The sequence below is a fragment of the Arenibacter algicola genome (assembly GCF_018860365.1).
Taxonomy (GTDB): Bacteria; Bacteroidota; Bacteroidia; order Flavobacteriales; family Flavobacteriaceae; genus Arenibacter; species Arenibacter algicola_B.
In genome coordinates, this window is record NZ_JAHKPO010000024.1 from 230687 (window position 1) to 461372 (window position 230686).

187 protein-coding genes (2 of these 187 cut by a window edge) are annotated in these 230686 nt (G+C 39.4%); 91 read left to right on the forward strand and 96 right to left on the reverse strand.

Annotated elements, in window-relative coordinates; all coding sequences use genetic code 11:
* Positions 1 to 513 carry the 5' portion of a flavin reductase family protein gene (locus KO529_RS19615; RefSeq protein ID WP_215949770.1) on the reverse strand. 369 nt of this gene lie to the left of the window's left edge, so 513 of the gene's 882 nt are visible here — the first part of the coding sequence; it begins with the start codon at positions 511 to 513; its stop codon lies beyond the left edge, outside the window.
* Between the two features lie 117 nt (positions 514 to 630).
* Here KO529_RS19615 and KO529_RS19620 point away from each other — a divergent pair, with 117 nt between their 5' ends.
* Entirely contained in the window at positions 631 to 1779 is a 1149-nt protein-coding gene (locus tag KO529_RS19620; protein WP_215949553.1) for a sensor histidine kinase, read from the forward strand.
* Between the two features lie 4 nt (positions 1780 to 1783).
* The gene (locus tag KO529_RS19625; protein ID WP_215949554.1) at positions 1784 to 2134 is read left to right on the forward strand and encodes a hypothetical protein; all 351 of its coding nucleotides are present in this window, start codon (positions 1784 to 1786) and stop codon (positions 2132 to 2134) included.
* Here KO529_RS19625 and KO529_RS19630 read toward each other — a convergent pair.
* Both KO529_RS19630 and greA read right to left on the reverse strand, forming a co-directional pair.
* Positions 2127 to 2519, reverse strand: coding sequence for an HIT family protein (locus KO529_RS19630; protein ID WP_215949555.1), 393 nt, complete (start codon positions 2517 to 2519; stop codon positions 2127 to 2129). The two genes, KO529_RS19625 and KO529_RS19630, sit on opposite strands and share 8 nt — an antisense overlap.
* A gap of 181 nt (positions 2520 to 2700) precedes the next feature.
* A complete protein-coding gene (gene greA / locus KO529_RS19635) occupies positions 2701 to 3174 on the reverse strand; it encodes a transcription elongation factor GreA (RefSeq protein WP_031445604.1) in 474 nt (157 codons plus the stop codon).
* A 111-nt stretch (positions 3175 to 3285) separates the two neighbouring features.
* Here greA and KO529_RS19640 point away from each other — a divergent pair, with 111 nt between their 5' ends.
* A complete protein-coding gene (locus KO529_RS19640; RefSeq protein WP_215949556.1) occupies positions 3286 to 3723 on the forward strand; it encodes a Rieske (2Fe-2S) protein in 438 nt (145 codons plus the stop codon).
* Positions 3724 to 3729: 6 nt separating this feature from the next.
* Here the strand turns inward: KO529_RS19640 and KO529_RS19645 are convergent, their stop codons facing one another.
* Positions 3730 to 4719 carry a Gfo/Idh/MocA family protein gene (locus KO529_RS19645; protein WP_215949557.1) on the reverse strand — a complete coding sequence of 330 codons (990 nt, stop codon included), beginning with the start codon at positions 4717 to 4719 and terminating at the stop codon, positions 3730 to 3732.
* Between the two features lie 457 nt (positions 4720 to 5176).
* Between KO529_RS19645 and KO529_RS19650 the strand changes: the two genes are divergently transcribed.
* From KO529_RS19650 to KO529_RS19660, 3 genes are read left to right on the forward strand one after another with little or no spacing between them, the layout of a single operon-like run.
* Positions 5177 to 5773: a 3-keto-disaccharide hydrolase gene (locus tag KO529_RS19650; protein WP_215949558.1), complete on the forward strand. Its 597-nt coding sequence runs from the start codon at positions 5177 to 5179 to the stop codon at positions 5771 to 5773.
* Between the two features lie 54 nt (positions 5774 to 5827).
* Positions 5828 to 6922 carry a PmoA family protein gene (locus tag KO529_RS19655; RefSeq protein WP_215949559.1) on the forward strand — a complete coding sequence of 365 codons (1095 nt, stop codon included), beginning with the start codon at positions 5828 to 5830 and terminating at the stop codon, positions 6920 to 6922.
* Between the two features lie 48 nt (positions 6923 to 6970).
* Positions 6971 to 8347 carry a Gfo/Idh/MocA family protein gene (locus tag KO529_RS19660; RefSeq protein WP_215949560.1) on the forward strand — a complete coding sequence of 459 codons (1377 nt, stop codon included), beginning with the start codon at positions 6971 to 6973 and terminating at the stop codon, positions 8345 to 8347.
* Positions 8348 to 8479: 132 nt separating this feature from the next.
* Here KO529_RS19660 and KO529_RS19665 read toward each other — a convergent pair whose 3' ends face one another.
* Positions 8480 to 10651, reverse strand: coding sequence for a TonB-dependent receptor (locus tag KO529_RS19665; RefSeq protein ID WP_215949561.1), 2172 nt, complete (start codon positions 10649 to 10651; stop codon positions 8480 to 8482).
* A 328-nt stretch (positions 10652 to 10979) separates the two neighbouring features.
* Here KO529_RS19665 and KO529_RS19670 point away from each other — a divergent pair, with 328 nt between their 5' ends.
* Positions 10980 to 13451, forward strand: a complete 2472-nt coding sequence (locus tag KO529_RS19670) for a hybrid sensor histidine kinase/response regulator (RefSeq protein ID WP_215949562.1) — start codon at positions 10980 to 10982, stop codon at positions 13449 to 13451.
* On the opposite strand, the gene KO529_RS19675 is transcribed toward KO529_RS19670, so the two are convergent.
* The 8 genes from KO529_RS19675 to KO529_RS19710 form a co-directional block, all read right to left on the reverse strand.
* On the reverse strand, positions 13426 to 14784 hold the full coding sequence (locus KO529_RS19675; RefSeq protein ID WP_215949563.1) for a sigma-54-dependent transcriptional regulator: 1359 nt from the start codon (positions 14782 to 14784) through the stop codon (positions 13426 to 13428). The two genes, KO529_RS19670 and KO529_RS19675, sit on opposite strands and share 26 nt — an antisense overlap.
* 150 nt (positions 14785 to 14934) lie before the next feature.
* Positions 14935 to 15234 (reverse strand): hypothetical protein, encoded by a 300-nt coding sequence (locus KO529_RS19680; RefSeq protein ID WP_215949564.1) that lies wholly within the window; start codon positions 15232 to 15234, stop codon positions 14935 to 14937.
* Positions 15235 to 15610: 376 nt separating this feature from the next.
* A complete protein-coding gene (locus KO529_RS19685) occupies positions 15611 to 15913 on the reverse strand; it encodes a hypothetical protein (RefSeq protein ID WP_215949565.1) in 303 nt (100 codons plus the stop codon).
* 359 nt (positions 15914 to 16272) lie between these two features.
* Positions 16273 to 16584: a hypothetical protein gene (locus KO529_RS19690; protein ID WP_247095946.1), complete on the reverse strand. Its 312-nt coding sequence runs from the start codon at positions 16582 to 16584 to the stop codon at positions 16273 to 16275.
* Positions 16585 to 16862: 278 nt separating this feature from the next.
* Positions 16863 to 18401 carry a DUF4301 family protein gene (locus KO529_RS19695; RefSeq protein ID WP_215949566.1) on the reverse strand — a complete coding sequence of 513 codons (1539 nt, stop codon included), beginning with the start codon at positions 18399 to 18401 and terminating at the stop codon, positions 16863 to 16865.
* Entirely contained in the window at positions 18401 to 18964 is a 564-nt protein-coding gene (locus tag KO529_RS19700) for an AAA family ATPase (RefSeq protein WP_215949567.1), read from the reverse strand. The genes KO529_RS19695 and KO529_RS19700 overlap by 1 nt, the downstream gene beginning before the upstream one ends.
* On the reverse strand, positions 18919 to 19557 hold the full coding sequence (gene pnuC / locus KO529_RS19705) for a nicotinamide riboside transporter PnuC (protein WP_215949568.1): 639 nt from the start codon (positions 19555 to 19557) through the stop codon (positions 18919 to 18921). Before pnuC ends, KO529_RS19700 begins: the two co-directional genes overlap by 46 nt.
* Positions 19558 to 19895: 338 nt before the next feature.
* Positions 19896 to 20528, reverse strand: a complete 633-nt coding sequence (locus KO529_RS19710) for a 4'-phosphopantetheinyl transferase family protein (protein ID WP_215949569.1) — start codon at positions 20526 to 20528, stop codon at positions 19896 to 19898.
* 189 nt (positions 20529 to 20717) lie between these two features.
* Here KO529_RS19710 and ahcY point away from each other — a divergent pair, with 189 nt between their 5' ends.
* Positions 20718 to 22034 carry an adenosylhomocysteinase gene (gene ahcY / locus KO529_RS19715; RefSeq protein ID WP_215949570.1) on the forward strand — a complete coding sequence of 439 codons (1317 nt, stop codon included), beginning with the start codon at positions 20718 to 20720 and terminating at the stop codon, positions 22032 to 22034.
* 110 nt (positions 22035 to 22144) lie between these two features.
* Positions 22145 to 23248: an SDR family oxidoreductase gene (locus tag KO529_RS19720; protein ID WP_215949571.1), complete on the forward strand. Its 1104-nt coding sequence runs from the start codon at positions 22145 to 22147 to the stop codon at positions 23246 to 23248.
* Positions 23249 to 23338: 90 nt separating this feature from the next.
* On the opposite strand, the gene rpmA is transcribed toward KO529_RS19720, so the two are convergent.
* The 3 genes from rpmA to KO529_RS19735 all read right to left on the reverse strand — a co-directional run bounded on the left by rpmA (position 23339) and on the right by KO529_RS19735 (position 24713).
* Positions 23339 to 23599 carry a 50S ribosomal protein L27 gene (rpmA, locus tag KO529_RS19725; RefSeq protein ID WP_031445623.1) on the reverse strand — a complete coding sequence of 87 codons (261 nt, stop codon included), beginning with the start codon at positions 23597 to 23599 and terminating at the stop codon, positions 23339 to 23341.
* 24 nt (positions 23600 to 23623) lie between these two features.
* Positions 23624 to 24157 carry a 50S ribosomal protein L21 gene (gene rplU, locus KO529_RS19730; protein ID WP_111622451.1) on the reverse strand — a complete coding sequence of 178 codons (534 nt, stop codon included), beginning with the start codon at positions 24155 to 24157 and terminating at the stop codon, positions 23624 to 23626.
* 100 nt (positions 24158 to 24257) lie between these two features.
* Positions 24258 to 24713 carry a DUF4199 domain-containing protein gene (locus KO529_RS19735; RefSeq protein WP_215949572.1) on the reverse strand — a complete coding sequence of 152 codons (456 nt, stop codon included), beginning with the start codon at positions 24711 to 24713 and terminating at the stop codon, positions 24258 to 24260.
* A 422-nt stretch (positions 24714 to 25135) separates the two neighbouring features.
* Here KO529_RS19735 and KO529_RS19740 point away from each other — a divergent pair, with 422 nt between their 5' ends.
* Positions 25136 to 25555 (forward strand): hypothetical protein, encoded by a 420-nt coding sequence (locus tag KO529_RS19740; RefSeq protein WP_215949573.1) that lies wholly within the window; start codon positions 25136 to 25138, stop codon positions 25553 to 25555.
* A gap of 7 nt (positions 25556 to 25562) precedes the next feature.
* Here KO529_RS19740 and gldD read toward each other — a convergent pair whose 3' ends face one another.
* From gldD to mutY, 4 genes are read right to left on the reverse strand one after another with little or no spacing between them, the layout of a single operon-like run.
* Complete coding sequence (gene gldD, locus KO529_RS19745) at positions 25563 to 26117, reverse strand: gliding motility lipoprotein GldD (protein ID WP_215949574.1); 555 nt, start codon at positions 26115 to 26117, stop codon at positions 25563 to 25565.
* Entirely contained in the window at positions 26107 to 27435 is a 1329-nt protein-coding gene (locus KO529_RS19750) for a gliding motility-associated protein GldE (protein WP_215949575.1), read from the reverse strand. Before KO529_RS19750 ends, gldD begins: the two co-directional genes overlap by 11 nt.
* 25 nt (positions 27436 to 27460) lie before the next feature.
* Positions 27461 to 27928, reverse strand: coding sequence for a single-stranded DNA-binding protein (locus tag KO529_RS19755; RefSeq protein WP_215949576.1), 468 nt, complete (start codon positions 27926 to 27928; stop codon positions 27461 to 27463).
* Positions 27929 to 27952: 24 nt separating this feature from the next.
* Entirely contained in the window at positions 27953 to 28990 is a 1038-nt protein-coding gene (gene mutY, locus KO529_RS19760; RefSeq protein WP_215949577.1) for an A/G-specific adenine glycosylase, read from the reverse strand.
* A 130-nt stretch (positions 28991 to 29120) separates the two neighbouring features.
* Here mutY and KO529_RS19765 point away from each other — a divergent pair, with 130 nt between their 5' ends.
* Both KO529_RS19765 and KO529_RS19770 read left to right on the forward strand, forming a co-directional pair.
* A complete protein-coding gene (locus KO529_RS19765; RefSeq protein ID WP_031445631.1) occupies positions 29121 to 29411 on the forward strand; it encodes an HU family DNA-binding protein in 291 nt (96 codons plus the stop codon).
* 271 nt (positions 29412 to 29682) lie between these two features.
* A complete protein-coding gene (locus tag KO529_RS19770; RefSeq protein WP_215949578.1) occupies positions 29683 to 31230 on the forward strand; it encodes an Rne/Rng family ribonuclease in 1548 nt (515 codons plus the stop codon).
* 65 nt (positions 31231 to 31295) lie between these two features.
* Here KO529_RS19770 and KO529_RS19775 read toward each other — a convergent pair whose 3' ends face one another.
* On the reverse strand, positions 31296 to 32234 hold the full coding sequence (locus KO529_RS19775) for a family 16 glycoside hydrolase (RefSeq protein ID WP_247095929.1): 939 nt from the start codon (positions 32232 to 32234) through the stop codon (positions 31296 to 31298).
* Positions 32235 to 32450: 216 nt separating this feature from the next.
* Here KO529_RS19775 and KO529_RS19780 point away from each other — a divergent pair, with 216 nt between their 5' ends.
* A complete protein-coding gene (locus KO529_RS19780) occupies positions 32451 to 32933 on the forward strand; it encodes a regulatory protein RecX (protein ID WP_215949579.1) in 483 nt (160 codons plus the stop codon).
* 49 nt (positions 32934 to 32982) lie between these two features.
* Here KO529_RS19780 and KO529_RS19785 read toward each other — a convergent pair whose 3' ends face one another.
* From KO529_RS19785 to KO529_RS19820, 8 genes are all read right to left on the reverse strand, one after another.
* Entirely contained in the window at positions 32983 to 33480 is a 498-nt protein-coding gene (locus KO529_RS19785) for a DUF6646 family protein (protein ID WP_215949580.1), read from the reverse strand.
* Positions 33481 to 33544: 64 nt separating this feature from the next.
* Positions 33545 to 34402, reverse strand: coding sequence for a cupin-like domain-containing protein (locus tag KO529_RS19790; RefSeq protein WP_215949581.1), 858 nt, complete (start codon positions 34400 to 34402; stop codon positions 33545 to 33547).
* A 76-nt stretch (positions 34403 to 34478) separates the two neighbouring features.
* Entirely contained in the window at positions 34479 to 35573 is a 1095-nt protein-coding gene (gene bioB / locus KO529_RS19795; protein ID WP_215949582.1) for a biotin synthase BioB, read from the reverse strand.
* A gap of 363 nt (positions 35574 to 35936) precedes the next feature.
* A complete protein-coding gene (locus KO529_RS19800) occupies positions 35937 to 37106 on the reverse strand; it encodes a beta-ketoacyl synthase N-terminal-like domain-containing protein (protein WP_215949583.1) in 1170 nt (389 codons plus the stop codon).
* A 3-nt stretch (positions 37107 to 37109) separates the two neighbouring features.
* On the reverse strand, positions 37110 to 38378 hold the full coding sequence (gene bioA / locus KO529_RS19805) for an adenosylmethionine--8-amino-7-oxononanoate transaminase (protein ID WP_215949584.1): 1269 nt from the start codon (positions 38376 to 38378) through the stop codon (positions 37110 to 37112).
* Between the two features lie 139 nt (positions 38379 to 38517).
* Positions 38518 to 39129, reverse strand: a complete 612-nt coding sequence (gene bioD / locus KO529_RS19810) for a dethiobiotin synthase (RefSeq protein WP_215949585.1) — start codon at positions 39127 to 39129, stop codon at positions 38518 to 38520.
* Between the two features lies 1 nt (position 39130).
* Complete coding sequence (locus KO529_RS19815) at positions 39131 to 39514, reverse strand: DUF2007 domain-containing protein (protein WP_215949586.1); 384 nt, start codon at positions 39512 to 39514, stop codon at positions 39131 to 39133.
* Positions 39515 to 39517: 3 nt separating this feature from the next.
* Complete coding sequence (locus KO529_RS19820) at positions 39518 to 40669, reverse strand: aminotransferase class I/II-fold pyridoxal phosphate-dependent enzyme (RefSeq protein WP_215949587.1); 1152 nt, start codon at positions 40667 to 40669, stop codon at positions 39518 to 39520.
* Between the two features lie 127 nt (positions 40670 to 40796).
* Between KO529_RS19820 and KO529_RS19825 the strand changes: the two genes are divergently transcribed.
* The 5 genes from KO529_RS19825 (at position 40797) to KO529_RS19845 (ending at position 45722) form a co-directional block, all read left to right on the forward strand.
* Entirely contained in the window at positions 40797 to 42605 is a 1809-nt protein-coding gene (locus KO529_RS19825) for a M61 family metallopeptidase (RefSeq protein WP_215949588.1), read from the forward strand.
* The gene (locus tag KO529_RS19830; protein ID WP_215949589.1) at positions 42606 to 43139 is read left to right on the forward strand and encodes a GNAT family N-acetyltransferase; all 534 of its coding nucleotides are present in this window, start codon (positions 42606 to 42608) and stop codon (positions 43137 to 43139) included.
* A 155-nt stretch (positions 43140 to 43294) separates the two neighbouring features.
* The gene (locus tag KO529_RS19835) at positions 43295 to 43534 is read left to right on the forward strand and encodes a ribbon-helix-helix domain-containing protein (protein WP_111622471.1); all 240 of its coding nucleotides are present in this window, start codon (positions 43295 to 43297) and stop codon (positions 43532 to 43534) included.
* Complete coding sequence (locus KO529_RS19840) at positions 43527 to 43817, forward strand: type II toxin-antitoxin system RelE/ParE family toxin (protein WP_215949590.1); 291 nt, start codon at positions 43527 to 43529, stop codon at positions 43815 to 43817. Before KO529_RS19835 ends, KO529_RS19840 begins: the two co-directional genes overlap by 8 nt.
* Before the next feature lie 252 nt (positions 43818 to 44069).
* Entirely contained in the window at positions 44070 to 45722 is a 1653-nt protein-coding gene (locus tag KO529_RS19845) for a hypothetical protein (RefSeq protein WP_215949591.1), read from the forward strand.
* 99 nt (positions 45723 to 45821) lie between these two features.
* Here KO529_RS19845 and KO529_RS19850 read toward each other — a convergent pair whose 3' ends face one another.
* Both KO529_RS19850 and KO529_RS19855 read right to left on the reverse strand, forming a co-directional pair.
* Complete coding sequence (locus KO529_RS19850; protein WP_215949592.1) at positions 45822 to 46052, reverse strand: hypothetical protein; 231 nt, start codon at positions 46050 to 46052, stop codon at positions 45822 to 45824.
* A 278-nt stretch (positions 46053 to 46330) separates the two neighbouring features.
* Positions 46331 to 46711, reverse strand: a complete 381-nt coding sequence (locus KO529_RS19855) for a hypothetical protein (RefSeq protein WP_215949593.1) — start codon at positions 46709 to 46711, stop codon at positions 46331 to 46333.
* Between the two features lie 693 nt (positions 46712 to 47404).
* On the opposite strand from KO529_RS19855, the gene KO529_RS19860 reads away from it, so the two are divergent.
* From KO529_RS19860 to KO529_RS19915, 12 genes are all read left to right on the forward strand, one after another.
* Positions 47405 to 49834: a hypothetical protein gene (locus KO529_RS19860; RefSeq protein WP_215949594.1), complete on the forward strand. Its 2430-nt coding sequence runs from the start codon at positions 47405 to 47407 to the stop codon at positions 49832 to 49834.
* Between the two features lie 260 nt (positions 49835 to 50094).
* A complete protein-coding gene (locus KO529_RS19865; RefSeq protein WP_215949595.1) occupies positions 50095 to 52236 on the forward strand; it encodes a fibronectin type III domain-containing protein in 2142 nt (713 codons plus the stop codon).
* Between the two features lie 12 nt (positions 52237 to 52248).
* Complete coding sequence (locus KO529_RS19870; RefSeq protein WP_215949596.1) at positions 52249 to 52509, forward strand: hypothetical protein; 261 nt, start codon at positions 52249 to 52251, stop codon at positions 52507 to 52509.
* A gap of 7 nt (positions 52510 to 52516) precedes the next feature.
* Positions 52517 to 54700, forward strand: a complete 2184-nt coding sequence (locus KO529_RS19875; protein ID WP_215949597.1) for a hypothetical protein — start codon at positions 52517 to 52519, stop codon at positions 54698 to 54700.
* Complete coding sequence (locus KO529_RS19880; protein ID WP_215949598.1) at positions 54688 to 54987, forward strand: hypothetical protein; 300 nt, start codon at positions 54688 to 54690, stop codon at positions 54985 to 54987. The genes KO529_RS19875 and KO529_RS19880 overlap by 13 nt, the downstream gene beginning before the upstream one ends.
* A gap of 112 nt (positions 54988 to 55099) precedes the next feature.
* Positions 55100 to 55438 (forward strand): transposase, encoded by a 339-nt coding sequence (locus KO529_RS19885; protein WP_252734480.1) that lies wholly within the window; start codon positions 55100 to 55102, stop codon positions 55436 to 55438.
* Positions 55439 to 55592: 154 nt separating this feature from the next.
* The gene (locus tag KO529_RS19890) at positions 55593 to 56189 is read left to right on the forward strand and encodes an REP-associated tyrosine transposase (RefSeq protein ID WP_215949599.1); all 597 of its coding nucleotides are present in this window, start codon (positions 55593 to 55595) and stop codon (positions 56187 to 56189) included.
* A gap of 148 nt (positions 56190 to 56337) precedes the next feature.
* The gene (locus KO529_RS19895; protein ID WP_215949600.1) at positions 56338 to 61353 is read left to right on the forward strand and encodes a hypothetical protein; all 5016 of its coding nucleotides are present in this window, start codon (positions 56338 to 56340) and stop codon (positions 61351 to 61353) included.
* 32 nt (positions 61354 to 61385) lie between these two features.
* The gene (locus tag KO529_RS19900; protein ID WP_215949601.1) at positions 61386 to 63443 is read left to right on the forward strand and encodes a fibronectin type III domain-containing protein; all 2058 of its coding nucleotides are present in this window, start codon (positions 61386 to 61388) and stop codon (positions 63441 to 63443) included.
* A 4-nt stretch (positions 63444 to 63447) separates the two neighbouring features.
* Positions 63448 to 69078, forward strand: a complete 5631-nt coding sequence (locus tag KO529_RS19905; RefSeq protein WP_215949602.1) for a T9SS type A sorting domain-containing protein — start codon at positions 63448 to 63450, stop codon at positions 69076 to 69078.
* A gap of 395 nt (positions 69079 to 69473) precedes the next feature.
* Positions 69474 to 72620 carry a SusC/RagA family TonB-linked outer membrane protein gene (locus KO529_RS19910; RefSeq protein ID WP_215949603.1) on the forward strand — a complete coding sequence of 1049 codons (3147 nt, stop codon included), beginning with the start codon at positions 69474 to 69476 and terminating at the stop codon, positions 72618 to 72620.
* 25 nt (positions 72621 to 72645) lie between these two features.
* Positions 72646 to 74187 carry a RagB/SusD family nutrient uptake outer membrane protein gene (locus KO529_RS19915; protein WP_215949604.1) on the forward strand — a complete coding sequence of 514 codons (1542 nt, stop codon included), beginning with the start codon at positions 72646 to 72648 and terminating at the stop codon, positions 74185 to 74187.
* A 314-nt stretch (positions 74188 to 74501) separates the two neighbouring features.
* Here the strand turns inward: KO529_RS19915 and KO529_RS19920 are convergent, their stop codons facing one another.
* Positions 74502 to 76409, reverse strand: coding sequence for an AraC family transcriptional regulator (locus KO529_RS19920; protein WP_215949605.1), 1908 nt, complete (start codon positions 76407 to 76409; stop codon positions 74502 to 74504).
* Between the two features lie 454 nt (positions 76410 to 76863).
* Here KO529_RS19920 and KO529_RS19925 point away from each other — a divergent pair, with 454 nt between their 5' ends.
* The 6 genes from KO529_RS19925 to KO529_RS19950 all read left to right on the forward strand — a co-directional run bounded on the left by KO529_RS19925 (position 76864) and on the right by KO529_RS19950 (position 82800).
* Positions 76864 to 77235: a VOC family protein gene (locus KO529_RS19925; RefSeq protein ID WP_215949606.1), complete on the forward strand. Its 372-nt coding sequence runs from the start codon at positions 76864 to 76866 to the stop codon at positions 77233 to 77235.
* A complete protein-coding gene (locus tag KO529_RS19930; RefSeq protein ID WP_215949607.1) occupies positions 77228 to 78418 on the forward strand; it encodes a serine hydrolase domain-containing protein in 1191 nt (396 codons plus the stop codon). Before KO529_RS19925 ends, KO529_RS19930 begins: the two co-directional genes overlap by 8 nt.
* 138 nt (positions 78419 to 78556) lie before the next feature.
* The gene (locus KO529_RS19935) at positions 78557 to 80005 is read left to right on the forward strand and encodes a sulfatase family protein (protein ID WP_215949608.1); all 1449 of its coding nucleotides are present in this window, start codon (positions 78557 to 78559) and stop codon (positions 80003 to 80005) included.
* 157 nt (positions 80006 to 80162) lie between these two features.
* Positions 80163 to 80459: a putative quinol monooxygenase gene (locus KO529_RS19940; RefSeq protein ID WP_215949609.1), complete on the forward strand. Its 297-nt coding sequence runs from the start codon at positions 80163 to 80165 to the stop codon at positions 80457 to 80459.
* Positions 80460 to 80540: 81 nt separating this feature from the next.
* Positions 80541 to 81647, forward strand: coding sequence for a Gfo/Idh/MocA family protein (locus KO529_RS19945; protein WP_215949610.1), 1107 nt, complete (start codon positions 80541 to 80543; stop codon positions 81645 to 81647).
* Positions 81648 to 81789: 142 nt separating this feature from the next.
* Positions 81790 to 82800 (forward strand): amidohydrolase family protein, encoded by a 1011-nt coding sequence (locus tag KO529_RS19950; protein WP_215949611.1) that lies wholly within the window; start codon positions 81790 to 81792, stop codon positions 82798 to 82800.
* A gap of 303 nt (positions 82801 to 83103) precedes the next feature.
* Here KO529_RS19950 and KO529_RS19955 read toward each other — a convergent pair whose 3' ends face one another.
* From KO529_RS19955 to KO529_RS19990, 8 genes are all read right to left on the reverse strand, one after another.
* Positions 83104 to 83625: a hypothetical protein gene (locus KO529_RS19955; protein WP_215949612.1), complete on the reverse strand. Its 522-nt coding sequence runs from the start codon at positions 83623 to 83625 to the stop codon at positions 83104 to 83106.
* 70 nt (positions 83626 to 83695) lie between these two features.
* Positions 83696 to 83974: a FoF1 ATP synthase subunit delta/epsilon gene (locus KO529_RS19960; protein WP_215949613.1), complete on the reverse strand. Its 279-nt coding sequence runs from the start codon at positions 83972 to 83974 to the stop codon at positions 83696 to 83698.
* A gap of 78 nt (positions 83975 to 84052) precedes the next feature.
* Complete coding sequence (gene atpD, locus KO529_RS19965; RefSeq protein ID WP_215949614.1) at positions 84053 to 85561, reverse strand: F0F1 ATP synthase subunit beta; 1509 nt, start codon at positions 85559 to 85561, stop codon at positions 84053 to 84055.
* Between the two features lie 336 nt (positions 85562 to 85897).
* On the reverse strand, positions 85898 to 87625 hold the full coding sequence (locus KO529_RS19970) for a G-D-S-L family lipolytic protein (RefSeq protein WP_215949615.1): 1728 nt from the start codon (positions 87623 to 87625) through the stop codon (positions 85898 to 85900).
* A gap of 24 nt (positions 87626 to 87649) precedes the next feature.
* Positions 87650 to 90409 (reverse strand): TonB-dependent receptor, encoded by a 2760-nt coding sequence (locus KO529_RS19975; RefSeq protein ID WP_215949616.1) that lies wholly within the window; start codon positions 90407 to 90409, stop codon positions 87650 to 87652.
* Between the two features lie 245 nt (positions 90410 to 90654).
* Positions 90655 to 92502, reverse strand: a complete 1848-nt coding sequence (gene glmS / locus KO529_RS19980; protein ID WP_215949617.1) for a glutamine--fructose-6-phosphate transaminase (isomerizing) — start codon at positions 92500 to 92502, stop codon at positions 90655 to 90657.
* Between the two features lie 128 nt (positions 92503 to 92630).
* Positions 92631 to 94469, reverse strand: coding sequence for a DUF4270 domain-containing protein (locus KO529_RS19985; protein ID WP_215949618.1), 1839 nt, complete (start codon positions 94467 to 94469; stop codon positions 92631 to 92633).
* Positions 94470 to 94474: 5 nt separating this feature from the next.
* On the reverse strand, positions 94475 to 95284 hold the full coding sequence (locus KO529_RS19990) for a glycogen/starch synthase (protein ID WP_215949619.1): 810 nt from the start codon (positions 95282 to 95284) through the stop codon (positions 94475 to 94477).
* Between the two features lie 103 nt (positions 95285 to 95387).
* Between KO529_RS19990 and panC the strand changes: the two genes are divergently transcribed.
* From panC to radA, 5 genes are all read left to right on the forward strand, one after another.
* Positions 95388 to 96230, forward strand: coding sequence for a pantoate--beta-alanine ligase (gene panC, locus KO529_RS19995; RefSeq protein WP_215949620.1), 843 nt, complete (start codon positions 95388 to 95390; stop codon positions 96228 to 96230).
* A 76-nt stretch (positions 96231 to 96306) separates the two neighbouring features.
* Complete coding sequence (panD, locus tag KO529_RS20000) at positions 96307 to 96657, forward strand: aspartate 1-decarboxylase (protein ID WP_093977447.1); 351 nt, start codon at positions 96307 to 96309, stop codon at positions 96655 to 96657.
* Between the two features lie 2 nt (positions 96658 to 96659).
* Positions 96660 to 97625 (forward strand): lysylphosphatidylglycerol synthase transmembrane domain-containing protein, encoded by a 966-nt coding sequence (locus KO529_RS20005; RefSeq protein WP_215949621.1) that lies wholly within the window; start codon positions 96660 to 96662, stop codon positions 97623 to 97625.
* A gap of 25 nt (positions 97626 to 97650) precedes the next feature.
* A complete protein-coding gene (locus KO529_RS20010) occupies positions 97651 to 98793 on the forward strand; it encodes an alpha/beta hydrolase (RefSeq protein ID WP_215949622.1) in 1143 nt (380 codons plus the stop codon).
* A gap of 229 nt (positions 98794 to 99022) precedes the next feature.
* Positions 99023 to 100384 (forward strand): DNA repair protein RadA, encoded by a 1362-nt coding sequence (gene radA / locus KO529_RS20015; RefSeq protein WP_215949623.1) that lies wholly within the window; start codon positions 99023 to 99025, stop codon positions 100382 to 100384.
* Positions 100385 to 100514: 130 nt separating this feature from the next.
* On the opposite strand, the gene KO529_RS20020 is transcribed toward radA, so the two are convergent.
* From KO529_RS20020 to KO529_RS20030, 3 genes are all read right to left on the reverse strand, one after another.
* On the reverse strand, positions 100515 to 101555 hold the full coding sequence (locus tag KO529_RS20020; RefSeq protein ID WP_215949624.1) for an NADP(H)-dependent aldo-keto reductase: 1041 nt from the start codon (positions 101553 to 101555) through the stop codon (positions 100515 to 100517).
* Between the two features lie 73 nt (positions 101556 to 101628).
* A complete protein-coding gene (locus KO529_RS20025) occupies positions 101629 to 103185 on the reverse strand; it encodes an FG-GAP repeat domain-containing protein (protein ID WP_252734482.1) in 1557 nt (518 codons plus the stop codon).
* A 181-nt stretch (positions 103186 to 103366) separates the two neighbouring features.
* On the reverse strand, positions 103367 to 104128 hold the full coding sequence (locus tag KO529_RS20030; protein WP_215949625.1) for an exodeoxyribonuclease III: 762 nt from the start codon (positions 104126 to 104128) through the stop codon (positions 103367 to 103369).
* Positions 104129 to 104372: 244 nt separating this feature from the next.
* On the opposite strand from KO529_RS20030, the gene KO529_RS20035 reads away from it, so the two are divergent.
* The gene (locus KO529_RS20035) at positions 104373 to 106454 is read left to right on the forward strand and encodes a TonB-dependent receptor family protein (RefSeq protein ID WP_215949626.1); all 2082 of its coding nucleotides are present in this window, start codon (positions 104373 to 104375) and stop codon (positions 106452 to 106454) included.
* Between the two features lie 64 nt (positions 106455 to 106518).
* Here KO529_RS20035 and KO529_RS20040 read toward each other — a convergent pair whose 3' ends face one another.
* On the reverse strand, positions 106519 to 108063 hold the full coding sequence (locus KO529_RS20040) for a glycine--tRNA ligase (RefSeq protein WP_215949627.1): 1545 nt from the start codon (positions 108061 to 108063) through the stop codon (positions 106519 to 106521).
* 37 nt (positions 108064 to 108100) lie between these two features.
* Positions 108101 to 108997: a hypothetical protein gene (locus tag KO529_RS20045; RefSeq protein WP_215949628.1), complete on the reverse strand. Its 897-nt coding sequence runs from the start codon at positions 108995 to 108997 to the stop codon at positions 108101 to 108103.
* Positions 108998 to 109040: 43 nt separating this feature from the next.
* On the opposite strand from KO529_RS20045, the gene KO529_RS20050 reads away from it, so the two are divergent.
* Positions 109041 to 109742, forward strand: a complete 702-nt coding sequence (locus tag KO529_RS20050; RefSeq protein WP_354667788.1) for a ComF family protein — start codon at positions 109041 to 109043, stop codon at positions 109740 to 109742.
* Between the two features lie 29 nt (positions 109743 to 109771).
* Positions 109772 to 111409 (forward strand): Ig-like domain-containing protein, encoded by a 1638-nt coding sequence (locus tag KO529_RS20055; protein ID WP_348646975.1) that lies wholly within the window; start codon positions 109772 to 109774, stop codon positions 111407 to 111409.
* Here the strand turns inward: KO529_RS20055 and KO529_RS20060 are convergent.
* A complete protein-coding gene (locus KO529_RS20060; protein WP_215949629.1) occupies positions 111393 to 112163 on the reverse strand; it encodes an amidohydrolase in 771 nt (256 codons plus the stop codon). The genes KO529_RS20055 and KO529_RS20060 overlap by 17 nt on opposite strands.
* Positions 112164 to 112281: 118 nt before the next feature.
* Complete coding sequence (locus tag KO529_RS20065) at positions 112282 to 112752, reverse strand: ankyrin repeat domain-containing protein (RefSeq protein WP_215949630.1); 471 nt, start codon at positions 112750 to 112752, stop codon at positions 112282 to 112284.
* Positions 112753 to 113104: 352 nt separating this feature from the next.
* Here KO529_RS20065 and KO529_RS20070 point away from each other — a divergent pair, with 352 nt between their 5' ends.
* Both KO529_RS20070 and KO529_RS20075 read left to right on the forward strand, forming a co-directional pair.
* On the forward strand, positions 113105 to 115300 hold the full coding sequence (locus KO529_RS20070; RefSeq protein ID WP_215949631.1) for a PAS domain-containing sensor histidine kinase: 2196 nt from the start codon (positions 113105 to 113107) through the stop codon (positions 115298 to 115300).
* A 13-nt stretch (positions 115301 to 115313) separates the two neighbouring features.
* Positions 115314 to 115721, forward strand: coding sequence for a response regulator (locus KO529_RS20075; protein ID WP_215949632.1), 408 nt, complete (start codon positions 115314 to 115316; stop codon positions 115719 to 115721).
* Between the two features lie 2 nt (positions 115722 to 115723).
* Here KO529_RS20075 and KO529_RS20080 read toward each other — a convergent pair whose 3' ends face one another.
* A complete protein-coding gene (locus KO529_RS20080) occupies positions 115724 to 117094 on the reverse strand; it encodes a DUF5689 domain-containing protein (RefSeq protein WP_215949633.1) in 1371 nt (456 codons plus the stop codon).
* A gap of 41 nt (positions 117095 to 117135) precedes the next feature.
* Positions 117136 to 119877 (reverse strand): TonB-dependent receptor, encoded by a 2742-nt coding sequence (locus tag KO529_RS20085; RefSeq protein ID WP_215949634.1) that lies wholly within the window; start codon positions 119875 to 119877, stop codon positions 117136 to 117138.
* Positions 119878 to 119998: 121 nt separating this feature from the next.
* Here KO529_RS20085 and KO529_RS20090 point away from each other — a divergent pair, with 121 nt between their 5' ends.
* Positions 119999 to 121042 carry an endonuclease/exonuclease/phosphatase family protein gene (locus KO529_RS20090; RefSeq protein WP_215949635.1) on the forward strand — a complete coding sequence of 348 codons (1044 nt, stop codon included), beginning with the start codon at positions 119999 to 120001 and terminating at the stop codon, positions 121040 to 121042.
* Positions 121043 to 121046: 4 nt separating this feature from the next.
* Here KO529_RS20090 and KO529_RS20095 read toward each other — a convergent pair whose 3' ends face one another.
* The 10 genes from KO529_RS20095 to uvrC all read right to left on the reverse strand — a co-directional run bounded on the left by KO529_RS20095 (position 121047) and on the right by uvrC (position 135644).
* Positions 121047 to 121640 carry a 3-keto-disaccharide hydrolase gene (locus tag KO529_RS20095; protein WP_215949636.1) on the reverse strand — a complete coding sequence of 198 codons (594 nt, stop codon included), beginning with the start codon at positions 121638 to 121640 and terminating at the stop codon, positions 121047 to 121049.
* A gap of 115 nt (positions 121641 to 121755) precedes the next feature.
* Positions 121756 to 122214 carry a hypothetical protein gene (locus KO529_RS20100; protein ID WP_072860394.1) on the reverse strand — a complete coding sequence of 153 codons (459 nt, stop codon included), beginning with the start codon at positions 122212 to 122214 and terminating at the stop codon, positions 121756 to 121758.
* Positions 122215 to 122306: 92 nt separating this feature from the next.
* Positions 122307 to 124877, reverse strand: coding sequence for a TonB-dependent receptor (locus tag KO529_RS20105; protein WP_215949637.1), 2571 nt, complete (start codon positions 124875 to 124877; stop codon positions 122307 to 122309).
* Positions 124878 to 125049: 172 nt separating this feature from the next.
* Entirely contained in the window at positions 125050 to 126687 is a 1638-nt protein-coding gene (pgi, locus tag KO529_RS20110; RefSeq protein WP_215949638.1) for a glucose-6-phosphate isomerase, read from the reverse strand.
* A gap of 1 nt (position 126688) precedes the next feature.
* Positions 126689 to 127957 (reverse strand): peptidoglycan DD-metalloendopeptidase family protein, encoded by a 1269-nt coding sequence (locus KO529_RS20115; RefSeq protein ID WP_215949639.1) that lies wholly within the window; start codon positions 127955 to 127957, stop codon positions 126689 to 126691.
* Positions 127958 to 127964: 7 nt separating this feature from the next.
* The gene (locus KO529_RS20120; RefSeq protein ID WP_215949640.1) at positions 127965 to 128924 is read right to left on the reverse strand and encodes a tryptophan 2,3-dioxygenase family protein; all 960 of its coding nucleotides are present in this window, start codon (positions 128922 to 128924) and stop codon (positions 127965 to 127967) included.
* Position 128925: 1 nt separating this feature from the next.
* The gene (locus tag KO529_RS20125) at positions 128926 to 129753 is read right to left on the reverse strand and encodes a DUF3108 domain-containing protein (protein ID WP_215949641.1); all 828 of its coding nucleotides are present in this window, start codon (positions 129751 to 129753) and stop codon (positions 128926 to 128928) included.
* A gap of 426 nt (positions 129754 to 130179) precedes the next feature.
* Positions 130180 to 131322 carry a 4-hydroxyphenylpyruvate dioxygenase gene (gene hppD / locus KO529_RS20130; RefSeq protein WP_215949642.1) on the reverse strand — a complete coding sequence of 381 codons (1143 nt, stop codon included), beginning with the start codon at positions 131320 to 131322 and terminating at the stop codon, positions 130180 to 130182.
* Positions 131323 to 131583: 261 nt separating this feature from the next.
* Complete coding sequence (locus KO529_RS20135) at positions 131584 to 133839, reverse strand: patatin-like phospholipase family protein (RefSeq protein ID WP_215949643.1); 2256 nt, start codon at positions 133837 to 133839, stop codon at positions 131584 to 131586.
* Between the two features lie 17 nt (positions 133840 to 133856).
* Positions 133857 to 135644 carry an excinuclease ABC subunit UvrC gene (gene uvrC / locus KO529_RS20140; protein WP_215949644.1) on the reverse strand — a complete coding sequence of 596 codons (1788 nt, stop codon included), beginning with the start codon at positions 135642 to 135644 and terminating at the stop codon, positions 133857 to 133859.
* 584 nt (positions 135645 to 136228) lie between these two features.
* Between uvrC and KO529_RS20145 the strand changes: the two genes are divergently transcribed.
* On the forward strand, positions 136229 to 136789 hold the full coding sequence (locus KO529_RS20145; RefSeq protein ID WP_215949645.1) for a 5-formyltetrahydrofolate cyclo-ligase: 561 nt from the start codon (positions 136229 to 136231) through the stop codon (positions 136787 to 136789).
* Here the strand turns inward: KO529_RS20145 and KO529_RS20150 are convergent.
* The 5 genes from KO529_RS20150 to KO529_RS20170 all read right to left on the reverse strand — a co-directional run bounded on the left by KO529_RS20150 (position 136761) and on the right by KO529_RS20170 (position 142965).
* Positions 136761 to 137411 carry a lipoprotein signal peptidase gene (locus tag KO529_RS20150; protein WP_215949646.1) on the reverse strand — a complete coding sequence of 217 codons (651 nt, stop codon included), beginning with the start codon at positions 137409 to 137411 and terminating at the stop codon, positions 136761 to 136763. The genes KO529_RS20145 and KO529_RS20150 overlap by 29 nt on opposite strands.
* Before the next feature lie 34 nt (positions 137412 to 137445).
* A complete protein-coding gene (locus tag KO529_RS20155; RefSeq protein WP_215949647.1) occupies positions 137446 to 138066 on the reverse strand; it encodes a DUF4097 family beta strand repeat-containing protein in 621 nt (206 codons plus the stop codon).
* Positions 138067 to 138101: 35 nt separating this feature from the next.
* A complete protein-coding gene (locus KO529_RS20160; RefSeq protein WP_031445713.1) occupies positions 138102 to 138485 on the reverse strand; it encodes a TraR/DksA family transcriptional regulator in 384 nt (127 codons plus the stop codon).
* A gap of 4 nt (positions 138486 to 138489) precedes the next feature.
* A complete protein-coding gene (ileS, locus tag KO529_RS20165; protein WP_215949648.1) occupies positions 138490 to 141891 on the reverse strand; it encodes an isoleucine--tRNA ligase in 3402 nt (1133 codons plus the stop codon).
* A gap of 126 nt (positions 141892 to 142017) precedes the next feature.
* Entirely contained in the window at positions 142018 to 142965 is a 948-nt protein-coding gene (locus KO529_RS20170) for a DUF4382 domain-containing protein (RefSeq protein WP_215949649.1), read from the reverse strand.
* 228 nt (positions 142966 to 143193) lie between these two features.
* On the opposite strand from KO529_RS20170, the gene KO529_RS20175 reads away from it, so the two are divergent.
* Positions 143194 to 143613 carry a hypothetical protein gene (locus KO529_RS20175; RefSeq protein ID WP_215949650.1) on the forward strand — a complete coding sequence of 140 codons (420 nt, stop codon included), beginning with the start codon at positions 143194 to 143196 and terminating at the stop codon, positions 143611 to 143613.
* A gap of 55 nt (positions 143614 to 143668) precedes the next feature.
* Here KO529_RS20175 and KO529_RS20180 read toward each other — a convergent pair whose 3' ends face one another.
* The 4 genes from KO529_RS20180 to KO529_RS20195 form a co-directional block, all read right to left on the reverse strand.
* Positions 143669 to 146077 (reverse strand): TonB-dependent receptor plug domain-containing protein, encoded by a 2409-nt coding sequence (locus tag KO529_RS20180; RefSeq protein WP_215949651.1) that lies wholly within the window; start codon positions 146075 to 146077, stop codon positions 143669 to 143671.
* Position 146078: 1 nt separating this feature from the next.
* Entirely contained in the window at positions 146079 to 146798 is a 720-nt protein-coding gene (recO, locus tag KO529_RS20185) for a DNA repair protein RecO (RefSeq protein WP_215949652.1), read from the reverse strand.
* Between the two features lie 119 nt (positions 146799 to 146917).
* Positions 146918 to 148261 carry an NADP-specific glutamate dehydrogenase gene (gene gdhA, locus KO529_RS20190; RefSeq protein WP_215949653.1) on the reverse strand — a complete coding sequence of 448 codons (1344 nt, stop codon included), beginning with the start codon at positions 148259 to 148261 and terminating at the stop codon, positions 146918 to 146920.
* 104 nt (positions 148262 to 148365) lie between these two features.
* Positions 148366 to 149520, reverse strand: a complete 1155-nt coding sequence (locus KO529_RS20195) for a cystathionine gamma-synthase (RefSeq protein ID WP_215949654.1) — start codon at positions 149518 to 149520, stop codon at positions 148366 to 148368.
* Between the two features lie 88 nt (positions 149521 to 149608).
* Here KO529_RS20195 and KO529_RS20200 point away from each other — a divergent pair, with 88 nt between their 5' ends.
* Positions 149609 to 150352: a DUF3298 and DUF4163 domain-containing protein gene (locus KO529_RS20200; protein WP_215949655.1), complete on the forward strand. Its 744-nt coding sequence runs from the start codon at positions 149609 to 149611 to the stop codon at positions 150350 to 150352.
* A gap of 9 nt (positions 150353 to 150361) precedes the next feature.
* On the opposite strand, the gene KO529_RS20205 is transcribed toward KO529_RS20200, so the two are convergent.
* Positions 150362 to 150829, reverse strand: coding sequence for a DinB family protein (locus KO529_RS20205; RefSeq protein WP_247095081.1), 468 nt, complete (start codon positions 150827 to 150829; stop codon positions 150362 to 150364).
* 205 nt (positions 150830 to 151034) lie between these two features.
* On the opposite strand from KO529_RS20205, the gene KO529_RS20210 reads away from it, so the two are divergent.
* Positions 151035 to 151388, forward strand: coding sequence for an arsenate reductase family protein (locus KO529_RS20210; RefSeq protein WP_215949656.1), 354 nt, complete (start codon positions 151035 to 151037; stop codon positions 151386 to 151388).
* Positions 151385 to 152278, forward strand: coding sequence for a DMT family transporter (locus KO529_RS20215; protein WP_215949657.1), 894 nt, complete (start codon positions 151385 to 151387; stop codon positions 152276 to 152278). Before KO529_RS20210 ends, KO529_RS20215 begins: the two co-directional genes overlap by 4 nt.
* On the opposite strand, the gene KO529_RS20220 is transcribed toward KO529_RS20215, so the two are convergent.
* Positions 152262 to 152738: an acyl-CoA thioesterase gene (locus KO529_RS20220; protein WP_215949658.1), complete on the reverse strand. Its 477-nt coding sequence runs from the start codon at positions 152736 to 152738 to the stop codon at positions 152262 to 152264. The genes KO529_RS20215 and KO529_RS20220 overlap by 17 nt on opposite strands.
* 137 nt (positions 152739 to 152875) lie before the next feature.
* Between KO529_RS20220 and KO529_RS20225 the strand changes: the two genes are divergently transcribed.
* The 3 genes from KO529_RS20225 to KO529_RS20235 all read left to right on the forward strand — a co-directional run bounded on the left by KO529_RS20225 (position 152876) and on the right by KO529_RS20235 (position 159083).
* Entirely contained in the window at positions 152876 to 153850 is a 975-nt protein-coding gene (locus KO529_RS20225) for an NAD(P)H-dependent flavin oxidoreductase (protein ID WP_215949659.1), read from the forward strand.
* 441 nt (positions 153851 to 154291) lie between these two features.
* Complete coding sequence (locus KO529_RS20230; protein ID WP_215949660.1) at positions 154292 to 157375, forward strand: SusC/RagA family TonB-linked outer membrane protein; 3084 nt, start codon at positions 154292 to 154294, stop codon at positions 157373 to 157375.
* Between the two features lie 49 nt (positions 157376 to 157424).
* Positions 157425 to 159083, forward strand: a complete 1659-nt coding sequence (locus tag KO529_RS20235) for a RagB/SusD family nutrient uptake outer membrane protein (RefSeq protein ID WP_215949661.1) — start codon at positions 157425 to 157427, stop codon at positions 159081 to 159083.
* A 108-nt stretch (positions 159084 to 159191) separates the two neighbouring features.
* Here the strand turns inward: KO529_RS20235 and KO529_RS20240 are convergent, their stop codons facing one another.
* From KO529_RS20240 to KO529_RS20260, 5 genes are all read right to left on the reverse strand, one after another.
* Positions 159192 to 160241, reverse strand: a complete 1050-nt coding sequence (locus KO529_RS20240) for a LacI family DNA-binding transcriptional regulator (RefSeq protein WP_215949662.1) — start codon at positions 160239 to 160241, stop codon at positions 159192 to 159194.
* Positions 160242 to 160311: 70 nt separating this feature from the next.
* Positions 160312 to 160917, reverse strand: a complete 606-nt coding sequence (locus KO529_RS20245; RefSeq protein ID WP_215949663.1) for a 3-keto-disaccharide hydrolase — start codon at positions 160915 to 160917, stop codon at positions 160312 to 160314.
* A 7-nt stretch (positions 160918 to 160924) separates the two neighbouring features.
* A complete protein-coding gene (locus KO529_RS20250) occupies positions 160925 to 161989 on the reverse strand; it encodes a PmoA family protein (RefSeq protein WP_215949664.1) in 1065 nt (354 codons plus the stop codon).
* A gap of 19 nt (positions 161990 to 162008) precedes the next feature.
* Entirely contained in the window at positions 162009 to 163367 is a 1359-nt protein-coding gene (locus KO529_RS20255; protein ID WP_215949665.1) for a Gfo/Idh/MocA family protein, read from the reverse strand.
* Between the two features lie 28 nt (positions 163368 to 163395).
* Entirely contained in the window at positions 163396 to 164778 is a 1383-nt protein-coding gene (locus KO529_RS20260) for a 3-keto-disaccharide hydrolase (RefSeq protein WP_215949666.1), read from the reverse strand.
* A 270-nt stretch (positions 164779 to 165048) separates the two neighbouring features.
* Between KO529_RS20260 and KO529_RS20265 the strand changes: the two genes are divergently transcribed.
* A complete protein-coding gene (locus KO529_RS20265) occupies positions 165049 to 166011 on the forward strand; it encodes a YheT family hydrolase (RefSeq protein ID WP_215949667.1) in 963 nt (320 codons plus the stop codon).
* Between the two features lie 42 nt (positions 166012 to 166053).
* Positions 166054 to 166533, forward strand: coding sequence for a c-type cytochrome (locus tag KO529_RS20270; protein ID WP_072860368.1), 480 nt, complete (start codon positions 166054 to 166056; stop codon positions 166531 to 166533).
* Positions 166534 to 166639: 106 nt separating this feature from the next.
* Here KO529_RS20270 and KO529_RS20275 read toward each other — a convergent pair whose 3' ends face one another.
* From KO529_RS20275 to KO529_RS20285, 3 genes are all read right to left on the reverse strand, one after another.
* Entirely contained in the window at positions 166640 to 168217 is a 1578-nt protein-coding gene (locus tag KO529_RS20275) for a SulP family inorganic anion transporter (RefSeq protein WP_215949668.1), read from the reverse strand.
* An 82-nt stretch (positions 168218 to 168299) separates the two neighbouring features.
* Entirely contained in the window at positions 168300 to 169271 is a 972-nt protein-coding gene (locus KO529_RS20280) for a phytanoyl-CoA dioxygenase family protein (protein ID WP_215949669.1), read from the reverse strand.
* 224 nt (positions 169272 to 169495) lie between these two features.
* The gene (locus KO529_RS20285) at positions 169496 to 170422 is read right to left on the reverse strand and encodes a nicotinic acid mononucleotide adenyltransferase (protein ID WP_215949670.1); all 927 of its coding nucleotides are present in this window, start codon (positions 170420 to 170422) and stop codon (positions 169496 to 169498) included.
* Positions 170423 to 170739: 317 nt separating this feature from the next.
* Between KO529_RS20285 and KO529_RS20290 the strand changes: the two genes are divergently transcribed.
* Entirely contained in the window at positions 170740 to 171741 is a 1002-nt protein-coding gene (locus tag KO529_RS20290) for an NAD(P)H-dependent glycerol-3-phosphate dehydrogenase (RefSeq protein WP_215949671.1), read from the forward strand.
* Between the two features lie 51 nt (positions 171742 to 171792).
* On the opposite strand, the gene KO529_RS20295 is transcribed toward KO529_RS20290, so the two are convergent.
* The 4 genes from KO529_RS20295 to KO529_RS20310 all read right to left on the reverse strand — a co-directional run bounded on the left by KO529_RS20295 (position 171793) and on the right by KO529_RS20310 (position 176600).
* Positions 171793 to 173460, reverse strand: coding sequence for a glycerol-3-phosphate dehydrogenase/oxidase (locus KO529_RS20295; RefSeq protein WP_215949672.1), 1668 nt, complete (start codon positions 173458 to 173460; stop codon positions 171793 to 171795).
* A gap of 98 nt (positions 173461 to 173558) precedes the next feature.
* On the reverse strand, positions 173559 to 175949 hold the full coding sequence (gene pbpC, locus KO529_RS20300; protein ID WP_215949673.1) for a penicillin-binding protein 1C: 2391 nt from the start codon (positions 175947 to 175949) through the stop codon (positions 173559 to 173561).
* Positions 175930 to 176241 carry an antibiotic biosynthesis monooxygenase family protein gene (locus KO529_RS20305; RefSeq protein WP_215949674.1) on the reverse strand — a complete coding sequence of 104 codons (312 nt, stop codon included), beginning with the start codon at positions 176239 to 176241 and terminating at the stop codon, positions 175930 to 175932. The genes pbpC and KO529_RS20305 overlap by 20 nt, the downstream gene beginning before the upstream one ends.
* A 2-nt stretch (positions 176242 to 176243) precedes the next feature.
* Complete coding sequence (locus KO529_RS20310) at positions 176244 to 176600, reverse strand: hypothetical protein (RefSeq protein WP_215949675.1); 357 nt, start codon at positions 176598 to 176600, stop codon at positions 176244 to 176246.
* A gap of 106 nt (positions 176601 to 176706) precedes the next feature.
* Between KO529_RS20310 and KO529_RS20315 the strand changes: the two genes are divergently transcribed.
* Positions 176707 to 177255 carry a CvpA family protein gene (locus KO529_RS20315; protein ID WP_215949676.1) on the forward strand — a complete coding sequence of 183 codons (549 nt, stop codon included), beginning with the start codon at positions 176707 to 176709 and terminating at the stop codon, positions 177253 to 177255.
* A 71-nt stretch (positions 177256 to 177326) separates the two neighbouring features.
* Here KO529_RS20315 and KO529_RS20320 read toward each other — a convergent pair whose 3' ends face one another.
* Both KO529_RS20320 and KO529_RS20325 read right to left on the reverse strand, forming a co-directional pair.
* Positions 177327 to 177857, reverse strand: coding sequence for a DUF5004 domain-containing protein (locus KO529_RS20320; protein ID WP_215949677.1), 531 nt, complete (start codon positions 177855 to 177857; stop codon positions 177327 to 177329).
* Positions 177858 to 177948: 91 nt separating this feature from the next.
* Positions 177949 to 183459 (reverse strand): alpha-2-macroglobulin family protein, encoded by a 5511-nt coding sequence (locus KO529_RS20325; RefSeq protein WP_215949678.1) that lies wholly within the window; start codon positions 183457 to 183459, stop codon positions 177949 to 177951.
* 354 nt (positions 183460 to 183813) lie between these two features.
* Between KO529_RS20325 and KO529_RS20330 the strand changes: the two genes are divergently transcribed.
* The 5 genes from KO529_RS20330 (at position 183814) to KO529_RS20350 (ending at position 188064) form a co-directional block, all read left to right on the forward strand.
* Positions 183814 to 184290: a CAP domain-containing protein gene (locus KO529_RS20330; RefSeq protein WP_215949679.1), complete on the forward strand. Its 477-nt coding sequence runs from the start codon at positions 183814 to 183816 to the stop codon at positions 184288 to 184290.
* 126 nt (positions 184291 to 184416) lie between these two features.
* Positions 184417 to 184962, forward strand: a complete 546-nt coding sequence (locus tag KO529_RS20335) for a 3-hydroxyanthranilate 3,4-dioxygenase (protein WP_215949680.1) — start codon at positions 184417 to 184419, stop codon at positions 184960 to 184962.
* 152 nt (positions 184963 to 185114) lie between these two features.
* A complete protein-coding gene (gene amaB, locus KO529_RS20340) occupies positions 185115 to 186668 on the forward strand; it encodes an L-piperidine-6-carboxylate dehydrogenase (RefSeq protein WP_215949681.1) in 1554 nt (517 codons plus the stop codon).
* Between the two features lie 628 nt (positions 186669 to 187296).
* Positions 187297 to 187494, forward strand: coding sequence for a hypothetical protein (locus KO529_RS20345; RefSeq protein WP_215949682.1), 198 nt, complete (start codon positions 187297 to 187299; stop codon positions 187492 to 187494).
* A gap of 18 nt (positions 187495 to 187512) precedes the next feature.
* Positions 187513 to 188064, forward strand: a complete 552-nt coding sequence (locus KO529_RS20350; protein WP_215949683.1) for a hypothetical protein — start codon at positions 187513 to 187515, stop codon at positions 188062 to 188064.
* Positions 188065 to 188234: 170 nt separating this feature from the next.
* Here the strand turns inward: KO529_RS20350 and KO529_RS20355 are convergent, their stop codons facing one another.
* Both KO529_RS20355 and KO529_RS20360 read right to left on the reverse strand, forming a co-directional pair.
* Positions 188235 to 189233, reverse strand: a complete 999-nt coding sequence (locus KO529_RS20355) for an acyl-ACP desaturase (protein ID WP_215949684.1) — start codon at positions 189231 to 189233, stop codon at positions 188235 to 188237.
* 63 nt (positions 189234 to 189296) lie between these two features.
* Positions 189297 to 190022 carry a metallophosphoesterase gene (locus KO529_RS20360; protein ID WP_215949685.1) on the reverse strand — a complete coding sequence of 242 codons (726 nt, stop codon included), beginning with the start codon at positions 190020 to 190022 and terminating at the stop codon, positions 189297 to 189299.
* Positions 190023 to 190435: 413 nt separating this feature from the next.
* Here KO529_RS20360 and KO529_RS20365 point away from each other — a divergent pair, with 413 nt between their 5' ends.
* A complete protein-coding gene (locus tag KO529_RS20365) occupies positions 190436 to 192988 on the forward strand; it encodes an adenosylcobalamin-dependent ribonucleoside-diphosphate reductase (RefSeq protein ID WP_215949686.1) in 2553 nt (850 codons plus the stop codon).
* A 126-nt stretch (positions 192989 to 193114) separates the two neighbouring features.
* The gene (locus tag KO529_RS20370; protein WP_215949687.1) at positions 193115 to 194062 is read left to right on the forward strand and encodes a carbohydrate kinase family protein; all 948 of its coding nucleotides are present in this window, start codon (positions 193115 to 193117) and stop codon (positions 194060 to 194062) included.
* Between the two features lie 19 nt (positions 194063 to 194081).
* Here the strand turns inward: KO529_RS20370 and KO529_RS20375 are convergent, their stop codons facing one another.
* Both KO529_RS20375 and KO529_RS20380 read right to left on the reverse strand, forming a co-directional pair.
* Positions 194082 to 195218 (reverse strand): ATP-binding protein, encoded by a 1137-nt coding sequence (locus tag KO529_RS20375; protein ID WP_215949688.1) that lies wholly within the window; start codon positions 195216 to 195218, stop codon positions 194082 to 194084.
* Entirely contained in the window at positions 195215 to 195988 is a 774-nt protein-coding gene (locus tag KO529_RS20380; protein WP_215949689.1) for an SDR family NAD(P)-dependent oxidoreductase, read from the reverse strand. Before KO529_RS20380 ends, KO529_RS20375 begins: the two co-directional genes overlap by 4 nt.
* A gap of 548 nt (positions 195989 to 196536) precedes the next feature.
* On the opposite strand from KO529_RS20380, the gene KO529_RS20385 reads away from it, so the two are divergent.
* From KO529_RS20385 to KO529_RS20480, 20 genes are all read left to right on the forward strand, one after another.
* Positions 196537 to 197538: an AAA family ATPase gene (locus KO529_RS20385; protein WP_110354391.1), complete on the forward strand. Its 1002-nt coding sequence runs from the start codon at positions 196537 to 196539 to the stop codon at positions 197536 to 197538.
* Between the two features lie 88 nt (positions 197539 to 197626).
* Positions 197627 to 198493 (forward strand): DUF58 domain-containing protein, encoded by an 867-nt coding sequence (locus tag KO529_RS20390; protein ID WP_215949690.1) that lies wholly within the window; start codon positions 197627 to 197629, stop codon positions 198491 to 198493.
* A 5-nt stretch (positions 198494 to 198498) separates the two neighbouring features.
* Entirely contained in the window at positions 198499 to 200154 is a 1656-nt protein-coding gene (locus tag KO529_RS20395; protein WP_252734483.1) for a BatD family protein, read from the forward strand.
* Positions 200155 to 201153, forward strand: a complete 999-nt coding sequence (locus KO529_RS20400; RefSeq protein ID WP_110354388.1) for a vWA domain-containing protein — start codon at positions 200155 to 200157, stop codon at positions 201151 to 201153. It abuts the gene before it with no gap.
* Between the two features lie 51 nt (positions 201154 to 201204).
* Positions 201205 to 202242 carry a VWA domain-containing protein gene (locus KO529_RS20405; RefSeq protein ID WP_215949691.1) on the forward strand — a complete coding sequence of 346 codons (1038 nt, stop codon included), beginning with the start codon at positions 201205 to 201207 and terminating at the stop codon, positions 202240 to 202242.
* 13 nt (positions 202243 to 202255) lie between these two features.
* Positions 202256 to 203113, forward strand: a complete 858-nt coding sequence (locus KO529_RS20410; protein ID WP_215949692.1) for a tetratricopeptide repeat protein — start codon at positions 202256 to 202258, stop codon at positions 203111 to 203113.
* A gap of 5 nt (positions 203114 to 203118) precedes the next feature.
* Positions 203119 to 204897, forward strand: coding sequence for a BatD family protein (locus KO529_RS20415; RefSeq protein ID WP_215949693.1), 1779 nt, complete (start codon positions 203119 to 203121; stop codon positions 204895 to 204897).
* A gap of 3 nt (positions 204898 to 204900) precedes the next feature.
* A complete protein-coding gene (locus KO529_RS20420) occupies positions 204901 to 205659 on the forward strand; it encodes an SH3 domain-containing protein (RefSeq protein ID WP_215949694.1) in 759 nt (252 codons plus the stop codon).
* Between the two features lie 58 nt (positions 205660 to 205717).
* The gene (locus KO529_RS20425; protein WP_215949695.1) at positions 205718 to 206014 is read left to right on the forward strand and encodes a hypothetical protein; all 297 of its coding nucleotides are present in this window, start codon (positions 205718 to 205720) and stop codon (positions 206012 to 206014) included.
* A 75-nt stretch (positions 206015 to 206089) separates the two neighbouring features.
* Positions 206090 to 207682: a SulP family inorganic anion transporter gene (locus tag KO529_RS20430; protein WP_215949696.1), complete on the forward strand. Its 1593-nt coding sequence runs from the start codon at positions 206090 to 206092 to the stop codon at positions 207680 to 207682.
* A 5-nt stretch (positions 207683 to 207687) separates the two neighbouring features.
* Positions 207688 to 208533: a universal stress protein gene (locus tag KO529_RS20435; RefSeq protein WP_215949697.1), complete on the forward strand. Its 846-nt coding sequence runs from the start codon at positions 207688 to 207690 to the stop codon at positions 208531 to 208533.
* 15 nt (positions 208534 to 208548) lie between these two features.
* On the forward strand, positions 208549 to 209178 hold the full coding sequence (locus KO529_RS20440) for a carbonic anhydrase family protein (protein ID WP_215949698.1): 630 nt from the start codon (positions 208549 to 208551) through the stop codon (positions 209176 to 209178).
* Between the two features lie 120 nt (positions 209179 to 209298).
* Entirely contained in the window at positions 209299 to 211179 is a 1881-nt protein-coding gene (locus KO529_RS20445) for a SulP family inorganic anion transporter (protein WP_215949699.1), read from the forward strand.
* Positions 211180 to 211257: 78 nt separating this feature from the next.
* Complete coding sequence (pheS, locus tag KO529_RS20450; protein ID WP_215949700.1) at positions 211258 to 212277, forward strand: phenylalanine--tRNA ligase subunit alpha; 1020 nt, start codon at positions 211258 to 211260, stop codon at positions 212275 to 212277.
* A 143-nt stretch (positions 212278 to 212420) separates the two neighbouring features.
* Entirely contained in the window at positions 212421 to 212816 is a 396-nt protein-coding gene (locus KO529_RS20455; RefSeq protein WP_215949701.1) for a hypothetical protein, read from the forward strand.
* Between the two features lie 179 nt (positions 212817 to 212995).
* Positions 212996 to 213499 (forward strand): GbsR/MarR family transcriptional regulator, encoded by a 504-nt coding sequence (locus tag KO529_RS20460; RefSeq protein ID WP_215949702.1) that lies wholly within the window; start codon positions 212996 to 212998, stop codon positions 213497 to 213499.
* Positions 213500 to 213511: 12 nt separating this feature from the next.
* Entirely contained in the window at positions 213512 to 214645 is a 1134-nt protein-coding gene (locus KO529_RS20465) for an efflux RND transporter periplasmic adaptor subunit (protein ID WP_215949703.1), read from the forward strand.
* Between the two features lie 25 nt (positions 214646 to 214670).
* Positions 214671 to 217808, forward strand: a complete 3138-nt coding sequence (locus KO529_RS20470; protein ID WP_215949704.1) for an efflux RND transporter permease subunit — start codon at positions 214671 to 214673, stop codon at positions 217806 to 217808.
* A gap of 5 nt (positions 217809 to 217813) precedes the next feature.
* Positions 217814 to 219232: an efflux transporter outer membrane subunit gene (locus tag KO529_RS20475; protein WP_215949705.1), complete on the forward strand. Its 1419-nt coding sequence runs from the start codon at positions 217814 to 217816 to the stop codon at positions 219230 to 219232.
* An 18-nt stretch (positions 219233 to 219250) separates the two neighbouring features.
* Complete coding sequence (locus KO529_RS20480; protein ID WP_215949706.1) at positions 219251 to 219841, forward strand: TetR/AcrR family transcriptional regulator; 591 nt, start codon at positions 219251 to 219253, stop codon at positions 219839 to 219841.
* Here the strand turns inward: KO529_RS20480 and KO529_RS20485 are convergent.
* Genes KO529_RS20485 through KO529_RS20495 form a run of 3 tightly spaced genes read right to left on the reverse strand, consistent with a single transcriptional unit; the run spans position 219833 to position 221510 of the window.
* Complete coding sequence (locus KO529_RS20485; protein ID WP_215949707.1) at positions 219833 to 220336, reverse strand: YciI family protein; 504 nt, start codon at positions 220334 to 220336, stop codon at positions 219833 to 219835. The two genes, KO529_RS20480 and KO529_RS20485, sit on opposite strands and share 9 nt — an antisense overlap.
* Positions 220324 to 220797, reverse strand: coding sequence for a CYTH domain-containing protein (locus tag KO529_RS20490; protein WP_215949708.1), 474 nt, complete (start codon positions 220795 to 220797; stop codon positions 220324 to 220326). Before KO529_RS20490 ends, KO529_RS20485 begins: the two co-directional genes overlap by 13 nt.
* 5 nt (positions 220798 to 220802) lie before the next feature.
* The gene (locus tag KO529_RS20495) at positions 220803 to 221510 is read right to left on the reverse strand and encodes an NAD-dependent epimerase/dehydratase family protein (RefSeq protein WP_215949709.1); all 708 of its coding nucleotides are present in this window, start codon (positions 221508 to 221510) and stop codon (positions 220803 to 220805) included.
* Between the two features lie 61 nt (positions 221511 to 221571).
* On the opposite strand from KO529_RS20495, the gene dinB reads away from it, so the two are divergent.
* Positions 221572 to 222669: a DNA polymerase IV gene (gene dinB, locus KO529_RS20500; protein ID WP_215949710.1), complete on the forward strand. Its 1098-nt coding sequence runs from the start codon at positions 221572 to 221574 to the stop codon at positions 222667 to 222669.
* Between the two features lie 70 nt (positions 222670 to 222739).
* Here the strand turns inward: dinB and pyk are convergent, their stop codons facing one another.
* The 5 genes from pyk to KO529_RS20525 form a co-directional block, all read right to left on the reverse strand.
* Positions 222740 to 224182 carry a pyruvate kinase gene (gene pyk / locus KO529_RS20505; RefSeq protein WP_215949711.1) on the reverse strand — a complete coding sequence of 481 codons (1443 nt, stop codon included), beginning with the start codon at positions 224180 to 224182 and terminating at the stop codon, positions 222740 to 222742.
* A 4-nt stretch (positions 224183 to 224186) separates the two neighbouring features.
* Positions 224187 to 224651 carry an IPExxxVDY family protein gene (locus tag KO529_RS20510; protein ID WP_215949712.1) on the reverse strand — a complete coding sequence of 155 codons (465 nt, stop codon included), beginning with the start codon at positions 224649 to 224651 and terminating at the stop codon, positions 224187 to 224189.
* Positions 224652 to 224826: 175 nt separating this feature from the next.
* On the reverse strand, positions 224827 to 225570 hold the full coding sequence (gene rnc, locus KO529_RS20515; RefSeq protein WP_215949713.1) for a ribonuclease III: 744 nt from the start codon (positions 225568 to 225570) through the stop codon (positions 224827 to 224829).
* A gap of 8 nt (positions 225571 to 225578) precedes the next feature.
* Entirely contained in the window at positions 225579 to 226829 is a 1251-nt protein-coding gene (gene fabF, locus KO529_RS20520) for a beta-ketoacyl-ACP synthase II (RefSeq protein WP_215949714.1), read from the reverse strand.
* Positions 226830 to 226940: 111 nt separating this feature from the next.
* Complete coding sequence (locus KO529_RS20525; RefSeq protein WP_008269813.1) at positions 226941 to 227174, reverse strand: acyl carrier protein; 234 nt, start codon at positions 227172 to 227174, stop codon at positions 226941 to 226943.
* Positions 227175 to 227333: 159 nt separating this feature from the next.
* Here KO529_RS20525 and KO529_RS20530 point away from each other — a divergent pair, with 159 nt between their 5' ends.
* From KO529_RS20530 to KO529_RS20545, 4 genes are all read left to right on the forward strand, one after another.
* Positions 227334 to 227903 (forward strand): phosphoribosylglycinamide formyltransferase, encoded by a 570-nt coding sequence (locus tag KO529_RS20530; protein WP_215949715.1) that lies wholly within the window; start codon positions 227334 to 227336, stop codon positions 227901 to 227903.
* A complete protein-coding gene (locus KO529_RS20535) occupies positions 227903 to 228538 on the forward strand; it encodes a ribonuclease H1 domain-containing protein (RefSeq protein ID WP_215949716.1) in 636 nt (211 codons plus the stop codon). Before KO529_RS20530 ends, KO529_RS20535 begins: the two co-directional genes overlap by 1 nt.
* A gap of 87 nt (positions 228539 to 228625) precedes the next feature.
* On the forward strand, positions 228626 to 229552 hold the full coding sequence (locus KO529_RS20540) for a PfkB family carbohydrate kinase (RefSeq protein WP_215949717.1): 927 nt from the start codon (positions 228626 to 228628) through the stop codon (positions 229550 to 229552).
* A gap of 44 nt (positions 229553 to 229596) precedes the next feature.
* Positions 229597 to 230686: the 5' portion of an amidophosphoribosyltransferase gene (locus tag KO529_RS20545; RefSeq protein WP_215949718.1), read on the forward strand. The gene runs 809 nt beyond the window's last position; the window shows 1090 of its 1899 coding nt (coding positions 1-1090); it begins with the start codon at positions 229597 to 229599; its stop codon lies beyond the right edge, outside the window.

Sequence of the window (230686 nt, forward strand, 5' to 3'; positions counted from 1 at the left end):
TTCATCCAAAATATCGGCATCCACATGTATTTTTAATACTTCTGAAAAGATTAGGTTGCCTGCACCGCCCTCCTTTCCCAGTGGTTCCACCTTAACGACCTTACACTCAAACTGCACAGGTGACTCCGCCACTCTAAAAGGTTTTACCAAATCTGAAGGCAACATGGTTAAACCGGATTTGACAAATTCGTTCTGGCCCTCCCTGTACTCCGTGCTTGCCAGGGACATTTGTTGCACCATATTATAATTCACTACATTGATTACCACCTCCATATTGTCCAATACATTGTCCAAGGTGTGCTTCGTACTATTGTCCCTCACTCTTCGGGAGGGAGAAAATATCAAAATAGGCGGATTGGAACTAAAGACATTAAAAAAGCTAAAAGGCGATAAATTAGGTCTATTCTTCCCATCAACGGTACTGGCAAAAGCAATAGGTCTTGGTCCAACGGCACCCAATAAATACCCATGTAATCTAGCTGTGGGTACTTCTGAGGCCGTGATAGAAACCATTTTTTTCATAGCAGGTAAAGGTACATAAAATGTAGGCAAAATGAAATAAAGAGGTAGATATCAAAATAGAATATCTTTGTCCAAATTGCGTTATCTTTAAGAATAATTTTTAGTTGGATGGATTTTAGTCCTAAAAAGAAAACTTCGAACCTTCTGTTATTAATAGCTTCCTTTGCTATTGTGAGCTTAATTCTATGGAACACCAACAGTTTTTTCAAGAAGTTTAAGGAAGAAGAACGCCATAAAATGGAAATTTGGGCCACGGCACAATCTGAATTTTTATCCCTTCCGGTTGACGCCGACCCTGGTAATCTGCACATCAAAATCTTTCAGAACAATACCTCCACTCCCATGATACTGGTCAACAAGGACAGTACCATAAAAGTGAACAATATGCCCGGTATACAGAAAACGGACACCGCTTTTATCCACGGAAAAATTAGTAGATTCAAGGCCGAAAATAAACCTATTTCCATAGAGTACAAGGGGGAGAACTTGGCCACTCTATATTATGGAAATTCTGAGGTACTCACCAAGTTAAAATATTACCCAATTGCCCTTTTATTGATCATCTTCCTTTTTGGAACGGTAATCTATTTTTTGTTCAAGACCAATAAAACATCCGAACAGAATAAACTTTGGGCCGGTATGGCGAAAGAAACGGCCCACCAAATAGGAACTCCCCTTTCATCGCTCTTGGGATGGAACGAATTATTGAGGTCCGAAAATATCAATCCAGAAATTACCAAGGAAATTGACAAAGATATTAGCCGATTGGAAACTATAACGGAACGTTTCTCAAAAATTGGCTCCCTACCCATTCTTAATGAGTACGACATTGTTGAAGAAACAAAAAATGCATACGATTATTTAAAATTAAGGAGCTCCAAACTCATTCACTTTTCTTTTAATTCACAAGTGGACCAGGCACCAGTGCTTTTAAACAAGGCTTTGTACAATTGGACCATTGAAAACTTGGTAAAGAACGGTATAGATGCAATGAGGGGCAAGGGTAGTATTGCCATTGAAATAGTTCCCAACGGAAATTGGGTCAAAGTCCTAATTTCGGACACAGGCAGTGGCATACCAAAAAAGAATTTTCAGACCATATTTAATCCAGGGGTCACCTCTAAAAAAAGGGGATGGGGCTTAGGGCTCTCCTTGGTAAAAAGAATTGTGGAAGAATACCACAAAGGCAAAATTAAAGTACTGACATCCACAAAGGACGGTACCATAATGCAAATTACATTTAAAGTTAAAAATTAAGGTGATGGCAAAGGAGAAATTAGTTGTAATTAAGGAAGCGGATTTAACAAACAATTGTCCCGAATGTTTTAATCAAGAATTAAAATTGACCTTTTATCAAAGACATACCTATGGCCGATTATACGACAGGACCACTATGGACATCACCCACGAAATTAAATGCAAAAAATGCAATTCCATGATCTATCCGGTAACCTGGACGGAGGACATAGAACGCGTTTATGACTACTACCAAAAAATGATTGCCCCAGACCGCGCCTCCATACGTTTTACCACCCTTTTTTATGTTTTAACACTACTACTTATAATAGTAGTTGCAGCCGGGGTATATATTATCATGGAAGGGATTATTTAATATTGCCCTTAATTTTTTCCGCTATTTCCGTAAAATTCTTAGGCGTCAAAGAAGCCTTATTTTGAAAAGTGGCATCCCTCATTCCATTCAAAGGAATTAAATGTACGTGTACATGGGGAACCTCCAAGCCTATAACAGTTAGCCCTACCCTATTACAAGGTACGCTCGCTTCTATGGCCAAGCCTATTTTTCGGGAAAAGGCCATAAGCCCCAAATAGGTTTCCTCATCCAGGTCCAAAAGTTTATCCACCTCTTTTTTTGGGACACATAAAGTATGCCCCAAGGCATTGGGATTAATATCCAAAAAGGCATAATAATTGTCGTCCTCGGCAATTTTATAGGACGGAATTTCTCCGTTAATGATCTTTGTAAATATTGATGACATTTCTCTGAAATTAAATCTAATTAAAAGATAGGACAAATATTTTAAACCATGTGCCCAAACCTATACTTTGTCTTCTTCAAACAACCCAACTACCAATACTGAAACCAAATGCAACCGCCTTAAAAATAAAGGCCTCAATTGAATAAATCAATTGAGGCCCTTTCGTATTTTTTAAAATGATCTATCTGGAGATTTCCAAAATTTCAAATTTTAATGTTCCGTTGGGAACGGTGATTTCTGCAGTTTCCCCTACTTTTTTACCCAACAGCCCCTTGCCTATAGGCGAACTCACAGAAATTTTTGCCGTCTTTAGATCAGCTTCACTTTCTGCCACTAGGGTATATTTCATTTCCATTCCGTTATTCATGTTCTTCAATTTAACGGTAGATAACACCAACACCTTGGAAGTGTCCAGTTGCGATTCATCTATTAACCTTGCATTGGCCAAAGTCTCTTCCATCTTGGAAATTTTCATCTCCAACAAACCTTGTGCCTCTTTTGCGGCATCATACTCGGCATTTTCCGACAAATCCCCTTTATCCCTGGCCTCACCAATTGCTTGCGAAGCTTTTGGACGCTCAACATCCTTTAGATAATTAAGTTCATCTCTCAATTTTTTTAGCCCCTCTGCTGTATAATAAGATACCTTACTCATAAGTTCTACATTAAATAAATAGGAAAATCCTCTTTTTTTAAAGAGGATTTAAGACAAATATACATAAATTTTGTTCAATTTTGTTTAAGTTATTTAAATAGGCACAGCCGCATGAAACGCATATTCGGATTATTACTTTTCTTTTTATTATTGTCCTGCGACAAGAACTCAACCAATAGAAATCCGTACCTACAAGAAATTAGCTTTAGGTTTGATCTTAATCTAAACCTACCACTTTACAGCGCGTTGACCAATACAGGTAGCGCCGTATATGTGGGAAACGCCGCAGTAGGCACCAGAGGTGCATTTGTCATCAATACCGGATTTAATTCCTTTATGGCCTGGGAAGCCAGCTGCCCCAACCATGCCCCAAATAACTGTTCCACAATGTCCTTAAATGGACAATTGGTTACCTGCTCCTGCGAAGGTTATGAATACAATTTGTTTACAGGGCAACTAATGAACAGGCCGGACGACGGCAAGAGTTATCACGACCTGCTTTTTTACCGGGCTACCTATAGTGGTAATTCCGTGATCATCTCCAATTAACGCCCCTTATATCTGACCTAAGATTCTGTCCATTATCCAACTGGTATGCAATCCCGACTTTCCAGTTGAAGGATGCTCCCTGTTTTCCAACAAATGCGCCCGTAAGTTTTCCACATGAAACTGCTGCACGTGCTTAGGGTGATCAATAAAGAGATTTTGAGTACCATTTTCATTGCTTAGAGTGATATCCCCTTCATCAAACACTGGAAAGGATATTTTGCCAGTACTGCCTATAATCTCCACCATATCCACTCTTTCCGAGGTGCCAAAATTCCAACTGCCTTCCCCAGTAACTCCATTTTTGTAAATCCAACAAGCGGCGATAGCATCTTTTGCGGTATACAGTCCTTGTTGATTGGTGCTGACCCCAAAGGCATTTTCAACATCCCCAAGATAAAACGAAAACAAGTCCAACCCATGGCTGGCCAAATCATCAAAATAACCCCCGGGTGCAATTTCACCATCGGTCCTCCAATTGTATGTTTTTTCCAGATCTTCAGTACTTGGAGACTTGGACAGATGCCACCGGATATGTCTTGTTTCCCCAATCTCACCATTGTCCATCCATTCCTTTATTTTCAGAAACCTTGGCAAGGAGCGCCTATAATAAGCCACAAAAAGAGGCAATTTTTTTTCTTTAAAAACATTGTATATCTCCAAGCTGTCCGCATAACTTGGCGCCATGGGTTTCTCCACACAACAAGGCTTGCCGGCTTCGGCCACCATTAAGGCATAATGTTTATGGGTATCCGGGGGTGTGGCAATATAAATTGCATCTACTTCTGGATCCATTATCAAATCCTCCGCTTTGGAATAATATTTGGGGACACCATGTCTTTTTGCATAGTCCTTCGCCTTTTCTTTATCCCTACGCATTACAGCTATCAATTCAAAATCTTTGGTCTGTTGATAAGGTGGTCCACTTTTTACTTCAGTAACCGCTCCACAACCAATTATTCCCCATCGCAGTGGTTTCGTGTAGCTTGTTTTGTTCATTATCTAAAATTTATAGGTTTTGGCTATCTACTTGAGTCACAAAAATAACGGTTATAAAATGAATTAAACAGCACAAAATCTAGGATTCTCCATAATGCCCTGAAAATTTTTCAAAAATTTTGAAAGATAAAATCGAAATGAATATTCTTCCAATAAAATCTTGAAAAATGCAAGTTTGATTATCCGGTATTCAGGACAACACATTGTGTTTTTTCTATATAGAACATTCCTAACTTCACAATTCTTAACTCTACGTAATGGTATTTTACCAATACTTAAAGTTATCTCTAAATTTTGGCAGATAAAATTGGAAAATGACATAGTTTTTAAATAGTTTTATAAAAAAACGGTGTAGCATTAACAATACTGTAATGTACTCCTTAATAATTTAAGAACTCTATTTTATAATCATTGACCACATTCCAATTTATAGTATCACCGTTAAAACCTTAATTATATGAAAGCAAAAATTATTTGTACGTTTCTTATAGTGAATTTTATTGCGTTAAACATGTATGCACAAGACCCAGTACTTAAAAGTGCTTTTAACGGAAAAAATCTCAAAGGATGGATTGTTCCTGAAAACAACATATGGTGGACCGTGGAAAACGGAATACTACAGGCCAAAAGTGGTCCTGACAAAAAGGGCTCTATTTTATGGACCGAAAAGGAATATACCGATTTCGTAATTGAAACCGACTTCAGATATGATGAAGGAACCGTTGATACGGGGATTTTCCTCAGAAACGACAAAGAACAGATACAAATGGGGATTTCGGGCTCTTTAAAGCGTGATATGACCGGCTCCCCCTACATTGTAGGAAAAAAGTATCCCGTAGAAGCCCAAAACGTCAAGGAAATCCTAAAGCCCAACGACTGGAATACCATAAAAGTGATAGCCATTGCCGGGTATTACGAAGTTTGGCTCAACAACAAACATGTTATGAGCTACACTTCCGACAGTTATGTTAAAACGGGACCCATAGGGTTGCAACTACACCCCAATACCGAGATGACCGCCAGCTTCCGAAACATTAAAATTGGAAAAATGTAGTGGAATTATAATCTCTTGAAACAAATTAATCCAATTCAATATAGATCAACAAGAATGAACACAACAACATTACTTCTTAAATCGGGTTTAAGCACTTTTATAGCCCTACTCTTTATGGTATCCTGCAAGCAGGCCAAGTCTGATAAAACGGCCGAGAGCGACATTCAACCCATGGCAGAAAAAAGAATAAAACTGGTCCGCAACGACCAAGAGAGAAAGGTAGATGTATTTATTGATGGTAATCTATTTACCTCCTATATCTATCCTACCAACATTAAAAAACCGGTACTATACCCTTTAATTACCCCTAAGGGCACCAAGATTACCAGAAAATATCCCTTGGAACCGTCTGTGGGGGAAAGGGTGGACCATCCGCATCACGTAGGAGTTTGGTTTAATTACGGTGATGTTAACGGATTGGATTTTTGGAACAATTCGGATTCCATAAAAGTAGAAAAGAGAGGAAGTTACGGCACCATTCTTCACAAGGAAATACTGGGTATGGAAGACGGCAATGAGGAAGCAAGCCTAAAGGTGGCCATGGATTGGGTTTCTAACGAAGGAAAGGTATTGTTAAAAGAAAACACCACTTTTATTTTTAGAGGCGATCACGATGAATATTCCATAGATCGTATCACCAACCTGTCTGCTCCCAACGAAAAAGTAATTTTTAAGGACAATAAGGAAGGCGTCTTGGGCATACGGGTTACTCGCGAATTGGAGCACCCCTCCAACAAGCCGGATATTTTTACCGATTCCAATGGAATCCCTACCGGTGTCCCTGTCTTAAACAATGAAGGCGTAAACGGAAATTACATTAACAGCGAGAATATTGAAGGGGACGACTGTTGGGGCAAAAGATCCAATTGGGTTAATTTAAGATCGAACATTGGGGACGAAAAAATATCCCTGGCAATATTGGACCATACTTCCAATGCCGGCTATCCTACCTATTGGCATACTCGGGGCTATGGCCTTTTTGCAGCCAATCCCTTAGGACAGGAAGTCTTTAGTGATGGAAAGGAAACTTTGAACCTAAGCCTGGACAAAGGGGAGGATGTAACCTTTAAACATCGGATTGTAGTAGCAAGCAAGAATTTGGGAAAGGCAGAGCTAGATTCGGAGTTCGCCAATTTTTCAAAGCAGTAAACATTATTCCAAATAACTTATTAATACAGAATTTATTAAAACATAATTATGGACAACAGAAGAGACTTTATTAAAAAAACTACCCTTGCCAGTACCGGCGTTGTTGTTGGTGCATCTGCCTTTTCCGCAAAATCTTACGGGAACATTATGGGTGCCAATGACCGCGTGGTCCTCGGATCTATTGGTGTCAGGGGTCGTGGAAGTAATTTGTTGGAAAATTTTTCCGAGATGTACAATGATGGAGTACGAATTAAAACCGTTTGTGATGTTGACTCTGCTGTTTTGGGCGACAATGTAAAAATGGCTACCAAAAACCAAAAAGGTAACAAACCAGGTACCGAGGAAGATATGCGCCGTGTTTTTGAGGACAAGGAAATAGACGCTGTAGTAGTAGCAGTTCCCAATCATTGGCATGCACTGGCCACCATCTGGGCCTGCCAGGCCGGAAAACATGTGTATGTTGAAAAACCTAGTTCCCATAATGTATGGGAAGGAAGAAAAATGGTAGAGGCCGCACGAAAATATAATCGGGTTGTCCAGGTAGGTTTCCAAAACAGATCCATAAGCAATGTAATGCAGGCCATGGATTTCTTACATCGTGGCGGTATTGGGGACGTATTTTTATCCAGAGGCACCTGTTTTAAGCCTAGGGATTCCTTTGGGATTTCTCCAGACAGTGTTTCACCATCAACCTTGAACTACGATCTTTGGCTGGGTCCGGCAACCTATAGGCCTTATAATGAAAAAAAGGGACACTATAATTGGCATTGGCACTGGGACACCGGCAATGGCGACACAGGCAACCAAGGGCCACATCAATTTGATATAGCTCGATGGGGTCTTAATAAAAAGATACATCCGGTTAAGGTGCAGTCTATGGGAGGTATTTTTGGATTTACACCCCAGGAATGTTCACAAGAAACACCAAACACCCAAACTTCGGTATTTGAATATGAGGATGGAAAAATATTGGAATTTGAAACCCGTGGTAGGTATACCAACCACGAGGCCAATTTAGGCATTAAGATTGGGAATATGTTTTACGGAACAGAAGGATGGATGGAAGTAAACGGCTCTACCTGGAAAGCATACAGAGGCAAGGAAACAGAACCTTTTGCAGGTTCTGAAATGGCCGGAAGCGCTGCCGTTGGTGGCGACACCTCATTTTTGACCGCCCCTGACAGCAAGGGACATTATGGAAACTTTATAGACGGGGTTCGCTCAGGAAACCATCATGATTTAAATTGCGATATTGAGACAGGTCATATGTCCACCGTACTGCCACTGATAGCAAATATTGCGCTGAGGGTCGGGGAAACCTTAAAATTTAATGGGGAGTTCGAAAAATTCATAAACAATGAAGAAGCTGACCTTTTGCTTACCAGAAAGTACAGATATCCCTATATAGTGCCGGAGAAAGTATAATCTTCTAACCGAAGAATTAGTTCTCCTAAACTGCACAGTTTTAATATTAGGAATATAAAAACAAACCCCTATGTTGGCCTATTGAGCCAACATAGGGGTTTTTAAGTTACCGAATAATAACGTAACGCGTACTTAAAAACTTATGGATGCCCCAAGGAGGAAATTGATCCCTGCCTGCGGATAGTAACCGGCCCCTTCATAGGTGGTAACGGTCCCAGGCACTGAATAATCGTCATCAAAAGTATAAAAGTATCCATTGGACACATATACGGCATCAAATATATTGTTGACCAATCCTGATAAAACTATGCTCTTTACAAAACCGTTGGTATTGATTTCATACTGCACATTAAAATCGGTTTGCGAATACGAATCCAACTTAGATCCTTCAGAATCTATATTACCCATATATTGTTCTCCAACAAACTTGGTCAACAAGCTAAATTGAACATTTTCCTTAGGCTGATAAGTTAAAACGTTTCCAACGATAATATCTGGCGAAAAGGAAATATGGGTATCTCCAAGTTCTTGCAGTTCACCATCCCGTTGAAACACAAAATCCCTGTTTCTGTTTCTGCTCAATGCCACATTGGGCCGTATTTTAAATTGATTCCCCAAGGCTATGGTAGCATCCACTTCCAAACCTAAGCGGTAACTGTCACCTACATTGGCACGCAAAGGAGCTCCAACATCATTTAGTTCACCAGTGAGCACCAATTGGTCCTTATACCCCATAAAGTACACATTGGTATTCAACTGTACATCTGGAGTAATATAGCGCCATCCCAACTCATAATCGTTTAACTTTTCAGGCTTGGGGCTACCACTTTCATAATCATTTCTGTTGGGTTCACGATTGGCCCTGGCATAAGAGAGGTAAAAATTATTATTCATGTTCAGATCATAGGTAATCCCAAGCTTGGGGTTGAAAAAATTAAAGGTATCATCAACAAGTCCTGTGTCTTCGCCATTAGCCTTATACCCTATGGTCCTAAACTGTAGATCTCCATAAGCACTCCATTGGTCGCTAAACTTATAATTGGCCTTGGCAAAAAGATTTAGGTCCGTTTTGGTGGAACTGTCATCATAATATCTGTCTTCATAATCTTTATTGTTGGAAAAACGCGCCCAAATAATTTCCCCAAAATGGCTTCCTTCATATTTGTTCCAACCTCCTCCAAGAATTAAATTTAAACTCTCTTTATCATAATTGGCAGAAAACGTGGTTCCGTAAAAATCATTGACCAGCCAGCGTCTTCGTATTAGATCGGTCTTATCCACTTCTTCCCCATCAACCATTATTGGCTCAATGCCATAGGTACTAAAGTCATCGTCTTCCTTATACTGTTCAAAAAACCCTCTTCCTTTCGTAAAATGGAATGCCAGATTGGTATTCCAATTATCTGCAATTTGTTCGTTCCAATGCAATTGAAAATGATTTTGCCTATAATTATCCACTTCGTTGTCATAAAACTGGGTATTTCCATTTTCATCGGTATAGATTCCCGCGGAATTGAAAGTCCTGTCAGATGCCAAAGTTTCGGCATCTATACCGTTCCAAGCCTGATAGGTAATTTCATGACCCCCGAACAATAATGCCTTGACCAATGTATTGTCGTCAACATATGACCCTTGCAGAAAGTAGGAATCCAATTCTGAAGAAGCCCTATCAATGTAACCGTCAGAGGTTATTCTAGACCAACGTCCGGCAATCTCTACATGATCGTTTAATAAGCCGGTACTAAATTTTAGATTATTTCTAAGTGTGCCAAAACTGCCTATGGAAGACGAAATCTGACCAAAGGCCTCATTGGAAACGGCATCGGTCAACAAATTTAAACTTGCTCCAAAGGCTCCTGACCCATTTGTTGATGTTCCTACCCCACGTTGCAATTGCAAACTTTCCGTGGAAGAGGCGAAGTCGGGCATGTTTACCCAAAACGAACCATGCGATTCGGCATCGTTGTAGGGAATCCCATTAATGGTAACATTAACCCGTGTACCATCACTACCACGAACTCTAATACCTGTGTAACCAACACCTGCCCCGGCATCGGAAGTGGTAACCACAGCTGGCATAAAATTCATTAGGATAGGAATATCCTGTCCCAAATTTCTAGGTTTGATCTGCTCCTTGGTCAAGTTGGTGAAGGTTACCGGAGATTGCTTGGTAACCCTAACGGCAGATACCAATACCTCATCCAAGGCAATTTCTTTTCCTTCCAAAGAATCTTTGGGTTTCTCTTGGCCCATCGCCAAAAGCGTTGTCGCTACGATAGCGACCGTTGTGAACATAGTTTTCATCCGTAATACATTTGTTACGAATAAAAGGGGCTATTATTCTTGTTAAAAATTGATTTTTGTTTTTTTCCGATTACAAAATTGTATCGAAAATAAAACGTTGGAAATTCCAAAACGCGATTTTCGCATCCCTTGGCAGCATTACCTGCCCAGGTTCCTTGGGTATAATCTCAGCCTGACCTAACAAGCACCCCTTTGAGACGGGCGCAAATTTACGTACGGCCAATCTAATTTCATAATAAAAAGAGATAAATAATTAACTATAATTTATAGACCAATGGGCCTTGAAATACGTAAATTAGAATAACAGCCGTAAAAACTGGAATTATTAATGAATAAAACAAAGAACAAATTCACCTTTAAAATTATGTTCAGCTATCTTATGCTTGGGATTTTGACCCTTGTAGTGGCTTATTTTATATTTTCAGAAATAAAGGTATTTGTATCTACCGACGCGGCAACGGAAAACGATGCCAAATTACTAAAAACAGGCTCCCTACTTACAGAACTATATGAAGCGGAAAGTCTTTCCAAGCTGGCACTCCAAAAAAAGACCCCAAAAAGTTTTACGGCCTATGCCCAAAAGATAGATTCCATCTTTATCACCATAGACTCCCTTAAACTACTTACGGTCAATGACTACCAAAAGGAAATGTTGGACAGCGTACAGGGGCTTCTTAAAAAAAAGGTTTTCAACAGCAATGAACTTCTTCGATTGAAAAGAAAAAGCGAAGCCAACAATTCTATAGACAATGCCCTAAAGGAATTTAGCAAAATTGAGGAGTCTCTTGGAAAAATTACGCCGGAAAGCCTTAATCCCAATTATTTGGACCTACCTCCTGATGCGCAGAATACCATAAAAAAATGGGCCGAATACCTTAGTGAAAACGTCCCAAAAGACACCAGCAACATTCCCGTTTCACAACGGGTAGATTCGGTCTTAACGGTATCCAAATCACTTTTGGCCGAGGCCAAACAGAGCAATACCAAAGCCCTACGCTCGGTAGCGCAGAAAGAATTGCAATTAAGTAGGGCCGATCTGGAAATTTCACAACAGTTGCGAAGTATTATTTCTGCCTTTGAACAGGAAGTAATAACAAAATCCTATAATGACAACCTAAAAAAGCAAACTGCCCTAAAACGAAGCCTACGTGTGGCCGGTTTTGCCAGCTTGTTGGGCATAGCGATTGTGGGTCTCTTTACTTTTTTGATTACCAAAGATTATTGGAAGGTACAACTGTACAGACAGCAGCTGGAGAAAGAAAAGAAATTTTCCGAATCCCTTTTAAAAAGTCGGGAACAATTAATCTCTACTGTTAGCCATGACCTGCGCACCCCCCTAAATACAATAACCGGTTATTCCGAACTAATGGAAAACACTGGGCTCACAGGCAAACAGGTATCCTATTTAAAAAATGTAAAATCCGCTTCAAAATATGTGGATAGCCTTGTAAACGATCTGTTGGATTTTTCCAAATTGGAGGCAGGAAAAATTAAAATAGACCAGACGGCATTTATACTCTCCGATCTTATCCGGGAAACTGCCGAAAACCTAAAGGAAATACATTTAAAGAAACCCATAGAACTCATATTAAATATCAACAGGCAATTGGACAAGCCTGTTTTGGGAGATCCATTTAGGATAAGACAAATTTTGACCAACCTAATGGGCAATGCCTATAAATTCACCAATGAAGGTTTCATAAAAGTTGAAGCCAAGGTAATAAGCGAGGCAAACGGAAACTACATAACCTTAATTGAGGTCACAGATTCTGGCATAGGCATTAAAAAAGAAAAACAAGAGCACATTTTTAAAGAGTTCACCCAGGCGGAGGACCATACGGATAAAAAATATGGTGGTTATGGACTAGGCCTTACCATTTCCAAGAAACTCACCGAACTCTTGGGTGGAAAAATTAGTCTCCGTAGCGAGGAAAATAAAGGAAGTACATTTTCAGTTGAAATTCCTCTCGAGATATCAAAAAAACCTTTGAATTCTCCCAAGAAAATTGAAATCAACCCAAAAGTTGAGTTGTCCCTCCTTATCATAGATGATGATCCTGCCATGCTAAAACTATTAAAGGAAGTCTGTGATCATTTGGGATTCTCTGCCCATACCTACAATAATTTTTATGAAGTTTCAAAAACAGGAATACTTAAGTACAACATGGTCCTGACCGATATTCAAATGCCGAATATCACCGGTTTTGAAGTGTTGAGCAATCTACAAAACGGCACATATTCACATTATGCCGGGCAACCCATAGTAGCCATGACCGGGCGAAAGGATTTAAAAAGAGAGCAGTATATTGAAGCAGGTTTTTCAGATATCCTGCAGAAACCTTTTACCAAAGATATGTTCCTGGAAGTATTGACCAACTTGTTCCCCCAGGCAGTACATAAAGAAACTGAAACTAAAATGAAACCTATTATCGCCTCTGGCTCCAACTTATTCCACTTGGGGGTTATCTCCTCTTTTCTAGGGGATGATGAGGAGGGTATCGCCGAAGTTTTACAGACCTTTATTACCGACACCAAAACCAACATGGAAAAACTGAAAGCGGCGGTAGAAGAATTGGACATTAAGAAAGTGAATGTTGTGTCTCATAGGATGCTACCCATGTTCCGTCAATTAAATAGTACGGAAATAGTTCCTATTCTAGAACAAATGGAGATTTTGGAAATTGACCAATGGGAACCTAAGGTTTTAAAACAAACTTACAGGGACCTCCAAAATAAGTCTACTGTTTTGATCCTGGCCATTAAATCGTATTTGGCTACAAGTCCAAATTATAGTGATTAATTTTATTGTAAAGCGTTTTCCTCGTGATCTGCAGCAATTTCGCCGCTTTGGACTTATTAAAATTTGATTGTTTTAAGGCCTTTACTATTTGTTCCTTCTCATAATCGGCCTTGGAAAAGTTATCGACTTTAACATTGCTTTCCTTACTCCGATATACTTCTTTGGGCAAGGCCCCTTTCTCCACCTTATCCCCGCTGGTCAACAAAACTGCCCTTTTAATCACATTCTGTAATTCCCGTAGATTTCCCGGCCAGTGATACTGCTTAAATATATCCTCCACATCCTCCGAAAAACCTTCTACTTTTTTTCCTAGGGAGCGGTTGGCTTTTCGCAAAAAGAAATCAGCAAAAAGTGGCAGGTCTTCAAAGCGTTCCTCCAAGGACGGAATTTCCACAGAAAATTCGTTGATCCTATGAAAAAGATCTTCCCTAAAACTACCATTTTCAACGGCCTCAGTAAGGTCTTCGTTAGTGGCCGTTACAATTCGGATATCTACCTCTATCTCCTTATTGCTGCCTACTCTTTTAATTTTTCTTTCCTGTAAGGCCCTTAACAACTGTATCTGATTTTCATAAGAAAGGTTCCCTATTTCGTCTAAAAATAAGGTACCCCCATTTGCAGCTTCAAAATGCCCCTTCTTATCCTCCACTGCTCCCGTAAAACTACCTTTAACATGCCCAAAAAATTCACTGGTTGCTATTTCTTTGGGGATGGCTCCGCAATCTACAGCCACAAAACTGTGTTCTTTACGCTCGCTATTATCGTGTATTGCCCTTGCAGTTACCTCTTTCCCTGTCCCACTTTCGCCGGTAATTAAAACGGACATGTCCGTTGGGGCCACCAGCTTAATATACTCGTGTAATTTTTTGGAAGCCTCACTTATTCCAATAACAACCCTATTGTCCTGGGGCTCAACTACCGTATTTTCAAACTCATGGTTTTCCTTTTGCTCACTATCCAATTGCCGCTTGTTCTCCTGGTTTAAGGCACTTTTGATCTGCATTAAAATTTCCTCAGGAGTAAAAGGTTTGGAAATATAGTCGTAGGCACCTTTTTTCATGGCTTCCACGGCAGAACCTACTTCAGCATAACCGGTCATCACAATAACCTGTGTCTTTGGATTTACCCCCTTGATATCGGATAACAATTGCAGCCCATCATAATTGGGGAGACGCAAATCTGTCAATACTAGATTATAGGTGGTTGCCTTGAATTTGGTCTTGGCATCCTGGGCTGTAAAACTAACGTCGACATCGTATCCGTTTCTAATCAAAAACTTTTGGAGCATTTGACAAAAAGCGGCGTCATCTTCAATGATAAGGAGTTTGGGCATACCTTTCTATTACAATTTACTATGGATAGTAAAAATACCATAAGAAAGTTAGTTGCCTTTAAAAATTTTCATAAAAAAAGAGGGGGATTGTATAAAACAATCCCCCTCTTACCAAACCAACTTGATACAAAACAAATAATTCAAGTTTTCCTATAGTTCTATCCAATTACCGTCCTTATCGGCATACAAAGTACCTGTAGTACCGTCCTCCAAGGTTACTTCCAATTTATATTGCTCTTGCTTATTTACATAAGCCTTGCTGATACTACCGGAAGGATAGTCATTAGAAACCGCTGTTGAAACCGCTTCTGGTAAATCACTTGTTTCTATTTCAGAGAAGTCGTCCTGAGCTATTGCGGTTTGTGTAGTTTCTAGGGCTACATCTTCACCTTGGGCAAATGCGGTTAGACTTCCGAATGATAATACTGCTACAAAAAATAATTTTTTCATGATTTTCATTTTAATAGTTAAACTTGTTATACCTATTGAAAATATGATACCAAAATTCAACCAACGCCAGATATAAATGTAAATGACTGTCAATGTGAGTGTTATTGAAATTTCATAAAAAATTGAACTGTGTATTTTTGGGTATCCAACTCTTATAATGGGTAAAAACTAAACACTTCTTCCTATGTATCCTTTTTATATTCCAAAAACAAATTCCGTATTACCTAATAATTAATTGGGTAAAGCTCCTAATCAAATGATTATTCTATTAATTGAGTACCATACTTAACCTTTTAAAGGTCAGAAACAAAAAATGGGATCGTTTATACGATCCCATTATCATTGGACGCACCAATAATATCAAAATAAGCGCATCCTATCTTTCTATCCAATCCCCATCCTTATCCGCATATATGGTACCGCTATTACCTTCCTTCAAAATTATATCCAACCTAAATTGTTGGGAATTGTTTACATATGCTTTATTGATCACCGCAGATGGATAATAAGTGTCTATTGCCTTGGTCACAGCTTCGGGCAATTCTGCTGCCCCTATTTCCGAGAACTTATCTTGGGCAACGCTTATTTCCGTAACCACCCCCTTTACTGCTTTGTTCTCCTGTGCACAGGCGGTTAAACTGGTTATTGATAATGCAATTCCAAAAAATAACTTTCTCATGATTCTAATTTTAATATTTATTACCATTATCAATGGAAAAACGATACCGAAATCAATAATAAACTTTATTAACTTGATTATCAATAACTTAATATATTCTTGCTATTGTACTGAAACTGTGTAATAATGGGTATTAAGGGTTTCACTTGTGTTAAAATTACACACTGTGACCACAGTTCGGGGAGACGGTTCTAACTTGAAAATCCATAAAAAGTAACAATTGTAGCATCAGTTATACACCTCTATCACTAAGACACCAATAATAAAATTGGAGGCCACTCCCCTATAGAAACTAATAAGGGCTACCATGCGGTAGCCCTGCTAATTCAAATTCATATATAACTTACTTTGCCAATATATTACATGTCAATCCAGTTGCCTTCAGCATCGGCGTACAATTCGGAGTTTGTTCCATCGGAAAAAGTAACCTCCAATTTATATTCAGCTTCCTCATTTACATACGCCTTGTTTATTACGGCTCCAGCATGATCTTTCTCCAAAGCCTTTGTAATTGTGTCCGGCAATTGATCAAGGTCTATTTCAGTAAAATCTTGAGCAATAATTACTTCCATAATTCCATCATGAAATATAGGAGGAGATGCCAAAACTGGACTTAAACTTCCCATGGCCATCGCTGTAGCGAAAACCAAGCTTTTCATATCATTTTTCATATCTCTAATATTTTGTGTGAATACTAATTTTTTCTCACAGAACACAGAAGGAAAATTGTGCCAACGTATACATATAAATAATTTCATTTTCAATTCATTGACAATCAATTGTTTAAATTATTTTTTGTATCTATAAGGAATGTATAAATATGTATAGCACCACAAAAAGTGTATAAAAATTATACACTTTTTGGGTACAATACCTTATATATCTGTTTGAAATGGAAAATCAGCCAGACAAAAAAAGTGGATGATAATCCAAAATGTTGACCACAAATCTATTTTACCTGATGGGCAGGTTTCAGCAGGTCGTTTACTGTTTTTACCGGATTGAAGGTCACCAAGGGAACTTCTACAAAAATGGTATTCCAGAAGGCCATGGCACCGTTCCATAGACCCGGTAGCTCCAAAGCCTTTAAATCCTTACCTTCTTTGGTCTTTTGCGTAATAAATCCTTGTTTGGTATCTACAAAATTGAGTAAATTAAATTTCTCTCCCTTATAATTTCTAACCCCACAGACCAAATCTACCGGATTAAAATGGGTAGAGTTCTTTAAGATATCGACCTGTGCCGGATTATCCATATCAACTTGTGCAGATTCAATAATTTGAAGTGAAATATGATCATGGGCATCCCTTATCCAAAACGGACCACCCCCAGGTTCGCCTTCATTCTTGACCATTCCGCAAATACGAATTGGACGGTTGATCTTATCCTTTAAAATTTCTATTTGCTGCCCTATACTAAAGCCACCGTATTTATCTGAAAATCGGACATTTAAATCCCTTTCCAAAAACAACTTTATAGTTTCCAATATTTCGGAAGTTAAATTATCCCCATCCAACACCTTGGCATATTCAAAGGCCTTGCTTTGTAATTCCAAGAGCAGTCCCGCCAATATCTTTTTGCTTCTGGCAACATCGTCGGAAAATCTTGGAACCACCACATTATCGATATTCTTTATAAAAATAATGTCTGCATCCTGATCATTCAGGTTCTCTATCAACGACCCATGACCCGCTGGTCTGAACAACAGGGAACCATCGGAATTTCTGAAGGGCTTATTGTCCAAAGTTACCGCGATAGTGTCTGTTGATGGTTTCTGGAAGGAATAGTTTACCGTAAAGGAGGTTGTAGCATCCTTTGCCACCCGCTCCCCGGCAATCTTAAATTCCTTGTTGAACATTTCGCCATGTTGCTCAGAAATGGTGAAGTGTAGATTTGCCTCATTATTTGCCTGGGCGTAGGCAACAGCCTCTTTTAAATGTTCCTCAAAAGGTGTAGCGCTATGCTTGCCATAGTCATGAAAGGGTAAAAGGCCTTTTGGGTAAAATCCAAAATCCAAGCCTTCCGGCAATAACATCTCCTTTACAAAAAGGTACTTTTCCTCATCCTTAGAGCTCGTTTTACCGGCTATACGTTTTTGAATCAGGTCATAAAAGGCAAAATTTTTGTACCCATCAAAGAAGGTTTTAACGTCCTTATCCTTGGTCCGATCCAAATAGGCCTCGAATTTTTCGGCTTTGGGATCATAGGTGTCCAGAAAATTGAACATAGCCTTGAACATTCGGGATGCAGCACCGGAAGCCGGCACAAATTTTAGAAGTGAAATCTTCTTTTTTGCATCCTCAAATTTTTTAATAAACTTTTGCTCCTCTGCCTCGGAAAATTTAAAAATTCCATCGGATACTACCGCGGCCTTTTCCAATCTCACGAAAGGAATACCTTCCTTAAATGTATCAATTTGACCAAGAACTTTTTCCTTAGAAATACCCTTTTTTTCTAATTGTTTTTTGTCTGCTTCCGTTAATTCCATTATTTTTTTAGTAGTTGGTTAATGTAGTTCTGGGCCGTTGTCAGCCGTGTTTTTTTATCACCCTTTAAGATAATAAAATTCCTGTTATATTTTTCCAAAGTATCCTTGAAATAAAGAAACATTCGTTCACGGTCATTTGGTTTATCCCTTAAATCGTCTTTTTCCCAAGGAATGTCTATGTAGGTCAAAAAATAGATATCGTAATTATTCTGCAAGGCGTAAGCCTCCAAAACCGGATCACAGTAACCCAAATAATAAGCTTCGGAATATACCTTGGTCTCCAAAAGATCCGTATCGCATATTAAAACCTCATTGGCCTTTTTGGTAAGGGAATTTTCCAATTTGATCTGACCCTCAGCAATGGGCAACAAATCTTTTGGCTCACAGGTTTTACCTTCTTTATCCCATTTATCCTGAAGGTATTCACGTGCATATTCAGGTACCCAAACAGTATTGTAATGCTCGGCCAAATCCTGGGACAAGGTGGTCTTTCCCGTAGATTCCGGACCAAATAAAACTACTTTAATAATACTTGAGGGCTCTTGTTTAAACTTTTCTTCCATGCAAGGTATCCGAAAATGGCAATAATAGTGAACAATAAATATTGCAGAGATGTAAATATAAGTCCTTTATAAAGATATAATGGAACCGATATTACATCGCCAATAATCCAATATACCCAATTTTCAAGTTTTTTCTTAGCCATGAGCCACATTCCTACAAAGAATATGGCTGTTGTGAAGGTGTCCACATAAGCTGTCCAACTATCCAACTTATCGAATACCACATATACCAGAGCAATAAACAAAATAGTAGCAGCAAATAGAACGACTGTCCATTTTTTTTCTTTGGCAGTCGTTGTTGTTATGGGAATAAAATGGGTCTCATCAACCTTTCTTGTCCATACATACCACCCGTAGACACTCATTGCAAAGTAGTAGGCATTGATCAGCATATCTCCCAATAGCCCAAAAACCAAAAGAATATATACGAACAGCCCAGTACTAAGGATCCCTGTAGGGAAAACCAGTATATTCTCGCGCATGGAGTACCAAACACTTAAAAATCCGAAAAACACCCCTACCATTTCCAAAATTATCAAATGGGTGGGAGTATCTTGGTATTGGGCAAAAATCCAATCAAAAATGGGGCTCATAGTTACTCCGGTCAGATTTTACATTTTTCAACCTTATCAAACCATTTTCCAACAATTCAATGGAAGATTTGACATTACATTCAACCGCTACAAAAGCCCTGAAGAAATATACATTATTCAATAGGTCTCCTTCTGGTGATTATGGCAAGGCTTTAATCAATCTATATTGACCAAAAATAACTGTTCCCATTAAAAATATTGGGGTTTATCAGGAAAAATACTTCTCCATTACCGTGTTTATTAGATTGATTGTCTAATAAGGAATTAACTTAAACCGATAAAAGAGAGCTGTGATATTAGGTTTTTAGATAGTGCTAAGGGGGTTATATTATAGCCCACTAATTTTTAATGGCATACACACAGGTATATCCTTCGAATTCCAAGAATATAATATCGTAATGGGAAGTTTTTCCCTTGTATAGAATGGTACCCGTAGTCTCCGAGTCGGACAAAGAAAAATCCGTAATATCTATATGATGTAAAAAACTTAGACCGTGCTGGGCATATATCTTGTACAAGGATTCCTTTGCTCCCCAAACAATGGTAAGTTTTCTGATCAAAGCTTCTGAATTTGCAACAGTTTTATATTCCTCCAAAGGAGTATACTTGTTGGCTATCCTCAGAATCTTATCGCGTTGCATTTCAATATCAATTCCTACCTCTCTGGTATCCGAAATAATAATTCCTGTAAATTCGTGGGAATGTGTAATGGAGATGAACTTGCCATCTGTCAAATGAGGTTTGCCAGCATCATCGTAAAATAGATCATGGTCTACATAGCCCTCTACCGCCAATAAATGCCTTATGCTCAAGAAACCTCTTCTATGCAATTCCGACTTCATTCCCATCATACGTTTTTGACAATGTGGCGTAAGCACAATCCCTTCAGAAAGATGGGATTCCGTTTCCTCAACTTTCCAAATCAAGACCTTAGCGTTGTCCTCAACTGTTATTGTTTTGTAAAGAGGCATTAGATTATTTAAGTTATTACTACCTTTGCAAATGCAAAAAATAAGAAAATTGTTCTATTACTAAAATAAAAATAAAAAAGGAGAAGAAATAGGCTAATCAAAGATATTCTTCATTTATATTATTTTTGATCTATACCTCCAACTTATTTGAATACGAATATGAGCAATTAACTATAACAAAAAAAGTTTATGAGTACTAAAACCATTCCTTACGTACCCTATAAAGTAAAAGATATTGGCTTGGCCAAATGGGGAAGAAAAGAAATTGAACTTGCGGAAGCCGAAATGCCCGGCCTAATGTCCTTAAGGGAAGAGTATGGAAAAGAACAGCCTCTTAAAGGCGCCCGTATTGCCGGGTGTTTGCATATGACCATACAAACAGCGGTACTCATTGAGACTCTGGTTGCCCTAGGAGCAGAGGTAACTTGGAGTTCTTGTAATATTTTCTCTACCCAAGATCAGGCTGCTGCAGCTATTGCCGCTGCTGGAGTGCCCGTATATGCCTGGAAGGGAATGAACGAAGATGAATTTAATTGGGCCATTGAACAGACCTTGTTTTTCGGGGAAGATCGCCAACCCCTAAACATGATCTTGGATGATGGGGGAGACCTTACCAATATGGTTTTGGACAAATACCCAGAATTGGCTTCAGGTATCAAAGGTCTTTCCGAAGAGACTACCACCGGTGTTCATAGACTTTATGAGAGGGTAAAAAAAGGAACCTTGCCAATGCCTGCCATCAATGTTAACGATTCTGTTACCAAATCCAAATTCGACAACAAATACGGATGTAGGGAAAGTGCTGTAGATGCTATTCGCAGGGCTACAGATACCATGCTTGCAGGTAAAAGAGTGGTAGTTGCCGGATATGGCGATGTAGGAAAAGGCACGGCAGCATCTTTCAAAGGTGCGGGTTCTATTGTTACGGTTACCGAAATTGATCCTATATGTGCCCTACAGGCAGCTATGGACGGATTTGAGGTAAAAAGAATGGATACTGTTATTGGAAATGCCGATATCGTAATAACCACTACCGGAAATAAGGATATTATACAGTCGCAGCATTTTAAGGCGATGAAAGACAAAATCATTGTGTGTAATATTGGCCATTTCGACAATGAAATAGACATGGCATGGTTGAACAAGAATTACGGCCATACCAAGGATGAAATAAAACCTCAGGTAGATAAATACACCCTTGAAGGAAAGGATATAATTGTTTTGGCCGAAGGTAGATTGGTAAACTTGGGATGCGCTACCGGTCATCCAAGTTTTGTAATGAGCAACTCGTTCACCAACCAAACCCTGGCTCAAATGGAACTTTGGAACCATAGTGACAAATACAAGAATGACGTATATATGCTTCCAAAACATTTGGACGAAAAAGTAGCCGCTTTGCACCTTTCCAGATTGGGAGTGGAATTGGAAACTTTAAGACCGGAACAGGCAGAATATATTGGGGTTACCGTTGAGGGTCCTTTTAAGCCCGATTATTACAGGTACTAGATTCCATTCTTGTTTGAAAAAATCCAAGAAAGCTTTTTAATGCAAAATCAAAATCCTTATCACACTCAAACAGATAAGGATTTTGATTTTTTAATTCCTACATCAACTTAATGAACATACTCTTAACCGGAGCTACTGGAACCTTGGGTTCTAGAGTATTATTTTCGCTTTTGGAACTTCGCTTTCAAAGTATTGAAACCATTTATCTCCCTGTTCGTAAGAAAACTTCGGTTAGTCCTGAACAACGTGTCAAAAATGTAGTATCAAGTGAGTTCGCAACAGATTTTATAAAAAAGAACCTTCCTGAAGTCTTAAAAAAAATAGTCACGATAGATGCGGAAGAACTATTAAATCCAACCTCTTTTCTAGGAAACAATAGATTGGATTATTTTATTCACTCGGCCGGTTTTGTCAATTTATCTACAGATCCTAGCGCCAAGGAGGAAATATTCAGTCAAAATTTACAGTTTACCAAAGAAATATTCAATACGTACTGCAGTCGCATTGTAAAATTTGTCTACATCAGTACAGCATTTGCTGCAGGGAATATAGGCGGATTATTGCAAAATGATTATACCTATATAAAAAACGGTAACTACCGTAACCATTACGAGGCCTCCAAACACGCCTCGGAGAAGTTTCTATTAAAGGCCGGTAAGGAAAAAAATATTCCAATTCAAATTTTGCGGCCCAGCGTTCTTGGAGGAAATATTAATGAGAGCCCAAATTATTTTATATCAAAATACATGGTCTTTTACCTTTTTGCGAAGTTTTTCCACAATAGCAATTCCAAGGATGCTATACGTATTACTACCAAAACAGGAACTGGATTAAATATTATTCCAACGGACTATGCCGCCCAGGTGATTGCCAGGGTGATTTCTACGGAAATTCAACAATTGAACATTGTTAATTCCAAAGAGACGAACATGAAAAAAGGCATTTCCAAAATATTGAAGGTAGTAGGTTTCTCTAATTTTAGTTTTACCGAAGATCAAATTGATACCTCAACGGGATTTTCTTCAAAGCTGGAAGAGTTTTACTATGAAACCATAGGACTGCATTTACACCCGTATATGACCTCTAAGCCTAACGAATGGGATACACGCCTTTTGGAGAGCATCCTGCCCATTCCCAACTACAACCTAGTGGATTATTTATCTGAAACCGTTGCTTTTGCCAAAGCCAAGAATTTTAGAAATCAGAAGTGGTAAAACAAATACATTATTCAGTAGAGTCCGTAAAAACACAAAACTCTTTCCATTGCTGGAAAGAGTTTTTTAATTTTCAATAGCTAGAATATATTAAGCTTCAAAAGGCTCAATAGAAACATAAGATTTGCCTCCAGCTTTCTTTTGGAACTTTACAAGACCATCTACCCTTGCATGCAAAGTATGATCTTTTCCTGCATAAACATTTTCTCCTGGGTTATGCTTTGTACCACGTTGTCTTACAATGATGTTCCCAGCAATGGCAGCTTGTCCACCATAAATCTTAACGCCCAAGCGTTTTGATTCTGATTCCCTACCGTTTTTAGAACTACCTACACCTTTCTTATGTGCCATGATATATTGTTTTAATTCTTGTTATTAACTTAAAGCGGCAATTAATTCAGCTTTTTTCATTGAAGAATAACCTTCAACTCCCTTAGCTTTTGCCAATTCTCTTAGCTCAGCAACCGTGTTTTTACTCAAATCCTCGGTAGCTTTTGCTTCCACCTTCTTAGGTGCTTCTGCTTTTACCTCTGCTTTTTTAGCGGCAGGTTTAGCTTCTTTTTTTGGTTCCGCCTTTTTTTCGGATTTTTTGGCTCCAGAGGCAATGATACCTTCTATTACCAATTCAGTTAAATACTGACGGTGACCGTTTTTCTTTTTGTAACCTTTACGTCTTTTCTTTTTAAAGACAATTACCTTATCACCTTTTAGGTGCTTAATGACTTTAGCCTCAACAGCGGCTCCGTCTATAGCTGGGGCGCCAATTGTAATGTTACTACCATCTTCCAACAAAAGAACGTTATCAAAGGTTACTTTGCTACCTTCTTCGTCTTGTAAACGGTGAACATACACTTTTTGGTCTTTCGCAACTTTAAATTGCTGCCCTGCTATCTCTACAATTGCGTACATAGCTTGTGTTATTTATAAATTTAAGAACAAGCCTAATATTTACTTAGGCGGGTGCAAATATACTCCTAAATCCTTAATCCACAAGTGATTTTTGAGATTTTTAAACCGATTTTCTTTTGAGGTTGTTGGAAGTCTTGAATAACTGCATAAACGAAAGGGTCAATACCAAAGAAGTAGCAAAGCCCATAATGGCCACGGTAAAGAATACAATGCCTTCAGAAGTGTTATAATCCCTGAACCATACTTTGGAGAGTTCATCCAAAAATCCCAGATTTATCTCGGTTGCATAAAAGGCGAAAAAAATTGTGAAAATCAATGTGCCTACAAAGCCAGTAACAATCCCCGCGGTAAAACCTTTGCCATAATTAAATGAAGGCCCTTCCTTTACCCTAAAGTATTTTATGGCTTCATATATTCCGAAGCCAGTTATTACACCATTAAAAAGACTATAAAAAATATTGGTGTGAAGATTAAAAAGAGACAACAATAAGAAATAGGCGATTAATGAGCCGCTAACAGCTATGCCAAACCTAATAGGGAGTGCAAATTGTTTCATTGTATAGAATTTTTAGGTTATGCATTTAATTTACAGAATTTTAATGATTTATGCACGGAAATTAACATGGAATTGATTTTATAGTCCATTTTACCCTCGAAACCTATGGCCCCACTTTGTAATCACCGTATTTAATGGCCAAACAGACCCTTCCTTTCCCGAAAGGATGTTAATGAAATTGGTGTTATTGGGATCACGGACAGTTTTTGGATCAATTATCACGGAAATTATTCATGTATGCCATATAATCCCCATCGATTTTCAGGAGAATGGGATCCAAATCCCGTATAAAAAGTTCACAATTCAGTATCTTTGTTATCTTAAAAAGTATTGGTGCCGGCTATATAAAAAACCGTCTGCCCCATTAAAATTTAACTTAAAAGGCTACTTTGGCCACCTGTAATAGCAATAAACTTTATCTGATGACAAAAAAAAATTTAATCCTTATTCTATCCGTAATAATTGCGGTTGCCTACTCCTGTAAAGACCAAAACAAGGAGAATTCACAAATGAAAAGCGTAATGGCTGTTCATGATGAGGTAATGCCCAAAATGGGGACTATAGGCAAATTGGTGTCACAATTGGACGAAAAAATCACGAACGATGCCTCCTCCGACGATTATGTAGCCGCAAGGGAAGAATTAAAAGCAGCACACAAGGCCATGATGGACTGGATGAAGGGCTTTGGCGATCGTTTTGATGGGGATGAGATACTGAACGGAAAAGCATTGACGGAAGAAAAACAAAAATGGCTGGATGAGGAAGAGGCTAAAGTAAACGCCCTTAAGGATCAAATAAATTCCAGTATTAAGCAGGCGGAAGATTTATTGCAAAGCAATTAGGGAATTGTTACTCCTTCCAGCGTAAGGATTCTATAATTTTACGAATATCCTTTTGCAAATGTACGGCTGCAGGCAAGATAGAATCATAATTAGGTTTGGCATAAAAATACAATGACCCGGTTACGAAGTGTTTCGTGCTGTCCGTTACATAAAACTGGGATTGTGAGGCTGCATTGCCCTTTACTTCATAATACATTCCATATACCTTATGGGGTTCGTTGACAACGGGTTCCTCATAAATACCGTCGGCCTTCACAACATGCTCGTAGCTTAATTTTTGGGCATCGGTAAGGAGTTTGTCCAAATTGCCGTTCACTTCCTTATAATTAATAAAAATAGAACCTTTCATAAGGGGATAGTCTAATGTAAAAGAGGTATTGGATTCGGATTTTAATCTGGCCATTTCATTGTACTTGATAGAAAAGTGCTCTGTTTCCAATACTTCTTCCTTAGCAGAAGGATATTCCAACCTAAGCATTGCCTTGGGCTTCGGCAAAACATTGTCCTCACAAGCCGACACAAGACATAACAACAATATAAGTAGTCCGATATTAAGCTTCATGTGGCAATGTAATTTTTATTTGTTTCAAACGCTTTTTGTCCAGGCTCTCCACGACAAATTGATAATCCTTGAATATTACCACCTCTCCCCTTTTGGGAAAGCTTCCGGCAATCTCCAAGACAAAACCCGCAACTGTTTCAGATTCCCCTTTTTTCTCCTCAAAATCATCCTCATCCTCAATTTTGGCCACTCTATAAAAATCCTTCAAAGCCGTTTTGCCATCGAAGACGTAGTTAAAATCGTCCAGTTTAGAGAAAATTAAATCCTCATCATCAAATTCATCACTTATATCCCCAACTATTTCCTCTATAATATCCTCAAGGGTTACTATCCCGGAAGTGCCTCCATATTCATCAACAACAATGGCCAAATGATTTTTCTTGGTCTGGAAATCCAGTAACAAATTGTCCAATTTTTTGTTCTCCGGGACAAAATAAGGCTCCCTGATCAAGGACATCCAATTAAAGGTTTTTCGGTCTATGTAGGGCAAGAGATCCTTAACATAAAGTACTCCTAAAACATTATCCATATTTTGAGAAAAAACCGGAATCCTGGAATACCCATGTGTTTTTATCTCCGCCAAAACTTCCAGGAATTTCATTTCCTCATTAAGGGCAAAAATATCAATCCTGGGACGCATCACCTGTTTGGTATCCGTATTTCCAAAAGAGACGATCCCCTCCAGTATTTTTTGTTCCTCTACGGTAGTATCCCCCTCCGAAGTGAGCTCCAATGCCTGGGACAAATGGCCCACGTTAAGATTGGATTTCTGTTTGCCCAATTTATTGTATAGGTATATGGTAGCCGACCTCATTGGCAAACTTAAAGGCGAAAATAGGAAATCCAACAACTTTAAAGGAAAGGCCATAAAAAAGGCGAAGGTAAATCTGTTGCGATTGGCATAAACTTTGGGCAAAATCTCCCCAAACATCAAAATTAAAAAGGTGACCACTACTACCTCCAGAAGAAAGCGCACCGGAACAAGTCCCAAAACAACATATGTAATGTCGGCAAAAATGGTGTCGCCAATGTTATTGAACAATAATACCACCCCAATATTTATAGCATTGTTCGCAATCAATATAGTGGCCAAAAGTTTTTTGGGACGATCAAGGAGCGTAACAATGATTTTTCCTTTGGCAGTCTTTTTTTCCTCTATCCCGTTAACATCGGTTTGTGAGAGGCCAAAAAAAGCGACTTCAGCCCCAGAAATAAGGGCAGAAAAAGACAACAAAATAAAAAGTAATGCGATTTTAAGAGCAAAACCGCTATCGATTGCAATAAAATTCAATAATAAACTAAGGGGGTCTGGGTCCAATAGTCAGTCTTTAAATTTAATTAGTCTAGAATGGTAAATCATCTTCCTCTTCAGGTCCGTTGTTACCTAACGGCTCGTTAACCTTATTTGTTGTGGCAGATGTACCCTGTTGTGGTTGATTCTGGTTACTTGATTGGGCATTGGCCATACTTTCTTTTTTTGTGGTCAAAAAAGTAAAATCCTGAACATGCACCTCGGTAGTATACCTGGTGTTGCCATCCTCCCCTTGCCATTGACGGTTTTTAAGTCTACCTTCCACGTAAATTTTATCCCCTTTACTAAGGTATTTTTCGCAAATTTCAGCGGCCTTGTTCCGCACCACAATATTATGCCAATCCGTATTGGTTACCCTTTCCCCTGTCTGCTTATTGGTATAGGTCTCATTGGTAGCCAACGGGAATCTCCCTATGCAGTTTCCACCTTCAAAAAAGTGAATTTTAATCTCATCTCCCAAATGCCCGATCAGCATAACTTTATTTAGTGTTCCGCTCATAACTCAAAGTAAAGTTCAAAAGTACTAAATTTTAAACGTTTTTATAAAATCTGCAATTAAAACTGGAACAGGATATTTATGAAGTTCAGCTATTTGTATTCCATTTTCAAGTTTGGATTCAAAGGTGATGATCCAAAACCTAGTATGCAAATGTTGGTGTGAAAGTTTATGAACTATTTTACTTTCATTATAAAGGTAAATTTCGGAGGGCTCCTCCAACGCTACCAATTCTCTCAAATTACCCGCAACTTCTCCCTGATCTATATACTTATCGGTTTCCAGCAATGGAAATTCATATAAATTTTGCCAAATACCATTTCCTTTTCGCTGTTGCAATAAAGTCTGGTTATTTTCATCTACCAATACCAGGTAATTAAAATAACGATCACGGACCTTATTCTTTTTTATTTTTACCGGAAGGCTGTCTATGTGGTTAGTTGCAAGGGCCAGACATGATTTCTGCAGGGGACAGCTACTGCAGTCCGGATTCTTGGGAGTGCATTGCAGGGCGCCAAATTCCATAATTCCCTGGTTGTAGTCCCTTATATTTTCGACATCCATAATATCTTTGGCCAATTCTTTAAAGTACAAAATGCCTTCCGAACTGTTTATGGGCAGGTCTATACCATAATATCTGGCCAAAACCCTATAGACATTTCCATCTACCACCGCCTCTGGCCGGTCAAAACAAATTGAAGCTATTGCAGAGGCCGTATAATCGCCAATACCTTTCAATTGCATCAGCTCTTTATAGGTATTTGGAAATTTTCCTTCATATTTTTCAGTAATTATTTTTGCAGTGGCAAGTAAGTTTCTGGCCCTGGAATAATACCCCAAACCTTGCCACAACTTAAGCACCTGTTCTTCCGATGCAGCGGCCAAATCCTGTACCTTGGGAAAAGCCTCCACAAACTTCAAATAATAAGGTATACCTTGCGCTACGCGGGTCTGTTGGAGCATAATTTCCGACAGCCAAATACGGTAAGGGTCATTGGTGCTACGCCAAGGAAGAAGCCTTTTATTTAGCTCGTACCACTCTAAAATAATTCTGGAAAAGTTCATTTACTTGGGCCTAATTTACAAAAGTAATGGTTTACCAACTTAAAATTAAGTTCCTTAGCAATGAAAGATTGAATTTAATTCATATATTTGCATCCCGAAAAAAAATTCTTTAGAAATTTATTTAGTTAAAATGACGAAAGCGGAAATTGTAACGAAAATCTCAGAAAAACTGGGAATTGAAAAAGGAGATGTACAAGCAACTGTGGAATCTTTCATGGATGAGGTTAAAACATCTTTAGAAAGCGGAGACAACGTATACTTAAGAGGTTTCGGCAGTTTTATCATTAAAACAAGAGCTGAAAAAACAGGTAGGAACATTTCCAAAAATACTACCATTAAAATCCCCGCACACAACATCCCTGCCTTTAAACCGGCCAAGGTATTTGTAGAAGGTGTAAAAAGTAATGTACAAGTCAAATAAAATAATATTAATCTTAAAAAGTAGACCTCTATGCCTAGTGGTAAAAAAAGAAAAAGACATAAGGTAGCTACCCACAAGCGTAAAAAACGCCGGAGAGCTAACCGACACAAGAAAAAGTAGTTGTTACAACTACTTTTTCCTTTTATACGTTCCTTGACATAGAAATTCATAAAAGAATTTCGACGGGTTTATACAACCTGTACAAATTATTGTTTAATCATTTGTCCCCACTTGATATATTGAGTGGTGGGATGAATATAAATTAATTCAGGTGAATAGAGAATTAATCGTAAGATCTAGTTCCAATGCCGTTGATTTTGCCTTGCTAAAGGATGGAAAACTCACTGAATTACACAAAGAAGAAGACAGTAACGACTTTGCCGTTGGCGATATTTTAATTGCCAAGGTAAGAAAACCGGTAACTGGACTAAACGCAGCCTTCGTAAATGTAGGGTATGAGAAAGATGCCTTTCTACATTACCACGATTTGGGGCCGCAACTAGCTTCTATGTTGAAATTCATTAAAAAAGTTAGCACTGGAAAACTTAAGGACTACTCTTTAAGTAATTTTCAGTTTGAAGAAGATATTGACAAAAATGGTAGCATCACCGATGTTATTAAAGCCAATCAATCCTTACTCGTACAAATAGTAAAGGAACCCATTTCCACAAAAGGACCACGAATAAGCTCTGAACTTTCCATAGCTGGCCGATACTTGGTCATGGTCCCTTTTTCCGACCGCGTTTCCGTTTCACAAAAAATTGAAAGCAAAGAAGAAAAAGACAGGTTAAAAAGACTCGTTAGGAGTATTAAACCAAAAGGGTTTGGCGTTATTATCCGAACAGTAGCAGAAGGCAAAAAAGTAGCAGAACTAGACAAAGATTTGCAGAATTTACTGAACAAATGGTCAGTAATGTGCAATAAGATCCAAAGAGCACCGCATCCGTCCAAAGTTTTGGTAGAGCTTACAAGGGCTTCTTCCATTCTTAGGGATGTTTTTAACGATTCCTTTACCGGAATCTATGTTGATGAGGAAACGCTTTTTGAGCAAGTAAAAGATTATGTGCATGAAATTGCACCGGAAAAAGAATCTATTGTAAAATTGTATAATTCTAATGTTCCCATATTTGAAAAATTTGGGATAGAAAGACAAATTAAAACTTCGTTCGGCCGTACGGCCTCCATGAGCAAAGGTGCCTATTTAATTATTGAACATACCGAAGCGCTTCACGTTATAGACGTTAACAGCGGTAACCGTTCCAATAAGGCCAAAAATCAGGAAGACACAGCCCTAGAAGTAAATTTATTGGCCGCCTCTGAAATCGCAAGACAATTACGTCTGCGGGATATGGGAGGAATCATCGTGGTAGACTTTATCGACATGGGTAAAGGCGAACACAGAAGACGCCTTTTTGATCACCTTAGGGATGAGATGAAAGACGACAGGGCCAAACACAAAATACTACCCCCAAGTAAGTTTGGACTTATACAAATTACAAGACAACGGGTTAGACCCGAAATGAACATTAAAACAAGTGAGGAAAACCCCAATGGCTCCGGTCAGGAGGTAGAAGCTCCAATTGTTTTGATCGACAAGATAAATGCAGATCTGGAAAAACTCTTAAAAGGTCCGGCAAAAGATAATGGGATTACATTAAACATACATCCATTTATTGCCGCCTATTTAACCAAAGGGTTTCCATCTATACGTTCCAAATGGTTTTTGGAGCACAAAAGATGGGTTAAGATTCAACCCAGGGATGCCTATACGTATCTTGAATATCGTTTTAAGAACAAAGACGGTAAAACCATATACTAACAAAAAAGCGACTTCCAAAACGGAGTCGCTTTTTTTGTTTTAACACATAAAATTACTCTAGAGCATTAATCTACCCTTGGAGTAACAATTATATTCCTAAATTCTATAGGACCGTGATCCCCTTGAAAGTACAATGGTCCTGGCTCACCTTCCTTGCTGTCCAAAGCTCCACCGGTAATTCCAGGGATAATTTGGTCACTGATCACCGTAGTTCCGTTAGCCACTACGGTTACCCTTCTACCGATCAAGGTAATATCATATTCCTGCCATTCTCCTGCAGCCTTGGCCACAACCTCATTTGGGGTCAGGAAGCCGTATACGCCACTATATTCCACATCCGAAGGTTCTGCCCCCTTACTGTCGGTAATCTGTACCTCATAGCGTCCTCGTAGGTAAACCCCACTATTACTTCCCTTGGGATACTTAAATTCCAAATGCAATTTAAAATCGTTGAACTTTTGTTCGGAAACCAAATTGGAACCGGATTTAGGACTTTTTAGCACCCCTGATTCCACTATCCACTGGTTTTCTCCCATAGCCTGCCATCCACTTAAATCCTTTCCATTGAATAATTTAATAGGCTTGCCCCACTTTGGATTTTTGGTATACTCCAATTTAGGGGCACGTGTAGCCACCCAATTGTATGTTTGGCCGTTGGTATATAACATGGTACCTTTTAGGACATCACCGGTCATACTTCCTTCAAATTCCATATAACTATCACCACTTTCCCATTGCGGGGGAATGGCAAAACTAAATTTTCCGTCCTTCATTTTTACCTCGGCAATTGGCCGGGCACTACCCATGGCATAAACAAACCGTCCTACCAAAGTTCGGGAACCGGAATGGCGGATTTCCAACCAAGAAGGAAGTTCCTCCCCATCTTGGGAAATAACCATATCCCAACGCCCCTCTATTGAGTTTATTTGTTGGGCAAAGGACAAAGTAGTAAAAGCCAATATAAAGCTCAATGCTACTAAACACATTTTAAATTTATTATTCATTATAGAGATTGTTTTTTATGAGGCGTAAATATAATTACAATATGCCTACTTCACCAATTAACAACCCCAAAATAACCTCACTAATAGCCTAGGATCTTTAGGGCCTTGAATAAAATAACGGGCTAGATTTATCAATTCCACAAACCACCGTATATTTACAGAAATACTCCACAGAATTAACTGGAGCAATTGACCATCCAGATCCTTATTTACCAAATGATAACTCCTAAAAATTCCTATACCGTAGATGAAGCCACCAAGAAATTGGAAGGGTATTGCGCCTATCAGGATCGCTGCCATAAAGAGGTGATTTCCAAATTAAGGACAATGAATATGATTCCTGAGGCCATAGACGTCGTTGTGGGACATCTTATTAAAGAAAATTACCTCAACGAGGAACGCTTTGCCAGAAGTTTTGCCCGGGGAAAATTCAATATTAAAAAATGGGGAAAAAATAGAATTGAAAATGAATTGAAGTATAGGGAAATCTCCAAATACAATATAAGGTTGGCCATGCAGGAAATAGACTCCAAAGAATACTTAAAAACCTTTAATGCCCTTGCCAAAAAACGTTTGGCAGAAATAAGGGAGAAAGACCTACAAAAACGCCGTAAAAAACTCGCCGATTATCTTTTGTACCGAGGGTGGGAAAGTGGAATGGTGTATGAAAAAGTATATGAACTAGTTCCCAACAAATAAAATAGACCTTCAGCCCCCTCCTTGTGGAAAGGGCCAAGGATCGTATATTTTAATTAAGATTAAAAGAAGCCCCGATGGTGAATACAAACTGATTGTGCAGTTTTTCGGCCGCTGTTAAGGTATCTGTATTATATTTTGCCAGTGGTGTGTTTAATTCGGAAAATACACCAAAGCCATCGCTAAAAAAGTAGCGGATACCCAAATGACCTCCAAAATTTTTAAGACTTAAGTCCAATCCGGGATAAATATCCACATTGTCCCCCAATTGAAAAACACTGCCCAAATTGGCATTGAACCTTGCCCTTAGGTCTATTCTGTCCCCAAAATCGGCATCGATCAATTCTGCCACCCCCAATACATAGGAGGACGCCAGGCCAAGTGAAAAGTTTTCACCCAAACCATAATCATAAGTCAATACAATTCCGGTACCATTATCCTGAAAATTGGTCCCTATCTGAAATTTCATATCTTCCCTACCTTCAAAAGCCTGTGCATTAACAGATGACACAGCCAAAACAAATACCAATGCAAGCAATAATTTTCTCATAATTAACTTCTTAATAAATTTTATTTAAAGGGGACAAAGATATTCCTTTCCTTAGACATAATACCTAGGACAACTGTTTATTTGTCCTTTCTATGGCCTGTTCATTCTTCCAATCTATCCACTCCTGACCTTTTAATTTTCGCATAATATTATCATAATAACGCATGACCAATACATTGTAGAAGGCCCGTCCCAAATTCGCCGGATTTCTTGCTATTGCCCTTAAACTCATGGAAAAACCCGGAGTGATATATTTCATATAATGCCAATACCCTTCAGGCATATACAACACTTCGCCATGTTCCAAACGGGTTTTAAACCCCGAGGCATTTTTTAGTGCGGGCCACTTTTCATAATCGGGATTCGAAAAATCTATGCTCTCATGGGTAATCAAAGAATGTGGCACTTTATACAAGTACTTATTTTCGGACTGGGGAAATAGAATAACCTCTTTTATTCCAGCGAAATGAAAATGAAAGATATTGGCAAGATCAATATCGTAGTGCATAAAGGTATGGGAATTGGCACCTCCAAAAAAAAGCATGGGCAGGCCCTTCATTAAGTTCAGGCCAAAATCAGGAAAAGAATAATCCTTCTGCAGCTCTGGTACCTCTTTAAGAATATTCCATAAAAAAATGCGATATTTTGTAGGCTCCCTTTGCAAAAGGTCCAGATAATGGGACATTTTCATGGAGGCATGGGGCTCGTTAAATCCGTCTTTATGATGTACCGGGCGATCATCATATAACGGAACCGTTTTATTACCGGCCACCTGCCTCATATATTCAAAATTCCATTTGGTATAGGCCGGCCATTCCTCAATACACTTTTCTATGACCACAGGTTTCTGTGGCCTAAAATAGTTATTGAGAAACTCTTCTTTGGTAATATTCGCTACCCTTGGAATCTCTTTTAAGTTCAATATAACTTGATTGATTAATCTAGCAAAGTTAAAAAAACCAAAAATAATTTTCTTGGCAATTCATTCCAACGCAGGATTACTCCGTTAGATTGGCCTTCTTTTTAGCAGCTTCGTTCCTATCAATGGTATGTCCGGGCCTGGTCCATTTTGGCTTTTCGCCCTTGGCTGCATACTGGGAATCCTCAGCTTCCACAGTTTGGGGCTGGGAAACCTTGGTAAAAGCTTTTTGTGGGTTTAATCCCAACAGCTTAAACATGGCCATATCCTCATTAACATCCGGGTTGGGTGTAGTAAGCAACTTATCCCCGGCAAATATAGAATTGGCACCTGCAAAGAAACACATGGCCTGCCCTTCCCTACTCATTTGAGTACGACCGGCAGATAAACGGACTTGGGTTTCAGGCATAATAATTCTGGTAGTGGCCACCATACGCACCATATCCCAAATAGGAATCGGAGGTAGGTCTGCCATAGGGGTACCTTCAACTGCCACCAAGGCATTGATCGGCACGGATTCCGGTTGTGGGTCCAAAGTGGAAAGGGCCACCAACATACCTGCCCTATCTTCCAAAGCTTCTCCCATACCTATAATACCACCGCTACAAACGGTAACATTACTCTTACGTACGTTGTCTATAGTATCCAAACGATCCTTAAACGCACGTGTAGAGATTACATCTTTATAGTAGTCCTCGGAAGTATCCAAATTATGGTTGTAAGCATATAGTCCGGCTTCCGCCAAACGATGCGCCTGGTTCTCGGTAATCATTCCCAAAGTACAGCAAACTTCCATGTCCAGCTTGTTAATGGTACGCACCATCTCCAACACCTGATCAAACTCGGGTCCGTCCTTTACATTTCTCCATGCAGCACCCATACACACCCTTGAACTTCCGGCGGTTTTAGCACGCAAGGCCTGGGCCTTCACTTGGGAAACGCTCATAAGGTCATTGCCTTCAACATTGGTATGGTAGCGTGCGGCTTGTGGACAGTATCCGCAATCTTCAGGACATCCCCCTGTTTTAATGGATAGCAAGGTAGATACCTGTACCGTATTGGGGTCATGGTTTTCCCTATGTACGGTAGCCGCCTCATAGAGCAGCTCCATAAAGGGTTTGTTGTAAATATCCAGTATTTCCTGTTTGGTCCAGTTATGTCTTACTTCGCTCATACTTTTAAGTTCTTGGGGCTTTCCCCAACTTCCTTCTCTCCCAACTCCTACAAGGAGGACCTGCAAGGTCTTGGAGACCTTGTAGGTCTACACCTTGCAGGAGAGGGCAAGGAAGTTGGGGTCGGGCTTATTCGCTATATCTTTTTCAGTTTACCTTCGCCAGGCCCGGTAAACATAAAAAGGATGCCGCTGCAATCCCTAAGCCAACATTTATTTAGGGGTCAAAAATAACCTATAATCTGCAGAAATTGCAAAAATCGATTCCTAAATTATTAGATAATGCTATTTAATTAGGGCTTAATAAATATTTGATTAGTTAGAAATGGACTGTAGACAAACCAATAAATCCCTATTTAAAATGAATTAAGGTCTTCCAATAAGAATACTCACCGCATTCCCACCAAAACCAACCGCATTCACCATTACTTTGTTGATCTGTTTTGGAATGGCATCATTTGTCACATATGGCACTCCTATAAACTCTTGGTGCTGCAACATTAATACCGCCAGTTCCAAACTCAACATTCCGGAAGCACCAAAGGAATGTCCTAGCTTCCATTTATTAGTAGTCATTGCCGGCTCATGTGCTCCAAATACTTTTTCAATAGCCCTTACTTCGGACAAATCACCTTTAATGGTTCCAGGAGCATGCAATACCACCACATCTACCTCCTTTGGATCTATTCCGCCCAAAGCCATTTTCATGGATCGCTGAAAACAAACCGCATCAGAGGATATAGAAATATTGTGTTCCAGTATTTCGGTAGCATAACCCAGGCCTTCAATACGGGCAAGGGCATTTTGGATATTGCCTTTCTCCAAACATGCCATGGAGGCAGCTTCACCCAAAACCATGCTGTTCTGTTTCTTGTCCAAGTCCAAGGCTCTACAAGGGTAACCCTCAGGGTCGTTGGCCACAAACCGTGAATAGACTTTTAAGGCCTTCATCTGTGCAATGGTAAAAGGCGTTAATGGCGCCTCGCTACCCCCCACCAAAAATTTATTTGCCATGCCACTTTTAAGCCACGCCACCCCGTTCAACAAGGAATGCAGAGCCGTGGAACAGGTTATGGAATGTGATATTTCCGGGCCTTGTGTCTGCAGATCATGGGCCACCCAAGAAGAAATATTCCCCAAGGTGGTAGTAGGGGAAGATAAGGTAGAGGCCTCCCCATTTTGGATAAATTCGCTATGGTATTTTTCAAAAAGTCCGGTAGCACCTCTAGATGAGCCAATGTTTACCCCAAAATTACCATCCTTCCAACCGGCTTGACCTATAGCTTCCCTAGAGGCATAAATGGCATATAGTACAGATGGGTCCAAGTTTTTATACTTGGAATCCGAATTTTTTAAATCGGTTATCTTTTGTTGAGTATCCTCCGTTAGGACAGATCCCCAGGCGGTTAGATCGCCATAGTGTTTCTGCTGTAAAAAATGGTCTGGACGCTTATAATTTTCCCAGGTCTCCTTCAAGGAAGTTCCTAAAGGAGAGATGGAAGATAATGCGGTGATATAAATAGGTTGGTTCTGCATGGGTTAAAAAGAATTAAGAACTTCCTTTATACTGTTGTAGATTTTTTGCATTTGCTCCCTAGTGGTGATATAGGGTGCCAAAATGTAAATAGTGTTGCCTAAAGGTCGAAGAAAAACCCCCGAATCCATAAAATGCTTAAACAGTTTGTCCCTTACATTTCCATAACGCTCCATGACAATATTAAGATCCAGCGCGTAGATAATCCCAATTTGCCTAGTGGACGCAACTTTGGGGTGATCCTTTATTTCGGCATCAAACTCTTGGTGCCACTGTATTATTTGGGCAATATTTTTTTGAATATCATCAGATTTCAGCAATTCAATTCCCGCCAAAGCTGCAGCACACGCCAAGGGATTAGCTGTATAAGTATGCCCATGAAAAAGTCCCTTTGCAATATCATCACTGTAAAAGGCATCGTAAACTTCCTGGGTACAACTGGTCACCGCCATTGGAAGCATTCCTGCTGTAAGGGCCTTGGACATGCATATGATATCTGGCTTCACCTCCATATAATCGGAGGCAAAGTGCCTTCCTGTTTTTCCAAATCCCGTCATTACCTCATCGGCTATGGCCAATACCCCATGGGATTTTATCACTTTTAGAATTTTCTCCAAATGTTCGGCCTTGTGCATTTTCATGGCTGCCGCACCCTGCACCAAAGGCTCATAGATAAATCCGGCAATAGCATCAAGATCTATAGTATTTTCCAATTCATGCAATAGTCTACCAATATTGTCATCCGTAGGAACAGGAATCCTTTTTACATCAATAAAATAATCCTCAAAAGGGCCGTTATATACGGATAAACTGGAGACGGACATCGCCCCAAAAGTATCGCCATGAAAACCATCTTCAAAAGCCAATAAAACAGAGCGCTTTTTTCCTTTATTATGATGATACTGCAAGGCCATCTTTATTCCTATTTCAGTTGAAGTGGAACCGTTGTCTGAAAAAAACAATTTTTCTTGATTGGATGGCAGCAACGAAATTAGTGCTTCTGACAGCGCAATGGCCGGTTCATGTGTAAATCCACTAAAGACCACCTGATCCAACTGTTGCATTTGAGCGTAGACCTTAGCTATTATGGCATCATTACAATGACCGTACATACAGGTATACCAAGAGGAAATCCCATCTATGTATTCCCTGCCCTGCTCATCGTACAACACCGCCCCTTTGGCCTTGACAAGGCCAAGCATTTTGGGATGCAGTTTATGTTGCGTAAGTGGGTGCCAAAGGTGCTTTTGGTCCCTTTCCGAAAGACTTTTCAATTGAATATCCTTTTTAAATAGAGATGCAAAGATGGGGAATAATGACTAAAAACACTATCCCGATCCCAATTCATTTTAAGGGGATAATCAAACCATAATCCCTCTTAGATATAGGAAAATATTTTATCGGCCAAAGATATTATAATGCCATTAGCGCAGGACGCAGTTCTTCTGCGTATTTCCTAACAACATCCTTGGTCAAGGATGCTTCCTGTCCAATTCTTCCGAGCACAGAAACTCCCGTAATGTTGGAAATTATATCCTCAGAGGCAGCATTAGGCTCCCCATTAAATAGTACGGCAACATCATAACCCTTTAGCAAGAGCCATTTAATGGTTAACAGGGAATGATTAATACTGCCCAAATAATGCTTCACCACAACTATTACATGATAGGTGGGCATAATAATATCCAGAATAGTATCGGAATCATTCAGAGGCACCAGTACTCCACCTGCCCCTTCGATCACCAGATGGTTCTCTGTTTTGGGCTCATTTATTTTATTGTGATCTATATAAACCCCTTCCAAAGCAGCGGCCGCATGAGGACTAATTGGCGCCTTTAGGGAGTAGCTACTTTTATGTATTACCGTTTTGGTATTGGAAATTAAATTGGAAATCGTTTCACTATCAGAATCGTCCCCAGTTTGAACGGGTTTCCAATAATCGGCCTGCAAGGCTTCGACCATAACTGCCGAGGCGATTGTCTTTCCTACATCTGTTGATATTCCTGTTACAAAAAATTGTTTCATTCTAGCTTGGTTCTGTTATAAACTCACAATTTAGACATTTATACTTTCTTTTTTCAAAAAATGGAAAAAGTTTATAAAAAATCCCCTTCCTGTTATAATAAATCTCCATTCTTTGTGCTTTACAATTGGGACAACGCCTAAAATTACCTTGGTCGTCCATCGCATAGGCCCTGATTTCATTATAGATTTCCGTAGCACTTTCCTTATCGGAATAATATACCTGCAGCTTCACTCCGCCAATGGCATTACTGATAAGGGGGTCGGAATTAAGGGTGTTCTCATCCCTTAGAAATACGGGAATACCATCGGCCTCCAATCGGCCTTTTAATATTTGAACATCGGCTACATATTCAAAGGCAGCTAGGGTATAAAATTCTGGGTTCATGTTCTAATCAAATAAATCGGCCAATATTAAAAGTACATCCTTAATTTCATTTTCGGTATTAAAACTGTGCAAACAAAATCGCAATCGCTCCTGACCTTTTGGAACGGTGGGCGAAAGAATTGGCTTTACGTCAAAACCCTTTTCCTGCAATTGTAGCGACCAATTTTTCACCTTTTCATTGCCTTCTACCAAACAACAATGTACGGCCGAATTACTGGGAATAAAATAGGGTTCTAGGTCATGGTCCCTCAATTGATCCTTAAAAAAATTGATATTCCGCCTAAGTTGCATTTGCCCACCTCTTGACATGGACATATGTTGACAAGCTGCCAAAATCGTTGCCAAGGAATGCGGCGGCATACCCGTAGTATAAATAAAACTGCGTGCAAAATTCACCAAATAACTTTTAAGGGCATGGCTTCCCAATATTGCTGCGCCATGACAGCCCATGGCCTTGCCAAAGGTGACGATTCTGGCAAATACCCTGTCCTGCAGCCCAAATTCATTTAACAATCCCTCTCCCCTTTTACCAAATACACCAACCGCATGGGCTTCATCAACGACCAAGTAGGCCCCTTTGGAAGTGCACAATTCCGCCAGTGCTTTTAAATCCGGTGAATCTCCGTCCATGGAAAAAACCGATTCCGTAACCACATAAATATCGCTATCAACCTTTCTTTCCCGCACTCTGTCTATCTGCCCTTTAAGACCTTCCAATTGGTTGTGTTTAAACTTATAGCTTTGGGCAAGGCCCATCCCAATACCATCACGAATACTGGCGTGCGAGAGTTCGTCATAAAAAACAACATCTGAACGCTGTGGAACGGCACTAAAAAAACCTATGTTGGCATCGTATCCCGAATTGAAGACCAATGCCGATTCCGAGCCAAAAAAGCTGGCCAACAAATTTTCCAACTCCCCATATAATCCATTATTACCCGTCAACAGCCTGGATCCAGTAGCGCCGTTGGCTATGGCATCTTTCCTATCCAAGATGCTGGAGGCATTTTTAAAAATGGTCTCGTTTTTGGCAAAACCCAAATAATCATTGGAGGAAAAATCGATCAGGCCATTGGGCACTGGCAATTTCCGAAGGGCATTATTGGCCTGTCTTTCGGTGAGTTTAGCCGACAATTTTTTTGGGAATTCCGTCATATTACAAATGTAGCATATCCTGTATTTAAATAGTATATTCGTTTATACAAAGCCATGCAAAAATAATATTCGGAACCTTGTCCTTGGCCAGGTTCCCCATCTATAAAACGTTTCGAAACCAAATTGTATGAAAATCAACATTCTAAGCCTGCTTTTTCTTGCCAGTTGCATAAGCTTGCAAGGCCAAACCAACCGCTACACCATATCCTTTGAAAATGCCGTACATCACGAAGCGGAAATCACAGCCTCCTTTCCACAGCTGAATCCAGGTGTGCTATCTGTACGTATGGGCCGCTCCTCTCCTGGGCGCTATGCCCTACATGAGTTTGCAAAAAATGTATACAATTTTAAGGCAACCGATAGCAAAGGAAAACCCTTAGAAATCCATAGGCCCAATCCCTACCAATGGGATGTTAACGGCCATGACGGGGAGGTGAAGATAAGTTATACCCTTTTCGCCAATCGTGGGGACGGCACCTATGCGCAAATTGATGAAACCCATGCCCATTTAAATATCCCGGCAACCTTTATGTATGTGGGCAAATTGGAAGATCGGAAAATAGAAGTGGACTTTAGGGTTCGTGAAGACCTCAACTGGAAGGTGGCTACCCAAATGCCCAGAGTAATGGGCAATATCTATACCGCGCCCAACCTACAATACTTCATGGATAGCCCCACGGAAATCAGCAATTATGGACTACGCCAATTTACTGTGGACAATAATGGACAGCAACAGACCATAGAATTTGTCTTGCACCACAACGGAACGGAAGCAGAGCTGGACACCTATTTTGAACAGGTAAAGAAGGTGGTTCTGGCCGAAAAGGACGTTTTTGGTGAACTGCCCAACTACGATTACGGGACCTATACATTTTTGGCCTGTTACATCCCCAATGCTTCCGGGGATGGTATGGAACATAGAAATTCTACCATTCTTACGGACAGGGAAGGGTTGGCAGAAGGCGGTATGAAGAATAATATAGGCACCGTTGCCCATGAATTTTTTCATTGCTGGAACGTGGAACGTATTCGGCCCCAGGCTTTGGAACCCTTCAATTTTGCCGAAGCCAATATGAGCGGGGAACTATGGTTTGCGGAAGGTTTTACCAGTTATTACACCAATTTTATCCTTTGTCGCGCCGGTATCATCACCCCTGAGGAATATGTAGAGGGCCTAACAGGTACTTTTAATTATGTTTGGAACTCTCCGGCCAGACAGTTCTTTAACCCTATAGAAATGAGCTATCAGGCACCCTTTGTGGACGCTGCCACTTCTGTGGATCCGGTAAATAGGGACAATACCTTTATCTCCTATTATTCCTATGGCAGTGTTTTGGGATTGGCCCTGGATCTTTCGTTGCGACAAAACAAGTTGAATTTGGACGATTACATGAAATTAGTTTGGCAGACCTATGGCAAAAAGGAAGTGCCCTATACGCTGTCCGACCTACGTGAAACCTTGGTACAGTACGCCGGAAAAGAATTTGGAAATCACTTTTTTGATCAATATATCCATAACAGTGAAATGCCCAATTATGAGGAGCTGTTCAACTCAGTAGGCATAGTGCTGAAACGTGCCAAGGACAAACCTTATTTTGGGGCAAGTGTAAACATCAACCAATTTGGTGCGGGCCTTGTACAACGTAATACCACCATTGGGAGCCCGGCCTATACCGCAGGGTTGGAGTACGGGGATGTGATTACGGCGATAAACAATATCCCCCTGACTTCTAACCAGAATTTTGGGGAGTTAATAGCACAATTCAAGGTAGGGGAAAGTGTTCAGGTAGCCTACACCCGATTTGGCATTCCAAAAACCACCACGGTTGTTTTAAGTGCGGATCCCTCCTATACCATAGAATTAATGGAGAAGGGCGGAGGCAAAGTCAGTAAACAAGTATTAAAAAATAGAAAGGATTGGCTAAAAGTGGAATAAATGGAAATAAAATTCACCCGCTGCAGCACAAAATCCGAATTGCAGCAAATCTTGGACCTGCAACATAGGAACCACTTACAAAATGTGGATGCAGATGAAAAGGAAAAAGAAGGATTTGTTACGGTATCCCATACTTTGGAACTCCTGACCCAAATGAATACCGCCTGTCCCCATATCATTGCCAAGGACCAAGATAAAGTAGTGGGCTATGCACTTTGCATGCATCCACGATTTGGAAATGACGTTGAGGTCTTAAAACCCATGTTTGTGGAAATCAATGCGGTAATACCCAAAGCGGACCCCTATATGGTCATGGGGCAAATCTGTATAGACAAGGAGTATAGGCGGCGGGGCATTTTCAGAAAACTGTACGAGACCATGAAGAATAGCCTACAACCGGAGTTTACCGGTATCGTTACCGAGGTAGATGCCACCAACCTCCGTTCGCTGGAAGCGCATTACGCGGTGGGATTTAAGGAACTAAAAACCTATAATGCAGGCGGACAGGATTGGAAGTTAATTGTTTTGCGGTAATGATTTTTGGGAAATAAGATGGAATAACCGTAAGACTTGGGCGCAAACCTACCTAGCCGTCAAGCAGGCGTTAACCATCCGATAAGCTAGGTAAGATAATTGAGAAATTTGTATTTGATTCGTTTTTGGTGTATTTTTACACCAAAATAAAAATTATGTCTAGACAAAGTATTTCATTCACAGAACCCAACGATGAATGGTTAAAAAAACAAGTAGACAATAAGGAGTACTCTAGCAAAAGTGAACTGGTCAATGATTTGATCAGACAAGCCAGAAAACAACATGTCCAAATAGATTGGATCAGAACTAAATTAGAAAAAGCTGAGAACAGCGGATTTACTGAAGATAGTAAAGAACAAATATTAGAGCAATCCAAGTCCTTACTTCGTGGCTAACTATAAATTAAGCAACTCTGCCAGAGTGGATTTGATACGAATTCATCAATACGGTGTAAGAAAATTTGGTGTTGAACAAGCTGACCAATACTTCTATTCATTTTTCGAGTATTTTGACATTATTGCCCAACTACCTTTTTCATTTGAAGCAGTTGATTTTATAAAAGAAGGCTATAGACGTTGTGTTTGCGGTTCAGATAGTATTTATTACAGAATACAGGATGACACTGTTGAAATAATGGCCATTATTGGAAGGCAAGATTTAAACAATATGCCACTCTAACCTCCGTTAGCGCAGATTAAATAGTTATTTCTCCACAAATTCCTGTGCTAACTCAACCTTGTCCAAATCGGCAGGCTCATATCTTCCCTATTATTAAATAGTAACTCAAATTACTTAACCGGTACTTCTAGGAAGCCGGAGAATAACTGAATCCCTTCGGCAATGCAAGCTTTGCTGTTTAATGCCAAGTTTTTATATATTTATAACGTCCGCAAGATTTTTTCTCAAATTAATGACCTAAAGCATGCGCCCATGATGAAATATTCCGTTTTATTGATCTTTTTCTTTTCATGTTTATTTTTGGCACATGGACAGGCAGAAAACCAGTTTGAAAATGTAATTATCACCTCCAACAAGAAAAAAACCCAAGTAAAAGCAGGTAACAATGGGCAATTGCATCTAAATGTATCCCCAAAAAATGTCCTTAAATTTAAAGCTATTGGATGGGTACGCTATAGTGATTTCGGCGCCACAGGTGATGGTAAAACAGATGATATGGACGCCATTGCCGCAACCCATGCCTTCGCCAATCTTCACGGCCTTATGGTGAAAGCCGACCAGGGTTTCACCTACTACATAGGAGGCAAGGAACGTACGGCAGAAATCCAAACCGATACCGATTTTGGAACGGCGGCCTTTATTATTGATGATACCCAAGTCCAAAACCACAAAGCTTCGGTTTTTAAGGTGGTTTCCAACTTACAGCCCTTTAAACTGGATGGCATAACATCACTTAAAAGAAACCAGGAAAAAATAGACGTCGTTTTGCCTCAGTCCTGTCTTATCACGGTTACGAATTCCAATGTGAGGCACTATATCCGCTTTGGGCTAAACCAAGACAATGGCTCCCAGCAAACCGATATCTTTGTCGTTGACAAAAACGGACATGTGGATTTGGACGCCCCCATTATTTGGGATTTTGAGCAGATTTCGAATGTAACCGCCATACCCTTGGACACCACAACCCTAAATATTACAGGAGGACGTTTTACCACCATTGCCAATAAGGCCGAATCCAAGTACAATTATTATAGCAGGAACATCTGGGTCAACCGTTCCAATGTAGTAATCGATGGGCTGGAGCACCACGTCATAGGAGAAGGAGATCATGGTGCGCCCTATGGCGGCTTTCTCAATATTCGTGACTGTGCCTATGTAACAGTGAAGAACACCCTCCTCACCGGTCGCAAAACCTACCGAACTATTGGCTCGGCAGGGAAACCGGTATCTATGGGCTCGTATGACCTACTGGTAAACCGTGGCCTCAATGTAAAGTTTGAGAATTGCAGGCAGACCAATGATATTAACGACAATACCTATTGGGGGATAATGAGTTCCAATTACTCCAAGAACCTGATCTATGACCATTGCACCTTTTCACGCTTCGATGCCCATAAGGGGGTTGCCAATGCCACGATCCTAAATTCTACCCTTGGCCATATGGGAATCAATGCTATAGGTAGCGGTGTCTTGACCATTGAGAACAGCACTATCCGAGGTAAAACCCTAATTAATTTGCGCGAGGATTATGGAAGTACATGGCAGGGAGAGATAGTGATCCGTAACTGTGTTTTTATACCCGAAGGGGGCAAGCCCAGCGAAGCCAACATTATAGGAGGTTCCTACTCTGGGCAGCATAATTTTGGCTATACCTGTTATATGCCGGAAAGGATTACCATAGAAAACCTACGCATAGATGACAGCAATCATCCGGAAGACTATGAAGGGCCCGCCATTTTTAAAGATTTTAATGAAGAAATGACGGACGATACTTATCAGGAGAAATTTCCCTATATCAGAACCAATGAAATAATCCTTAAGAATGTGACTACCGCAAGCGGCAAGGCTTTGATCATCAGCAGAAATCCGTTTATGTTCAAGGATGTGAAAGTGCATACTGATTAAGGTGCTCAGTATTTGAGTCTTTTATCCCTTGGCGGGTACCTAACTAAGTCGGCCGACAGACGTGACGCCCGCACCAGCAGGGGATTTACCTAAAACCTACTAATTGCGAACAGACGGATTTGAAACCGCTCGAAGGGAATCAATGGTTTTCTGCAGCTCTAGATCCAAATAACCATCGCCGGCGCAAGCCTCTGGGTTGGATATGCAGAACTGAGCGCATTTTTCAATACTTTCACTACACTCCTTACGTATTGATCCATTCTTGCCACAGGTAAAAACTACGGACAAAACAGCGGAGAGTAACACCGAATTTATAATTTTTGTTTTCATATTACCCACTTTTAGTTAATCTTTAAAATTTCCCAAAAACTTTACCAACAAATATTTTATTCAGGCGCTTATAAAATGTATAAATTGTCTTAAAACATTTTTAAAGAAAATCCTTTTTTCACATGTTTAAAAGAGTAGAACAAAGCTATATCGGTTACCGACCAGGTTTTCGAACTGCTTACCAGTACTATTTTTTTCGCTATAATTTATAGCCTGTGCCGATAAGAACGGTGTCCTACAGCATTAAGAAAGACAGTTTACTAGGTACTTCACACCGCTTATCTGTCGTAAACACTTTCACAAAGATTCCATACATCCTCTATATCTTCTTCTAGATCACGCTTTTTACCTTCTATCCTTGCACCGATGTCCAATACTTCTGAATCCCTAAAACAATTGTTGGTTGCGATATAATCTTCATAAATTTTTAATTCTGCAATATAATCTCTAGTCCTTTCTCGGGCATACCAACAATTTTCATAAGATTGCTCTTTTGGTTTACCTTCCTCATCTATATAGATATCATTCTCATAGTCTTCCTGAGATTCATCTAAACTCTTTTTTATTGAAATAGCGCATTCTGATTGACCTAAATCTTCAAGTCCACAACTATAACTAAGTAACACTATTGCGGTTATAAAAATAATTTTACTTTTCATAAATGCCTTTTTTTATGGTTTTGCCCCCCGCATTAATCAGACGCAAATTTTACGCCTATCAACACCTGTGAGTATCGATTTCTTGAAAATGAAACGGGTTTAAATTAACAGTAATTCAAAACTAAAAAAGCATAAAGAATTGAAATATAACGTATGTAACAAAGTCTAAAAGAAATGTAACTTTGAGTGTAATATTCTGTATATCAATATATTACATAAAGAATGAAGGTGTTTGGTCGTAAGCTTTCCCCGCTAGCGCTGGGCATCTTGCCTACCTTTGGAAGGCAGACTCATGCCACGCAAAAGTAAGAAAACTCGCAGGGAAAAGTCTCCCGACTTTGTGCTAAACAACGTGGCTATAACATTATTATCCAAGAGAAAAAAGCATTCCTTAATTACCACAATATAGTGTCATCTTCCCTATGAGACATATAGACACTCTTTCAACTATTGGCCATCACAATCGCTCACATTTCACCAATTCACAAGTAATTACTACTTATTTCCGTAATTAAAATATAGCTTGCCACCCTCCATAAATCTCATAACAAGAATAATCTTATAAATAAAAAATGAGAGTCCTACAAATAACATGAGGTAGTTCATCGAAAAAATTATGTTAAAATTAAAATTTTAACTTATTTTTAAAACTCTAAGAACACGCCATTGTTCAAACTTATATGCCCCTTTGTTATGTGCTGTACGTTTGGTTTTTCCCAGAGTATCAATTTTGACCAATTGGGCAAGAATAAATGGGTGCGGTACAATGGAGGGATTGCGGCAAACGCAGTCTACTATGATGGTACCGCCAACCGACAGGATTTCACCTATTATTTAACGGGTAATCTCAATTTCAATATAGCCGGACTTTATAATATTCCACTTTCGTTCACCTACTCCAATCAAAATTTCAATTTCCCAAATCCCTTTAAATTCAATCGATTAAGTCTTCACCCTTCCTACAAATGGGCTACCGCACATATTGGGGATGTTAGTATGACCTTCTCCCCTTACACCCTCAGCGGACACCAGTTTAGTGGGGGTGGGTTCGAGTTGAATCCTGAGGGGAAATTCCAGATTAGTGCCATGTACGGTCTCTTCCTGAAAGCAACGGAATATGACCCCGAAGAACCCAGAGCACTTACAGCGTATAAACGTATAGGTTACGGAATAAAAACGGCCTATGATTTCGATTTTATGAAATTGGGAATTATACTTTTTAAGGCCAACGATGATGAAAATTCCTTGGAAAACCCTTTCCCTGTAGAACTGGGACTTTCCCCTAAAGACAATGCAGTTCTTTCGTTTGAATCGGAATTCCGATTATTGGACAAGGCCCAAATAAGAATTGAGTATGCCATTTCTGGAGTTACCGAAGATGCTAGGCTAACTGATGCCCCCGCCTCCAACGGTCTGCTCTCTTTTATGCTCAATGAAAATATAAGCACAAATTATTACAACGCCTTAAATGCTTCTTTTACCTATCCTGCCGGTAACGGCACCGTGGGCGCCGGATATGAACGTATAGATCCAGAATATAAGACCCTGGGCGCCTACTACTTTAACAATGATTTGGAGAACATTACCCTAAATGCAAGTCAGACCCTCTTTAATAACAAAGTAAACCTCAGTATAAATGCAGGAATACAACAAGACAATCTGGATAATGCCAAGACATCGGACCAACAGCGTATTGTAAGTGCTGTTACCCTCAATTATACGGCTTCGGAACGTTTGGGTATCAATGCGGGATACTCCAACTTTCAATCCTACACCAATATTCGAGACCAATTCGACTATATCAACCAAGTTGGGGAATTCGATAATATAGACACCCTAAATTACAGACAGATATCGCAAAATGCCAATCTCGGTATAAATTATATTCTAAAAAAGACGGAGAACAAACAGCATAGCACCAACCTGAATTTGGTGTACCAAAATTCCAATAACCAACAAGAGGGTGAAAACATAGAGGGAGGCAATAATGCCTTTTATAACGGTATGGCAGGGTATACCCTAGGTTACCCCAAACAAAACCTAACCGTTACCTTGGCCGCTAACACCTCCTACAATACAATTGGTGAAACAGACAATAGCCTTACCTTGGGCCCAACATTGGCGATAGGTAAACAATTCTTTGACAAACAACTCCGCACTCATCTTTCTACCTCCTACAATACTTCCTATGCCAATGGCCAGCAGCAAAATAATATATACAACTTTAGATTGGGCAGTAATTATGCCCTGTTGAAAAAACATAACCTCAGCCTAAATTTCTTGGCACTTTTTCGCAATTCCACTTTAAATACAGGACGCGACCTAACCGTAACCTTTGGTTATAGTTATGCCTTTGATAACTTCAAACTGAATTTGGAGCCTGGAGAGCGCACCCCTCGGGCTAACCCACTTGGTATCAGTGAAAACATCTTAAGTTTCCGCTACAGAAATGTCACCTATAGTGGTACAATTCCAGAGTTGAACCGACAACTAACTACAGTTTTCCAAAGTTCTCAATTTGAGGATATCCCACAATTCAAAAAAAATGAACTAACGCTTTTATTGGCTTTGGTGAAAGATCAAAAACAAGAGCAGCCCTATAAAGAAAATGCTATTACCTTTTTAAAAGAACTTTACTCTTTTGAAGATTTCTTGGCCACTTATAATGATGCCTTATTTGCCGTTATACAAAAAATTAAGTTTGATATGCGCAAAATAGACCTCACTCTGGAAAATAGCTTTGTGGAGACCAAGGTGAAAGTGGACGAACACCCGTTGAACAAAAAAGATAGAGAAATGGAGGCCACTGAAGAAGAAAAATCGACTTTTAAGGCCCTTTTGGCAGAACGGGAAGAGCGCTTGCAAAAATTAGTTGGCCACCGCTGGATGCAGGGAATTTTCATGGAATTTAATTCTATTGATGTTGTTCTGGAACCAGCTGGATATCTAAGGGATTTTAAACAAATGGCATCAGTAAAATCATTCGAGATATTTGATAATAGCCAAGATGTGGATGAATTGGAAGATTATTTAGAAAATGAGATTATTGATTTTTATTACAAAAAATCCTTGGGCCTTGTTAATCCTGATGATTTTGAATTGAATTATATTAACAAAAACTAAGGCCCCTACCCCCCTAAAGGCCAGAAATTTATTATCCAACCGGATATTAATATTGTATGGCAAAACTATTACGACTGTATGTTTTTATTTTTTCCGTTTTTAAAGGGAACTTTTCCTTTAAAAGGTGGTGTGCGAACATATGGCATTCATTACATATTTCTTTTGCCAATAATAATTCCTTTGACCCTTTTAATATTTCAGCTATAAGATGTAGTAGATTTGGGAGGATTTTCTTGTGGCTTCTGCTAACAGCTAACTGTTTGCTTGCTAGTGCCCAATCCTTTCCTGTACAATTAATTCCCCAGGTTACCCCACCACCACCCATATACTTTTCGCAATATGCCGATGCCAGCACCACAAACAGCTCGTTACGGCTTCAAATTATACTGAACGATTTAGAAATCAACAATCGTGAAATACGGCTAAAGGCCTATTTTCAAGGAAATGGAATTTCGTTCCAGAGCAATGATGTAGTAGTTGGCTCAAGTCCCTTGTTTTTAGAAGGCGGTGTTCCCTTGGTATTGACCAATGCAGAATTGGCTCCATATTTTCGCTTTGAAAATATTACGGGTATTTCACCCAATGTCTATGGACAAGCTATTCCCGAAGGAGCCTATCAGTTTTGTTATGAGGTGTATGATGTTCTTACCGGCAACCGCCTTTCCCAAAAAAGCTGTGCTATAAGTGTAGTCTTCCAGAACGAACCTCCCTTTTTAATATCCCCAAGGAACAAGACCCTCGTTGCCGAGAACAATCCGCAAAACATTGTATTTCAATGGACACCCAGAAGTATTAACGTTAGCAATGTGGAATATGAGCTAAGCTTGGTAGAGATTTGGGACACCCAGATAGACCCACAAGCCGCTTTTTTAAGTTCCCCACCCGTATTTCAGACCACCACTACTTCCACCACTTATGTATATGGGCCGTCCGACCCTCTTTTACTATCTGGTAAAAACTATGCTTGGCGGATACAAGCAAAAGCCAAACAGGGTGCTGAAGAAATTGGACTATTTAAAAATCAGGGTTATAGCGAAATATTCTCCTTTAGCTATGCAGGGGCATGCGATTTGCCCCTAGGAATAGGCCATGTAGTAAAAGGCAGCACCAATGCTAATATTTTTTGGGATGATTTTTCTACGGAGGTTCCAGAATATACTATACGCTATAGACAGAAAGGCAATACGAACGAGTGGTTTTTGAATAAGACCACTACGAACCAAACAACACTGTGGGATTTAAAGGCCGGTACTACCTACGAATACCAATTGCAGAAAAAATGTGTGGTTACAGGTAGCGAATGGAGTATGACCGAGCAGTTCACCACCTTTTTAGACGATAATGAAGCTAGTGTTTACCAATGTGGCATAACCCCCAATTTTAGCCTGACGAATAAAGAACCTCTTCCTAAATTAAGTACAGGAGAAAGTTTTGTCGCCGGTGATTTTCCAATACATGTTTTGGAGATAAGTGGTAGCAACGGCAGGTTTACTGGCAAGGGTTATGTGACTATTCCCTATCTCAACAGCATTAAGGTAGGTGTTGAATTCACCAATGTGATGATCAATACCGATAAGCAAATGTCCGAGGGCACCGTGGTTACGGTCTATGACCCCAACTTAGCGAGTATTCTGGATGTGGATGATGTAGTGGAGACGGTAGAAAATGCTGTTGATGCTGTTGGGGAATTGGTTAACTCAATTGGTGAAGCTCTAAATTTAGACATCAATAGGGATACAAAAGAAAGAGTAAATCAAATTGTTGATGCCATGGTTGCCAAGATTAAAGACGAAGATTTACCTGAAGATCTTAAAAAGCAGGTAGAGGAAGCGGCAAAACAAATGAAGGATGCAAAAGAACGCTTTGATTATGCAATAGACAAAGGTGACACAAGTGCAGCACAAAATGCACAATCAGATTTTGAAACTGCCCAGGTCAATTTAAAGTCCACCAAAGCGCATATTGACGATTATAAGGATGACATTGCCGATTTATTGAAAGAGGCCCTTTTTCAGTTATATAGAGAAGGTAGGGATAAAAATGTTTATTCAACATTTACCGAAGTTAAGACAAGAATTTCTAATGATTATACGGAGGATTCGAAAATTCTGGTTTTTGACTTTGAAGAAGCTATTGATACATATATACCAGACATCCCAAATCAAAATGAACTCAATAATGCTGAATTGGATTTGGGCATCTATTTGTTTTCAAAAGTTTTAACAACAGACGACGACGAATTATTTAATAGCTTTTTAAACAAGTCCAAACAGTTAGATGCTAATTTTTTCCAAATCATCAAAGAAAGTAAAGAGAATGGAGAATCCAATCAAGAGATTATCAATTTTTTAAAAGAAGAGCTTAAACTAGTTTTTGCCAAAATCCTAATTCCAGACCTTTAATTTGACAGAATAATGATGAAACGTAAACGAGATTTAGAGCCCATAGTAGCTTATACAATTGCCATAATTTTAATTGTGTACCTATTCATAAGCTATGACACCTTTTCTCCTGATGAAGAATTTCCTTCTTCTTGGAAGGCTGGTTTAGTACATAGAGGCTTGATTTTTATTTTGGAAGATAGTGTCGGGCGTATTATTGGTAAAGGAGGCCTTTTGTTATTAGGCTTTTATTGTATTCGGCAACTATATACCTCTTTGAGACCTAAAAAATAGGCTGACCATGAAAAAAAGTGATTTCAAATTTTGTTTGACAAAAATTGGGCTATTAAAAAAATTAGCTGTTCTGCTTTTGTTGTTTTGTACAACCATTGTACATGCCAATTCGACTGACATTCAGGATGCAGTAGAACAACTGAACTATCTGCTTGAGCATAACCAAAAGAACATTACAAACGGAGAAAGAAACAAAAATTGGTATGTATATGTTTTAGGGGGAAGCCTAGAGAATTTGAGGTACATCATAAATGAAACCCAAAACTCAAATATTTCCGATTCGTTTTTACAAAACCTGAACAGAGAGCTTATTGAGCTCAACAATGGTGAAAACGCAGTATATGTGGCACTAACGGAGTATATGAATCCTTTGGTCACCCCTTACTTCGATTATGATATCATTGGTGAAACAACGTCGCTTAATAAAATGGAGGACTATATTAGGGATTTGATAGGCTCCAACAACCTGAACCTCTTGAAATCAAATTTGGTTAATTCCCTGTCATCCTTTGAGGCCTATAAGAAAGAGTTTATAAAGAAGAAAGAGGATCTTATCGAAACTATTTATCAAGAAGCAAATCTAAGTAATCAAAATAACGGGTACAAAAACATTTTAATGCCATTCTCGGATCTTTCCATAAGGCAAATCATTCAACCTAAGGGAGCCCCATCCATAAAGAAAAAATACTATGTATACTCACTTTATGTGGCAAAAGTCCAAAATGAGTGGAGCAGGGAAGAGTTTCAAAGGCTTTATTCCCTTTCCAAAACTCAAATAGCAGGGTATGGCCGAAACGGCATTGAAAATAAATTGGAACGCATGGTCCAAGCGTTGACCAACTATCCGTTCAATAAAAAAATCAATGTAACGGCCATTAATTGTCAAGAACTATTGCATGAAGATTTTTACACAGAAATAAGAGAAAAGCTTATTGCATCTGGTGATCGCGTATGGTTACAGCTAATAGAGAACAACCCATGTTTGCTGTCCGATATGTATACCTATCAAGATGGGTTATACGCCGAAGGAGCCGAAGAATTTGAACAAATGCTTGCCCAGGTGGTCTGTTACCCGCTTTACGGGGCATTGGCCATACCTGCATTTTCAATTATGGGGCCTGCACTCGTTGAGGAAACAACTAGGTCTTTGATACAGAGGTATGGGTATAAAAAAATACAAGATGCAGGCAACGCTATTGCCATTGATTTTACCATGCAGTTCACTATCAATTATTATTTTGATCCTGACACCAATGTTCTAAGTGGTAATGACCGCTACAAGAAAGCATTTGCTAAAACACAATTAGATGATATCGCCTCGGCAGTTTTAAGTTCGTTGAACGACTTTGATCTGCCTACCGAATTGGTGGTCAACTGCCTGGCCGGGAGTATTGATGCAGATATGGGGGCTTTGCGCAACCCCGATAACTTCTTGGCCGATTTCGATTTTTCTGGTTGCAATGAAAATATGTTGGGCTATGTATTCTTGGAGGTTGTTTTGGGCAAGGTCTCAAACCACGCCGCCACATTAACAAGGTTCAAAAATATAGTTGTCCAGTACCCTTCATCTGTAAAACGGGGGCTACAAGAACTGCGTAATGATAGCGATATGGCCTCTTTGGCCACCAAAATCAAGAACCAATGGGATGGTATAGCCGAAAATTTGAGCATTTCTAAAGATAGCGATTTATATGAAAGTGTCACAAGCTTTGACGTGACATATAAAAAACTGGGAACCTTAATAGATGATAAGGTAAGGCTTTTGACAAAAGAAAAATTGTTTGGTAACCAAGCCGAAACATTTTTGAATTCAGACTATATAATAGTAGAGACTTTAGATGACGTTTTAACTTATAGGAGATTTGGCGGCAACTCTGATTTAGGCGGAAGCTATGTGTCAACTTCAGAGAAATTATCACGAGAAGAATTAGCTTTGGTTAAGGAATTCAACAATTCAATGAGATTTGAAGCTGTTATTAAAATTCCAAAAGGCAAAAAGTTAGCTATTGGAAAGGTTGGCCAATGGCCTATTGAGGCTCCCGAATATATGGGTGGTGCCGACCAAGTTATTATTCAAATGTATGATTACCCAGAAAATGTCTGGGTTCAAAGTATAAAGGATTATAAAACCGGTAAAATATACTCTTACGGAGATTTTTGCCTTCAATTCCCAAATTTATGTGCAAAATAAAAATTATTAAGCTCATTGCTTTGTTTGAATATTTAGTAACAGTTGAAAGTTCAGGAGCATATATAAAAATTTTAAACGCTTTAGAAGAAGTCAATCAACGAATATTTAACAAGGACGAAAGAAATTTAACAAAAGATGATTTTCATCCTTTAATTAACATATATAGAATTTATTCCGAGGTTAGACCGTACGATTTAAGGTTAGGAAAACATATCATGGACAAAATGCAAGAATTCTATGATTTACAAAATGAAATACTCGAAAAGAACAAAAAATCAAATACATAGTGGCCCCCGCTAGCGCGAGCGTCACGCCTGCCTGACGGCTAGGCAGGCTCGTGCCGTTAACAGTGAGCAGAACGGTTCAATAGCAGAAAAAAATAGTAGTCAATAAAAAATAATGAGCAGAAAATACAAATTTCAAAACCCAACCGCAGCCTACTTCGTAAGCTTCGCGACCGTGTATTGGGTCGATGTATTTACAAGGCAAGCATATTTTGCAATATTGCAGGAGGCGATGGAACATTGCAGAACAAAAAATGGGATTGAAGTCTTTACCTTTTGTTTTATGCCGAGTCATGTTCATTTAATTTTTAGATCTGCGAATGATAATCCTACTGGACTTTTAAGGGATTTCAAAGGTTTTACCGCAAGAAAAATAATTAAGGCAAGCGAAGAAAACCCTAGCTATGTGAAGCATTTACGAAAAAAAACTATTAATGGAATAAGTATAAAATGATTTTCTAAACCCTACATATAATACTACACTTTTGGCGCAACCAGCTGCGCAAAGTCTCCCGACTTTGAGCACTACGAATTATTAAGAAATGGCAGAAGATAATAAAATAACAAGGAGAGCGAATTAATCAAGACTGTATAAAGAAAAAAACCAAATGAAAGAAGGCTACATCATTCGAGATCAAGATAAGGCACATTTTATAACTACCACAGTGGTAGATTGGATTGATGCCTTTACTCGAAAGGAGTATAGGGATGTAGTCATTAATTCTCTTGACTATTGTATCAATAACAAGCATATGTTACTATATGGATACGTAATCATGAGTAACCACGTCCATCTGATTGTGCAATCAAAAAATGGAAAACTATCGGACCTGATTCGGGACTTTAAAAAATTTACTGCCAGAACTATACTTGAAAAAATTATGGAGGAGCCGGAAAGTAGAAAAGAATGGATGCTTGAACGTTTCAAGAATGCGACCAAAACTCATGCCAGGAACAAGAACTATCAATTTTGGCGCTATGGCCATCATGCGGAGGAAATATATACAGAGAAGTTTCTGTGGTCAAAATTGGATTATATACATCTTAACCCAGTACGGGCAGGCATAGTGAAAAAAGCATCAGAATACCTTTATTCCAGTGCCACAAACTATATCGATGGCAAAGGAATTTTGGAGAATATTGAGCTAGCCACAAATCCTGTTATAGATGTTCTACGAACATCACCATTTTTAAAATATGAATAGATTTCGAAAATTCAATATAGTCATAAACCTTAAACATTCTTCCTCAAAGTCGGGAGACTTTGCGGAGCAGTTAGGTTAAAAAAATGTAAAGTATTAGGAAGTATTATAAAGTTAGCCGAGTTAAAACAACCAATCATAATCAAGAATTATGAAAAAAAACTACATACACATCATCCTATTCCTCTGCTCCACCATGCTTTGGGCTGAACCAACCAACTCCTCTCTTGAGATCGGTTCTGAGCCCAGTCGAAGTAGGGGTGTCGTAGCCGGGGTGTGGCTTTCAAAAACCATAGATATTATCTCAAAAGACTCCCTACTTCCAAAAACTAAAGACACCACCAAACTTAAGAAAGCAGACCCAAATCATTTGGTCCATTTACAGCAGATAACCATGGCAAGAATGGGTAATGCTGGTATAAGATCTGTTTTCCCTATACCAACGGTGCCAGAGCGTAGCCGAAGATACAATAGCTCAATAGCAAATACAGAAGAAGAAAAAACCTTCCGCTCCTTTCCCTCTCTTGACGAAAAACTAGCACAAAAAGAAAATTTCAATGTTTCCTTTGCCAACCTAAAACCTGAGTTTACGCCAGATTATATTTCCACTAATTTTTCCAGAAATCCCAAAGCAGACACCCTTGTGGCCCAGGCCATAAGAGCTTTTGAGGCGGTTAAGGAATTGGGCAATTTTGTCGACATTATAACAAGAAAGGAATTATTGGAGCTCCCGGTTGGACTAAGCAAAAAAGACTCAACATCCGGTAACCGCGTAGAACTGGCCATTACCCAAGTAAAATTTACACCACAATATGCAGAATTCAAGGCCTGGGCAAAAATGATCATTCCCGTTAAAGGACCCAATGGGGAACCTAGTAGAGAAATCTATTTTGGCGGCGAAGGCATAAAACTTTCCCATGACGGCGCGCTTTTGGGAGATATGAAATTAGTCTTGTTAGGGGATCAGGCCATTCCTTTGAATGGTGACAACTGGTTACTAACCCTCAAAGGGGGTGTAGACTTAAAAAATGGTGACTTTGGGGATCAATCGTTCGTGGAGTTCGACTGTGCCGGGTTAAAGTCTATTGGTTTGGAAGCCGACCTACGGATTTCCAGAAACATTCTTCTTCCCATTACCAGTGGCGGAAATTATGTATGTGGTGAGAGCACGGACAATAAATACCTTAAGGATTCTGATGTTGTAAACAACAAGTGCTATGTAGGCGCATCCTTTAGCGTTAAAGCCAATGGGTGGAACGACCTATTGGTAGATGTGTCACTCCCCCAATTTGAAGTTAGAGGATTAAAAGGTTGGGGATTCAATATTAAAAGCGCCGTATTGGATTTAAGTGACAGTCGAAATGCGTCTGGGATAAAGTTCCCAAAAGATTACAACGAGGTGTTGGTACATGGGGAACGAAACCTTTGGCGCGGGTTCTATGCCAAAGAACTAAGTATTATGTTACCCAAGGGAATTGAAAATACCAAAACATCCACCAAAAGGGTAGAATTTGGGGCAGAGAACCTCATTCTGGATAGCCAAGGCGTATCTGGTTCCTTTTTTGCCGAAAATGTTTTGAAAACTGGGGAAGGTTCTGCCGGCCAATGGGCCTTTACTATTGCAGATGTTAGTCTTTCACTCTCGAGAAATTCCCTGACCGGCGGATCCATAGCCGGAGATATTGCCGTGCCTATTTTTGAGAAACCAATGGACTATACTGGATATATACAACAAGACGGCTACGGTCTAGCAGTTGGCTTAAATAGCAATTATAAAACTCCCGTTTTTCTAGGTGAAATGCAATTGGAGAAAAATTCCAGTGTAGCCATAGATATAAAAGACGGCAATGTATATCCTTCCGCCAATCTCTCTGGACAACTGTCCATAGTTGGCGAAATTGGTCAGAAAGAAGGGGAGGAGTCACCCTCCGCAGAAACGGCCACAAATAGTGGTAAAGGATTTAATTTTCCGGGAATTGTTTTCGAGGGATTAAAGTTGGAAACAGAACCGGGCAAAAAACCCATCAGTGCCAAAAGCTTTGGATTTGAGGGTGAAATGAAGCTGATGAATTTCCCGGCTTCCGTGGAAAAGTTGGAATTGGTTACACCCAGCAATCAAGTTGGACTTTCCTTCGACCTAAAAATAAATTTGGACGGTGAAGGATCCCATGCCACTACTAGTATGCAGGTAATGGGAAAATTGGAGGACGGTGCTAAAATACAGAAATGGCAATTTGAAAGGGTTAAGGTAAATGGAATTGATATTGATTATGAAAAAAGCGGAATTACCTTAAAAGGTGGCTTGGAAATAATGGAAGACCACAGTTGGTATGGTGATGGATTTCGAGGTAATGTTACGGCAACCATCAAAAGTGTCAACTTAAAAGTCGAGGGTAAAGCCATTTTTGGCGTGAAAGATTTTAGATATTGGAACGTAGACGTTTGGGCCAAAAACGACGAAAAAAGTAGTACAAAATTTATGATAAATTCTATGGTAGGAGGTATATCCTATCGTATGAAAAAGATTCGAGGTAATGAGGATGGTTTTTCGCCCTCCTCAGCCGTATACCGTCCCAATTTGGATTATGGTTTAAGCGTCCGTGCCGGAGTAGATATAAGCACTCAAAATTCGGATACATTTAGTGGAAAGGCTTATTTGGATATGGCATTCAACAGTCACGGTGGATTAAATAGAATTGGCTTTACCGGAGAGGGCGCCTTTATGGGAGACAAGACCAGTGGCGGCCTTGACAGCTCGGATTTTGGTGCGTTAAATAAAACATTTGAAAAGGTAAACGATTTTGTAGAGGACAATAAAGGAATAGCAGATCAACTGTCCAAATATGGCAACTTTATGGGACTTGCCAAAGAATCGATTCCCGTCCACGATGTTGCCGCTTCAGGGAAAGTCGGGGTTTATGTGGGTATAGAAAAGGATTTTGTAAACCAGACCTTTGACGGTGAGTTTGAACTATATCTGGATTTGGAAGGTGTTAAAGGCGGTGGGGAAAACAACCTTGCAGGATATGCAAAAATGCACACAGGTCCTGAGGATTGGTACATCTATATTGGTACTCCTCAAAAAAGAATAGAACTTTTGTTTCAGGTAGGAGTACAACTTCGGATAGGGGGCTATTTTATGACCGGCACACAACTTCCGTCGCAATTGGATCCCCATCCTATGGTCGTCAAAATTTTAGGGGATGATATGCTCAACAGCAACCGTCAAGAAAACCAGCTACAATTGGGCAAAGGTTTTGCCTTTGGACTCAATTTTGGATATGGCTATAATTTTGATTATTTAATTTTCTACGCCTTTGTAGAGCTAGGAGCTGGCTTTGACGTGATGCACGCTTACTACCCGAATGCAAAATGTGTAGGTCGTCCAGGCCCCATAGGAAACAATGGTTGGTACTCTATGGGGCAAGTTTATGCCTATCTATATGGAGAATTTGGAGTGAAGGTAGATCTAGCCTTTATTAAAGGTAAATTCCCTATCGCCGAGGCAGGTGTTGCCGCAATGTTACGGGGTCAATTCCCCAATCCGGCTTATTTTCAAGGCTATGTAGGTATGTATTACAAAATTTTAGGGGGACTCGTTTCAGGTCGAATGCGATTAAAAGTTGAAGTGGGTGAGGAATGTGAGTTGGAAAATATTAATAATGCAGTTGGTGTTCCCATGATATCGGATGTGACACCCAAGGATAATAGTGACGATATTTCGGTTTTTACCGCCCCTCAAGCCGTTTTCAATTATGCCGCCAATTCAGATTTTAAGGTTGAGTTGGATGATGGGGTCCGTACTTTCAAATTACAATTGAAAAATTTTACCGTCACTTCCGAAGGGGAACAATTGAAAGGAGAGTTGGAATGGAACGATACCAATGATGCAGTTACTTTTAAACCAAATGAGACCCTACCCTCAGAAAAGGAAGTCAAGGTGGTGGTCGATGTTAGCTTTGATGAGAAAATCGGGGGTAGCTATCAAACAATAGTTGAAAATGGCAAACCAGTAATAGAAAAAAAAGAAATCACTTTTAAAACAGATCGTGCCCCAGATTATATTCCATTGGAAAATATAGCCTATATGTATCCCGTCATAGATCAACAAAGTTTTTATCCGGAAGAATATGACAAGGGATATGTTAAAATGAAAACTCCCCAGAATTATCTCTTCGACAGCGGATTTGAAACAAGGGCAGAGTTTGTTTCTACGACTAATAAGCAAGGCAGCCGAACAAATTTGACTTACGACAGATCAAAAGCCACTGTATTTTATGAAGTACCTGAAGGCATGTCCCTAAATTCCAATTACAAATTAAATTTACTGGCTTTCCCTCCAGGGTCGGATATTAAGACTAAAATAATTGTAGAAAACACAGAAACCCTTGCCGATCAAGAAAGCGGGGATACAAATTGGTTTGACCCTTCCACTGGAAACCAGGATACGAGAAACGTCTCCGGTAGTGCCGTAGTTTCCAACAAAAAAGCTACCAATATTACCATTTCCAACGGAACACCCAAATCCATTTTGGATTATGGCTTCAAAACTAGCAAGCATCCTAGCTTTAAGGACAAAGTGAAGGAATTAACCGTTACCAATAACCTCTTAAACTACATCTTTGCAGATGTCCATTCCTTATCCGTTAAAGTGGCCGACTATGAATATCTGGAAAAATTAGAAGTCTTGGGAGGAAAATATACCAATTCCAAACCCTTGGTATACCCCCAAGCAATATTGGACGATTCCTATTATAAAAAGAAAATATACCCTCTTCTATACGAAAATTACCCCCTTGACGGAAACATTCGAGTTAATCGGGACGAAGCTCTACTTGGATTACCACCTGTCCGTTCCTTTTATATAGGCAATGAATATTTGGCTAATCTGGAGAACAATCCTAATTCATCATGGGTAAAAAACAGAATTCCCTTTGTATATAATTTACCGTATCAGTACAAAGTGGATATGGTCTATTTAAGAGATAAAATCCTAAATAGATATTATGGAAGTGATGGCAATATTTCTCAGTATGAAAGGTACAAATATTTAATTGAAAGCTCCTTTCCTCCCTTGCCCCTAGGTAGTTTTAAGGCACAGCTGATTTACCGAACACCAGGCGATATTTATCAAAAAGGATATGAAATAAAATATGTGAACGACTAGCTCACAACTCATTGAAAAAAAACTAATATACAGTGAAAGGACTCGTTATATTACTCTTATTAACCTCAAGCCTCTGGGCTCAAGATACCGCTTCGGTCAAGGTTATAGCTCGCTCCTTGCCCAACAAAGTAATATTGCGATGGGCAGTGGACCAGCCCTTGGCATGGAAGAATGCCAATGAATTAGGTTTTTGGATAGAAAGAGCAACCATTTCAAGGAACGGCGAGGCTGTGGTACCCATAGAAAGGAAACAATTGGTTACACAACCACTAAGACCAAAACCTTTGGAAGAATGGGAAGCACTGGCCTTACAAGATCAGAATGTAGCTATATTGGCCCAGGCTTTATATGGTGACACCTTTGAAGTTAGTCCTCCTGGAAATCAGATGGGTGCTGTCTATGCTATAAACGATGAATTGGAACAGCGTTTTACTATTGCCTTGGTAGCTGCAGAACAAAACTATGAGGCTTCCAAATTAGCGGGCTGGGCCATAGAGGACCCTTCGGTTATTGCTGGCGAAAAATATGTTTATTCTGTATCGGTAGCATTTCCACAACAAAGTAATATTACCATTAACAATGGAACGGTATATGCTAGCCCAGATATGCACGAAGCCCTTCCGAAACCTATAGGCTTAGCTGGTGTCTTTACTGATAAAAAAGTTACATTGAGTTGGAACTTCAATTTGTTGCAACATGTATATTCCAATTACCAAATTGAAAGATCTCGAGACAATATTTCTTTTGAGCCCTTAAACGGGATCCCTATATTCAATGCCCAACAACCCAAGGAAGGCTCCGAAATATCCATGTTCTATATGGATTCAATACCCAATAACGCTAATTTCTATTATCGCGTTATAGGTAAAACTGCTTTTGGGGAAACTGGACCAAGTTCTGACACAGTTCATGGTAAGGCGGAAGAAACATTGGGTTTTGTTCCCCGAATATATCAAAAAGAACTGCCTACGGATAATAAGGTAATTCTCCGATGGGAATTTAAGGAGGAAGGGAACAGATTAATTGATAAGTTTCAACTGCGCAAGGCAAACAACAACAAAGGTCCCTTTTCAACAGTACTTGATAATATTCCAATAACGGCAAGGGAAATAACCTATGAAGGTTTGGACAGGGTAAATTATTTTACCATCGTTGCCATGGGCAAAAATAAGGTGGAAAGTGAATCCTATTCCTCCCTTGTCCAACCAGTTGATTCCCTGCCCCCCACCACCCCAATTGGACTTAAAGGAACTATAGATACTACTGGAGTTGTTAAATTATCTTGGTCAAAAAATCTGGAAGAAGATTTGGGGGGATATCGAATCTACCGGTCATATAATCCACAGACGGAATTCAGTGAAGTTACACAGACTACTTTTAAACACGAAAACTATACGGATACAGTATCAATAGCCAATTTAAATAAAAAAACATACTATAAGATATTGGCGGAGGACCAACGTTTTAATCGTTCAAAATTTTCCGAAGTATTGGTCATAGACAAACCGGATATTATTCCGCCATCTTCCCCTATTCTGGACAATTATGAAGTAACTACGGACGGGATTAGGATTTATTGGATTCCCAGTGGCAGTCCGGATGTTAGCTCACATATTGTATATCGAAAAACTGGAGGGGAACAGAATATCCAATGGGAGAAATTATTTGAATCCAAGTCATTACAAGATTCCACTTTTCATGATTCTACATTGCAAGGTCCGAATGTTTTCAGTTATACCGTGGTAGCCAGAGATTCGGTTGGATTGGAAAGTATCCCTGCCAAACCAATTTCGGTTATTTGGACCGGAAAGGCAGTTAAAGATGAAGATATAAAATTTTCTGGAACCGTAAATCGAGAATTGAGATTTATTAACCTAACATGGAAAGTCAAGGATTTTCATGTTTTGGAGTACCGTTTATTTAAAGGGAAAGAAGACAAGGGGCTAAGGCTATACAAGACCTTGAATGGAACTTCCAAAGAGTATAACGATGTGGATTTGGAGATAAATTCAAATTATACTTATGGGTTGCAAATGGTCCTACCTGGTAATCGGACTACTTTCATAAAGAAGATTAATTTAAAGTATTAGGGGTATGAGAATTTTCTTGACGTTAATTTCCATTTTTTTATTTCTAGAATCTACGTATTCTCAAGCATATGGACTCCATGTTACCTGGAATGGGACTTCCAGTTGTACAGGTGGTGCATATTATTCAGAATTTTTTCATTCTACAACTATCTATGATGTAAACGGTAATATACTTGATCAAATCAATTCTGGGGCCAATAGAATCCGGACTAGTTATATAAATACATTTAATGTCAGACCTTATCGAGTAACGCATGTATTTGATTGTCAAATTTTAGAAGGTCCTTATACTGGCTATAAACAATCAGATGACTTAATAATACCTCCGGCAGGTAATTGCGTTGGAAATGTTGGCCAATATCTTGATATAGATCTATTTGTTCCATCGGAGTTGTTGAACACCCCAGTTACATCGTTATGCCCTAATGATACCGCCATAGTTCAAGTCGATAACGACTGCCACGGCCTGGTTTATGATTGGTTTTATTCTCTTAATCCTACAAACACACCTATACCATTGAACATACAAACAATGGGAACCAATTTGGAACACATAGATCTAAGAAATATTTTGCCAGAAGGGTATATCGGCAATATATATTTTAAAGCAAAAATTGACAATGATTTCACAAATTATATTACATACAATATTGTGGGCTGTTCCCCAAACCTTGTCCCAGATCGTACAACAATTAAAAATGAGACCTGTTTTAAGAGTAATGATGGTAGTGTAGTTTTAACTTTTGACGATAATGTAGATGTGGTTAATGAATTTAAAATGCGCTATTTTGTTTATGATGCTACCGCAAACCTAAACTTTGATCCTGAAAAAGAAAACCCACCTCAAACTTCAGAGCAGGAAGTATTAGACCAATTAATTATGGTCAATGACGGAACAGACTATTTTACTGGGACTTTACCTGTGGGGCTAGGAGCTGGTAATTATAAAATTGTTTATCAAGAATTTTTTGATGCTGGTGATGGAGCGGAGGTAATTATAAAAAGTGGAGGACTTACTGAACCTTTTGAAATCAAAAGACCCTCCGAGGTAAAAGTATCTATAGATAATATCATCCAGCCCAGTTGTGCTGGAGAAAAAGGGTCAGTAACATTAATCGGGCAGGGCGGCGGTTTCGCTCCCAATGAAAATACATCATTAGAATATGGTATTCAAGGGGATGATGAGAGCTGGAATTCGAATCCCACATTTTCTAATCTAGAACCTGGTAATTACACCTTTCTAGCGCGCAGTCCTACTGGTTGTATAAGTCTACTATCTGAAGAAATTATTATTTCTGCACCTCCTGAACTAACCTTCTCCAACCCTTCACCAGGAATCACATCATCAAGTTCCAATATGAATGGTGTAATAGGTATAAACTATAACGGGGGAACACCCAATTATACTTTTGAATTGGCCAAGGAAAATGAAACTACTCTCGAATTTGAAACTATTACAAACCCAAAATTAATTCATAATAGTCTAAACCAAACAGTTGATTTTCAAGAATTAGGAATTGGCATCTATAAGATAACTATAACAGACAGTAACGGTTGCAATCTAACTTCTGAAAATATTTTAGTTACCACCATTCCTCCCCCGCAGATAGTTGATCAGCAAGTGAATCAAATATTATGTCCAAATGGAAATAATGGGAGTATAACCCTAACTATTTCTGGAGGGGTGCTTAATTATAACTACCAATGGACAATTAACGGGGTAATGTCCCCCATTCAAACTACAGGAAATCAAACGATTTCCCTAAACAACTTATCAGAACCTGGGGAATACATTTTAAAAGTAGGCTCCAATGGTTTTACCGATTTTAATGATCCATCAGGTTACGACAGTAGCACAATAACTTTAAATACCCCTGAAGAGGTTATAATAAATTCTGCGACCCAAAATAATATTAGCTGTTTTGGAGCTGCAGATGGCAATATCACAATAACTGCCTCTGGTGGCTTAAGCTACGAATACAAATTGGACTTTTTCGATACATGGAAACCCCTCAATAACGGCATAATTCCTATAACCAGTGGCGGATTCTATGATGTTTATCTTAGAAACCAAAATAATTGTGAGGCCGACCCTATAATGGGTGTATTGGTAACTGAACCAGATGAACTAAACGTCACGTCGACTTCTGAAAACGTTACTACAAATGGAGGTAACCAGGGCAGCATAACACTTACCATAGTTGGAGGAACACCATTTTCCGAACCCGCCGATCCATATACAATTACTTGGACCAGGGACGGTCAGCCTTTTACACCTCCAACCGGATCTATAAGTACCAATCTTGTTAATTTGGAAGCTGGTGAATACATAGCTCAAATTACCGATGTCAATGGCTGTTCACCTCATAGTAACCTTCCTATTGTAATAGACCAGCCGGGGCCATTAGGGATTACAAGCCTTACCGCAACGTCCGTTCTTTGTAAGGGGGAAGCAACAGGCGGTATAACCGCAGCGGTGACTGGTGTAGCACCTTTCAATTACATATGGGAACGACAGGATGGCCAACCCATAATATCACCAAATACCCCAACTATTGCTAATTTGACCAAAGGCATTTATATCCTAAGGCTAACAGATGCCTCAGGGGACCCGGAAGTAACTGACACTGTTACCGTAACAGAGCCCCTAGAGACCTTGGATGCAATAGTAGTACCTACGGCGGCTTCTTGTTATGGTGGTAATGACGGGAGTATACAGATTAACGCTCTGGGAGGCACCGCTCCTTATGAATATGCCATCGATGATGGCTTCGGATTTCAAGTAGGTGATACATTTAATGATTTAGGCCCAAGAACTTATGTAGTTACTGTTCGTGATAATAACTTATGTGAATTCACTACCACAGTAGAAATTATTGAACCATTACAAATTTCAGTAACTGAAAGCATTTCAATCGTTACATCTACAGGAGGTTCAGATGGCAGTATTACCCTTGAGGTGTCAGGAGGAACAGAACCTTATGCCTACAGTTGGACCGGACCTGGAATTAACATCCCTAGAACCACTAAGGATATTGATGTATTAGTAACAGGTAATTATACAGTGGAAATCACCTCTCCAGGGAATCAAGGTGGTATAGACGGTTGTTATTTCGCCCAAACCTTTTTCGTACCAGAACCAGGTCCCTTGTCCATAAACAACATTACCACAACAGATGTAAACTGCTTTGGCGAAGCCACCGGCAGCATTACCACAATGGTAACTGGAGAGGGGACTATCGTTTATGAATGGACTTTTGCTGATGGAAGTCCAATTTTAGTAAGCAACGGTACAGATGGCCCTGACATTACGGGCATTAGTGCCGGGAGTTATATGTTGACCGTCACCGATGACAATACAACGACTTCATCATCCCCAATTGCGATCAATCAACCCACAGCACCACTCAATATAACCAATATATTCACTACAGATGTAAGTTGTTTTGGTGGTACCGATGGCAGTGTTCAAATAGAGGCCTTTGGTGGAACAGGAGCCTATACTTATTCCTTGGATGGCATTAATTATCAGAACTCCGCTTTCTTTAATGGACTGGCCCAAGCTAGCATTACGGCCTATGTAAGGGATAGTAATAATTGTGATTTTATATCTCCTGATCCAGTAATTATCAATGAACCCCAAGAACTAAGTTTCGTTATCGACCTACAGCAACCACTTTCAGCGGCAAATGTCTCAGATGGAGCAATTAGTATAACGGCATCCGGAGGGACTGGAAACCTAAGCTATAGTTGGACAGGACCGGATGGATTCACATCAACTAATGAAGATATTATTGACTTGGCACCTGGAGATTACATACTGACCATTACCGACGATAATTATGCCCTTAATAACGACCTCGGCTGTCTATTGGTATCCAGTCCTATAACTATTGCGGAACCTGGAACTCTACTGGTGGACCTAGTTCAAACTGTAATGCTGGAATGTAACGGAGACGATTTCGGTGAAATTATGGCCACCGTTCAAGGTGGAGTCCCCCCTTATACCTACGAATGGTTTGAGGTAACAAACAGTAATTCTATCTTGGGAGAGGATACAGAAATTATTGGCAATCTCTCCGCGGGACAATATTTTGTTAGGGTCACGGATGCAAACACAATTTCGGCAGAGGCCGTACCAATAAGCATAACTCAGCCCGAGGTATTGGAAATAACGGTAGTCGAATTAACCGGTGTGCTATGTAATGGTGAGGCAACAGGCGCTATTGAAGTCTCCGTATCTGGAGGTACCAGCCCATATAGCTTTTTCTGGAGCAATGGATCCAAAACCCAAAATTTAATCGATTTGGAACCAGGGGAATATACTTTGGAGGTATTTGATGATAATGGTTGTTTTGAAGAAACCTCTTTTGCCATTAATCCAGCTCCCGACCCGGTTCGCATTGTCGATGCTACAACAAGCAATGTATCGCAATACATGGCTAATGACGGTAATATCTCACTTCAAATAGAAGGTGGAGCCGCACCATACGCTATAAATTGGATTAGACTTTCGGATAATATGGAAATAGGAAATACACAGGAAATCACAAATCTAACCGCAGACTCCTACCAAGTTTCCATTTCTGATAACAACGGCTGTAGCCTAACAACAATATATGATATATCCCAACCTGACATTGTGGAGGAAATAATCACACAGCCTAGCTGTTCTAGCGAAAATGATGGCAGCATAGAAGTAATTGTAAATCAAGGTAACGGAACATTCACGTACAGTTGGGATACTGGAGCCTCAACGAACAGTATAACAAATTTGGCTCCAGGAAATTATACCGTAAACATCAATGGTTTTGGCAATGGCACTTTAACCAGAACGTATGTAATAGAAGAACCAATTCCATTAGAAGTCAATTTGGGCGAGGACAGGACCCTTTGTGCAGGACAGGAAATAGCACTGAATGCAACTGCAAACAATGCGAATGCCACTTACAATTGGACTTCAGACAATGGATTTTCCAGTTCCGAGCCAAGCGTTACAATTAATGAAAGTGGCAATTATTCTGTAGTAGTTACCAACCAAAATGGCTGTATGGCAACAGGCACTATTTTTGTTATCGTTACAGATGATGAAATAAATGCCGAATTCGCAGTTTCCAGTCAAGTTTTTGTTGGGGAGTCACTTATTGCAGTGGATATTAGCTATCCACTTCCGGAAACGCAGGAATGGATATTGCCTGAAGGTGCAACTATTCTAAAGCAAGATTCGGACGAAGCCGAAATGGTTTTCAACGCACCTGGTGAATACGAAATTGGAATCATAACCCAAATTGGTGAATGTTTCGCACAACAGACCAAAAAAGTTCTGGTAATGGAAAATGAAGCTTTTACTTCGGGTGAGGGCGAAGAGGACCCCAGAGAACTTATTGAAGATTTTATCATTTATCCCAATCCCACTAGCGGAGAGTTCGTTGCAAATGTGACCCTCTCCGAACGGGGAGATATCAGCATTAAAATCTTCAACTTTGCCAACAACGCCCTTATGGCCTCTAAAAAAGAAAGAGGGGAATTGTCTTACACTATTCCCTTCGATATCTCCGGTCTGCCATCTGGCGTATATGCGGTTCTGCTCGAAACTCCCTATGGCAATTCGTTACGGAAAGTAATCTTGAAATAAAATATTTAAAAGACGAAAGATAAGGATCGACTTTTCTTGTCAAGGTTTACATGTTTTAAATATAGTTGAATATCCCTATATGGTTGTTTCAATTGGGAAAATCATATTGTCGGATATATTATAGCCCTGTTTAATAGAAGTTGAATTTAGAATTTCAAGCCAATACAACCAATTGTTGTAATGGCTTGAAAAGGCCCAAGAAACTAAGGCAGTTATTAGGAATGTCCTAATAAATGTAGGAAACAACTCTAAAATTCATGAATTTTAGAGTTGTTTTTTTTCTTATCCGCAACATTCCATTTTTGTTAAGATATATTTAACGAATGTATGTTCTAGACGTTTAACTAGGCTGGGCATGCATTTAAAAACAATTAACTAACTAAAATAAATTATTTATGAAGATTACACTAGCTAAATGCCTATTGTTGGCGGGAGCATTTTTATGTTTCGGACTGGCGGGGGCACAAACGGTGACAGGAAGTGTTTCGGATGGATCCGGACCCTTGCCTGGGGCGAACGTATTGGTTAAAGGTACGACCAATGGAACCCAAACAGATTTTGACGGTAACTACTCTTTGGACAATGTGAGTAGTAATGCCACTTTGGTATTCAGTTATATAGGTTTCAAAACCATGGAAATACCTGTGGGAGGCAAGTCTACAATTAACGCAGTTATGGAGGAGGATGCCAGCGAACTGGAAGAGGTAGTATTGATCGGTTACGGTAGCCAGCGGAAATCGGATCTTACCGGTGCTGTAGGGCAAGTAGATGCCGATCAGCTACAAGAACGTCCGGCCACATCTTTAAATCAGGCCTTATCGGGTAAGATTGCTGGGGTGCAGGTGAACACCAACTCGGGTCGCCCAGGTGGTAAATCCAACATTAGGGTTAGGGGTTTTAGTTCTATAAACTCTTCCAACAACCCGTTATATGTTATAGATGGGGTTCAGTTGCCTCAAGGGAATCAAGCTAACTTTAGTTCGGCTATTGATTATTTAAACCCTAACGATGTAGTATCTATTGAAGTGTTGAAAGATGCTTCATCCACAGCTATCTACGGGGCTCGTGGTGCCAACGGTGTTATTCTGGTAACCACCAAAAGAGGTCGCGCCGGACAGGGAAGGGTTACTTACGATGTGGAGTATAGCGTAAACCAATTTGGTCCCAATAGGGCCAAGGTTTTAAATTCCGAACAGTATGCTATGATAGAGCAGCTTTCTTGGGAGAACACACAGAAATTTGACCCTGCTGGTTGGGCAGCTGGGAATTATGCCCAATATGAGCCAAGGCTAAAAAGGGCCAATCCCAATGTGGCTTATTTGTTTGATAGCGATGGTAAGGCCATCTACGATACCGATTGGTCCAAAGAAGTGGTGCAACATAAATTATCACAAAACCATCAGGTTGGTTTTTCAGGGGGTAATGAAAGAACAACATATGCCATTTCTCTTGGTATTAGGGATGATCAGGGTCTTCTTAAGAATACCTATTTAAAGCGTTATTCAGGACGTTTTTCAATTGATGACCAGATTAAGACATGGTTAAAGATAGGCGGTTCCTTAAGTTACAATAACCAAACGGAGAATTTGGCGGATACCAATGATCAAGTGCCACGTAGAATGGTAGAGGATTACCCTTTTTACCCTGGTCCTTTACATACAGGAGGACCATTGGAAGGTCTATATGCCAATAACAGGGATTATCCCTATGCGGAAGGTACCCGAAATTCGGTGAACTGGCTTGAAAATAATGAGTATATTTTAAATACTCAAACTACGGCCGGAAGTTTTTATACCAATCTCAATTTAACCAAAGAATTGGAAATGAGGACAGTTATCGGTGCCAATATCCTTACCCAGGAGAACAATGAATTCCGAAACAGTGTGCTGGATAATAATGCAGTTGCCAGAGCTCAGGCTAGCAATGAAAAACAAACATTCTGGTCTATTGAAAACTACTTGACCTATAATAAGGAAATCAATGAAAACAATTCATTGACCGCCTTATTGGGGGTATCTTGGCAACAGTCCAATCAATTCTTTGTCAACGCAGATTCCAGAAACTTCCCGACCGACTTTTTTAAATATAATAACTTGGGTGCAGGATCGGATAATATAGCGGTACAATCCTTTGCGGACAGGGAAGCACTAAACTCCTATTTCGGAAGATTGAATTATAACCTTTATGGTAAGTATCTATTTACAGTTACAGGTAGGGCCGATGGCTCCTCGAAATTTGGTGACAATAATAAGTTTTCCTTCTTCCCCTCAGCTGCAGTTGCCTGGAGGATTTCGGACGAGGATTTTCTTGTAGACAATGCTCTAATTTCCAACCTAAAACTTAGGACTAGTTATGGGGTTACAGGTAACTCCGAAATACCTCCTTATTCTTCCTTATCGCTTTTAAGTTCCAATTACGCTGCCATATGGAATGATAGCCGTGTTGGTGGTACAGGTTTGAATCGTTTGGCGAATCCGGATTTGAAATGGGAAAAGACTGCCCAGTACGATGTTGGAGTAGAATTAGGTTTATTTGACAATAGAATTAGCTTGGAAGCTGATTATTACTATAGGAAAACTACCGATATGCTTTTGGATGCACCTGTTCCACAATCTAGTGGTTATGCTACCATTAGAAGAAATGTTGGGTCCATGGAGAACAAAGGTTTTGAATTTGGGCTATCTACAAAAAACATTATGACCGCAGACGTGACCTGGAATACTTCCTTCAATATTTCTATGAACAGGAACAAAGTACTTTCCTTGGCCACACCTTCTGATATTTTTGGTGTAGGTGGACCTGGAATTACGAACGAAACGAGTATTATTAGAGTTGGTGAGCCAGTAGGTGCCTTCTGGGGCCTTACCCGCTTGGGAACTTGGGGTACGGACGAGGCTGCTGAAGCCGCTAAATTTGTAAGTTACAGAAACGGACTTACCATTTTACCAGGAGATATAAAATATAAGGATTTTAATGGGGATTATATTATTAATGATGAGGATAGGTCCATTATTGGAAACGGTTATCCAACGGCATGGGGAACACTTACCAACTATGTCTCCTATAAAAACTTGGATTTCACCTTGGAACTACAATATTCTTGGGGTAATGACGTAATGGATATGAACCTTCACTCCAGTGAGGACAGACAGGCTCTTGCCAATAGTTATACCACAGTATTGGATGCCTGGACCCCTGATAATCAAGACACCATGATTGCCCAGGTTAGGGATACACGTGCTGGTTATGTAACCAACGTGGATTCACATTGGGTAAAGGATGGTTCCTTTGTACGTGGTAGAAACGTAATGTTAGGATTTACTTTTGATCAAGACTTGGTTGAACGTATGCATTTGAATAAATTGAGATTGTATGCTTCTGCTCAAAATTTCTTTTTGTTGGTAGATGATGAACTACTTGGAGATCCCGAGGTAACCCCTATTCGTGGTGGTGAAGGTAACAATGTCTTCTCTCAAGGAATGAAGTGGCATGAATATCCAAAATCGACAACATTCGTAATTGGTCTACAAGTGGGTCTGTAATTAATAAAATTTAAAATAAGATATTATGAAATTTGATATAACAAAACACATTGGAAAGTTTTACCTCTGTTTGCTAATGTTGCTTACAACAGTGGGTTGTTCCGATTTTTTGGATGAATCCGATCCATCAAATCTAACTCCGGACAGTTTTTACACCACAGCCAAACATGCGGAATCCGCTATTGCAGCCGTTTATGCGGATGCTAGGTTTGTGGGTGATGGTGCGGGGATCTTCTCGTCTAACTGGCAATTATTGGAAGCGGTTACAGGTACCTCTACCACGCAAACGGCCCAGAATTCAGATTTGAACAACTTGTATTCCTTGTCCTACGATGCAAATACATTACATATCAGGAACTGGTGGCGAGGAGTGTACAAACTTATAGCCAATACCAATTTGGTACTTGAAAATGTGCCTGGTATTGATATGGATGAGGCACAGAAGAACAAAGTATTAGGGGAAGCTCGGTTTTTTAGGGCTTGGGGTTATTTTTACGCTGTTAGACTTTGGGGCGATGTTCCCTTGATTACCTTGCCACAGAGCGCTTCTTCAGAAGATTTTAATCCTACCCGTAGTCCTCAAAAAGCGGTTTACGATCAAATTGTAGCCGATCTGTTGGCCGCTGAAGGTGCAGGCCTGTCTTGGACAGATGAGAGTGGTAGGGTTTCACAGTCTGCTGTAAAATCCTTGTTGGCCAAGGTATATCTTACTATGGCCGGGAATCCTCTTAATGAAACGGCACGCTATGCCGATGCCGCAAGCAAGGCCAAGGAGGTTATAGACAATGCAGGACCATTGGATCTTTTTGATACCTATGGTGAAGTTCATGATGAAACTTTGGGCAATATGGTAGAACATGTCTTTAGCCTACAATACAATGATGAAGTGGCAGGAAACCCTATGGGCAATATGTTCCCTAATTTCCAACCAGTAACCTATAGAGGACCATCCGGAACAGGAAGTACCGTACCGGAAATTGAGTTTTATAACTCTTATGAGGCCGGTGATCTTAGGGCTGTAGACCGTGAAGGTTGGTTTTACAGTAGTTACTATACCAATGGTAGTGGTGAACTTTTTGATTTAGGTGCTCCCTATATTTTTAAACACTTCAATGTTATTGCCAACGGAACCTTTGGCGTTCCTGGTACTGCAAAGGACAACCTGAACATGCCAATAATCCGCTTTGCCGAGGTATTGTTGATTTATGCCGAAGCCTCCAATGAGGCGACAGGTCCAAATCAAGATGCAGTTGATGCCTTGACAAGGATAAGGGATCGTGCGCAGCTGACCACTCCGCTTCTTGGTGCATTTACCCAGGCATCTTTAAGAGAGGCTGTTTGGAAGGAGAGATGGCACGAGCTATGCTACGAGCAAATTACATGGTTTGATATGGTACGCCTTAGAAAAGTATTGAACAGTGAAACAGGGAATTTTGATGATTTTGTAGGGCATGTGAACCTTAGTTCGGATCAGTCGCTGCAAGAGAAGCATTTGTTGTTTCCTCTTCCAGAGCAGGAAATGATCAATAATCCAAATTTAACACCACAAAACCCGGGGTACAATTAATAAGGCACCTAAAGAAATATTAATCCGTAGGGTTATATGGATTAAGATTTTTGTTTGAGTTAATTAGTTTTGTAATTTTAAAAGGCAGTATCCTCAATCGGATACTGCCTTTTTGTTTTGCTTAAGTTAAAAGCCAATTGTAATGAGGTGTCCTTGGCCTTAAACTCGGATTTTATTCTAAGTCAAGATCGTTTTGCCTGGTTGGGGCCAATATTAAAAAGAACTATTGCTAGCTAGTCCAAGTGAAAAGTATGGATAAAATCATTGCCGGTAATGAAGTCAAGCAGTACAATTAAATTGGAAAATAGGGCGTACTACCCAATCTTTTTTAGTTTATAGGAAGGTAGCGCCGGAGATTTGCTTTTAATTTCAAAGGCGTTATTTAGTTCATTGATAAAGTTGGACGGAAGAATACCCAATCGTTTTTTAAAAGCGGCATTAAAAGTGTTTAAATTGTTATACCCAAGTGAAAAGGAAATGTAACTTAATTTGCTGTTTCTAAACTCTATATCCTTGAGTAACTTGGGAAGTAAGTAGTTTATTCTTAATTCGTTGATATAGTTATTGAAATTGGATTTCTTTTCCTGGTTTATTACTTGGGAAAGGTATTTCGGATTAGTTTTTAGTTGTTCGGAAAGTTGATGTAAATTACAATTTGGGTCCAAGAAAAAGTTTTCGTTTTCCAGTTTCTCCAATTTGGTCAATATAATATTCTTAATATCCTTATCTATTCTAGGTTGTGTTTTAGGGATATCTGTAGTTTTTCTTTCAACGGACCATTGGGTCTCCATATGTTGAAATCCACTGATTTTTTCGCTCATTCTTAGTTGTATTTCTGCCAGATCGATTGTTCTTAGTAACAGTAGTCTATTTTTCTTCCTTACTTTCAGATAGGAATAAATGGAAATCGTACTAATAATAAATAGTAAAATGAGTACGATGATAATGGCCCGGAACTTTGCCTTCTGTGCCTTGTTTTCCAATTCCAGAATTTTTTTATTCTGCAAGACCTCCTTTATTTTTCTTTTGGTCTCGAGAATAATGATCTTTTGTTCCTTTTCATTGGTAAATAATGAATCGTTTATGGCTTTATATAGGGATTTATAATCGTCGGACTTGGAAGGTTGATTGGTTTTATCATACAGTTGGCCCAAAACATAACTATTACGTTTTACAACATCAAAAGCATCAATGTTTTCAGCAGCTTCAATGCTTTTTTCATAATTGGATATCGCCTGGGCAGTGTCCTTGATCTGCAAATATAATTCGGCCTGTATGGTAAGCGCCCGTGGTATCCTAAAAAGATAATTATTCTCAAAATTAATTTCCAATGCTTTTGAAATGTGGGTCAACGCCTTTTCGTGTTCCCCAATAGATATATAAATATTGGCCATATTGCTGTGTACGGATGCCAATATATAACTGCCGGCAGGGGGGAGTTTTTTTTCAATTTCGAGAAAAAAGGCATAGATTTTCAAGGCTCCCTTAGGGTCGTTTAATTTTGCCGTCATTCGGGCTATTTCATCTATTTTTGGGTAGATGTATTGCGTTTTTTTAAGTTTAAGGATGTAGTGAAGACCTTTTAAGCAATAACTAAGGGATTTAGAATAGTTCTCAATCCGGAGGTAATAATGGGATAAGGCTGAATTGGCCTTCATCAAAAGATAGTCGTTTTTACTTTTTTCTGCACTATCCAATAGTCTTAGGCCCGCTTCCAGAGCCCTGTCATATTCTCCTCGTTCTGAATAGATGTACGACTTTAAAGTTGAAATATCGGCGTAAATCTCTGGATAGGTCTTAGCCCCAACTACTTTTTGGATTTCGAGGACCATTTTCATGGACTCCTCGAAATCACCTAGGACAAACAAAAAATAAGCCCTGTTGTAGTTTGCCTTAAGTACTCCTTCCTTAAACGCCAATTTCTCCGAAAGCGCCATGGCCTGATCGTTATAACCATTGGCAATTTCGCCAGATTTATAGATATAGGCCGTGTATAGATTCAATAAGGTCAGTACTTTTTCCTTGCCCTGGGCATGCTTATTTTTGTGGAGCAAGAATTCAATATCCAAAAAATCCTCCTTGAAACTATCCTTGCTTTTTACTAGGCTATGTACGGCATTTAAATAAGAGTCTACGGAATCTACTGGAGTTTCTTTTGCGCTTAAAGGATTAAATAATAAAAATAGAATACTCAGTAATGTGGTTTTGGTTAAGTTATTCATGGTTTATTTTTTTTAATACTCATTGCATTTTGGGGATTTTGATTTTAAAAGACCCTGATTGTCAATTTTGTTTTTTAAAAGTTCGCCAACTTCTAAGTTGAACATTTAAAGGGTAAAATAGACTAGGGCCCCTGATCAAAAGGGCAATATAGTATTGATAAATATAAGAATAGATATTTAAATATAATGTAAATATAAAGATAGGATTGTATTAATTATGCAAAGGTTTGCATAAAAACCCCGTTTCAAATATAAAGGAATCATGAATTCTTGATGCGAGAAAGTCTGCTGATTGTTTATTTACCCCTTCCATTTATCAAGAATGCCTAAAATAGATTTTAGCTCCAATCCCTGAAAATCCCTATCTTAGTATAGTCGGTACTTTCCTGCCACATTCCCCCAATCACATCTTAAACAAATTGTTGTATGGTATTAACACCTTAAAAAAATAATTATGAAACTAGGAGCCTTTTCAATTAGTCTAGCCGTCAAGGATCTAAACACATCCAAAGAATTTTACCAGAAACTGGGATTTACCGTGTTCGCGGGCGACCTAAAAATGAATTATCTCATCATGAAAAATGGCAACGCACTCGTTGGGTTGTTCCAAGGCATGTTCCCTAAGAACATCCTTACCTTTAATCCGGGTTGGGACGAGAATGCCAACACCCTGAAAACCTTTGATGATGTGAGAAAAATTCAAACGCATTTAAAAAGCAATAACCTAAAGTTGGAACAAGAAGCTGATGAAAAATCAACCGGACCTGCAAGTATTATGCTTAGCGATCCAGATGGCAACCAAATACTAATAGATCAACATGTTTAATCTGAAAATTGGGCCGTTGGAAATGTTCCTTATTTCAATCCTAACGAATACCCAACAGAAGAAAAAGTATTTTATTTTAATTCTTTTCCTATATACCTTTAGTGGGTGTACAGATGAAAAAGTCGCTTTTAACGGTCAAAAAGATTATGCCCAACACATCACGGAACTACAGTCCAAATATATTTTTGCGGAGACCAAAGATTTTCCAAACAATACCCAGCTTTCCTTTGCCATCATAAAGGACGGGATTACTAAATTTTATGGTGTAAAGCGTGAGAACGATACCATTTTCACTGTTATTAACCATGACAATGTTTTTGAAATTGGCTCTATCTCCAAAGTATTTACGGCTACCTTATTGGCGGATTTGGTGGTGAACAATCAGCTTAATCTGGATGATAATATCAACGATTATTTGGAATGGCCTTTAAAAGATGGTGTAGAAATAACCTTTAAACAGCTGTCCAATCATACCTCAGGGCTTCCAAGACTGCCCACCAACCTACTCCCGGATTCCATGGACCTGCAGAACCCATATAAAGATTATGATGAGAATAAGTTGAAACACTATTTGACCCAAGAGCTACAACTCAACCAAAATCCAGGGGAGAAATCGGAATATTCCAACCTGGGCGTAGGACTGTTGGGTTTTATTTTGAGTGAAATAGATAGTACCTACTATGAAAACCTACTCCAGACCAAAATATGTAGTAAATACAATATGGGCCATACCACAACAAATAGAAACCTTATTAAGGCCCAACTCATCAATGGACTGGATGTAAATGGCAAAGAAACTCCCAACTGGGATTTGAATGTCTTGATGGGGGCCGGTGGAATTTTGTCCTCTGTAGCAGACCTGTCAAAATTTGCGCAAGCGCAATTCAATGATTCCAACCAAGCATTGGCATTGACCAGAGAACCTACCTTTAACTTCCAAGCCAATAAAGCCGACATGGGATTGGGCTGGGCAATTATTAGAAACCAGCACGGGACAAGGTTTATGCACAGCGGTGGAACTGGTGGCTATAGATCCAATATAGTACTTGATATCGCAAACAAAAATGGGATAATTATTCTCTCCAATCTATCGGCCTTTCACAAAAACAATATGAATATAGACAACCTTGGCGAACGCTTAATGGGAACACTTAAAAAATCCAATTTAATTGCACAACAATAGCGCATAAAGGAAATAAGCCAACTCGGAGGCAAAAAAGAATTTTCCTTGCTCAATAGTTTTTATATATTTTTAAGTCCCCATCCTTAAAAAGCTTTATTGAATACCTGCCATTAATATGTTTAAGTTGACCCAAAAAATATGAAACATTTTTTTATCCCAATTCTTTTATTTCTATCCATCGGCAGTACAGCCTATGCACAAAATGAAAAATTGAATATCATAGTTTTTATAGCCGATGATGTTAGCTGGGACGATTTAGGATGCTACGGGAATACACAGGTCAAAACTCCGAATATAGACCAACTAGCGAAAAACGGATTAAAATTTGATAATTTCTATTTAACTGCAAGCTCATGCAGCCCCAGCAGAAATTCCATAATTACGGGCAGATACCCCCATAATACCGGAGCTGCAGAATTACATACCACACCCCCCTTGGATATGTTGTCCTTTCCTGAATTATTGAGAAACAATAACTATTATTCTGTCCTGGCCGGGAAATTCCATATGGGCCCTTATGCCAGACGTGGATTTGATATGATGTACGAGGGCCATAAAGACAATGGTGATGGGGGCGAAGAAAGTTGGGTAATCGCCCTAGAGAAAAGACCAAAAAAACAACCCTTCTTTATGTGGTTCGCATCCTATGATGCGCATAGGGAATGGGGACCCAATAAATTTTCGGGAACGCACCAACCCAACCAATTGGAACCCCCATTCTATTTATCCAATGGAGACGAAACCAAAGCCGATTTGGCCAAATACTATGATGAAATTAAAAGATTCGACTTCTATATAGGAGAGGTGGTCAAGGAATTGAAAGCGCAAAAAGAGCTGGACAATACCCTAATAATTATTATGTCGGATAATGGACGACCCTTCCCCCATAGTAAAACAAGGGTTAATGACCGAGGCATGAAAACTCCATTTGTAATGCATTGGCCGAAAGGAATAAAAAATAAAGGTCTTAGCAGCAATAGTCTGGTAAGTGCCGTGGATATTGCTCCAACGCTATTGACCTTGGCGCGAATAAATTATCCAGATCAATTTCAGGGACATAGCTTCCATAAACTTTTAGTAAATCCGGACCAAACATTTCGCAACTACATATTTGCCGAACACAATTGGCACGATTATGAAGCCCACGAACGTATGGTCAGGAATAAAGATTATATGTACATCCTGAATTCGAGACCCATGCAACCACAAAACGGGCCAGCAGATGCCGTGGGCAGTCCGTCCTTTAAGGAATTGGAAATGTTGAGGGACCAAGGAAAACTTTCTGCCATACAGGCCGATGTGTTTATGGTGCCAAGGCCCCATGAAGAACTCTATAATTACAGTCGGGATCCCCTTCAATTACTAAATATAGCCTCATTACCAGAGTACGCCGAAACCCTGAAAAGTATGAGAAAAGTATTAAACCAATGGATGAAGGAAACTAGCGATAATATCCCCGAAAACCTAACCAAAGACTGGTATCTTAAAGAAGCAGGATTAATTAAAACAGAGTTTCATAATGTAAGGGGAGAAATGCCAGGTAACAGTTTAAATGCCACAAAAAACAACGCAAAAGGGGCATTTTAGGCTAGGTTCCTTACCTTTGGTACTCCTCAAAAAATTCGGAAAGCAAATACTTAAAAGTCCTATTGATGATTCCACCTATAAGTGCCAAAGAATATATAATAGCTTTTCCCAACCCCCAGAAGTTCCATATATTTAAAGCATAAAACTTAGAATAAAAATGAACAACAAACAATTGACCATCACCGCCAGTATTTTGGCAAAAACCGAAAAGCGCGAATTTGTAAAGGAAGCCCTATTAAAACTTATACCTCCTACCCTAAAGGAGGAAGGCTGCCTAAACTACGATCTGCACCAGGACAATGAAAACCCCGATCGTTTTTTCTTCTATGAAAATTGGACCAGTTATGATCATTGGCAAAAACATAACAACAGTGCACATATAGCAGCCCACAAAAAGGCTACCGAAGGTGCCGTAGTAGAGGTAGTTATAGGTCAATTATCCCCTGTTAGTTAAACATTTTATATTTAAAAATGTAGTATCTTTCAAAGACCACGGTAAGCCTATTTACTGTGGTCTCTTAGTAAATATATAACCATGAAAAACGCCTTTTCACTATCCTTTTGTGTTATTTTGTTGACGCTTACAAGCACTTTCGCACAGAAAAAGCCAATAAAATTGGGAGTCGTTGGGCTTACCCATGGACATGTAGGGTGGATCTTAAGCAGGGAGGCAAAAGACGATATCATCATGGTAGGCATTGTGGAGACCAATCGCGATCTGGCGCAGCGCCTATCCAACAAGCACGGTTTTCCCATGGAAATAGTCTTTAATACCATGGAGGAGATGATTGCTGCCGTAAAGCCTGATGCAGTGGCAGGCTTTGGAAATATCTACGATCACTTGGCCATTGTAGAGACCTGTGCCCCAAAAGGCATCCACGTTATGGTTGAAAAACCCTTGGCGGTAAGCTTGGAACATGCCAAAAAAATGGAGGCACTGGCCAAAAAACACAAAATCCATTTGCTTACCAACTACGAAACCTCCTGGTATCCCACCAATCTAAAGGCCTATGAACTACTACGTGAAGGCAGTATAGGCGATCTTAGAAAAGTAATTGTTCGAGATGGACATAAAGGGCCCAAAAAAATTGGGGTAAGCCCGGAATTTTTAAATTTCCTAACCGATCCCAAACTCAATGGGGGTGGTGCTATAATGGACTTTGGATGCTACGGGGCCAACCTCATGACCTGGTTGCAACAAGGCAAAAGACCTAATTCGGTTACTGCCGTGACCCAACAGTTACAGCCCGAAAATAACCCCAAGGTAGACGATGATGCTACCATAATACTTACCTATGACAGTGCCATGGCCATTTTGGAACCTTCTTGGAACTGGCCCATTGGCCGTAAGGACATGGAAATCTATGGAGTAAAAGGAGCCATATATGCAGATAATAGACATGACCTCCGACTCCGAATTTCGGAAGGCTATAGCGGCTATAAAGAGGAAGCTTTTAAGCTAGGGGAAAGGGATACCCCCTACGATGAGCCCTTCGCCCTGTTCGCATCCGTTATTAGGGGGGAAACTACCCTTGGATCTTACGATCCCTATTCCTTGGAAAACAATATGATCACCATGGAAATCCTGGAGGCTGCCGTTCAGAGTTCAAAATCGCAGCGTACCATACAGCTAAAAAACTAGTAGTCCTTAAAAAAAGGATATCGGAAAAATAAAATTTTGTATCTTACAGTATATTAGGTCCGTATATACCACCTACCCTTCCCAGCCTGCATAAATCAACTTTATGCATCCATTGTTTTGTTAATTTCTAAAGCACATAGAAATGAGGATTACGATTCTTTTGCCTGTGGTACTTTTGGCTATTACTGGATTTTCCCAGGATAAACTCCCAATATTGGATATGCATTTACATGCCCTCCCCGCTTCTCTAAACGGGCCACCGCCCACTGCCATTTGTGCTCCACCAGAGGAAATGCCAGTACATGATCCCGCAAAATCATGGACCGAGGGCTTTAATGAATATCTAAAAAATCCCGATTGCGTGAATGCCATATGGGGTCCGGTTACGGACAAAGAGGTTATGGAAAAAACCTTTGCGATTCTCAAAAAACACAATATTTATGGAATAACCAGCGGAGCTTTGATCGATGAGTATATGGCCCAAGGAGAAAATCGCATAATTCCCGGGCTACATTTCAATTTTTTTATGGCCGATATTACTCCCGAAAAAGTACGGGAAGTTCTTTCTAGCGGAAAATATAAAGTATTTGGAGAAGTGGCCATCCAATACAATGGCATTTCTCCAAGCGATCCAAAATTTGATCCTTACGCCCAAATTGCAGAAGAATTGGATATTCCCATGGGCATACATGTTGGTACAGGTCCCCCTGGTGCGGCTTACCTTCCCGGTGTTGGGAATTATAGGGCCAAACTACATAGCCCCATGGTTGTTGAGGAACTTCTAATGCGCCACCCTAAACTTAGGATATATTTAATGCATGCCGGATATCCTATGATAGACGATCTCCTTGCCGTACTTTGGACACATCCGCAGGTATATGTGGATATTGGTGTTATTTGTTATGCCATACCCAGGAAAGCTTTTCACGAATATCTAAGGCGCATTTTTGATTCAGGATTTGGAAAACGGGTCATGTTTGGCTCCGATCAAATGAATTGGCCAGAAACTATAGAGGTGGGCTTAGAAGCTATACACACCGCCGATTTTCTGGATACCCAACAAAAAAGGGACATCCTATATAACAATGCGGCAAGGTTTCTACGCCTTAGTGATGAGGAAATTGCCATACACCACGGAAAAAAAACGAATTAACCCCAAAGGCATTGCCTATATAATCCAAACAACTTTACACTGCCTAATGTTTTCTTCGTTTTGGGCGTTCCCTCCTTCGTCGGTCGGGCCCTTGGCTATATCCCTGGCGTTGCTGCGGGGATGCCGCCGCGGTCCCTAACGCATTTCAAAAGATTCAGAGGAATCAATTGGGAAGTATTTAATTTATTGGAAAAATACATCAAAAACATATTCGAAATAAAACCCACATTTGGCCTTAATCCAATCTACTATCCCACCTCAATGCAAAAACACAAGGCTAAAATACGTGGGAATACAGAAAGACTAAAGATCTACCCACTTAAAATCATTGGGTACCGTAGCATCCAACAAATCCACTTTTAGTGACCTGGCCGTGCTTTCACCCATGGCAAAGGTGGTTGCCATATCCCCCGTTTCATAAATGGTAAAGCTTTTATTCCCTTTTAGCCACAAATTCACCTCATAAGTATAGGAACCATTTGCTTTTAATTGTCTAAAAACGGATACATATTCTATTGTGGGAAGGGCTTTCCATTTACCAACACCAAACGGACCCACACGATATTCTTCTTTATATTTTTTATTCTTCAGATCAAAGAAAATACTTTTTACACTCGAAAATAAAATTCCCTGAGCCGCACAGGCAACAGCAATATAAAACACCCTAAAATTCCAACTGTTGTCCATTCCCTTATCCGGGAATATTTCGAAACCAAAAAAGAACATGGCCAGTAAAATAACGGCCAAAGTGTAGAAAGCCGCAGCCACTAAGGTCTGCCATAGAGGCCTAAACCCTTCAGAAATAATTATATTCTTCCTGTCCATTGCTTATAAAACAACAAAAGCCATACGTTTCGTATGGCTTTTGCTAATTTATTAATGACAATAACCTAGGTTAATCTGCCAGCACTATTGCTTTATTGTTCTTCATCTCAACAGTACCACTGCTAATGGCAAGGATAGTATCCCCGTTGGAAGCTTTAGAGAACTTGCTCTCATAAGCCTCTTCGAGTACAATATTTCCTTTAATCCTTACCTTTCCCTCCTGTAATAGTGAAACTATAGGGGCGTGGTTGTTCAACATTTGAAATTCACCATCAATCCCAGGAACCGTTACCGCAGTAACTTCTCCGGCAAACAAAGTAGCCTCTGGTGATACAATTTCTAGATACATATTTTTATCGGTATTCAGTATTCAGCACTCAGTATTCAATCGCACCTTGGCAATTGCCACTGATTACTGCCTACTCATTTACGCTTCAGCAAGCATTTTCTCTCCAGCTTCTATAGCTTCTTCAATGGTACCTTTAAGGTTAAATGCAGATTCTGGAAGATGATCCAACTCGCCATCCATAATCATATTAAATCCTTTGATAGTTTCCTTAATATCTACCAAAACTCCTGGGATACCTGTAAATTGCTCAGCTACGTGGAACGGCTGGGAAAGGAAACGTTGTACACGTCTTGCCCTACCTACGGCCAATTTATCCTCTTCAGATAATTCCTCCATACCCAAGATGGCAATAATATCTTGAAGTTCTTTATATCGTTGCAATAACTCTTTTACTCTTTGAGCACAGGCATAATGATCTTTCCCCAATATCTCGGCAGTCAAAATCCTTGAAGTTGAATCCAAAGGATCCACCGCAGGGTAAATACCCAACTCGGCAATCTTACGAGACAATACGGTAGTTGCATCCAAGTGGGCAAACGTTGTTGCCGGTGCCGGATCCGTTAAATCATCCGCAGGTACGTAAACCGCCTGTACTGAAGTAATGGAACCTCTTTTAGTTGATGTAATACGCTCTTGCATGGCACCCATCTCTGTTGCCAAAGTTGGTTGGTAACCTACCGCTGATGGCATACGTCCCAAAAGGGCCGATACCTCAGAACCAGCTTGCGTAAAACGGAATATATTATCTACGAAGAAAAGAACGTCTTTCCCTTGACCTTCACCTGCACCATCACGGAAGTATTCTGCAATAGTCAATCCGGACAAGGCCACACGTGCACGTGCTCCAGGAGGTTCGTTCATTTGTCCAAAAACGAAAGTCGCTTTGGAATCCTTCATTACTTTTTTATCAACTTTGGATAGATCCCATCCGCCTTCTTCCATAGAGTGCAAGAAATCATCTCCGTATTTTATAATTCCCGACTCCAACATCTCACGAAGTAAATCGTTCCCCTCACGAGTACGTTCACCTACCCCGGCAAATACAGAAAGTCCACCATGTCCTTTTGCAATGTTGTTGATCAATTCCTGGATAAGTACTGTTTTACCAACACCTGCTCCACCAAATAAACCAATCTTACCACCCTTTGCATAAGGCTCAATCAAATCGATTACTTTAATTCCAGTAAACAAAACTTCAGTAGAAGTAGATAAATCCTCAAATTTAGGTGCATCCCTGTGAATTGGAAGACCATCTTTACCAGCTTTTGGCAAATCTCCAAGACCATCGATAGCATCTCCAATTACATTAAACAGACGACCGTAAACAGCATCACCTATTGGCATCTGGATTGCACTTCCTGTTGCTTTTACCTCAACACCTCTACTTAAACCATCAGTAGAGTCCATTGAAATTGTCCTTACGGTACTTTCACCAACATGGGATTGAACTTCCAATACTAATAGTGATCCATCTTCATTTTGTATTTCCAAAGAATCATAAATTCTGGGAAGGTCCGCTCCGGACTGAAATTCAACATCAACTACCGGGCCGATGATTTGAGAAACTTTACCTGTAACTTTAGACATTACTTGAGTATTTACGTTTTACTGTTATCTTTAAAATAAAAACAGCGCGACTTACCGCTTTGTTTTTAAGGCTGCAAAGATATGTTTTCCATTCTTAAAAAGAAATTGTTTTTTTAATTTTTATGGAAGAACTGATGTATCCTTTTTTCATTTGCTAAAAAATCTTCCTTTCCGCCCCTTTATTACCTTTTCCTCCTTTCTTAGCCAATGCTATTCAACATGAAAAAGTTTTCAAATAATGACTAATTTTCACTTAAACACAAAAAATTAAAATCATTTATATAAAAAAGCACCTTATAATTAAGGTGCTATATATCTGTTTAAATCAACTTTATTCTATTGAAGCGTTGAAGAATAATTTGTTGGATAGGCGCCTATATCCAATAAAGAACCTGATGCCTCAAAATTTGAACCATAAGCAACATCTATCGCTTTCATAAATTCATTGGCTATCAAAGCATAACCTCTAGCTGTTGGATGAACACCATCTAAAGAAAATGCACCACCCCTGACCAATACAGACGTTAAGATAAAATTACCACTGGTAACTCCTCCATCTGCCAATTTGTTCATTAAACCATTGGCGTCCACCAAACCCAAACCTGCTTGAGTAGCACTTGCTGCTATAGTTGTATTAAATGCAGTCGTTGCTGCTGCAATCTCTGCTTGTTCACTTGGCAATAAAACCCATTTATCAGCTAATGGTAAAGACACCCCTTCTACTGAAAATTGCCCAGCCAATGCTTGGGATAGTCCTCGGGACATTAAAAATTCTACTGAACTGGTGTTTACTGTACCAATTATAGATGAACTAGGCAATACAAACAAATCGTCAGCTGTAGCCTGCCTTGCTTGTCCGTAAGCTAAACCAAAAAGATCGGCTACCGTTGGCGCGGCTTCAACTGGCAAACCAAATGATTGTACAAACGCAGGAAACGCAGGACTTTGTTTCAATACTCCAGCAATTTGAGCCGACAAATCAACTAAAGATTTATCTTTAATCACAACCGCACTTGCCTCAGTTGTTGAAAAAACAATTTGTCGGTCTGTTGCGTTTGGAACTCCTTGACTCTCTAAAAAAGCAAACACCTGATTCAACTGACCAAACACACCATTTAAAGTTGGTATTTGATCAACATATGCTTGTAAACATTCATCATTAGGATCCAAAGGATTATAGGGTACGGTTGTAAAATGTGGAATACTTGTTACATCTGGAATATTTGCCACAACACCTTGTGCACCACCCGCCGTTACTGCTCCGATCAAAGTTGCATAAGTTTGGTTGAAACCAACACCCGGAGCTCCATCTATTGGGGTGATCGCACTAGATCCGTCTCCGCCAGAAAGGGCATACCCTAAAACATCATTAATACCAACCCAAAGTGTAAAAAAGGTTGGTGCTTGTGCAAGAACATCGCCTAAAACGCTAGCGCTAGGTTCTGAAGCCATTCTTACAAAATAAGGATTTGCTAACCCTAATGGAACGTTTGCCAAACTTCCATAACCTGGAGCTAATAAATGAAAACTTTTTGCGCCAGGAACGCCCATGTTATTAAATGGCCCTGTTGGATTATTTAATAAAAAATCTGTTGTAGAACTAGCTACCTGTGTATTGGTATCGTTAGGGTCAATTCCAAGAACAACAGGGCCGGTAAAGTCCGGGCATGCTGAATTGGAATCAGAATAAAAATAGAGTCTTGGAGCGAAAAGATTTTTTCCAGTTAGTGGATCTAAAACAGGACTTCCTCCTAATAAAAGTCCTCCAAAATTATCATTCATTAATGGTTGGGAAAAATTGCCACCACCAACCAATGAAAATTTTTGCGATAATAGATTAGGAAAAGAATTTTCCTGTGATGCAATAAATAACGCATTATCAGTGAAACCAGCAGTAAATGAATTTCCTATAGCTATATATTTGGAAAAATCAGCAGAACCAGCAGTCAATGCGGGTTTTGCTTCCTCTTCCACAACAAGGTTCAAATCTACATCTTCAGGATCGTTACAATTTGTAAACAAAAACAGTGAAGAAGCTAAGAATATATATTTTAAATTTTTCATGTCAAATTATGATTTGATTTCCGATTAGTTATTAATTGTCCAAGATAGGTAGTACATAGACCCAATAAAGCCTGTACCGAATGCAGTAAAATACTCATTGCCCGTAATGTTGGTTCCACCTAACTTAAAGGAAGATTTGATGCTTGGAACAGCGTAGCTAATTTGAGCATCAAGTGTATGGAATTCCGGCACAACACCATTGCCAAAAGTAGCTTCCCAAAAATAATCATCACTAAATCTGTATGCTAGATTAAAGCCAAAGTTTTTGAATAACTCTTCATTCCCAAAATTGGCTTTAAACTTATGTTCTGGAGTATTAAAATTCAACATAACATCTGGATTTGCTTCTCGATCAAAATCCAACTTTGTAAAAGTATAACTACCCCCTAAATCAAAATTACCAAGTACTTTCATGTCTAAACCAATAGAAGCTCCGTAAGAGTTAACATCTGCATCAGTATTAGTGTAGGCACTATAGCGCTGTACATCATCGTTCCTTATAGCATCTACAGATAGGTTGCCATCACCGGCAATACCATAAAAAGGTGCATCAACAACCTCTTGAGAAATGAAGTCTTTATAACTATTGTAATAGGCACTAAAATCAACTACAAGTTTATCTATCTTTCCTCTATACCCAACCTCAATTGAGGTAACCTGTTCGGGTTTTACCAATTCCGGATTTGAAACCTTTAAATCAGCCACGTTATTAGTAAGCTTAAAGGTCTCCACTGATTGCGCTGAATAGGCATTTTCATAAGCTGCCCTTCCTGTTTGTACTACTGATGCAGGCTGGCCTGCCAATTGACCAGTTGAACTTACATCATAGGTATCAGAATAACGGTTCAAATTATCAGGTGCGGAACCAACTAAAATTGCTCTACCTGCATCTAACCCAATAAATAAATCTTGTGTGGTCGGGTTTCTAAATCCAGTTTGCACGGAGGCTCTAATGTTGTGATCTCTATTAAGTGTGAACCCAGCAGAAATACGTGGCGATAGGAAGCCATCAAAAAATTCTGATTTATCATAACGTGCTGATCCTGTTAATTTTATGCTTTTCACATCAGAAAGTTCAATCTTTTTTTGAATTTGGGTATAAATACCATATTCAGAATAATCAATTGGACCATCAGTATCAGTATATATTGTACCGCCAGAATTTAAACTGTATTTTCTATTGGATCCTCCAATTTGAATTTCAGCAATATCAATCAAATGGCTAAAATTATAATTACCATCAGCATGGTAATATTTAGAGGCATCTTGAAACTTAGAACCTGTTGCTAAATCAGGATCATTTATACTTTTATTAAATGCAGCCTCAAATTGCGGTGTTCCTGGCAGGTAACGGCCCGTATCTGCAACGGCTCTCGCCTGTGCATGCTTTTGATCATCTGTTAAACCAGAAGGGTTGCCGGACAATTCTATTCCAGCATAAGTTGCTATATAATCTCCAAACCAATCTTCGTCGGATTTCCAGGATCTGTTAATGTTAATCCCCGTAAACACCATATCATAAGAGTCTCCTGCTTTATCCCCTACAACATATCCTCTTAAAAAGAAATTGTCATTTTTAATTTCTAGTTTATGTTGCTCTTGAAAAAAACCATTGATATTGTAACGGTTTGTTCCTTGATAGATAGTAGTACCGGTACCCACCTTACCCACGTAAGAGAACTCAAGGCTGTTGTCTTCAATTGGACGATAGTATAATCCCCAATCCGCTTTAATACTTTCAGCGTTATAGTTGGTTAAATCCCGCTCATTGTAACCTGTTCTACTTACCTCAACATTTGGAATAATTCCCAAACCAGATGCAGATCTAATGTTCGTGGAAACTTCATCTCCGTATATATTAATTCCATCATAGTTATAATCAGCTCTTGTTCTAGTTGGATCAAATTTATCAACCTCACTGGTTGCAGCCCAATCTGTCCCTTTTAAATATCCGAAGTTTACTTTACCAGCAAATTTATCAGAAAATTTATGCGCCGCACGAATACCAAAATCAGTATACGGATTAGTACCTGCCGACTCTTGAGAGGTGACACCTCTTTTTATAGATACACTAATTCCTTCATGATCAAAAGGGCTTTTACTTCGCATAAAAAGTATCCCGTTAAAGGCATTGGCACCATAAAGTGCTGAGGATGCCCCAGGAAGTAATTCAACACTTAGAACATCTGTCTCTATCATCCCCACTAAGTTTCCAATAGGAAAGTTTAGCGCCGGAGTAGAATTATCCATACCATCAACCAATTGCATAAATCGAGTATTGGCAAAAGAAGCAAAGCCCCTGGTGTTTACGGATTTAAAAGTTAAACTGTTAGTGTTTACATCTACACCCTTTAAATTTTCCAATCCGCCGTAAAAATCTGCAGCTGTAGTGTTTTTAATATCTTCCAATCCAAAACGTTCCACAGTAACCGGGGATTCAAAAACACGCTCTGGAGTCCTTGAAGCAGAAATTACCACCTCGTCCAAACTTGTCTGTTCTTCGTTTAAAGTAACCGAAATTGTTTGATTATTTTGTGTAATATTGGTAGTAGTACCCTCATATCCAATACTGGTAATATTCAATGTAAACGGGGGATTCTCAGAAGTATTCAATATAAAATTCCCGTCAAAATCGGATACTGTACCAATGGCTTTGCCCATAATTACAATGTTGGCTCCAGGTACGGGGTCATTGTTTTGATCCACCACATTCCCTTTAATAATCGTTTGTGAATGCGCCAACATTCCAAACATGAAAAAGAATAATAGAAGAGTTGATCTCATAAAGTTTTGAGTTAAATTAGTATCAGTTAATGATAAGATATCACCTTATAGCCAATATACACCAATTTTCAAATTAACAAAACGAAAATCAAATAAATTATGCATGCATAGTATTTTTTGTTCAAAATTTAACACTTTTTAATAGAAATTTGACAAAATATAGGTTGCAAAAAAATGACATCCATAAATAACGATCCTTTTGGACCATCATCTATGGATGTCATTATAGTTTTATTAAGGGGATTCTATTCCACCGTAACCGACTTGGCCAAGTTACGGGGCTGATCTACATTGCAGCCTCTCATTACCGCAATATGATACGATAATAACTGAAGTGGAATAGTAGTCAATAATGGAGTTAAGCTTTCCAAGGTTTCCGGAATTTCTATGACATGGTCCGCCAAATCCTTAACCTGCACGTCACCTTCCGTAACCACAGCGATAATTTTACCTTTACGGGATTTTATCTCCTGTATATTACTTACCACTTTTTCATAATGCCCTTTGTTCGTTGCAATTACCACCACGGGCATATGTTCATCTATCAGGGCAATTGGCCCGTGCTTCATTTCTGCCGCAGGATAGCCCTCGGCATGTATGTAACTTATTTCCTTTAATTTCAAAGCACCTTCCAAAGCTACCGGAAAATTGTACCCCCTACCCAAATAAAGGCAGTTGGTAGAATCCTTATAGACATTGGCTATTATTTCCACCAGTGGATTTGAAAGCAAGGCCTTTTCCACCTTGGCGGGAATATTTTCCAATTCAGTTAAATGCTCATGGAAACGTGTTTTGTTGAAGATCCCTTTTTCCTTGGCCAATTTTAAGGCCAATAATGTCAACACCGTTATTTGTGTAGTAAATGCCTTGGTCGAAGCTACTCCAATTTCGGGACCGGCATGGGTATAGGCACCTGCATCTGTCTCCCTAGCTATGGAAGACCCAACAACATTACACACACCAAACACAAAAGCTCCCTTTTCCCTGGCCAATTTAATGGCTGCCAGCGTATCTGCCGTTTCCCCGGATTGCGAAATGGCAATAAGCACATCCTTATCCGTTATAACCGGGTTTCTATATCTGAACTCCGAAGCGTATTCCACCTCTACAGGAATCCTGGCCAAATCTTCAAAAATATATTCTGCCACCAATCCCGCATGCCAGGAGGTACCACATGCCACTATTATAATACGATTGGCATTCAAAAACTTTTCCAGGTTATCATCTACGCCCGCCATTTTAATAATCCCCTCTTTAGCCCTAAGTCGGCCACGATAGGTATCCAAAATAGCTCTTGGCTGTTCGTAGATCTCCTTTAGCATAAAGTGGTCAAACCCACCCTTTTCAATTTCCTCAAGATTAAGTGCTAATTCTTGGATAGAAGGGTAGGCAATGGCATCGTTCTTTATTTTTCTCAATTTAATTTCCTTCCCCAATCTAATGACCGCCATTTCCTCATCTTCCAAATAAATGGCATTGTTGGTAAATTCTATAAAAGGGGATGCATCGGACGCTATGAAAAATTCGTTCTCCCCTACACCTATCGCCAAAGGACTACCTAATTTGGCTACTACTATTTCATCTGGTTTTTGCTTGTCAAAAACTGCAATGGCATATGCCCCAACCACTTCATTCAAAGCAATTTGCACAGCTTTCCCAAGCTTAACCCCTTCCTTGCGCTTAACTTCTTCTATAAGGTTTACCAATACTTCCGTATCGGTTTCTGAAGAAAAAGTATAGCCCCTTTTGGTTAATTCCTTCTTTATAGCATCATAATTCTCTATAATCCCATTATGGATAATTACCAAATCTCCAGAATTGGAATAATGTGGGTGCGAATTAACATCATTGGGGACACCATGTGTAGCCCATCTTGTATGTCCAATTCCCAATTTACCCTCAAGGGAAATGGTACTTTTTGCCTTATTTTTTAAATCCTCTACCTTGCCCTTGGTCTTGGATAAATTTATATCGTTGCCATCGTATAAGGCTATACCTGCACTGTCATATCCCCTATACTCTAAACGCTGAAGTCCTTTTATAATAATGGGATAAGCATCCCTATGCCCAATATATCCTACGATTCCACACATATTTCAAAGTTTAATGGTTAGTAATTAACAAAAGGTTTTACATAACAAATTTAACTTCTTGTTAGGTAAAACCTTTTATCTTTTAGTTAATTAACGTAAAAATACTATAAGTGGTATTTTTCTGGCTTTTAATTTGCTTTGGTGTAGAAAATTTCGAGTTTTAATTTTTTCCCCTCCTGCCCATTGGGTAAATTATCACTGCCGTAAAGGACAGTCCCAAAAGGATTTATAGAAGACATCACAGGTACTTCCCCCTCCGTACTATTGGCCAACATGGCCTTTCCGGTGGTTGCAATCCGTATGTCCGAAGTCAAGGTTAAATTCAGGGTAGTATTGGTAGAATCCCTTACTATTAGGTCGTTAATATAATTTGTAATTTTAATTTTATAACTCTGCCCTTTACCGCTTACCTTATTTAGACCTCCATCATAGTTGGTAAAATTACCAGCGTTGTAATCCTCTTCAGATTCCAGAAATTCATTGTAGACAGGTCTATTGGTGTTGTCCTTGAACAAATACAATTTTGAGGGCTCAATAACATTACCGGCCGCGTCCAAAGTATTTCGATCTACATAAAACACCAAATTAGCTTCATTTATGATCCAATTCTTGGCTTTGATCTGGTTGATGATCTCATCCCCATTTATTTCGTCGAAAAGTTTAATTTGGGCAAAACTTCCTGCCCCACCTTTTAAGTAGACCTTAGATGCGTTTTCCCCATTGTCCAATCTATTCGCGATATCAGCTGGATAGGCCTCATTGATAAAAGTATTTACGGCATTCCCAATTACCGCACCTGTACTAGTATCGCGCCTAATGAAATTTAGCACAAATTCCTTCTCACTTTCAATAACGGTGTCATCCACAGAACTGGTTACACTATCATATGTATATTTTATGGTAATATTCCCCCGTGTTATATCCAACAACACTAACACATCATCCGGAATGGATAAATGGACACCTCTGAAAAATTCAGCAAAATTGGCCTGACTCAACAACTCTGAAGAACCTTCCTTATTTATAATATTTTGTTGAAAAAATGCTGTATTTAAGGGCACTCTTATTCCGGGAGCAATCCTAGTTGGCGCTTCCTCCGATTCATCCACATCCTCTGTTTCGGGATCGTCTTCCTTAAAGATCAATTCTTCCACATTGCTCACCTCTACGGCGCCATCGAACAATAAATCCGATACAAAGGTCGGTGAAAACTGTTGGGATGAATAATACTGCTGTGCCTCCTGAAAATTGGTATTGGGATCCAAATCCCTTAAGAAATAAGTAGATCGTTCCACCTTAAAATTAAAGGATTCCGGAATATTTCCGTTGGCATCAAAAATACTATCCAGGTCATACTTTATCGGGAATCTATTTACTGCAGTATCGTCGTCCAAATTATCATTTATGCCGTCGCCGTCCGTATCCGGGTTTAATGGGTCGGTCCCAAGCGATTTTTCCTGGATATCCGTCAAAGTGTCCCCATCGCTATCGCTATTGGCATCCTCGGGGTCTGCATCATAAGCATCGGCCACACCATCAAGGTCAAGGTCTCCCTTTGGGTTTGTCAGAAAAGGTATGAAAAGAATAACCTCTTCCACCGTCTCATTTTCTTTTATGGTAAGGGTACTGGAATCTGTATCGGCAGTTTCTTCCACTGACGCAGAATAATTTCCAAAACTGGGATTGGCAAAGGACAACTGGACCTGAGTAGTTATACTAGCCTCAGTTTTTCCATATATTGGGTCTGTATAATTCCCGATTTGATATGCCGGTAGTTTATTGGTCCTTACCGCCTCTATCTTTTTATTGTAGGCAAAAACATCGTAAACCGCCTTGCCGGCCGTAAATGGTTCGCCACCTACTACACCACTACCTATGGTAGTCAAATCCTCCTCACAGGACCCCAAGACCACAACAAGCAATATACCTACCACAGTAGGTAATTTTAATCTGTTCAGTAAATTCATTTAGATTATTTTAAAACTTTGGTGTTATAAAAATTCACGTAAGCTTCCTCAAACTCCTGTAAAGGAACAAATGGCAAAACAGGTTTTTCGAGCTTGGATATGTAGTCTTCCAAGTCGGCCGGAATATCTTCTGCCGCTAAAATAACAGCATCGGCATAATCCACAGCAACTTTTAACAAATTATTATAATTGGGCTCCTCAAGCGCTTTTATACTTTCTTCAGGAACTCCGTCGAAGGCAATCTTTTTAATGAGGTCTTTATCCAATGTACCATCAAAACCTTGCCCATAAACGGACATGATAATCTTGCTTTCAGAAAATAAAGGCTCGTCGGCATAGAACTTTTTAAGATAGAGTGGCAACAAAGATGCCAACCATCCGTGAACATGTATAATATCTGGGGACCAATTCAATTTCTTGACCGTCTCTACCACACCTTTGGCAAAGAAAATAGCTCTTTCGTCATTATCGGGAAATAATTTCCCATCCTCATCGGTAAATGTTGCCTTCCTTTTAAAGTATTCATCATTATCAATGAAATATACCTGAATACGCTCTCTAGGAATAGAGGCCACTTTTATGATCAATGGCATATCCATATCGTTGATCACCAAATTCATCCCGGATAATCTAATTACCTCGTGCAATTGATGCCTACGTTCATTGATATTCCCAAACCTTGGCATAAAAATCCTTATTTGGCCACCATTACTATTGACCATTCTTGGGGTTTCGTAAGACATTAAGGAAACTTCGTTCTCTGGTAGATAGGGTACTAATTCTGAAGATACAAACAATATCTTTTTGCCATTCATAAAAGCAATATTTTATTAATAGAGTAAGAGAAAGTGCAAAATTACAAAAATTATGCAGATTAGCAGTAATTATAGTAAGTTTGCTCTCTTTTAAGTAAAACGAATGCAGCTAATTAACACTAAAAAGGAACTAAAGTCTTATCTAGACTCCCATAAAAAAACCAAAACAATTGGTTTGGTCCCAACCATGGGGGCATTGCATATGGGACATATAGCCTTGGTTAAAAAGTCGGTTGAAGAAAATGACCTTACCCTGGTAAGCATTTTTGTAAACCCCACACAATTCAATAACAAGGAAGATCTGGACAAGTACCCAAGCACTTTGGAAGCCGATTTAACCCTTTTAAAAGCAGTTTCCGATGGGATAGTGGTTTTTGCACCTTCTGCCTCCGAAATATATTCTGGTGAAATTATCTCCAAAACATACGATTTTGAGGGATTGGAAAATGTTATGGAAGGTGAATTTAGAAAAGGACATTTTGACGGTGTAGGAACAATTGTTGAAAAGCTATTGCGCTTAATCTCTCCAACCAGGGCATACTTTGGGGAAAAGGATTTTCAACAACTGCAAATCATTAAAAAACTGGTGAAAATAGTCCATTTGCCAATAGAAATCATAGGTTGCCCAATTGTTAGGGAAGCCAACGGACTGGCTATGAGTTCCAGAAACGAACGATTGGACACAGAATTAAGACAAGAGGCTGGTTTTATTTACAAAACCCTAAAAGCTGCCAAACTTAAATTTGGCACGAAAAGTGCTAATTTTACAATGGATTGGGTAAAAAAGCAATTTAACGCCCACCAAAAACTAAACTTGGAATATGTTAAAATTGCAGATGTAGACCAATTGAAACCGGTTAAAAGAAAAAACAAAAAGGTAAAATATAGAGCCTTTATCGCCGTTTATGCGGGAGATGTTAGGCTTATAGATAACATTGCCCTTTAAAGTTGAAATCCAATTACATAATGCCGACCATAATTAAATTGGAAATCCAATTGGCATAAATGATTAACTTTGTCCCATGCAAATAGAAGTAGTGAAATCTAAAATACACCGCGTAAAAGTGACGGGTGCTGACCTTAACTATATAGGCAGTATTACCATTGATGAAGATTTGATGGATGCGGCCAATATTATTAGAGGTGAAAAAGTACAAATTGTCAATAACGACAATGGGGAAAGGCTGGAGACCTATGCTATTCCCGGAACTAGGGGCAGTGGCGAGGTAACCTTAAATGGCGCTGCTGCCAGAAAGGTAGCCGTTGGCGATGTTTTAATTCTAATAACCTATGCTACCATGGATATTGAGCTGGCCAAGAAATTCAATCCATCCTTGGTTTTCCCCAATGAGGAAACCAATCTGTTGACCTAGTTTTGAAATCTTCCATTAAGAATACCTTAAAAACAATTCTCCCCATACTGCTGGGTGTTTTTTTGGTTTGGTATTCTTATTATTCCACTTCCGAAGAGGATAGATCGGAAATAATACATTACATAAAAAATGCAGACCTTTTTTGGGTCGGGGTATCCGTTTTTTTAGGAATCCTCACACACCTTTCCAGAGCTGTAAGATGGAATTATTTGTTGCAGCCATTAGGCTATAAGCCGAAACTATTCAACAATATATTGATCATATTAACGGCCTATTTTACGAATTTGGGAATACCTAGGTCCGGAGAAATATTAAGGGCTACAGCCTTGGCCACCTACGAGCATGTTCCCTTCCAAAAAGGCTTTGGAACCATAGTTACCGAAAGGGTCATCGACCTGGTTATGCTATTCCTGATTGTGGCCATAGCACTCTTCCTTCAAACCGAAATTATATGGGACTTCCTTCAACAAAAAGGTTTTAATCTTGTATTGCTATTGGTACTACTTGGTTCTGGGATATTGGCCCTATCCATTGGTATGTATATACTAAAAAAATCAAAATCAAAATTGGCCCTGAAACTAAAAACATTTTTGAGAGGCCTTTTGGAGGGCATCCTCAGTATTTTTAGAATGAAGAACAAATGGGGTTTTGTTTTTCACACCTTATTTATTTGGCTAGCCTATATAGCCATGTTTTGGGTAATAAAATATACGGTTCTGGAAACCGTGGACCTAAGCGTAAGTCAGTTACTGGTAGCCTTTGTGGCAGGAGCCTTTGCCATGTCCGCTACCAATGGTGGCATAGGCATTTATCCCATTGCCGTTAGTAGCGCCTTGGCAATTTTCGGCATTAGCAAGGTTTCAGGCGATGCCTTCGGATGGATTATGTGGATTTCACAAACTTTAATGATAGTAGTATTTGGCGCAATATCTTTTCTGATTTTACCGTTATGGAACAGAAACAAATAGTCTTCTATTGCCCAAATACTGTTCTATGCAACGTTTTTTTACTTTATTGGCCTTGTTTGTCTACTTTGGCAGCAATGCACAGGTAACCCAAGAAATATTCGAATCCTTCAAATTACAGGAGCGCAGGGATGTACAATACTACTTCCCCGAAACCTATACCGCAGAAAAAAAATATCCTATCATTGTTGTTCTAGATGGAGAATATCTATTTGATCAAGTGGTGGCCAACGCAAAATTTTACAGTAATTTCCACGGTATGCCGGAAGCTATTGTAGTTGGCGTAAATCAATCTAAAAACAACCTAAGGAATCAGGATTGTGCCTTTGAGCCCGATAGTGGTCTGCCCAACGAAAAAGGCAAACTGTTCTTCGAGTTTTTGGGAATGGAACTTATCCCTTATTTGGAAACCAAATTCAGTACAGCTCCCTTTAAAATGTTCGTAGGATATGATATCACTGCCAATTTTGGAAATTTTTACCTCTTTAAGGACGATTCCCTTTTCAATGCCTATATAAGCATTTCACCATACTTGGCCCCAGAAATGGAAACAAGGGTGCCTTCGAGGTTATCGGTGATGAAAAAGAAAATATTCTACCAATTGATCTTGGAGGGCGAAAAAAGTGAAAATAGCAATAGGGTCTTGGCATTGGATCAAAACTTAAAAGGGATGAAAAGTGATAATTTGCACTATTTCTTTGATAAATACGAGAATGCAGACCATATTTCAGTAGCCACCTACGGCATTGGGAAAGCCTTCGACAATATCTTTGGGATGTTCAAACCCATAAGTCCAAAGGAGTACAAAGAAAAGATTTTAACCCAGGTTGGACCTGTATTTGATTATCTGGCAGACAAACAGGCTTCCATAGAAAATCTATTTGGCTTTAGAAAAACAACCAGTCTAAACGACATTATGGCCATATATGCCGCCTCTAGAAAAAAGGAAGATTTTGAATCCCTGAAGCCCTTGTCAGATCTTTGTAAAAAAGAGTATCCCAATACTATGTTGGGCTTTTATTTTGAAGCCGAATATTACGAGCAATTGGGCGAACCTAAAAAGGCCCTAAGGACTTTTGAAAAGGCTTTTGGCATGGAAGAAATTGATTTTCTCACCAAAGAAATGGCCTTGGAAAAAATTGATGCCCTCAAAGCTGATTTTGGATACTAAACCAGCTTTTACATAAATGCTCAGGCGAAATTAAAAATCCTAAAGTCCGGAAGTTTGTAAATCTGCCATTGGTGTTACCTGCATAGTCATTTATCCATCATGTTGGGAAATACTTATTGCCCTTACCCCATTACCTTAACTGCACTTGGCATCATTTTAGCCTAAGTGTACAAAACCCTACATCCTTTTCAAACTTCTTATTACCTTAGCGCAAACCATAATTTAAATAATGGCCAAAACAAAAACTGCTTTTTTTTGTCAGAACTGTGGAACGCAATATGCCAAGTGGGTAGGACAATGTGGAGCTTGCAAGCAATGGAACACCGTTGTGGAAGAGGTAATTCAGAAAGAGGAAAAAGTATCTTGGAAAAGTTCTTCCCAGCCCTCCAAAAAAATTGCAAAACCATTAAGGGTCAATGAAATTAGCACCGACAGGGAAACAAGACTCAACACTTTCGATCTGGAGTTCAATAGGGTCCTAGGTGGTGGATTGGTCCCTGGCTCCCTAACCCTCTTGGGCGGGGAGCCCGGAGTTGGAAAAAGTACTTTATTACTACAAATAGCCCTTAAACTCCCTTACAAAACTTTATATGTTTCCGGGGAAGAGAGTCAAAAACAAATTAAAATGCGTGCAGATCGCATTCACCCCAATAGTGAAACTTGTTTTATCCTTACCGAGACCAAAACCCAGAACATTTTTCAACAGATCGAAGCCACTGAGCCCGATATTGTGGTGATAGATTCCATACAAACCCTTCATACGGATTATATTGAGTCTACGGCAGGCAGTATTTCCCAGATACGGGAATGCACGGCGGAACTCATAAAATTTGCCAAGGAAACCAACACTCCAGTTATCCTCATTGGGCATATCACCAAAGATGGCACTATCGCCGGACCCAAAATATTGGAGCACATGGTAGATACCGTTTTGCAATTTGAGGGCGATAGAAATTACGTGTACCGCATCCTAAGATCCCTAAAGAACCGTTTTGGATCTACCTCCGAATTAGGAATATATGAAATGCAGGGAAGCGGTCTAAGGGAAGTTAACAATCCGTCCGAAATTCTAATTTCCAAGAACGACGAAGGTTTAAGCGGAACATCAATTGCTTCTACCGTAGAAGGTATGCGCCCTCTGATGATAGAAATACAGGCCTTGGTAAGCACAGCAGTATATGGCACGCCACAGCGTTCCACCACAGGTTACAACGCAAAGCGATTGAACATGCTTTTGGCGGTACTGGAAAAAAGGGCCGGATTTAAATTGGCGGCAAAGGATGTTTTTCTAAACATTACTGGAGGTATATCTGTGGACGACCCCGCCATTGACCTTGCCGTTATTGCGGCCATCCTCTCCAGTAACGAGGACATTCCCATAGAAAAAGGGGTGTGTTTTGCTGCCGAGGTAGGTCTTGCTGGTGAAATAAGGCCGGTACAACGTATAGATCAACGTATTTTGGAAGCAGAAAAATTGGGTTTCAGCACAATCTATGTTTCCAAAAACAATAAGATAACCTTAAAAAACACCCAAATCCGAATACAATTGGCCTCCAAGATCGAAGATGTAGCCAATAGTCTATTCTCCTAGTGCCCGCTTAAGTATTCGCTATTTTTTAGAATTGAACATCCTTGCCAAAACCATCATTAGAACCACGACCACAACAATTAAACCCAGTTGCCAAAAACCTACTTTTAAAAAATATATCGCTATCATATCCTCAAGGAGCTGGATTAGGAATTTCATTGTGTATCGCCTCAATACCCTTTAGTACCTCCTCGCTTAATTGCACCTCTATACTCCCTATATTTTCCTTAAGCTGATCCATAGTAGTGGCGCCAATTATATTGGAGGTTAAAAATGGTCTCGAATTTACAAAGGCAAGTGCCATTTGTGCTAATGACAAGCCGTTAGCCCGGGCCAAATCATAATATTTTTGGGTTGCCTTAATAGCCGTTTCACTACTGTACCTATTGTAATTTGGAAAAAGGGAAATCCTGGAATTCTCCGGTTTTCTTTCTCCCAAATACTTGCCGCTCAAAGTACCAAAGCCCAAAGGGGAATAAGCCAATAAGCCTAAATTTTCCCGATGTGAAATTTCTGCCAAACCAACTTCAAAAAGACGGTTTAAAAGGCTATATGGATTCTGTATGGTAATCATTCTTGGTAAACTGGCATGTACCTTGCTTTCCTCCAAGTACCTCATAGCTCCCCATGGAGTTTCGTTGGAAATACCTACGTGTCTAATTTTTCCTTCTCTTACAAGGTCTCTTAAAGCTTCCAATATCTGATGGATATTGTCCTCCCAATGGTCATTGATACTATGCTTATACCCTCTTTTTCCAAAATAATTTGTTGTCCGATCCGGCCAATGCAACTGATAAAGATCCAAATAGTCCGTTTGCAAGCGCGAAAGGCTTCCCTCAACGGCCTGTTTAATGGTGTCCCGGTTTATTCCTGTGGTTCTGATGAACTTGGTCATTTCGGCTTTTCCTGCAATCTTGGATGCCAAAATTACCTTATCGCGGTTCTTTTTCTTTTTAAACCAATTGCCAATAATTCTTTCGGTGTCAGCATATCGCTCCTTTGTGGCTGGAATGGGATACAATTCTGCGGTATCAAAAAAATTAATTCCCTGTTCCAAGGCATAATCCATCTGCTCGTGGCCCTCCTCTTGCGTATTTTGTCGGCCCCAGGTCATGGTGCCCAGACATATTTTACTTACTTCAATTTCGGTGTGGGGGAGATTGGTATACTTCATTCAGGTGCTTTTTGAGTGTAAAAAAAATAATTAATATCTACTAAAACAAATAAATGTCCCAACTCTCGTTATATCACTCAACTTGCGTCAACAATAAAACCTGTGGAAATGAAGATATACCAGTAGAAGCCACCACCTTGGCCATTTCATTAATATTAAACATAAAGGACCCCAGCATTACATCTGGCCTACTATCCCCATTAAAATCGGCCACTTCCATAGTCAACCATCTACCATATACTGCGTCCGGATGAAAAGATGCAGTGAATTTCAAATTTCCGTTGTTCAATAAATAGACGAAGCTTTCCCTAGGGTCTTTAAGATCTGCATAAAATGATACGCCCACTATGTCCAAATCCCCATCATTATCAAAATCCCTGGCCACGGCCTTACTACATCCGAACATGGGATAAAAGAATGTTTCTTTAAAATTATTATGTCCGTCGTTCAGGTATATCCTAAGTCCTTGGTATGGTTTATCCACGTTGGAATAATCCCAATTGTCTCCATTGGTAAGCAAAATATCTTGAAATCCGTCATTATTAAAATCGACCAATTCGAAATAACTAACGCCATGTACCGGGGAAAATTCCAAAACCTTCGCTTGTTCAAACTCCCCATGTCCCTTATTGTAATAAATTGAAATTTGCTCATAGGCCTGTGCCATCAAGGCAATAATATCTGGTTTTTGATCCCCATTTAGATCTTTGATCGCTACCATTCGGGCCCCTGGTAAATTACTTAATACATGTTCCTTAGAGGGTTCAAAATCATCAAACCATGATAATTTGCCACCGTAATTTCCAAAGCTGCAAACCACTGCATCCTCTTTATCATCTCCGTTTAGATCGCCCGAAGCAAAATAAACCGGCCTTCGCAATTTTGAAATGGCTATGTTAGGGCTTTGACTATTCTCCCTTGTTTTTAAATTGGCCAGCCTACCCAACTCCTGATCGGATGGCCTAAATTGCCCTATGGTCAAGAGCAAGGGGTCCGAATTTTCGTTGAACTCAATATGCGAGGCAGGACTATTCAATATCCAACTATTGCTGATTTCACCCGTGTTTTTAAGGGCGTAAAGATTATTGTTGTCGCCTATATAAAGCTCTGACGTTGCCTCATTGAAGTTCAGCAATGACACTTTTGGAAGCTTGTTGTCTCCTATCGTTATAAATTGTGATTTAAAAGGGGCCTTTTCTTTGGTACGACTAACGGTTACTTGTTGCGACTCCAGTTTAATTGGGGCATTTTGAACATAATATTCTACAATCCTGTCCCAATCCTCCTTTAAAATCAATGGAGCATCAGGATAGATATTTAGATTCCTTACAATACTTTCATCTATAGGGTCAAGGTCTTCAAAAGGATCGGCTCCATTTGTCCTAATGCCCAAGCGCATACCCATATTGGGCAGAACACTCTTCTGCCAAGTATTTTTATCCAATAATCCTGGCTCGGGAAAAGTATGGCACATTTGACAATACCTTTCTGCCAATTCCTTACCCGATGACTTTAATTTGGATTTTTGTTTCTGTGGCGGGAATATACTTTCACCCTGAAAAAAGATTGCTAAACAAAAAGATGACAGGCATAGAGCATAAATCAATCGAGAAACACTTACCATTTTCATGCCCGCTCTTATTAGTTAAATTAGCCTTATTCAATTACCGATCAAAGTTCCAAAATGGATAATGACATCTAAAATTAAAAATTACAATTTAATTCAACTAAGACCTTGCCCCAATATACTTTATTTAGGCAATCACTTCACATTTCAATGGATATAAAAATTATGTTCCAAGCCTATGTCTCTAATCCAACTCTACAAGAATGGGACAATGGTCACTATGAACGGCTTGCGACAAAATAACGGAACGCTTCAAACGACTCACCAGCGGCCTGCTGACCAAACCATAATCCAATCTCCATCCCTTATTATTGGCTCGGGAGTTTGCCCTATAGCTCCACCACGTATAATTATCGGGCTCCTTGTTAAAATGTCTAAAGCTATCTACAAAACCACTATCCATAAAATTGCCGATCCACTCCCTTTCCACAGGTAAAAAACCGGAAACATTTTTGTTTCTAACAGGGTCATGAATATCTATAGCCTCATGACATATATTATAATCCCCGCAAATAATAAGATTCGGATTTTCCTTTTTTAAATCATCTATATAGTCTTGGAAATCGGCCATATACTGCAGTTTATGATCCAATCGGGCTATATTGGTTCCAGAGGGCAAATAAAGGCTCATGACAGAGACTCCATTAAAATCGGCCCTAAGATTTCGCCCCTCAAAATCCATATAGTCTATTCCCGTTCCGTACTCCACATGGTCCGGTTGTGTTTTGGCAAGGATGGCCACTCCACTATATCCTTTCTTTTGGGCACTGTACCAGTAATGATAGTGATAACCCAAGGCTTCAAATACTGCCAGATCCAATTGATCCCGGTTGGCCTTGATTTCTTGCAAACACACCACATCCGGATTTACTGTTTTTAACCAATCCAAAAATCCCTTTTTCACAGCAGCCCTGATTCCATTTACGTTATAAGAAACAATTTTCATTTAAATATATTTATGCCGCACTCACCCCTTTTAAATATAATGAAGTTATATGTGCTTTAGTTTACTTCTATGTCCACTTTACCAAAATCTGGCCAAAAATAGCCAATGTTTTTTGTAACCGAAAAGGCAGCGTAAAATAGTTAATATTTATACTTGCTTTAAAGTACCCAAGCCATGGAAACTTTGAATTTCAGTAGAAAAAAATCAGATAATAATCCTTAAGTTTGAGACTTAAATTAAATGCATGAAATCCTCCTTTCACTTTCTATTGGCCTTATCTTCCCTATTTGTATCCTATGCCCAAGAACCCATCCAGAGAGACAGCATCACTGAATTGGACGAAGTAATCCTTTTGGATTCCCTTCAATCGGCCCCAGATAATGGCATTATAGCTACTAAAATTATAGGCACCAAGGTATTTCAGAACTACAGTCCCGTAGATATGGTTTCGGCAATCAATCAGATATCCGGAGTTTATATATTGTCCGGGGCTTTGAACACTAACAGAATCACCATTAGGGGGGTAGGTGCAAGAACCTTGTACGGGACGGATAAACTGCGTCTTTACTATAACGATATCCCAATAACCAACGGTTCGGGTTTCTCTACCATTGAATCCTTCGATTTGGAAAATCTGAGTTCGGTGGAGGTAATCAAGGGTCCAAAAGCAACTAATTATGGTGCCAATTTGGGAGGGGCAATTTTGCTGAATTCCAAACAGCCCACCAACGAGTCTACCTATTTCAGAAATAACTTTACTATAGGCTCCTACAGTCTAGTTAAGAACAACCTACAATTTAGTCTAAAGGAAAATAAGGTTGCGCTAAACTTTCACTATGGCTTTTTGGAGACCGATGGCTATAGGGAAAACAACAGATTTGAACGCGAAGGGGTACTCTTGGATTTGAATTACCAAATAACTCCCAAAACCAATATTGGCCTTCTATTTAACCATGTTGATTATAACGCCCAAATACCTAGCTCTTTAGGAGAGACCGATTTTAAGGAAAACCCCACCAAGGCCGCATTTACATGGAAATCTGCCAAAGGATACGAGGATAACAAATATAGCCTTGCCGGCCTTACCTTAAATCATGCCTTTTCAGAGAAAATAAACAACACCACCAGTATTTTCTATTCCTATCTGGATCACTATGAACCCAGACCTTTTGGAATTTTGGAGGAATACACCAACGGCTATGGTTTCCGGACAAAGTTCGCTGGTGCATGGGCTACCGATGGCCCTAAAATTGGCTACAATTTTGGTGCTGAATTATACAAGGATGAATACCAATGGAGCGAATTTGAAAATCTATATCAAGATAATAATGGACAAGGAAGTGTACAGGGCGATCAATTTGCCGATAACAAAGAGTTTAGGCGACAGTTCAATGCTTTTGGCAATCTACTTATTCCATTGGGGAAGGCCTTTTCTTCCCAAATTGGGCTAGGTGTAAACAAAACCTATTACGATTTCAGGGATGAATTCAATCAAGGGGCAGATAATAAGAGCGCAGAAAGGGATTTTGACGCCATAGTGCTGCCCAGCCTAAACCTCAACTATAATTTTTCAGCCACAAAATCAATCTATGCCAATATAAGTAAAGGCTTTTCCAATCCTACGGTGGAGGAAACCCTTACTCCGGACGGGGTAATTAATCCTGATATTGCCCAAGAAACAGGCGTGAACTATGAAATTGGCACTAGTCTGCTTATGTTGGATAGAAAATTAAACATAAACCTTGCCTTATACAGAATGGATATTAAAAATCTACTGGTAGCCCAAAGGGTAGGTGAAGATCAATATATTGGGAAGAATGCAGGCAAGACACAGCACCAAGGTTTGGAATTGGATGCCGAATATAAAATTGACATTTCCTCAAAGCTTAGGGTAACCCCTTTTATTAGCTATACATTTAACGATCACAGTTTTGTAACCTTTGTTGATGGGGACAACAATTATTCCGGAAATCCATTGACAGGGGTTCCCAAACACAGATTGAATTCTGGCCTACAAGCCCAACTTAACAATAAATTTTATTGGTATTCCACCCATCAATATGTAGGAGAAATACCTTTAACGGACGCTAATGAACTCTACAGTGATGCCTTTAATGTGGTGAAGAGTAAAGTGGGGTATAAAAACCAATTGGGTAAAAAGCTATCGATGGACATATCCTTTGGTATCAACAATATCTTCGATGTCAACTATGCCCAATCCGTACTTATAAATACCACTGGTTTTGGCGGCGCCGAACCTAGGTACTACTATCCCGGTAATGATAGAAATTTCTATAGCAGTTTACGTTTAGGATATTCACTATAAGGGAAACAAAAAAAGGTCCAATAACTTAAGTTATTGGACCTTTAATTTCTTGTAGATCACGGAACTATTCCATTCTTTTCAACCAGCTTTTCATATCCACTTCCTTATGGATGATTGCCTTTACATCTGAAATGGCAACTCGTTGCTGTTCCATAGTATCCCTATGACGTATGGTAACCGTTTTATCTTCTAGAGACTGGTGATCCACGGTAATGCAAAAAGGTGTCCCATTGGCATCCTGTCTTCTGTAACGACGGCCAACGGCATCTTTTTCATCATATACCACATTAAAATCCCATTTAAGGTCATCTATGATTTCTTGGGCCAATTCTGGCAAACCATCCTTTTTTACCAAGGGCAGTACCGCGGCCTTCATAGGCGCCAAAACAGCCGGTAATTTAAGTACGGTCCTAGTAGTGTTGTTGTCCAACTCCTCTTCTACCAAGGAGTTTGAAAAAACGGCCAAGAACATACGATCCAAACCAATGGAAGTTTCAACCACATAGGGAACATAACTTTCATTGAGTTCAGGATCAAAATATTGTAATTTTTTGCCCGAGTACTTTTCGTGGCTACCTAAGTCGAAATCGGTTCTGGAATGTATCCCTTCCAATTCCTTAAATCCAAACGGAAATTTGAATTCTATATCAGCAGCGGCATCTGCGTAATGCGCCAATTTTTCGTGATCGTGAAATCTATAGTTCTCGGCTCCCATCCCCAAAGACAAATGCCAGGCCATCCTTTTTTCCTTCCAGGTTTCGTACCATTCCTTTTGAGATCCGGGACGAATAAAAAATTGCATTTCCATTTGTTCAAACTCCCTTTGACGAAAGATAAACTGTCTTGCAACAATCTCGTTCCTAAAGGCCTTGCCCACCTGGGCAATCCCGAACGGAATCTTCATTCTACCGGTTTTTTGAACATTAAGGAAGTTAACAAAAATACCTTGTGCAGTTTCGGGCCTAAGGTATAGATCCATGGCGCTATCGGCAGAGGCTCCCAATTTGGTACCGAACATTAGATTAAATTGCTTTACATCTGTCCAATTCCTTGATCCGGACAATGGACATGCAATTTCCAATTCCTCGATTAAATTTTTTACATCTACCAAATCCTCGTTCTCCAAGGATTTTCCCAAACGCTTCAAGATGGTATTGATCTGTTCTTGATAACCTACCACTCTTGGATTAGTTTCCAAAAACTGTTTTTTATCAAAAGCATCTCCAAAACGTTTTTCTGCCTTGGCTACTTCCTTATCTATTTTAGCTTCAATTTTAGCGGTATAATCCTCCACCAAAACATCTGCACGATATCTTTTTTTGGAATCTTTGTTATCTATCAATGGATCGTTAAAGGCATCTACGTGTCCGGATGCCTTCCAAACGGTTGGGTGCATAAATATTGCAGAATCTAGTCCCACAATATTATCGTTCATCTGAACCATGGCCTTCCACCAATATTCACGGATATTCTTTTTTAACTCGGCCCCATTTTGGGCATAGTCGTATACGGCACTTAGTCCGTCGTAAATTTCGCTGGATTGGAAAACGTATCCATACTCCTTTGCATGCGAGATTACTTTTTTAAAATCGTCTTCTTGTTTCACCATTTGGCAAAAATATAATATTAGTGGAAATTGAAGAGATTTATTTCAATTGAAATTCTGAAGTCGCCAATAATTTTTCATTCTCGAAAACATTTAGGGTATAGGTTCCTTCCGCCAAAGATCCTTCCGGTACTGAAATAGCATCGCAAACGCTAAATTCCTGCCCCATAAAAACCAGTTCTACACGTTTACTGTAAACATTGCCGTTTACGGAAATGGTATTGGCATTATCCTCTATGACACCCATATTTGGACCTAAGAATTGCAAGTAGATAACCCGCTCTTCATTTTTGGAATTGGGATTTCCCATTACGGTAACACAACCCCTTAGTTTGGATATGATATTCGCCTTATTGGTTTTAATGTGTTTGCCACTTCTAAACCTAAAACCACTACCCTCCGAATTTTCCAATTTTAGATAGCTTTTGGTCTTGAGCTCCTGACTAAGTTCTTTGTTCTTCCTCCTAAGTAAAGCTTCGGCCTCCGCCAACGAACTGCTCTTTCCCCTGAGTTCCTCTATCATCTTCCTGGTTTCCTCATATTTGTCCCCAAGGAGCATATTGTTATACTTAAGGAAATTGTTCTTTAGTTTAAGGCTATCATTTTTGGCCTCGAGCTTTCTAAGTTCGGTTTTATATTCCTTTAATTTTTCGACCGTAAAATTTAAGCGTCCCACGGAATCCAACAACTGTTGCACCCTATATTTTGAATCCTGTAATTCTATTTCATTTACCTCATTAAGCGCAGAAAGCCTATCTACATCAGATTTCATCAGAGTAAGGTCCTTAACAAGTAATTCTTTCTCCTGCTCCAAAAAACTAATGCGACTTTTGGATTGGGCATAACTATAATAGAAGGCAATAAGAATTCCCAGTATAATAGCTGCCAAAGCGGCAAGTATTATCTTATAATTAAATTTATTATCTTCAGTATCCATCTAAAAGCATGCGTATTAAGTAGGTTAATAGTAATCTAGATTTGTGTATTCCAAGATTTCAAATATACTAAACGATATCAACACGGTCCTTGTACCTAGGCTATGTTTTGGATGTAATGCTCTATTATATAGAGGAGAAGAACATGTGTGTACCGTTTGTCGAAATCAATTACCACTCACCGAGTATACTTTTAACGCTGTAAACCCTGTTGACCGTATATTTTATGGAAGAATTAACATTATTAAGGCCAGTTCTTTTCTGTTTTTTACTGAAAAGGGAATCGTAAAAAGTATAATTCACTACCTAAAATACAAAAACCAAGAGCAAATAGGCACATTTTTAGGGAATTGGTATGGCCATATACTGAAGGAAAACAACTTTCTTAACAACATTGATTACGTAATGCCAGTTCCCCTGCACCGTAAAAAATTAAAAACAAGAGGCTATAATCAAGTTTCCCTATTTGCCAAATCGATAGCTGAACACATTGGGGCCCAATACAAAGAGGGTGTCCTTATTAAAACCGCCAACACTAAGACCCAAACCAAAAAATCCAGAATACTAAGGTGGCAGAACAAACAAGCCCTTTATGTTTTAACAGACTATGAAATATTCAAGGATAAAAATGTGTTGTTATTGGACGATGTCATTACCACAGGGGCTACCATGGAGGTCTGTGCCACAGCCTTATCCGCAACAAAGGGAATTAATATATATGTTGCCTCCATGGCCATAGTACCTTAATTTTACAATTCTACAAATTAGTTGTTTCTTTGTTGAACATTTTCATTACTGTTATGATCCAACGCATTTTAGGGTTTTTGTTTCTCTTTTTAACCGTATCGGCCCTTGTACAGTGTGCACGCAGAGGCGCGCCCAGTGGAGGTGCTAAGGATGTTACTCCGCCGAAATTGGTTAAGGCAGAGCCCAAGAACATGTCCATAAACTTCAATACCAAAAAAATCCGATTGTATTTTGACGAATACGTTAAGCTCAAGGATATTGAAAAGCAACTTATTGTTTCCCCACCTTTAAAATACACTCCCTTAATATCCCCACAGGGCTCGGCCAACAGATATGTAGAGATTATCCTAAAAGATACCCTAAAAGCGAATACCACCTATACCTTAAATTTCGGCCAAAGTATAATTGATAACAACGAGGGCAACCCCCTTAGCTATTTTACTTACGTGTTTTCAACAGGGGACTATATAGATTCATTAACAGTTTCTGGCGTGGTAAAGGATGCATTTAATAAGAACGCAGACACTTTTATCAGTATCATGCTTTATGAGATTGATAGCACCTATAACGATTCTACCATCTATCGGCAACCTCCAAATTATATTACCAACACACTGGACAGTACTCCCATTTTTCATTTGAAAAATCTAAAAGAGGGAAAATATGCCATGTTCGGGGTAAAAGATGAGGCCAAAAACAACATTTTCAATCAAAGGGTCGACAAAATTGCTTTTATAAAGGACACTATTAGCCTTCCGACGGATTCGGTTTATTTATTGACCATGTTTAAGGAATTGCCCGACTATAGTATTTCAGTTCCCAATTTTGCGGCAAAAAACAAGATTATTTTTGGGTATCAGGGCAATGCAAAAGATATATCAGTTAAAGCCCTAAGCAACATTCCCGATACGGTAAAAACCAAAATCACCAAAGAGCGGGATAAGGACACCCTAAACTATTGGTTTACTCCTTTTAAAGTGGATTCACTGGTTTTTACAGTGGCCAATGAGAAAGAAAGCCTAATTGATACCTTTACCGTAAAAACAAAAAAAGTAGGCTTGGACACCCTTATTGTACAGCCAAACCAAAGAGGGTCCCTAGAGTTTGGAAAGCCTTTTTATATTGGAACCAACACCCCCATTTCCCGTATGGACAGTTCAAAAATCAGTTTGGCACGCAAGGATTCAACCTTGGTAAAATTCATGACGGTATTGGATACTATAGGCAATAAAATTGATTTTGATTTTGAAGTAGAGCCCAACGAGAATTATGCCTTAGAACTACTACCTGGGGCGATTGTAGATTTTTTTGAAACCGAAAATGACACCATATCCATTAAACTGTCTACCAAAAGTTATGCAGATTTCGGAAATTTAAGACTTACCTTGGACGGGGCTGTTACCTACCCTTTGATAGTACAATTAACAGACGAAAAAGGGGTTACCGTAAAGGAATTGTTCGCCAATGAACAAAAAGTCTTTGAATTCACCAATATTAAACCGGCAAAATACCTGATTCGGGTCATTTACGATAGCAACGGTAATCAAAAATGGGATACTGGAAATTATCTTCAAAGAATTCAGCCGGAAAAAGTTACCTACTACCCAAATGCATTGGAAGTGAGGGCCAATTGGGAATTGGAACAAACCTTTACACTTTCAAACTAAAATGGTCCCTATCTTCCAAAAACTTTAATTTTTCCCTTGCTTCGGCAATATGTCTTTTATCCAAGGTGGCATAAAGTACCTTTTCCTCTTTCGAAAACACTATTGGTTCACCAAAGACATTGTTTACAGTGGAATGGCCTGAATAATTATGTCCGGTATTATCCGTTCCAATCCTATTTACTCCTATTACATAAGCCATATTTTCAATGGCACGTGCTTTTAACAGGGCGTCCCAAGCATTAATTCTTGGCTGCGGCCAGTTGGCAACATAAATAAGTACATCATAATTCTCGGTATTCCTTGCCCAAACAGGAAAGCGTAGATCATAACAAATAAGCGGACAGATCCTAAAACCTTTATAGTCGATCACAATCCTTTTTTCCCCTCTGTTATAAATTTTATCCTCACCGGCTAGTGTAAAGGTATGTCGCTTGTCATAAAAACTCGATTTTCCATCGGGCTCCATAAACCAAAGTCGGTTATAATAATGCCCATCCTCAAAATAGACCATACTTCCGGTTAAGGCCACATTCTTTCTCTCCGCTTCCTTTTGCATCCATTTAACCGTTACCTCCCCTTCCTCTTTGGCGATATTCCAAGGGGTCATGGTAAAGGCCGTGGTAAACATTTCAGGAAGTATTACCAAGTCTACCTCCCCGTTTAAGGTGTCGAGCTTTTTGGAAAAGTGTTCCCTATTCTTTGATGGATTTTCCCATTCCAGCGGGGATTGTATAAGTGCTACTTTAAGTTCCATTATTATCTGCTATTGCTCTAATCAAAATATGCTTAGGAAGATTCTAAATGGCCAGTCTATATAAATACAGAAATTCTGATAACAAGCATGAGCTACTCCCGTAAATCTTTAATCTATTCTAGGCCTTTTCCAACAAAGTAATTAGCGATGGCATTCCTTGCATTTTGGCATGATCCAAGGCAGAAAGGCCTCGTACATCTTTGATGGTAGTATCTGCACCTTTGGCCAAAAGCATTTTAGCAATCTCCTCCCTATTGAATGTTGCGGCATAGATAAGACAGGTAGCCCCCATAGTGTTGCGCTCATTAATACCGGCCCCTTTATCTATCAGCTTCTTGGCGGTATCCGTATAGCCTTTAAAGCAGACACCCATCAAGGCCGTATTGCCAGAGGCATCCTTGGCATCTATTTTGGCCCCATTTTCCAACAAAAGATCGGTAATTTCCTCCTGGTCGTAATATGTAGATAAAATAAGTGGTGTAGATCCCCTTTGGTCCTTGCTGTCCAGCAATAAGGGGTTCTTCTTCAACATGGCCCTTACCTCATCGAAGTTCCCGTTTCTAATTTCGTTAAAGAAAAATTCGTTCATAGATAATTACCATTAGTTAAATGTATAAAAAAACAATCACTTTAATAAACTGAAAATATAGTTTAAAATAATAATTCCCATTAAACCCAATAAAACACATTTCATACCTAAAAAGAAAAGCTCCTTATCCAGAAGAAATAATAATACCTTTTCCAACATAGTTTATAACCATTTGTCATTTAGCTAAACCTTCGTTAAAAGCTCTAATTCATTTATAGCTTGAATCTCCTGGGAACATTTGACATATTGAATACAAGAAATTCGTTGTCTTATAGGAATTTTTTCGCCTTTCACAATTTATAGCCATATTCCTACGTTTTCTTAATAAATTCCCCTAAAAGCATACATAATTTTGAACACATTAACGCGTACGATTACAATAGAAGAAGCCCCTATTGCCATTGCCACATTAGATACCAATCTCTGTTTTATAAATTGTTCCACCCCTTGGCAACAAGAATTTATAAGCCCGGACAAAGAAATCTATGGAAAATCTTTTTTTGACGTTGTCCCTAGTTCCCCTCCGGTATTTAGAAAAATCCTCGAAAATAGTTTTTCCATTGACGATAATATCATTGAAGAACAAAAACATATTATGCCGGACGGTAGCATTAAATGGTATCAATGGTGCATTAAAACTTGGAAAGATGTAGACGGTACAATTGGTGGTTTAATAATAACATGTACCAACATTACCAAGATAAAACGCGCTAAAGATCTATTGATTGCAGCCGAAAATGTGGCCAAAATGGGAGGATGGGATTTGGATATGATTACCAATACCATACATTGGTCCAGAATTACAAAGGAGATACATGAAGTGCCATTAGATTACAAACCGTGTTTGAAGACAGGTATAAATTTCTATAAGGAAGGAGAACATAGGGAAAAAATTACCGAGTTGATTCAAAAAGCCATTACCAACGGAGAAGAATGGGATACCGAATTACAGATTGTTACCGCTAAAGGCAAAGAATTGTGGGTAAGGGCCAAGGGAATGCCAGAGTTTGTGAATGGAAAATGTGTTAGACTTTATGGAATATTTCAAGATATAGACAAAGAGAAAAAAGCCGAAATCAAGAATACCCAAATTAAAGAAAGGCTAGATTTGGCTACTGAGGTGGCCAATATAGGAATTTGGGAATACAATTTACATAAAGATGAGCTTGAGTGGAACGACGAAATGTTCCCTCTATTTGGAGTAAAACGCAAAGACTTCAAGGGTAATTTTGGTTCCTGGAAAGCCACTGTGCATCCAGATGACCTAGAGCGATGCTTAAAGGAATTTGACATGGCCGTGTCCGGAATCAAGGATTTTAAAACCGAGTTTCGAATCGTCCATCCAGATGGCACTATAAAACACATTAAGGCCAATGCCGGTATTTTCAAGGACGATGAGGGAAAAATTATTAAAATGGTCGGGACCAATTGGGACATAACCGAAGTTGTTAATACCCAATTAAAGCTGAATAAAAGTGAAGAGTCCTTCAAGGGATCATTTAAGTCTTCCGCTGTAGGAATGGCACTGGTTGCAAAGGATGGTTCGTGGTTGGACGTAAATGACACCCTATGTCTTAGCTTGGGATATTCAAGAAAGGAACTACTGCAGCTTTCCTTTCAGGATATTACACATCCTCAAGATCTTGAGAAAGATTTATCCCAACTACAAATGCTATTGGATGGGAAGGTTAATAGTTACCAATTGGAAAAAAGATACTTCCATAAAAAGGGAACAATCGTATACGTAGTGCTCACCGTTACTGCCGTGAAGGATATAGAAGGTAATATTTCCCATTTTATTTCCCAGGTGGTAGATATTACAGCAAAAATTGAAGCCCAAAAGAAATCCGAAGAGTTCTTGGAATTGACCAAAAGTCAAAATAATAGCTTATTAAATTTTGCCCATATTGTTTCCCACAATCTACGATCGCACTCTTCCAACCTGTCCATGTTATCCAATTATTTAATAGAGGAACAAGGGGAAAGTGAAAAAAGGGAAATTGAGGCCATGATAGTAAACGCATCGGAAAGTCTAAACGAAACCGTTGCGCATTTAAATGAAGTTGTACAGATCAGCACCGAAGCGGAAGGACAATTACAGGCTGTTTGTCTAAATGAAATAGTTAAAAACGTAGAGAAGAACATTAGCGCCCTTCTACAACAGAAAAAAGTAGAATGCCAAATCTCAATAGACCAATCCATTAAAGTAAAAGGCATACATGCCTATCTAGACAGTGTTCTACTTAATCTTTTTACCAACAGTGTAAAATACAGTAGCCCTAATAGAATTCCAAAGATTTCGATCCAAGCGACCAAGTCCGGAAATTTCATTATCTTAAACTTTAGGGATAATGGACTGGGAATCAATCTTGAGCGACATGGAAAAAAGCTGTTCGGAATGTACAAAACGTTTCATCAACATGAGGATTCGAAAGGAATTGGGCTTTTTATTACCAAAAATCAAATAGAGGCAATGAACGGAAAAATTGAAGTGGAAAGTGCCGTTGACAAGGGAACACTTTTTAAAATCACCTTGGTTGCTGCTTAAAAACTAAATAGAAATGGGAAAGATTGAAAGTAGTTGTATTATAGATGACGATCCTATTGCCATATATGGAATAAAAAGATCGATGAAGGAAATTGATTTCTGCAACACGATAGTAGTCTATAAAAATGGACAGGATGCCATAGACGGATTGAATAATATGGTTGCGGAAGGGATAGCGCTACCTTCCATTATTTTATTGGACCTAAATATGCCCATTATGGATGGGTGGGAGTTTCTGGACGATTTTATTAAAATTCCGAATAACAATACCAAAAAAGTAACAATTTATATTATCAGTTCCTCCATAGATCCTCGGGATGTAATTAAGGTCCAAGATTATAGTTTGGTAAGCAATTACATTTTGAAACCTATCAAATCAGCAGATCTGCTTAAATTACTATCCGATGGCAGTAACTATTAAAATCACCTGGTGCCCGGATTAAAATTGTCCGGAGCATTTTGTGGCTCATTGATAGTACCCGATTCTCCAGAATCATTATATATTATCCATTCACTAGGCGTATAAAATGGATTCGCTTGCGAGACCTCTCTATTTCGTATTGCCCTGCCATCTTCAAATTCATGGTTGGTGCCAGACCCATCCTCGCCAATAACTCCAAAAATATCTATTACAGTCCCGAAAGGATCCACCAATTCCAAATTATCATCGCCATTGGAATCTGCAGGACTATTCGTGGAAACACCATGATTGGGAGGGAAGCCGTATACCATTTCGAACTCTGAGGCATTGGGAGAAATAACAAAGGTACTATTGCCTTCAATTACAAATCCGGACAAATCAATGGTAGAACCTATTTCCATATTATCATTGGTGTACCTTCTTAAAGTCCATCCCTTTAGAGAAAGCGGTTCAGAATCTGAATTAAAAAGCTCTACGAACCTGGCTCCTGCGTTGTTATCCGGATCTGCCAATTCCGAAATGAAAATCTTTGATGAGGTAAATTCATCCACCAAATCCTCGCAACGAATATTCGTAAAAGCAATATCAGAGGTATCCCTTATTGCCAATTGATAATCTTTGTTGTCCTTTATTAAAACCCCGGTTATGGCTCCATTTTCTTCTGGTAAAAGGTTGGCCTGAAAATCGGAATACCCACTGTTAAGTAGTTCAATTTCCAAATCCTCACAATTGGTCAAAGTCCTTATGGTTTCTTCCTCTTTTACAGCAAAGGTTTGTCCCAGTTCGGCCGATGAAATTTCCATACTGGCAAACTGGACCAAGGTGCTTATCATGGAATCGTCCAACTTATTAAGATCGACCGTTTTTGGTTGGAGCGAACCCAATGGATCACAGGAATTAAATAAATGCTGCCCAACTACGGCAGCAGGCAAACGTCCTACTGCAGGGTTGCCAAAAGCACTGAAAACGCCTCCCAATTTAATGGCCCCTTTACTCATCCCCAAATAAAGTCCTTTGGTTTTTATGAGGATCTTAGAGCCTACCTCGTAAAACAAATGAGAATCCCTGAGGTCAATTTCCAATTGTAGGCCCTGTGTGGGATTGATAAGATTATCCTGTATGTGTAAAGTTCCAAAAAAGTTGCCTGCCACATCAGATGATACTACATACCCCTCCAAAATATAATCTTCCTTAATCTGTATCAATTCATCAACGTAAAGCGCCTTTAACTCCCCTATGGTAATATTGGCCGAAAGATCCGAGACACAACTGGATTTGGGAGTCTCAAAATCTTTATCCTTAACACAGGCCATTACAAGGTATAAACCCAGAAGGGCAGCAACGCATCCAATATTGTTGATCCTGAAATTCATTGTTCCATTATTTCTTTCCAGAATAATTATAAAAGTGAATTTTAAAAACTAATGGCAAAATTGATAAAATAGGTACGTCCATAGCCATACCAATATTTAGGAGCAAATGAAGGGTTACCGCTTAAATTGTCCTGCTGTAACTGTCCAAAATTACCGTTCCTACTTTGTTCGTATCCTCCGGTTCTAAAAACGGCATCAAAGACATTGTTAATACTCCCAAAAACACTTATATACTTACCCTTTTTCAACCAAGATTTACCCCCTACCATATTCAATAAATAAAAATTGTCCAACTTATTTTGTGACAATAAGCGTTCTACATTTTCCTGGGTAGCATCTGGAAATGCCGTACCCGTATCGGGATCCAAATAAAAACTCTGTGTCCTAGTTATGGTAGAAATACCAGCGTAATTGTTCCCCAAATAATTGGCAGTAGCCCCTATCCACCAATATTTGGGATCTCGGTATTCCATCCCCAGGGCAAAAGCCTTTTGAGGCCCTTGGGACAATTTGTAATCCTTCACCTTTGCAACCCCTAAATCTATATTGCCTTCGGGATTAAGAATATCTTCCTCCGCTCCTGCCGTATCAAAATTAATGGTTACATAAGGATCACTAGCATAAAGATATTTGCCTACGGAAGCCACCAATGATAATTTCACTGCCGACGAAAGCTGGTACTCCAACCCCAGTTCCGTCCCTAAGTGAAGCTTGTCCAAATCCGTAAGGACTTCCTGCACAAAATCGCTGCCTACCCCTGCATCCACAAAGAAAAAATTAATATCGGTAATATTCTGAAATCGGGTATAATAGCCTGTTACACGTCCCGTTAAATTAGGTAGTCTTATATAGTAGTTAAGGTCTGTTGTAGTAATTGTTTCGCTTTGAATATCATTTACCACCTGATTATTCTCCCTTGGGTTAATAAAAACATTTTGATAAACCGGGGCTTTAGTCAAATACGCCCCGTTTAAAGCAACCCAATGTCTCCCGTTAAATTTATAGGTAAAACCCGCTTTGGCGCCAAAATTGGAAAATTTAACTTTTTCACCCTTTCCGAAGGAGGTATTCAAAAAACGCTCATTCCTAAATTTACCTTCCCTTTGGTAATTGGTCGAGATATAATTGGCACCCAAGAACCCCTCCCATTTTGGATACCTTATGCCGAATTGGGCAAAGGCATTATAAACTTCAGCATTAATATTATAATGGTAGTTGAACAGGTTGGATGTTGTTTTATTTAGACTACCGTCCAAATCATTTTTTGTGTTGGAAAATGGGTCTATATCCTCATGATATTCAGCGCCCAACAAATCGCTGATTTCGGCGTAGTTATCCGAGTCCAAATTGGTATAATGCCCACTAAAATCAATTTTGAAGTAGTCATTTAGGGTGTAATTACCTATGGTGGCCACATTAAACTGTTGGTCCTCATTGGTATCCTCGTAGGAAATATAAGCGGCTTTGCCCTGCACAGACAAACTGGAATTTGCTTGGTATAGGTCGTTCCAATTTAACTGTGGATTTTCCAAAAATCCGTCTCTGGCCATATTGGCAGCTATAAAATTGGCCCCAATAGGACTATTGATATAATAACTTGGCAAATATCTATAATAAGTTTTATCCGGATTAGGGGCGTTATAGTATCCCAACCTACCCTTGGAATTTGTTCCAAATTGATAAGATACTCCGGTGTTTAGTGTAAATCTTTTGGAGCTATAATAGTGATTGAACATAAATATAGGCTCTACTATTTTCCGTTCCCTGGAGTTTCTAATTTTGCCATTTTGAGTGCCCCAATATGGGTTATATTTATTCCCGACCAATTGAAAAACTTCCTCTGTAATTGCGGAAGACCTTCCTCGGCGGTTAGAGGCCCAAATGCTTGTTAGATTAATACTATGTTTGTCATCCAACTTATATTCAAAAGCACCAAAAAAAGAATAGGCATCATACAAGGTACCATCAATATAACCCTCCTTTGCCCACCTTCTAGAGGCAGAGATACTGTAATTTATTCCTTTTTGCGGCAGACCTGAGGAATAGGTAACCATAAGTCGGCCCGCATAAGTTCTATTGGATGCCGAGGACGACAAACGCATCCCTTTCCTAAAAGTGGAAGGCCTGGTACTAATATTCGTAGTTCCCAAAATACCTCCGTAGGAGTAATCCGATGCCTGTAACCCATGGGTGAATTCCTGATTCCTTGTTACATCGTTAAGGCCGCCCCAGTTATTCCATTGAGGACGTCCGTCCATCAATTTGTTCATGGGAATGCCATTTAGAAGAATAACCCCATTTTCCGATCCATAGCCCCTTACTCGAAAAAATGCCTGACCAAAATCGAATGCCGCCCTATTTAGAAAAATATCCTTGGTGGCCTGTAACATGCCCGAGGTCATTGAAATGCTTTCATCTTCCAACAAGTCGGAATCTGTTAATGTTATTAAATTGTCTGTTTTCTCCTGGACAATATCACGATCCAAAAAAATAATTCCCAGATCCAAATCTTCATTGCTTATAGAAATGGGCATTCTTTTAATTAGATAATCTTGGGCGGTAATAGATAGTATATAATCTCCAGGCTGTTTTAAAGAAAGTACAAATTTTCCGTCTATGGGATCAGGTCTTATTGGGGCAGACCCTGAAATTTCAATTTTGGCATATTCAATGGTTTGCTGGGTTAGCATATCCTTTACAAAACCCTTTACATTGTAGATTTCCTGTGCATAACCCCAGATGCCCTGCAGAAGAAAAAATGATATTGCCAAACCATTTTTCATTGATGAAGATGAAATATTTTAACAATTTGGTTATAAGATATTAATAATTGACAGTTTATTCTTAATTTATTCCAAGAAAAGTTAATGAATAGCTTACAGTATTCAAAAATTAATGTAATCCATGAGTATCACTTGCACCTTATTTGTGGTCTTTTTTACAATTAGTGGGGCCCTGGCACAGGAGACTAAGACGTATACATTAAGAACCGTGGCCTTTTACAATTTGGAGAACTTATTTGATACTGTTAACGACACATTGACCTTGGACGACGATCGTACCCCGGATGGTAAGGACAATTGGACCATTGAAAGGTATAACCAAAAAATTTACAATATGTCCAAGGTTTTATCGAAAATAGGAAGTCCCGATGCCCTAACCTCCCCAGACATTATTGGCCTATGTGAATTGGAAAATAGACAGGTAATAGAAGACCTAACGAACCATCCCCATCTACGGGAGAAGGACTATGGAATAATTCATTTTGATTCCCCAGATGAGCGGGGCATAGATGTGGCCCTTTTATATAAAAAAACTGTTTTTCTGCCCACTTCATTTGTCAGTCTGCGACTATTGCTCACTAATGAAAACGATTATAGGGATTACACTAGGGATCAGTTGGTAGTAAGCGGCATTTTAGACGGGGAGGAAATGCATTTCATTGTAAACCACTGGCCTTCAAGAAGCGGAGGGGAAGCAAGAAGCAAGCCCAATAGAATAGCCGCGGCCCGATTAAACAAAAGCATCATAGATTCTATTTCAAAGTTGAGTCCAGAAGCAAAAATCATCAGCATGGGCGATCTTAACGACGACCCAATAGACGATAGTTTAAAAAAAATATTGAAAACCAAGGGAAAGGTTGCCGATTTGGAAAAAACCGATCTATATAATCCTATGGAACTGCTGTTTAAAAAAGGAATCGGCTCCTTGGCCTATAGGGACCATTGGAACCTATTTGACCAAATATATTTCACCGCCAATATTACTAATGAATCGCCTGACCAATACCACTTCTGGAAAGCCGGAGTATACAGTCCTACTTACCTAATTGATAAAAAGGGCCAATACAAAGGATATCCCTTACGCACCTATGCAGGAGGAAACTATATTGGCGGTTATAGCGATCATTTCCCTGTATATATCCACCTGATTAAGGCAGTAGATTAGGTTATTATTGCGGAAGTACAATATTGATATTTCTCCACTTCACCTTTATTCCGCCACCGTCATGGATCTGAAGGGCTATGGAGCCTTTACCGGCACCAATTTTATCATCGGTAATGCTCACCATTTCGGTGCCATTTAGCCATGAAGTTAACTTATTGCCAGACAGCTTAATCTTCATCGTATTCCACTCCCCCTCCTTGAGGACCTTATCCTTTTCGGGAGCGGGCTTAATTAGCCATCCTCTGCCGTAGGATTCGTAGACACCTCCCGTATCATGTCCCGGAGGTGCAACTTCTACTTGCCAACCACTAACTTTGGTGCCATCTACGGTAGACCTAACAAACACCCCGCTGTTACCATTGGCTTCCTGCTTAAACTCCAAGGTAAGTTCAAAATCATCGTAATATTTATCGGTGGCCAAATAACCATATTGTTTGTCCGGTCCACTTTCAGAAACAAGCAATCCATCTTCCACGTACCATTTTTCGGTGCCGTAGATCGTCCAGCCCGATAAATCTTTGCCATTAAACAGCGACATTTCCTGGGATACCCCAGGTATGGCCATAAGGGCCAGAACAATAACTACTAAATTTTTCATATGGTACATAAATTTGGTTTATGATTTATTGTTATTATTAATTTGTTAAGATCAATATAGTTACTAAAAGACCTACCTGTGGCCAAATAGCCCTAACCTCTCCAAATACAATTAATTAATTGAGCCATTGTGCCCATGGAATTCTGCTAAGGATAAGAATCAATCCCAAACCGTAAAAAATGGTAATGGTCTTAAACTTTCTTTTGCCTTCCAATACTTTTTTGTGTTTGGACCAGCCGACCGTAATAAAGACAATTGCAATTATATTGATAAACGGATGTTCTACGGCCAATAAACGGGAGGCCGAGTTTAACCCGCCCATACCCAATGTTTTAATGGCGTTCAACCCATTGGAAGACACAAAATAGAGTACTAGGCCCACCAAGAGTTGCAAATGCGATAAAATCAGCGCAAATAGGCTAATTCTAAAATCCTTTCTCAAAGTGAAATCCTTATTTCCTGTCCATCCCAAAATACCATTGGCCACGGCTAAAAATAATACAGCCAATACCACATAGGCAAAATAAGAATGTAAGGCGAGAATCCATTGATGTGCTAATCCGTAATCTTCCATAGTTTTTATTTTAATTTATAAATGTAAGGAATTTTGGTAATAAAAAAACCCCGCTAATTAGCGGGGTCATTATTTTTTACTTCTATTAGTACTTAGAAGTTATAGCGCATATTAAAGTTCCAAGTCCTACCATAACCAAACCTAACTCGGTTATCGGTATTTACACCGTTCCAAACGTCATCTCCAGGCTCAACATGTGTGTTATCGCTTGAGCTTTCCAAATATACCTCATCAAAGACATTGTTAATGTTTAAACGGAACTGAATGGATTTATTGTTCTCCTTCCCAACCAACATACGGTAAGAGAGCCCGGCATCCATGGTGTCATAAGAAGGTAATTTAATAGCCCCCCTATTGTTGGCAGTTGAAAATTCGGAATCCCCGAAAAGGGTGGAACCATATAAATTATCATATAGATTCCAGTTGGCATCCAATTTAAATCTGGGCAATATTTCATAATCCCCACTAATACCTGCAGTAAACTGCGCAGCCTGTCCTATTTTTACACCATCTATATAACTAGGGTCTCCTGTAGAAATTATATTTCCATTTTCATCAGAGGTGGTGGTGGTAACATTACCATCATATTCCCAATTACCAATAGATACAAATCCTTGAAAATTCAATCCGTCCGCGGGGCGTGCAAACACTTCCAATTCCACACCGGAATGTACCTGCTTCAATGGACTGGTTTGGGTAAACTCGTCCACGATATTGTCATTGTTGGTATCATCAGAGCTATATTGTATCCTATTGTCCCAAATAGTGTAATACACGTTAAGGTTGGCAGATAAAATATCGCCCATAAACTTATATCCACCTTCCAAACCAGTAATCTTCTGATTTTCAGTTGCCAAAGGATTCAATTCATTTGAATTTCTATCGTCTATATACAAATCACTGTGATAAGGCTGACGTGAGTAGTAACCTCCATTTGCAAATATCGCGTGTTGCTCGGATAGGTTATAGGCCACACCGGCCTTAACGTTAAAGCCTGGGTTATTTACTTTTTCCGATTCTTCGGATTGCCCTTCATTGGCAGCATTCAAAAACTCTTCCCTGATATGCGATTGTGTAGAAGCCGACCCTTGAAAGAAGGTAGAAAAAGCTCCCTTGGAATACTCTAATTGTCCAAACACCCCTGCATAGTTGATTCTTTCCTCGTAATCATAACCAAATCTTTGGGAGTGGTCATCATTCGGGTTAAAGGTTATATTCCAAGGATTAATACCGCCATAGGCATTGGTAAGTTCGTAGGCACCTCCGTTGTAATTGCTGGAATTGGAAACCGATGTAACACCAATAAACTCACGTACATCCCTAAAGTGGATTCCGTTGTACAAACGAACGTCCGCCCCAATGTTGAAATTAAGGTTTTCATTGATTTGCTTATTAAAGTTGGTTACCAAACCACCCCAGTTATGGTTGTTGTTGGACCCCCTGGCATAAAGGGCCTCCCCTGTATTTCTATCTGTAATTAATTGAGCAAAACTTCCCCTTCCTATTGAACCGTACAATACGCTAGACAAAGAGGCAGTCTCGTTAAAAGTCAAGTCCCAACTAAGGTTGGCTACCGGTTTGTGATAAATATTTCTACCTCCAGGGTAGGCGCCCCCATTTAAAGTGTTAGGACTGTTAACGTTTGCTGTATTCCAAGAATTGTATTTTCTTCCATTATCCAAAAAAGTCCTAAGATTATCGGACCCTGCAGCAGCATGCCATTGTGGAGCACCTGTTAGAATAAAGTTGAAGATGTTATTTTCGTTGGGTACATATCCAAAGGACAAGAAATAGGTTTGACCTTGACCTCCGGTATTATCCACATAACCATCTCCTTGCCAATGTCCCAACATTGCTGCAACAGACAAGCCATTTTCCATTATACCTGTTGAGTAATATCCGGTGGTCTTAATGTAATTATCATTGCCAAGCATAGTTTGAAAAAAACCTCCTTCACGCTTGTCCAAGGTTTTGGTCACAATGTTTACCGTACCTCCAACAGATGAAATGGCCAATTTAGAAGATCCCAATCCCCGTTGCACCTGAACGGCATTGGCAATATCCAATACTCCAGACCAGTTGGACCAGTACATTTTTCCATCTTCCATTCCGTTGATAGGCTGTCCGTTTAACAAGAATGCCGTATTGGTCTGATCAAAACCCCTCAAGAACATTTGACCATCTCCAAAAGCACCTCCCTTAACGTTCTGAACTGAAGGGGTAGACTTTAATAACTCAGGTAAATCCCAGTTTCCTGTTTTTTCCCTGATTTCCCTGGCCTTTATGGTAGACACTGCTATGGGTGTTTGTCTGTCTTCGGCCAAATCTATAATTCCAGAGCCCACAATAACCACCCCTTCCAATTCCTGTGCGTCCGGATTAAGGGATATGGTACCGATGTTACCGAGTGTTGTAAAATTTACTTTCTTGCTAATAAATCCGATATAGGAAATTACCAAAGTTCCTGAACTTTGGGATACTTCAATGGTAAAGTTACCATCAAAATCTGCTGCAACCCCATTTGTGGTTCCCTGAACCAAAATGTTAGCTCCCGGTAAGGGATCGCCAAAATCACCATCTACTACAGAACCAGTAATGGTTCCTTGGGAAAACCCTATTGCCGTTAACAAAAATGCGGCAATAACAAAGTACATTTTTTTCATTTTTCTAAGAGTTAATTAGTTTTTAATAATCGCTGCAAAAGTGAGTATATTTTTACAACAATACATTACTATAATGTTAAATTAGTAAGTGCAAATTTAACATTAAATACCTTAATAACTCCTGAAAGACAGTAAGTTAATACCGTTTATTAGGAATTGGCAAAATTGCCAATTATTTCTTAAATAAATTTAAAAGATTTAACGTAGAAGCATCATGATTCGCAATAGTAGATCCTTCAATATCGTTCAATATGGCAGTAGCCAATTGCTTGCCCAATTCCACACCCCATTGATCGTAACTAAATATGTTCCAGACTATGCCCTGGACAAATATTTTGTGTTCGTACATGGCAATAAGAGACCCCAAACTCTTGGGTGTTAACTTATCTATTAATAAGGTATTGGTAGGTTTGTTTCCTTCAAAAACCTTGAATGGCAAGATTTCCACAATCTCTTTTTCCGAAATCTTTTTTTCTTCCAATTCCTTTCTAACCTCATCAGCCGTCTTTCCGTTCATTAGAGCCTCTGTTTGGGCAAAGAAGTTGGCCATTAATTTATTGTGGTGGTCCTTGTCCCCGTGTAAGGACTCCTTAAACCCAATAAAATCGGTAGGAATTAATTTAGTCCCTTGATGGATCAGTTGAAAAAAGGCATGCTGCGAATTGGTACCAGGCTCTCCCCATATAATGGTTCCTGTTTCAAAGGTTACCCTATTTCCGTTCCTGTCCACGCTTTTTCCATTACTCTCCATAATCCCTTGCTGCAAATAGGCCGAAAACCTACTTAAATATTGGGTATAGGGAATAATGGCCTCTGTCTCTGCACCGTAAAAATTATTATACCAAACACTTATAAGAGCAAGGATTACCGGTATGTTCTCTCCAAAATCTGTGCTTGCAAAATGCTGATCCATTTCATTGGCACCCATCAGCATGGCATCAAAATTTTCGTATCCCACCGCCAAGCCAATAGATAAACCAACCGCGCTCCACAATGAAAACCTACCCCCGACCCAATCCCACATAGGGAATACGTTATCTGCATCAATTCCAAATTCCGAAATTTTCTCGGCATTGGTAGAGACTGCGGCAAAATGCTTGGCCACATCTGCTTGGGTAGCGTGTTTTAGAAACCACTTTTTTATGGTAGTGGCATTGCTTAGGGTTTCCTGGGTAGTAAAGGTCTTGGAAACCACAACGAACAATGTTGTTTCAGGATTTAAGCCCTTTAGGGTTTCGTAAACATGATCACCATCAACATTGCTTACAAAATGCATTTTTAAATGGTTGCTGTAAAATTTTAAGGCTTCCACTACCATGGCGGGACCAAGATCCGATCCACCGATACCAATATTGACCACATCGGTAAAGGCTTTTCCTGTAAATCCGGTTTTAGCACCTGAAATTACGGAATCCGTAAAGGATTTTATCTTCTGTTTCACCTCGTAAACTTCTGGGACAATGTTTACCCCGTCTACTTCGATGACATCCGATTCTTTTGCCCTTAAGGCCGTGTGAAGAACCGCCCTGCCTTCTGTTTTATTTATAATACCGCCTTCAAACTGCTTCTGGATAGCATCCTTCAATCCAACTTCATTTGCCAATTGCAAAAGAAGTTGAAGGGTTTCTTGGGTTATCCTATTCTTTGAAAAGTCTACGAAAAATTCGTTCCAACCGATGCTGTGTTTCTTAGCCCTATCGGAATCCTCTGCAAACAAGTCCTTTAAGGAAAGACCGGTATTCTCTTTATAATGTTGTGAAAGTTTTTTCCAAGCTTCTGTTTTGGTCGGGTCGGTATTCTGTAAAGCCATTTTATTCGTTGAGTGTTAGCAAATCTTCTTCTGGTAATTCTATGTATTCAATACAATCCAATTGACTTTTCTTAGGCCCTACAAAATCCAAATAAGCTGTTTTTAGGCTATCCGCTATAGGTTCCGCAGCCGGTAATTTTTCCCTTAACGGATCTACCTGTTGCCCATTTTTCCAGAAACGATAACATACGTGCGGGCCTCCGGTATTACCGGTCATCCCGATCCAACCTATAACATCGCCCTGTTTCACAAAATCTCCTTTCTTAACCTTCTGGTTCTTCATATGTAGATACTGGGTGCTGTAGGTACCATTATGCTGAATCTTGACATATTTACCATTACCACCTCTTCTTGTGGATTCTGTGACTGTACCATTGGCGGTAGCTAGGATAGGGGTTCCTATAGGAGCTGCATAATCCGTTCCCTTATGAGGCTTAACCTTGTATCCATAATAGGCAATTCTTCTGTTTAAATTATACCTGGAGGATATTCTACTGAACTGAACTGGCGACTGTAAAAATGTACGTCTAAGGTTTTTGGCCTGATCGTCATAATAGTCGTTGATGTTTTTGGTGGAGTCGGACACAAAGTTAAAGGCGTAAAAAGGCTCTCCATTGTGCTCAAAATAAGCGGCCTCAATACCACTGGCACCAGCATAAATGGTATCGTTGATATACTTTTCCTTGTAGATTACCTTAAACCGATCCCCTTTCTGAAGTCTAAAGAAATCTATGGTCCATGCGTAAATTTCAGATAAACTATTGGTAACGTTGTAATCAATACCTTGTTTCAATATTGCTTCGGACAAGGAAGATTCAATAATTCCGGAAGCTTCCCGCTCCACATATTTTACCTTTTGCTTTTTCTTATAGGCTAGGACGCTGTCCCTAAAATCGACCACCGTATAGTTAATGGGATCATTTTGATAAATAAATACCTGTGCATTATTGGCCGTGTCCTTGGACTTCAAAATAAGATAAGGCTTGCCAACAACTATTTTCCTTACATCGAAAGTATCCCGGAAGTGTTCCGAAACTCTTGCAATCTTGGGGTATTCCACACTATTTCTCAACATTAGCTCACCAAAGCTGTCCCCATTTTTGACGGTGTCGCGCAAAACCTCAAAATCGTCCAGATTAAACCCAAACTCTTTTATTACCACAGGTTTCTCTATGGTTACCACCTCTGCTATTTCCTCTGTAACAGGTTTGTCGTCCTTACATGAAAAAATAAATATTAAACTAAAAATTAGGCCCCAATATTTTTGCATTGTTATTCTATACTTTTTCTGGGTTAAAGATATGGTCTACCCATTGTTTTCCCCAATTATTTAACTCTTGTTTTGTATACAATTCTGGAAAAAATACAACTTTCTGAAAACTTGGAGGCAAATATTCCTTCCAATTTGTTCCGCCAGTGGCATCTATTTGTTCATTGTCTTTGGTCAAATAACGATATGCCGACCCCATGTGCATCAGTGGCCAATTTATGTTTGCATTAACGTCTAAAGCTTTTAACGCTTCAACCAAGGTTTTATTATCCTTACTTTTTTGTGGTAACTGCTGGTATTTATGGTATATAGTGCTGTTGTTCACCTGATTGGCAATTCGTATCAATCTTGGTGTATAACGGTACTCAAATTGCTTTAAAGTAAGTGTTTTTTCGCCGGTAACCCGATCGGTTGCCCCTTTTTTCCAATAAATGTGTTCATATAATTCCTCAATAGTGTTATCCGATGAGAAATTATGTCTTTCCGAAAATTGCACGAGGTTTTCCATGGGAGTGGCGTACAGCTCTATCATTCTATATTGTGCAGACTGAAATCCGCTGGCCGGAAGCAATGCCATTCTATATTGCATAAACTGCTCCCTTTGCATCCCTTTGATCATAACACTAAAGGAAGATATCAAGACCTGATAGTAACTATTGATGCGATTTGCCTTTTCTATAAAAAAATCCAAATCCTGGGTCTTATCATCCACAATTTGCTTTTGCTCGTGAAGGATAAGTTTAAAATACAATTCTGTAATCTGATGGTACATTATAAAGATCTCCTCATCCGGGAAATGCGTCCTAGGCACTTGGATACTGAGCAGGGTATCTAGATGGATGTAATCCCAATAAGTGAGATATCGTTGATATAAAAGGCCGTCCAAATAAGAGCTTAAGTCTTGTCCAGAATCCTTGTATTTTTCTTCTAGTTTGGAAATCTGGGAATCAATATGCTCTTTATTCATTTTAATCCATTATTATTTTAAATTGATGCTTGAGTCCGTTGTATCCGTCCAAATCCGCCTTTATAGACCCAACACTCAATTCTGCCTGTATCCTTATTGGAATTCTATTATTGTCATTGGAAACCCAAAGGGACAAACTTTCCTGTTCCTTGAATACCCGTCCTGATTGTACATAAGGCCTAAACTTTAGACATTCGACCTTCCCATATTTTGTTCTTAAAACCTCCTTGCCCAAGTATTTAAGCTTAAACTTAAAAACTCCATCATCATCGTATAAGAGATTTAATTCAATGGACTCCCCTTCAACCAACTCTTCTACTTTGTAGTTGTTACGGAGATAATAAAAGGCCGAAATCAAATCCTGAATACCCTCTTGAATGGTAAAATTAAACTTTTTATCCTTTTTTTTATCGTTTAATACCGCAATATCCTTCTCGTGGTCAAAATTCACCTCAATATCCTTGGTATATCCACCTTCATCAATTTTTCTTATAAATTTATAAGGCTTGCCATCTCTTTTATCAAAAAAGCTCTCATAGGTGTCATCCACCTTAAAAAATATACTGGCAAAACCGGTTGTTTTACCATTTCCTACCACATGATAGACAGGCAAACCGTCCAAATCATGGGATTTTACCTGAAGCGTGGCGTAGCTGGCATTTAGAAATCCATAATGTATCCTAAACTTCAGCCATTCCCCTATTTTAAAAGCAGATGTATTTTCTGTATTTTCAGGCAAATGAAACTCACCGTCATTTTCCAGTTGTTGAACCTGGGAATTGATAGTGAATCCAAAAATTAAAACCAGTACAATGCAAATCTTTTTCATCTGTTTAAATTGATCTAATTACAGTAGGCATTAATGTACTTTCTGCCTATCCAATACATAGGCGATCTTGATTTTGACGGCTAAGGCATAAATTGCAATAGCCTATGTAACACCTCATTACTCCTGTAAAATTAATAAAAACGATTTTACTTTTCTTTTATTTGATAAATCTTAAACAAAATTTGTTCCAAAAATTGGCCCACAAAAAAAGCCCAGTCGTAAAACTGGGCTTTTCCTAAATAACCAACCAAACTTTAAATTATGAAAAACCAATACTTAAAGTTGTAAGGGAACCACCCCTTACGAGTACAAATTTAATACAAGATTCGCTTTAAAAATAAGATTTAACTTACTTTAACGATTCTATTAACACTATTTAATAATTAGATACTTAAAATTGGCAAAAAGTTAAGAAAAGGTGCCTTTTTATAACGTTCCTCGGGACTCTTGTTCCCTCTCTATTGCTTCAAACAATGCCTTAAAATTTCCCTTCCCAAAAGATTTTGCACCCTTCCTCTGGATTATTTCAATGAACATCGTTGGCCTGTCCAAAATTGGTTTTGTAAAGATTTGGAGCAAATAGCCCTCATCATCCCGATCTATTAGTATCCCAAGCTCACTTAAAGGCGCCAAATCCTCGTCTATAGAACCGACCCTGTCCAAAACATCTTCGTAATAACTAGGAGGAACGGTCAGGAACTCAACCCCCCTATTTTTAAGGGCGCTCACCGTTTCAATAATATTGTCGGTTGCCAATGCCATATGCTGCACCCCTGCACCGTTATAAAATTCTATATACTCTTCAATTTGGGATTTCTTTTTTCCGTCCGCCGGCTCATTGATCGGGAATTTAATTCTGCCGTTCCCATTGCTCATTACCTTGCTCATTAGAGCGGTGTATTCCGTTGAAATATCCTTGTCATCAAAGGAGACCAATTGGGCAAACCCCATAACTTTGGCGTAGAACTGGCACCATTTGTTCATTTCGTTCCAGCCCACATTACCTACCATGTGGTCTATATACTTCAATCCAACATCCGATGGTTTATAAAAAGGATTCCAGGGTCTAAATCCTGGCATAAATGCCCCCTTGTAGTTCTTGCGTTCCACAAAAACATGTACCGTTTCCCCATAAGTATGGATACCGGATGTAACCACTTCCCCGTCCTTATCCCGTTTGGCTCTGGGCTCAAAGTAACTTTCGGCCCCTCGTTTCATTGTTTCCACATAACTCTCCCTGGCATCATCTACCCACAATGCAATTACCTTTACCCCATCACCATGGGCATCTATATGTCTATTGATATCCCCTCCGGATTTTAAGGGAGAAGTTAATACCAGTCTAATCTTGTCCTGCTGTACCACATAGGAAACCCTATCTTTTAATCCTGTTTCCAATCCGGAATAGGCTAGGGGCTGAAAACCCCATGCAGCCATGTAGTAATATGCGGCTTGTTTTGCATTGCCCACATACAGTTCTACATAATCGGTGCCAAGAAGTGGTAGAAAATCCTGAGCATCCAGATTTTCCTTTGTTAATTTTAAAGATGTTTTATCGGTAGTTGCCATAATAATAGATTTTTGAATTGATATAATACATATATAGCCAAGTCATTGGCTAGTAGAAGAAGTTAGCCCAAACGGTCTAAAACAAAATTTGGACAACTTCCAAATCGCCTTAAATTACCACATAGCCCTGAGATGGGCCGTAATATCAATTCTAAATTGTAGCATGATCAAAATCCTGTTCAACAAATATCGGAATAAATGTTGGCTTAAAGTGTTAATAGTCGTGCATTTGATTACAGAAAAATAATCCAAAAGCCTTATTTAAAACCAATAACCAATACTAAAAAAGAAGTGGTTTTCCTTAATTTCGGGGGAATAGGAATAAATCACCTGAATTGGCCCAATAAAGGATTCGAACCCATAACCGAGTGCATAACCGGAGAACTCGGGCGCTTTAAACCAATCTGCCGTTCTAAAAAGGTCATCGCCGACATTGGCCAAATTTGCCGCCAACAATATATGGTTCTTGGGAACAAACTCAAAATCCAGCCTGCCATAGGCTTTTACATAACTGTTCCCTACCAAACTTAAAAAATCATATCCGTAGAAAGGGACAACATTGTTCACTAAATGGTTCCCATAACCCCCCAATATAAAATCGAGGGAGGTAACAGGGGATATGCCCCATTTAAAACCCCCTTCAGTTTCCAAGTTAAGATATATGTTTTTAGCCAAGGAAAATGCTCCTCCCATTCTTGCCTTGCCTATTGAAAATTCCTTGAAATTATCGTTAAAATCGGATGAGAAGACATAAAAATGAAAATCTCCGTCAAAGTATAGCCCTTTAGTGGGAAAATAAACGTCATCATAGGTGTCAAAAGTAAGCTGCCCGTAGGTGCTGTAATAATTACTTTTTTCAAAATAGGTTCTCTTATTGGCCGTTGTAGACGTGCTAATGGTATCTATTTGCCCCAAAGTTTTAGTGCTATATTTCAGTAATTTATGTTCCACCCCAATGGCAAAGGCAAACTCTTCTTCTATTACGGTCTGTAAATACATCTGATTGGTCAGATCTGAAGCGCTTAGGTTTATTTTTCTAATATTGGAACTATTATCGACATCAAAATTGGATTTTATCAGATCAAAATTTATTTCTTTATTAAAATCGTCGAACCTGGAATTTATCCCAAAACTCCAATAAAAGCCCTTGTCCACATAATATTCCAAATTGTATCTTAGATTATCCCCAATGACAAAATCTACCGAGGCTACATCATCATCCATTAAAACATTCTTCCTTGTAAGATTTACGATTCCCGCACTTTTGTAAAGGTCATCAAAATGAACCCCTAGGCGAATGAACATTTTATCAGGATTCTCCTTAACGTTCAACAGCAGCTCCACCCCTTCGCCATTATTGAGCAATTCGTATTTAATAGCCCTAAAGTTTCCGGTAGCGGACAAATTGTTGATTCCCTGCTGCAATTTTTTAAAGGTTATTTTGTCATCTACGTTAAATCTTAATTTCCCCTTGATGTAGGCCCTGGAATAATTATAATTCCCTTGGATTGTCAATTCATTTACAAACAGGGTATCCTTTATCCCGGCAGCTATTATCTTTTGCCTCTTAAGATTGGGGGTCTTGGCAATTTTCAACAATTCCTCCATATGCAATCTAGCCGCTTCCTCGCCCCTATCTATTATTACTTTTCCCATGTCAAAATCTATCACCGAGTAATCCTTGATATCCGGGGTGATATAAATATCGGTTTGGGCCGATTTCTTTTGCATATCCCTAACCGTTCTGTAATTGTTGATCTGCAGCAGTATTTCCGTAGCACTCAACAAAGATTCTCTATCGGACAGCCCATGCTGTACATCCACCCCAATTACCACATCGGCGCCCATCTTCTTCAATTCGCCTATGGGATAGTTATTTACCACACCCCCGTCAATCAACACTCTTCCATTGATCTCTACGGGTCTAAAAAGTGAAGGAAATGTGCCACTAGCTAAAATTGCCTCGGGCAAATAGCCTTTATCCAATAATATCTGATCCCCGGTTTCCACATCTGTAGCAACACATAAAAAAGGGATTGGAAGTTTACTAAAATCATCTATATCCTTAACATGGTACAGCAACCTAACAAACTCGTTGTAAATACTTTGCCCGCCCGATATGGCCTGGGGAATGGAAATTTTAAATTTGTTGAACGGAAGTGTTAGGGCATATCTTTCCGAATCTTCCTTCTCATAAAATGTTTTGGCGCTTCTGGGCACGTTATCCTGAATCAATGACTCGAAATCCGTATTTTTAAAAATAGAATCCAATTCTTTTGCAGTATATCCCGAAGCGTAGAGCGCCCCAACAATAGCACCCATACTGGTTCCGGTTACATAGTCTATTTTTACCCCGGCCTCTTCAATTACCTTTAGGGCACCAATATGTGCCAACCCTTTAGCACCGCCCCCACTTAAGACCAGCCCAACTTTTATATCCTTATTTTCTACCCGTTCCTGGGAAAGGATCAGTTGCGGAATAATTAATATACAATATATAAGTAGCGACTTTAGCATAAAGTTAATACAATGGTTTAATGAAAGGTTTCATATATTTTCTTGGCTTTGGACATTCCAATGGTTTGGGCCAAATTCTCTAAACTGGCCTCTTTTATCCTTTTTACGGATTTATAGTTTTTCAATAACTCTTCCACAGTTTTACTCCCTATCCCATCTATACTTTCCAATTCCGAATTAATGGCCGCCTTACTTCTCTTGTTTCTATGAAAAGTTATCCCAAATCTATGGGCTTCATTTCGCAATTGTTGAATTATCTTCAACGATTCGGACTTTTTATCCAAATATAAAGGAATAGGATCTTCCGGAAAGTAAATTTCCTCTAATCTTTTGGCGATACCTATAATGGCTATTTTCCTTCTTAACCCAAGGGCATCCAAACTTTTAAGAGCAGATGACAGCTGGCCCTTGCCTCCATCAATAACAATAAGTTGTGGCAACGACTGTCCTTCTTCCAAAAGTCTCTTATAACGTCTAAAAACCACTTCCTCCATGGAGGCAAAGTCATCCGGACCTTCAACAGTCTTAATATTGTAATGACGGTATTCCTTTTTTGAAGGTTTTCCATCCTTAAATACCACACAGGCCGCCACAGGGTTACTGCCTTGGATGTTGGAATTATCAAAACACTCTATATGCCTCGGTTCCATGGAAAGTCGCAAGTCCTTTTTCATTTGTCCCATTACCCTATTGGTATGCCTATCCGGATCAATAATCTTTATTTGTTTAAACCTATCCTGTCTAAAGAATTTGGCGTTGCGTTCCGATAGCTCCAATATCTTTTTTTTATCTCCCAATTTAGGCACTACCACCTTTAGGTGCGACTCCAAGGTAACCTCAAATGGAACGTAAATCTCCGTTGAATGGGAATTGAAGCGTTGCCTAATTTCAATTATCGCCAATTGGAGTAAATCCTCATCCGTTTCATCCAATTTCTTCTTAATTTCCAGGGTATGGGACCGTATAATGGAGCCGTGGGACAATTGCAGGAAATTAACATAAGCAAAAACCTCATCGGAAATAATGGTGAACACATCCACATTATTGATCTTAGGATTTACAATGGTGGTCTTTACCTGATAGTTTTCAAGAACCTCTATCTTATCCTTTATAAGCTGTGCCTCTTCAAACTTCATCTCCTGGGCCAGCAATTTCATGCGACTTTTAAAATAGTGGAGGGAGGATTTAAAATTACCTTTTATAATTTCCCTGATCTCCTGGATTTGCCGATTATATTCCTCCTCCGATTGATACCCTTCACAAGGACCTTTACAATTTCCCAAATGGTACTCCAAGCAAACCTTGTATTTCCCGGCAGCCACTTTATCTTGTGCAAGATCATAGTTACAGGTACGCAGAGGGTAGACACTTTTAATCAGGTCCAATAAGGTATGAATGGTCTTCATGCTCGTATAGGGTCCAAAATACTCCGACCCATCCTTGATAAATTTCCTGGTAGGAAAGATTCTCGGGAACTTTTCATTTTTTATACAAATCCATGGAAATGTCTTATCATCCTTAAGTAAAACATTGTACCTAGGACGGTATTTTTTAATTAGATTATTCTCCAAGAGCAGAGCATCAGACTCGGTAGGCACCACTATGTGCCTAATACTCCTAATTTTCTTCACCAGAACACGGGTTTTTCCTTGCTCGTGCGTTTTATTAAAATAGGAGCTAACCCTTTTTTTTAGATTTTTAGCCTTGCCAACATATAAAATCTTGTCCTCTAAATCATAAAACTGATATACCCCGGGATTGGTAGGAAGCGAACTTAACTGTACTTCTATAGATATATGGGACATGTATTGAGATAAATTTTTTCTTTAAATATGAAAATTACAGTGTTTTTACCAAAGGACACAAAGATTCTAGTTTTTTAACTCTGATGCTAAGATCCTAAAGTGAAATTTTGGAAACCTTCCATTTTAATAATTGTATTCCTCTAGCAAAAAGTAGGACTTCTCCTAGTCTAAATTTAACATCCAATCCAATAAAATTCGATAAATCAAAAAAAATTATCGATTAAATGCACAGTTGCCAAAAATTAACGTTATCGTACACTATTTTATAATATACTGACAAACAGCTTTTTACGGTATTTTAATGATAAAATTCAATTAACAAATAATTCAAAATCCCAAATATTTGTTAAAAATGATGCATTTCATCGATAAAACGATACCCTTTATGGAGCATTTCATATTTTTTTAATTATATTTAAAAAATCAAAATTATTTAACGCATGGACAACTATATAATAACCTTGGGCACATATTTAATTCTTATGCTTTTTTTCAAAATATATTACGCAGTGGCCTCCAAGGAATAGTTTTCCTATTTCCCAATTAAACCCTGCCCCCAAAAGCCCCGAGTTTAACCAACCCCTATGTTGAAAAAAGATTTGCGTTTAATCTACTCCGAACGCCGAGAAAATCTTACTTCACAATCAATATCAGATTCAAGCTTACTGATAGCCAACCGGCTGCTTCAATTACCCATTTGGAATTATTCCTATTATCATCTATTCCTTTCCATAACCGAGAAAAAGGAAGTCGACACTAGTTTTATTATGTCCATTCTACAGGGCAAGGACAAAAACATCCTACTTCCGAAAATGTTGGATAGCCGAAATCTTATCAATTATTTACTTACCGATAGTACGCCCATAAAAAAAAATCGCTGGAACATCCCTGAACCGGTAGATGGGATTGAAGTGCCACCTGAAAAAATAGATGTTGTCTTTCTTCCGTTAATGGCTTTTGACAAAGAAGGTCACAGAGTTGGTTATGGCAAAGGGTTTTATGATGTGCTACTGAACAAGTGCAGACCCGATGTTGTTAAGGTGGGACTCTCGCTATTTAAGGCAGAAGAAAAAATTGAGGATATAGATACGCACGACGTTCCTTTGAACTTTTGCGTTACTCCTGATCGGATTTATTCGTTTTAACTTCTTCTGAACTTTCTCCAAAAGCTCTTTTATTAAATACAATTAGTATACCTACACCTGTACTAATTGCGGTATCCGCTATATTAAAAACGGGTTCGAAAAAACGAAAATTATTTCCCCCAACCATAGGTACCCAATCTGGCCATACGGAATCTATCATAGGAAAGTAGAGCATATCTACCACCTTGCCGTGAAATATACTGCCATAAGGCTCAGAAGAAAATGCTGTGGCTACTTGAGAATAGCTATCGTTAAAAATCATACCGTAAAAAACGGAATCCAATATGTTTCCGAGTGCGCCTGCAAATATTAGGGATACCGCCAGTATCAAGGTTTTGGAAGAATTCTTTTTTATGGTATCGAACAACCAATATCCTATCCCAACAATGGCAAACAAGCGAAATATGGTAAGTATCAGTTTTCCTACTTCATCGGATATGGGCAGTAAATCACTTAGTTTGGTTCCCCAAGCAGCACCTTCGTTTTCTATAAACAAAATCTTGAACCAACTAAAGACATCTACCGACTCGCCTAAAACAAAGTTTGTCTTAATATATACTTTGCTTATCTGGTCTATAGCAAGAATTGCTATTATGATTACTAAGGATTTTTTTAAACTCATTACTTAAAAAATAGATTCGGCAAAAATAAACATATTATTCGGTTTTCCTTATGCTGATATTTCCGGTTACGGAATTCAGCGTAAAATGGTCATCTCCAGAGGCAATCGCTTCGCGTTTAATCTTGCCATATTTTGTGGAAGCCATAATTTGGGCGTTTTTTGTAATTAGCTCAATATTTCCACTTTGGGTATGAACATCCACATTTTCCCCCGTTTCTTTTAAAGTGCATTTGCCATCGGACAAACTAATTTTTAGGTTGGCATAATGCCCCGTAACGCCCACATTGGTGCTGGTACCGTATACGTTAACATCAAGGTACTTGGGGATTGAAATCTTTAAGGAAATGGAAATAACCTTATGGGCACTTAATTTATCGTTTGGAAAAACAAAATTGGGCTGAAAACCGGCACTGACCAATACGGTTGCCCCCTCCTGTTTTACATTTACCAATAAATCCTGTAAATACTCACCGTCTATTGAAGCCTCAACGGTTATGTTTGGAATATCCACAGTTTCCAAAGCAAGGGAAAAACAATTCTTGCCATCTATCTGAACAAAAGATACGTTGGGATTTTCAATGGTTTTGACGACTTTTTTTTGGGCGTGTAAAATACAACTACCCATTAGAAAGATAACAACGGCAACTAGTCTCATACAATAAAAAAACGCCCTTAAAGGCGTTTTTAATTTTAGGATTGCATATTTTTCGCTTCTATACTCAGCGTTGCGTGCGGTACTAGCTTAAGTCGCTCTTTGCTGATCAGCTTTCCTGTAACCCGGCAAATGCCATAGGTTTTGTTCTCTATACGCAACAAGGCGTTCTTTAAATCCCTTATAAATTTCTCCTGACGAATGGCCAATTGGGTATTTGCTTCCTTGCTCATTGTTTCGGAGCCTTCTTCAAAAGCCTTGAATGTTGGCGATGTATCATCAGTTCCATTATTGCCATCATTCATATAGGAACTCTTTAAAAGTTCCAAGTGACTTTTTGCTTTTTCAATTTTTTCTTCGATCAGAACTTTAAACTCGTTTAAATCCTTATCCGCGTACCTTACTTTTAATTCTTCGGCCATAATCTTAGTGTTTTACTATAAACAATCTGGTATTAACTTCGTCGAAAGCCACTTCTATTCCATTGTCCATGCTTTCTTCAAAATTAAGTTCTGCTGCCAAGGTTTCGGTCTTAATATATGCCATATTACTTTCTACCGCATCCTGGACAAATCCATTTTTCAATAATTTAATATCTATTTTATCTGTCACTTCAAAACCCGATTCCTTTCTAAGGTTCTGAATTCTATTGACTAGTTCCCTAGCAATACCTTCCTTTCTAAGGTCCTCATTGATAGATATATCCAAGGCCACCGTTATTGGGCCTGAACTTGCTACCAACCAACCTTCTATATCTTGGGAGGAAATTTCTACATCCTGTAACTGTAAAGTAATACTTTTATTATCAAAATGCAGCAAAATTTCGCCTTCCTGTTCAATTTTTTGGATATCATCCTGATTCAATTGCGCTACGGCACTGGCAATCAACTTCATATCCTTCCCAAACTTAGGCCCCAAGGTTTTAAAGTTTGGCTTAATTTGTTTAACCAAAATTCCAGAAGCGTCATCCAACAATTCTATCTCTTTCACATTCACCTCGGACTTTATCAAATCTGCAACAGCCTCGATCTCCAGCCTTTGTTTATTATCCAATACCGGAATCATTATCTTTTGCAATGGTTGGCGTACTTTGATCTTCTCTTTCTGACGAATGGACAGGACCAAGGATGATATGGTCTGCGCCTTTGCCATTTTACTTTCCAATTCCTTATTCACCATTGAGGCATCATATTTAGGAAAATCGGCCAAATGTACACTTTCAAAAGGCTCTTTCTGTGTCGTAATGGTTAAATCTTTGTATAACCTATCCATATAAAATGGTGCCACCGGTGCTGATAGTTTTGCCACAGTGGTTAAACAGGTATACAGGGTTTGGTAAGCCGATATTTTATCTTTTTGATAGTCCCCTTTCCAAAAACGCCTTCTACTTAAACGCACATACCAATTGCTAAGATTTTCCTGTACGTAGTCCGATATGGCCCTAGTTGCCTTGGTGGGTTCGTAATCTTCATAGGCCTCGTCCACAGTTTTGATCAGGGAATGCAATTCCGATAAAATCCATTGGTCTATTTCCGGTCTTTCATTTAGGGGAATATCCTCTTCGCTATAGTTAAATCCATCTATGTTGGTGTACAGCGCAAAAAATGAGTAGGTGTTGTACAAAGTTCCAAAAAACTTACGTTTTACCTCTGCGATACCCTCTACATCGAACTTTAAATTATCCCATGGATTTGCATTGGATATCATATACCATCTAGTGGCATCGGCCCCAAATTCATCCATGGTTTCAAAAGGATCTACAGCATTGCCCAAACGCTTGGACATTTTCTTACCTTCCTTATCCAATACCAGGCCATTGGAAACAACATTTTTATAAGCCACAGAATCGAATACCATAGTAGCTATGGCATGCAAGGTGTAAAACCAACCACGGGTCTGATCAACTCCTTCGGCTATGAAATCGGCCGGAAAAGTCTTTCCTTCATCTATTAAGTCCTTATTCTCAAATGGGTAATGCCATTGTGCATAGGGCATAGAACCACTATCGAACCAAACATCTATAAGGTCGCTTTCCCGCCTCATTGGTTTTCCAGAAGCCGACACCAAAATTATTTGATCTACAATATTCTTATGAAGGTCTATTTTATCATAATTGGCCTCGCTCATATCACTTACAACAAAATCCTCAAAAATATCCTTTTCAAGAATTCCTGCTTTTAAGGCTTTTTGCATTTCTAACTTAAGTTCGGCCACAGAACCTATCATCAATTCTTCCTTGCCATCTTCGGTACGCCAAATGGGTAAGGGAATACCCCAATAACGGGAACGGGACAGGTTCCAATCATTGGCATTGGCCAGCCAATTGCCAAATCTTCCTTCTCCTGTAGCCTTAGGTTTCCAATTAATGGTTTGGTTTAGATCAAACATCCTATCCTTGATATCAGTAACCTTTATAAACCATGAATCCAAGGGATAATATAGGATAGGCTTATCCGTACGCCAGCAGTTGGGATAGCTGTGAACGTATTTTTCCACCTTAAAGGCCCTGTTTTCTTCTTTTAGTTTGATGGCGATCTCTACATCTACCGACCGCTCTGGAGCCTCACCATCGTCATAGTACTCTTTTTTAACATATTTACCGGCATATTCTCCCATTTCGGGTCTAAATCTACCCTGAAGATCCACTAAGGGAACTGGATTGTTATTTTCATCCAAAACCAACATAGGCGGTACTTCCGGTTCCGCCAATTTTGCTACCAAGGCATCATCTGCCCCAAAAGTTGGCGCCGTATGTACAATACCCGTACCATCTTCTGTGGTAACAAAATCACCTGCGATTACCCTAAAGGCATTCTCTGGATTTTGGTAAGGCAGTGCATAGTCCAACAGTTGCTCATATTTTATTCCAACAAGTTCCAACCCTTTGGCACTTTCTACAATTTGATAGGGTATTTTCTTATCTGTTGATGTGTATTTCTCAAAGTCGGCATCGTCTTCTGCTTCAAAAAATTTACCGCTAAATTGCTTTCCTACCAAAGATTTGGCCAAGACAACATGCATGGGTTCAAAGGTATATTGATTGAAGGTTTTCACAACAACATAATCAATCTTAGGACCTACGGTCAATGCCGTATTGGATGGCAAGGTCCATGGCGTGGTCGTCCATGCCAAAAAGAATACATCTCCCTTAACATCCTTAAAATTCTGTGGCAAGGTAGCTTTATCCGCTTTAAATTGTGCCACAACGGTTGTGTCCGTAACATCTTGATAAGTCCCTGGCTGATTTAACTCATGGGAACTTAAACCCGTTCCCGCTTTTGGCGAATAAGGTTGTATGGTATATCCCTTATAAATAAGTCCTTTGTCGTAAATCTGTTTAAGCAACCACCAAACAGATTCCATATATTTGGATTTGTAGGTAATATATGGGTCCTCCATATCTACCCAATATCCTACTCTTTCGGTCATGGAATTCCATACATCGGTATACCGCATAACCGCCTTCTTACAGGCTGCATTGTATTCTTCAACGGATATTTTGGTGCCAATGTCTTCCTTGGTGATTCCCAATTCCTTCTCCACTCCCAATTCAATTGGAAGTCCGTGGGTATCCCACCCGGCCTTGCGCTTTACCTGAAACCCTTTCATGGTCTTATAGCGTGGAAAAATATCCTTAATGGTCCTGGCCATTACATGGTGAATGCCAGGCAATCCGTTTGCAGAAGGCGGTCCTTCATAAAAAACAAAACTATCTTTGCCTTCCCTACTGCTTACACTTTTCTCAAAAACATTGTTCTCCTTCCAATAGTGCAATACCTCCTCAGCGACTTTCGGTAAATCTAAACCCTTGTATTCTGCAAACTTCATAATAACAGCTTCTAATGCTACATTTTAAGTTTGCAAAACTAATGATTTTTAGTGTAAAATGATTCTGTTAAAAGCAAAAAGCCCCTTAGAAAAGGAGCTTTTTAAAATTTTTGTACGTTGTTGAAATTATTTTGTCCCGGTTACGGTAACATTTGCGCTTATTTGGATGGCCGAGCTTACCTCTATAGCCCCTAAATTAAGCCCTGTGGTCGACTCTACATTCAACAAAGCGTTGAAGTAGAACTCATTATTGACATCTTCCTTATAGGATGCAAAAATTAATTCGTATTCCCCTTCCTCCAAGAAATCCAGACTATATGATCCACTTAAGTTTTTTACTTCCGCACTGGTTACGGCATTGGCAAAGGTAACTTCGCTCTCCCCTTTTCCCTGCGTTTCAACATCGGCATTGAAAGTCCCTTTTTCATAGGCATAGACAATAATCTTGTCCGATGTATTGTTGGCATCATTGGCACTCCCTGAAATTTTTCCGGTCAATTCTGCATTAACCGTTCTTATTCCTGCAGTAAGCTCTGCCATGGTAACAAAATTGAAATCATTGGACAATCCATCCTTCTCTTTCTTGATAGTTTTTCTAAGGTCGAAATCTACCACGATTACATTAGTGGCATTAGCCAGTACCTCAAAGGTATTGTTTATGGTGATTTTGTTGGATGAGGCAACCAAAGCATCTTTTTCACCGTTGGCCTTTTCCACGTAACAACCAGGAGCATCACCATTCACATCCTTATCAAAATCCAATTCAAAAACGATACTGGAATATGATTTAGCCTGCAAATCCAGGTTTCCCAAAGCCTCTGTTTTGCCATTGACCAAAGCCGCTAAGTTTATAGTTGTTGCGTTAAAACCTTCCAAAGACTTTCCATCTACGGAAACATTGGTAATGGTAACAAAAACTGCCTCTACTTCGGCGTTATCTATAGGTGCATCCGTAACTTCAAAAGATGTATTATACGATTCCCCCTCCATGGCAGAATCATCATCTTTATTACATGACATCATCCCAACTAACGCTATTAAAGCTAACCCTGAAATCTTTAAATAATTCTTCATAATAATTTAGTTTTAAACATTTGCCTATATAACAATCAAGACCAGTCTTCCCCTACCTAAAAAATCCCCCTGAAAAATGAATTCTTGTCTAGAAACCTGATTTACAGAAACCTAAACGATTAATTTTCTTACAATTTTCTTGGTCTTAGAACAAGAAATATGGTCTAAATCCCCAAGACTTACGTATATATCTGTATCACATTCAATTTAATTTCAAAAACTAACAAAATGAAAAAAGTAATTTTAAGTTCAATTTTGATGATTGCCTTGAGCATTTCATTTGTATCGTGTAGAGAAACGAAGGATAAGGCCAAGGATGCCATGGAAGAAACAAATGAAGCATTAAAAGAAGTTGGGGAGGATATGAAAAAAGTTGGGGAAGAGGTAAAAGGTGCTGCCTCAGAAGCCATGGAAGATGCAAAAGAAATGGGAGATGATATGAAAGAGGCGGGCAACGAGGCCATGAATAAGGCCGGTGATGCTGCCAAAGAAGCAGGAGAGGATATTAAGGGCGCCGCCACCGATGCAGTAGACAAGACCAAAGCTGTTGCCAAGGAGGTAGGTGACGAGGTAAAAGATGCCGCCACCAAGGCTGCAGACAAGACGAAGGCCGCTGCCAAGGAGGCCAAAGAGAAAATACAGGAATAGTTTTCCCTATTTTCATTAAAAAAAAGTCCGGTATACAAATACCGGACTTTTTTTTTTAAAACGTATAGCCCACACCCAAAATTAAATTAATTCCCGGTGCCACGATTCCGGAGGAATAGGAACGATACCTTTGATCCGTAATATTTTCCAAATTTGCAGTGAATTTAAAGGCGTTGGAGAATTGGTATTGTGATCTAAAATTTAAGGTATACCAAGATGGGGAGTAAGGATTGCCGTCCGCATCTACTGCATATATATAGTCCTTTGTTTTTTCGGACATAGACATATCCGAATAACTTATTTCCCCGTTAAAGTTGGCAAAGAGATCGGTTTTTAATTTTTGATTCTTCCAAACTATATGAAAATCGCCAAAAGTTGGGGCCACATGTCTTCCTGGGGTGTCGGTACCATCCTGCTCTTCCTCAATCCCCTCGGTAAGGGTAAGGTTGGCGTTCACAGATAGGCTTTCGGTCAGAAAGGCATCCAAACCAAATTCGAAACCGTAAACATAGGCCTTTGCCGCATTCTGTATTGCCTGGACATTATGTAATTCCCCGTTGTAAACTATTTCGCTGTTCCCATTAAATTGAAAGTCCCGTCGGACAAGGGCATCTACCAAATAAGTATAGAAGGAGGCTCCCTTTAACATCCATCTATCATTAAAATTTTTCTGGATCCCAACCTCCAAATTATAGGCATACTCCGGCTCCAAATCTGGATTGGGAACTACCACAGACCCAGGCTCTGAATCAAATATCTTACCTACATCATCTATATTCGGGGCCCTAAATCCGGTGGATCCATTAAAGGTAACCTGTAAATCCGCTTTTGGAAACCAACTAAATCCCAAGCTTCCGGTTAAGGCGCCAGTACTAAGATCGGCATCAATAAAGGGAAAAGAATAAAAAGTTTGGTCAAAAATTGCATCTATCCAAACATGGCTATATCTGAGCCCGGATAGAAATGTAAAGTTAGGCTTGGCCTTTAGCTCACCACTAATATAGCCGGCGAGTGTTTGCCAGGTAGAATTGTCCGGATACCTGGATGCACTAGGCGAGGTGGCCATAGTCTCTATATTAAACTCATTTCCTGTAGACCCTATTTTATTAAATATGTATTCCCCACCATAGTAAAGCCTAAGATTTCCAATACGCTTATTTTCAAAATCCACGTTCGCAGAAATAGCATCTACATTCTCCTTGGTCCTATACCTTATAGCATCCCCATAATTCCTGTCGTTCCTACTTTCCCCAAAATTTTGATAGGCAGTTGTTATTTTTAGTCCATCATAAAACTTTCCTTTGCCGTTTTTATAGAATTGCAGGTTTCCCATAAACCATTTCTGTGGACCGTAGAACCATTCCGCGGAACGTAGGCCAAGCCCGTCCTTGGACGGTCTAATAAGTCTATCATATCTGGAATAATCGGAAGTTTCGGAATAATATGCGCTTAGATTGATATTCCAATTGCTATTGGGCCTGAAGAGCACTTTTTGCATTATATTAATTTGATCATACCCTGAGGGCACCTGCTTTTTGGCGTTCTCATTTTCCCTAAGTTCATCCTGACCATTTTCGGTAACTACGTAATTGTTCCTCAAATAGGAAGAAGGTCCATGGGACCCCATTTTAAGATCTCCAAAGTTGTTATAGGTAAGGCTGCTCAAAAACGCCCATTCCCTTTTGCCCAAATTGAAATCCACATGAAAGGTATTTTCGTTATTGGCCGAAGAATACCTATAATTTGATTTCCCGGAGAACTGCAAACTATCGGTCTTTGAGAATTGGGGATTGTTGGTATAGAAATTCATGACCCCTCCAATAGCATCAGAACCATAAATTACAGATCCAGGACCAAAAATCACCTCGGTACTTTTAATGGTAAAGGGATCTATTGAAATCACATTTTGAATGTTGCCCCCCCTAAAAATGGCATTGTTCATACGAACACCGTCTACGGAAAGCAACAATCTATTGGTTGCAAAACCCCTTATCATTGGACTACCGCCCCCTAGCTGACTTTTCTGGACAAATACTTTTCCGCTATTCTGAAGGAGATCTGCCGAGGTTTGGGAGGCCGTAAATTCTATGGTTTTGGCATTCATCAGCGATATTTTCTGAGGAATGTCCTTTTTCTGCTGTTCCCATTTGGAGATAGACATCACCACCTCATCCAACTGCTCCGCAATCAATGTCATATAGAGCTTTTCCTTTTTAAGCACATGGGACTTGGTACTTCTATAGTTTTGGTAGCCTATATGCGTGAAGGTGATCCGTTCGCCCAGATCAAATTTGGAAAGGTCGCATTTGCCGTCAAAATCGGAAAGGGCCGTTCTGGATTTATCCCAATTATAAACAATCACATTGGGAATCGGCTGATGGTCTTCCTCGTCCAAAATAACAATTTCCTGCCCCAATGCACCATTAACTATTAGGAGGACAACTATGAAAACTATCTTTTGCATATCAGCTAAAAACTTCATTTAACACGGCCAATGATTTCGGTTTTCTAAATCCCTGCAAATGTAATTCAAAATAAAGGACAAGATTTTTCAAGAGCTCCTGACGGTTCTTTTTGTTTAGTTTAATACTATGTAGTGCATCAAAATTTATGCCCAAAAGCTCTTTAAAGTGTTTTAAATTCTCCCCTTCCAAGATTGGATTTAACGATGGCGATTTTATGAACTCCCCCTCCAACAGGTCAAAGCACAAATAATCCATATTATTGGTGTCCGGGTAAAAACCAAAATACTTGGTCAATGATAGCAAAAAATAGAGATGAAAATTAGCAAATTCATCATGGGCATCCAACCACTGCAGAGCCGCTTCAATAAAGTTGAACAGACTGTCATTGGCCTCTTCCTCGTGAATACTATTGTTTAACATTTCTGCCAAAAAAAATGCTAGGGCATTCTTGGCAATATCCGTGTGCAGCGACTGATAATGATAACTTACCTTGGCTTCGGTAATGCTTTCCAAGGTTCCCTTGTTCTTATGGGAGGCAATCAGATCCAATTGAAGCAAGGGTTGAAAGTATGCTGTTTTTAACTTCCCTTTTTTTGAAGCCAGAATCCCTCTCAACAGATAGGATTTTATTCCATCCGAAAGAGTAAATATCCTGACAATTAAACTGGTATCCCCATATTTAATAGACGTTAAAACAATTCCTTTGGTAGCAACCTGCATTACAAATATATCTGGGAGCAAAGATAACACAAAGAGACCCTTAAGGTCATGAAAACCTTAAGGGTCTTGAAAATTGCTCATAATTAAAATAGCTCGACTTAATATCGACTTATTAAAACTTATATCACTCCCTGCGCCAACATAGCGTCGGCAACTTTTACGAACCCGGCAATATTTGCTCCTTTTACGTAGTTACAATAGCCATCGTCGTCCTTTCCATATTCTATACAGGAATCATGAATATCCTTCATTATTTTTTGTAGACGTTCATCTACCTCTTCACGCGTCCAACTAATGCGCAATGAGTTCTGTGACATTTCCAAACCTGAGGTGGCCACCCCACCTGCATTGGACGCCTTTCCTGGGGCAAATAGTATTTTAGCTTCATGAAAGGCATGTATTGCTTCAGGGGTCGATGGCATATTCGCTCCTTCGGCCACACAGATACATCCATTTTTCAGCAAGGTCTCTGCATCCTTCCCGTCCAGCTCATTTTGGGTTGCACATGGCAAGGCTATTGCGCATGGCACCTCCCATGGTGTCTTTCCTTTATGGAATTCTGCGGATGTATACTTATTCAGATAATCGGATATTCTTCCGCGGTTTTTGTTTTTAATATCCATAACGAAGGCCAGTTTTTCCTCATCAATACCATCCTTGTCATAAATATAGCCGCCAGAATCTGAAAGGGTAACTACCTTGCCCCCTAATTGAATCACTTTTTCAGCAGCATATTGCGCTACGTTTCCAGATCCGGAGATTACCACGGTTTTACCCTTAACATCTTCCTTTTTGGATTGCAACATACTTTGGGCAAAATAAACGGTACCATACCCTGTAGCCTCAGGTCGAATTTTAGACCCGCCCCAAGAAAGACCCTTCCCGGTTAAAACCCCTGTAAACTCATTTCTGATCTTTTTATACATTCCGAACAGGAACCCAATTTCCCTTGCGCCGACACCTATATCACCTGCAGGCACGTCCGTATTGGGACCAATGTGCCTACAAAGCTCCGTCATAAACGCATGGCAAAAACGCATTACCTCATCGTCCGATTTTCCTTTTGGATCAAAATCCGATCCTCCTTTTCCTCCTCCCATAGGCAGGGTTGTAAGGCTATTTTTAAAAACCTGTTCAAAGGCCAGGAACTTTAGGACGCTTGCATTTACAGTAGGATGAAACCTAAGCCCGCCTTTATAAGGACCAATGGCAGAATTCATTTGGATCCTATAACCTCTATTTACATGTATTTCACCATCGTCATCCACCCAAGAAACCCTAAAGGAAATTAACCTTTCGGGCTCTACCATTCTTAATAATATATTCTTTCCATTGTAAATTTCATGATTACTAATGTAGGGAATAACGGTTTCGGCAACTTCTTGCACTGCTTGAATGAATTCCGGCTCATGGCTATTACGCCCTTTTACCTCATCCATAAAAGCATTTATCTTGTCTTCCATAAAATCTGATTTATTGCTAATTGTTGATAAATATTGAGTTTAAGGGCAAAATTATATTATTTCTATAATGTAAACCCTATTATTTTCAAAATTTGATAACATATTTATTCTATAGCTTGGCGTAAGTCCTCAATTAAATCTTCCTTATCCTCTATGCCCACACTTAGTCTAATCAAGGCATCTACAACACCACTTTTTTCCCTTTCCTCTTTCGGAATACTGGCATGGGTCATGCTGGCCGGATGCCCTGCCAAACTCTCCACCCCGCCCAAGGATTCTGCTAGGGTAAACAGCTGTAGTTTTTCAACGATTTTAATGGCATCTTGGTAATTGCCCCCTTTTGGAACAAAGGAAATCATTCCCCCAAAATCTTTCATTTGACTTTTTGCCACTTTATGATTGGGGTGATCCGGAAAACCTGGCCAAAATACTTTTTCAATTTTTGGATGATTTGCCAAATATTCCGCCACCGCTCTCCCATTTTCGCAGTGTCTTTGCATCCTTACGTGCAAGGTTTTTATTCCCCTAAGCACCAAAAAGCTATCCATTGGTCCGCACACCGCACCACTTGCATTTTGAATAAAATACAATTGGTCTGCCAGTTCCTTATCCTTGACCACCAATGCCCCCAGGACAACATCGCTATGTCCCCCAAGGTATTTCGTGGCGGAGTGCATTACAATGTCGGCCCCCAAATCCATAGGCAGCTGCAGATAAGGCGTCGCAAAAGTGTTGTCCACAGCAAGCAGGATCTTATGTTTTCTTGCCAATTGGGAAACCAACTTAATATCAATAATATTCATCATTGGATTGGTGGGGGTCTCCACCCAAATAAGCTTTATTTTTGCACTAATATGTTTTGCTATTTCTGCAGTATCCTGCATCTCAACAAAATGGAAAACGATACCGAACTTTTCAAAAATTTTCTTGAAAATCCGATAACTACCCCCATACAGGTCACTGGTGGAAATAACCTCATCCCCAGGACCCAATAATTTAATAACCGCATCAATGGCCGCCAATCCACTACCAAATGCCAAACCATAATTCCCATTCTCAATACTGGCCAAGGAATTCTCCAATGCTGTCCTAGTTGGGTTGGCACTTCTGGAATATTCATATCCCTTATGGCCGCCCGGAGTGCTTTGGGCGTATGTAGATGTCTGATAGATGGGGGGCATAACCGCACCATATGCCTCGTCGGGTGACTGTCCTCCATGAATTGTCCTGCTATTGAATTTTAATTGTTTTTTACCCATATCTAAATTTCTATACACAAATGTACCTTTATCTTTTTGGGAATACAATGATATTGTAGCTTTGCACCTATCTTAAGTAATTGCTTTTATGAAGATTAGATTCGCCTATTTTTTGATCGTTTTATTATTGTGGAATTGTGAAAAGGATGATCGGCTCACTTTTGAGCCCCTCAATTTTATAACAGAAGATTGTAACAATTGTCCAAAGGTAACCATCCACATCCCTAGAGCCCTGGACGACAAACCTATAAGCAACATCATAAACAATTCAGTGAAGGAAGAGGTGATATCCTTACTTATTTACGATGATGAAATAGAAGCTACCAACATAGAGGAAGCCATCCAATCCTTTAAGAACGGATATTTGGAATTAAAAAAAATGTATCCCGATGAGCCAGTTGGTTGGGAAGCCGATATTGAAGGCAAAGTAACCTATGAGGATAAAAATATACTGACCATTCAGGTCAATGCCTATTCCTTTACCGGTGGGGCACACGGTTTTTCCTCTACCCGATTTTTAAATTTTGATAAGGCAAAAGTGTTGGAAATGGAAACCATGGAATTATTTAAAGACCCATTGGAATTTCAAAGTTTTGCAGAAGGCAAATTTAGGGACCAAGAAAAAATTCCAGTAAACGGCTCAATTAATGCCACCGGTTTTATGTTTGAGGACGATAAATTTTACCTTCCGGAAAATATTGGGTTTACCCAAGAAGGCCTACAATTGTTCTACGAACAGTATGAAGTTGCCTCCTATGCGGACGGACCAATTATTTTAACCCTGAAATTCAAGGAATTAGAACCCTACTTAAAATTCAAGAAAGAATTATAAATGCTGCCCCTAGGATACAACTTTTAACAAGGATAAAATAGCTCCAAGATGAAGGCCTTCATGATAAACATTGAAAATAATGGCATCATCCACCGAGCTTAAAGTTACATTGGCGCTAGTAGTATATTCAGTATACTCTTTAAATAGTCCTTTCGCATAGTCCTCTTGCATCCATTCAAGAGTAGGCAATAATAAATCTGCCACTTGTTTAATCTCCTCTTCTGTAGCAGTACCATCAGGTATGGTTCCCTTTTTAAATTTTTCCACCAAGGCCTCACTCACCCTTATGGGTTGTCCGCTGAATTTGTACACCAGAAGTTGTTGGGTAACTACCACATGGGCAATATTCCACCAAATATTGTTGCGGAAGCCATGTGGAATCTGTAGAAGAATCTCCTTTGGAGTCTCGGTTAAAAATTTATAAAGTCTTTTTCTGTTTTGAAGCGTAACATCGAATGCATTTTCCAAAGTTGACATTTTTTTCGGTTATTATTTTTTTACAATTGCCGCTAAAAATAGTACAATTCAATGTAATTGGGTTTCTTTGCAAGGCGAAAATATATGGAGGAACAGATTTACAAAATGAAACCGACATGATTAAAATAATCTTTTCCTGGGTATTTAATAGTTATTTTGATCATAAGTGGTTTCATGTGACCTCTGAAAGCGATAATAAATATACATGAAAAAGATATTTCACTTGAGCACTTGTGATACCTGCCAAAGGATCTTAAAAGAGTTGGAACCACCCAAGGATTTTAAACTTCAGGATATTAAAACCGAGGCTATTACACCGGACCAACTGGAAGGTATGGCCAAATTGTCCGGGAGCTACGAGAGCTTGTTCAGCAAGCGGGCGCGACTCTATAAAGAGCGAAATCTGAAGGAACAAAAACTAACGGAAGCAGACTACAAGGACCTTATCCTTGAACACTATACCTTTTTAAAACGCCCGGTTATCATTATTGACAACGATATTTTTGTAGGAAATAGCAAGGCTGTTGTGGCAGCAGCCAAAGCAAAAATAAATTCGTGAGTAGACGAACCCTTGCTATCCTAGCTGCCTTGGGGGCAACAACCATATATGGCATAAACCACACCATTGCCAAGGGGGTGATGCCTACCTATGTTAAACCTTTTGGATTTATTTTCCTTAGGCTTTTAGGTGCAAGCCTATTATTCTGGGGCATTTCCTTTTTTGGTCCAAAAGAAAAACTGGAACGGAGGGACTGGGGAAGGTTATTGGTTTGCGCCTTCTTTGGAATGGGTATCAATATGCTTTCGTTCTTTAAGGGATTGGACCTTTCCACCCCAATCAACAGTGCAGTACTCATTACTGTTACCCCAATCCTTGTCGTAATATTATCTGCACTATTTATCAAGGAAAAAATTACCCTTCAGCGAGGGATTGGTGTTTTTATGGGCTTGATAGGAGCACTGGCATTAATTTTATTTGGTGCTGAAATTAGACAGGATGCCACCAACATACCATTGGGAAACCTGCTATTTATAGTAAATGCTACTTCATATGGGCTGTACCTTATATTAGTTAAAAAACTACTCGAAAAATACCACCCTTTCACCCTTATGAAATGGATGTTTGGAATTGGATTCATCATTACACTTCCCATAACATATTCAGAATTTACAGAGATACAATGGAGCCATCTTCCTGCAGAGGCCCTTGGAGCCATCGCTTTTGTAGTCATTGGAACTACCTTTTTGACCTATTTGTTCAATGTTTTTGCACTTACGCAACTCAAGGCCTCAACAGTAGGTGTTTTTATGTACCTGCAACCCTTGATAGGAATCATATTTGCCATTGTAGCCGGCAAGGACCATCTTACTTTGGTTAAGTTTTTGGCAATAGTCTTGGTATTGATCGGCGTGTATCTGGTAAGTAAAAAAGTTAGACCAGGTCCTTAGGACGCACCGAAAACTTACGGGTATCCTCTTTGGTAAGTACCTTAAATCCGTCTCCCTTGGGCACCTTGTTAAAAGCCTCCAGAAACTCCTTGCCCAAACCGGTCAAGGTTCTTGTTTTCAAATCTATCCATGCCCCCATAATCTGACAATGGGCAAAATTCTTTCCATTTCCATCGTAAAAATTATGATGAAATTCAAAGAACATTCCGTCCTCACTAAGTCCAACCAACTCCAAGGAAACCTTTACTGGCTTCCCTAAAAATGCTTCCTTAAAATAATAGACATGCTCATGGAACACCACGGGACCAATATTGTTCTGTGACATTGTCTTTTGGTTAAAGCCAATTTCCAGCAAAAAAGACATCCTTGTGTGGCTCATAAAATTTAAATAGGCGGAATTGGCCATATGGCGATTGGCATCTACATCGCTCCATCGTATTTCGAATTCTTTTAAATACATTCTTTTTATTTAGTACATTTGAATTATTATGCATGCATAATAATTCAAATGTACTATTTTTTATAAAAATTTAAATATTTTAGTCATTTACTTTTAGGTTATCCAAGTATATTCAATTCTTAAAAACCATAATCCAAATGAGCAAAAAAGCCGCTTTCATAAAAGAACTAGCACTACCCGTGGTGGCAGCACCCATGTTTCTTATATCTGGCCCACAATTGGTCATTGAATGCTGTAAAAATGGGATAGTGGGCACTTTTCCAGCACTCAATCAGCGTAGTACAGAGGGTTTTGAGGATTGGTTGGTAGAGATTAAAACCGAATTAAAGAAATATGAAGAGGAAACTGGAAAGAAAGCGGCCCCTTATGGCGTGAATCTAATTGTTCACCCTACCAATCCCAGATTGGAAGCCGATTTAAAAGTCTGTATAAAGCATAAAGTCCCTCTAATAATTACCTCTTTAGGTGCTGTAGCCCAGGTAGTCCACGCCATACATAGTTATGGTGGCCTGGTGTTTCATGATATCATTAAAAAAAGACATGCGGAAAAAGCCGCCGAAGCTGGGGTAGACGGCTTAATACTTGTTTCCGCTGGTGCGGGAGGCCACGCCGGCACCATAAACCCCATGTCCTTAGTGGCAGAAATAAAGAAATTCTACGACAAAACCATTTTACTCTCTGGCTGTATCAGTACAGGACAGGATATTGCCTCGGCCTTGCAAATGGGAGCAGATCTCGCCTATATGGGCACTAGATTTATAAACACTAAAGAAAGTAAAGCCTCGGAGGAATATCGACAAATGATTATCAAGGCCGGGGCCAGTGATGTGGTCTATACCGCCGCAATATCAGGCGTACACGCCAACTTTTTGGGAGCCAGCCTAAAGGCTGCCGGAATTACAGAGGAAGATTTAAAAAAAGACAGAAAGATAGATTTTGGGAAAGAGCTCAATACGGAAGCCAAAGCGTGGAAAACTATTTGGTCTGCCGGACAGGGAGTTACGACTATAGACAATGTAGAATCCGTATCAGAATTGGTGGCGAACCTAAAATCCGAATTTAAATCGGCTATTGAAGAGCAGATAAAGATTTTGGAAATTTATCCCAAATAGTTACTTTCATCCCACTTTGTATTTTTATGCCGTTTATTTTTATAGTAGGCAACAATTTTTTTCTATATCCAATCCTACTACCGCATTCCTATACAATAAATTAAAATACTTTTTGTACAAAAAACTTTACCCATTTAAACTTTTGCGGTAGTCAGAGTACATAAAATCGTACCACACTTACCTGTTATTTCCTACTCAAGTCCCATAAACACTATATGTTATACTCAAAAAACAAGGTTTTACACCCTCGCAAAATATTAAGTTAATTTATGTTAATAAATATTGATTCCATAATTAAATACCGTGTTAAATGGTCTTTTATAACTTTTAACACTAAATTTTTATAAAAATCCTATTACGTATAAAATATATTATTATATTCGTTAACGTTCACGTTAAAATTAACGTGTTATGTTTAATTAACTCATCAAACTTCAAATTATGAAAAAACAGATTAATGAAGCAATTCATTTACAGCAGGGTATTCCTGTTTGGAAGAAAATCTTTATTCAGATTTTCTTTTTGTCCTTACTCACAGCTTTCAGTCCAGCCCTGGCGTTGAACGGCCCCCCAACAGCAGTTCAACAGGAAGTTTCCGGTACGGTGACAGACGCGAATAACATGCCATTGCCTGGGGTTAGCGTAGTAGTTGTTGGCACCATTAAGGGGACCGTTACCGATTTTGATGGTAATTTTACCATTGCGGTTGAAAACGGCAAGATATTGGAATTCTCATATATTGGTATGAGCACCAAAAGAATGACCGTTTCCGGTGCCAGTATGAATGTAGTATTGGAAGAGGATTCCCAAGCCTTGGACGAGGTGATAATTACTGGTTATGGAACGCAAAAAAAAGGAGAAGTAACTGCAGCAATTTCTTCTGTTGATGCTAGCGCCATAGAAAGAATTGCAACTTCCAGCAGTATAGATGCCATTAAAGGACAGGTTGCAGGGGTAGACATCCAAGCCGATGGTGGACGACCAGGAGAAAACTCTACGGTTAGAATACGGGGAAGAAGATCTATTGGGGCTTCCAATGATCCGCTTTACGTTATAGATGGTATTCCTCAAATAAGTGGAAACGAATCCGTAGCAGATATCAACCCCCAGGATATTGAATCCATGCAAATATTAAAAGATGCCGCGGCAACTGCAATTTATGGATCACGAGGTGCCAACGGTGTAATCCTAATTTCTACTAAGCGTGGAAGGGTAGGAAAAACAAAGGTTACCTATAGCAGCCATATCGGTACTACCTCGGCCACAAGGTTGGTAGACATGATGAATGGCGAAGAATTTGCAGATTTGAAAAGAGAATCCAGAAGATCTTCCTGGAATGGAACCATTCCAGATGATACGGCTGTTTTCCTAGACCCTGTTGAACTTAAATCCATTGAAGAAGGTAGATCCACAGATTGGTTGGACCTAGTGTTGAACAATGGGTGGCAGACCAATCACCAATTAGGGGTGAGCGGTGGCTCTGAGAACACTACTTTTAATGCTTCTTTAGGCTATTTCAATGAGCAAGGTATCATTAGCAATATGGATTTTGAACGTCTTACAGGAAGAATAAATCTTGATCACCGCATAAATGATATTTTTAAAGTTGGGATCTCATTCTCCATTTCAAACTCCATCCAAAATTGGGGATCCTCGGCGACCATGGGAGAAGCCTTGGCCATTAATCCTTTGGGTATACCTTATGATGACGCTGGCAATCTTTTGTTCTTGCCAACCAATGACGGTATTAGGACCAATCCATTGAACGAACTGGTTGATGGAGCATATATTGATGAGCGTAAAACCACAAGGATATTCGCACCGGTATATCTAGATATCAACATCAGCCCAGAATTAAAATGGACCACTACTTTCGGTCCCGATATACGGTATAGAAGACGCGGTCAATTTAGGGGCAGTTTAACAAATGATAACCGCGGAGGCCCAGGAGATGCTTCAATTGAGCACAATGACAATTTTGGGTATACGCTGGAAAACTTATTAACTTTCAACAAATCTATTACGGATAGTCAAAACCTGAAAGTTACCTTATTACAGAGTATCCAAAAATCACGTCAAGAAAATAGCTATACAGCCGTAGCAAACATCCCCTATGAATCACAACAATTTTACAATATGGGGTCTGCATCGGTAAAAGGCGATATCACCTCGGGATTGGTGGAATGGACACTATCTTCCTTTATGGGTAGGGTTAATTATGATATAGATGGAAAATACCTCTTTCAAGGTTCGTTAAGGGCAGATGGTTCCTCAAGACTGGCTGAAGGCAACAAATGGAACTACTTTCCTGGATTTTCAGCAGGTTGGAGATTATCCCAAGAAGACTTTTTAAGTGATTCCAATACATTGTCGGATTTAAAGCTACGAGCTTCCTATGGGGAAGTGGGCAACACTTCTGTAGATCCTTATCAGACTGCAGGTAGACTTGAAGGTACTGCCTATGCTTATGGGGAAACTACAGCTCTTGGATTTGGGCTTAATGAAATTCCCAATTCCGATTTGGGATGGGAAGTCTCCAAAACCTTTAACGTGGGTGTCGATTATGGTTTCTTAAATGGCAGAATAAGCGGTGCATTGGATTGGTTCAGCACTAAAACCACCGATATTTTGTTAAATAGAAGTTTACCATATACCTCTGGATATGAAAGTATCTTGCAGAATATTGGTGCAACTGCATCCTCAGGTTTGGAATTCAATATAAATGCCGATATACTTACTAATCCTGAAGGCCTTAATTGGGACATAGGTTTCAACATTGCTGGCCTAAAAGAGGAAATTACCGAATTGGCCCTAAAAGATGAAAATGGCAATTCTATTGACGATGTTGGAAACCAGTGGTTTATTGGCTCTCCGATCAACGTATTCTATGATTATGAAAAAGTTGGAATTTACCAAACATCCGAAGAAGCGCTGGCCAATACGGCAGAAGGAAAGGTGCCTGGTGAAATTAAATTGGGAGATCAGGATGGTGACGGAATCATCACTCCTGACGACCGAGTAATTTTGGGATCTGATGTACCTGATTTTTATGGAGGTATTACCAACAATTTCTCCTACAAGGGATTGGATCTTAGCTTTTTCTTCTATTTTAGACAAGGGCAAATGATACGGTCCAGATTCCATGATAGCAATAACTCCCTATTTGGGCGCTATAACAATTTAGATGTAGACTATTGGACTATTGACAATCCTACCAATGCCAATCCTAGACCTAATGAAAATCAGGAAAGTCCTAGAAACGCATCTACTTTATCATATTTTGATGGTAGTTATATAAAACTGCGTAATGTTACCTTGGGCTATAATTTCCCAAAATCCATAACGGAAAAGCTAAAAATGTCCAACATAAGGCTGTATGTGGCAGGGCAGAACCTTTTTTCCATAACAGACTATGATACATTTGATCCCGAAACCTCTGAAACCGATCAGGAAGATGGAGGTCTATCGTCCAGTACCATCCCTAGTAACAAAATGTTTTCTCTAGGATTGAACGTAACTTTTTAAAGCCAAAAATCTTAAATAGATATATTATTAAATGTCTAAACAAAATATTATGAAAGGAATAACATATAAAATCTTGGCTTTATCACTGATGGTTAGCATAACCTCCTGTGATAAATTCCTAGAAGAAGAGTTGGTGACCGATGTCTCATCAGCTTCATATTACACTACCGAGAAAGGGTTTGGTGATGCCGTGAACGCCACATACGCCCTACTAAAACCCTTTTATGGGCAAGAACGTGGATTTGCAATGACAACTATGGGCTCTGATATCTGGACAAATGGTTCCGATGGTGGCCATAAGGTATTTAATACCTATGACGTAGGGCTCAACAGTGCCGAAAGTTATGTAAGGGATGCTTGGAGAGACTGGTACAAAGGTATCAACCAAGCAAATGCCGTTATAGGTCGCTCTGAAGGTTTGGAAATGGATGAGACCATTAAAAATATTCGCTTGGCCGAAGTGAGATTTCTAAGGGCACTCTACTATTTTGACTTAACAAATACCTACGGCGACGTACATTTAAGCCTAGAGGAGACAGTAGGAATAGAAATAGAGGCCAATAAGACCGCAAGGGCAGAAATCTATAGCCAGGCAATTGTGCCAGATCTTGAATTTGCCATAGCCAATCTGCCCGCCACACAATCTCCTTACGGTAGGGCCACGAAAGCCGCTGCTGAATTTTTGTTGGCAAAAGCACTCTTGACAAGAAGTTATACTTCATGGGCCGAAAGTACTGATGCCTCTAGGGCAGAAACTTTGATGACCAGTGTAATAACCAACTACGGTTTTTCCCTTTTGGATAATTATGCCGACCTATGGGACATAAACAATCAGGAAAACAGTGAAATTGTTTGGAACATTACAAATTCCAAGGCCCAAGTTGACGACGGTACGGACGATTTCGGACACCGCGGACACTTGTATTTCTTAATGGAGTATGATGTTCTTCGGGGCCTGACCAGAGATGTAGAAAATGGAAGGCCATGGAAAAGACACCGCCCTACGGACTTTATGTTGGGGCTTTGGGACCGAAACCAAGACAGCAGATACGATGACTCTTTTAAACATGTATGGTACGCCAATAAGGATGAGCCCGCTACTGTAGCCAGTGGAAGTGAACCTGCAAGGGCTGCGCTTTCAATCGGTGATACTGCAGTATATATTCCTGGACCTGGAAAAGATATTGATTGGCCACAGTCCTTACAAGACACCAAACCATATATGACGATAACCAATGACGAATATACAGAAAGGTTGTTCCCCTCATTGAACAAATGGATAGACCCGACCCGTCCTGACAGACAACATACACCAGGACAGCGCGATTTTGTACTTATGCGTTTGGCCGATGCCTATTTGATACGTGCCGAAGCAAGATTAAAACAAAGCGATCCAGGTGGAGCGGCAGATGATATTAATATGGTAAGGGTAAGGGCTGCTGTACCAGGAATGGAAACAGCCATGCAAATTACGGGAGCTGATGTTGATCTAGATTTTATCTTGGACGAAAGGGCACGTGAACTGGCTGGGGAAGGACACCGTTGGTGGGATTTGGTAAGAACAGGCAAACTAGTTGAAAGAACTACTTTGCACAACCCACAAGCAGCTCCAAACATTCAGGAATATCATACACTGAGACCTATACCTCAAGATCAAATAGACAGAAGCTTGGGAGGTTATCCACAAAATCCAGGATATCCACAATAATAAAAAGTAGCCATTGAGTTAGTATCAAAATAGGCCTCCAAATATTTGGAGGCCTATTATTTTTGTTGATATTTAAACGCAACTTAAGTGATAGAGGGAGATGGCTCTCTAAAGCGCATCACTATTCTCCTGCACAATTATTTCTACTGGGACATCTATATTTAAATCTGAGGAATCCTGTTCCGTAAGGAATTTAAACATTCCCTTAATAGCTGTATACCCTTGAAATTCCGGTTTTTGATTGATTAAAAAATCAATCTCCTGCCTTCTTAGGCAGTCCAAGTTATTTTGATGCAGATCAAAGCCCACCACGGAAACATTTGAAACATTATAGGTCTTAAGAATTTCCGGAATTAAATAAGATCTTGCGTTGGTTACAAAAATCCCTTTTCGCCTAGGGTCTTTGAACCAGTTTTCTATTTCAGGATTAATTTCGAAAGGACGATCAATAGGATGATTAATGGTCATAATGGAAATTGGCTTTCCCTTAAAATTCGTTGCAAAAAACTCCCTAAAGCCATTTTCCCTTTGTTGATTATTGGCATGCAAGCCCCTCTCCGTTACAATATTGATTACAAAATAGAGGCCCTCGGTCCCGACCAGCCCATGTAAAAGCCTAGCTCCCACCATTCCGGCCTTATGTGAATTCTGCCGAATAAAACAGGAAGGGTAATCCAGTTTGATTTCCGTATCCATAAAGACTACAGGAATATTTTTGGCTTTGGCCTTACTTAACAGATTGTTGCATTCCACCATAAAAAATGGAACCGTGACCAAGGCGTCATAATTTTTATTGGTAATGGCGTCTCCCAATTTTATAAAGGAAAAAGGATCGGTAAAATAGTAATATGAGACAAGGATGCCCATCTCGCTTAATTCTTCCACAGCCTTTTCGATACCTTTTTTGGGCAGCTCCCAATAGCTCCAATTACTGGAGACCTCCGGTATAAGAACGGCTATTTTTAATTTCTTGCGTCCTGCCAAATTAAGGCGACTGGCCACCGTATTCTTTTTATATCCGGTTTCCTTGATTATAGCCTTTATCTTGTCCCGTGTGGCATTGGATACCCCGGGCCTATTATGCAACACCCTATCTACGGTGCCAATGGAGACATTGGCCAGTTTGGCAATTTGTTTAATTCCGATAAGATTGTCCATAGGCCAGCTTCCTTAAATTAGCATTATAAGGGCAATATAAAATGGCGGCAAAATTACAACTTGATTCTGTTTAAAGCTTGCCTAAAACTATTTTTCTAAAGTGTATCTCCATTTCCCTGCCCGGATGTAATTGCAGCCCAACGGGACCTTGCAGATTGGCATTATCCATAGTATAGTTCATGACTTCCTCTCCATTTAACCAAACCGTATACCTATTGTTCACTGCACGGGCCTTGATAGTATTCCACCCCTTTAAACGAAGTAATTTATTTACATTCTTCGCTTCCACAGGATAACTGGCTCCTGGAACATATGGCGACCCGGTCATATCCCTTTTTAGTGAACCCGATATGCCAATTTGAATCTGAGGATTATTTTTATCCTCTCCCCGCATAAATATGCCAGAATCTATGTTCCCACTTATCATTTTAAAATCCATTTGCACCACAAAGTCATTATAACTCTCATTGGTCCAAAGAATGGAACCCTTTTTTCCGGGATTGTTCTTGGCTATTATTTTTCCATTTTTTACGGTCCATTCCCCACCATCCGGTATTTTCCATGACTCCAATGTTTTACCATTGAACAAGCTGTTCATGGATGCCTTTTCCGAATCCTGGGCCATTCCACTTTTCCCAAAAGTTAGAAAAAGCAATAAAACCGCAACATATTTCATAGTAGTATTAATTTTTGCTAAAATCAGAAAAATATCCATTCAGTGAATCTTGTGACAATTGCTCGCCGTTGTGCACCAAGATGGTATATTTGAAAGTTACGGATTCCCCTTTGGCCAAAGTAAAATTCAATTTTTCCTTGCCTTCCGAAAACACCTCTTGTCCCAATGGATTGGCTGCAAATAGTCCGTAACCCCGTGCATGCCAATAGGTAGGATATCCCACATTGTTGGGATGATCCATTATGGTTACCGAAACAGGCTCTTCAGCAATCTTTCCGTATAAAGTAGTCCATTTGGCCCGTGTTCCCCAGGCCTCTTCACCAGTCTTCCCTTCACTGGTTAAATAATTACCATTAACCCCTTCGTTGTTCAGAGCTTTAACCTCGGTTGGTATCCCATTGGCATCCATGAATATAGAAGGTTGGTCAGAAGGAAGTTCCAGCCCTCGAGTTACCCGGATAGCAATCATTCCCTCTTTGTTATCTTTAAAGGAAACATCTTCCATGGCTTTCAAGGTAGTAGTTCTAACAATTTTCCTAGTATCCCCGTTTTGACTAAAGGAAAATTCCGTTGTTTCCTCCAATAGCTTGGTATTATCTGAAGTATCCCAGCTAGCTTTGGTAACCAGAGTACCCTTTTCCGCATTGGTTTCCACGATCTGCCTATGGTTTATGGTTCCATATTTATGTTTATCCTCTTCTTTTATGGCATAGGAATTGTTCCAAAAATCCAACCCGTTTACATCTCCGTAATTAAACCATATTCCCACATGGTGCGGATGATCTACCCTTTCCCCCTCTACTGGCTCTATAGGGAACCCCCGGGTTATTTTTTTACCGCTTTTGGTAATTACCGGATAGAGCACGGGTTTAGGTGTTTTTCCGTCGTATACATAGCTTGTGAATAAATTCCCGTCTATTAGTACGTCTACCTTTTGATTCTTTTCATCTTTGTTAAAGGTAACTTGATCCGTCTTTTGTGAAGGTTCCTCAACATTACCCTTTTCCACCTTATCCTTACAGGAAGAAATTACCATAAGAATGAGCAAACAACTAATATTGATCTTATTCATGCTATTATCGATTTTAGGATTAATATTTGAAAACCTTGTCACCGGCCAAAACATCCTGAGCCTTCTCATCAAAAGTGGATTTTAATCCTGTCCTAAGGGCCGCGGTGGTCATAATGTTGGCAATAGAATGATTGTAAGCCGCATCTATTGGACCATTTGTTTCCTTTCTGCTCCTTACACATTCCATCCAATTCAACATATGCAATGAGGTCATATTATCGGCACCGGTGTCAGCGGAGGTAACCACTTGTACGGCACTATCCGACAGATCAAATTCTGGTAATTTATTCTCTTGCATTCCCATTTTATTGGCATGGGAAGCATTTAACCCACCATTGGGACTCACCTTATTTGTGTCCAGATTTAATTCTCCCCCATTGGAATAATAAATCTCCTTGGTGCCACCTGCGGAATTGGTAAACCTGGACGAATATACCACTTGAAAACCTTTGGAAAGGTCATCCAATGGGCCATAATCGAATACCGCAGTCATGGTATCGTAATTTTTTCTTCCATCTTTCCAAAGATAGATTCCACCATTGGCTGCAACACTCCTTGGATGGTTTAGTCCCGTAAACCAGTGTACGGTATCAATCTGGTGGGACATCCATTGTCCTGGAATTCCTGAAGAAAAAGGCCAAAACAATCTATACTCCAAATACTTTCTAGGATCCCAGGCCTCATAAGGTCTGTTCATTAAATAACGCTTCCAATCGGTATCCGATTCTTTGATCTGACTGGTCAATTCAGGCAAGCGCCATCTGTCCGGTTGATTTACGTTCCAACTCATTTCAACCATTACGATATCCCCAAATTTACCTGATTTAATATAGTCGTTGGCAGCATGGTAATTGCGTCCACTTCGCCTTTGGGAACCTATTTGAAACACGATACCGGAATCTTCGACCGCCTTTTTACCCACCCTTGCATCGTCCATGGTTTCTGCAAATGGTTTTTCTACGTAAATATCCTTTTTTGCATTGGCAGCTTGAACGGTGTGTAGGGCATGTTGGAAATCTGGAGTAGAAATTATAACAGCATCAATTTTATTTTCCTCGTACATTTCATCATGGTTTCTCCAAACCCTCATCTTGTCCCCGGTTTTCTCCTTCAAATAGGCAGCTCCTTCGTCCCTTCTTCGGTTCCAAATATCGGAAACCCCCACAATTTCAAAGTTCTGTTTTTTATGATGCCCCAAAAATGCAGGAATCAAGGCTCCTTTGGCCCTATTGGAAAAACCCGCAATTCCTACCCTTACCCGGTCATTGGCACCAATGATCTTACTGTAGCTTTTTGCACTCATAGAGTTGATTCCCAAGGCTATGCCTCCTGAGGCCAATGCTGTTTTCTTTATGAAATTTCTACGTCCTTCACCCATAATCTTAATATTTTGAATTGAACCTTTTTTAAAACTCACGAATTTTTATACTTCTAAAGGAAACATGGTCTCCATGATCCTGCAAAAGGATCCTACCTGCAGGTATTGTTCCAAAATTTTCCCATTTGTCATACTTGCTTTTTTCGACCAGAGCCTTAAAGGTCTGGCTAAACCGGTCGTATTCCACCACCTTCACATTATTCAACCAATGTTCAACATGGCCTCCCCTTACAACTATACGGGCATTGTTCCATTTATCTACCCCATTGAAGTTCTTGCCCCTAGAATTTTCAAAGTTCTCTGCACGGATCAGGTCATATAGGGATCCCACGGTCCTATTGCCATTTTTTCCCATTTTGGCATCTGGATGTTCCTTATCATCCAACACCTGAAACTCCAACCCTATGGCAGAACCCTGTCCCATATTGAGCCCTGGATCTACAAAATATTTAATCCCGCTATTGGCCCCTTTGGTCAACTTAAAATCTACACTTAATTCAAAATTGCTAAACGCCTCCGTTGTTACAATGTCCCCACCATTTCTGGATTCGGCACCATCAGATGACAGAACACTTAGTGTTCCCTCTTCCATATTCCAACCTTTCTCTGGAAACGCATTCAGTTTGGCACCACGCCATCCTTCCGATGTTTTGCCGTCCCATAATAATCTCCAGCCTTTTCTAATTTCATCAGAAGTAAGCTGATTTTGCAAATAGCTTATTTCCGGGGCATATACGGCCACCTGCTTACGCTCCTTCTCCAAATCAGTGGTTTTGATCCTAATGTTTTTCCATTTCACTATTTTGCCCTCCAAACTGGCATCGTGAATGGAATGCACCTGAAAAGCAATAAATCCTTTGGCAGTAACATCGTCTACCAAGTTGGCACACTGTATCCCATTTATCCAAGTTCTAATATTGTTGCCGATAGCCTCAATTCTATAATGGTTCCATTCCCCAGGTTTAAAAGCATTTTGTCCTTTATTGTTTCTGGACAAAGGATATAACCAGCCCCTTCTTGCCTCATCATATATACCCCCAGCCCATTTTCTATCACTGGTTTCAATTTCACATTGGTATCCATGCACCCTTCCATCCATATATTCGGGAAGGCTCAAACTCCTAAATTGAACTCCGGAATTGAGTCCGTTTTCCACAAATACATCAAACTCCAAAATAAAATCGCCATAGGCCTTTTTGGTAGCCATAAAACTATTAGGTGTATTCAACCTAGAGGTTCCTATCATTTCCCCATTTTCAATTTTATACTTCGCGTTTCCGTTCAATTGTTCAAAATTGGAGAAATCCTTACCGTTAAAAAGTGTTTCCCACCCATCTTGGGCAAGAGCATTGAAAAAGGTAAAGTGAAGCAGTATTACCAAGGTTATCCTGGTCAGTTTCCTATTAGCCATAACATTTAAGTATTAATTTTCGTTAACGTTAACGAAAATATAAAAATATGTTGAAACAACAACATATTAATTGACAAATTCATATATATAATTTGCAATAAACATGAATTAAGTAAATTTTTCAACCATTTTATGGCATATTCTAAAAAATTTGAGTCTCTATTCTACCGTCCTTTAATATCCTGGCAACCAATCTTTGAAAGAATATAGGATAGCCTTATCTTGTAGCTTTATACTTGTAATTCTACAACCCCATTTAGAACACTATCTATGCCCATAATCCATTCCAAATACAACCCCCCATTCCCCTTTAAAAGTGGACATTTTTCCACTATCTATTCAGGATTAATTAGAAAGGTCAATGGTCTAAACCAACAACGGGAACGCTTAGAGCTTAGTGATGGGGATTTTTTGGATTTGGATTGGAGCTACTCCTCCCGGCCATCTACAGGAGTGGTAATACTTTTACACGGTTTGGAAGGCAATGCCCAAAGACCTTATATTACCGGTAGTGCGAAACAGTTCAATGCCATTGGTATAGATGCCTGTGCCGTTAACTATAGAGGTTGCAGTGGTGAAACCAATCGTCTTTTCCGATCTTATCATTCCGGGGCCACGGAAGATCTGGAAGCCGTAATTGACCATATACTAAAAGAAAAAAAATACGCTTCTATTTACTTAAAGGGATTTAGCCTGGGCGGCAATATGACCTTAAAATACTTGGGAGAAGGAAGGTCGATTCCCAAGGAAATAAAAGGGGCGATAGCAGTATCTGTACCATGCAATTTGCACAGTTCATTATTAGAACTTCTGAAACCTAAAAATATGATGTATGCCAAACGGTTTAAGAAACATCTTATAGAAAAACTGCGGTCTAAACAGCTTCTTTTTCCAGACGAGATAAGCGATTTGGATATTGCAAAGATAAACACCCTAAAAGATTTCGATGACATCTATACCAGTAGGGCTCATGGATTTAAGGATGCCATTGATTATTACCAAAAATCCAGTTCACTACAATTTATCCATTCGATTAGAACCCCTACCCTGATTATAAATGCACAAAATGATTCCTTTTTAGGGGACCAATGTTATCCCTACAAGGAAGCCGAACAAAACAATTCCGTACATTTTGAACTTCCCTTGTATGGCGGTCATGTAGGGTTTTATGGTCAAAAAAATATCACCTATACTGAAAAAAGGGCATTAAAATTCGTTGAAGAATTATATTAAAATAATCTATTTATTATCTTCGTGAAATAATATACCAAAACGATGAGAAAATTATTTATCCCTTTGGCCTTAGCTGGATTAATCCTTAGCTGTGGCGAAAAAAAAGAAGAAAAGAAGGAAGGTTTTGAAATGAACCGTACCAAAAAAGAAGTCAAGGCGGAACCTGTAAGTGAGGGAGTACCTGTAGACATGAGCAACAAAGGTGTTGGCCCTATTAAATCTGTAACTTTCGCAGATGAAATAGATACCGAGCTGGCTGCCAAAGGACAAAAGACATTCAGTACTATTTGTGTGGCCTGCCATATGGCCGAACAACGTTTAATTGGACCGGCACTAAAAGGTGTTTTTGAAAGAAGAAGCCCTGAATGGGTTATGAACATGATCTTGAACCCAGATGGTATGCTTAAGGAAGACCCTATAGCTAAGGCCTTATTGAAGGAGTATAACAATGCCGTTATGTTAAACCAGAATCTTTCCGAAGAGGATGCACGTGCGGTAGCAGAGTATTTAAGGACCTTATAGTATACAGATCCATAAAAAATAAAAAGGCGTTTGCACCAATATAAGGTTGTTGCAAACGCTTTTCTTTTTAGAATTATACTCTGTGACAAATATCCTTAAGGGTAAACTATACCTTATCCACAACTACCTTGTAAGTAGGATCCTCTATTACGTTTACATCAATAATTTCATTGGCATTCTCCAATAACCTGATACAGTCGCGACTTAAATGTTTAAGATGTACTTTTTTACCAACCTTGGCATAGCGTTCCGTTAATTTGTTAAGGGCCTCAATTCCGGACATATCCGCAACCCTACTTTCCTTAAAATCTATAATTACTTCGTTGGGATCGTTCTGTATATCAAACTTTTCGGCAAAGGCGGTTGTGGAACCAAAAAACAAAGGTCCGTATATTTCATAATGCTTTACCCCGTTTTCATCGATGGTCTTTCTAGCCCTAATACGCTTGGCATTTTCCCATGAATAGGCCAAGGCAGAAATAATTACCCCAAACAAAACGGCAACGGCCAAGTTATGGGTAATAGCTGTTATTAATGTAACCAAAACCATTACGACTACATCAGAAGAAGGCATTTTTCTAAATGTCTTAAAACTGGCCCATTCAAATGTACCAATTGCCACCATGAACATAAGTCCAACCAAAGCGGCCATGGGCAATTGTTCAATTAAATTAGATCCGAACATTATAAAGACCAACAACATTACGGCCGCTGTAATCCCAGATAATCGGGCCCTGGCGCCAGCAGAAGTATTGATCAAACTTTGTCCGATCATAGCACACCCGCCCATCCCGGATAGAAATCCTGAGAAAATATTTGCTGTTCCCTGCGCTATACACTCCTTGTTGCCACTTCCGCGAGTATCGGTGATTTCATCTATTATGTTCAATGTCAATAGACTTTCAATTAAACCAACTCCCGCTACTATGGCCGCAAAAGGAAAGATTATTTTAAATGTTTCCAGAGTTAAGGGAATATTTGGAATGGATAAAGGTGGAAACCCTCCTTTAATTGTCTCGCCTTCGGCCATAGTATCCGCTACTGTAAGCGTATCTATACCAAAGCCCAAAACTATTGCAGACACCACAACAATGGCCAATAAGGAAGATGGAATTGCCTTTGTTAATTTTGGAAGGCCCCAAATGATCAACATGGTTAAAAGCGTTAACCCCAGCATAATCCACAATGCCGAACCGGACAAAAGATCTGTGGTGCCCTTCACATAGAAATTAGGGAACTGCGCCATAAAAATTATAATGGCCAGTCCGTTTACAAATCCAAACATTACAGGGTGTGGTACCAAGCGTATGAATTTACCTAATCTTAGAACCCCTGCCATTATTTGTAATAGCCCGGCAATGATAACGGTAGCAAACACATAGTTCAAAATAGTTTCTGGAGTAATTCCGGGAAACGTATTTTTTAATTCTAAAATTAAACCAATAAATATGACTGCCACGGCTCCTGTAGCACCAGAAATCATTCCTGGCCTACCGCCTAAAATAGAAGTTACCAAGGCCAATACGAAGGCTGCATATAACCCTGTTAGTGGTGAAAACCCAGGAATCAAGGCAAAAGCTATTGCTTCAGGGACCAAAGCTAGGGCTACTGTTAAACCTGATAATATCTCGGTCTTATAATCTACTTTTTGCTTAAAATCGAATAGATTTAAATACTTTTTCACGTCTTTGTTTTAAGGGCGCAAAAGTAGTGGATTTTCTGGTTTTAAAGGCCACGTAATGCCTAAATGTGACATTTACAACAAATTACCAAGATTGAAGCCCTAATAATTTCTTGCCCAAATCACTTAAATCGGCCGTTTTATATTTGGTCTGTTCCCAATTTCTAGGGTCACCGGGAAAAGCATATCCTTCTGGGGCCAATCTATTTTTCCAAGAATTGATACGCCAGGTTCTTAGGGGAATATTGTGCTCTTCAGCCGGCATCATAGAAATATATTGGGCAATACGGACCTTGTCCTTTGAATTATTGGGCCTTATACCGTGGGGTTGCAAGCTATTAAAAATTAAAAGATCGCCCGCCTCCATCTTCACTTTTACAATCTTATCCTGCAGTCCGCTAACATCTGGCTTAAAACGGTCCCTATTCTCCGGCTGGTCAAGTTTCCAAGTTTCATAATTCCGGTATAACCAGGGAACACATTGAAATCCTCCCATATTTTCATCGGTCTGGTCCACTAGAGCTAATACACCCTGTACATTCTGAGGTCTAGTTTCCGGGTCATAGTCCCAATGGATAAAGCCTTTTTGCTCAAATCCTGACCGAATTGGAAAGTTTAGATTGGCCCTATCAATAGTTACCCAAAGTTTTTCCGTTCCCCAAATATCTACAAAAGCATCGTAAATTTTCTCTTGTTGCCTATTGTTCCATAGATACTGATGGTTATACACCTCAACCATTCCCGTACCCGTTAATTCCTTCATTTGCATTTCTGCCCTTGGAGGCGTATACCAACTGTTGGGATTCTTAGGGTCTTTTTCTTCAAATTCCCATATAAATTTTGCGGTTTCCCGCGCTTGGTTCTTTGTGATAGCATTTTTGATAACAATATACCCGTTGTACAACCAAAATTTCCAATCCTCCTCACTCAAGATCCGTAATGGTTTTCCATTACTTCTGTCGTTCAAACCAATTTTGCTTGTTGTTGAGGTGGAAGGATTTCCCGGAATCTCCGCATGTGGGTTCTTGTTTGTTGCCTTAGTATACTTGGATCGCATCTCCTTGATTTTTAATCGTCACGAACAATACCATAATTTAAGGAATTTAATTGAAAAAATCCTGTTTGTTGGACCGCCAATTATTGGCGGAATTAATCTTTAAAAATGCTGTAGAACTATGGCAAATAAAAAACCGCCCTGGGTAATTACTCCAAGACGGTCTTTAACTAAATAACCAACCAAAAACTTCTTTATATAGTCACCGTATAATTTTACGGCAATAATTATATCTTTCTTTTTCTGACCACCTTCATGGTCCCATATTCGGTTTTCATCCTCTTCTTATCCAATTGGGATATACCAGATTTCAAATAAGTGATAAATCCCTTTCCCTTAAACTTGTAAACCGTTCCACTTTTGGAATGATACAGCTCTATTGTACTATCATTAATAACGTACAACTCAAAGTAATCATTGCCCATGAAGTCATAATCCAGTGTTAAAGTTTTAAGCGTTTCATCGTTATAAACATCAAATAATGAATACTCCCCTCCATAATCCCATAAAATGTCGTTGAAATGCATCCCGTTGGGGTCTACCGAGGAATTGAACATACTTCTGTTTCCTTCAAAATAGAACTGTAGGTAATTTTCCGAATCAAAATCGTTCACTGTTCCCTCCTCACTAGTAGCAACCTTTTCCCAAACTTCATATTCCTGCAACAAGTACTCAATATTATCGTAAAATAACATGTCGTAATCAAAGTTATTTCTTTGATATCCCTCCAAATAATATGACGTTCGGCTGTTGGAATCATATAGTTCAATAGTGTTGTTATCCACAAGAAATACCTCTAAGCTCCAGTAGCCGTCCACATCATGATTAATTTGCAGCCTTCCATTATCAGTATTAAAATACCCAACATCCAATCCAAAGCCGTTCCCCGTTTTACCAATACCCACTATATTATTGTTGGCAAAAACCGTTTCACCCACAAAGGAGACGGTAAAAGCCCTTTGTAAAAAAGGAACCTCCCCATTGCCAGAAGTAGCATTGATATCTACATACCAAAGCTCATAGGATTTTAATAGGGCTTGTACATTTAGAATGGGTTCATCCAAATATTCGTCCTCAATAATAACTTCGGTATAACAACCCGTTGCCAAAATACTAAGGGTTATAGCTGTAAGTAGTAGTTTTATGGCTCTCATATCATAAAGATTAATGTTTCTTATTCCAGTAAAACAATCATTATGCCAATAATGTTAAATACTGATTATCAGTTATTTGTAATTAAAAATGTATATAGGCTCAAAATTTTGGATTCCCAATTTGGGGCCAAACCTTATGCCTATGGTATTGAATTCTTGTTTTGAATCTCCAAAAAACAGTCCTACATTGCCATAGATTTTATTGAACCATCTGCTCCTCTAAATTAATACCGGAAAATTGATGGGCTATTGATTTTTTTTAACAAGAAGACATCTTGGTTATTGGATCTTGGCGTACAACAAGAAATATTAAATAAATGAAAAACAATATAAAGTTTGCAATGTTGGGTGGTGGTAGCTGGGCAACTGCCATTGTTAAGATGTTAACAGAGAATGCCGATGTGGTTAATTGGTACATGCGCAATACCGATGCTATTGAACACATTAGAACACAGAAACACAACCCTAATTACCTAAGTTCGGTAGAGTTTCGTACAGAACAATTAAACCTGACTGACAATATCAATGAGGCTGTTGCTGATGCCGATGTCCTTATTTTTGCAATTCCCTCTGCTTTTTTAGAGAACGAATTGAAGCAATTGACCGTAGATATCAAGGACAAAATTATTTTTTCGGCCATTAAGGGTATTGTACCGGAATCCGGTTTGATCGTCGGGGAACATTTTCATGTCAACTTTAAAGTTCCCTTCGAAAATATCGGGGTCATTACAGGACCATGCCATGCCGAAGAAGTTGCTTTGGAACGTTTGTCCTATTTAACAATAGCCTGTGCGGACACCGAAAAAGCCAAATTAGTGGCCAAACACCTAAGTAGTGACTACATAAAAACCAAAATATCCGACGATATTATTGGGACGGAATATGCGGCCATGCTGAAGAATATTTATGCCATTGCTGCCGGTATTGCCCATGGATTGGGATACGGCGACAACTTTCAAAGCGTACTTATGAGCAACTCCATTAGAGAAATGAAGCGGTTTATAAAACGGGTACATAAGATGAAACGCAATATAAACGACTCTGCCTATTTAGGGGACCTTTTAGTAACGGGCTACTCCGTTTTTAGCCGTAACCGCATGTTTGGGAATATGATCGGCAAAGGTTACACTGTAAAAAGTGCCATGATGGAAATGAAAATGGTGGCTGAAGGATATTATGCCACCAATAGTGCCCATTTAATAGTATCAAAACACAAGAATAAATCAAAAACCCCTATTCTAAATGCCGTTTACGAAGTGCTTTATGAAAATAAAAGCCCGAAAAAGGTCTTTAAGGAACTGACCGAAAAGCTGGATTAGGCTTACAAATTAACACCCGTAGGCCTCTCAAGATCACCTTTACCACTGTCCTTAAATTCGGTCTAGCGAAAAATTGGAATGCTCTTCCATTTCTCCTTCCAAGGTCTTCCGGTAAGAGTTAATTGCCTCATCATCCAATTTGTAAATAGTTTTGAACTCGGCCAAGATGGGTTCCATCAATTTTCTAATACTATCTATATCAAAGTATAACCTTCCAGTTCTACGTATAAAAAAATCCATGGGAGTTTGTACCATTTCATTTTCAATGGTAAATTTTAACTCGGCCTTTGCCATGCCCACTACATGATCATCTTCCTTCTGCTTTGCATAGTACTGCAAAATTGTTTCGGTTTGTTTTCCATAATTGGTTACTAAATACCAGGCATCATATTGAGAAAATCCCTCGGGGGTTAATCTTTCATGGATTTCGGCAATATATTTCTTAACGTATTTATACTTTTTAAACTCATTTCCACATAGAGGAATATGTTCCGTATCCGAAGCCTTTACACTAATTCCATAATCTTCCTCCATTTTTTTGGCTACTCTGTTAACTACGCGCTCCGCCATTTTACGATAGCCCGTTAGTTTTCCTCCAGCAATACTTATGAGGCCGGTATCTGAAGTAAAAATTTCATCTTTTCGAGACAATTCAGAGGCAGACTTACCTTCTTCGTGTATAAGTGGGCGTAGTCCTGCCCATGAGGAGATTATATCTTCCATTTCCAAATTTATTTTTGGAAACATATTATTTACTGCAGATATTAGATAAATAGCATCGGCCACATCTGTTTTTACGCTATCCTTGTTTTCATTAAAATTGGTGTCCGTAGTGCCAACATAGGTAATCTTGCCCCTTGGAATCGCAAACATCATACGCCCGTCCGGAATATCAAAATAAACGGATTGCTTTATAGGTAATTTTTCATAAGGAAAAACCAAATGCACCCCTTTCGTAAGATGAAGTCGCTTTCCCTTTTTAGAATTGTTAATGCCCCGAAGCTCATCTACCCAAGGTCCTGCAGCGCTTATTACATATTTGGCCTTTATGGCGAATTCAGTATCCAAGACCGTGTCCTTTACTTTAACACCTGCAACCACATCCTCCTCATAAATAAAGTCCGTCACCTGGGTATAGTTTAGTGGCATGGCGCCATATTGCAGGCTGGTCTTTATGGTCTCCATGGTGAGTCGGGCATCATCTGTTCTATACTCCGCATAATATCCTGCTCCATTCAATATCTTTTTTGGCAACAAAGGTTCTAATTTCAGGGCCTCTTTTTTCTCCAACATTTTACGTTTATCATCACCTGTCACCTGGGCCAAAATATCATAAACCTTTAACCCAATAGAAGTAAGCCATTTGCCATAAGACCCATTTTCTATCAATGGCAACAACATTTTCTCCGGCAACACTAAATGTGGCGCCAAATTATGTACTATGGCCCTTTCCGAACCCACTTCTTTTACCAACCAGAAATCAAATTGTTTTAGATATCGCAATCCGCCATGAATCAATTTTGTTGACTTGCTACTGGTTCCTGATGCAAAGTCATTTTTTTCAACCAAGGCGACCTTCAAGCCTCTGGATGCAGCATCCAAGGCAATCCCACCACCTGTAATGCCGCCACCGATCACAACCAGATCAAAAGCCTCTTCCGCTAGTTTGGCAACGGTTTTTTTTCTGTCCAAATTAGAAAATCGAATATTTTTTGTCATCTCTTTATACGGTATCTGTTTATTGCGGCTGTATTTATCTTACTTTGACCAATTTCATTAAAGGTAATTGTTTATAGACCCAAATCAAAGGACAATTGTTACTCTATCGTTATCGTTATAACAACTTCATTACCTAGCGCATCAACTGCCGTAATTACATGCTCTCCAGGTGCAGGCATCAATCCTATTTCGTGATAGTCTATGGTTTGCCCAATAAATTTCTCATCCAAATACCAATAAACCGGAGTTGCCGGTTTAACATGGGCCAACTTAACTACCAATTCATTCTTCTTGCCTTCAAAATTTCTTGCCAAGGTAATTCTGCTTCCGTTCCTTGGATATATAAACTCCATTGCCGCAGTATTGGTTTCCCTACAATTATCCAGAAATGGTGGTAAAGTTTTATAGGAAGGATGTCCCTTTTTATAGTAATATTCCATCAAAGGGGGCAACACAAACCAGGATTCGCTCACTGCTTGTGACAAATCTGCGCAGGAGGAATTGACCCTGTACTGCTTTTGAGCATTTAAATGCACCATTTGATGATACCCACATGACTTTACGAAATTTTGCTTTTTGGGAATAGAAATTACTTTTTTGGGACAAATGTCAGTTGCAAGGTAACCACTTTCCGAACATACTTTAATTTCAGTAAACTCATCCTCTGGCTTTTGAAACCAGGTAGATCTGGGCAGAACATCGAACACATCGAATAAAATTGGTGCCGCACTGGTGAGTCCGGTTACATTTGGTCTTCCTTCTCCATCGGCATTTCCTGCCCACACCCCAACTACGTAGTCTTTGGTAATGCCTATGGCCCAGGCATCCTTGTTTCCAAAACTCGTACCCGTTTTCCAAGCTATCTGCTTGGAGGAATCAAAAAACTCCCAGGATTCACTACCCTCAGGACGGTTTACCTTTTTCATGGCCTCAAAAGTAAGGTAGATACTCGCCGCATCAAAAATAGTCACCTCGGTAGATTTAGCACCAAAATCTACCTTGGTATCCACTGTAGGGATTGGCTCAACAAATTCCTTGGTATAGTACTCACTTGAGGTAGCGTTGAAATGGTTTACGGTTGATGCCAAGGAAGCATAGGTCTTGCACATATCCCACAGATTGCTTTCTGCTCCGCCAAGAATTAATGTCAAGCCATAATGATCGGCAGACTTATCCAGGCCCCTTAAGTTAAACAAATCCAGTTGATCCCTAAATTTTTCCAATCCGTAGGAACGTAACAGGCGTACAGCAGGTATATTTAGGGACTTGGCCAGCGCCTTGTCGGCCTCTACGGCACCACTATAGCTTTCATTAAAATTCTCCGGAGTATAACCTGCTATTTGGGTTGGAATATCGGGTATTAGCATATTGGGCAACAATTCTCCCGCATTCATCATGGCGGTATACAATAAAGGCTTTAGAACACTCCCGGTACTGCGATTGGCCTGCACCATATCCACATCCTTTTCGTGTTCGTTGTCCGTTGGGGTGTTACCTACATACGAAAGTACCTTACGTGTTTTAACATCCATCAACAGCACTGCCGCATTGTAGACTTGATTCTGCTTTAAGTTTTTATAGTGCTTGCTTACAATACTGTTTATACCGGCCTGTAGGTTTTCATCCACATGGGTCAAAATTCTCTTCCCCTTATATTTTTTAGCCAAATATTGAACCATATGAGGTGCTGTATCCGGTAATTGAAAAGGCTTTAGGGGCAATTCTTCCAAAAGCGAAAGCTGGTAGGTAGTACTATCTATATAATTATTATTCAATAATTTATGAAGTAACCTATTTCTCTTGTTCAGCAGTTTTGATTGATTCTTTCCAGGGTAAATTAAACTTGGGGCATTGGGCAATACGGCCAAAGTAGCTGCTTCTGCCCATGACAATTGACTGGGCTGCATACCAAAGTAACGCCAAGCCGCTGCCTCCAAGCCTACCACATTTCCTCCAAATGGGGCATGACTGGCATATAATTTCAATATATATTTCTTGGAATATCCCAACTCCAACCTCGTTGCCAAAACCAGTTCCCTAACTTTTTCCCAATAGGACCGTTTTTTGTGATTGCGGGATAAACGTATTACCTGTTGGGTAAGGGTACTGCCCCCCCTAACTGTTTTCCCTGCCATAATATTTGCTATAAAAGCTTTGCTTATGGAAACTGGATTAAATCCGGGATGCTTATAAAAATAGGCGTCCTCAAAATTTAAAATACAGGTCTCAAATTTATAGGGCACACTATCCACCACAGGGAATCTCCATTGCCCGTCCTCGGCAATAAGTGCTCCCAAAAGCTTGCCCGATCTACTCTCAACAACAGTGGCATGGGGGGTGTGGAATAGTTGTTTGGGCAAACAGAAATAATAGGCAATCAAGAGTAAAGTAAGGATAAGTAATTTCTTGGGATGCCTATGAATTAGCCCCCTCAACCGTAGAAAGGTTGTTTTTCCCTTTTTCGAATCCTTATCCGTTCCCAAATTCATACTCCCTTTCCACCATACAAATACGTACCTTGTACCATTTGTACCATTCTTCCCTACCTTTTTTTTGGGCAAACAAATGATCCGCCTGCATTTTCCAATCCGCTATAGCACCCAGACTATCCCAATAACTTACACTTAACCCTATTTGGCCCCTAGCGCTTTCAAAGCCTAGAAAGCCTTTCTGACTTTTTGCCAATGACTCCATTTGATGGGCCATTTCCAAATACCCGTTGGCATCTTCCGTTGTAATAGAAGTAAATATTACGGCGTAATAGGGTTTTTTAAGTTCCATATCTAAATAATGTATTCCTTTTCCAAGAAATAGCTCACCAAAGCCTCCTTCATTAAAACGGATTGTTCGCCGGCCTTTAAAGAGGGCAGCTCTTCTTTTATGTTATAATGCGGCCATCCATCTTCGTCAAAAAAATCGAATTCATAATACCCATATGGTTCCAACAACCTGCAGATAGCGATATGCATTAGATTTAATTTTTCATCCTTCTTAAAGGTTTTATGAATTTGCCCCAGTTCCTGGACTCCTACCAGATATATGATGGCATCCAATTCCAAGGGATCGTTGTCCGCAAATTGGGAAGACAATTTTTTTACCAAAATCTCCCACCTATCTTTTAATTGTGTATCTCTAGACATTGTAATTTATCCTAAATTATATCTATTGCTGGATTCACTTATCCAAACAGAATAGAATTGTTCAAAGGTACAAATCAAAGTTTTATATTTGTCAAAAGACTTTTGTATGGGTGTATTGGATATTATTATTGGACTACTATTACTATACGGCCTATATAAGGGAATTAAAAATGGTCTCTTTGTGGAATTGGCATCTTTGGTTGCCCTTGTTGCTGGTTTGTATGGTGCCATTCACTTCTCCTACATTGTAGGGGAATATCTCTCCAAAAATATGGAGTGGAACGAAAGATATATGAACACTGCTTCCTTCCTGATCACCTTTATAATTATTGTCCTTATAGTGAATATGGCTGGAAGATTGTTGACCAAGATTGCCGATTTTGCCATGTTGGGAATACTAAATAAAATAGCGGGAGGAATATTTGGAGCGCTCAAAGTTGCTGTAATCCTAGGCGCCCTATTGATATTTTTTGACAGGACCAATAATCAACTTGGATTTGTTAAGCAAGAATCAATTGACGAATCCAAACTATATATGCCTGTAAAGGAAATAGGGGCCCTTGTTTTTAGTAAGGTATTAAAAGAGAATAAAGCTTTGGAGACCGAGCCACCACAAAATAAGGATAAAAACACCTTCATTAAGGTGGGTGGCTAATTATAGCATCCTATGGTTGTCAAATTATTTTTTTGGACCATAGGATGATATAATCTTACACTCAATACCAATTAATTGGTCGCTTCCGTTTTAGTATAGGTAAATGTAACGTCTGTTTGTACGGTTTGCCCATTTACATCTGTTATGTTATAATTGGAAGTAGTGGTAAATGCAGATTTGCCCTCATTGAAAACAATTTTCAAATTTTGAGAGGAACAATTCCCAATTAAACCTAGGATGCCACTGGAAAGCTTCCAGGTTCCTTCAATCTTAAGCTTATTACTGCAGCTAGACGCATTTTGACCTTGGGCGAATTCGTAGGCGCGACCTGGTCCGAAAGTATACTCGGCATCCTTTTCGCAGTCCGTATATTGCACATAAATATCCTTTTTTGGATTCTGCTCGTCATCTTTGGTAATATCTACTTCCTTTTCCGCCACTATAGCCGTCAACTCCCAGGCTCCGAGCAGCTCATTTTCCTCCGCAACAAGTGCCCCTTCAAAATCAGCTGGACATTCAACGGTATTATCCGTACTACAACCTACCAATAAGCTGTTAAATGCAATTGCCCCAAAGAGCCCAAACCAAATTATTTTTTTCATATGATATTATTTATATTTTTATTCATAAATGCAAAAAATACAAAATGGTTGCGTTAAAGGAGGTTGATTTTTTTATGCCCATTGAGGGCAATTATTGCACAACTTCTACCCATTGGCCTATGGTACGCACGGAATAATCATTGTTGTACATGGCCTCTGCCTGTATCCCGGGCAAGTAATATTTTCCCAAATAAGATGCGTTCAGCAATACCCTAAATATTTTTGTTTCGTTCTTCTTCATGTCAAAATAAAAATTGGCCCTATCATCCCTCAAATCCGTATAGGTCACCTCGTTTTCAGCAAAATCGCCAAAATCCGTGAACCTGGTATTTACTATTTCCCAGCCACTAGGGAATATTTCGGACAGTGCTACATTTTTAATTACCTCTGCCTTGGTATTGGTAAGTGATACTTCTGCGACAAAATCCGTGCCCTGCATTATGGAGGATGGGTCCAATTTAATGCCGTTCCTTCCCTTAAAGACCACATTGGCTACTAAATTGCGCTGCACCTCCCTTTCCTCTCCCACAGGCAAAATTCCACTCTTAATTATACTCACATAAAGCAAATTTTCGCCAGTATTTTTTATATTAATGGAATTGGTTCCCGTTCTAATACCCAATTCTGTATTGGCCAAGGTTTTGTCCGTATCAATTGTGGTATTGCCCCCGTTAACAGTTATGCTGGCCTTAATTCCCTTTCCCCCTATCATATCGGCAAATTTTGCCAATGCCAAGAGGCAATAGGCAGTACTCTGAGTACTCATCCATTGATCCGAACTTAAGCGCTGTGCTAAACTCTTGGCCATTTCCTGAGCCTTAACCTTATCATTTAAAAGCACAAAGGTTTCCAAGGCCATTGCCCTATTGCGTTCGGAGGACCCAAAGGTTTGATAGTCATATTTACCATCCGAAAAATCATAGTTTGCGGATTTAATTATCTGCTGGGCCACAGTTTCCTGGCCAACAAGTCCGTAGGCAGCCGCCAAGCGGAATTTCCCTTCATTGGACAGATTGGGCGTTTCCCTAAGTCTGTTCATTGAAGCAATATCCGCATTTCCTGAAAGTGCCAAGGAATATAGGCGATATGCCTGGGCCAAATCTGAAGACCCTGTTCCTGATCTCCATTGCCTAGCTATATTTTGTTGATAATTTATCCAGGAAGACCTAAATCCTAGAGGCAAAACATATCCCTTTTTCTCAGCTTCCAATAAAAAGTGGCCCACATATGATGAACTCCAATCATCGGCATAATTTTGTCCTGGCCAATAGGCGAAACCCCCATTTGGGGTTTGATAGCTACCAACCCTTTTTATGGCACTTTCAACATTTTGTTGTATCTCTTTTTTCTTTGTTGCGTTAATATCGAAGATATCCGTAATAAATAACTGCGGAAAAGCACTAGAGGTGGTCTGCTCCAAACACCCATGCGGATATTGGATCAAATATTGCATTCTTCCATTAAAATTCATAGGTGGAAGGGTAGAAAATTCCAGTTCTGCACTATTGCTGCCAGGAATGCCAAAAGTTTCAAGATCAATTTTTCGGCTACTAGCGGCCTCCAGGACAATATCCTCTGTAACCGTAGTCAATGGATTGGGGTTTACCACATCTATAGGCACCTCAAAAGAGGCCCTTTCCCCATTACCCGAAGCCTCCACCACTACCTTGCCGATTCCTTTAAAATCAGCTACCTTTAATTGAAAATAGGCCATTTTTTCATCAGGTTGGGCGAAAGAAAGGTTTTGTACGGTCTTCCCCTCAATGCTGAAGGAAGGATCCGGTTTAATTTTTAGCGTCATTTCCTTAACCTTGTCTTCCATAACAAAAACAGTAACCGGTAAAGTCACCGTCTCCCCAGGGGTAATTTTCCTTGGCAAAGAAGCCAATACCATAAGAGGTTTTCTTACGGGGGTTGCTTTTTCTGCCATGCCATATGCGGCTTCCCCTGAATTTCCTGCTATGATCATTGTACGTACCGAACCAACATATTTGGGAATGTCTATTGTATGTGATTTTGTCTCCCCCTTATTCAAGCTAAAGGGGCCCAAATAAACCACCATAGGTTCAAAGCGATTGGCCTTTTTATTTTTAGCGCCGGCCAATTCTCCGTCCCCTCCAATAGCAAAGACCTGATTTATTCTCCCGCCAAAAGCCCCGATTACATCATCGTATACATCCCAACTCTTGACCCCCAGTGCTTCCCTGGCATAGAAAGTATTCCACGGATTTGGAGTTTTATAACGGGTTAGATCCAGCAGTCCTTCATCCACCATGGCAATGCTATAGGTCATGGCCCTGCCTTTTTTCTCGTTTATTTTGAGGGTTATACTTTCCTCAGGCTTTAAGACATCCGGCATAGCAATTTCTGGTTGCAGTTTGGTCAAAGGATCTTCTACCAAGATAGGAACTACCCCATACATTCGTATAGGCGAATCGTTTAAAGTATTGGCATGCGGTTGCAGCAAACTAATATTGATATAAACATTTGGGGTGTACAATTCAGTTATGGGTATTTCAAATTTTGTTTCCCCTTTTTCAGATTCCACCCATAGTGAATGGAGTACCTCACTGCCATTTTCAATGGTAACCAATGCCCTGCCACCTTGGGAACCCGGAAAGGTAACAATGGCCGTTTCCCCGACTTTGTAAACTTCCTTGTCCGTGGAGAACACTAGCATAGTGGCGGCGGAAGGATCATTTTTCATGCTTTTTCCAGCCCATCCCGGCCAATCTACATATATTGTTTTGCCCGTTGCATGCCCTCCCATTGGATCTTCCACTCTAACCAAATAGCGGCCCCATTCGGGATATTTTAACTCAAAATTAAATGATGCCTTACCACTGGAATTAGTGCTTATGGTTTTCTCAAATACTTTTTCCTGATACTCACTACTGCTAAAACTGGAAAGATTATCGGCAGAAGTCTCCCACCACCATCTCCAGCTCACTTTATAAATAGTAGCCTTTAAATTGTTTGTGGCTTTGGGATTGCCCATTTCATCTACGGTCACCACTTCAAACTTATGGGACTCATCTGTGAGCAGCATTCCCCTTGTTTTATCACCTTTGGGTACATTAAGGCCTACGTAAGTGTTAAAGGGCGAAAATTGCTTTGTAAAGACATCAGTACTAAAATCGCCCCCATTTTCATAAACCTTGGTGATAAATGCTGCCGTAAGCATTCCTGGGGCCTGACTATTAATTTGTGGATTTAACGAAAAGGGTGCTTTACCTTCTGCATTGACAGCACTATTGAAAACTATTTGATCTTCTGTAGCAAACGCCCTTGTAGGATCATCAAAAACATAAGCCGGGAAGTTTTTAAAAGTTGTAGTCTGTACATTGAACCTGGCAGTGATATCTGCCTTAAGGTTTTTGGCCACCGCGCCGTGAAGCCAAGCCACCTCCAACATCCCTTTTATGGGTTTACCGCCGGACAGCACCTCATTTTCAAACATCGTCTTAATCTTTAATCTATTTGGTTTGATTGTTTCAATCTTAATGGTTTTTGTAAAAGTTGCCCCTCCTACTGAAACCTTCGCCAACCAATTACCGGTAGGCGCATTTTCATCCGTCCTTAAAACGAAACTATAAAAATTGTTGAGAGAATTTGTCCTTACTTCCCGTAGGACCACCTTATTGTAGGGGTCTATCAATTCCAATTTTACAGGATGCCCTACGGGAAGTTTATTTGCCTTATCGTTTAACATAAACGAAAGAAAGAGTTTGTCACCAGGGCGCCAGACCCCCCTTTCCCCAAAAATGAAACCTTTTATTCCCTTTTGTAGTGCAACCCCATCAACATTGAACTTACTAACGGACAGCGCGTTGCCGTCATTTAGTTTAACGTAGGTCTTTTGACCATTGCTTTCAGCTACGGCAAAGTACGCCAAATGATCGGTATCAAAGAGAGAAGTACCGTCCAACGCTGTTATTACTTGCCCAATGGGCTGTTGTTGGTAGTTATAGAAAGTAACCTTGGCCCCGGCAACGGGTTCAGTACTTACAATATTATTGACCGCTACAAAATAACTCTTGTTCACCCCCTGTTTTACGGTTATCCCCAGATCCGAGGCCAAAACATTGGTCCCTACCGTTTTATCAAAGTAATAGGAAGTATGGCAAGGGTTGTCCCGTTGGTTCCAATCATAGTTAAAGTAATAATCTTCGTAATAGGATTCCACTCCGTCCCATGAACTGTTTTCCGTTTCTTGATCAAAATCATCTTCCGATGGGGCTTCTTGTTCAAAATTGGTGTCGTCACATTTGAAAAGGCTATACGAGGGTTTAAAACTAAATTCAACTCTATAAATAGCCCCTACCTCAGGTGAAATGAGCGTTCTTAAATCTATGGCATGGGCGGACCATTTACCATTATAATTGCCAAGACCGGTTTCCAAATCCAATTTCTTGGAGGCTATGGGCCGTGCTACAGTTTTTAAATTGTAACTCCCGTTAAGATCATTACCTTGTAAGAACTGCAGAATATTACTCACGAAAATTTTATAGACGGTTAGGTTGACCGACTTCAGATTTACCGCCTCAAAATTTATTTTTAGATTATTGGAGGATGGTAAAATTGTTCCATTTGATAAAAGACGGACCTCCGGTTTTATTTGTTCGAACGCTACCCGCTCTGTGAGCTTTGTTTTAAGCTTGTACCCATCAACACTTTCAATACCTTCAAAAACCTCCAGCCTAAGGGTTGTACTCATCTCCTTGGAAGGATATACCTTTAGCGTATTGCCCACTACATCATATTTAAGGTTGCCATCCCCTTCCAACACTACCAGACCCTTAAAGTTTTGTCCTTTTTTTAAGGGATCCGAAAAATTTATATTTATGATTTGATTTTCCCCTGTTTCCAAGCCAACATCCAGAATGCTAAAATTACTCTTGCCCGGTATTTTTATAGTATTTTTTCCAGCACTTTCAATATCCACACCGGTGCCATCCCACACAACCTCCAAGTCTGTATCTTCAGTGAATCGCTGAATACTATCTATCTTAAAATGAAATTGGGTTCCTTCAGCTATGGATGTATCAAATTTAACAGGGACCTTTTTCCCGTTCTGTTTTACCTCCAACAACTTCTTGGCATTTTCCAAACTTAATTGATCGGCACTTTTCAATTGTCCTTCCAAATATTGATAATCCTTGGAATAGGATTGCAGGGCTTGGGTATACACATTGAACTGTTGTTTCAAAGTTTTTACCTCAAAATTAAACTTGCGTAACTCTTTTGGGACCCCGGAAATAAAAGATCCCAGATCCAAGGTAAACCCATAGGTACTATTCTGCTGAAAACCGGCCTCTGGCACAAAAGCAATGGTTCTACTGTCCAAGGCTATTACCTTGCCTCTGGTCTTGGGAGATACCAGTAATAAATCACTGTCCAATTCCTTTCCGTTTTCCCAGGAATCAACTGGACGGCTCAACACTATCCTTACATCTGCTTTTACAGAAATTAATCCATGGGATACTTCCGTTATATATTCCTGATATAGATTTAAGTTATCTACTGGAGTTTTGCCGGTCTCTTTTTTCTGGTTACAACCAAGGATGAAAAGAAATATTAGGGCACGGACAATTAATTTCATGAAAAGAAGCAATTTAGTACAGTAAAGATAAAATGTTTTCCCTTTGTGGCGTATTTTTTGATTTAATTAAGCCCGGCAAAAAAATTATTTTCCTATCATTTCAAATCCAGTTATGGTATCCAAAATGTAAATACTAAATGTGAATCGACAATTTGGTGCTGGGTTTATAATATAAGTAGTCCTTGGATTACAGAATGTATAATAAGCTATGCATTTCATCGAATAAACCACTTATTTCGACTTCGTGATAAATTAATTTTTTAATATTACAACCGTTGGTTACGAGAAGCCAATCACGAGAACACAAGAATTCCCCATTCTTCCCTTTCTTCCTACTTACAAATAGAACATTATATGAAAATGAAAATGCATTATTTTGTAATGCTTTTGTTCGCATTTGTAGTAGTCTCTTGTAGCACAGAGTCTTTAGAGCCGGCAATTAGTCCCGAAGTCGAAAATGCGGTTGAAGTGGAACAGGAATTACTTGGAATCGTCAACGAACATCGTATTGCCTTAGGCTATAACGATCTGGATTTTAGCTCAGTGGCATACGAGTACGCCAACAAGCATACAGACTATATGATAGCCAAAGGGTCTATTAACCATGACAATTTTAGCGCGCGTGCATCGGATATTTCCCAAGCGGTAAATGCCTCTTTTGTCTCTGAAAATGTGGCAAAAGACTATGATTCTGCCTATGAGGCTTTTCAAAAATGGCTGGCCAGTTCCGACCATAGGAAAACCATGGAAGGCGAATTTACCCACACCGCGGTAAGTGTAAAGAGGAATACCGACGGCAAACTATATTTTACACAACTCTTCTACAGATAGTCTTCCTAAAAGCAGTTTACTTTTATTATTTTTGATGTTAAACCGCGTTTTATTAATTGATAGCAGCTACTGCATTATCAAATATTAAGGGGCGGAAGTATAATGTTAACTTCTATAAGATGCACTATGTCCATAAAACAACCATTCAATCTAAATAAATGGATTTCCGAGAATAGGGATACTTTAAAACCTCCCGTAGGAAATAAAAACCTTTACACGGAATCGGGAGACTACATTGTTATGGTTGTTGCCGGCCCCAATGCCAGAAAAGATTATCATTACAATGAAACGGAGGAACTGTTTTATCAATTGGAAGGCAATATTGAGGTCCATATTCAAGAAGACGGCCAAAAAAAGACAATGCAATTGGGACCTGGGGATATGTACCTGCACCCGGCCAAAATACCGCATTCTCCAGTTAGAAAAGAAGGATCCATTGGTTTGGTAATAGAGCGTAAACGGGCCGAGATGAACGTTGATGACGGCCTGCTTTGGTTTTGCGATAACTGCAACAATAAACTCTATGAAGTATACTTCACTTTAAATAATATTGAAAAAGACTTTTTGGGGCATTTTAAAACCTTCTATGGTTCGGAAAAACTTAGAACCTGTAGCAATTGTGGCACTATAATGCCCGTTGATGAAAGGTTTATTGCCAAGGAAGACGAATAGTCGATACCACTTTTCAGTATTACTTCCTATTACTTAAGTTGGACTTAAAGCCATAAATCCGGTTTTAAAACATTTATGATTGGTTATACCTTAGACTGCACATTAATTTGTAAATTTGAATAATATAACAATTAACGATAAAATAGTTATAAATGTCAAAAATTGCACAAGAATTTGGAATCCATGAAGCCTTAAAAAAATTAGGCGTCGAAGCTATAAATAACGGAACTTCAACAGGTTCGGATAATTTTTCCTCCGGAGAGGAGTTGAGTTCATACTCTCCAGTAGATGGTGTTCTAATTGGCAAAGTAAAGACCACCTCTAAGGAAGACTATGAAAAAGTGATGGATGCGGCCACCAATGCATTTAAACTTTGGAGAACAAAACCCGCACCACAAAGGGGGGAAATAGTGCGACAGTTTGGTGATAAACTTCGTGAGCTCAAGGAACCCTTGGGAAAATTGGTTTCCTATGAAATGGGAAAATCATATCAAGAAGGATTGGGAGAGGTGCAGGAAATGATCGATATCTGTGATTTCGCCGTAGGTCTCTCTAGACAATTGCACGGACTTACCATGCACTCCGAAAGACCAGGACATAGAATGTACGAACAATATCATCCTTTGGGGGTGGTTGGCATAATCTCGGCATTTAATTTCCCGGTGGCCGTATGGGCCTGGAATACAGCCTTGGCATGGATATCGGGAGATGTCTGTGTTTGGAAGCCAAGTGAAAAAACACCCTTATGTGGTGTAGCTTGTCAAAACATAGCGGCAACAGTATTTAAAGAAAATAATCTTCCTGAAGGCATTTCCTGTTTAATCAATGGCGATTATAAGGTAGGTGAATTTATGACCCATGACAAAAGGGTTCCTTTAGTTTCTGCTACAGGGTCTATACGCATGGGAAAAATCGTAGCTCAGGCAGTGGCCGCCAGATTGGGAAAATCACTCCTGGAACTTGGAGGAAACAATGCAATTATAGTAACCCCTGATGCGGACATAAAAATGACAGTTATAGGAGCTGTATTTGGGGCCGTTGGCACCGCAGGCCAACGTTGTACCTCCACACGAAGATTAATCATACACGACTCTATCTATGACAAGGTAAAAGATGCAGTTGTTACCGCCTACAAACAATTGCGAATTGGAAATCCTCTGGATCAGAAAAACCATGTTGGCCCATTGATAGATACCGATGCCGTAGGGATGTACCAAAAGGCGCTTAAGAAAGTAGTGGAAGAAGGAGGCAAGCTAATTGTTGAGGGAGGTGTACTGCAAGGAGAAGGATATGAAAGTGGGTGTTATGTAAAACCGGCCATTGCCGAAGCAAACAATACCTATGAGATTGTACAACACGAGACCTTTGCCCCTGTATTATATCTATTAAAGTACTCCGGAGATGTAGAAAATGCGATTGATATACAAAACGGAGTGGTCCAGGGACTATCCTCGGCAATAATGACCAATAATCTGAGGGAGGCAGAGCGATTTTTATCTGTCCAAGGTAGCGATTGCGGTATAGCCAATGTCAACATTGGAACTTCCGGTGCTGAAATAGGAGGAGCTTTTGGAGGGGAAAAAGAAACAGGTGGAGGTCGTGAATCTGGCTCGGATGCCTGGAAAATATACATGAGAAGACAGACCAATACCATTAACTACACCACAGAATTGCCTTTAGCGCAAGGGATAAAGTTTGATCTTTAGAATTGAACCTATAAAAAAACCCGCTATGTACTGGATGTAAACCAGTACATAGCGGGTTTTAAACTAACCAACCAAATTACATCCTGAAGAATAGCTCTATACTCCAAGACAAAAACTTTCAATTTGAATATTTGAAAGAATATAAACCCGTAGCCACTTGAAAATTTCCCCTCCCCCCGAATAGGTCCATTAGAAATAGCTGCGGGTTTAACCAAACTAACTCAAATAATTATGGTGAAAAAGACCTATTTCAATGCCGGAACTTAGTCGGGAGAAATAAGGTCTTTGTTATTCTAATATTTACGCTAAAGTCTACATTTTGCTCCATGATTAAAAGCAAAACTATATGGATGGTAATAAAATGTGTATAATTGGTAAATTTTGCAACTACTGCCCCCTAATTCTAATGCCCATCTTGCACATTTAAAGTAGTTTAAACATAGGTTGGAACAATTTTTACAACTAGCCCAATACAACATTATCCCCCTATATTTTTGTTGAAGGAAGTGAAACGTCCCAAAACCTATTTTTTGTGCTAACTACTTGAATCGTAATATTTAATAACATTTTTTTAACATTTAAGCAAATTTTTTAATACATTTAGACAAAACCCTTACAGCTATCCGAAATGTCTAAGAAAACAACCAATTTATTGGGTATTGTTATTGCCATAGTTGCCGGAACCTATTTTAACCTCATGTTGTGCAATACATGCATCACCGAAACAGAGGATACTCCCACGGTTGAAAATACAGTGGATGTTGCTAAAAATAAAATGCTGGCAGAGAAAAAGAATGAGCGTCAGAACCTTGATAAAAACAACTAACCCAAAACAATAAAGCACATGGAAAACCTAAGTATTTGGTGCTGGTTTATTCCTGCCGTAGTAGGTGTAGTCTGCGCACTATTTGGCTACCTAATCGGAAAAGGCAAGAATTCCCAAATAGACCACACTTCAGAATTAAATATACTAAAGGACAAAAACGCAAAACTGGAAACCGATTTGGCGGCATGTAACAAACAACTATCCCAAAAAGTAGAACTTGTTGTTCCTGCCAAACCCATTGCCCCAATAGCCGCAGCAGAAGCCCTACTACCATTCAATGCACAGGCAGCAAAAGCCGCCCTTGGAAAAACTGTAAAACGGGACGACCTAAAGATCGTGGAAGGAATTGGACCCAAAATTCAGCAACTATTCAATTCTTTTGATATAAAAACATGGAAAGATTTGTCCGAAACTGCCGTTGCCAAATGTCAGGAAATCCTAGACACTGGAGGAGCCCGTTATAAAATTCACGATCCTGCATCCTGGCCTATGCAAGCAAAAATGGCCTACGAAGGCAAATGGAAAGAATTGCACAAATGGCAGGAAGAACACAAAAGAGGAAAACTATAGTAATACAATCGTCCTATAACTGCACTTTGGCTAAATCAGAAAAGTGTTACTTATACACCTTACAAATAAACCAATAGGACAAGGGTCTCTTGGTCGTAAAAAATACAATTAAAAACACCCCACTTATCTGGATAAGTGGGGTGTTTTTGGCTTTTAGTACGCTATTTTTACTAGACCATTCTTCCGTTGGCTTCAACCCACTTGAACCTGTAGTCGTCCTCAGGGAATTTCATCCTGCTTGCGATTCGCTCCAATCTATCCGGTAATTTCATTAAATAGTCCCTCGCCCTTTCCGCATCATCATTAAGACTTCGAATACTATCCAATTCCCAATAGCTATTCAATTTTTTCAAAATTTCTATATAGTCCTGAGCTGTGTAAACCCCCAATCTTTGGGCACAATTTGAAAAGTTTTCAAAAGCGGTCCCTATGTTTCCTCCGGACTCCCTTAGGAAATGGGCCGGCATTACAATTTTTTTCTTCATCATATCGGCAAAAGCCAACATCATCTGGCTTGGGTCGTTTTCAAAAATAACCTTAACAAACTCCCTATAGGCCAAATGATGACGCATTTCGTCTCCCGCGATAATGGTACACATTTTACCAAGTAGGGCATTGCCCCCCTTTTTACACATTTGACCTACTCTTTTATGCGAAATATTGGTAGCCAACTCTTGAAAAGAGGTATATACAAAGTTTTTATAAGGATCTCTGTCCGTTCCTATATCGAAACCATCGGCAATTAGATGCTGGGTGGTTATTTCCACTTCCCTCATATTGACCCTTCCGGCCAAATAAAGGTATTTGTTCAGCACATCGCCATGCCTATTTTCCTCAGCGGTCCAATGACGCACCCATTTGGACCAGCCATTCTTGTTTTCACCATGTTGGTCTATTCCTTCTACATCCATAAGCCAAGATTCGTAGGTAGGCAATGCCTCCTCGGTAATAGTATCTGCTACCAAGGTGACCCAAAGATCATACCCCAATTCCTTGGCTTCTTCACGTATTTGGGTTACGTGATCCATAAAGCCTTCACTTTGTGTATCCGGTAAAAAATCCGTTGGTTGCCAAATATCCTGAATAGGAATAAGGTACTGGTCTATAAAACCATCCACCTTACCCTCAATGGACTTCATCACTTCTATTCTAACGTTCTTATTAGACATTCTTCAAATTTTATGTAAATATCCTTAATAATCTTGATAATCTGTCCCTATAGACAGTAAAATTTAGTTTCTTCCCATTTCGGAAGGATAAAACAAATATACCGGATCACTTTGCCAATATTGCTTTGATCCAACATCCATAATGGTCAATGGACCTCTAAAAGCCGCCCCTGTGTCAACATTCCAAATATTGGCAGCATTCTTTGGAGTTGTCCTCCCAATCCTTGTTACCGGAGTATGGCCTATAAAAATCTCCTTGTAATGTGTTAACCTTTGAGGATAAAATTCATCCTCTTTGGTCAGTGATGGGTCCAAAGACAATGCCAATTCCCAAAGGGTCCTATCCCAATAATAGGTTTTGGTAAAATACTCGTGTCCCACACCCTTTAAGTTAGTAAATCCTGCGTGGATAAACAAACGATTTTCAGTGTCCAGAATATAATTTTCCAAATTATCGTAAAATTGAATGTGGGCTTCCTTTATTTCATCCCCTACCAACCGATAAGAATTCTGGGTAGCACTTCCCCCATGTTGTAACCAAAGTGGATTATTCTCCCCGTTTTTTAACCAATCATTGCAAAGTTCATCGTGATTTCCCCTTATAAATGAGCATTTATATGTAAGCCTAAGCTCCATTAAAAAATTTACCGTATTTACAGCATCACTCCAACCATCCACATAATCCCCCAAAAAAATAAGATGATCACTTGGACTCACTTTTGCCCTTTTCAAAACTTGCTCCAAGGCCTTTAACCCAGAATGCAGGTCTCCGATTACCAATGTTCTCATTTTGCAAAAATCGCAAATACCACTTTAATATCCATGGCAAAAAGAATTAAAAATGGATTACCCCGGATAATTTAAGTACAAATCCTACAACCAATAGATAATTCAATGTCTCTTAAAAACCCAATGAACAAGACCAAACCAAGTGAAAACATATCTACCAAAACAAATGGCCTACAAGCCATTTAGTGCAGGAATTCTATTCACAACGACAACATTCAGAAAATAAAAATTAAAAAAAAGTACAACTTATTTGTTAACTTTTTCCTGTTGATAAATCTTTATATTTTTGATTATCAGTTCTTTAAATCATTTTACTTGTAAACTTTCATGATATTTATCATGTTTTTCTTTCTACTTTTTTTAATACTTTTGTTCTTTATTCCAATTCTATTACAATCCTAAAAAATCATTATATGCCAACAAAAATCGCCCAAGGACCACAAAAGACTTACAGTCAGGAAGAAGCCTTTAATGCTTCGTTAAAATATTTTAAAGGTGATGACCTTGCGGCCAGGGTATGGGTAAATAAATATGCCCTAAAAGATTCCGAAGGGAATATTTATGAGCTAACTCCTGATGATATGCACCACAGGATAGCCAAGGAGATTTCCAGAATTGAACAAAAATATCCAAATCCCCTAAATGAAGAGCAAGTTTTTGACCTGATCAAAAATTTTAAATACATAGTCCCCCAAGGTAGCCCAATGGCCGGCATTGGCAATCCTTTTCAGATTGCATCCCTTTCCAATTGCTTTGTAATAGGCAATGAGGGCCAGTCCGATTCGTACGGGGGAATCATGAAAATAGACCAAGAACAGGTGCAGCTTATGAAGCGCCGCGGGGGAGTTGGCCACGACCTATCCCATATACGTCCCAAGGGGTCGCCTGTTAAAAACTCGGCCTTGACCTCAACCGGCCTAGTGCCATTTATGGAAAGATATTCCAACACTACCAGGGAAGTGGCCCAAGATGGCCGAAGGGGAGCCCTAATGTTATCGGTCTCCATAAACCATCCTGATGCGGAAGATTTTATAGACGCTAAAATGGAACAGGGTAAGGTAACGGGAGCCAATGTTTCTGTTAGAATGGACGATGATTTCATGAGAGCCATCGAAAGTGGACAACCCTATACCCAAAAATTTCCTGTTCAAAGCCCCAATCCCAAGGTTTCCAAAACTATAGATGCCCAAAAATTATGGGACAAGATAGTCCATAACGCCTGGCAATCGGCAGAACCTGGTATTTTGTTTTGGGATACCATTATAAAGGAATCCGTACCGGATTGTTATTCAGATTTGGGTTATAACACGGTATCTACCAACCCCTGTGGCGAAATTCCATTATGCCCTTATGATTCCTGTCGTTTGTTGGCCATTAATCTCTTCTCCTATGTAGACCAACCTTTTACGGATAATGCAACCTTTGATTTTAAACTATTTAAAGAACATGTTGCCGCCGCCCAGCGAATTATGGACGATATTATAGACCTTGAATTGGAGAAGGTAGATGTAATTCTGAAAAAAATAAAAGCGGATCCGGAATTGGAAGACACAAAAGCTGTGGAATATAATTTATGGACCAACATCAAAGAAAAGGCCGAACAGGGAAGGCGTACAGGAATTGGCATTACTGCCGAAGGAGATATGCTGGCGGCACTTGGCTTACGTTATGGAAGTAAAGAGGCCAACAAATTTTCAATTGAAGTACACAAGACTATTGCTTTGGAAGCCTACAGAGCCTCGGTACATACCGCCAAAGACAGAGGGGCATTTCAAATTTTTGATGCGGAAAGGGAAAAAAACAACCCCTTTATCCTGAGACTGAAGGAAGCCGATGAAAAACTGTACTACGAAATGTTGGAATACGGCCGAAGAAACATTGCCTTATTAACCATTGCGCCCACGGGCACTACCAGTTTAATGACCCAAACCACATCTGGCATAGAACCGGTTTTCCTGCCTGTATACAAGCGCAGAAGGAAGGTTAATCCCAATGATAAGGATGTCCGTATTGATTTTGTGGATGAAGTTGGGGATTCATGGGAAGAATATTTGGTGTTCCATCATAAATTCAAACAATGGATGTCCGTCAAGGGAATTGATACAGAAAAAAATTATTCCCAGGAAGAATTACAGAAAATTGTAAAAAGTTCCCCGTATTACAAAGCCACCTCCAATGATGTTGATTGGTTGAGCAAAGTACGTTTACAGGGTGCGGTTCAAAAATGGGTAGACCATAGCATAAGTGTCACTATAAACCTTCCGAACGATGTGTCCGAAGAATTGGTCGGAAAACTCTATTTGGAAGCTTGGAAGGCTGGTTGCAAAGGCGTTACAGTTTACAGGGATGGTTCCAGATCCGGTGTATTGATCTCCAATGATTCAAAAAAATCGGAAGAGGAGGAAGCCCTTACCCATTTCCCCACAAAACGTCCCCAAATTTTGGAGGCCGATGTAGTGCGACTTCAAAACAACAAAGAAAAATGGATCGCTTTTATTGGCCTGATCAACGACCAACCCTATGAAATTTTCACTGGTATGGCCGATGATGAGGACGGTATATTAATCCCTAGATGGGTGAATAACGGATTAATTATAAAAAGCAGAAACGAGGACGGTTCTTCGCGTTACGATTTTCAGTACAAGAACAAAAGAGGCTATAAAACCACCATTGAAGGACTATCCCATAAATTTAATCCGGAATATTGGAACTATGCCAAATTGATTTCGAGTACCCTCCGCCATGGCATGCCTATAGAAAAAGTAGTAGACCTTATTAATAGTCTACAACTGGACAGTGAATCTATCAACACATGGAAAAATGGGGTAGCAAGAGCACTTAAAAGATACGTTGCCGATGGTACAGAGGCCAAAGGACAAAAATGTGATTCCTGTAATTCCAAGAATCTTATTTACCAAGAAGGATGCCTTACCTGTAAGGACTGTGGTTCGTCCAAATGCGGATAAGCCATTGCCATTTGTATGTATAGTCCAATTTCTAAAAGTTACACCCCCAAATGCATGCATTTGGGGGTGTTTTTAGTATTACTGCATTTTTCTATCTATTTTAGATTAATCAATTAAAATCAAGGCATGAAAAACGTTTTCTGTATCGGGGAATTATTAATAGATTTTGTAGCGGAAAAACAAGGCAGCGATCTAGCAAAAGCCAACAATTTCACAAAAAAAGCAGGGGGTGCCCCGGCCAATGTGGCGTCGGCAATAGCCAAACTGGAGGGCAAAAGTTTTTTTATTGGCTGCGTAGGAAAAGATCCCTTTGGTACTTTCCTAATCAATACCTTAACGGAAGGACAGGTGGACGTATCCCTGGCACAGCGGTCCGACACTTTCACTACCCTGGCCTTTGTTTCCCTGGCAGAGGATGGGGAGCGCGATTTTGTTTTTAGCCGTGGAGCGGACAAAGAATTAACATATGATCGCAGCTTAAGTAAGCTGTTCAAAGATCAAATTGTTCATTTTGGAGCCGCCACCTCATTCTTGGGGGGCAGTCTGGAAGAGGCTTATTCACTTTATCTCCAAGAGGCCATTTCCAACAATAGTTTTATTTCCTTTGACCCTAATTTTAGGGCAGATCTTTGGAAAGGAACAGAAGCCATATTTGTGCAAAAATGTATCCCTTTTATAGAAAAATCCCATCTGTGTAAATTTAGTTTGGAAGAGGCACAGTTACTTTCAGGAAAGGAAAATTTGGAAGAGGCATGTGCTTTTTTACACCAGCTGGGCTCCAAGATTATTACGGTTACCCTAGGTGGGGAAGGCACCTATTTAAGTACACCGGCAATTAAAAAGATAATTCCAAGTATAAAGGTAAGCCCTGTTGATACCACAGGTGCGGGAGATGCTTTTATTGGATGTTTGCTGAAACAGATTGCCCTGACCACCAACTTGGATACCCTTATGGCCGATTCGGGACCTTTGGAAAATATGGTTCAACAAGCCAATAAGGCAGGTGCAATTACGACCACAAATTATGGGGCCATAGAATCCTTGCCCACGCAGCAGCAATTAAACGAACTATAAATGTAATGGTCGGAAACCGCTAATTATACTTCATCTTTCTAATGATGCGTAGGGATTCTTTTATAGATTGATACACCGGAAGATTGTATTTCTTCATTACAGGCTTGGTGTTTTCCATAATATCCTTGGCCTCTTCGAAGCCATTTACATAACAAATTAAAAAAGTATCGGACAACAGATCCAAATCCCTTTCCTCATTTGGGGTCAAAGGAATTTCCTTTTCAATTTTCTTAAGCACGGCCACATTTGCGTTGTATATATGATGAAGTGTTTTTTTATCATATAAGGGAGGTTCAAATATTAAATCGCTTTGAATGGTATAGGTGCCGTTATCAGAAAAGGTAATTACCACTTTTTCCAACGGATAATATTTTTGTTCACTGCTTAACCCCAACTGCACATATTCTATGGTAGTGAAGGAATTTTCATCATAAGCTATCGTAATTTCATCAAATTCCGAAAAAAACAACTTTACTTGTTCATTGATCAATTCAATGTCGACACGGGAATAATAGGTTTCATTTTTTACTTTTTTTTGATGCCCCGCCCAACAAACCACAAATTGCTCCTTAAAAACCTTATAATTATTGGTAAGATCCTTATGCCTTTCGTTTAAGAAATCGATCACGCCATCCAAGGTAAGTTCAATGTTGTTTTTGGCATGCTTTTCTATGGTTGCCACAACATCTGCATTTACATCCGTTAACTCAATTCCATAAGCTTTTGGCATACTTATGCTGCCATCCCTAAAAAACACCGACCCGCCATAATACTTCCAGATATTCTTCCGCAAAGAACATACCTTCCCATTGGATTTTATAGTTACCAAGCCAACTACTTTACCCATTGGCAAATGCGGAAATGGAATATTTTCATAAGTAATCCGTGGGGGATTGTCCAAATAGGCGTTTACCAAATTTTGAATCTTGCTATCATCAAAAAAATCGACCCCTACAATTTCATTGTCCTCATCCTCGACCCCAATTACGATAAAAGAATTGTTTTGAGGGTTGCTATTGGCAAGTGCGCAGACATGCTTCAAAAATTTGGCCTTCCCCTCCCTCTGTCCAATATCTATAAAGCGCTTTTTATCATAAAAGCTATTCTCGTCATTATGGGCCAATAGGCTTTTTACGAGCAGGCGTTTATTGATCATAATTCCTTATTGACAATAGTGGCACTCGCTTGTGCCGTAGGTAAAATTAATAAGTCTGCAATGTTAACATGGGAGGGTCTGGTTACCATAAAATAAATTACATCCGCAATATCTTCCGGTTGCAAGGGCTTATAACCCTTGTAAGTATCCGCGGCCCTTCCATCATCCCCCTTAAACCGTACCTTACTAAATTCTGTTTCCACCAATCCCGGATTAATGGCCCCAACGCGAATGCCGTATTGGTTTAAATCTATTCTCATCCCTTGGTTTAAGGCATCCACAGCGTATTTACTTGCGCAGTACACATTCCCCTTAGGATACACTTCCTTCCCGGCAATGGAGCCAATATTTATAATATGACCCGATTTGTTTTTGATCATTTTTGGCATTATGGCCTTGGAAACATATAAAAGGCCCTTGACATTAATGTCCAACATAGCCTCCCAATCATCCAGATTACCTTCCTCTATGGAATCCAGACCATGGGCATTGCCAGCATTATTGATTAAAATATCAATATTGGAAAACTCCTCGGGAAGGGAAGCAATAGCTTCAAAAACCGCTTTTTTATCCTGAACATCAAATTCCAAAATGAAAACCTTGGTATGTCTGGACAGTTCCTTTTTAAGCTCATTCAATCGCTTTTTTCGCCTGCCACAAATAACTAAATTAATCCTGTTGGAGGCAAAGAGTTTGGCGGTTGCAAGCCCTATTCCGCTTGTAGCTCCTGTTATAAATGCTGTTGGTTTCTCATTAATGGTAATACTCATAAAACTAATTCTTTATTTTATTTCTTAACAATGCCATTGGTCGGTTACTAATGGCTCTTTTACCCTATTTCTAAATCAAGGGAACAAAAACCAATCTTTCTGCTAATAGTTCGTATTTATGGCCTTTTTTGCATCAATCACCAGTCTAGTACAGGTTGCACTCAAAAGCCAAATTTTGCACCTTGATATTAGCAGTGGAAAGGCTATTCCATAGAACGATTTATTGCCCAAGGGACCCCTAAAATATCCACCTTGTCAAAAGTGGGATTACCCGGTGCTTATCAATGACCAATTAACATATATCCTTCCCCAAAAGGAAGCTTCTTACCCCTATCGCCCCAAGTAATTGTCCCTGTTACGATTTTGAAATAAGATGTTTTATTTTTCATATGTTTGTGAAATTATGAATAATTCCCTTAAATAGTTCATAAAACTGGACCCATTGCTTAACTTTTAACCATACATTAACAGCCAATAACTAAATAAATTTTCAATTTGCATCCACTTTTGGAGTAAACCACTGTAAACAAAACAAAACAAAGGATTATATGGAAGAAAATACTTCGGTAGATATCAGTGCCGTGAACGAGAAAATTGCCCAGGAGAGTGCTTTTATTGACCTACTTATTTTAGAAATGAACAAAGTAATCGTAGGACAAAAACATATGGTTGAACGATTGCTCATTGGACTTTTAGGACAGGGCCATATTCTACTGGAAGGTGTCCCCGGTTTGGCCAAAACCTTAGCGATAAACACCTTGGCAAAAGCGGTACAAGGAAGCTTTAGTAGAATTCAGTTCACTCCCGATCTTTTACCGGCAGACGTTGTTGGTACTATGATCTACAATATGAAATTGAACGATTTTTCCATTAAGAAGGGTCCCATATTCGCCAATTTTGTTTTGGCTGATGAAATTAACCGTGCCCCTGCAAAAGTGCAATCCGCCCTTTTGGAAGCCATGCAGGAAAAACAAGTTACCATAGGCGATGAAACTTTTGTACTGGACAAGCCTTTTCTGGTTATGGCTACCCAAAACCCGGTGGAACAAGAAGGAACTTACCCCTTACCGGAAGCCCAGGTGGATCGTTTTATGTTAAAGACCGTAATAGATTACCCCAAACTTAGCGAGGAGCAATTAATAATTAGGCAAAACCTTAAGGGAGCATATGAAGAGGTAAAACCCGTGGTTAGCGTTAAGCAGATTCTTAGTGCCCAAAAGGCAGTAAGGGATGTGTATATGGACGAGAAAATTGAGAAATATATTCTCGATATTGTTTTTGCCACCCGATACCCGGAAAAATATAATCTTGAAAGCCTAAAACCTTTGATCAGTTTCGGAGCTTCGCCAAGGGGTAGTATAAATTTAGCGGTAGCTGCCAAATGCTATGCTTTTATTAAAAGAAGGGGCTATGTTGTTCCTGAAGATGTAAGGGCTGTGATTCATGACGTTTTACGCCACAGGATCGGTATAACCTATGAGGCCGAGGCAGAAAACATTACTTCGGAAGAAATAATAAACAAGATCGTAAACGAAATTGAAGTACCTTAATCAGTCTACAGTTATCCGTCTACAGCTTTTGGTCTTTAATACTTAAAACTGTAACTGAATACTTTTTACTGCAAACTGCATACTGAAAATGGATACCAAGGAATTATTAAAAAAAGTTCGCAAGATCGAAATAAAGACGAGGCGTCTTTCCGACCATATTTTTGGTGGGGAATACCACTCGACCTTTAAGGGAAGAGGTATGACTTTTAGTGAGGTGCGCCAATATCAATTTGGCGATGATGTTAGATCCATAGATTGGAACGTAACAGCACGCTATAACGAACCCTATGTAAAGGTATTTGAGGAGGAAAGAGAACTTACCATGATGCTTATGGTAGATGTGAGTGGTTCAGAACTATTTGGTACCAGCAATCAGTTTAAAAAGGAAATTATTACCGAAATTTCTGCTACCCTGGCATTTTCGGCACTTCAGAACAATGATAAGGTTGGACTTCTTCTGTTTACGAATGAAGTAGAACTTTACATTCCACCAAAAAAAGGAAAAAGTCACGCCCTAAGAATTATAAGGGAGTTACTGGAGTTTTCGCCCAAGAGCAGCGAGACCGATTTGGGAGCTGCCTTGAAATTCCTTACCAACGTAATGAAGAAAAAAGCAATAGTCTTTGTACTCTCGGATTTTATTACCGACGACTACCTTCAAACCTTGCGTATTACAGGCAAAAAGCATGATCTTACCGGTATTAGGGTATTTGATGAAAGAGAGGAGACCATCCCAAATTTAGGCATGGTACAAATGCAGGATGCTGAAACTGGAGCAATTCAATTGGTGAATACCCAGTCCAAAAAAGTAAGGATGGCCTATGGCAAACACTATAATGAGCGCGTTGCCTATTTTCAGGAGACTTTTACCAAATCTGGTTGTGGAGTGTTAAGTTGTAGGGTGGATGAAAGTTATGTAAAGAAATTATTGGGCTATTTTAAGAGAAGAGGTTGATTTAAATGAGGAACTTAATTTTGAGCATTATAAAGACTTATTCGTATTTTCTACGATATATTACATTGTGTCTGCTATTTGCCTCGACACAAGGTTTTTCCCAAACTCCCCCCACCATTGTGTCAGGGGTGGATACCACCTATATAAAGATTGGCGAACAGATTAATTTTAAGGTTACCGTTGAAACAGATTCCACCGCCCAGGTAATCTTCCCGGAAGGACAGACCTTTTCCCCTTTGGAAACCGTAGAGGCCCTCAAGACCGATACGGTTAAAAAATTGGATAGGATGACCCTGCAAAAAATTTATGCCCTAACCCAATTTGACTCAGGTTCCTATACTCTTCCAAGACAACAGATTATGGTAAACGGAAAACCGTTTTTTACCGATTCCATAAAAATTGATGTTGCTACCGTACCTGTCGATACCTTGGCGCAGAAGATGTACGACATAAAACCCATTATAAATGTAGAAAAATCGAACGGTGCACTTTGGAGAATTCTCCTTTGGGTTCTGGGTATTTTAATTTTGGTCGGGGCAGCCTTATATTGGTTCGTTTTCAGAAAGAAGCCATTGAGCGAAGAGGAAAAAGTAGCCCTATTACCTCCTTTTGACCGTGCTATTCTTGGTTTAAAACAATTGGAAAAATCAAAATATTTAATTCAGGACGATTATAAATCCTACTATTCCGAGTTAACGGACATTGTGCGATCCTACCTGGAAGAAGATGTACATGTCACTGCATTGGAAAGTACTACGGACCAATTGATAGATAAATTGGAAATGATGAAGGATGCTGGTCAGTTGAAACTGGACCCTGAAACCATACAACAGTTCAAAAAGGTTTTACAGACCTCGGATTTGGTAAAATTTGCAAAATCCAAGCCGGAGTCCTCTGCAGCGGAACAAGACAGGAAATCTGTGGAGCAGATTGTGATAAAGACCAAAGAAGCCATTCCAGAGCCTACTGAAGAGGAATTATTGCAACGCGAAGAGTATTTGGAGGAGCTGGAACGCAAAAAGCAGAAGAAAAAAATAGTAATTGTTGCTGTCTCTGCAGTTCTTGTACTTTTATTTTCCACTGTAGCGGCAATAGGCTACTACGGATTTGGACAGGTAAAGGATACCGTTTTGGGCCACCCGACCAAAGAATTATTGGAAAGGGAATGGGTACAGAGCGATTACGGTTTTCCCCCTATTAGTTTACATACCCCGGAAGTCTTATTGCGACAAGCGGTAAAACTCCCGCCTGAAGCCAAAGCCTCCATAAAAGAAATGCAGGCGTTTGCCTATAGGAGCTCCATTGGACTGTTTACCATTGGTGCCACCTCTATTACATTGGCACAACCGGAGGAACCGGATTTTGAAAAGGCTTCCGAACAAATTTTGAAAAATTTTGAAAATCAAGGCGCCAAGAACATCACTACCAAGCAAGAACCTTTTTCTACCCTCTCAGGGGTAAAAGGGGTTAAACTGTACGGAAGTGGAAAATTTGCCGTGCCCGAATCCAAGGAATTGATTTCTGGAAACTATGTGGTCCTATTTTTTGGCGGTAAAGGTTTTCAGCAAAATGTAATCTTGACATGGTTGGCAGATGACCAATATGCAGACCAGATAGTAGACCGAATTTTGAACTCAGTAGAAGTAAAAACGAGCTTATAGATGTTTGAGAATATTTCCTTTGCGAACCCACAGTTTTTCTGGTTGTTATTATTACTTCCAGTGGCAATGCTTTGGTATTTCTTTAAAAGAAAGGAACAGACCGCTTCTTTGAAAATGTCGAGCATTAAGGGCTTTCCCAAAGGTAGCATATTGCCCAAATTAAAACCGGCGTTGTTTGTTATGCGCTTGTTGGCATTGGCGGCGATCATAGTTGCCATGGCGAGACCACAGACCGAGGATATCTCCACCAGGACCAAAACTACAAAAGGAATTGATATTGTTATGGCCATCGATGTTTCCTCAAGTATGTTGGCAAAAGATCTAAAGCCGTATAGATTGGCAGCACTTAAAAAAGTAGCGGCCGATTTTATTAACGAAAGACCAAACGATAGGATCGGCTTGGTGGCTTATGCAGGCGAAAGCTATACCAAAACGCCTATTACTAGTGATAAATCCATAGTTTTAAGGGCTTTGGACGAAATAACATATGGGCAATTAAATGATGGAACAGCTATTGGGATGGGACTTGCCACCTCTGTCAACAGACTAAAGGAAAGTAAGGCCTTGAGCAAAGTAATTATACTTCTGACCGACGGAGTAAACAATTCTGGATTTATAGAGCCCCAAACTGCCGCAGATCTGGCAGTGGAGTTCGGTATTAAAACCTACACTATTGGTCTTGGCACCAATGGAAATGCCATGTCGCCCATAGCCTATAATGCCGACGGATCCTTCAGATATGGAATGCGGGAAGTAGAAATAGACGAAAGCCTGTTAAAATCTATTGCGGAAACAACCGGAGGGCAATATTTTAGGGCTACCGACAATAAAAAACTGGAGGCCATTTACGAGGAAATAAACAAATTGGAAAAAACGGAAGTAGAGGAGTTTAAGTACTACAAATACGAAGAAAAATTTAGACCCTGGGTGTATTTGGCAGGGGTTTTGCTCTTGTTGGAATGGTTGGCAAGGAACACCTTGTTCAGGAGTTTTATTTAATAAGAAGAAACTAGGTTTCAAAGGAATTGATTTAAAAAGGAAGAATACAAAATGATTCAGTTAGACGAAAAATCATATTTATATCTGTTATCTATCATTCCGGTGATGGTGGTTCTTTTTGTGCTCCTTCAAATCTGGAAAAAAAGAACGCAGAGAAAATTTGCGGATATTGGCCTTTTAAAGCGATTGACTCCGGACAGGTCCAATTTCAAATCCACCTTAAAATTAATTTTTATTTTATTGGGAATAGCCTCTTTGACAATGGCATTGGTCAACCCAAAGATGGGCACCAAACTGGAAACGGTTAAAAGGGAAGGGGTCGATATAGTATTTGCCGTAGATGTTTCCAAAAGTATGTTGGCCGAGGATATAGCCCCTAATAGACTGGAAAAGGCCAAACGTCTGGTTTCCGAAATTATCAATCAACTGGCGAGTGACAGAATTGGGATTATTGCATACGCCGGACAGGCATTCCCACAACTCCCTATAACGACCGATTATGGTGCTGCCAAAATGTTCTTGCAAAACATGAACACCGATATGCTTTCTTCCCAAGGAACGGCAATTGACCAGGCCATTGAATTGGCATCGACCTATTATGACGATGAGGAACAAACCAACCGTGTGCTTTTCATTATCTCCGACGGGGAAGACCATTCCGAAGGCAATGTAAGCAATGCTGTTGAAGATGCTACCAATGAAGGCATAAGGGTATTTACGATTGGGGTGGGAAAAACAAAGGGAGCCCCCATACCACTAAAAAGAAACGGTATTGTTGAAAGCCTGAAAAAAGATAACCAAGGTGAAGTGGTCATTACAAAATTAAATGAAGAGGTGCTTCAAGAAATTGCCGATGAGGGCAATGGAGAATACATAAACGGGGAAAACACGGAAGAAGCGGTTGCCTTCATTAAGGAGCAATTGAACCAGATGGACAAGAAAGAATTTGAGGCCAAGCAATTCGCCGAATTCAAAGATCAGTTCCAGTGGTTTTTGGCCGCAGGGCTTTTATTCTTATTTTTAGACATTTTTGTCTTGGATAGAAAGACCAAGTGGCTTAAAAAATTGAATCTGTTTAACGAGCGATAAACGCAGAAGGATTATGAAAAAGATAGCATTTATCATTATTTTGATCGGAGGCCTTGTCCAAGCACAGGAAGTGGACAAGGAAAAGGAAAAATCACTTAAAATTGCCAACAACTTTACGTGGGAAGCAAATAAAGATCTGTCCGAAAGTAATTTTGTAAATGCCGAAGCCAACTATAGGAGGGCCATCTCCAAGAGTGCGGAAAGTAGCATAGCTCCCTATAATTTAGGGAACGCCTATTATGAAAACGAAACCTATAGCGAAGCCTTTGGCAGGTTTAAGCAGGCGGGAGAAAATGCCACCAACAAAAAAGACAAGCACATGGCCTACCATAACATGGGCAATGTCTTTATGAAAAACAAAGAATACCAAAAAGCGGTAGATGCCTATAAGGAAGCTTTGAGAAATGACCCTACGGATGAGGAGACCCGTTACAATTTGGCTTTGGCCAAAGAAATGCTGAAAAAACAGCAGGAAGAAGAACAAAAAAACGACCAGAATAAGGACGACCAGAACCAGGAAGACCAAAAAGATCAGAAGGACCAGAACCAGGATAAAAAGGAAGGGGATCAGGACGAAGACAATAAAGGCGACCAACAAGAAGAGAACCAGGGCGATAAGAATGAAGAAGGGGATAAAGGCGAGGAAGAGAAAGAAGACAATAAAGAAGGTGAAGGAGATGATGAAGAGAAAAACGACGAGCCATATAAGGCAGAAGATCAGAAGCAACAACAACCAAGACCTAACCAATTATCTCCTCAGCAAGTGAAAAACTTGTTGGAGGCCATGCAGAACGAAGAGAAAAAAGTACAGGAAAAAATTGATGCACAAAAAGTAAAAGGTGCAAAAATCCAAAATGAAAAAGACTGGTAATACACGTGAATATTAAAAAATACATATCGTTATTTTCATTGTTGTTCCTCGGCATATTCTCGTATGCCCAGAACAATGAAACCGTTACCTTCGAGATGAATCTCAGCAAGGATGTATTGGGCATTAACGAACGTCTAAGGGTAGACTTTACCATGAACAGGGATGGGGATAATTTTGTTCCTCCGGATTTTGAAGGTTTCAGGGTACTTATGGGTCCATCGCAATCCATTAGCTCCTCTTGGGTGAACGGGGTTAGAAGCTTTTCCAAAACCTACACCTATACCCTAGCGCCTACGGCAAGGGGGAAATTTACCATTAAGCAGGCCACCATTGTCATCAAGGGTGAAACCTATAAATCGCTCCCAAAAGAAGTAGAGGTTACCGCTGCAGTAGAAAGACCGGACGGGGAAAAAACGGTCGATGATGTTGCCGATGAAAGTTTACATCTGGTTGCCGAAATATCCAAAACCAGCCCATATCTGAATGAAGCCGTAACCGTAGTTTATAAACTTTACGCAAGTCCTTCTATAGACGTAACCAATTTTAGGGCGCTGGACAACCCTAAATATAACAATTTCTGGAGCCAGGATATTCCAGTTACCAAATACGATGTACAGAATACTACCTATGATGGCAAGTCATATAGATCCGTAATCTTAAAAAGGGTAGTTTTATACCCGCAGAGAACGGGAGAATTGGAAATTGAGCCACTTTCTCTGGATGTAAGTCTCCAGATTCCCACCAACAAACGGGATTTCTTTGGGGGAAGAATATTTGCCCAAACCAACAAGACCGTATCCGCTGGCAATAGGACCATTAATGTAAAACCTTTGCCTACAGAAGGCAAACCGGCAGATTTTAGTGGTGCGGTAGGAGAATTCCAATTTTCGGTGACCACCAGTAAGACCCATCTTAATGCATCAGAGTCCCTACAGGCCAAAGTTGCCATAAATGGTAAGGGTAATTTAAAACTTTTTGAAATTCCAAGTTTAAATCTCCCAAGTTCCTTGGAAGTATACGATCCGGAGTTCAATGAAAGTGTTCGTACTACCCTCTCTGGTATGGAAGGAAATGTAAGCAATAGCTACACGGTAGTGCCTACATTTAAAGGCAAGTATCCCATTCCCAGTATAGCTTTTAGCTTTTTTAACCCAAAGACCGAAAAATATCAAACCTTGAGTTCCGGGGAAATCATGATCAATGTACTGGAAGGCCCCACAAGCGGAGCCGTAGACAACACTGGTCTTAGTTCCAATAATAAACAAAGGGTTGTGGCTACAGGGGATCAATTTGTTTTCAATAAAATAAAGCCAAACCTAACAGCCATCAATAATAATTACTTTTTTGGGTCTACCAGCTTCTTTCTTTGGTGGCTACTTCCGGTTTTATTAATTCCTCTGGCCATCCTCTTTGGCAAAAAAAGAGAGGCCATTGCCAGTGACGTAGAAGGAAACAAAATTAAACGTGCCAATAAATTGGCAAGGAAATACCTATCCGCAGCCAAAAAAGCACTAGGCTCCAAGGAGTCATTTTACGTAGCTTTGGAAAAGGCATTGCACAATTATTTGAAGGCCAAACTTAAAATAGAGACATCAGAATTCAGCAAGGATAAAATAGCCTCTTTATTAAGTGAAAAAAATGTAGATGAAGCCACTCGGGAGGGCTTTGTGGGATTACTGAAAAATTGTGAAATGGCAAGATATAGCCCTTTTTCTGATGTTCAGATGCAACAGGATTACAATAAAGCGAGTGAGGTTATTTCACAACTGGATAAACAAATTTAAGCAATGGTACGTGTATTAACTATTTTAGCATATTTGGTATGTACCTTGGGATTTTCCCAAAACGAACAACTATTTGACGAAGCTACGGCATTGTACAACCAAGGGGAGTATACAAAAGCTGCGGACAATTATTTAAAGATATTATCGAATGGGGAGCATTCGGCCGAACTCTATTTCAATCTTGGGAATACCTATTATAAACTTAACAAAATTGCCCCTAGTATATATTACTACGAAAAGGCATTATTGCTAAAACCAAATGATCAGGACGTTAAGAACAACCTGGCCTATGCCCAAAATATGACTTTGGATGCCATTGAACCCCTACCTCAGACCACTATTTCCAAAATGTACAACAGACTTACCGCATATCTCTCATTTGACCAATGGGCCTATGTTGCAGTTGGCTTTATGATGCTCTTTGTATGCTGTTATATTGCCTTTTATTATTTTACGTTTTCTTCCCAAAAACGAATAGCCTTTATAAGCAGTTTTATTTTTCTTCTGATGACAGTATTGGCGGCAATACTGGCCTATTTGCAATTTTCCAAATTTGAATCGGAACAGCCTGCCATAGTTTTTTCGGAAGAAGTTGGCATTAAATCCGAACCCAACAATAGGAGTCAGGCCATTTTTAATTTGCATGCCGGCACCAAGGTCAATGTACTTGAAGAATTAAATGACTGGAAAAAAATTGAAATTGCCGATGGCACCACAGGTTGGATTCCATCAGAGGATATAAAAATCCTTAAGGATTTTTAATATTTCTTTAACGTCTAATAAAACCGTTGGTGTTATATTTGTCATTATTTGTAATTCTATGAAAGTTTTCGCTCGTATTCTTTTACTCTCCCTTTGGCTATTTGCCATTGTGGCTCCGAGCGCCATAACTTTACTAGATATTGACAATCCCGTTATTGTAACCAACCTCAACGAGGAAGAACAGCAAGAAACCGGCAAGAAATCTCCATTGCAGGAGAAGTTCGTAAACGATAGTCATACAGATTTTTCTTTAATAGCCCTGTCCCAAAAATCTACAATGGGTATATACCACCCTATGGGGCATATAAACTTCACCCAAAAAATTCTTCTACCACCACCTGAACGTATAGGTTAATCTTAAAAGTCAAACTATTTCGATTAATTAAAAACTTGTCCTTGATTCCCATTAAGGACCAAATTATTATTTTATATGTTCAAAAATATTAAGAGCGACCTTCCCGCAAGTGTCGTAGTATTTTTTGTTGCGCTACCCCTATGTTTGGGTATCGCTTTAGCCAGTGGCGCCCCCTTGTTTTCAGGTTTAATTGCCGGTATCATTGGCGGTATTGTTGTTGGAGCGCTAAGCGGCTCTAAAATTGGTGTTAGTGGACCAGCAGCCGGTCTGGCCGCTATAGTGTTAACAGCGATTGGCGCATTGGGAGGTTTTGAAAACTTCCTGGTTGCCGTTGTACTGGGTGGAATCATTCAGTTGATATTCGGTATTCTAAAAGCTGGAATTATTGGGTATTATTTCCCTTCATCCGTAATAAAAGGCATGCTTACAGGTATAGGTGTCATTATTATACTTAAACAAATTCCGCATTTTTTTGGTTATGACCCTGACCCGGAAGGCGATTGGGCCTTTTTTCAAGTGGATGGGGAGAACACCTTTTCGGAAATCCTTAATACCGTAAACAATATTAGCCCCGGTGCAACACTGGTGGCCATAGTGGGCTTATCCATATTATTGTTATGGGATAAGGTACTTTCCAAAAAAGGAAAGATTTTTCAACTTATCCAAGGGCCTTTGGTTGCCGTTGCAGTAGGTATCATATTCTTTGTTTTAACACAGAACAGTTCATTTTTGGCTATTTCTTCCGATCACTTGGTAAGTGTACCGATTCCTGAGGATGCCGCATCATTTTTCGGACAGTTCAGTTTTCCCAATTTCGCGGCAATTACAAACCCTGATGTATGGATAACTGCTTTTACCATTGCTTTGGTTGCCAGCCTGGAGACTCTTTTATGCGTTGAGGCCACCGATAAGTTGGACCCTGAAAAAAACGTAACACCTACCAACCGCGAGCTGCTAGCCCAAGGTACGGGTAACATTATATCCGGACTAATTGGCGGACTACCCATTACCCAAGTAATCGTTAGAAGTTCTGCCAACATTCAATCTGGTGGAAAATCAAAACTATCTGCTATTTTTCATGGTTTCCTATTACTTATTTCCGTAATTCTTATTCCAAAATTATTGAATATGATACCCCTATCGGTTTTAGCGGCCATACTATTTATCGTAGGCTATAAATTGGCGAAACCGGCCCTTTTTGTGAAGATGTACAAATTGGGATGGAAGCAGTTCGTTCCGTTTTCGGTTACCGTATTTGGTATCATATTTACAGATTTGCTGGTTGGTATTAGCCTTGGCCTTGTTGTAGGTATTGTGGTTATCCTATTGAAAAGCTATCAGAACTCCCATTTCCTTCATATGGAAGATGTAAGTAATGGAAAGCACAGGATAAAAATGACCCTTGCAGAAGAAGTGACCTTTTTTAATAAAGGTGCCATTCTTAAAGAATTGGATAGCCTGCCAAGGGACACCTATTTAGAGATAAACTTGCTAAAGACAAGATATCTTGATCTTGATATTATTGAAATTCTAGACGATTTTTCGGTTAAAGCGAAAGATCGCAATATAGATATTCAACTAATCTCAAAGCGTGGTGTAGTTGAAAACCCACCAAGTTTTTCAGATTTCTTTAGAACTAGACCAAAATCTAAATTAAGTTTAAGCTAATGAATATGGAAAGAAATAAACACAAGATAGCTTTATTCACGGATTTACAAGAAGACATATCCGGCCTATTAAAAAGTGCCGTAAGTTTGGCTCAAATGATCAATGGAGAAATTGAGGTCTTAAATGTAACAAAGCCCACGGCAGTTATTGGGAAAGGAAACCAATTATCGGCCATGCGCTCATTAAACCGTGAATATATTCTGGCGGATAAAAGAATGAAGGATATATTGTCTCCTATAATTGATAATTACGGGGTACCTGTTAATTATTCCAGTACCTTTGGAAATATTAGAAATGAGATTGATAGGTATCTACGCGAAAACAACCCTGACATTATAGTCTTGGGAAGACATAAGAGCAAACATTTTAATACGGCCGAAAATAGAATAATCAACTTTGTTCTAAGTGTTTTTAAGGGCACAGTCTTGATCGTTCCACATGATAAAGGCCTTGAACCAGGTATGAAGATAGGTATAGGCTCCCTAAATTGTTCCGAAGCGGTATTTAACTCCTCCTTTACAGAAGAGCTCTTTTTACACGCAAAAAGTGCATTGAAATCGTTTAACATTGTTGAATCTTCAAGTGTTCTACCGCAAACAGACAGTTCCTTAGGGCGCAAGACCATCAACTATGTTTTTGATCACAATGAAAATACGGTGAACAATCTTCCCGTCTACTTATCCATAAGTAATATTGATCTATTGTTTTTGGATGGAGGAAATAAGGAAAAAGAAGATCTCTCCAGACTATTAAATATATATGATATGGTAAGGAAATCAGATATTAATCTTTTGGTAACCGGGGAAAAACACACCCATTATAACTTTAACACAACACTAAAAATAGCATAATTAAAATAGATAAATATGAAAGCACATACAAGAGAAACCCAAGCAACAATGACCCCGAATAAGGCGTTGCAATATTTAAAAGAAGGCAACCAGAGATTTCAGGGCAACCTAAAAGCAAATAGAAACCTACTTGAACAAGTTAACGATACAAGCGAGGGTCAATTTCCATTTGCAACCATTTTGAGTTGTATAGACTCCAGAGTTTCTGCCGAATTGGTCTTTGACCAAGGCCTTGGTGATATTTTTAGCATTCGAATAGCTGGTAACTTTGTGAACGAAGATATTCTAGGTAGTATGGAGTTTGCCTGCAAACTTGCAGGAACCAAACTGATCGTTGTTCTAGGACACACCAGCTGTGGTGCCATAAAAGGAGCTTGTGATCATGCAAGATTGGGCAATCTTACCGCGCTGATCAACAAGATAGAACCGGCAGTGGAGGCAGTTACAGAACCAACTGAAGAGAATTTAAGAAATTCCAAAAACCTTGAGTTTGTAGATAAGGTTGCCGAAAAGAATGTACATTTAACAATGGGCAATATACGCAAGAACAGCCCTGTTCTAACTGAAATGGAAGAAAATGGGGAAATAAAAGTTGTTGGCGCCATGTATGATGTCTCCAATGGTGAAGTTGTTTTCTACGAATAATACTCCCAATGACATAGAAGGCCAATGTTGCCATATTGGCCTTCTTCCTATTGAAACCAATTGTTGGTTTCAATCTTAGGTAATGATTACTTAAACTAACCTAGCATTAAATTCAATATTATGAAAAATCTTTTTTCAAATTTTAGAGGAGACCTTTTTGGTGGAATTACAGCAGGTATTGTTGCTCTTCCACTAGCCTTAGCCTTTGGTGTAAGTTCTGGACTTGGACCAAGTGCCGGACTGTATGGCGCAATATTCATCAGTTTTTTTGCTGCACTTTTTGGAGGCACCAACACCCAAATATCCGGTCCCACGGCTCCAATGACGGCTGTAAGTATGGTGGTTATAGCAGGTATTGTGGCCCTCAATGACGGAAGCATAGAAAAGGCCCTTCCCGCCATTCTTATTGTATTTTTATTGGCCGGCCTTATGCAAATAGGTCTTGGCCTTTTAGGTATAGGCAAGTACATTCGTTACATCCCATATCCCGTGGTTTCCGGTTTTATGACCGCAATTGGGGTTATCATATTGGTTACACAAATTTTACCATCTGTAGGGTATTACCCAAAAGAAGATGACGAGTTTGTATCACAATACAAACCACTGGCAGAGGAAATCATATTAGAAAATATTCTTAAAGAAGAGGCTGGCGAAGGCATTCTAGTTTTGGAAAATTTTGAAGAAACTATCAAACGTTCAGAAGGAATTACCGAAAATGATGTGAATAAAGAAGCCAGAACCCTGGCCAAAACTGAGGCATCAGGGGTTTTCGGGACAATAAAAGTACTCCCCAGAGCTTTGCAAAACATCAATTGGCTAGAACTTATTTTGGCCTTATCCACCATAGCTATTATTTACGGTTTCAAAAAAATTACAACTGCCATCCCAAGTGCATTGGTAGCCCTAATTGTAGTTTCGGGAGTGGCATACGGATTTGGACTCAACTACCGTCCTATTGAAGAAATACCTAGTGGTTTTCCCGTGCCCAATCTTGAAATATTCACCGCTTTTAAACTCAGTTCGGTAACTCCCTATATCTTTACTGCTTTAACATTGGCCTTATTGGGAGCTATAGATTCGCTTTTGACCTCTGTAGTAGCGGATAACATGACCAAAACAAAGCATCAACCCAATAAAGAACTTGTAGGTCAGGGTATAGGCAACAGTATAGCGGCCATTTTTGGAGGAATACCCGGAGCCGGTGCCACTATCCGTACAGTAGTAAATATAAATGCAGGGGGTAAAACCAAACTATCGGGTATGGTTGCGGGTGTACTGCTTTTAATCATTCTTTTAGCTTTGGGCCCAGTTGCATCGCAAATACCTGCAGCGGTACTTGCCGGGATATTGGTTACCGTAGGTATAGGTGTTATGGATTATAAAGGCTTAAAAGCCATACCAAGTTTACCGAAAGACATAAGCCTTGGCCCAATTAAATTAAGTTCTGAAGTTATCATTATGCTTGTTGTACTTGTTCTTTCTTCGGTATGGAATTTGGTCTATGCAGTGGGTGTTGGTCTGGTAATTGCCTCCTTAATGTTTATGAAAAAAATGGGGGATCTTACCGCAGAAAGGTCAGATGTAAAAACCTTGGAACATGAAAAAGGATGGGCAGATGAAGCCAATTTCCCGAAACATTTAAAAGAAAAAGTTTTTATTAAGCACATTAAAGGCCCCCTATTCTTTGGTTCTACCAGTGAATTTCAAGCCTTGGCAAACCAAATACCAAGATCGGCACAGACGGTTATTATTCGTATGGACCGTATGCAGTATATGGATCAATCCGGTCTCTACACTTTGGAAGATGTACTTATAGACTTGCTTAACTCCAACATTGAAGTATTATTGGTAGATGTACTGGATCAACCACGTTATATGATGGAACGAGTAGATCTGATACCTGATTTAATACCTAAAGAACACATTTTTCACACTTTTGATGAATGCATAACATACTTAAATCAAAAAACAGTTAAACAAAAGGCTGAAGCATCTGCATAAGTTCTAAGCCAATTTATGATGAAATATGTAGTCGGTAATGCCGTAAAAATCTTAAATTTGCGGCATTAGCCGAATACCATGATCGATACCATAAAAAAGCATATTACCGAAGTAGAAAATTTTTCTTCTACCGATATTGAGGCCATAGAGGCATTCCGTATAAAATACTTGGGAAAAAAAGGATTGTTCAATCATTTTTTTTCAGATTTTAAAAACGTTCCAAACGAGCAAAAAAAGGAGTTTGGGAAAACTGTCAATTTACTTAAAACCGTTGCAACCGAAAAAGTCAATGCTTTAAAGGAAGCCCTTGAAAACAAGAAAGAGGAAAAGGGAATTTACGGTGATTTAACAAGACCGGGGGAACCTTTGGGCCTTGGAACCCGCCATCCTATCTCAATAGTCAAAAATCAGATAATAGAGATCTTTTCCCGTATAGGGTTCAATGTCTCCGAAGGACCGGAAATAGAGGATGATTGGCATAATTTTACCGCCCTGAACCTTCCGGAATACCATCCGGCAAGGGATATGCAGGATACCTTTTTTATACAGACCGATCCGGATATTTTATTGCGTACCCATACCTCATCGGTACAAGTGCGCTATATGGAAAACAACAAACCGCCTATTAGAACCATTTCTCCTGGCAGGGTTTACAGAAACGAAGCTATATCCGCTCGTTCCCATTGCTTTTTTCATCAGGTAGAAGGACTCTATATAGACAAGGATGTTTCCTTTGCAGACTTAAAACAGACATTACAATTTTTTACCACCGAACTGTTCGGAAAATCCAAAATAAGGCTTAGGCCTTCCTACTTTCCATTTACCGAGCCCAGTGCCGAGGTAGATGTTTATTGGGGGCTGGAAACCGAAACGGATTATAAAATGACCAAGGGAACCGGATGGCTGGAAATTATGGGCTGTGGTATGGTTGACCCCAATGTCCTTACCAATTGTGGTATTGATGCCAACGAATACTCCGGCTTTGCTTTTGGTATGGGTATAGATAGAATTGCCTTATTGCTACATCAAATTTCAGATATAAGACTATTGAGCGAAAACGATGTGCGCTTTTTGGAGCAGTTTAAGAGTGCGTTTTAGTTTTAAGCCCGGTATTCCAACAAATTTGGCAATCCCATAATATGGTATCCTTTTTGGAAAAGAGGTCTACCTTTTAAATATAGTATTAACAAAATTTCACCAACTACTATAGTTGGGAGGATTCTGAAATATTTTCTGTACAATTGAAAAAAGATATAGAAATTCCTATTGCGAAAAATGTACATGTAGCCATTATACACGAATGGAATGATGAATTCTTGGAAAAAAATTGGAATGCCTACATTATCAACGATAGGGATTCCAAGATTGAAGCCGTCATAGCTGTTTCCAACGGTTATGAAGGCGACCGGAAAACTTCCACTATGAGACATGGATTAGGTGACATCCCAGCCAAAGGTTTTCGAAAAATTGAAGTGCTCCAGGAAGATATACTAGCCTTTAACAATGAATTCTTTGTTACTTTTTTCGCCGATGACAAACTATACGAAAAACGCTTCCTCTTCGAAAAATATTCTATAAGCGAATCCAATCTAGGGCCTATCCCGGTTATGGAATTGGAAGGCGTCCTAGCCAAATAGTCCATTGATTATATCCATATAACTCCCAGCCTTAAATAACCCATTCAGGGATCTTTCTCAATTTAACAAAACTTTAATTTCGTTTAGTTCGGTTTGTTCAGAACTAACAAGTATCTTTGCGCCCTGTTTTACTGAGTACAGCTAATTTGTATTCCGAAAACAGTAATAAAGCAATTAAAATGAAAGACAACATCTGCAAACAGAAAATGGCCTTGGTTGAAAAACTAGGCGTTCATTTAGAGGGTAGGGAGCAATTGGCACCTGTTGCAGCACGTATTATGGCATATATAATCCTTACGGGGAAAAAAGGATCCACTTTTGAAGATATGGTAACTATACTATGTGCAAGTAAAAGTACAATTTCTACACACCTTAATCATTTACAAGATTTAAATAAAATTGAGTATTACACAAAGACAGGAGACCGGAAAAAGTATTTTATAATCAATAAAAATACAATTATTCAGCATGTGGATAGAATGATCAGCCATTGGAATGCAGAACGTGCTATTCATTTAGAGATTAAAGCATATAAAGAAAGTCAAAATAATTTAAAAATTGAAAATGACGAGGAGAAGTTCGATTTAACCTTTCATAATGATTACGTCAAGTTTGTAGATGAAGCTACAGCGTCAGTTAAAGAATTAAAAGAAAAATTAATTAGCAACAAATTCCATATTTAAACTCAACTAAAAATGAAAATTAATAAATTATATACCATTCTAGGACTAAGCCTATTCTTAGTTATTGTGAGTTGTGGCAGCAAACAAGAAAACGCTGCTGCGGCACAACAAGCACCACCATTACCTTTTCCAGTGTCTCAAGTAGAACATAAAACAGTAACAGGATATACAGATTATCCTGCCACTATTGAAGGAAGGGTAAACAGTGATGTAAGAGCTAAAACATCTGGATATATTGAAAAAGTATATGTAGATGAAGGGCAAAAAGTAAAAAAAGGACAAGTGTTATTTAAATTGGAAACACAGTCTTTAAATCAAGATGCCGTTGCAGCAAAAGCACGTGTTAATGTGGCACAAGTAGAGGTAGATAAATTGATTCCTCTTGTAGAAAAAAACATAATTAGCCCAGTACAATTGGAAACCGCCAAAGCCAATTTAGCACAGGCTAAGGCTAGTTATAGCGGAGTTTCAGCAAACATTGGCTATGCCACTATTAAAAGTCCTATTGATGGTTATGTTGGTGCCATAAATTTTAGGGAAGGTGCCTTAATAAGTCCAAGTGATGCCACCCCATTAACAACAGTTAGTGAAATTGACCAAGTATATGCGTTCTTTAGTTTCAATGAAGCACAATACATAGACCATTTACAGCGCTCTGAAGGGAAAAGTAAGGCAGAACGTATTAAAAATTCCCCGGACTTAAGTTTGGTTTTGGCCAACGGTAAAATATATTCAGAAAAAGGACGTATTCAAACGAGTACGGGCCAAATAAATCAAAGCACCGGGACCATACAAATTAGAGCAGCTTTTAACAATCCAAACGAAATCCTAACCAATGGAAACAGTGGTAAAATAAGATTTCCTATAGAATATAAGGACGCTGTAGTGGTACCTCAAACAGCTACTTTTGAGCAACAAGGGAACATAATGATATTTAAACTTGGTGCCGACAACAAAGTAGAAACTTCCATTATAAAAACGAAAGGAACAGTAGGTAATTTATATGTTGTGGAATCTGGTGTAGATACCAAGGATAAAATTATTGTTTCCGGTGTTGGTAAACTAAGAAACGGAATGGTCATTACACCTCAAGAAACTTCTTTTGAAGATGCCATTAAACCAGTAGCAACATTATTTAAAAACTAGTCACCAACTAACAAAAATAGTAGTCATGTTAAAAACATTTATTGAAAGACCCGTTCTTTCAACGGTAATTTCTATTATCATAGTATTACTAGGAATTATCAGTATTACTAGCTTACCTATAGAGGAATACCCTGATATTGCACCACCAACTATTAAGGTTTCTGCAAACTATACCGGAGCAAACGCTGAAACAGTTTTGGAGAGCGTCATCATTCCAATCGAAGAACAAATCAACGGTGTGGAAGGCATGACGTACATTACGTCTACCGCATCCAATACAGGAGCTGCAGAAATTACCGTATATTTTAATCAAGAAATTGATGCCGATATCGCGGCTGTAAACGTGCAGAACCGTGTGGCAAGGGCTACTCCCTTATTGCCTCAAGAGGTAACCCAAACTGGGGTAACTACGCAAAAGCAGGAAACTAGTGCGTTGATGTTTATATCCATGTATTCTGAAAGCGAAGATTACGATGCTACCTTTATTCAGAATTACTTAAAAATTAACGTTATTCCGGCAATGCAACGTATCAGCGGTGTTGGGGATGTTAGTGTTTTCTCACAACAGGATTATGCCATGCGAATCTGGTTAAATCCAGAAAAGTTAGCATCATACGGTTTAATTCCTTCAGACATTTCTGCAGTATTGGCAGAACAAAATTTAGAAGCTGCGGCCGGTTCCTTAGGTCAGAACAATGGAGAATCGTTTTCATATACCTTAACCTATAGCGGACGCTTTAAAAATGAAAGCCAATACAGCGACATTGTCATTAAAGCTTTAGGAAATGGCGAGTTTTTACGCTTAAAAGATGTGGCTACTATCGAGTTGGATGCACAATCTTACGCGGCTAACGCGATGAGTAAAGGTCATCCTGCGGTGTTTATGGGAATCTTTCAAACAAAAGGTTCCAACGCCCAAGAAATTATTGAGAACATTAAAATTACTTTGGAATCGGTTAAAGCTGACCTTCCAGAAGGTCTGGACATTTTTGTGCCATACGATACAAGTTTGTTCTTAAATGCATCCATTGATAAAGTAATAACCACTTTATTAGAAGCATTTTTATTGGTATTCTTAGTGGTATTTATCTTCTTACAAGATTTCCGTTCTACCTTGATTCCCGCAATTGCAGTACCGGTTTCAATTATTGGTACCTTCTTTTTCTTGAATGTTTTCGGTTATTCCATCAACTTATTAACGCTATTTGCACTAGTACTGGCTATTGGTATTGTGGTGGATGATGCCATTGTTGTTGTGGAGGCTGTTCATGCCAAGATGGACAACGGCGAACACAATCCTAAAAAGGCAACCCTAACAGCCATGAACGAAATATCCGGAGCTATTATATCAATTACCTTGGTAATGGCGGCGGTATTTATTCCGGTAACTTTTGTAACGGGTCCAACAGGTGTTTTTTATGAGCAATTTGGTGTCACTTTAATAATTGCCATCCTTATTTCTGCAGTAAATGCCTTAACCTTAAGTCCGGCCTTATGTGCCCTATTATTAAAAGAACACAAGGACGACGAAGAACTAAAAGGAAAAAGTCCATTAAAACGTTTTTACACCTTATTCAATCGTGGCTTTAACGCTACAGTAGACAAATATGGCAAATCACTTCAGTTTTTATACAAAAGAAAATTTGTTTCTGTTCTATTATTGATCATTGCCGTTATAGGAATTTATTGGGCATCAACAACAACTCCAACAGGTTTTGTACCTAATGAGGATAGAGGGATTATTTTTGCAAATATTGAATTGCCACCAGGGGCTTCTTTGGATAGAACAGATGCTGTAGCAAGAAAATTATACGACAAAATAGACGGTATTGAAGGTATTGTAGCCGTTAACTTTATTAAAGGTAGAAGTATCATTAGTGGATCAGGAAGTAACTTTGGGTTTGGAATTATAAAACTTAAGGATTGGAGCGAACGTAAAGACGAAGCCCTATCGGCGCAGGCCATTACCGGAAAGTTATTTGGTATAGCTGCTACTATTCCAGATGCTAATATTATTTTCTTTTCACCCCCAAGTATTCGTGGCTTTGGTAACTCAGCTGGTTTTGAGATTAATCTACTGGATAAATTTGGAGGAGAGTTTTCGGATTTGGACAAAGCCAAGAATGATTTTACCATGGCTTTAATGCAACATCCAGAAATTAAATACGCAACCTCCGCATTTAATACGAATTACCCACAGTACGAAATGGAGGTGAATGTGCCCTTAGCTAAGGAAAAAGGAGTTTCTATAACCAGCATCTTTTCCACATTACAAGGATACATAGGTGGAATTTATGCCTCGGACTTTTCAAGATTTGGAAAACAATTTAGGGTATACATACAAGCATTGCCAGAAGACAGGGCAGATGAAAGTGCCTTAAACAGTATGTATGTGAGAACCGATACGGGAGAAATGACACCAATTACACAGTTTGTAAATTTAAAACGTGTTTATGGTCCACAATCGGTTACTCGTTTCAACTTGTTTAATTCTACGAGCATAACCGGTGCCACAAACGACGGATATAGTACAGGTGATGCCATTAGGGTTATTGAGGAAGAAGTAGCAAAACTACCAACTAATTATACAGTGGCTTATTCGGGATTAACCAGGGAAGAGGTGAATGCAGGAAACCAAACCACCTTCATTTTTATATTAAGTATTCTGTTTGTGTATTTCTTATTAAGTGCACAGTACGAAAGTTATTTATTGCCATTTGCAGTTGTATTATCCTTGCCTTTTGGTGTATTTGGCGCGTATATAAGCACAAAGTTTTTAGGCCTGGAAAACAATATTTATTTCCAAATAGCCCTAATAATGCTTATAGGATTGCTCGCTAAAAACGCCATCCTTATTGTGGAATTTGCGCTACAAAGACGGAAGAATGGTGAGAGTATCGTTGATGCAGCCATCCACGGGGCCAAAGCGCGTTTACGTCCAATTTTAATGACCTCGTTTGCCTTTATTTTAGGATTAATGCCTTTAGTGTTGGCAAATGGTGTTGGAGCAGAAGGAAACAACTCAATTGGTACAGGAGCAGCGGGAGGAATGCTAATCGGAACCATTTTAGGTGTCTTTGTAATTCCTATCCTATTTATCTTATTTCAGTGGCTACAAGAAAAAGTCTCTAGTAAACCAGCAGTACAAACTATTGAAGATTAAGAACTATGAAATCAATTATAAAACATAGAAATTTAAGTAAAGGGGCACTATTACTAGTAGTTGCAATAACATTACAAAGTTGTTTTGTGGCACGGGATTATGTAAGGCCGGATTTAGAAATAGAAACCAAAGCGCTTTATAGAACCGAAAACCTTCCAACAGATAGTGTTTCTATAGCAGACCTATCTTGGAAAGACTTATTTACAGATCAATATCTTGAACAATACATAGAGGAGGGTCTGCAAAATAATATGGATATTAGAATCGCGATTCAGCAAATGATGGCTGCCGAAGCTTATGCAAAACAAGGGAAAGCTGGTTATTTGCCAACACTAAGTGTAGGTCCCAACTATACACACCAGGAATATTCAGAGAACAGTCAGTTTGGTTCTATATTCAGTGGAGGTTTGGACACTTATGATATTACTGCGAATTTATCTTGGGAGGCTGATATCTGGGGGAAAATAAGAAGTAATAAAAGAGCATCACAAGCAGGTTATTTACAAAGTGTTGCAGGACATCAGGCCGTGAAAACACAATTGATTTCCAGCATTGCGAATACCTATTACAACTTATTGGCGCTAGATGCTCAGTTAGAAGTAACGAAGCAAACCATAGCAACCAGAGAGAGTAGTGTAGAAACAATCAAGGCATTAAAAGATGCAGGTCAGGTTACCCAAGTTGCAGTTGACCAAAACATAGCACAGTACAATAGCGCTAGAGCGCTACAAGTAGATATTGAAACTGCTATTTTTAAAACAGAAAATACCTTAAGTATTTTACTAGGCAAAGCACCTCAAGAATTTGAAAGAAGTCGATTGGACACTCAAAGCATTGATCAAGAAATTAAGCTGGGTGTACCGGCAACATTGTTAAGAAACAGACCAGACGTTATGGCTGCAGAATATGCCTTGATTAAAGATTTTGAGTTGACCAATGTGGCCAATAGTAGTTTTTATCCATCCCTTACCTTAACAGCTTCAGGAGGTTTACAAAGTTTAGAGTTAGACAAACTACTTAATGCAAACTCCTTATTTGCAACGGTGGTCGGCGGATTAACACAACCACTTTTAAATCAAAGAAAACTTAAAACTCAAAAGGAAGTCGCTCTTGCAAATCAAGAAAGTTCCTTATTAAATTTTAAGAAAACCTTATTGGTTGCAGGAAGCGAAGTCTCCAATGCGTTATTTTCCTTTGAAGCAGAAACCAAGAAATTCGAGTTTAGAAAAAATGAAGTGGAAGCCTTGCGAAAAGCAGAAAGTAATTCGGAAGAGTTGTTAAAAAATGGTTACGCCAATTATTTAGACCTGTTAACAGCCAGACAAAGTGCATTGAGTGCCGAATTAAACCTTATTACCAATAAACTATCTCAATTATCGACCACGGTAGAATTGTATCGGGCCTTGGGTGGTGGATGGCAATAGGTCCCAAGTCTTTAGGCAATGGAGAACAAAGAGGAATTTTTAGAATTCGCTATTTCCAAGTTTTTGAAATTTGGAAGTAAACGATTTACCTTGGATGACCTCGCCCATGAAATGGGCATCTCAAAGAAAACGATCTACCAGTATTTTTCAAGCAAGGAAGAAATTGTACAGGAAAGTCTCAAATACCTATTGACCAAAGTACAGAATGAAATAACAGAGGTAATAGAAAAAGAAAAAACCAACCCTATTCAAGGAATCATTGCTATTTATAGGATAGGGTTGGATAATCTTAAAAAGTTTAGTCCGTCGTTTTTATTGGGACTACAAAAATACTATCCCAGAGCCAACGAACTTTTCAATGAATTTAGGGCAAACGCAATACATGATTGTGTTCTTGAGCTATTGCAACAAGCCCAAATCAATGGCGAGATCAGAAAGAATGTGAATTTGGCACTTACCTCCCATATATATTTAAACCGATTGGAATACGTGCTTTTTTCAAGCAACAATCTCTTTGACCAATACAGCAGTTCGGAACTTTTGGAACATCTGGTCATAAACAATCTAAGAGGTATAGCAACCCAGAGTTATGCCCCCAACCTATCTTAGTTTATATCCCTTTGCTGCCCACCAAGAGTGAATTTCTATCGCCAAGCGTCCTGACTTGACCATGGGGTCCATATTGGCGAGACTATCTGCCATTTCTTGGGTCGGCACATTGTAGATGGTAATACCACGTATATCCCCATTATCACCAAAAGGACCGGAAATATCGGCATAGCCTTGCTCGTACATACTTCCCAAATGCGCCAAATGTAAGGCCTGTAGACTATCTGCCTCTGCCTTGGATTGGGAGCGATTTGGACCACTCTTTAAAAAGGCAATAAAATATTGCTGCATCAAGATGGTATCCTTGGACTTTTTATCTATATAATAAAAAGTTTGAAATCCTTGGTCTTCCAAATGCTTCTTCAATTGGGCCGCGGAAAGCTCTGGTTCAGCAAGTTGCTGGTCCATTTTTACACTTGGCACCTCTCCCCAATCCTTACAGGAAAATAACTGCCCAAATAATAAAATAGCCCATAACAAGCTTATTTTTTCCATGTCTTAAAAGGGTTTTTACTCAGCTGTGAATTGTAATATTTGACATCTGCAGTCACCTCATTACCCAGCCATTGGGGCTTTGAAAAGTCCTCATCTTCATGTTCCAATTCAATTTCTGCTATTATCAATCCCGAATTATCACCAAAGAATTCATCCACCTCAAAAATATGTTTCCCTACCTCAATATAATATCTCTGCTTATCTATTACCCCGGGCTCGGACAATTTAATCAAGGCATCCGCCTCCTTAACGGATATTTCCTTTTCCCACTCAAAACGTGTAGTGCCATTGTGGTTACCTTTTCCCTTCACGGTTATATATCCCTTGTCTCCCTTGATCCTTACCCTTACCGTTCGTAAGGGATCCGTATTTAAAAAACCTTGTACAATTCTTTCCTTTTGAACAGCGTCTGATTTGAAAGCTTCCGACTTCACTAAAAATTTACGCTCTATTTCTATCATTTATACTAGTTGGTTACTGATGTATTAAAATGGCTATGGTATATCTTTTTAATTTCGTCCGATTGAATTTTGACCTGGTCATAACTATTATTGGCCAACCATACCATGGCACCCGCAATGACTTCTGGATCAATAGACCTAAATTTTTCCAAGGGTCCAACCAGAACAAAATTAAGAATTTTCATAAACTGCTTGGCCAGCCATTCCCCCATTCGTTGCTCCTCCCGCTTACCACCTATTAACGAGGGTTGTAAAATGTAGGTGTTAGGGATGCCACACTTTAAAACAGCTTCTTCCATTTCCCCTTTTATCCTGTTATAGTTAACGCCGCTTTTGGAATTGGCTCCCATAGCCGAGATGACAAGGAAGGTTTCAATACCATTTATACGGCTAATTTTGGCCGCCGAAACCGGTATTCCAAAATCTATCCTTTTATACATTTCCGTATCGGGGGTTTTTGCTTTGGTCGTACCAATACAACAAAAAACTTCATCTGCCAGAAAATTGGTCTTATAAGTCTCCAAATCTAAGAGGTCTACAATATGTTCCTCCAATTTTGGGTGGGTAAATCCAATACTGCTCCTTGAAAAGAGCCTAATTTTTATATAACGTTCATCCTTGAGCAACATCTGCAATAAATTCCCTCCAGTTAAGCCGGTAGCACCCAGTACAATCGCCGTTTTCTCCTGTAATTTAATTTGTCCCTTGCCCATTATAGGATGTTTAACATTTTAGGTGGGGCCATATAGCGCCAACTTGTTATAAATTTACGGTATGAAATTGGATTTCCCACAACGAAAAATAATCCATGTGGACATGGACGCGTTTTACGCCTCCGTGGAACAAATGGATAACCCTGCTTTAAAGGGGAAGCCTTTGGCCGTTGGTGGGGCCGAAAAAAGGGGTGTGGTTTCTGCCGCCAGTTATGAGGCCAGGAAATTTGGGGTCCGCAGCGCTATGAGTGGCTACTTGGCCAAAAGGAACTGTCCCGACTTAATATTTGTACCCCCACGTTTTGACCGTTACAAGGAGATTTCCCTTAAAATTAGAAGCATATTTTTCGATTATACAGATTTGGTGGAACCGCTGTCATTGGACGAGGCCTATTTGGACGTTACTACCAACAAAAAGGGCAATCCCTCGGCTTCCCTTATCGCAGAGGAGATTAGACAGCGTATTTTTGACGAAGTTGGCCTTACCGCATCGGCAGGAATATCCATCAATAAATTCCTCGCCAAGGTTGCCAGTGACTACAACAAGCCCAATGGTCAAAAAACAGTTAATCCAGAAGAAGTAATATCCTTTTTGGAAGACTTGGAAATAAGGAAATTCTATGGTGTGGGGAAGGTTACGGCGGACAAAATGTATCATCTCGGTATTTTTACGGGTAAAGATCTTAAGCAGAAATCAGCTGAATTTCTAAGGGAAAATTTTGGTAAAAGCGGCGATTACTACTACCATGTGGTAAGAGGAATTCACACCAGTGAGGTAAAGCCCAATAGGATCCCAAAATCGGTGGGAGCAGAACGTACTTTCGATGAAAACCTGAGCAGTGAGATCTTTATGCTACAAAGATTGGATAACATTGCCACAGAACTGGAAAAGCGCCTAAAAAAATCAAAGATATCAGGGAAAACGGTAACCTTGAAAATAAAATATAGCGATTTCACCTTACAAACACGAAGTAAGACCCTACCCTATTATATAGCCGATAAATCCTTGATATTGGAAACCACCAAGGAACTGCTCTACCAAGAAAAATTGGAAAATTCTGTGCGTCTACTGGGGATATCGCTATCCAATCTAAATACGGAAAAAAATGAACCCTTGGAACAAAAGGTGCTTACCGTACAACTAAAATTCGACTTGTGACGATAAAAAAAGACCTGTCCGGTTTAAAAATCCAGACAGGCCCTTTATATATATATTCGGTAATCCGTTTCTAAAAATTACAGCTTTCTATTTGTGAGACGCGCAAGGTATTCACCATACCCTTATCCTTTATAGGCATCGCGGCCAAACTTATCAACATGTCCCCTACCTCTAAAAACCCTTTCTGACACGCCATTTTATTGACATCATCGATAGTTTCATCCGTAGACACATATTTATCGTAATAAAAGGCCTTTACTCCCCATAACAAATTAAGCTGTGTAAGGATTCTTTTATTGGAGGTAAATACCAATATGTGGGCCTTTGGTCTCCATGCAGATATTTGGAAAGCCGTATATCCACTGTTGGTCAAGGTAGAAATGGCCTTGGCCTTAATTTCATTGGCCATATTGGCGGCATGGTAACAAATGGATTTGGTAATATATCTGTTTGTCCTAACCTGTGGTGGTTCGTGCGGCACTTTAATTAGTTCTGAGTTCTCTACACTTTCCAGGATACTGGCCATTTTTTGTATAACTTGAACAGGATAATTTCCAACAGAAGTCTCTCCTGAAAGCATTACGGCATCCGCCCCATCCATTACCGAGTTGGCCACATCGTTCACCTCTGCACGTGTAGGGGTAAGACTTGTAATCATTGTTTCCATCATCTGGGTAGCAATAATTACTGGTATTCTGGCTTTTTTGGCCCTTAACACCAATTGTTTTTGAATAAGTGGAACTTCCTGTGCCGGAACTTCAACTCCCAAATCACCTCTTGCAACCATTAATCCGTCGCAATACGCCACAATCTTATCGATGTTTTCTACTGCTTCCGGCTTTTCAATTTTTGCAATGATTGGAATTTTATGTTCGGAATGTTCCTTGATAATATTCTGTAGGTCTATTAGATCCTGACTAAATCTCACAAAGGAAAGTGCTATCCAATCCACATCTTGTGATATTGCAAAAATGGCATCCTTAATATCCTTTTCTGTTAGTGCGGGCAAAGAGATGTTGGTGTTTGGCAAGTTCACCCCTTTTTTGGACTTCAAAGGTCCGCCTTGGATCACTTTTGCCTTAACTTCATCCTTGGAATTGGTTGAAATTACCTCGAACATTAACTTTCCATCATCCAACAAGATGCGCTCACCTGCTTTTACATCTTTAGGAAAATTGGCGTAGTTCATATACACTTTCTCCGCATTTCCTTCAAAAGGCTTACCGGTAACAAATGTTATTTCGTCTCCCGGGGCAACTACCACTTCACCTGCCATTACTCCGACCCTTAATTTTGGTCCTTGTAAATCTGCAAGAATAGAAGTGTAAGTACCCAATTCCTCATTCAAATCACGAATCATCTGTATGCGTTCTGCAACATCCTTATAATCGGCATGGGAAAAGTTTATCCTAAAGACATCCACTCCAGCCTCAATCATGTCCTTAAGAACACTCTTCGTACTAGTAGCTGGTCCTAGGGTCGCTACTATTTTTGTCTTTTTATTTATTGGCATTATTTTAAAATATTAAATTATTTTTAGATTTTAGTTTACTTGCATCCACTAAATAGGCCGTTATGACCTTTGGGATAGTTAGTACAGACTTCAAAATATTTTCTTCCACGTCCAATTCGTCGTGTTCTATCTTTAAAAAGTAGTCCACATCCCTATATTCAGGAACCAAATGATATTTTGTGAATGTTGGCTGGTCCTGGAATAGATTTCCTATACCTAATACTTCTTCCTTTACATCATTATTGCTAACAAATGTGTAATAGCGATCATTTACTTCGTCTCTCCAATCAAAAATTGGGAAAGAGCCGTTTTGCGATAAATCCAAATCGTTCACAGACCTCTTCAACTTCGTTTTAAGACAAGAATTAAGTGCGTATACCAGCATAAAATCTTCTATACTGCTGTGCAAAGCGATTAAAGTAAAAGTTTCTTCATAAAAATCTTCCGAAATTTTGTGTATCGCTGCCATACTTTCCGTGAAAGGCGTAAATATAGGATTAATAACGAAACTAGCCTATCCATTCCACTTATAAAACGTTGTTCAGACTACGAAAACGTTGGAGTTTAGTAAATTTTTAGAACAGTATGGCAATTGTCCAGTTTTACATCCAAATTTTAACAATAACCCTTTAATTTAAGGATTTTCAATCATTGGATTTATCCATTTTGTCCTGTAAGGCAAAATAGGCCCTCTTGGAGGCCCGTTCTTCAGCCTTCTTTTTAGAAGTAGCCCTAGCTTTGGCCACAATTTTGCCCCCAATGGACAATTTTACGGCAAAATGCTTAATAACATCATTTCCTGTGTCCTCGTAAACATCGTAATTAAAGGATTTTTTTTGTTTTTGGCACCACTCTATTACCAAGCTTTTATAGCTTATAACCTTACCCTCCAATTGTTCTATATCCACATAGGGATCTATAATTCTCTTGTTTATAAACTTTTCGCAGAATTTATAACCTCTATCCAGATATATGGCGCCTACCAAGGCTTCAAAAACATTTCCGTGTATATTGTCACCAAAGCGCGATTTAGGGATTCTACTCTCCACAAAATCGATTAGTTTAAGATCCTTCCCCAACTCATTGAGGTGTTCCCTACTTACTATTTTAGATCTCATTTTGGTGAGATATCCCTCATCCCCATCCGGAACCTTACTATATAAGTGCTTGGAGATTATGGTCCCCAACATGGCATCCCCCAAAAATTCCAGACGCTCATAATTCATTGGGAAGCCTGCTTTATCCTTTCTATTGGCAGAGCGATGCACGAACGCTTTTTGATAAACTTCCAGGTTTTTAGGCTTAAAACCTAAAATTTTTTTCATTCCCAAAAAAAAATCCCCATCCTTTTTTGAATGGGAATTAAATAAATTGGAAAAAGCGTTCATATTATGAATTAGCTAATTTTTTTAAATATCACACATGCATTATGTCCCCCAAATCCAAAAGTATTGCTCAGAGCAACATTTACCTCTCTTTTTTGCGCCTTGTTAAGGGTCAGGTTTAATTTAGGGTCAATATTTTCATCTACCGTTGTATGGTTTATGGTCGGAGGCACCAAACTATGTTCCATTGCCAAAATAGAGGCTATGGCCTCAATGGCACCAGCTGCACCCAAAAGATGCCCTGTCATTGATTTAGTGGAATTTATATTTATATCCTTGGCATGGTCGCCAAAAACCTTACTGATGGCTTTTAATTCGGCAACATCGCCTAAAGGAGTAGAAGTACCATGAGTATTAATGGCATCCACATCCTCGGGTTTTAATCCGGCATCCTTTAAACAATTCTCCATTACCCGAACAACTCCAATTCCGTCAGGGTGGGGTGCCGTCATATGATATGCATCACTGGACAAGCCACCGCCTGCAACTTCGGCATATATTTTAGCTCCTCTTGCCACGGCATGCTCATATTCTTCAAGTATCAAAGAACCAGCTCCTTCTCCAAGAACAAATCCGTCCCTGGTGGCATCAAATGGTCTAGAAGCCGTCTCTGGACTTTCATTACGTGTAGAAAGTGCGTGCATAGCTCCAAAACCTCCCATTCCGGCTATGGTAACCGCTGCTTCACTACCACCAGTAACTACAACATCACAGTACCCCAAACGAATAGTGTTCAAGGCATCAATAATAGCATTGGCAGAAGATGCACAAGCAGAAACCGTTGTATAATTGGGGCCCATAAAACCGTGCTTTATGGAAATATTCCCAGGCGCGATATCTGCGATCATTTTGGGAATAAAGAATGGATTAAACCTTGGGGTACCGTCGCCTGCTGCAAAATTTAAAACTTCGTTCTGAAAAGTTTCCAATCCACCAATACCAGCTCCCCAAATTACTCCAACCCTAAATTTGTCTATCTTATCAAGATCCAATCCTGAATCTTTAATGGCCTCATCAGAAGAAATTAAAGCATATTGGGCAAACCTGTCCAACTTTCTGGCTTCCTTTCTATCAAAATAATCTTCTGCATTATAGTTTTTTAATTCGCATGCAAACTTTACTTTAAACTTCTCCGTATCATAATAAGTAATGGGTGCAGAACCACTTTTTCCGCTCTTTAAACCTTCCCAATACTCTTCAATATTATTGCCAATAGGTGTCAAAGCACCTAGACCAGTAACTACAACTCGCTTTAATTGCATTGAACTAAATTTTTGTTTAACTTAATAAGTTAGGTGTAAATTAAAAAAAATTATCCATGCAGCGTCTTTACCACATGGATAATTTTGAAACTTGTTCAAGAAATCATAAAATTACTTGGCTTCTTCTATATAACTTATAGCTTGACCAACTGTAGCAATGTTTTCTGCTTGATCGTCCGGAATTTGAATATCAAATTCTTTTTCGAACTCCATTATCAACTCAACAGTATCCAATGAATCTGCCCCTAGGTCGTTGGTAAAGCTAGCTTCGGTTACAACTTCGTTCTCATCTACACCTAATTTATCTACGATGATAGCTTTTACTCTTGATGCAATGTCTGACATAATAATATCGGTTTTAAAAATTTAAATTGATGGCAAAAATAAAAAACTTTGGTTTAATAACACTATTTGTCGTTAAAATGTGATGTAATTTAATAAAATTAAATACAAGAGTGCTATTTTAGCCCAAAATAATTTTCTGTCCTAACCCCAAAATAATACATGAAAAGGATTGTCCTATTTGCTTCCGGCTCTGGTTCCAACGTTGAAAACATAGAACACTATTTTCGCGAAAATCCTGAGGTCTCCATTAGCTGTGTACTATCCAACAAAAGGGACGCCAAAGTTTTTGAAAGATGTAACCGGTTAAATTTGAATGCCTTATGTTTCAATAAACATTCGTTTTATGGTTCGGACTGCGTTTTAAATATACTTAAATCCCTAAATCCGGACCTTATTGTTTTGGCAGGATTTCTCTGGAAAATTCCAGATAACCTTATTAGCAGCTATCCCAATAAAATTATTAATATTCATCCCGCATTGCTCCCCAAATACGGCGGCAAAGGAATGTACGGGATGCACGTTCATGAAGCGGTAAAAAACAATAATGAGGCGGAAACAGGAATAACCATTCATTTTGTAAACGAGAATTATGACGAAGGAGCCATAATTAAGCAGGCAAAAGTTGATTTGAACCCAATTGACACACCCGAAATGATAGCGGAAAAGGTCCATCATCTGGAATATGAACATTTCCCTAAGGTGATAGAACAGGTTTTAATGGGGACATAATGGCCAAAAAAGAAAAATTCTATACCGTTTGGAAGGGAAGTCGACCAGGAATATACACCAGCTGGAAAGACTGTAAAGCAGCCATCACCAACTACAAGGGGGCACAATATAAATCTTTCCCAACATTCGAGGCTGCAAAAAAGGCATATAACGGCAATTATGATGATTATAAGGGCAAAAAAATTGCTTCCTCTACACTCAGCAAGGAGCAAATACGTAAAATAGGCGAGCCCAATTATAATTCCATTTCGGTAGATGCCGCCTCCAGTGGCAATCCTGGTATCATGGAATACAGAGGGGTGGATACCAAAACCAAAAAAGAGCTTTTTAAACAGGGACCATTTAAGCAAGGTACCAATAACATTGGTGAGTTTTTGGCCTTGGTACATGGACTGGCCTTTTTAAAGCAGCAGAATAGCGACAGAATAATATATACGGATTCCAAAACGGCCATGAGTTGGGTCCGAAAAAAAAGCTGTAACTCCAAATTGCCTGAGACCCCAGAAAACAAAGTGGTTTTCGATTTGGTAAGGCGCGCCATTACCTGGTTGGAAAAAAACAACTACACCACAACTATAGTTAAATGGGAAACCAAGGCCTGGGGCGAAATTCCTGCAGATTTTGGCAGAAAATAGTGATATCATCATTTTTTAAAATTTGATTTCCAATGCTGTGGAATTGGCAGTTCAAAAACCTATCTTTGCAGCAAATTTCGAAATTTAATGGGCAAACTTTTAATCGTAGGAACCGTTGCATTTGACGCTATAGAAACCCCTTTCGGCAAAACCGATAAAATTTTGGGAGGGGCAGCCACCTTTATTAGTTTGGCAGCTTCCCAGTTTAGAGTAAAATCTGCTATTGTTTCAGTTGTGGGCGAAGATTTCCCCCAAGACTATTTGGATCTTTTGACTGAAAAGAATATTGATATTTCCGGCTTACAAGTCATTAAAGGAGGCAAAACATTCTTTTGGAGCGGCAAATATCACAACGATCTTAATTCCAGGGATACCTTATCGACCGAATTGAACGTACTTGCCGACTTTGCTCCGGTAGTTCCCAATAATTTTAAGGACGCGGACGTATTAATGTTGGGGAATTTGCACCCAGATACACAACTGAGTGTAATTAATCAGATGGAAAAACGACCAAAACTAATAGTACTTGATACCATGAACTTTTGGATGGACCATGCCCTTGAGGAGCTAAAGGAAGTTGTAAAACATATAGATGTGATCACCATTAACGATGAAGAGGCCAGACAATTGACCGGAGAGCACTCCTTGGTAAAGGCTGCGGAGAAAATACACTTAATGGGCCCTAAATTTGTGGTAATAAAAAAAGGGGAACACGGAGCGCTGTTGTTTCACAAATCCAAGGTGTTTTTTGCACCAGCGTTGCCATTAGAGGAAGTTTTTGATCCAACAGGTGCAGGTGATACCTTTGCAGGCGGCTTTTCCGGATATTTAGCGGAATCCGAAAACATAAGTTTTAACAACCTAAAGAGTGCGGTTATACACGGCTCCAATTTAGCCTCATTTTGTGTTGAACGTTTTGGCATTGAGAGAATGGAAAAATTAGAAAAGAAAGAGGTCAACGACAGGTTGCTCCAATTTAAGGAGCTTACCCAGTTTGATATTGAATTACAATAAATATGTGCCCTAATTTTACAGGGCATTTTTAATTTAAAGTTACCATGAGCGACGCTATAAAGCATGAATGTGGAATTTCCCTGATTCGGTTATTGAAGCCGTTGGAATATTATCAAGAAAAGTACGGTTCTGCCTTTTACGGGGTAAACAAGATGTACTTGATGATGGAAAAACAGCATAACCGTGGCCAGGATGGTGCCGGGTTTGCCAGTATTAAATTAGATATGGAGGCCGGCGAGCGGTATATGAGTCGGGTGCGATCCATAGACCAACAGCCTATACAGGACATTTTTGCCCAAATAAATGACCGTATAAACACTTCATTTAAAGAAAATCCAGAATACATAAACGACGTAGCCAAACAAAAAAAACACATTCCTTATATAGGGGAAGTACTTTTGGGACACGTGCGTTACGGAACTTTTGGCAAAAACAGTATAGAGAGTGTACATCCCTTTTTAAGACAAAATAATTGGATGCACCGAAACTTGATCGTTGCCGGAAATTTTAACATGACCAATGTTAATGAACTTTTCGACAATTTGATTCAAATAGGGCAACACCCCAAGGAAAAGGCAGATACCGTAACGGTAATGGAGAAGATTGGACATTTCTTGGATGATGCAGTAGCCCAGCTCTATAAGGATATTAAAAAAGAAGGTTTCAATAAAAGGGAAGCTTCCCCAATAATTGCTGAAAGATTAAATGTTGCCAAAATTTTAAGAAGGGCGGCCAAAAATTTTGACGGGGGCTATGCCATGGCAGGTATGTTGGGGCATGGTGATTCCTTTGTTCTTAGAGACCCTGCAGGGATTAGACCTGCGTATTACTATAAAGACCATGAGATTGCCGTAGTTGCATCTGAAAGACCAGCAATACAGACGGTATTCAACGTTAACTTCGACGATGTTAAGGAATTGGATCCAGGGCACGCGATTATCATTAAAAAGAATGGCAAGGTTAAAATCAAGAAAATTTTAGACCCTACCGAAAGAAAAGCCTGTTCTTTTGAACGTATTTATTTCTCCAGAGGAAGTGACAAGGAAATCTATCAGGAAAGGAAAATGTTGGGAAAATTGCTTTTCCCACTGATCCTGAAATCAATAGATGACGATATAAAAAATACCGTATTCT

What these genes read in the sequence shown, in the direction of transcription:
- KO529_RS19620 (WP_215949553.1), top strand. Translation starts at nt 631, where the DNA reads ATGGATTTTAGTCCTAAAAAGAAAACTTCGAACCTTCTGTTATTAATA.
- KO529_RS19625 (WP_215949554.1), top strand. Translation starts at nt 1,784, where the DNA reads ATGGCAAAGGAGAAATTAGTTGTAATTAAGGAAGCGGATTTAACAAAC.
- KO529_RS19630 (WP_215949555.1), bottom strand. Translation starts at nt 2,519, where the DNA reads ATGTCATCAATATTTACAAAGATCATTAACGGAGAAATTCCGTCCTAT.
- greA (WP_031445604.1), bottom strand. Translation starts at nt 3,174, where the DNA reads ATGAGTAAGGTATCTTATTATACAGCAGAGGGGCTAAAAAAATTGAGA.
- KO529_RS19640 (WP_215949556.1), top strand. Translation starts at nt 3,286, where the DNA reads ATGAAACGCATATTCGGATTATTACTTTTCTTTTTATTATTGTCCTGC.
- KO529_RS19645 (WP_215949557.1), bottom strand. Translation starts at nt 4,719, where the DNA reads ATGAACAAAACAAGCTACACGAAACCACTGCGATGGGGAATAATTGGT.
- KO529_RS19650 (WP_215949558.1), top strand. Translation starts at nt 5,177, where the DNA reads ATGAAAGCAAAAATTATTTGTACGTTTCTTATAGTGAATTTTATTGCG.
- KO529_RS19655 (WP_215949559.1), top strand. Translation starts at nt 5,828, where the DNA reads ATGAACACAACAACATTACTTCTTAAATCGGGTTTAAGCACTTTTATA.
- KO529_RS19660 (WP_215949560.1), top strand. Translation starts at nt 6,971, where the DNA reads ATGGACAACAGAAGAGACTTTATTAAAAAAACTACCCTTGCCAGTACC.
- KO529_RS19665 (WP_215949561.1), bottom strand. Translation starts at nt 10,651, where the DNA reads ATGAAAACTATGTTCACAACGGTCGCTATCGTAGCGACAACGCTTTTG.
- KO529_RS19670 (WP_215949562.1), top strand. Translation starts at nt 10,980, where the DNA reads ATGAATAAAACAAAGAACAAATTCACCTTTAAAATTATGTTCAGCTAT.
- KO529_RS19675 (WP_215949563.1), bottom strand. Translation starts at nt 14,784, where the DNA reads ATGCCCAAACTCCTTATCATTGAAGATGACGCCGCTTTTTGTCAAATG.
- KO529_RS19680 (WP_215949564.1), bottom strand. Translation starts at nt 15,234, where the DNA reads ATGAAAAAATTATTTTTTGTAGCAGTATTATCATTCGGAAGTCTAACC.
- KO529_RS19685 (WP_215949565.1), bottom strand. Translation starts at nt 15,913, where the DNA reads ATGAGAAAGTTATTTTTTGGAATTGCATTATCAATAACCAGTTTAACC.
- KO529_RS19690 (WP_247095946.1), bottom strand. Translation starts at nt 16,584, where the DNA reads ATGAAAAATGATATGAAAAGCTTGGTTTTCGCTACAGCGATGGCCATG.
- KO529_RS19695 (WP_215949566.1), bottom strand. Translation starts at nt 18,401, where the DNA reads ATGGAATTAACGGAAGCAGACAAAAAACAATTAGAAAAAAAGGGTATT.
- KO529_RS19700 (WP_215949567.1), bottom strand. Translation starts at nt 18,964, where the DNA reads ATGGAAGAAAAGTTTAAACAAGAGCCCTCAAGTATTATTAAAGTAGTT.
- pnuC (WP_215949568.1), bottom strand. Translation starts at nt 19,557, where the DNA reads ATGAGCCCCATTTTTGATTGGATTTTTGCCCAATACCAAGATACTCCC.
- KO529_RS19710 (WP_215949569.1), bottom strand. Translation starts at nt 20,528, where the DNA reads ATGCCTCTTTACAAAACAATAACAGTTGAGGACAACGCTAAGGTCTTG.
- ahcY (WP_215949570.1), top strand. Translation starts at nt 20,718, where the DNA reads ATGAGTACTAAAACCATTCCTTACGTACCCTATAAAGTAAAAGATATT.
- KO529_RS19720 (WP_215949571.1), top strand. Translation starts at nt 22,145, where the DNA reads ATGAACATACTCTTAACCGGAGCTACTGGAACCTTGGGTTCTAGAGTA.
- rpmA (WP_031445623.1), bottom strand. Translation starts at nt 23,599, where the DNA reads ATGGCACATAAGAAAGGTGTAGGTAGTTCTAAAAACGGTAGGGAATCA.
- rplU (WP_111622451.1), bottom strand. Translation starts at nt 24,157, where the DNA reads ATGTACGCAATTGTAGAGATAGCAGGGCAGCAATTTAAAGTTGCGAAA.
- KO529_RS19735 (WP_215949572.1), bottom strand. Translation starts at nt 24,713, where the DNA reads ATGAAACAATTTGCACTCCCTATTAGGTTTGGCATAGCTGTTAGCGGC.
- KO529_RS19740 (WP_215949573.1), top strand. Translation starts at nt 25,136, where the DNA reads ATGACAAAAAAAAATTTAATCCTTATTCTATCCGTAATAATTGCGGTT.
- gldD (WP_215949574.1), bottom strand. Translation starts at nt 26,117, where the DNA reads ATGAAGCTTAATATCGGACTACTTATATTGTTGTTATGTCTTGTGTCG.
- KO529_RS19755 (WP_215949576.1), bottom strand. Translation starts at nt 27,928, where the DNA reads ATGAGCGGAACACTAAATAAAGTTATGCTGATCGGGCATTTGGGAGAT.
- mutY (WP_215949577.1), bottom strand. Translation starts at nt 28,990, where the DNA reads ATGAACTTTTCCAGAATTATTTTAGAGTGGTACGAGCTAAATAAAAGG.
- KO529_RS19765 (WP_031445631.1), top strand. Translation starts at nt 29,121, where the DNA reads ATGACGAAAGCGGAAATTGTAACGAAAATCTCAGAAAAACTGGGAATT.
- KO529_RS19775 (WP_247095929.1), bottom strand. Translation starts at nt 32,234, where the DNA reads ATGAATAATAAATTTAAAATGTGTTTAGTAGCATTGAGCTTTATATTG.
- KO529_RS19780 (WP_215949579.1), top strand. Translation starts at nt 32,451, where the DNA reads ATGATAACTCCTAAAAATTCCTATACCGTAGATGAAGCCACCAAGAAA.
- KO529_RS19785 (WP_215949580.1), bottom strand. Translation starts at nt 33,480, where the DNA reads ATGAGAAAATTATTGCTTGCATTGGTATTTGTTTTGGCTGTGTCATCT.
- bioB (WP_215949582.1), bottom strand. Translation starts at nt 35,573, where the DNA reads ATGAGCGAAGTAAGACATAACTGGACCAAACAGGAAATACTGGATATT.
- KO529_RS19800 (WP_215949583.1), bottom strand. Translation starts at nt 37,106, where the DNA reads ATGCAGAACCAACCTATTTATATCACCGCATTATCTTCCATCTCTCCT.
- bioD (WP_215949585.1), bottom strand. Translation starts at nt 39,129, where the DNA reads ATGAAACAATTTTTTGTAACAGGAATATCAACAGATGTAGGAAAGACA.
- KO529_RS19815 (WP_215949586.1), bottom strand. Translation starts at nt 39,514, where the DNA reads ATGAACCCAGAATTTTATACCCTAGCTGCCTTTGAATATGTAGCCGAT.
- KO529_RS19820 (WP_215949587.1), bottom strand. Translation starts at nt 40,669, where the DNA reads ATGACGGAATTCCCAAAAAAATTGTCGGCTAAACTCACCGAAAGACAG.
- KO529_RS19825 (WP_215949588.1), top strand. Translation starts at nt 40,797, where the DNA reads ATGAAAATCAACATTCTAAGCCTGCTTTTTCTTGCCAGTTGCATAAGC.
- KO529_RS19830 (WP_215949589.1), top strand. Translation starts at nt 42,606, where the DNA reads ATGGAAATAAAATTCACCCGCTGCAGCACAAAATCCGAATTGCAGCAA.
- KO529_RS19835 (WP_111622471.1), top strand. Translation starts at nt 43,295, where the DNA reads ATGTCTAGACAAAGTATTTCATTCACAGAACCCAACGATGAATGGTTA.
- KO529_RS19845 (WP_215949591.1), top strand. Translation starts at nt 44,070, where the DNA reads ATGATGAAATATTCCGTTTTATTGATCTTTTTCTTTTCATGTTTATTT.
- KO529_RS19850 (WP_215949592.1), bottom strand. Translation starts at nt 46,052, where the DNA reads ATGAAAACAAAAATTATAAATTCGGTGTTACTCTCCGCTGTTTTGTCC.
- KO529_RS19855 (WP_215949593.1), bottom strand. Translation starts at nt 46,711, where the DNA reads ATGAAAAGTAAAATTATTTTTATAACCGCAATAGTGTTACTTAGTTAT.
- KO529_RS19860 (WP_215949594.1), top strand. Translation starts at nt 47,405, where the DNA reads ATGTGCTGTACGTTTGGTTTTTCCCAGAGTATCAATTTTGACCAATTG.
- KO529_RS19870 (WP_215949596.1), top strand. Translation starts at nt 52,249, where the DNA reads ATGATGAAACGTAAACGAGATTTAGAGCCCATAGTAGCTTATACAATT.
- KO529_RS19875 (WP_215949597.1), top strand. Translation starts at nt 52,517, where the DNA reads ATGAAAAAAAGTGATTTCAAATTTTGTTTGACAAAAATTGGGCTATTA.
- KO529_RS19880 (WP_215949598.1), top strand. Translation starts at nt 54,688, where the DNA reads ATGTGCAAAATAAAAATTATTAAGCTCATTGCTTTGTTTGAATATTTA.
- KO529_RS19885 (WP_252734480.1), top strand. Translation starts at nt 55,100, where the DNA reads ATGAGCAGAAAATACAAATTTCAAAACCCAACCGCAGCCTACTTCGTA.
- KO529_RS19890 (WP_215949599.1), top strand. Translation starts at nt 55,593, where the DNA reads ATGAAAGAAGGCTACATCATTCGAGATCAAGATAAGGCACATTTTATA.
- KO529_RS19895 (WP_215949600.1), top strand. Translation starts at nt 56,338, where the DNA reads ATGAAAAAAAACTACATACACATCATCCTATTCCTCTGCTCCACCATG.
- KO529_RS19905 (WP_215949602.1), top strand. Translation starts at nt 63,448, where the DNA reads ATGAGAATTTTCTTGACGTTAATTTCCATTTTTTTATTTCTAGAATCT.
- KO529_RS19910 (WP_215949603.1), top strand. Translation starts at nt 69,474, where the DNA reads ATGAAGATTACACTAGCTAAATGCCTATTGTTGGCGGGAGCATTTTTA.
- KO529_RS19915 (WP_215949604.1), top strand. Translation starts at nt 72,646, where the DNA reads ATGAAATTTGATATAACAAAACACATTGGAAAGTTTTACCTCTGTTTG.
- KO529_RS19920 (WP_215949605.1), bottom strand. Translation starts at nt 76,409, where the DNA reads ATGAATAACTTAACCAAAACCACATTACTGAGTATTCTATTTTTATTA.
- KO529_RS19925 (WP_215949606.1), top strand. Translation starts at nt 76,864, where the DNA reads ATGAAACTAGGAGCCTTTTCAATTAGTCTAGCCGTCAAGGATCTAAAC.
- KO529_RS19930 (WP_215949607.1), top strand. Translation starts at nt 77,228, where the DNA reads ATGTTTAATCTGAAAATTGGGCCGTTGGAAATGTTCCTTATTTCAATC.
- KO529_RS19935 (WP_215949608.1), top strand. Translation starts at nt 78,557, where the DNA reads ATGAAACATTTTTTTATCCCAATTCTTTTATTTCTATCCATCGGCAGT.
- KO529_RS19940 (WP_215949609.1), top strand. Translation starts at nt 80,163, where the DNA reads ATGAACAACAAACAATTGACCATCACCGCCAGTATTTTGGCAAAAACC.
- KO529_RS19945 (WP_215949610.1), top strand. Translation starts at nt 80,541, where the DNA reads ATGAAAAACGCCTTTTCACTATCCTTTTGTGTTATTTTGTTGACGCTT.
- KO529_RS19950 (WP_215949611.1), top strand. Translation starts at nt 81,790, where the DNA reads ATGAGGATTACGATTCTTTTGCCTGTGGTACTTTTGGCTATTACTGGA.
- KO529_RS19955 (WP_215949612.1), bottom strand. Translation starts at nt 83,625, where the DNA reads ATGGACAGGAAGAATATAATTATTTCTGAAGGGTTTAGGCCTCTATGG.
- KO529_RS19960 (WP_215949613.1), bottom strand. Translation starts at nt 83,974, where the DNA reads ATGTATCTAGAAATTGTATCACCAGAGGCTACTTTGTTTGCCGGAGAA.
- atpD (WP_215949614.1), bottom strand. Translation starts at nt 85,561, where the DNA reads ATGTCTAAAGTTACAGGTAAAGTTTCTCAAATCATCGGCCCGGTAGTT.
- KO529_RS19970 (WP_215949615.1), bottom strand. Translation starts at nt 87,625, where the DNA reads ATGAAAAATTTAAAATATATATTCTTAGCTTCTTCACTGTTTTTGTTT.
- KO529_RS19975 (WP_215949616.1), bottom strand. Translation starts at nt 90,409, where the DNA reads ATGAGATCAACTCTTCTATTATTCTTTTTCATGTTTGGAATGTTGGCG.
- glmS (WP_215949617.1), bottom strand. Translation starts at nt 92,502, where the DNA reads ATGTGTGGAATCGTAGGATATATTGGGCATAGGGATGCTTATCCCATT.
- KO529_RS19985 (WP_215949618.1), bottom strand. Translation starts at nt 94,469, where the DNA reads ATGAATTTACTGAACAGATTAAAATTACCTACTGTGGTAGGTATATTG.
- KO529_RS19990 (WP_215949619.1), bottom strand. Translation starts at nt 95,284, where the DNA reads ATGAATGGCAAAAAGATATTGTTTGTATCTTCAGAATTAGTACCCTAT.
- panC (WP_215949620.1), top strand. Translation starts at nt 95,388, where the DNA reads ATGCAGCTAATTAACACTAAAAAGGAACTAAAGTCTTATCTAGACTCC.
- panD (WP_093977447.1), top strand. Translation starts at nt 96,307, where the DNA reads ATGCAAATAGAAGTAGTGAAATCTAAAATACACCGCGTAAAAGTGACG.
- KO529_RS20010 (WP_215949622.1), top strand. Translation starts at nt 97,651, where the DNA reads ATGCAACGTTTTTTTACTTTATTGGCCTTGTTTGTCTACTTTGGCAGC.
- radA (WP_215949623.1), top strand. Translation starts at nt 99,023, where the DNA reads ATGGCCAAAACAAAAACTGCTTTTTTTTGTCAGAACTGTGGAACGCAA.
- KO529_RS20020 (WP_215949624.1), bottom strand. Translation starts at nt 101,555, where the DNA reads ATGAAGTATACCAATCTCCCCCACACCGAAATTGAAGTAAGTAAAATA.
- KO529_RS20025 (WP_252734482.1), bottom strand. Translation starts at nt 103,185, where the DNA reads ATGAAAATGGTAAGTGTTTCTCGATTGATTTATGCTCTATGCCTGTCA.
- KO529_RS20030 (WP_215949625.1), bottom strand. Translation starts at nt 104,128, where the DNA reads ATGAAAATTGTTTCTTATAACGTAAATGGAATCAGGGCTGCTGTGAAA.
- KO529_RS20035 (WP_215949626.1), top strand. Translation starts at nt 104,373, where the DNA reads ATGAAATCCTCCTTTCACTTTCTATTGGCCTTATCTTCCCTATTTGTA.
- KO529_RS20040 (WP_215949627.1), bottom strand. Translation starts at nt 108,063, where the DNA reads ATGGTGAAACAAGAAGACGATTTTAAAAAAGTAATCTCGCATGCAAAG.
- KO529_RS20045 (WP_215949628.1), bottom strand. Translation starts at nt 108,997, where the DNA reads ATGGATACTGAAGATAATAAATTTAATTATAAGATAATACTTGCCGCT.
- KO529_RS20060 (WP_215949629.1), bottom strand. Translation starts at nt 112,163, where the DNA reads ATGGAACTTAAAGTAGCACTTATACAATCCCCGCTGGAATGGGAAAAT.
- KO529_RS20065 (WP_215949630.1), bottom strand. Translation starts at nt 112,752, where the DNA reads ATGAACGAATTTTTCTTTAACGAAATTAGAAACGGGAACTTCGATGAG.
- KO529_RS20075 (WP_215949632.1), top strand. Translation starts at nt 115,314, where the DNA reads ATGGGAAAGATTGAAAGTAGTTGTATTATAGATGACGATCCTATTGCC.
- KO529_RS20080 (WP_215949633.1), bottom strand. Translation starts at nt 117,094, where the DNA reads ATGAATTTCAGGATCAACAATATTGGATGCGTTGCTGCCCTTCTGGGT.
- KO529_RS20085 (WP_215949634.1), bottom strand. Translation starts at nt 119,877, where the DNA reads ATGAAAAATGGTTTGGCAATATCATTTTTTCTTCTGCAGGGCATCTGG.
- KO529_RS20090 (WP_215949635.1), top strand. Translation starts at nt 119,999, where the DNA reads ATGAGTATCACTTGCACCTTATTTGTGGTCTTTTTTACAATTAGTGGG.
- KO529_RS20095 (WP_215949636.1), bottom strand. Translation starts at nt 121,640, where the DNA reads ATGAAAAATTTAGTAGTTATTGTTCTGGCCCTTATGGCCATACCTGGG.
- KO529_RS20100 (WP_072860394.1), bottom strand. Translation starts at nt 122,214, where the DNA reads ATGGAAGATTACGGATTAGCACATCAATGGATTCTCGCCTTACATTCT.
- KO529_RS20105 (WP_215949637.1), bottom strand. Translation starts at nt 124,877, where the DNA reads ATGAAAAAAATGTACTTTGTTATTGCCGCATTTTTGTTAACGGCAATA.
- pgi (WP_215949638.1), bottom strand. Translation starts at nt 126,687, where the DNA reads ATGGCTTTACAGAATACCGACCCGACCAAAACAGAAGCTTGGAAAAAA.
- KO529_RS20115 (WP_215949639.1), bottom strand. Translation starts at nt 127,957, where the DNA reads ATGCAAAAATATTGGGGCCTAATTTTTAGTTTAATATTTATTTTTTCA.
- KO529_RS20120 (WP_215949640.1), bottom strand. Translation starts at nt 128,924, where the DNA reads ATGAATAAAGAGCATATTGATTCCCAGATTTCCAAACTAGAAGAAAAA.
- KO529_RS20125 (WP_215949641.1), bottom strand. Translation starts at nt 129,753, where the DNA reads ATGAAAAAGATTTGCATTGTACTGGTTTTAATTTTTGGATTCACTATC.
- hppD (WP_215949642.1), bottom strand. Translation starts at nt 131,322, where the DNA reads ATGGCAACTACCGATAAAACATCTTTAAAATTAACAAAGGAAAATCTG.
- KO529_RS20135 (WP_215949643.1), bottom strand. Translation starts at nt 133,839, where the DNA reads ATGCTAAAGTCGCTACTTATATATTGTATATTAATTATTCCGCAACTG.
- uvrC (WP_215949644.1), bottom strand. Translation starts at nt 135,644, where the DNA reads ATGTCCCATATATCTATAGAAGTACAGTTAAGTTCGCTTCCTACCAAT.
- KO529_RS20145 (WP_215949645.1), top strand. Translation starts at nt 136,229, where the DNA reads ATGTTGAAAAAAGATTTGCGTTTAATCTACTCCGAACGCCGAGAAAAT.
- KO529_RS20150 (WP_215949646.1), bottom strand. Translation starts at nt 137,411, where the DNA reads ATGAGTTTAAAAAAATCCTTAGTAATCATAATAGCAATTCTTGCTATA.
- KO529_RS20155 (WP_215949647.1), bottom strand. Translation starts at nt 138,066, where the DNA reads ATGAGACTAGTTGCCGTTGTTATCTTTCTAATGGGTAGTTGTATTTTA.
- KO529_RS20160 (WP_031445713.1), bottom strand. Translation starts at nt 138,485, where the DNA reads ATGGCCGAAGAATTAAAAGTAAGGTACGCGGATAAGGATTTAAACGAG.
- ileS (WP_215949648.1), bottom strand. Translation starts at nt 141,891, where the DNA reads ATGAAGTTTGCAGAATACAAGGGTTTAGATTTACCGAAAGTCGCTGAG.
- KO529_RS20170 (WP_215949649.1), bottom strand. Translation starts at nt 142,965, where the DNA reads ATGAAGAATTATTTAAAGATTTCAGGGTTAGCTTTAATAGCGTTAGTT.
- KO529_RS20175 (WP_215949650.1), top strand. Translation starts at nt 143,194, where the DNA reads ATGAAAAAAGTAATTTTAAGTTCAATTTTGATGATTGCCTTGAGCATT.
- KO529_RS20180 (WP_215949651.1), bottom strand. Translation starts at nt 146,077, where the DNA reads ATGCAAAAGATAGTTTTCATAGTTGTCCTCCTAATAGTTAATGGTGCA.
- recO (WP_215949652.1), bottom strand. Translation starts at nt 146,798, where the DNA reads ATGCAGGTTGCTACCAAAGGAATTGTTTTAACGTCTATTAAATATGGG.
- gdhA (WP_215949653.1), bottom strand. Translation starts at nt 148,261, where the DNA reads ATGGAAGACAAGATAAATGCTTTTATGGATGAGGTAAAAGGGCGTAAT.
- KO529_RS20195 (WP_215949654.1), bottom strand. Translation starts at nt 149,520, where the DNA reads ATGGGTAAAAAACAATTAAAATTCAATAGCAGGACAATTCATGGAGGA.
- KO529_RS20200 (WP_215949655.1), top strand. Translation starts at nt 149,609, where the DNA reads ATGAAGATTAGATTCGCCTATTTTTTGATCGTTTTATTATTGTGGAAT.
- KO529_RS20205 (WP_247095081.1), bottom strand. Translation starts at nt 150,829, where the DNA reads ATGTCAACTTTGGAAAATGCATTCGATGTTACGCTTCAAAACAGAAAA.
- KO529_RS20210 (WP_215949656.1), top strand. Translation starts at nt 151,035, where the DNA reads ATGAAAAAGATATTTCACTTGAGCACTTGTGATACCTGCCAAAGGATC.
- KO529_RS20220 (WP_215949658.1), bottom strand. Translation starts at nt 152,738, where the DNA reads ATGTATTTAAAAGAATTCGAAATACGATGGAGCGATGTAGATGCCAAT.
- KO529_RS20225 (WP_215949659.1), top strand. Translation starts at nt 152,876, where the DNA reads ATGAGCAAAAAAGCCGCTTTCATAAAAGAACTAGCACTACCCGTGGTG.
- KO529_RS20230 (WP_215949660.1), top strand. Translation starts at nt 154,292, where the DNA reads ATGAAAAAACAGATTAATGAAGCAATTCATTTACAGCAGGGTATTCCT.
- KO529_RS20235 (WP_215949661.1), top strand. Translation starts at nt 157,425, where the DNA reads ATGAAAGGAATAACATATAAAATCTTGGCTTTATCACTGATGGTTAGC.
- KO529_RS20240 (WP_215949662.1), bottom strand. Translation starts at nt 160,241, where the DNA reads ATGGACAATCTTATCGGAATTAAACAAATTGCCAAACTGGCCAATGTC.
- KO529_RS20245 (WP_215949663.1), bottom strand. Translation starts at nt 160,917, where the DNA reads ATGAAATATGTTGCGGTTTTATTGCTTTTTCTAACTTTTGGGAAAAGT.
- KO529_RS20250 (WP_215949664.1), bottom strand. Translation starts at nt 161,989, where the DNA reads ATGAATAAGATCAATATTAGTTGTTTGCTCATTCTTATGGTAATTTCT.
- KO529_RS20255 (WP_215949665.1), bottom strand. Translation starts at nt 163,367, where the DNA reads ATGGGTGAAGGACGTAGAAATTTCATAAAGAAAACAGCATTGGCCTCA.
- KO529_RS20260 (WP_215949666.1), bottom strand. Translation starts at nt 164,778, where the DNA reads ATGGCTAATAGGAAACTGACCAGGATAACCTTGGTAATACTGCTTCAC.
- KO529_RS20265 (WP_215949667.1), top strand. Translation starts at nt 165,049, where the DNA reads ATGCCCATAATCCATTCCAAATACAACCCCCCATTCCCCTTTAAAAGT.
- KO529_RS20270 (WP_072860368.1), top strand. Translation starts at nt 166,054, where the DNA reads ATGAGAAAATTATTTATCCCTTTGGCCTTAGCTGGATTAATCCTTAGC.
- KO529_RS20280 (WP_215949669.1), bottom strand. Translation starts at nt 169,271, where the DNA reads ATGCGATCCAAGTATACTAAGGCAACAAACAAGAACCCACATGCGGAG.
- KO529_RS20285 (WP_215949670.1), bottom strand. Translation starts at nt 170,422, where the DNA reads ATGAGAGCCATAAAACTACTACTTACAGCTATAACCCTTAGTATTTTG.
- KO529_RS20290 (WP_215949671.1), top strand. Translation starts at nt 170,740, where the DNA reads ATGAAAAACAATATAAAGTTTGCAATGTTGGGTGGTGGTAGCTGGGCA.
- KO529_RS20295 (WP_215949672.1), bottom strand. Translation starts at nt 173,460, where the DNA reads ATGACAAAAAATATTCGATTTTCTAATTTGGACAGAAAAAAAACCGTT.
- pbpC (WP_215949673.1), bottom strand. Translation starts at nt 175,949, where the DNA reads ATGAATTTGGGAACGGATAAGGATTCGAAAAAGGGAAAAACAACCTTT.
- KO529_RS20305 (WP_215949674.1), bottom strand. Translation starts at nt 176,241, where the DNA reads ATGGAACTTAAAAAACCCTATTACGCCGTAATATTTACTTCTATTACA.
- KO529_RS20310 (WP_215949675.1), bottom strand. Translation starts at nt 176,600, where the DNA reads ATGTCTAGAGATACACAATTAAAAGATAGGTGGGAGATTTTGGTAAAA.
- KO529_RS20315 (WP_215949676.1), top strand. Translation starts at nt 176,707, where the DNA reads ATGGGTGTATTGGATATTATTATTGGACTACTATTACTATACGGCCTA.
- KO529_RS20320 (WP_215949677.1), bottom strand. Translation starts at nt 177,857, where the DNA reads ATGAAAAAAATAATTTGGTTTGGGCTCTTTGGGGCAATTGCATTTAAC.
- KO529_RS20325 (WP_215949678.1), bottom strand. Translation starts at nt 183,459, where the DNA reads ATGAAATTAATTGTCCGTGCCCTAATATTTCTTTTCATCCTTGGTTGT.
- KO529_RS20330 (WP_215949679.1), top strand. Translation starts at nt 183,814, where the DNA reads ATGAAAATGAAAATGCATTATTTTGTAATGCTTTTGTTCGCATTTGTA.
- KO529_RS20335 (WP_215949680.1), top strand. Translation starts at nt 184,417, where the DNA reads ATGTCCATAAAACAACCATTCAATCTAAATAAATGGATTTCCGAGAAT.
- amaB (WP_215949681.1), top strand. Translation starts at nt 185,115, where the DNA reads ATGTCAAAAATTGCACAAGAATTTGGAATCCATGAAGCCTTAAAAAAA.
- KO529_RS20345 (WP_215949682.1), top strand. Translation starts at nt 187,297, where the DNA reads ATGTCTAAGAAAACAACCAATTTATTGGGTATTGTTATTGCCATAGTT.
- KO529_RS20350 (WP_215949683.1), top strand. Translation starts at nt 187,513, where the DNA reads ATGGAAAACCTAAGTATTTGGTGCTGGTTTATTCCTGCCGTAGTAGGT.
- KO529_RS20355 (WP_215949684.1), bottom strand. Translation starts at nt 189,233, where the DNA reads ATGTCTAATAAGAACGTTAGAATAGAAGTGATGAAGTCCATTGAGGGT.
- KO529_RS20360 (WP_215949685.1), bottom strand. Translation starts at nt 190,022, where the DNA reads ATGAGAACATTGGTAATCGGAGACCTGCATTCTGGGTTAAAGGCCTTG.
- KO529_RS20365 (WP_215949686.1), top strand. Translation starts at nt 190,436, where the DNA reads ATGCCAACAAAAATCGCCCAAGGACCACAAAAGACTTACAGTCAGGAA.
- KO529_RS20370 (WP_215949687.1), top strand. Translation starts at nt 193,115, where the DNA reads ATGAAAAACGTTTTCTGTATCGGGGAATTATTAATAGATTTTGTAGCG.
- KO529_RS20375 (WP_215949688.1), bottom strand. Translation starts at nt 195,218, where the DNA reads ATGATCAATAAACGCCTGCTCGTAAAAAGCCTATTGGCCCATAATGAC.
- KO529_RS20380 (WP_215949689.1), bottom strand. Translation starts at nt 195,988, where the DNA reads ATGAGTATTACCATTAATGAGAAACCAACAGCATTTATAACAGGAGCT.
- KO529_RS20385 (WP_110354391.1), top strand. Translation starts at nt 196,537, where the DNA reads ATGGAAGAAAATACTTCGGTAGATATCAGTGCCGTGAACGAGAAAATT.
- KO529_RS20390 (WP_215949690.1), top strand. Translation starts at nt 197,627, where the DNA reads ATGGATACCAAGGAATTATTAAAAAAAGTTCGCAAGATCGAAATAAAG.
- KO529_RS20395 (WP_252734483.1), top strand. Translation starts at nt 198,499, where the DNA reads ATGAGGAACTTAATTTTGAGCATTATAAAGACTTATTCGTATTTTCTA.
- KO529_RS20400 (WP_110354388.1), top strand. Translation starts at nt 200,155, where the DNA reads ATGTTTGAGAATATTTCCTTTGCGAACCCACAGTTTTTCTGGTTGTTA.
- KO529_RS20405 (WP_215949691.1), top strand. Translation starts at nt 201,205, where the DNA reads ATGATTCAGTTAGACGAAAAATCATATTTATATCTGTTATCTATCATT.
- KO529_RS20410 (WP_215949692.1), top strand. Translation starts at nt 202,256, where the DNA reads ATGAAAAAGATAGCATTTATCATTATTTTGATCGGAGGCCTTGTCCAA.
- KO529_RS20420 (WP_215949694.1), top strand. Translation starts at nt 204,901, where the DNA reads ATGGTACGTGTATTAACTATTTTAGCATATTTGGTATGTACCTTGGGA.
- KO529_RS20425 (WP_215949695.1), top strand. Translation starts at nt 205,718, where the DNA reads ATGAAAGTTTTCGCTCGTATTCTTTTACTCTCCCTTTGGCTATTTGCC.
- KO529_RS20430 (WP_215949696.1), top strand. Translation starts at nt 206,090, where the DNA reads ATGTTCAAAAATATTAAGAGCGACCTTCCCGCAAGTGTCGTAGTATTT.
- KO529_RS20435 (WP_215949697.1), top strand. Translation starts at nt 207,688, where the DNA reads ATGGAAAGAAATAAACACAAGATAGCTTTATTCACGGATTTACAAGAA.
- KO529_RS20440 (WP_215949698.1), top strand. Translation starts at nt 208,549, where the DNA reads ATGAAAGCACATACAAGAGAAACCCAAGCAACAATGACCCCGAATAAG.
- KO529_RS20445 (WP_215949699.1), top strand. Translation starts at nt 209,299, where the DNA reads ATGAAAAATCTTTTTTCAAATTTTAGAGGAGACCTTTTTGGTGGAATT.
- pheS (WP_215949700.1), top strand. Translation starts at nt 211,258, where the DNA reads ATGATCGATACCATAAAAAAGCATATTACCGAAGTAGAAAATTTTTCT.
- KO529_RS20460 (WP_215949702.1), top strand. Translation starts at nt 212,996, where the DNA reads ATGAAAGACAACATCTGCAAACAGAAAATGGCCTTGGTTGAAAAACTA.
- KO529_RS20465 (WP_215949703.1), top strand. Translation starts at nt 213,512, where the DNA reads ATGAAAATTAATAAATTATATACCATTCTAGGACTAAGCCTATTCTTA.
- KO529_RS20470 (WP_215949704.1), top strand. Translation starts at nt 214,671, where the DNA reads ATGTTAAAAACATTTATTGAAAGACCCGTTCTTTCAACGGTAATTTCT.
- KO529_RS20475 (WP_215949705.1), top strand. Translation starts at nt 217,814, where the DNA reads ATGAAATCAATTATAAAACATAGAAATTTAAGTAAAGGGGCACTATTA.
- KO529_RS20480 (WP_215949706.1), top strand. Translation starts at nt 219,251, where the DNA reads ATGGAGAACAAAGAGGAATTTTTAGAATTCGCTATTTCCAAGTTTTTG.
- KO529_RS20485 (WP_215949707.1), bottom strand. Translation starts at nt 220,336, where the DNA reads ATGGAAAAAATAAGCTTGTTATGGGCTATTTTATTATTTGGGCAGTTA.
- KO529_RS20490 (WP_215949708.1), bottom strand. Translation starts at nt 220,797, where the DNA reads ATGATAGAAATAGAGCGTAAATTTTTAGTGAAGTCGGAAGCTTTCAAA.
- KO529_RS20495 (WP_215949709.1), bottom strand. Translation starts at nt 221,510, where the DNA reads ATGGGCAAGGGACAAATTAAATTACAGGAGAAAACGGCGATTGTACTG.
- dinB (WP_215949710.1), top strand. Translation starts at nt 221,572, where the DNA reads ATGAAATTGGATTTCCCACAACGAAAAATAATCCATGTGGACATGGAC.
- pyk (WP_215949711.1), bottom strand. Translation starts at nt 224,182, where the DNA reads ATGCCAATAAATAAAAAGACAAAAATAGTAGCGACCCTAGGACCAGCT.
- KO529_RS20510 (WP_215949712.1), bottom strand. Translation starts at nt 224,651, where the DNA reads ATGGCAGCGATACACAAAATTTCGGAAGATTTTTATGAAGAAACTTTT.
- rnc (WP_215949713.1), bottom strand. Translation starts at nt 225,570, where the DNA reads ATGAACGCTTTTTCCAATTTATTTAATTCCCATTCAAAAAAGGATGGG.
- fabF (WP_215949714.1), bottom strand. Translation starts at nt 226,829, where the DNA reads ATGCAATTAAAGCGAGTTGTAGTTACTGGTCTAGGTGCTTTGACACCT.
- KO529_RS20525 (WP_008269813.1), bottom strand. Translation starts at nt 227,174, where the DNA reads ATGTCAGACATTGCATCAAGAGTAAAAGCTATCATCGTAGATAAATTA.
- KO529_RS20530 (WP_215949715.1), top strand. Translation starts at nt 227,334, where the DNA reads ATGAAAAGGATTGTCCTATTTGCTTCCGGCTCTGGTTCCAACGTTGAA.
- KO529_RS20535 (WP_215949716.1), top strand. Translation starts at nt 227,903, where the DNA reads ATGGCCAAAAAAGAAAAATTCTATACCGTTTGGAAGGGAAGTCGACCA.
- KO529_RS20540 (WP_215949717.1), top strand. Translation starts at nt 228,626, where the DNA reads ATGGGCAAACTTTTAATCGTAGGAACCGTTGCATTTGACGCTATAGAA.